We start from the raw sequence: 223,272 nt of genomic DNA on the forward strand, positions 1-223,272 counted from the left end.
AAGAGAATAAAACAATAAAGTGTACTTTTCACAAAAAACATGATTTCTCTACTAATGACCATTCCTTAATATTTAAAAATCAAGACAATAATATAGAATTAACTAAAAAAAATGCTTTATTGAATCCTGGAACAACAAGCTACAAGGTAATACCTTGGAATTATGAAAGTCCAAATCATTATAAAGCAGCTTTTCCCTCTGCAACGGACGGAAGAACAATTGTAACAAATCCTGAATCAACTACCGCTTTAGCGCCCTTATCTGTAGCTGCTTCACCTAACGGATGGCATAATAATAATGGTACAATAGGTGGAAGTTCTAACCCAACGACATTCAATCATACACAAGGGAATAATGTTTTTGCTTATTCCGATTATACAAATTCAAATCCTCCGAGTCCTAGTACATTTACTACTGCTTCATCGGGAACATATCCAAATTTAAATTTTGACTATTCATACTCAGGTTTAACAAGTACGCCCGCAAATAATATTGATGCAGCAATTACAAATTTATTCTACATGAATAATATTATGCATGACTTATGGTATCAATATGGATTTAATGAAATTAATAAAAATTTTCAAGATAAAAATTACTCAAGAGGAGGAGCAGAAGGCGACTATGTATTAGCAGAAGCACAAGATGCCTCTCAAAAACCAACTCCAAGTTATAACAATGCAAATTTCTCTACCCCTATCGATGGAAGCAAACCAAGAATGCAAATGTATTTATGGGAACATACTGACCCTATAAAGGTACAAATCACTAGTGGCTCTCTTTCAGGAACTACATACTTAGCAATTGACAATAGTTTTACTGCAGGTCACGTAGAATTACCTATTACACCAACCAATATGTCGGGTCAAATTGTACTTTTTGTAGATAACAACAGTGACGGAGTTAGTACTGATCCGAATGACGCATGTTCTCCAGCTACAACTTCTTTGACAAACAAAATAGTAGTAGTAAGAAGGGGTAATTGTAATTTTACAGCTAAAGTAATCGCTGCTCAAAATGCTGGTGCAAAAGCCGTAATAATAGTAAATAATTCAAATACTGCTTGGGGAATTGGAGGTGGTGATGCTGGCGTTACCATTCCAGCTATTGGATTATCAAAAATAGATGGTGATGCTTTAATAAATGCACTTACGAATGAAGGGTCAATAAACACGACTTTAATTAATAGCAATAGCAATATTTATGCTGATGGTGATTTTGATAACGGTATCATTGCTCACGAATATGGGCATGGTATTTCAACAAGACTTTCCGGTAATTGTCTCTCTAGTTCTGAACAAATGGGAGAAGGATGGTCCGACTGGTTTTGGTTAATGATGCAAATAAAACCTGGCGATACTGGAACAGATAAAAGGGGAATAGGTACTTTTGCAAGCAACCAACCAACAAATGGACCTGGAATACGAAGATATCCATATTCAACTGACATGTCGGTTAACCCTCAAACTTATGCAGTCATAAGCACAATGTGGTACACTGACACATCTGTTACCCCCAATGTAGACAGGGTTGATGTGCATTCCGTTGGAAGCGTATGGGCCACAATTTTATGGGATCTTGCATGGGCCTATATAGGTAAATATGGTTATGACAGCAACATTTATAATGGCACTGGAGGAAATAATAAAGTAATGAAAATTGTTTTGGACGGTATCAAAATAGATGGATGTGCACCAAGTTTTATTTCAGGACGTGATGCTATTCTTGAAGCCGATCAAATTACAACAGGAGGAGCAGACTATGAACTTATATGGAGAGTTTTTGCAAGAAGAGGTGTAGGTTATAGTGCAAATTCTGGAGTTAGCAATGTGGGTGTAGACGGTCTTAGAGATAACCCTACAACTCTTTATACTGATTTACCTCCTACTTTAGCTAAAGAAGATTTTATAAATCCAAATTCAATAAATATTTATCCAAATCCTACAAATGGCAATTTAAATATTTCTATCGATAGAGATGTAACCGATTCAGTCATTACTATTGTAGATTTAAATGGAAGAGTGGTTTATTCTGAAAACACTCAATCTATTTCAGGTGTAAAAACACTTAATTTAAATCAATTACAATCAGGTATTTATATTCTAAACATAAAAGGTGAGAATATAAATCATTCACAGAAAATAATTTTAAACTAACTTAAAAACTCCGCAATTTGCGGAGTTTTTTTATACAGACTCAAAATATTTTTGAAGACTAACTACGTCTATTTTACAGATTTCATGTAATTGCTGGACGGTGCCGTGTTCTATGAAAACATCCGGAATTCCGAATTTATGCACCGAAATAGAATAATTATTCTCTAAAAGAAAAGCACTCACAAGACTCCCAAAACCACCATTAACCGTTCCTTCTTCTATCGTGACAATTTTTTTAAACTGTCTTCCAATTTGATGAAGCATTAGAGAATCTAAAGGTTTTACAAAAGGAAAATGATAATGAGCTATATCATTTCGTCCACTATTTTCCAAAGCCTTTATAACATTATTCCCTATGGTTCCAGTTGACAAAACAGCTATTTGATTACCTTCTTTCAAACAAAAAGCTTTACCTATTTCTTGTTTGCAAAAAGGTTGTTGCCAATCTCTAATATTTCCTCTACCCCTTGGATAACGAATAGCTATAGGCAATTCTAATCCTAATTGAGCCGTATACATTAAATTTCGCAACTCAATTTCATTGATTGGTGCAGCTATAATTAAATTTGGAATACAACTTAAATAAGCTAAATCAAAAACGCCATGGTGAGTCGCACCATCCTCGCCCACAATTCCAGCCCTATCTATACATAAAATAACAGGAAGTCGCTGTAACGCCACATCATGTATCACCTGATCGTAAGCGCGTTGCAGAAAAGTTGAGTAAATGTTACAAAAAACAACCATCCCTTGGGTAGCCATTCCAGCAGCCAAAGTTACTGCATGTTGTTCCGCTATACCCACATCAAAAGCTCTATCAGGATAAGCCTCCATCATAAACTTCATAGAAGATCCAGATGGCATTGCAGGAGTAACTCCAATGATAGATTCATTTAATCTGGCCAATTCCACCAGAGTATGTCCAAAAACATCTTGAAATTTTGGAGGTAAATCTCCTTCCTCTTTCGGATAAATTTTACCTGTTTCTGGATCAAATTTACCTGGCGCGTGATATTTTACCTGATTTTCTTCCGCTAGCTGCAATCCCTTCCCTTTAGTCGTAAGGACATGAAGAAATTTTGGACCTTTAACCGTTTTTAATCGATTCAGTTCCGAAATTAATTCTTCAAGATTGTGACCGTCAATCGGTCCAGAGTAATCAAAGTTTAATGCTTTAAAAATATTATTTTCTTCGTGTAGATGACCTTCTTTGAAAGAAGTAAGATATTCTTTGAGGGCTCCAACGCTAGGATCTATACCAATAGCATTGTCGTTCAAAATAATTAAAATATTGGCATCTGTAACACCTGCATGGTTTAACGCTTCAAAGGCCATTCCTGATGCTATAGAAGCATCACCGATTACTGCAATATGATTCCTTTCTGTATTCCCTTTTAAATTTGAGGCTAGAGCCATTCCTAAAACCGCCGAAACAGAAGTTGAAGAATGTCCTACACCAAAAACATCATATTGACTTTCTTCACGTTTTGGAAAACCTGATATTCCTCCTAAATCACGATTGGTATGAAAAACATTACGCCTTCCGGTTAAAATTTTATGGCCATAAGCCTGATGACCAACATCCCAAACCAATAAATCTTCTGGAGTATCAAACACATAATGCAAAGCAATCGTTAACTCCACAACTCCCAAACTCGCACCAAGATGCCCTTCTTTCTGAGATATTATTCCGATGATAAATTCGCGAAGTTCTTTCGCTACTTGTGGTAATTGCGAAAGCTCTAATTTTCGCAAATCGGTTGGAGAATCAATTTTTTGCAATAGTTTTTCACTCATAAGACAAATGTACAACTTGAAATTGTAATTTTGTTTTTATGGAAAATATTTTCACTGACGAGTATTTTATGAAAAAAGCCTTATTAGAGGCTGAAACGGCTTTCGAACAAGGCGAAATCCCTGTGGGCGCCATAATTGTGGTAGACAATCGGATTATTGCTCGAAGTCATAATCTTACCGAAATGCTTAACGATGTAACTGCGCACGCCGAGATGCAGGCAATAACAGCATCCGCTAATTTTTTAGGTGGAAAATACCTCAAAGGCTGTACCCTTTATGTTACTCTAGAGCCTTGTCAAATGTGTGCCGGCGCTTTATACTGGAGCCAAATTAGTAAAATAGTCTGTGGTGCTACTGACGAACATAGAGGGTTTCGAGCTATGGGTGGAAAACTACATCCTAAAACTGAAATCGTTTATGGTGTTATGGAACAAGAATGTTCGTCTTTGATGAAAGCATTTTTTAAGAAAAAAAGGTAGATCTATTTATTTTATTGTACATATAGTATGTTTATTTTTAAATTTGAATAAAAATTAAAAATAAAATGAAAAAAAAATATTTTTTAATATTAGTAATATTCGCTTTACATTTTGGATACTCTCAAAAAACTGTTGAATTTAGAATTACAACTGTAACCTCTAATATTAATGACATGGATGGTTTTGGGGCTGGAGATAGTGACCCTTCATGGAGAGCTTCAATTAATGACGGCTCTACTGCTAGTAATTTTGTATTCGATTTATCAGGAATAAACTGCCCTGGGACCAGAACAGTAAATGATACTTTTTTTAGCAAGGTATATAATTGTAGTTTACCAACTAGTTACACTTTTACTTGGAGTGCTTTTGAAAATGATGGTATAGGGAGCGATGCAAATACCGGAACACACACAATTTCAATACCATCATCTGCTTTAACACAACCTACTTTTACAAATTATGGTACTTATATAGCCACAGCATCTGGATCAAATTGTTCTGGCGGAGGAACGGTTACCTGGACCTTAACTTTACAATATAGGGTAATCGGATCCTTAACTGCTGTTAGCGCAACAGACTCTCAAACAAATGTTACTTGTTTTGGAGGAAATGATGGTTCTGCAAAAGTAAGTCCAAGTGGAGGAGTCGCTCCATATGCCTACTCTTGGTCTCCAAGTGGTGGTACGGAAGCATCGGCTTCAGGATTATTAGCAGGGAATTACACATGTACAATAACAGATTTAAATGGTTGTCAAACTACTAAAAATTTCACTATAACTGAACCATCAGCAATTAATAAGAATATAACTGAATCTGCCGGAATTTTAACAGCTACACAATCAGGAGCAACTTATCAATGGTATCAATGTCCTAACACTTTAATAACAGGGGAAACAAACCAAAATTTTACTCCTATAACGATTGGAGATTACAAAGTAGACGTAACTCTTGGATCCTGTACGGTAACTTCTGATTGTTTCACCGTTAACACCTTAGATTTAGACGGCTTTAAATTAGATTCAAGTTTTAAATTATATCCAAACCCAGCTAACAATTTAATATATATAGAATTTAATAATTCAACTAATGCAAATCTTGATATAGTAGATATTAATGGACGTATTTTAGAAAAACAAAATCTTAACAACACAACAAACATTATCAATATTAATCATCTACCCAAAGGAATTTATCTTTTTAAAATCTATACAAATGAAGGAATTTCCACTAAAAAAGTAGTAAAAGAATAATTTTAAAGTAAAAAATATTAATAGAAATTTCATATAAATACATTAAAAAAAATACTTCCCCTTTCCATAATAGCATAAAAAAACCGCTCCAATTTGGAGCGGTGTAACCTTCATTCTGGTAATCTAAAAATACTATATATAATTAGCCAACTACTTGTACATTAGTAGCCACTTTACCTTTACGTCCGTCTTCTTCTGTAAATGAAACTTTGTCACCTTCTTTTAACTCTTTACCGTTTGTTCCGGTAACGTGTACGAAGATATCTGTTCCTGTTTCATCGTCAGTGATGAATCCAAAACCTTTAGATTCAACGAAAAATTTTACTTTGCCTGTGCGCATTTTTTTAAAAAAAATAAATTAATAATAAATCAAAGATATACTTTTTATTAAAACAAAAAAGTTTTATTGCCATTTTTTCAAAAAAATTATACAGCTATTTTGATTTTTTAAAACAAAAAAAGTGGGCTTAACGCCCACTCTATCTATTGTACATTTAGTTGAATCGATAATTCGTCCAGTTGCTTATGATCAATAACTGAAGGGGCGTCTATCATCACATCACGACCAGAATTATTTTTAGGGAACGCGATAAAATCTCGAATGGTTTCTTGACCACCTAAAATAGCCACCAAACGATCTAAACCAAAGGCCAAACCTCCATGTGGCGGCGCACCATATTGGAAAGCATTCATTAAAAATCCAAACTGATTTTCAGCTTCTTCTTGAGTGAATCCTAATAATTCAAACATTCTAGCTTGCAATTCTTTATCATGAATACGTATAGAACCTCCTCCAATTTCGTTACCATTCAACACCATATCATAAGCATTAGCTCTGATTTTTCCAGGTTCTGTACCTATCAAATGTATATCTTCTGGTTTTGGTGAAGTAAATGGATGGTGCATCGCATGATATCTTTGGCTTTCTTCATCCCATTCTAAAAGTGGAAAATCTACTACCCAAAGTGGAGCAAATTCGTCAGGTTTTCGTAACCCTAAACGATTACCCAACTCCATACGCAAAGCACTTAACTGACCGCGCGTTTTGTCTGCAGGTCCTGATAATACAAAAATAATATCTCCCGGATTGGCTTTCGTTATTTCAGCCCATTTTTTCAAATCTTCTTGATCATAGAACTTGTCTACAGAAGATTTTAATGTACCATCGGCTTCGTATTTACAATATACCATTCCTGAAGCCCCAACTTGTGGTCGTTTTACCCAATCAATCCAACCATCTATTTCTTTACGAGTATAAGCAGCTCCACCAGGAACAGCAATACCTACCACTAACTCAGAAGAATTAAATACAGCAAAATCTTTGTGTTGTGCAAATTCATTCAGCTCGCCAAATTCCATTCCAAAACGTATATCTGGTTTATCGTTACCATACGTTTTCATTGCATATTCGTAGGTAATTCTTGGAAATTTGTCGACCTCTATCCCTTTGATTTCTTTTAATAAATGACGGGTTAAGCCTTCGAATGTATTCAAAATATCTTCTTGCTCTACAAAAGCCATTTCACAATCAATCTGAGTAAACTCTGGCTGACGATCGGCACGTAAATCTTCATCACGGAAACATTTCACGATCTGAAAATATTTGTCCATTCCTCCTACCATTAACAATTGCTTGAAAGTTTGTGGCGATTGTGGTAAAGCATAAAATTGTCCCGGATTCATTCGGCTAGGCACCACGAAATCTCGAGCTCCTTCAGGAGTAGACTTAATAAGATAAGGCGTTTCCACTTCACAAAATCCTTTGTTAGAAAGGAAATTACGAACTTCCATAGCCACCTTATGACGGAATAACAAACTATTTTTTACTGGATTACGACGAATATCTAAATAACGATATTTCATACGAATATCTTCTCCACCATCTGTTTCATCTTCGATAGTAAATGGAGGAGTAATCGCTGAATTAAGAACCTTTAACTCAGAAACTAAAATTTCGATGTCACCAGTAGATATGTTTGGGTTTTTGGACTCACGTTCGATTACTGTACCTTTAACTTGAATAACGAATTCACGTCCTAGTGTTTTAGCTAATTCGAAAACGGCTTTATCCGTACGACTTTCATCAAAAATCAATTGGGTAATACCGTAGCGATCACGTAAATCGACCCATATCATAAATCCTTTATCTCTAGATTTTTGAACCCAACCTGCAAGGGTTACCTCTGTATGAATATGTGACGCATTTAATTCGCCACAATTATGACTTCTGTACATTTTGTAAAAATTTGAATGCAAATTTAACTTTTTTTGTTTAGAATAGTCGAACAGAAAAGCAGTAAAATAAAAAAAGCCCAAACTTTCGTTTGAGCTTTGTGCGGGTGATAGGACTCGAACCTACACGCCTTGCGGCACCAGATCCTAAGTCTGGCACGTCTACCAATTTCGCCACACCCGCAGAAATTGTGAGTGCAAATATAGACATTATTTTTAAATTGCAAACAGTAAACAAAAAAATACACCAAAAAATTCATTTTCGAAACACAACACAAATCATCTCTTTGTAATTTAGAATGGAAAATGATATTTGGAATTTTCATTTTGCTATCTTTGACTTTTACTATTCAAATTAAAAATGGAAAATATAAAACAGTACGTTCAAGAAAACAAAGAACGTTTTTTAAACGAATTAATCGATTTATTAAAAATACCTTCGGTTAGTGCCGATAGTGCATATGCACAAGATGTTATTGACACCGCAAACGCCGTAAAATCTAGTCTTGAAAAAGCAGGTTGCGATTTTGTGGAGTTGTGTGAGACTCCAGGGTATCCTATCGTTTATGGTGAAAAAATAATTGACCCATCGCTTCCGACGGTTTTAGTTTATGGCCACTATGATGTACAGCCAGCTGATCCAATAGAATTATGGACCTCTCCTCCATTTGAGCCTGTCATTAAACCCACTGAAATACATCCAGAGGGAGCTATATTTGCTCGTGGCGCTTGTGATGACAAAGGCCAGATGTACATGCACGTAAAGGCATTTGAATACATGATTGCTAATAACTGCTTACCTTGTAATGTGAAATTCATGATTGAAGGTGAGGAAGAAGTAGGTTCTAAAAGTTTAGGATGGTTTGTAGAGAGAAATCAGGAAAAATTAGCCAACGATGTGATCTTGATCTCAGACACAGGAATGATCTCGAACCAACAGCCTTCTATTACTACCGGATTAAGAGGTTTAAGCTATGTAGAAGTGGAAGTGACTGGACCAAACCGTGATTTACATTCTGGTTTATATGGTGGTGCGGTAGCTAACCCAATTAATGTGTTAACCAAAATGATTGCTTCTTTACATGATGAGAACAACCACATCACAATCCCTGGTTTTTACGATAAAGTAGAAGAGTTATCAGCTGAAGAAAGAGCGCAAATGGCACAACGTCCTTTTAATCAAGACAATTACAACAAAGCCTTAGATATTGCAGAAGAATTTGGTGAAAAAGGCTATACAACTAACGAAAGAAACTCAATTCGTCCGACCTTGGATGTGAATGGAATTTGGGGTGGTTATACTGGAGAAGGTGCTAAAACAGTAATTGCCAGCAAAGCATATGCAAAAATTTCAATGCGTTTGGTTCCGAACCAAAATTGGGAAGAAATTACAGAATTATTCCAAAAGCATTTCGAAAGCATTGCTCCAAAGGCTGTAAAAGTATTAGTAAAACCACATCATGGTGGACAAGGTTATGTAACTCCTATTGACAGCGTTGGCTATCAAGCGGCGGCAAAAGCCTACACCGAAACTTTTGGTGTTGCACCAATCCCAGTTCGTTCAGGTGGAAGTATTCCTATTGTTGCGCTTTTTGAACAAGAATTAAAATCAAAAACTATTATGATGGGCTTTGGTTTGGATAGTGACGCTATTCATTCACCAAACGAACATTTTGGTGTTTTCAACTACCTAAAAGGAATCGAAACTATTCCTTTGTTTTACAAATATTTCGCCGAAATGAATAAATAATTAAGGTGAGTCAGAAAAAGTTTATCTCTGAAGTTTTAAAATCAACAGGAACTATAGGCGCTTTGTCGCCTAGTTCCTCTTTTTTAGCCAAAAAAATGTTGGCCCCGATCGATTTTTCCACGGCAAACTGTATCGTAGAATTTGGTCCTGGCACTGGTGTTTTCACCCATAAACTGCTAGAGAAAATGAAGCCTGATTCAAAATTATTGTCTCTTGAAATCAACCCTACTTTTCTCGAAGAATTACGCAAAATAGAAGACCCTAGATTAATACTAATTAGTGATAGTGCGGAAAAAGTACAAGACTATATCAATCAACACGGTTACACCTCTGTAGATTATATTGTATCTTCTTTACCTTTTGCCATGATTCCAGATTTAGTAGTAGACAAAATTCTCGAAAATTCAGGCAAAGTATTATCTCCGGAAGGAAAATACATTCAGTTTCAGTATTCTCTAAATGCAAAAAAGAAACTTGAATCCTATTTTTCAGAAGTAAAAATTAATTTTACTCCTTTAAACCTTCCTCCTGCTTTTATTTATATTTGTAAAAAATAAAAACGTAAAAGATATTGTTTCTTTAGAGAAGAAGCGTCACAAAAATCGAGATAACACATTTTAGTTCTGCACTAATTCGAAAAGTGTTTCGTATTTTTTTCCTAATCTCTTCTTCAATCGTTGTTTGGCTTTCTTCACAGCATCTGGAGTAATTCCGAGAGACTCGGAAGTTTCAAGAGTACTGAAACCTAGTTTCTGTAAATAAATAATCCGCAAATTAGAATCTGTGAGTTCTGGAAAATCCTCAGAAAGTTTTTGGCAAAAATCCGAATTTTCTTTTTCGAATTGCACCTTAAAATTAACCCAATTTTGATCGGTCATCAGGTGTGAATCCAGTAAGGCTTTTAATTTTCCACTCTCTTTTTCGAGATAATAATACGAAGAGGCTTTTATAGATTCTATTTCGGACCTCAATTTCTTAATTTCAAGATTTTTATTTTTTATGTAAGCTACCTGATTGTTCAAATCATTATTGGTACTCTTTAATGCAAGCTCTATTTCGGCTTTTTTCAGTTCTAATGCTTTTACTTTTTCCTCGTAAATTATTTGTTCTCTTTTATGTTTATTCTTCTGATAAAAGTAAATCCATACAGCAAATAAAATTAATACAACCGCTAGAATGCTGTACAGTTTTTTACTGAAAACCTCTTTTTTGTACAACTTATTCGTTTGACTTATTTTTTCTTGATATTTATCTTTTTGAATTTGCCAGTTTAAAAGATGAATTTGCGTTTCTCCATCTGCTTTTTGAAGAGAATCTTCTAGAACAAGCATACGTCTATGAGCCACAAGTTCCTCTGGAACATTGGGTTTATTTTTAAATAATTCCAATTTTAGTTTGATGATCTCTAACTCCGATTTTCTCAAATAAGACTTAGAAACTGCAATTTTTTCAGCTTTACGCAAAATCTCTTCTGCATCAGAAAACCTTTTATTTTCTAAATAGATTTTCCCCAAAGCGATTGAGGCAAACATGGTATTTTTAGAATCATTCAACCATTCCGATATCGTTATATCTTCCTTTAAAAGAACAATCGCTTTTACATAATCTTTCTGATCCTTATAAACCATTGCTTTATTTCCCAATACCTTGGCATATCTCAGGCTATCCTTTACTTTTAAAGCTAAGGATCCGGCCTTGTTAAATTGTTCTAATGCTTTTTTATAATTGCGGATTTTATAAAAATTAATACCATAAGTATCCAATATTGACGCATATTCAGCAGAATTGGGATTGGTATGTTTCAGAGCTAACTGTAGATAATGCTCCGCCTCTGGATAATCGGAGAGGGTTTGCATGATCCAGCCTATTTTTTTATATGAATCACCTGGAAAAATTAGAGTTTCTCTTTTTATTTCTTTGATATCTTCGAGAATTTGCAATAATGTAGGGAGCATTTCAGGGTACTTCCTAAAATGATATAAGCATTTAACATAATTTAGCTTAGTCCATATGATCAAGGGCTTATTGTTTGTAACCTTAGCTTGTTGGATGGATTTCAGATACAATTCTTTGCTACCTCTAGTTATACTATCCTGAATTTTTTTATAGCCATTAGCCAACAAGGCGTTGTACAATGAAGCATGTGCATTAGATTGCTTTTGCAATAATGGTTTTAAATAGTTTTGTAAAGAAAGCGTGTCTTTACAGTTTTCATTCTCTTGTTGGATGACAAATTCAAAATCTTTAGCCTTGTTTAAAGAATTTGGAACAACAATTTGCTGAGCATTAATTTTTATGAAAAAGAAAGTGAAAAGAAAACCAAAATATAATTTACTTCGACTCATTGTTGTTTTGGGGATCTGGTATTTTTGGCTAAATTAAATAAAAAAACATTGTGAAAAAATTCTCTATCTAACTCTATTATACTGAAAGGCTGTGATTGCTTTGAAAGCGAAAAAAAATTCTCCTCATAAAAAACTCATTAATTATATTTTGCGACTTTTTTAAATTTTATTATTTGAAACACATTTTAATCAACAATTATTTTCACAAAATACTTTTTTAAAAATATTACCCAAATACATTTAAGGGAAGATAACAATCTGCAATAAACGAACTATTAAAAAACCAAAAAAAATCTTACATAGTTTTACTTCAAAAATTTAACTTTTATAGGCTACAAATTCTTCATAAATGGTCTTAAATTTGATCTATCAATCATCAAATCAAAATCAATCATGTTAAAACGTTTTTTTATTCTATGCTCTGGCGCCGACAGAGTATTGCTTTCCAATTGTAGTGAAGGCGAACAAACTAAGTATGTAGGAATTGGCGCAACTGTTTTCTTTACTGCTGTCATGGCTTTTTTAGCTAGTGCTTACGCCTTATTTACTGTTTTTGATAATCCTTATTATGCAACTGTTTTCGGAATTGTTTGGGCACTGCTTATTTTTAATCTAGACCGATTTATCGTTTCAACCATCCGCAAAAGAGATAACTTTAGAACCGAATTACTTCAAGCCTCACCTCGTATTGTACTCGCAATAATCATTGCGATAGTTATTTCTAAACCTTTAGAAATAAAAATTTTTGAAAAGGAAATTAATACTGTCCTATTAAAAGAGAAAAACGCGATGGCCATTGCCAATAAAAATCAAGTCAGCGATTATTTTAAAAATGACATCAACAAAAATCAAGCTGAAATAGACAGTATTAAATCGACTTTACAAGCAAAAGAAAAAGAAGTAGCTAATTTATATCAAGCATACATAACTGAAGCCGAAGGAACCACGGGAACTAAAAAAATGGGCAAGGGTCCTATTTATAAAGAAAAAAGAGAAGCACATGATTTGGCTTTACGTCAGTTAGACTCCTTAAGAATTACTTCATCAAAAATTATTTCCGAAAAAGAAAGTCGAGCCAAAAACTTACAAGCGGATTTAGACAAAAAAATAGGCGATACCAAACCGGTTATTGATAATTTTGATGGCTTAATGGCTAGAATCAACGCACTCAATGAATTGCCCTTTTTACCTTCCTTTTTTATCATGTTACTGTTTTTAGCCATTGAAACTTCTCCAATTATTGCCAAGATGCTTTCTCCTAAAGGGGAATATGATTTCAAGTTAGAAGACAACGAAGCGGCTTTAAAAGTCAATCTAGAACAACATAATTACCAGCGACGTTTACAAAAAGAAACCGACGCAGCCATTTATGATACAATTTATCAAGACATTAAATCTGAGAAAGAATTGTATGACTACAAGAAAAAATCAGCCATTGAACTTTTAAAACTTCAATCGGATCATTATGTGGAGAAACAAAAAGGATCGATGTAAAAAAGAAAACCCTGTCAAAAATTTAAGTATCTGACAGGGTTTGTTTCTTTTATAAATATTGTAAAATCTCAGCTTTTAATTTGTCATATTCTCCTTGAAGGATTAATCCATTGTCGAGCAACTTCTTGTAATTTTGTAATTTTTCAAACAATTCCTCTTTAGACAAATCCTTTAGCATTTTTTCTCCATGCGGAACAGGAGATTCGATTTCAGTATCTGGAATCAACTGAGTTGAAGGAATAATTTCAGCAAAAGAGGTCACTTCTTCGGTTTCTACTTCTTCAATAGCCGGTTCAATGATAGGTGTAGCTTCCTGCGAAACAGAACTCACTGTGTTTTTCAATTTATCCAATTGTTCTTTGGCGTAAGTATACAATTTTCGAGCTTGATTTTTAGGCAAATAGTCTACAGTATGAGTCAACTCAGATTTTGTCGAAAAAGAAAAATCCGATCCTAATAATCCCTCTTTTACAAAAGCCCCACCGATATCGTCCCAATCATAATCTACAAATTCCATAGACAACCCAAGATTTTTAGGTTTGCACAAAATAATACGCTTATTCGTTACCACGATACTATCCGGCAAGATGGTCACAGCCGGCTTTTTCTGAACCGCTATGTAACCTACTTCTTCATTAGACATTAACATATTGGCTAATTTAGCTGTAATCTTTTCTATGGCTTTTGGATCCTGATCTTCGTTTAGTATTTTTTTTAAATTATCAATCATAGTCTGTTTATTATATATGTATTTTTTCTGCACTATTTCAAAAGTGATGCCTAATTTAAGAAATTAAAAAAACTTTATCCGAAAACATTTTAAAAAATCATTGAATGTTTCTTTAATACAACCAGATAAAAACTGATAATCCTCAAATAAATTGTGCCTTGAATTTTTTTATGAAAATCAACTTAAAATTTCCGCTTGTAATTTTTTGGTCAAACTTTTAAAAACCAATTCGTACGAATGGTCTATTAATTCACACATCATTTTATCAGAGACATCGCCATGAAAACGAACGGTATTCCAATGTACTTTGCTCATGTGATATCCAGGTTCAATCGCTTCATATTCGGCGCGAAGTTCTAATGCGCGTTCGGGATCACATTTTAAATTTAACGATGGAGTTCCCTTTTCCCATTCGGATAACGAAGTTAAGCAAAACATTTTTCCACCTACTTTAAACACCAAAGTATCTTCATCAAACGGAAAATGTTCGGTGACACCTTTTTTGGATAAGCAAAATTCGTAAAGTTGTTGGATGTCCATCTTTGTAGTTACTTTTCAATCTTATACAACACGGGTTTCGATGGTGAAGCGTCATTTTCAAACGAAACGAACTGCAAGTTCAGCAAATAACTTCCATCTTTGATGGTATTATCAACATAAATCATTTCTGTAATCGTACAATGAAATCGAGCGTCTTGATTTACTTGATTGATGTCTTTTACATTCCAAAACGCTTTATGAGCCAACAGTTTTCCTTCGTCGTGTTCTTTATCGACACTTGGCAAATCGATTAACAAATGTTGGATTCCTTTTTCTCTAATGAAAATTGCTGCAGCTTCTTCTAAATAAGGAGGATTCGTATTGGAATAATTCAGATGCTTTTTGTTTTCAGGATTGGGTAATGTTCTGATGATGATGGCTTCAACCGAGCTGCAGTTTGCTTTATCTAGCGCAGTCGAGATATGTTCTTTTGTAATAACTAAATCTTCACCCACTTTTTTTGGCTTCACTGAAATCAATTCTGCCGTAAAGAAAAACTGTTTCAAACACTGATTTATCGAATAGAAATCGCGTGTAATATGTCCTAAACACTCCGTATGCGTACCATGTGCGTGTGGGTTGAAGAAAATGTTATTGAAATTAGTTGATGACTTTCCTTCCGAAACTTTTCCTATCCAATCGCCCATTTTTACTGGTTCAATTTCAGGTATATTTTGATACCACGCAATCGGATTTTGTTCGTTATTGGTCAATGGAATAGAAATATCAATCGGTTTTGACAAGTCGATTTGTATATTGTTGATGGTTGCTTTCATATTTTTTAACCGCAAGAGCGCAAGGTTTTCACTAAGTTCACAAAGTTTTATATCATATTGTGCCTCCTTCGTGTTCTTAGTGGTTAATAATCATTCCAAATTTAACAAAAACAAATCACTCGCAATTCCGTCACTCAAAAACTTCCCTTTTTTTGTAGTTCGTAAAACGTTATCGTCCACAAACAACAAATGGTCTTCGATAAATTTTGAAGCTTGTTGATTTAAATACTCCAAATAGTTTTTTCCAAATTCTTGTTCGACTCTTGCTAACGAAACACCCCAAATGGTTCGTAAACCGGTCATAATATATTCGTTGTAACGGTCGGTTTTGGTTAAGGTTTCGATTTCGATGGGTAATTTATTTTCTTGAATCGATTTGATATACAACGAATTATTAGAAACATTCCAACCTCGATTTTTTCCATCATAACTGTGTGCAGACGGACCAATTCCGATGTATTTTTTACCCAACCAATAACTCGAATTGTTTTTTGAAAAATAATTTTCTTTACCAAAATTCGATAATTCGTAATGAACGAACCCATTTTCCAAAAGTTTGTCGACCAAAAGATGAAAATGTTCCTGAGCGACTTCATCATCCGGTTGCGGAATAATTCCTTTTTGAATGAACGAATGTAAAGCGGTTTTTGGTTCAACCGTTAAGGCGTAACTCGAAATATGCGGAACACCAAAGGATAAAGCAGTTTCTATATTTTGCAGCCATTTTTCATTACTCATCTGCGGAATTCCGTAAATTAAATCGATGGAAATATTATCGAAATATTGTGTAGCCGTTTCCAAGCACTTTTTAGCTTCTTCTGCATTGTGTGCACGATTCATTAACTTCAAATCGTCTTCAAAAAATGACTGAATTCCAATAGACAATCGATTGACTTTGTTTTTTGATAATTCGATGATTCGATTTTCCGTTAAATCATCAGGATTCGCTTCAACCGTAATTTCTGGATTTTCGACTACTTTATAGTTTTGATATACTGTGTCAATCAATAATTTTAAATCCGATATTTCTAAAATACTCGGTGTTCCACCGCCAAAATAAATCGTTTCCACTATTTCGTCTTGAAACTCGATTTTCCGCATTTCAATTTCTTTAGCCAAAGCTAAAACCATCTCATCTTTCTTATTCAAAGAAGTAGAAAAATGAAAGTCGCAATAATGACAAGCCTGCTTGCAAAAAGGTATGTGGATGTAGATGCCGCTCATTTATTTCTTCACTCTATCTTCATTCTGTTTTACAAAAGCATCCCAACCCGAATAACTTTTTCCAACTTCAACTCTTCCCGAATTGAAAAAATGGCAAACTGCCGCTGCCAAACCATCGGTGGAATCTAGATTTTTGGGTAATTCTTTCAAACCTAATAATTGTTGAAGCATTTTAGCGACTTGCTCCTTACTGGCATTTCCGTTTCCAGTAATCGCCATTTTGATTTTCTTAGGTTCGTATTCTGTGATCGGGATTTGACGCGACAATCCAGCAGCCATCGCCACCCCTTGTGCTCTTCCTAATTTTAACATCGACTGCACGTTTTTACCAAAGAAAGGCGCCTCGATAGCAATTTCATCCGGATGATGGGTGTCTATTAATTCAATTGTACGCTCGAAAATACGTCTAAGTTTCATATAATGATCATCCATTTTATTGAGCTGCAACTCGTTAAGTTGTATGAACTCCATTTTTTTGTTGACCACTCTAATTAACCCAAAACCCATAATAGTAGTTCCTGGGTCAATTCCTAATATGATGCGTTCGTTTGCCAATTATTTAGTTTCAAGTTTAAGATTTCGAGTTCAAAGTTTCGTTACTTTGCAACATGATTTCAATTCCTCACAAAGCTAAGCAATTCCTTGTTTTTACCATCAAAGTTTTGATTGTAAGTGGCGCATTTTATTTTATTTACCAACAATTAGCAAACAACAAACAATTGGACTGGGAAAAATTCCAAGCCTTAGTTTTAGAAAAACAATCTTTTGGAAATATCGCAATTATTATCTTTCTGACATTTCTTAATCGGTTTTTAGAAATTTTAAAATGGCAAAACCTAGTCACAGTAATCCGAAAAATTTCTGTGGGTGAAGCCTCTAAACAGGTGTTGGGAGCCTTAACCGCCGCTTTATTCACCCCTAATGGGATTGGAGAATACGCTGGAAAAGCCTTATATTTTGAAAAATCACAGACCAAGAAAATTATTTTTTTGAATTTGATCTGCAATGGTATTCAAATGGTATTAACAATCCTCATCGGAATTTTTGGATTGTTGTTTTTTAATGCCAAATTCCGAATTATTACCACGCAAACTGTTGGCATACTCTTCATTGGATTTTTCTCTTTAATTCTTTTTCTCTTTTTCACGAAAAAAATAGCGATCAAAGGCTATTCCATCGAGAAATTATTGCATAAGATTAATGAAATTCCAAAAAAGGTACACCAAAAAAATATCATGCTGGCTATTGGGCGCTATCTCGTTTTTTCGCATCAATATTATTTCTTGTTTTTAATTTTCGAAGTAGACGTACCTTATTTTTTACTGATGTCCGCGATCACTAGTGTGTATTTTTTAGCATCCTCATTACCTACTTTCCAGTTTTTGGACTTTGCCGTTAAAGGAAGTGTCGCAGTGTATTTCTTTGGGTTATTAGGAATCAACGAATGGATTGTAGTTTTCATAAGTACACTCATGTGGTTTTTAAATACCGTGTTACCTGTTTTGGTGGGAAGCTATTTTGTTCTTAACTTTAAGCCTAAATGGCAACCATAATTTTTTTCATAGGGCTTGGGTATGTGCTAAATATTATTTGGCTGTCCTTTGGTTTTTCAAAAATGAAGGATTTTAGTTTTCCTAAAACATGGCCTTCTACTCGTTTTTCAATTGTTGTCCCTTTTCGGAACGAAGCTAAAAACCTTCCCTTACTTTTGAATTCTATTTCATTGTTAAATTACCCTAAAGATCTTTTCGAAGTGATTTTAGTAGATGATGAATCCGATGACGAAATTCAATTTGCTAATTACGATTTTCCAATTACTGTTTTACGAAATTCAAGAAAAACACTTTCGCCCAAAAAAGACGCTATTACTACGGCTATCCCTCATGCTAAGTTTGATTGGATTATAACTACTGATGCCGATTGTGTGGTATCCGAAAACTGGCTAAATACATTTGATGCTTTTGTCCAGCATAATCATCCCGAAATGATTGCTTCTGGAGTGTATTATCAAACCAATTCATCTGTTTTAGACGCGTTTCAGCAACTAGATTTATTGAGCTTACAAGGAACCACTATTGGTAGCTTTGGAAACCAACAAGCTTTTATGTGCAATGGTGCGAATTTCGCCTATACTAAAGATTTTTTTTACGAACTGAATGGTTTCGAAGGCAACGAGACGATTGCTAGTGGTGATGATGTGTTTTTATTGCAGAAAGGCATGAAACGAAACCCTAGTAAAGTGCATTTTCTGAAATCGCATGAAGCTCTAGTAAAAACGCAACCCGAGAAGTCTTGGTATCGTTTATTTCATCAAAGAGTACGTTGGGCTAGCAAAACAGGAAATTATTCGGGGATTTACAGTAAACAGTTAGGACTTTCTGTATTCTTGATGAATCTTTCACTCTTGTTTTTAATTATTACCGTAAATTGGAAATCATTAATCGTTTTTTTCGGAATCAAATTTACAGTAGATCTTATTTTATTAATCCAAACCAGTCGATTTTTTAAAATCAAGTTGACTTATTTAATCGCAAGCAGTTTCATTTATCCGCTTTTCAGCACATTGGTGGTCTTTTATTCCTTTTGGGGTAATTACACTTGGAAAGGAAGAAAATTTAAACTGTAATAGCGTTAGTTCTTCTTTAAAACTACCGGTACGATAAATTCCGACTTTACTTTTACCCCTCTTTTTATTGCTGGTTCTATGGCAGGAAAATCAACCAGCTTAGATTGTAAGATACTATCTGCTTTTATCGAATCAAAAGCCAAGCTGTCTACTTTAAAATAAGATTGAAAGACAAGTTGAGCATCTGGCATTACTATTACTCTTACGTGAAGCGTATCGGGTCTTTTATAAATGGAACGAATTGTATCGTTTGCTAATTTTTCTTGTAAATGCTGTGTAACAAAATCAAAGAAGCATTGTTTGCGTTGTGTTTTATCAATAATAGAATCACAAGGCAAGGCAGACGGATATTCATCGACTTCTTTCCAGTTGATTCTTTTCAATTCTTGTTGTAGCAATTCTTCTTTACTAGGCACGTTTTTTTCAAAATACTGGCAACTTTGCAGGAACGTAAGAAGAGTTAAAAAGGCAAGTACTTTTTTCATTGGAATTAATTATGCCAAATAATTTGATTATTGATTAAATTAGTGGACAAAAGTAATAAAAAATAATATTATGGATTCAGTGTTGGTCATTATTGGTTTTGTTTGCATGATCGTTGGAATTTTAGGAAGTTTTTTACCTGCTTTACCCGGTCCCGGATTGAGTTGGTTGGGACTATTATTATTATATCTAACCCAAGCGGTTCCAAACAATTATTGGGTTTTGGGAATTACCTTCTTTATTACCGCGTTAATTCTCATTCTGGATTACGTGATTCCCGCCAAAGGCACTCAATATTTCGGAGGAAGTAAATACGGTATTTGGGGAACCAATATCGGATTAATAGTAGGTTTACTTGCTCCTATCCCTTTTGGTTTTATCATTGGCCCTTTTGTAGGCGCTTTTCTTGGTGAATTGTATTATAACAGCCAAGATCACAACAGAGCCTTAAAAGCCGCTACCGGATCTTTTATTGGCTTTTTGGCTTCTACCTTTATGAAGTTTGTTTTGTGTATGGCTTTTTTAGGAATGTTTATCTATTTGATTTGGCAAAACTGGAATAACTTTTTCCACTAAAAAATAAAAAAGCCCTCCAATCAAATGGAAAGCTTTTCATTGGTCTAACTACTAAACCATCTCGCTGTCTCCAACGAGACTAAACAACACAACTAATTTTAAATATTGTAAGAGGGCAAAAAAGCTCCGCAATAACGGAGCTTCCTCTTTTTTCTGGCGGTCTGGACGGGACTCGAACCCGCGACCCCATGCGTGACAGGCATGTATTCTAACCAACTGAACTACCAAACCAGACTAATCTTATTCGCTTCTCTTATTTTGTAAGTGTCATACCGAACTCGATTGCGGTTGCAAATATACAACCGTTTTTCATTTCTGCAAGTGTTTTTCGAAAAAAAATTAAAAAAAATTTCAGGTTTTTAACCAAACTTCTGTTTTTCAATCAGATATGTAGTCATAATTTTTTCAAATTTTTCGTCTACCGACACCGGAACATACTTTATTTTATACATAGCACACGTATTGGCTATCTCATCAAAATAACGTTTTACTAATTTTTCATAATCCGATTGCACATTTTCTGCAAACAAATTGACTTGTTCACCAGTTTCAATATCGATAAATTTGCGTGGAGCATTGTCAAAATCAAAATTAAACTCCGTTTTTTTATCGACTACATGAAACAAAACTACTTTATGCTTGTTGTGTTTTAAGTGCTGAAGTGCCTTAAAAAGCTTTTCATCGTCTTCTCTTTGAAACATATCTGTAAAAAGAATAATCATGGAACGACGATGCATTTTTTCGGCTATTTGATGCAAATACGTAATTGTATCGGTTTGTTTCGCTTCTTTTGAAACACGTAAAAGGTTTTCTAATTTATCTAGTAACATTCGATGATGCCGTTCACTTCCTTTTTCTGGCGCATAGTATTCATACGAATCTGAAAAGACACTTAATCCAACCGCATCTCTTTGCCTTTTAAGCAGATTCATAAGCACAGCTGAAGCTAGGACTGAAAACCCTATTTTATTTTCATAAAAAAATTGATTCTCTTTTAATTTCGGATAATGCATAGACGAAGAATTGTCTATGATAAGATGGCATCTCAAATTGGTTTCTTCCTCGAAACGCTTAGTATACAACCTATCAGTTTTGGCAAAAAGCTTCCAATCGATATGCTTTGTACTTTCTCCAACATTATAGATTTTATGTTCGGCAAATTCAGCAGAAAAACCATGAAATGGCGATTTATGCATACCTGAAATAAAACCTTCTACAATTTGGTTGGCCAATAGCTCTAAATGCTGAAAACTGGATATTTTTTCTATTTGTGCATCAAACTTCATACTTCAAATATAAACAATGAAATCAGTATTATAAACGAGAGTACGATGATTTATTGATTTAACCTTTTAGAAAAACAAAAAATATTAAATTTTTAGGACTTCTAAGACTACGACCTATAATGTGAATTGTCTGTGTAGTCTTTTTTAGGAATCACAAACTAAAAAAACTCAAAACAAGGAAATTAGAAGAAAAGTAGATAATAACCCTTAGAAGAAATTAATGTTTCTTGATGATGACAAAATTATCTATTCAAGAGAAGTGTTTTTACTAACAAAAAAAGACCCGACTATCGTCAGGTCTTCTTCTTATAAAATATTGATTACAATAATGCGTCTATAGCTTTTGTATAAGTATCTTTTGGAGCTACTCCTACTTGACGTCCTACTACTTCTCCATTTTGGAAAATTAAAACTGTAGGGATGTTACGAACCCCATATTTAGCAGCAAATTCTTGGTTAGCATCTACGTCTACTTTTCCAACTACTGCTTTTCCTTCATATTCTGTAGCGATTTCGTCGATTACTGGACCAACCATTCTACAAGGACCACACCATGCTGCCCAAAAATCTACTACTACCGGTTTATCTGACTGTAATACTACTTCTTCAAAAGTAGCATCTGTTATTGCTTGTGCCATTTTAATTTCTTTTGTATTAATACACAAAAATAGAATTTTATTTTGAATAGTACATCATTTAAAAATCAGTTTTAATTATGGTGAGATTGCTTCGATTTATAACAACAAAAAGGAGCCCTATTAAAGAGCTCCTTTTTTATACTTAGAATAACCTAATTGATTATTACTATATTATAAACTATATTTTAATCCTAATGTTAATCCAACACCACTAATACTGATGTAAGAACTTAATTCATCTAAAGGTTTTGTAGGATCTACACCATTTGGATTAGTCTCAGCATTGTTAGAGTTAGTTCCTAAAGAATCTACATAATTAGAGTGTATTTGAGCTGGAGCCAAAGTGTTTAATCGATCTACACCATTAACTGTATACTCAGTAGTTTCTTTAGATTTTCCGTGTACTGTAAAGTTACGGTATTCTACTTCTGCAAAGGCAGACAATTTGTTAGTTAACTTGTAAGAAGTTCCTAAAGCAGCCATAAAACCGATAGTTGGATTTGGTTTTACTTTATCTACTTTGTGTAAGTTCCCCACAGTTGTAGGACTTGTTGGAATAACCGCATTCGTAGTAATTTCTAAATCTCCGTGAACTGGCACTAAAACCCCAACTTTCGTATAAGGTTCAAATCCATTAGTTTCTCCTAAATAAAGAACAAGAGCAGGAGCTAAGTCAAAAGCAGTTACCTTACCATTAGCTGTAAAATTAAAGATCATTTCATTATTATCGTTCACAAAAATTTGATCTGTTTTGGTTTGTGCCATAGTTTTACTATTACTTCTGTAGTAGTTAATTCCCATTTCAAAACCTAAACGTTCAGTAAAACGGTATCCAGCAGTTAATCCAGTTCTAAAACCTTCACCGAAAGATCCAGTGATAGCTTTTCTTGAAACTAATTCTTGAGCCACATACACATCGCTATTAGGCTGTCTTCCACTTACAATTGGAAATTCAGTCGCAGCTGTTTGAATAAAATATGATCCTCCAGCTTTAAGATACCATCCTTTTTTATCTGTATTTGAAGTTGGCTCTTCTGTCTGAGCTGTCATGGTTAAAGTCGAAACCATACAAGCAGCTAACAATAATTTTTTAATCATGATAGTTTATTGGTTTAAATTTTTGCAAAAATACAATCCTAAAACAGAACATCATAATATCCTGTCTAATTTATTTTAAAATTAACTTGAAGTTTCTCCATTTCTTGGAGCAATTCAGACGTAATTTTAACTTTTATTTTTCGACTTGGCATCGAAAGCATATTCTTAATAACTACTTCCTCTTTTTCTTCCGGCACTGCCAATTCTACTTCTACTTCCCCTGGTAGTACCTCATCGGACACCTCTACTTCCTCAGGAGAAGACACCAATTGTAATTCGCGCTTGATTTTCTCTAGTTCTAAAACTTCAAAAGTGATCTGATGATCTCCAGGATGTTTTACAAATAACTCGTGCAAATCTTTCACCAACTTTTCTCGTAATTCATGTATCGAGAACTGAATCGTTATTTTTTTAGCATACGTTGGTAAGACATCTGCCAACATTTTAGCTTCCAAAAATTGAATTCTTGGGTCTGATTTTTTACCAGTTTCTCGATTTACCCATCCCTCTTTGACATTGATTTTAAAAAACACAAATTGATTCTGTACCAGAAAATGACGGAATTTCAAGTATTCTTCATCAAAAATTCTGAATTCAAAACTTTCATCGTACCCATCTAAATTAAACGTAGCCCAACCTTTTCCGTTTTTTGCCGTTCGATGCTGTACATTATTTACAATCCCTCCAAAAGTGAGATTTTTTGTTACAAAAGGCTCTAAATTTTTTAATTGTTCCAAACGGACGTTACAGAAATATTTCATTTCATAGCGGTAATCATCTAGTGGATGACCTGAAATATAAATCCCAACCACTTCTTTTTCACGCGCTAATTTTTCCATGGTATGCCATTCTTCACAAGGCGGAACAGCCGGCTCTGGTATTTGTACTTCAGACGCATCACCAAACAAACTTACTTGAGAAGAGTTTTCATTTTCCTGTGATTTTGCCCCGTAGCGAATTGCTTTTTCTAAGAACGTGATATTGTCTCCGTCATGATGAAAATATTGACCGCGATGTGTCTCTGTAAAACAATCTAAACCTCCAGCCAAAGCCAAGTTTTCAAAAGCTTTTTTATTAGCAGCGCGCAAATCGATACGTTTAGTCAAATCAAAAATAGATTTGTATTTACCATTTTTACGGTTTTCTACAATGGTATTCACGGCTCCTTCTCCAACACCCTTAACAGCTCCCATTCCGAAACGAATCGCGTAATTTTCGTTTACCGTGAATTTGTAAAACGACTCATTAACATCTGGACCCAAAACTTGCAAGCCCATTCGCTTACACTCTTCCATAAAAAAAGAAACTTGCTTAATATCGTTCATGTTATTGGACAGCACCGCTGCCATATATTCTGCGGGATAATGCGCTTTCAGATATGCTGTCTGATAGGCAATCCAAGCATAACATGTGGAATGCGATTTATTGAAGGCATAACTCGCAAACGCTTCCCAGTCGGTCCAAATTTTATCTAATTTTTGTTCGTCGTGACCATTGGCTTTTGCTTGATCGATGAACTTGGATTTCATTTTATCCAAGACATCTTTCTGCTTTTTACCCATCGCTTTACGAAGTACGTCGGCATCACCTTTGGAGAAATTCGCTAATTTTTGCGATAAAAGCATTACCTGCTCTTGATAAACGGTAATTCCATAAGTTTCTCCTAAATATTCTTCGCAAGCATCTAAATCGTAGGTAATTGGTTCTTCACCATTTTTTCTTCGAATGAAAGACGGAATGTACTCTAACGGTCCTGGTCGGTATAACGCATTCATCGCAATTAAATCGGCAAAGACAGTCGGCTTCAAATCCTTCATATATTTCTGCATCCCGGGCGACTCGTATTGGAAAATACCAACGGTTTCACCTCTTTGGAAGAGTTCGTATGTTTTCTGATCATCGATAGGAAATTCATCTGGATTGAGTTCTATTCCGGTACGATATTTTACCAATTTAACGGTATCTTTAATCAGAGTTAGGGTTTTTAGCCCCAAGAAATCCATCTTCAGCAAACCAGCGCTTTCTGCTACAGAGTTGTCGAACTGCGTAACATATAAATCAGAATCTTTTGCAGTAGTCACCGGAACGAAGTTGGTAATATCATCTGGTGTGATGATTACCCCACATGCGTGAATACCAGTATTGCGGAGAGAACCTTCTAATACTTTAGCCTGTTGAATGGTTTCTCCTGCTAAATCTCCTTCATTGGCAATAGCGATTAATTCTTTGATTCGGTCAAACTCATCGGAAGATTTTAACGCTTTTTTCACTTCGCTTTCCTCCTCTTTCAAAAACCTATTCAAATTCCACTTGGAAGGCATCATTCCTGGTATGAGCTTCGCTATTCTATCTGCCTCAAACAGTGGAAGATCTAATACACGAGCGGTATCTCTAATTGCCGATTTGGTAGCCATTTTACCATAGGTAATAATCTGTGCTACCTGATTTGAACCGTACTTATCAATCACGTATTCCATAACCAAACCACGACCTTCATCATCAAAATCGATATCAATATCGGGCATGGACACACGGTCTGGATTCAAGAAACGCTCAAAAAGGAGATCATATTTAATGGGATCGATATTAGTAATCCCTAGACAATAGGCCACCGCAGAACCTGCAGCAGAACCACGACCCGGCCCAACGGAAACTCCCATTTCACGTGCCGCTGCGATGAAATCCTGTACAATTAAAAAGTAACCCGGATAACCCGTTTTTTCAATAGTAAGTAATTCAAAATCGAGTCGCTCTCTTATATCCTCTGTGATTTCTGTGTACCTTTTTTCCGCTCCTTTATAAGTAAGATAACGTAAGTATTTGTTCTCTCCTCGCTTACCACCATCTTCTTCATCTTCGGCCACCTGAAATTCTGCAGGAATGTCAAATTTAGGAAGTAAAACATCGCGGTATAAAGAATACGGTTCGACCTTATCTATAATTTCTTGAATATTGATAATCGCCTCGGGCAGGTCAGCAAAGATTTTTTTCATCTCGGCTTCGCTCTTGAAATAATATTCTTGATTTGGCAAACCGTAACGATAACCTCGACCACGACCTATAGGAGTGGCTTGTTTTTCTCCATCTTTTACACACAACAAAATATCGTGCGCATTAGCATCTTCTTTGGCAATATAATAGATATTGTTGGTAGCGATGAGTTTCACGTTGTGTTTTCGCGCAAACTGCACCAACGTTTGATTCACTCTATTTTCATCTTCTTGATTGTGACGCATGACTTCGATGTAAAAGTCGTCTCCAAATTGCGCCTTCCACCAAATCAGTGCTTCTTCAGCTTGATTTTCTCCAACATTTAAAATTTTACTTGGAATTTCTCCGTATAAATTTCCGGAAAGCACCATGATGTCCTCTTTATATTTTTCAACGATACTTCTATCAATTCTTGGCACATAATAAAATCCATCGGTATAAGCGATAGATGACATTTTGGCTAAATTATGATAACCTTTTTTATTTTTTGCCAAAAAGACCACTTGATAACCGTTGTCTTTTTTGGATTTGTCTTTATGATTGTCGCAAATATTGAATTCACATCCTACAATGGGCTTGATTTCTACTTCTGTAGGCGCTTCCCCTTTCGCAATAAGTTCCTCATTTTTAGCTTTTGCCGCTTTGGTATGACTAAGAACAGCGCTCACAAACTGAAAAGCTCCCATCATGTTTCCAGTATCGGTCATGGCCACGGCTTTCATATTGTTTTTCACAGTTGCATTAACCAATGCCTGAATTCCAATGGTGGACTGTAAAACCGAAAACTGTGTGTGATTGTGTAAATGAACAAAAGGCGCTTGCTCAAAATCGTTACTCATTTCCTGAGTAACCGGTGTTCCCTCCTCTTCCTTTTGGATTTGTTTCAGACGAGCTCTGATTTCATCCGAAGCCGATTTGAGATTGATGTGCTTTAATCCGATTAGTTGTATTTTCTGCGGATTATTTTCACGGAAATTGATGTAATAATCTTCCGTTACATCTAGTTCTTCCTTTGTAAAAACTTCTCTTTTGATCAGCTCTAAAAAACATCGGGTAGTAGCCTCAACGTCGGCTGTAGCGTTATGGGCTTCCGCAAAAGGTTCTTCAAACAAATATCGATGTAATTCCGTAAGTGTAGGTAGTTTGTATCTACCTCCGCGTCCTCCGGGCAATTTTAATAAATTAGCCGTTACTTCGGTACAAGTGTCCAAAACTGGCATTTTCACCATATCTGAAGCCACTTGCATACGATGGAATTCACACCCCATAATATTTACGTCGAAACCTACGTTTTGACCTACTATGTATTTGGCTTTGGAAAGCGCCAAATTGAATTTTTCCAGCACTTCCATTAACGGCACACCTTGTTCCATAGCTAATTCTGTGGAAATCCCGTGAATTCGTTCCGCATCAAAAGGAATATTGAATCCTTCTGGTCGTACTAAATAATCCTGATGTTCTATTAATCGACCCATTTCATCATGTAACTGCCAGGCAATCTGAATACAACGTGGCCAGTTATCGGTATCGGTAATAGGTGCCGACCAATTGCGTGGCAAACCCGTAGTTTCGGTATCGAAGATTAAATACATAGTTTTAAAAGTCCAGAATTTTTACAATATAAATTTCAATTCAAAACATTCCCAAGAAGGGAAAAAGAGAATTTTCAAAAGTACGTTTTAGAAGTGTAGAAATCAAAAATTCTTATCAACAGAAACAAAAAAACCACTCGTTTTCACGAATGGTTTTCCAGTACAATATAAAAATAGGTCTAGTATCTTCCTCCTCTATTGTTACCTCCGCCATAGTTTCCACCACCGCGGTTGTTTCCATAACTACCACCTGAACGGTTGTTATTGAAACTTCTTCTTTCGCCTTCCGGTTTTGGTTCCGATTTATTAACTACAATCGTACGACCTTCTACCGTAGCGCCATTTAACTCTTGGATTGCTTTTAAAGCTTCTTCATCGCTAGGCATTTCTACGAATCCGAAACCTTTACTTCTTCCTGTAAATTTATCTGTAATTAATTTTACCGATGCTACAGTACCATACACTCCGAAAGAGTCTCTTAAGTCTGCCTCATCAATAGAAAAAGGCAAACTCCCTACAAAAATATTCATATATAAATTTTATAATTTGTGTAAAGATAGACTATTAAAATGACAATCAAGCTATTAAAATGATTTATTTCCAATTTCATGAAAACAAAAAAACCATTCTGATACAGAATGGTTTAAGAATATTATTCGAGAACTAATTTATTGCAACGGTAAATTATAAAAAACACCTTCCTTACAAGATACTACTGCACCGGTATTTGCGTCGAAAGCCGTGAACTTAAAAGTACCTGATATAGTAGTTCCAGTATTTTTAGTAATAACCACCTCTCCGTTACTATTTTGTACCGTTTGAACTAAAATTTTAGCATTATTATTTCCCGCAGTAATGGTAAGCACATCGCCCGGTAAATAACCTGATCCAGGAGAATTGACTACAATTTTTGTCACGGATCCTCTGCTATTTGCTTCAATGTTCACCTTTAAACCTGAACCCGAACCTCCTGATACAGACAAAGCGCCAGAAGTAATGTAGCCGCTTCCGGCATTTTGAATCACAATCCCATAAACAGCTCCTGGATTAATCCCCGTTGTGTATTGCAAGCCTAAACTAGCATTTACCGGAGCCACAATAGCCATATTTGCTTGATTAGTAGTTCCTAATAAATATTTTCCAGCAGAAGCAGAATTTGTTCGCAATGCTAAATTGTAATGAATAGACGTTCCTTCCAAAACAAGCGCCCCATTGGTAATTTTTGCTGACTTTATGTTCGCTTTCCAAATTTCATTATTTAAACTCGCCTGAAAAGCAGGGTCGTTGAATTCTACTTCATTTTGGCAAGAAAATAAGCTAATCGCCAAAAACAATATGATACTGATTTTTTTCATTTATTCATTAATTGATAAGATACAAAAATAACTTTTTACCTATTCAAAATGTAATTTATTGAAAATATTTTATCGGGTTACGACAAAATGTAAAATCTATCGTATTTTTAACTATATTTGCACCCTCAATTAACCGAGGTCGAGTACCTCAAATTAATCAATAAGATTATGTCAGTAAAAATTAGATTACAAAGACACGGTAAAAAAGGAAAACCTTTTTACTGGATCGTAGCGGCAGATGCTCGCGCAAAAAGAGATGGTAAATTCTTAGAAAAAATCGGAACTTACAATCCAAACACTAACCCTGCAACTATCGACTTAAATGTTGACAAAGCAGTAACTTGGTTATTTAATGGTGCTCAGCCAACTGACACTGCAAGAGCTATCCTATCTTACAAAGGTGCTTTATTAAAACACCACTTAGAAGGCGGTGTACGTAAAGGTGCTTTAACTCCGGAACAAGCAGAAGCTAAATTTAATGCTTGGTTAGAAGAGAAGGCTGGAAAAGTTAATGCTAAAAAAGAAGGTTTAAGCAAAGCAGAAGCTGATGCTAAAGCTAAAGCGTTAAAAGCTGAAAAAGAAGCAAACGAAAAACGTATTGCTGCTCAAGCTGAGGCAGCAAAAGCTGAAGTTGCTACTGAAGAAGTTGCTACTGAAGAGGAAGCTCCAGCTGTTGAAGAAAACAACAACGAAACAGAAGCTTAATTATAACTGGCGATTATGCGTAAAGACGAATGTTTTTATTTAGGTAAAATCGCTAAAAAATTTAGTTTCAAAGGCGAAGTTCTTATCTATTTAGATACGGACGAACCCGAAATGTATGAAGATTTGGAATCAGTTTTTGTTGAATTCAACAAAAATCTGGTTCCATTTTTTATTGAAAAATCCCAACTACACAAAGGCGATTTCCTTAAAGTTCGATTTGAAGACGTAGACACCGAAGAAGAAGCCGACAAACTCATTGGTTGTGAAGTTTACCTTCCTTTATCGATGTTACCCAAACTTGAAGGCAACAAATTTTATTTTCACGAAGTTATTGGTTTTGACGTAGTAGATGACCGTTTAGGGAATATTGGTAAGATTGTTTCTATTAACGACAGTGCTGCACAACCTCTTTTTGAAATTGAAAATAACGGTGTGGAGATTTTAATCCCAATGATTGATGATTTTATTGTTGAAGTCAATCGTGAAAAGCAAACAATCTATCTAAACACTCCTGTCGGATTGGTAGATTTGTATCTAAAATAAACTTTTAGACTCCATTTTAATCACTCTTATAAATTTCAAAATCTGAAATTTAAAATGCCAAACAACACTTTTCAATTCAAACAATTCAATATAAAGCAAGACCGTTGCGCTATGAAAGTTGGAACCGATGGTGTTTTATTAGGCGCTTGGACTCCATTAATCAATAATCCTTACAACATACTTGACATAGGAACCGGAACCGGATTAATTGCTTTGATGCTAGCACAACGCTCACAAGCAGAACAAATTGACGCCATCGAAATTGATGGTAATGCTTACGAACAAGCTACCGAAAACTTTGAAAATTCTCCGTGGAACGATCGTTTGTACTGCTATCATGCCGGGTTAGACGAATTCGTTGAAGAAGTAGAGGAAGTATTTGATTTAATTGTTTCCAACCCTCCTTTTTATACTGACGATTACAAATCGGGAGATACACAACGTAATAATGCACGCTTTGAAGATTCATTACCTTTTGATGAATTAGTAGAAGCCGCCGATTTATTTTTATCTGATAACGGAATATTTTCCTTAATTGTTCCTTTTAAAGAAGAAGAAAAAATAATCAACCTTTGCCAAGAACGCGAACTATTTCCTTTAAAAATAACTCGAGTAAAAGGAACATCTACTACAGAAATAAAAAGAAGTTTACTGGCTTTCACCAGAATCGAGCAAACCCCTTTAACCGATGAATTGGTTATCGAAATTTCACGTCATCAATATACGCCTGAATATATTGAATTAACCAAAGAATTTTATCTAAAAATGTAATTACAAAAAACAATTCAAAAGTTTTTCAATCATTAATTACTTCTTCTTCCAGGTTATTTTACCAACAAAAACATTACAAATCACGTAAACCAAGACCCAAAAAAACCCTAAAGATCAAATTATAACAATCGTTCATTGAATTGTTAAAAATCTTTATTTACTTTTGCGTCACAAAACAAAAAATGGAATGAGTATAAAAGAACATATACTAATTTCATCTGACCAATTATAAACCATAAAAAATCAAACAGATGAAACCAGATTTATTTCAATCTCCTGATTATTATTTATTAGACGACTTACTGACAGAAGAACATAAATTAGTTCGTGATGCTGCGCGAGCTTGGGTAAAAAAAGAAGTTTCTCCAATTATTGAAGACTATGCTCAAAGAGCTGAGTTTCCAAAACAAATCATAAAAGGTTTGGGGGAAATTGGTGGTTTTGGGCCTTATATTCCAGTAGAATATGGTGGTGCTGGATTAGACCAAATTTCATACGGATTAATCATGCAAGAAATTGAACGCGGTGATTCTGGAGTACGTTCAACCTCATCCGTACAATCATCATTGGTAATGTATCCTATCTGGAAATACGGAACCGAAGAGCAAAGACAAAAATATTTACCGAAACTAGCAACCGGAGAATGGATGGGATGTTTCGGTCTAACAGAACCTGATCACGGTTCTAATCCGGGAGGAATGGTTACTAACTTTAAAGATATGGGAGACCATTATCTATTAAATGGTGCCAAAATGTGGATCTCCAATGCACCTTTTGCACAAATTGCAGTAGTTTGGGCTAAAAACGAAGAAGGACGCATACATGGTTTAATCGTGGAAAGAGGTATGGAAGGTTTCTCTACTCCGGAAACACATAATAAGTGGTCTTTAAGGGCTTCGGCTACCGGAGAGTTAATTTTTGATAACGTAAAAGTTCCTAGGGAAAACTTATTGCCAGGAAAATCAGGATTAGGAGCACCACTAGGATGCTTAGATTCGGCTCGTTACGGAATCGCTTGGGGTGCAATTGGTGCAGCTATGGATTGTTACGACACTGCTTTACGTTATTCGAAAGAACGTATTCAATTTGACAAACCAATTGGCGCTACGCAATTGCAACAAAAAAAATTAGCTGAAATGATTACAGAAATCACTAAAGCACAACTACTAACCTGGCGTTTAGGAGTTTTACGTAATGAAGGAAGAGCTACGACTGCTCAAATTTCAATGGCAAAACGCAACAATGTGGAGATGGCTATAAACATTGCCCGTGAAGCGCGTCAAATGTTAGGCGGTATGGGAATTACCGGCGAATATTCGATTATGCGCCACATGATGAATTTAGAATCCGTGATCACCTACGAAGGAACTCACGACATTCATTTACTAATTACAGGTATGGATGTGACTGGTTTTCCTGCATTCAAATAAAAATAACAAAGAGCTCTCCATCGAGCTCTTTTTTTTGTGATTTTTCGTAACTTTAAATTACTTAATAAACAGTATAACATTATGAGACTAGGTGATTTTTTTATGCCGGAATTTCTACACGAAATGGCTACAACTAGAAAAATATTAGACGCAATTCCAGAAGAACATTTTGATTATAAGTCTAATGAAAAAGCAATGAGCCTAGGGGCACTAGCTAATCACATTGCCGAAATTCCCACATGGATTCCAGCAGCTTTTTTACATTCGGAATTGGATTTTAGTACTGCTAACTATGTTCCTAAAGACTTTAAAAAAGTATCAGAGTTATTGTCTTTTTTCGACAGCAATGTAAACGAAGCCACACAATTGCTCAAGGAAGTCAGCAATGAAACCCTTAACGAAGAATGGACCTTGAGAAACGGATCTGCTATTTATTTTACCATGCCTAAATCGGCTGTTTACAGATCCTTTGTAATGAACCATCTGATTCATCATCGCGGACAACTGTCGGCATATCTTAGAGCTCTTGGAGCCAAAGTTCCTGGAATGTACGGTCCCTCAGCAGACGAGCAAACCGCATAAACAATAGTAAATACAATCATAAAAGCTTTCCGGTACTCAGAAAGCTTTTTTATTTTTGTCCCAAAATAATCCTTAAATACTTTTTTGTATCTTTAGGTATCCCAAAAATATTTATCATGACGATTCAAACCATCCAAGCTAATATCCAAAATCACAAGGATATTCTGCACACTCATCCCTTATATGGACAAATAAAGTCTATTGAAGATTTACATTGTTTCTTAGAAAGCCATGTTTATGCCGTATGGGATTTTATGTCATTACTCAAAGCATTACAACAAAAATTGACTTGTACCACGACTCCATGGTTTGCTACGAAAAATACAGCAATACGTTATTTGATCAACGAAATCGTTTTGGCAGAAGAATCCGATTTGACTATTGATGGAAAAAGACAAAGTCATTTTGAAATGTATCTCGATGCGATGAAAGCCTGTGGAGCCAATACCCAAGAAGTAGAAACTTTTTTAGAAGATGTAATGACTACAAAAAACATCTTTGTCTCTATAAAAACTAGTCAGTTACACCCTAATATCAAGGGCTTTTTGGACTATACTTTCCGAATTATTGAAGAAGGAAAAGCACACAAAATAGCAGCTGCTTTTACTTTTGGTCGTGAGGATTTGATTCCGAATATGTTCACGGAGATTTTGAGAAATTTTAAAATCAATTTTCCTGAAACTGATTTATCAAAACTAATTTACTATTTCGAGCGACACATTGAATTAGATGCCGACGAACACGGTCCAATGGCAATGCAAATGATTACGGAATTGTGCGGAAATGACCCTCAAAAATGGAGCGAGACAGAACAAGTAGCCATTGAAGCTTTGGACAAAAGAATTGGTTTATGGAATGCTATTGAGGAAACAATCCACAAAAAAGAACTTTCATTAGCTTAAACAAATATTAGCTTATAGAATTTGGAAGAAGAATACTGTTATATTTTTTTCTTCTTCCAAATTAATCCATCTAAAATATAATGTGTGAATTGAGGTACCATTAACTTTCCGGAGCTAATTCAATTTCCAAACCGTCTATTTCTTCCGTAATATGGATCTGACAACCTAAACGACTGTTTTCCTTAACATTAAAAGCCTCCCAAAGCATGGCTTCTTCGTCAGGATTTTTATCGGGTAGCGGTACATCATTTAACACATAACACTGACAAGAAGCACACATTGCCATACCACCACAGATACCAATAGTTCCTTCAGGAGCTAATTCGTAGGCTCGAACCAATTCCATAATATTCATATTCATATCTGTAGGGGCTTGTACTTCATGTATTACCCCTTCTCTATCCGTTATTTTTATAGTGATGTCCATTTTTATTTTTTTAAACAAAAATATCAATTATTCAATAAAAAGAGTATATTTGACAATCTTTTTGGGGGATTAGCTCATTTGGCTAGAGCGCTACGCTGGCAGCGTAGAGGCGACCGGTTCGAATCCGGTATTCTCCACTGAAAGCCATTTACAACATTTTGAGTGTTCCTAACATATTTTGACTGATTTGTTAATTAATGTTGTAGTATTGATTTTTTTTAAATAAAACAGTACATTTGGGTTCGTTCTGGGGGATTAGCTCAGCTGGCTAGAGCGCCTGCCTTGCACGCAGGAGGTCATCGGTTCGACTCCGATATTCTCCACAAATTAACCAAAACCAAAAACCAAGTAAAAAAACGCCTCATCTTTTTAGAGGCGTTTTTTTTAATACTCAAATCTTTGTTGCCATGAATTTGAAAGTAACTTTTTCAGTCATAACTTTACTTTTTTTAATTCAATTTTCATTTGCTCAAGAGAAAATTGTCACTAAACTTCCTGACTCTACTTCCAACTGGGAAAAGAAACACAAAATTGGTTTTGACATCAGCGAAACAGCTTTTATGAATTGGAATGCCGGAGGAAACAATTCTATATCTGGATTATTAAAAGGTGTTTTTACCCGTTCTTACAAATACGAACACCTAAAATGGAATAACGAATTGATTGTTCGCTATGGTGTGAACAAACAAGATGGTTTAGAGATTCGTAAAACAGATGATGTTTTACAATACAACTCCACTTTTGGTTACAGAACGGATACTATCTCGAAATGGTTTTACTCAGCCAAACTGAATTTTAACACACAATTTACTGACGGATATGCCTACCCCAATACAGAAAAAGCAATTTCTCAATTTTTTGCTCCGGCCTATCTTTTCCTAGGGATTGGTACAGAATATATCGATAAAAAAAACAAATTCAATTTTTACCTTTCTCCTTTAACTCAAAAAACCACTTTTGTTCTCAATCAAAGACTCGCCAATGAAGGAGCTTACGGTGTGACCAAAGCTATATATGATGAATTTGGAAATTTAACACGTAAAGGACATAAAACCAGAACGGAATTAGGTGTCTTAGTCTCAGGTCAACACAAAGATGAAGTCTTTAAAAACATGGTTTTGGAAAATCGATTGAGTTTATATTCCGATTACCTCAACAAATTTGGCAATATTGATGTGAACTGGCAAATGCAACTGGATTTGGTCGTGAACAAATACGTAAAAGCCAATGTTGGGACTCATCTGATTTATGATGACGACATCAAAGCCAAAGAAGAAATAAATGGTGAACAAGTAACTTTAGGACCAAAAGTTCAGCTAAAACAAATTCTTGGAGTAGGCTTAGAATACGTTTTCTGATTGATCTATACTTTTACGCAAATCAAATTTAACTATTTGTCACACGTTATCACTTTTTAAACCAAAAATTCAAATTAATAATCTGATTTTCAGCAACTTTATACGTGTTATTCCTTAACCAATAGAGTTATGAAAGACAACAGGTTTAAAAATAGAACGGAAGCAGGTTTATTACTCTCTAAACAATTATCAGAATATAAAAACACCAATGCTGTGGTATTAGCGATACCTAGAGGAGGTGTCCCTGTAGGACATATCATTGCCAAAGAATTACAACTTCCCTTGAGCATTGTACTCTCAAAAAAAATTGGTCATCCCAACAATAAAGAATATGCAATTGGGTCCGTCTCTTTAGATACCGTAATCACTGAAAACCATACCGAGATCCCACCGGAATATATTGAAAATGAAATTATTAGTCTTCGAAAAAAATTAAGAGAAAAACAAAAACAATATATGGGGCACCAAAACCCTATTGATGTAACCAATAAGAATGTAATTCTGGTCGACGACGGCATTGCTACCGGAAACACAGTCTTGGTGAGTATTCGTATGTTACGAAAAAGCAAACCTGCCCAGATTATTGTAGCCGTTCCGGTAGTTCCTTATAACAAGATTTCTCTTTTTGAAAAGGAATCCGATGTATTTGTTTATTTACTAGCTCCCGAAGATTTTAATGCTGTTGGAGAATTTTATGAAGAATTTAATCCAGTAGAAGATGATGAAGTCATCAGAATGTTAAACAATACTCCTTCAAACTAAACTTATGAAACAGCACAAAATAAATATCCCTTTAACATCCGTTACCCTAAAAGGAGAATTAATGATACCCAAAAACGCCTACGGAATCGTAATTTTTTCACACGGAAGTGGTAGCAGTCGTTTGAGTCCAAGAAATCAATATGTTGCTGAATTAATTCAAATCCGAAACATTGGGACATTATTATTCGATTTGTTAACAGAAAAAGAAGATCTGGAACAAGAAAATCGGTTTGATATACCATTATTAACACAACGTTTGATTGAAACAACCCAATGGGTGCAGACTCAAGAATTCGGTCGTAATATTCCTATTGGCTATTTTGGAGCCAGTACCGGAGCCGCTTCAGCCTTAGGTGCCGCCGCTTATTTTGGGCAAACCATCCGCGCTATTGTCTGTCGGGGTGGTCGTCCTGATCTGGCTATGAATGTACTATCTACCGTTACGACACCTACCCTGTTCATTGTTGGAGGTTGGGATCATGAAGTAATCGAATTGAATGAAGTGGCTTATGATAAATTAAACGGAATCAAACAAATTGAAATTGTTCCTGAAGCCAGTCATCTTTTTGAAGAACCCGGAAAAATGGAAGAAGTAGCCAATTTGGCCATTTCTTGGTACGAACGCTATCTGATACAATAAAAAAAACCGTTACATTTTACTGCAACGGTTTTTTTAACTAATTAAAACTTATAATTACAACTCGTGTTTAGGTGTAAAACCATCTTCACTTAATTCGTTATGATTGTAATCTGCAGTCATTAATTCTGCATAATTTACTTTTTCTCCTTTTCCAAAACGTCTTTTTAAGCTATCAAAAATTGCATACACCACAGGTACAACTACTAACGTTAAGAATAACGAAGAAACTAATCCTCCGATAATTACCCAAGCTAAACCATTGTTCATCTCAGCAGCGGCACCTTTAGCCAATGCAATAGGAATCATACCAATAACCATTGCAATAGTGGTCATCAAAATTGGTCGTAAACGAGCGTGATTCGCCTGAATTAAAGCGTTAAAAGTAGTTTCTCCTTCATCTTTTCTATGATTCGCAAAATCGACCAATAAAATTGCATTTTTACAAACCAATCCAATCAACATAATAATCCCTAAGATTGTAAAAATATTTAAAGAGTTATTGGTTAATGCTAAGGCAAAAAGTGCTCCAATGAAAGACAAAGGAATTGAAAACAACACTACAAAAGGCGTAATGAAATCATCATAAAGTGCCACCATTACCAAGTATACCAAAATAATAGCTGCTAACAAGGCTACACCCAAGGTACCAAAACCTTCTGTCTGGTTTTCCATATCACCACCCCAAACATAGTTAACTCCAGTAGGACGTTCCATTTTTGAAAATACTGCTTCCCACTCCGTTGCAATGGTACCCGAAGGTCGACCAACCGTTTGAGCTTCAATGGTTACTGCAGTACTCTTATCTCTTCGCTCCAACATACTCGGCCCTGAACTTTCTATTACATCGGCAAACTGAGATAATTTAATTTGTTGTCCTTTGTTATTTACAAAAATCAATTCATTAACATCTTTCACATTAGAACGATCGTATTCATTAAAACGAATGTTAATGTCGTATTCGTATTCGCCGGCTCTGAACTTTCCATCGGTGTTACCGTTAAAAGCGGTTTGCATTGTTAACCCAACCGTTTGCAAGTTTAATCCAAGAGCGGCCATCTTATCTCGATCCACTTGAACTTTAATTTCCGGATTACCCGCTTCTGAGGTTAATTTTACTTCTGAAGAACCCGGTATTTTTTTCAGTTCTTGAGCTGCTTTTTGAGCAAAAATAGTTACATCTTCAAAATTAGGTCCCGTAACTGTTAAGGCAATTGGTGCTTTGTCGGCCCCCATTAATCCCATAGGAACCGTTTTCACTTTGGCACCTACCAAAACTTTTTCTAATTCGCGTTTAATTTTAGCAGCATAAATAAATGAATCGTCATCGCGTTTCGCTTTCTCTACCAAAGACACCAAAATTTCTGCTTTATAGGCTGTAGATTGCGTCGCTCCCATTCCTTCACTGGTCTGACCAACAGTAGTAATCATATCGACCACTTCTTTTTTACTTCTCAAAAACTGTTCTGCTTTTTGAGTCATGAAATTTGTCTGCTCTACCGATACATCTTTCGGCATTTCAATTTGAACCAAAAATTCCCCTTTATCAGTTTTGGCGAAGAATTCCCCTCCGATAAATCCACCTCCTAATAAACCAAACACCGATCCGAAGAAAGCCACTACCATAATCAATAAAGTTGTTTTCTTATGGTGTAACGCCCATTTTAAGATGTCTGTTACTTTGTGTGTAAATTGCTCCAAATAATTTTCGAAACCAAAAATGATTTTACCGAAAAAAGACTCTTTATTCAAATGTTCTAATTTTCCGTAACGAGAAAACAACCAAGGCACAATGGTAAACGAAGCCAGTAAAGACAACATTGTCGCAATAATTACCGTAACACAGAATTGGGTTATAATATTCGAAACCAAACCAGTACTCATCGCAATTGGCAAGAATACCACCACAATTACCAAAGTAATAGCCGTTACAGTAAAACCAATTTCTGCAGCACCATCATACGCCGCACGTACTTTATTTTTACCCATTTCCATGTGGCGGTGAATGTTTTCCAACACTACGATGGCGTCATCCACTAAAATACCTACCACTAGAGAAAGTCCTAACAAACTCATCAAGTTTAGTGTATATCCCATTAATGAGATTCCGATAAACGTTGCAATTAACGATGCAGGGATAGAAACCATTACAATTACCGCATTTCTCAAGCTATGTAAGAAAAACAACATTACAAAAGCTACCAAAAATATGGCAATGAACAAATCGTGCATTACATTATCAGCGGCCGTTAAAGTAAACAAACTACTATCGTTGGCTACCTTCAGTTTCAGATTCGATTTTGCATAATCTTTTTCTATTTTGGCAATGGCTGCATTTACTTTTTTACTTACTTCTACAGCATTAGCATCCGATTGCTTAATAATTTGAAGAAGAATTGAACTCTTTTGGTTAATTCTAGAGATTTTAGCAACATCTTTTTGAGCGTCTTGTACGTCGGCTATATCTCCCAAACGGATCTGAACTCCCTGATTAGAAGAAATTACTAAATTTCTTAATTCTTCAACCGATTTATATTTTCCAGAAAGACGAATTTGTGTACTATTTTCTCTAGTTTTAATGTTACCCGTAGGAAAATCTAAGTTAGAAGTCAAAATGGCTTGTTGTACTTGAGGCACAGACAATCCGAAACCTTGCAATTTGTTAGCATCCAAACTTACTTTGATTTCTCTTTCTTGTCCCCCAACGAGATTTACCTGAGCTACACCCTGAACACGGGAAATTACCGGTTGTATTTTTTTATCCAGTAAGTCATAGAACTCAATTTCATCCATACTCGCTGTAGCACCAATGGTCATGATTGGTAAATCGCTCAAGGAGAATTTACTCAATGATGGTGGATCTACATCATCCGGAAGGTCTTTTAAAACCGCATTAATTTTTCGCTGAGCATCATTAAGGGCATAATCGGCATCTGCATCAGCGGTCAGTGTAATCATAACCACCGAGAGACTTTCGTATGATTTAGATTCCAACTTCTTAATATTCTCCATGGTAGAAACCGCATCTTCCAATTTTTTGGTTACCGTGTTTTCTACTTCACTTGGCGAAGCTCCCGGATATATCGTAGAAACAGTTACTACGTTGATTTCAAATTTTGGTACCAGCTCATAACTTAACTGTTTGTAGCTGTATAAACCTCCGAGCAAGAGTATTGTGAACAACACTATTACCAGGGAAGGTCTTTTTATGGATAAGTCTACTATTTTCATGTGTTATTCCTTAATTATTTTACAATGGTAACTTTAGTATTATCAGTTAAGTTAATCTGACCACTGGTTACAACAACATCACCTTCTTTTAGACCATCCAAGATTTCAACTTTGTCACCGAAAACTCTTCCGGCCACAATTTTTTTCAATACTGCCACTCCGTTTTCAACTACAAAAACCTGATTACTGCTTACACTTCCCACAAAAGCATTTCTAGGAATATTTAACAATTGTGGTTGCTTAGTACTACTCCCAAACGTTGCTGTTCCGTACATTCCGGCTTTAATTTCATTGTTAGGATTATTGGTTACTGCTATTTCAATAGGAAAATTAAGCGAAGCATCCGCTTTAGCAGCAATAAACACTACTTTTCCTGAATATTCTTTATCTGGAAAAACACTTGCTTTTACTTTTACCGGAGAACCAATTTTTAATTGCGCTATTTGATTCTCGCTTACCGAAACTTTTAATTTTAAAGCACTTAAGTTAACAATTTCAAACATTTGTGTTGGCGGCATTGCACTTAAAATCGTTCCTACCTCAATATATTTTTTATTGATGATTCCGCTAAAAGGTGCTTTTACTTTAGTATCACTTAGATTAATGTTCGCTTGAGTTAATCTCGATTTTGCATTAACCATATTTATTCGAGCCTGATCTAATTGTTGTTTGGTCACACCGCCTGTTTTATAAGCACTCTCGAAACGATTGTAATCGTTCAAAGCGTTTTGATAATTGGCATTAGCTGTTTGTGCTTCTACCCCAATAATATCTCCTCTAATGATCGCTAGCGTTTGTCCTTTGGCTACATAATCTCCTTCTTTAACCAAAACACTGATCACTTTTCCTGATCTTTCCGCAGCAAAATTTAACTCTTGGCTAGGAGCAAAATTACCATTTGCTACAAAATCTGCATCAATAGCGCTAGTTGCTGCCGTAGCCACACGTACCGATACACTAGCATTTTGTTCCGCCACAATAGCCGTATCTTCAGCATTTTTCTTTTTATTATTTATTAAAGTAACTACGGTTCCTGCCACCAATGCTACCCCAATTATGATATATATTGTCTTTTTCATCTGTAAATTATTTTAATAAATTTTTTAATTCGCCTTTTGATTTTATGATTTGTATCTCAGCCAATTTGTATTCTAATTGTGCTGAAGTATAATTATTTTGTGATTCTGTTAAAGAATTTTCGGCATCCAGCAACTCGGTTAATGAAGCCAAGCCATTGATATAGTTATTTTTAGTATTATCTAAAACCTGTTGAGCTAACTTCACATTTTGTTCTTGGGTATTGATATTGATAATGCTATTATTCATTTGGGTTTTCGCATTTTCGAAACCATAATTCAATGCCAATTCTGTATCTTTTATATCTTCCTGAATTTTCTGAAGATTGATATTTGCCTGACGTACTTTAGAACGGGTTGAAAAACCGTTAAACAAAGGCATTTTCAAATTTAATCCTACCGAAGAAAAATCAGTCCAATACACTCCGTCAGCTGGTTTTGCAAACCAAGGCATTTCTTTTCCTAAACCTTGGTATCCGTAATTTGCACTCAATGACAACGTTGGATAATATTCCGCCAAATATGATTTTTTCTGGTAAGTTAACAACTGTTCTTGTTTTTTTAACAACGCTAATTCTGTTCTATTGCTTGTTTCTACTTTGTCTGTAAAAGCCTCTGCTGTTACAGAAATCGTATTTTCAGGTAATTTAATAGGTTGATCTATAGCCATTCCAATAAAAAACTTCAATGTGTTTTCCTGTAACTGTACCGCATTAGTTAATTGTTGTTTGGCGGCTTCCAGATTACTCACTTTGACAGACATGCGGTCATAATCTATTTTTTTTGCCAAACCATTCTCATATTGTCCTTTGATAATGTCTCTGACTTTTTTAGTAGATTCTAAATTGTTTTCTGCTATTTTAAGCTTTTGTTGATAAACATATACCTGATAATAACTTGACGAAACTTTTTCAATAAGCTGTTCCTCGGTTAATTGCTGATTTATGGCGTAAAATTCGCGTGTTGTTTTAGCCGCTTGCAAACCTGTAAAAACAGATTGATTGAATAAATTCTGAGTCAATGAAGCCACTGCCGTACTATTCCATTTTTGACCAAAAGGAACTAAAATAATTGTTCCCGGCTGACCGAAAATTTCTCCAGGCAAAGCACTTTCCTGCAAAATAGGATTGTACGTTAATCCTCCTGTTAAATTGACTTGCGGTAATGCTTGTGCTCTAACCTCTGCAATTTGGTGGTTACTGTTCTCTACCTGAAGCTTTGCTTTCTTGGCATCCGATTTATTTTCGAGCGCAAACTGCAAGGCTTCTTTTAATGTTAGTTCTTTCACCTGCGCCTGAATAAGACCGGTTAAAAAAACAAAAGCTATTACGATTTTATTTCTCATTGACTTAATTATTGTTAGTGTTTAAATTTTTCTCTAATTCTTCTATTCCTTTAGCTGTAGCAATGGCTCTGGTATGGTATTCCAATGCTTTTAACTCTAAAATATTGGCTTCTTTTTCCATTAGTGTATTTTCATTGATGGAAAACATCAAAGTATAGAAAAACTGTACCACCGCTTCTACGTCAATCGCCGATCGATACAGGCCTTCTGCCATTCCTTTGATAACATTTTGAGTAAAAAGCTTTCTACATTCAATAAACTCATCCTCCGTTATTTTTGCATAAATCTCCGGATAATGTTTCTTTAACTGAAAAGCGGGAGATTGATCTACCGACTGAAACATGTTTTTGAAAGTTTTACGTATTTCAAAATTTTCTCTAATGGCATTATAATTTTTAGCCACAATGTCGTTAATCGCATTCTGAATCTGATTTTTAATCGCTTCCGTTCCTTCTTCAATTAACGCTTCTTTATTGCTGAAGTACTTGTAAATGGTTTTTTTAGAAATACACATTTCGCATGCTATATCATCCATCGTTACGCTTTTAAAACCCAGTTTTAAAAACATATCATTTGCTTTTGATATAATCTTATCTTTCATATTATTTCTTTTTCTATTGTTCTCAGTTTGCAGATTCCTTAGCGTCAACAAAATTATCGAACTCTAAATTTGCCCTAAGCTTGATATTTTTTTCCAACGGAAAACCTTTTAGTCGTGTAAATTCATTAGAAGACCAACCAAAATCTTTTTTGTTAATATCTCCGGATATTTCTAAAACCGCTTGAGGCAGGATTTCAGAATCGTTTTGGTAAATCACAGAAACTTCTAATTCTACTATTTTGGTGATACCGTTAATGGTCAAATACCCTTTAATAAAGTTTATGGTTGGACTTACTTTCTGAAACGCGATCGAGGTAAAACTGATCACTGAGTCTACTTCATTCTTCGAAAAAAAAGCATAATTCCCGTTTGAAATCACTTCTAAGACAAACTCTACCGACATGTCTTCCAATTGATTATTTGAAATAGACATGGTTCCTTTGGAATATCTGATTCTGGTTTTCAGATATTTATTCATGGAACGTCTGACTTTAATTAAAACATTCGATTGTCCTTCATTAACCCACAAATTATTTGCAGTCATCTTTTCTGATTCTAAATTTGAGGAGCAAAGGTAATAAGGAAACTTTAGAAACAAAAAAAGTTTCCGCTGTATTTACATAAAATTAACATTTCTATTTTTAATTGTAGGTGTCTGAGATTTCGAGTATTTTAGCAAAAAAATACACCATGCACCCTATTTCATATTATCAAGAGATTATTTCGGACCATTTTTCTTCGTTAGCTATTGACAAACAACCTGTTAATTTATACGAACCCATACGCTATATTTTATCCTTGGGCGGAAAAAGAATGCGTCCTGTTTTAACCTTAATGGCAACCGAAATATTCGATGTAGACTGTAAAAATGCCCTAGCAGCAGCTACTGCCATAGAAGTTTTTCACAACTTTTCGCTAATTCACGACGACATAATGGATGATGCGCCATTGCGTCGTGGCCACGAAACTGTTCATGAAAAATGGGATATCAATACGGGTATTTTATCCGGAGATGCCATGCTAATCTTGGCTTATCAATATTTTGAACAATACGAACCTTCGATTTTCAGAGATTTGGCAAAATTATTTAGCCAAACAGCCTTAGAGGTTTGTGAAGGCCAACAATATGATGTAGATTTTGAAACCCGCGATGATGTAACCATTCCGGAATATTTGAAAATGATTGAATACAAGACTGCTGTTCTTGTTGGTGCTGCCATGAAAATGGGCGCTATCGTGGCCGGGACTTCTATTGATAATGCAAATCTTATTTATGATTTTGGATTAAATTTAGGAATTGCTTTTCAGCTACAAGACGACTATCTAGATGCTTTTGGTGATCCAGAAACTTTTGGAAAACAAGTAGGAGGCGATATAATTGAAAATAAAAAAACCTATCTTTACTTAAAAGCCTTAGCTTTTGCCCAACCAGAAATAAAAGAACAACTTTTACATTTATTCTCCATCCAACCGACTGACAATACGGATAAGATTGCCTCTGTAAAAGAAATTTTTAATACGACCGGCGCTAGCGAAGCGACACGACAAGCCATTAAAGAATATACTTTGAAAGCCTTTAAAACTTTAGAAAAAATGGATATTGAGGACAGTAAAAAAGTAATGTTGAAGGCCTTTGGCGAAAATTTAATGGAGCGAAAGGTATAAGCAAAACATTATGATCAAAAACTTTCATTCTTAAGATGTTATAATAAGTTTACAGATATGTACATAGCGCCAAAAAATACCGATTTATTACTCTCTGAAGCTCAGAAAGAAGAATTGTACATAAAACTTATTGAACAACTGAACAAGGATTTTACGTACGCCAATGAAAGTCTTGATTTTTCAACTAAGCTGACTCCTATTGAATTAAAAATGCAGTTGCATGAGAAAATTTATAAGTTGATTCAGTTCAAGTTTGCAGAATATCTCAATTTACTATACATCATCGATGTATCTGAAGAACAGGTAAAAAAACTAGATGGTTCTGATCTCGTTGCGCTTACAGAACAAGTTACTTTCCTGATTTTGAAAAGAGAATGGCAAAAAGTTTGGTTCCGAAACCGTTATTAATATACCCATCTTAAATAATAAAAAATCCCGCAAATTGCGGGATTTTTTATTATAGATTTTTAGCGATTGCTTTAGCTAAATCCTGAAACTCTTCTGGTGTTAATTTTACTTTATTTTGAAAACGAGCATCATCCATCATATTCAAAGGGATTAAGTGCACGTGGGCATGTGGCACTTCTAAACCTATCACGGTCATACCAATTCTTTTGCAAGGAACGGTTTTTTCTAAAGCTATGGCTATCTTTTTAGAAAAAGCCATTAAACCCAGATACAACTCGTCTTCTATATCAAAAATTTTATCAATTTCTTTTTTTGGAATACAAAGGGTATGCCCTTTTACATTGGGATTCACATCTAAAAAAGCCAAGAAATTTTCATCTTCAGCAATTTTGTAACAAGGAATCTCTCCGTTTACAATTTTAGTAAAAATAGAAGCCATAATAATAAACGTTTAGTCTCGAGTGATTTCTAAAATTTCAAATTTCAAAATACCATTTGGCACTTGAATTTCGGCAACTTCACCCACAGATTTACCCAATAAACCTTTTCCAATCGGTGAGGTTACCGAAATTTTGTTCTTTTTCAAATCCGCTTCGCTCTCAGCCACTAACTGATAAGACAATTCCATACCATTGGCTTGGTTTTTAATCTTAACATGAGATAGAACCAATACTTTGGAAGTATCCAATTGCGATTCATCAATCAAACGTGCATTGGCATACAACTCTTCCATTTTAGCAATTTTCATTTCTAAAAGACCTTGCGCTTCCTTGGCTGCGTCGTATTCTGCGTTTTCTGACAAATCACCTTTATCTCTCGCTTCAGCAATTGCCTGAGAAGCTTTAGGGCGTTCTATATTTTTTAGTTGATCTAATTCTTCTTTTAATTTCTTTAAACCTGCTGCCGTATAATAAGATACTGTACTCATAACTTCATTATTTATATAAATAGAAAAAATCCCATCGCGACGGGATTTCTTTGTACAAAGGTACTATTTTTTATTCAGTTTGTAATTTATTTCTTCTATTGTGCGTTGTACAAATGTAATTAAATTAAATTTGTTATCAATATCTTTTAAAAAAATTAAATGAAGAAGATTCTAACTCTCGTAACCCTTTTACTTTTTGCTTGTAGCCCTGACGGAAACACAAGTAATAATCCTTATTTGCAAAATATAAATTTCTCTAAAGACATTAATACTAATTTACCTTCTTACAACTCCTTGAAATTCGTGAGTAATCCTGTAATTATCACTGATCCTGGCGTAGGGATAAAAGGCATCGTTGTAATGAAAGTTGGTGAAGGTGCTTATAACGCTTTTGAACTTAGCTGCCCAAATCATTATCCTAGTTCTTGTTCTCAAATGACTATTAACGGTATTAATGTGGTTTGTTCTTGCGAAGATTACGAATACAGTCTTTATACCGGAGGAAGTATCAATGGAGCACAATATCCTTTGCGATTTTACCGCACCGAGATCATGGGAGATATTATAAGGGTTTACAATTAAACAAACCTTCTCTTTTAAACAGCATTGATAATTAATTCGAGTGTTTTTTCCTAGTGAAATGTAGCGAACATGTGTCCTGAATCGTTTTAACAATCATTTCTCTTGTTCTCACTTAGTTCGAATTTGAAATCTGTCATAGTCAAAGCAAATTTTGCTTTTTACAGCAAATTTGCTTCTGTTCAGGATTTGAGTAATAGTAAAAAAAGAGATTATTAGATATAACTGTAAAATCTTTACTTTAAACGTTTTTTACAATTGAAAATCTAATAATCTCTTGAGTTAAAAATTAAAATTTCAAGCTAATTCCTGCCAAAAAATTGGCACCCGCTTGTGGATAATAATAATTTGTTCCGTAATAATCATATCCATTAGAAACATACTTTCTATCCAAAATATTATTGCAAACTACGCTTAAACTAATTTCTTTCAAAGCTTTCTTCACCGGAAAATCCCAATTAAAATGGAAATCGTTAATAAAATAATCTGGCAAATATGCTTTTTTGTCGTCTAGGTTGTTCAAATATTGCTTACCTACAAATTTTGAAAGCAGACTAACAGATACATTTTTAATTGGCATATAAGTAAAAATATTACCCACAATGAATTGAGGCGAATACGCAATTTTTGTATTACCCAACGACACTGGTGTCCCAGAGGCATCGTTGTAAAAATCTTTATTTCTATTTTCACTGATACTCACGTTAGGAGCCAATAGGAACTTTTTGGAAAGCATAATTTTCGCATCGGCTTCCAATCCTAAACGATAACTTTTTCCGCTATTTTTACGAATAGGCGATCCAACATCATCTAATTCTCCCGTAAGCACCAACTGATCTTTATACAACATATAGTAACTGTTGATATTAAGCTTTACCCTTTCAGAACTTAAACGCCATCCTAATTCAAAATCATCCAACTTTTCAGGACGAGGATTTCCGTTTTCATAATCCGTTCGGTTCGGTTCGCGATGCGCTTTGGCGTAAGAAAAATAAATATTGCTATTCGATTTTATAGAATATGTCAAACCAGCCTTAGGATTAAAAAAATTGAAGCTATCATTAATTAAATTAGCTTGTACTCCATTTGCTTTATATTCCACATTTCTTAATTGAATATCTCCATACAAATTCAATTTATCCCAAAGCGTATGTGTCACTTTTAAAAAAGCATTAGCATCTGTTTTAATTCCGTAATCGTTATAATATTGATCGCCTAGCTCGCTGGTTGAGGCGTTTCTCGCCCAAATTACTTTACCAAAGTGCGTTCCGTCATACTTATTTAAAGCACCTCCAAAAACCGCATCTGTTTTGTCATTTTTATAATTCAAGGAAAACGTTGTACCGTAAAAATCATTATTCAACCATTTTTGACGGATTAAATCGGTAGTAGATAGACCTTGAGGAGCCGTCATACCATAATCTTCAAAAACAGCGTCTTCTTTGTAGTTTTCGTAATATCCTTTACCCTTGGTGTAATGCAACGCTAGATTTAAGTACAAAACATCCGAAAATTTTTCATTCCAATGCAATTGTGCATGATCTTGTTGATAATTATCCGTCTCATTATCATAAAAACGTTCTTTCCCATTTTCGTCAACATAATAACCGGACCAGTTAAATTGAGGATTGGAATTTAAAGTGGCCCCATCAATACCATTCCAAGCTTGGTAGGTATTTTCTTTTCCTCCAAAAACCAACGCTTTTAGTCTAGTGGTTTTACCAATGTAGGTTCCTTGCAAAAAATACGAACTCAGCCTTGTAAAAGCTCTATCAATATATCCATCCGATTTGATTTTTGACAAACGGCCTGATAATTCGAAGCCTTTGTTTAATAAACCTGAGCTGAATTTTACGGTGTGTTTGAACGTGTTGAAGCTTCCCATTGAATTTGAAATTTCTCCCGAAGCCTTTTCAGAAGTTCTATCGGTCAATAAATTCAAACTAGCTCCAAAAGCTCCTGCTCCGTTGGTAGAAGTTCCCACTCCGCGTTGCAACTGAATACTTTCCGTTGAAGAAGCAAAATCAGGCATATTCACCCAGTAAGTTCCATGACTTTCCGAATCGTTATACGGTATTCCGTTGATGGTTACATTTACACGTGTAGCATCACTACCGCGAACTCTAAGTCCTGTATAACCAATTCCATTACCGGCATCTGTAGTAGTAACCACCGAAGGCAGATAATTCATTAAAACCGGGATATCCTGACCTAAATTTTGTTTAGAAAAATCTTTTTTAGAAAAATTCGTAAATGTAACAGGTGTTTTTTCATCGGCTCGCGTTGCCTTTACAATAACTTCCTCTAAAGATTTGGTTGGAACAGAATCTTTTGGCACTCTTTCCTGAGCTACCGCCAAAGATGTTTGCAGTACACTAACTGCGAAGATTGTTTTGAATAAAGTTTTCATTCGTAAATGGAAACGAATAAAAGGGGCAATTATTCCTTTTTTAAAAAATTAATATTGATTTTCTCGCCAAACGGAATTATGAAATCCGAATAGCCTTTCCCTAAACAGCATTACCTGTTCTAGGTTCGTTGGGTATAATCTCAGCTCGTAATTTAGAGCACCCCTTTGAGACGGTGCAAAAGTAAGGCTTATTTTAGAATGACAAAAGGTTTTAGTATTTTTTCAATTCGAAAGTTGTACCATCAAATACTCCGTAGGTAAAATAACCAATCCAATCGCCCAGATTTATATAACGTGAAGACTCATCTAATTGAATTTCCAGAGGCAAATGGCGGTGCCCAAAAACAAAGTAATCGTAATGTTTGGTTTCTAATTTACGTTTGGCATACTGAATTAACCATTCATTTTCTTCCCCTAAAAAGTGTACATCAGCCTCTCCGGAAATTAGTTTGTTTTTTACGGAAAGATATTGTGCCAAAGACACACCCAAATCCGGATGCAACCATCGGAACAACCATTTGGAAAAAGGATTGGTAAAAACTTTTTTCATTCGTTTATAGCCAATATCTCCAGGTCCTAATCCGTCACCATGACCAATTAAAAACTCTTTCCCATTGAATTGAAATTCTTTAGCTGAATGGTACACCGGTATATTTAGTTCTTTTTCAAAATAATCATTCATCCATAAATCGTGATTACCTACAAAAAAATACACGGGAATTCCACTATCTCTAATTTCGGCTAATTTACCAAGGACACGCACAAATCCTTTGGGTACCACTGTTTTGTATTCAAACCAAAAATCGAATAAATCGCCTAATAAAAAAATAGCTTCGGCATCTTGTTTTACCTCATCTAACCAGGCTACAAATTTTTTTTCACGCGGAAAGCTAGCTTCGGCAGTAGGTGCGCCTAAATGTTGATCGCTGGCGAAATATATTTTTTTATTGGCTGTTAAAGTCATTTTAGATTTTTTACAAAGATATGATTTCTAACGAAGACTTGTTAATGATGTTTTTTCAGTGCAGCATAAGCTATTATTGTACTTAACAACATGCCTATCCCTCCTAAAATAAACGGCGCTCCAGCAAATTTAAAAGGAGCTTCATTATGAGTAAAATAATAGAACACACTTGCCATCATTGGCGGGCCTATAATAGCAGAAGCACTCATTAAACTGGTCAACGTACCTTGAATTTCTCCTTGTTCATTTGGTTGTACTTGCGAAGCTATCACGGCTTGCAACGCTGGACCTGCTATTCCACCTAGACAATAGGGGATTAAAAAGACAAACATCATCCAACTTTGCGACGCAAAACCAAAAAGAAACATGCCTAAGGTATAAAATGCCATACCTGCATAAATACTTTTTACGTTTCCTAACTTTGGATTAATCCATCGAATTAATCCACCTTGCACAATAGCGACCAACAATCCAATAATCCCTAAAGAGATTCCCACTGTTTTTTCATCCCATTTAAACTGATACATGGTAAAATAGCTCCAATTGCTCTGAACAGCATGAGAAGCAGTATGTAAGATAAACACCGCAACGACTAAACCAATAAGTTTAGGATATTTTTTCAATCCGATAAATGAACCTATCGGATTGGCGCGTTTAATATCGAAGGCTCTTCGATTACTGGCAGACAATGACTCTGGAAGGATAAAATATCCGTATAAGAAATTGAAAAAACACAATACCGCTGCCGCATAAAAAGGAATTCGAGCGCCGTATTGTCCTAAAATCCCTCCGATAACCGGTCCAACGATAAATCCCACACCAAATGCCGCTCCAATCATTCCGAAGTTTTTAGCTCTATTTTCGGCGGTACTTATATCGGCAATATAGGCCGATGCTGTGGTAATACTAGCTCCGGTAATCCCAGCTATAATTCTACCTACAAAAAGCCAAGTGATTGTTGGAGCAAAAGCCAACAACAAGTAATCTAAACTAAAGCCTAAAAGGGATAGTAACAAAACAGGCCTTCTTCCAAATTTATCACTCAGGTTTCCCACCAAAGGCGCACAAACAAATTGCGTAATCGCATAAGCAAAAGTAAGCCAACCTCCATATTTTGCCGCTTCGCTAACATCTCCATGAATCAATTCCTGAATTAGTTTGGGAACAACCGGTATAATAATTCCGAGTCCTATAACATCTATCAGCAAAGTGATAAAAATAAATCCAATGGCAGCTTGTTTTTCGTTTTGTTTCATAGATACAAATAAACGAAAAAATCCCAAATTCAGTTGAAAATGGGATTTCTTATTTTGTCAAAAAAACTTGTTGAAGTCTTATAATTCCAACGCTTTTTTAGGATTGTTATCCATTAATAATTCTACTGGATTTTCTAATGCTTCTTTCACGGCTACTAGGAATCCCACTGACTCACGACCATCAATAATTCTGTGATCATAAGATAATGCTACATACATCATTGGAGCAATAACTACCTGACCGTTTACAGCAATTGGACGCTCAATAATATTGTGCATTCCTAAAATTCCAGATTGAGGAGGATTGATGATTGGGGTAGACAACATACTACCGAAAACACCACCGTTAGAAATGGTAAATGTTCCACCAGTCATATCGTCTACTGTGATTTGACCATCACGAGCACGTAAAGCCAAACGTTTGATTTCAGCTTCTACTCCACGGAACGTTAATAATTCCGCATTTCTAACAACTGGAACCATTAAACCTTTTGGACCCGATACTGCCACAGAAATATCACAGAAGTCATATGAAATCTTGTGATCTCCATCGATCATCGAGTTTACATCCGGATACAATTGTAATGCTCTTGTAACCGCTTTGGTAAAGAATGACATGAATCCTAAAGAAACTCCATGTTTGTCTTTGAAAGCATCTTTGTATTCGTTTCTTAATTTATTAACGTTCGTTAAGTTAACTTCGTTAAAAGTAGTCAACATCGCCGTTTCGTTTTTAGCCGCTACTAAACGTTCTGCTACTTTACGACGCAACATCGACAATTTTGTTCTTTCCGAACCACGAGTGCCTCCGGTAGGAGTTCCCATAGATGGTACTGCATTTACTGCATCTTCGGTAGTAATTCTACCTGCTTTTCCTGTTCCAGCAACAGTTGCTGGATCTATATTTTTCTCCGCTAATATTTTTTTAGCAGCCGGAGAAGCTGAACCTGTCGCATAAGTAGCTTGCGGAGCTGGTGCTGCTTTTGGAGCCTCTACTTTTTTCTCTTCCACTTTTGGAGCTTCTACAGCTGGTGCAGCGCTTGTTGAACCTTCTGGTTTTGCAGCATCTGTATCGATTAAGCACACTACTGCACCTACTGCCACAGTGTCTCCTTCTTCTGCTTTTAGAGTAATAATACCACTCATTTCAGCAGGTAATTCCAGCGTAGCTTTATCTGAATCAACTTCTGCAATTGCTTGGTCTTTTTCTACATAATCTCCATCTTTTACTAACCAAGTTGCAATCTCTACTTCCTTGATTGATTCCCCTGGTGAAGGGACTTTCATTTCTAAAATCATCGTTATAATTTTATAAAGTGTTGTTATATATCAGTTTATCAAAAATACAATTTTTATTGAAATAAGGTCTTATCAAAAACCATTGCAATAGCTGCTGCATGACGTTTCTTAGAACGTACATAACTTCCTGCTGCTGGAGCACTATATGCTTTTGGTGATGCTACTCTGAATTTTACTTCATTGAAATTCATCAACATATAACCGTAAGCCCCCATGTTTTTAGGCTCTTCTTGCGCCCAAACGTAATCATCTACGTTAGGATATTTAGTAATAATCGCTTTCATTTGTTCTACAGGAAGTGGGAACAATTGTTCTACTCTTACTAGAGCCACATCTTTTCTTCCGTTGGCTTCTCTTTCAGCTTTTAAATCGTAATAGAATTTACCGGTACAGAACACCAATGTTTTAACCTCAGCTGGATTCACATTTGCGTCATCGATTACTTCTTGGAATTGACCATCGGTGAAATCACTTATCGGTGAAACAGCTTCTGGATGTCGTAATAAACTCTTAGGAGTCATTACTACTAACGGTTTACGGAACTTGGTTACCATTTGTCTTCTCAATAAATGGAAGAAGTTAGCTGGAGTAGTACAATCGGCTACGTACATATTATGATGTGCACACAATTGTAAGAAACGCTCCATACGTGCCGAAGAATGTTCTGCTCCTTGGTTTTCGTATCCGTGTGGCAATAACATTACAATACCGTTTTGATTGTTCCATTTATCTTCGGCAGCCGAAATGTATTGGTCAATCATGATTTGCGCTCCGTTAGCGAAATCTCCAAACTGTGCTTCCCAGATAGTTAAAGCATTCGGATTGGCTAATGCATATCCATATTCGAATCCTAAAACTCCATATTCAGAAAGGTGTGAATTGTATACCGAGAAGTTTCCTTTTTTGTTTGGTACATGGTTCAATAAAATTACTTCTTCTTCCGAATCTTCTACTTTTACCACCGCATGACGATGTGAGAAAGTACCACGTTCTACGTCTTGTCCAGAGATACGAACATCGTAACCTTCGGTTAATAAAGATCCGTAAGCTAACATTTCTCCCATTGCCCAGTCTAACTTATCAGTTTCGACCATTGTTTTACGGTCTCCTATTAGCTTGGTAATTTTACTAATGAATTTTTTATCAGATGGTAATTCGGTTACTGTTTTGGCAACCGCATCAATAATTTCTTTGCTTACTTTTGTATCATATTTTTGAAGCATTCCCTCTGCTTCAACTTGCACAAAGCCTTTCCATTCATCCTGCATAAATGGAGAAATTACGGTTAAGTCTTTCTTACGCGAGTTCTCCAAATTTTCTTCTAAAGCAGCTTTGTACTCTTCTTCTAACGATTTCACATAATTACCATCTATAGCTCCTTCTGCCTGTAATTTTTCAGCATAAAGATCTCTTGGGTTTTTATGTCTTGAAATGGTTTTATATAATTTTGGTTGAGTAAAACGAGGCTCATCACCTTCGTTGTGACCATATTTTCTGTAACCTAATAAATCGATAAACACGTCTTGCTTGAATTCCATACGGTACTCTAAAGCAAATAACATTGCGTGAACTACCGCTTCAGCATCATCGGCATTAACATGCAATACCGGAGACAAAGTTACTTTTGCAATGTCCGTACAATACGTTGAAGAACGTGCATCTAAATAATTAGTCGTAAAACCAACTTGGTTATTAAACACTACGTGAATAGTTCCATTAGTTTTATAACCATCCAACTTAGCCATCTGAATAATTTCATACACGATACCTTGACCGGCTACGGCAGCATCACCATGAACGGCAATTGGTAACACTTTAGAGGGATCTTCTGAATAGTATTTATCTTGTTTCGCACGTGTAATTCCCTCAATGACCGCTCCTACTGTTTCTAGGTGAGATGGATTGGGTGCTAAATTAATATTGATTTTCTTTCCGTTTTGTGTTTGTCTGTCCGCAGTAAGTCCCAAATGGTACTTCACGTCACCGTCGAACAAAGCATCATCATCGTAATCTTTTCCGTCAAATTCCGAGAAGATATCTTGCGTTGGTTTTCCGAAAACATTCGCCAAAACATTCAAACGGCCACGGTGCGCCATTCCCATCACAAATTGCTCTACTCCTTTATCGGCAGCAGCTTCAATTAAGAAATCTAAAGCCGGAATAGCTGATTCGATTCCTTCTAATGAGAAACGTTTTTGACCCACATATTTAGTGTGCAAGAAATTCTCAAACGAAACAGCTTCGTTTAATTTCTTAAGAATGCGTTTCTTTTGGTCTGTATTGAAATTTGGTAAATTATCATTGATATCCAAACGACGTTGAATCCATTCGATAGTTTTAGGATCACGAAGGTACATATATTCCACACCAATGTGTTGGCAATATACATTATCCAAATGTTTGATAATATCACGTAATGAACACGGATTTAGATTCACCACCTTAGCGGCATCAAAAACTGTATTCAGGTCTGCTTCCGATAATCCAAAATTTTCGATGTTTAAAGTAGGAGAATAATTTCTTCTGTCTCGAACCGGATTTGTTTTAGTAAACAAGTGACCTCTGGTTCTGTAAGCATCAATTAGTTTTAAAACTTTGAATTCTTTCTGAAGCTTATCGGTTACTAAAGAACAATCAGCCTGACCATCGGCTGCTAAAGCAAGACCTTCTACAGGGCCTGCACCAAACTCATTAGCAAAGTCAAACCCTTGAAAGAATGCTCTCCAACTAGGTTCTACACTGTCTGGATTTTGTAAATACTGATCGTATAAATCGGCAAAAAAAGCCGTATGTGCTGCGTTTAAAAAGGAAAACCTATCCATAATATTGTCTGAGGACGATTTTGGTTAAAAATATTATGCAAAAGTATAAACTTTTCGCCGACAATTTAAAAGAATTTAGCACATTTATCTGTTTAATTTTGAAATATTTAAAAAATGTGAAAAATAGGTCAAAACATTATGGAATTACTTTTTATTCGACCAATATTTTCCAATTGTGCAATTTATAAGACTTAAAATTAACCTTTTTTCAAAACTCTAAAAATACACAAAGAAATATGCGAGAAAAACTACCGAATAAAACCATTACAACCTTAAACAAGATAAACTTTCATAAAAAAGAATCAACCCAACCTCCCTCAAGAAACAAAATCACCAAGATTATTATTTTATAGAATCAGACCTTTGAATTTAACATTGCCATTGAGGTCGAATTACTATCTTTGCAGCAAATTTGTTTAGAAATGAAGAATTTAATTACTGAATTACAATGGCGTGGCTTAGTTCACGACATGATGCCTGGAACAGAAGAGCAACTTTTAAAAGAAAGCACCTCAACATATATTGGTTTCGATCCAACTTCTGACTCACTTCACATCGGGAGTTTAGTTCCCATTATTTTATTGGTTCATTTAAAAAACTTCGGACACAAACCTTTTGCTTTAGTAGGAGGAGCAACCGGAATGATTGGTGACCCAACAGGAAAAAGTGACGAAAGAAACCTATTAGACGAAGAAACTTTGGCTAAAAACGTTGAAGGAATCAAAAAACTACTTTCTAAGTTTCTGGATTTCAATTCAAACGAAGCTAACGCTCCTATCCTAGTTAATAATTATGACTGGATGAAGAATTTTACGTTCATCGATTTTGCCCGCAACGTAGGAAAACGTATTACCGTAAACTACATGATGGCTAAAGATTCCGTAAAAAAACGTTTGTCTGGAGAAGCAGGAGACGGCATGTCGTTTACCGAGTTCACGTACCAATTAATACAAGGATACGATTTTTACCACTTGCACAAAACTCACAACTGTTTATTACAAATGGGTGGTAGTGACCAGTGGGGAAATATTACCACCGGAACAGAATTAATCCGACGAATGAATCCTGAAGGAAACAACAAAGCTTTTGCAATGACTTGTCCTTTAATCACTAAAGCAGATGGATCTAAATTCGGAAAATCTGAAGGAGGAAACGTTTGGTTAACAGCAGACAAAACATCTGTTTACAAGTTTTATCAGTTTTGGCTTAACACTTCTGACGAAGATGCCGAAAAATACATCAAGATTTTCACATTCTTAGACAAAGAAACTATCGAAGCTTTGATAGAGGAACACAAACAAGCGCCTCACTTAAGAGTTTTACAACGTAAACTTGCAGAAGAAGTAACCACGTTTGTTCACAGCAAAGAAGCACTAGAAAAAGCAATTTCAGCTTCTAATATTTTGTTTGGAAATTCTACTTCCGAAGAATTAAAAGGATTAGACGCAGAAACTTTCCTAGAAATTTTTGAAGGAGTTCCTCAAGCGGAAATTTCACGTAGCGAAGTTGAAACCGGTATTAACATTGTAGATATCTTGAACACCAAAACCGGATTTTTAAAATCTAACGGTGAAGCTCGACGTGCATTAACCGAAAATTCGATAGCTGTAAACAAAGAAAAAGTAACAGAAGAATACTCGGTTTCCAATAAAGATTTAATTAATAATCAATTTATCTTATTACAAAGAGGTAAGAAAAATTATTTTGTAATAAAAATTCAATAAAAAAGTTGAAAATAGAAAACGAGGTCATCTCATTTTTGAGACAGCCTCGTTTTTATTGGTTTAAACTTAACTAACATAAAATTTCAGTAATTTAGCCAGACTTTTAAATTCAACACAATGAAAAAACTCCTTATTTTAACTCTTGGAATGATGGGACTAAGCGCAAATGCACAAAACGTCATGACTCCTGAATTACTTTGGAAACTTGGTCGAGTAACACCTCTAGGGATCTCTAACGACGGAAAAAATATTGTTTACAAAGTGGCCACTCCTTCTATGGAGGAAAACAAGTCCAATTCAAAATTTTACATTATCCCTGTCAACGGTGGTAATCCAACAGAAGTAAAGGATACCAAAGATTTACTGAGAAACAAAAATATTTCACCGGATGGTCGTTATTTGATTTCGCACCAAGCCGTAAAAATCAGCAATGTTTTTGGTAAAGATATTTATCCAGAATTGACAAAATCGGATGCTAAAGTTTATGATGGATTAGACTATCGTCATTGGGATACTTGGCGAGATGGAACTTACAATCATGTTTTTTACGGAAATGTCGCTAATGCAGAAGCTCCTGTAGATATTATGCAAGGAGAACTATTCGATTCCCCGCAAAAACCATTTGGTGGTGATGAAGATTATATCTGGTCGCCTGACAGCAAAAATATTATCTATGTTTCTAAAAAGAAGTCTGGTACTGCTTATGCTACGAGTACCAACACCGATTTGTACCAATACAACATCGACACTAAAGAAACTAAAAACCTTACTGAAAACAATTTAGGTTACGATACAAATCCCGTTTTTTCTCCTAAAGGTGACTTAACTTGGTTACAAATGAAACGTGACGGTTATGAAGCTGATAAAAATGATATCATTGTTCGTTTTAAAGGCTTAGATATCAATCTAACTGCAGGTTGGGATGGAACAGTGGAAAGTTTCAAATGGAGCGATGATAATAAAAAAGTTTATTTCATAGCTGCGGTAGACGGAACCAAACAACTTTTCGAAGTAAATTTTCCAGGTTTAACCAAAATTGCTATTACTGTTAAGCAGATTACTAAAGGAGATTTCGACGTAACCCAAATTGTTGGTTTTTCTGATTCTAAAGTAATTTTAGCAAGAAATGACATGAACCATGCGTCAGAGGTTTATTCTTACGATTTAGCTAAGAAAACATGGAAACAGTTAACAGAAGTTAATACAGAAATTTACAACAAATTAGCCTTAAGCAAAACTGAAAAACGTTATGTAACAACAACCGACGGTAAAAAAATGCTAGTTTGGGTGATTCTTCCTCCTAATTTCGATGCTACTAAAAAATACCCGACACTTTTATATTGCCAAGGTGGACCACAAAGCGCACTAACTCAATCTTATTCTTACCGTTGGAATTTCCAAACTATAGCTGCACAAGGTTATGTAGTAGTTGCGCCAAATCGTCGTGGTATGCCAGGACACGGTGTAAAATGGAATGAACAAATTTCAGGGGATTGGGGCGGACAAGTTATGGATGACTACTTAACTGCCATTGACGAGATCGCAAAAGAATCGTATGTAGACAAAACACGTCTAGGGGCTGTTGGTGCCAGCTACGGAGGATATTCTGTTTTCCAATTAGCAGGAATACACAAAAACCGTTTCAAGACTTTTATTTCACATTGTGGTATTTTTAACACACAAAGCATGTACGGAACTACCGAAGAAGTTTTCTTTACCAATTGGGATGCAGGTGGAGCGTATTGGGAAAAAGAGAATCAAATTGCTCAAAAAACCTACAACGAATTTAATCCTATTAACTACATCAACAATTGGAACACTCCTATTCTTATCATTCAAGGAGAAAAAGACTACCGTGTGCCAATTGGACAAGGACAAGAAGCCTTCCAAGCTGCTCAACTTAAAGGAATCAAAAGTAGATTTTTACTTTTCCCTGAAGAAAATCACTGGGTGTTAAAACCTCAAAATGCATTAATTTGGCAACGTGAATTTTTCAAATGGTTACAAGAAACACTATAAAAATAACCCCGAAGCGCAAAACTTCGGGGTTATTTTTTATTATAAGAAAACCTCATGATACATGAGGTTTTTCTTTTATTAGTTATTCGGTTCTTTCATTTTGAATGTTTCCATGAATTTTGTGGTGTAGTTACCTGCCACATAATCCGGCTCATCCATTAATTGTCTGTGGAACGGAATAGTAGTTTTAATTCCTTCAATTACAAACTCATCTAAAGCACGTTTCATCTTATTTATAGCTTCTTCACGTGTTTGAGCTGTTGTAATTAACTTAGCAATCATTGAATCGTAATTTGGCGGAATAGTATATCCTGCGTATACGTGAGTATCTAAACGAACTCCATGACCTCCTGGCGCATGTAAAACGGTAATTTTACCTGGCGAAGGACGGAAATCGTTATAAGGATCCTCAGCATTGATACGACATTCGATAGAGTGCAATTGAGGTAAGTAATTTTTACCTGAAATTGGCACACCTGCTGCTACCAATATTTGCTCACGAATCAAATCATAATCGATAACTTGTTCTGTAATTGGATGCTCTACTTGGATACGAGTATTCATTTCCATAAAGTAGAAATTACGGTGTTTGTCTACCAAGAACTCAACAGTACCTGCTCCTTCGTATTGAATGTACTCCGCAGCTTTAACTGCTGCTTCACCCATTTTATGACGCAATTCGTCAGTCATAAAAGGAGATGGCGTCTCTTCTGTTAATTTTTGGTGTCTTCTTTGAACAGAACAATCTCTTTCTGAAAGGTGACATGCTTTACCGAATGAATCCCCTACCACTTGAATTTCAATATGACGAGGTTCTTCGATTAATTTTTCCATGTACATCCCATCATTTCCGAAGGCTGCAGCTGCTTCCATACGAGCACTTTCCCAAGCTTTTTCAAGCTCTTCTTCTTTCCAGATGGCACGCATTCCTTTTCCTCCACCACCAGCAGTAGCTTTCATCATTACAGGGTAACCTATTTCTTTGGCTACTTTTTTAGCTTCTTCAAAAGATTCTAAAATCCCTTCAGAACCAGGAACGCAAGGAACTCCCGCTGCTTTCATGGTTGCTTTAGCCGTAGCTTTGTCACCCATTTTATCAATCATTTCAGGAGAAGCTCCAATAAATTTTATGTTGTGCTCCTGACAGATTTTAGAAAACTTAGCATTTTCAGATAAGAATCCATAACCTGGGTGAATAGCGTCTGCATTCGTGATTTCTGCTGCAGCAATGATGTTCGACATTTTCAAGTAAGATAAATTACTTGGTGCTGGTCCGATACATACTGCTTCATCTGCAAATTTCACATGCAAACTATCGGCATCAGCCGTAGAATATACTGCTACGGTTTTGATCCCCATTTCTTTACAAGTTCTAATTACACGAAGTGCAATTTCGCCCCTGTTAGCAATTAATATTTTTTTAAACATCTTCTGAAATTTTAAATGTTGAATTATAAATTTTAAATTACTTGAATGAAGTAAAATACATCATTCAAAATTTAGCATTTAAAATAACTTATGATGGGTCAACTAAAAATAACGGTTGATCAAATTCTACTGGAGAAGCATCATCAACTAAAACCTTAACGATTTTACCAGAAACTTCACTTTCGATTTCGTTGAATAATTTCATCGCTTCGATCACACATAAAGTATCACCTTTACCGATGGTAGAACCTACTTCAACAAACACAGGTTTATCTGGAGATGGTTTACGGTAAAAAGTTCCAATCATTGGTGATTTCACTGTTACGTATTTAGAGTTATCCTCTGCTGTTTCGGCTACAGGTGTTGCAGCAACAGGAGCTGCAGCCATAGGAGCTTGAGCTACCGGCATCTGAGGCATTGCAGCCTGCATTGGCACCTGGTGAATGTAAGTAGTCTCAGCTGCACCTTCAGCAGTAGTTTTAATGGTGATTTTGAAATCATCCATCTCTAATTTTACTTCGGTAGCACCTGATTTTGCTACAAACTTGATTAGGTTTTGAATTTCTCTAATATCCATGATATTGGGTTTTGGTTTATTATTTAGTATCATATGCCCACTTTAGGTAAATAGATCCCCATGTGAATCCACCACCGAAAGCTGCAAATATAAGATTATCTCCTTTTTTTAATTGTTTTTCAAAATCATGCATCAGCAACGGTAAAGTCGCTGAAGTGGTATTTCCATAACGATGAATATTGATTAAGACTTTATCATCCTCTAAATTCATACGTTGAGCCGTTGCATCGATGATACGTTTATTTGCCTGATGTGCCAATAACCAATCTACCGATTCTCCAGTTAAACCATTGCGTTCCATGATTTTTTCACTAACGTCTGCCATACCGGAAACTGCATATTTGAATACTGTTTTTCCGTCTTGGAACACGGTATGTAAACCATTTTCAACCGTTTCCTTGGAAGCCGGTAAAATAGATCCACCTGCATCAATTTTAAGATACTCACGTCCGATTCCGTCACTTCGTAAAATTTCATCTTGTACTCCCAAGCCTTCATAATTCGGTTCAAAAAGTACGGCTCCACCACCATCTCCAAAGATAATACAAGTTGCTCTATCGGTGTAATCTATAATAGACGACATTTTATCGGCACCAATCAACAATACTTTTTTATATTTACCTGATTGAATATAAGCTGAAGCGGTAGACATCCCGTAAAGGAAACTAGAACATGCAGCTTGTAGATCGAAAGCAAAAGCATTCGTTGCTCCAATTTGCGTAGCAACAAAAACACCTGTCGATGCTACTGGCATATCTGGAGTTGCTGTAGCCATAATAACCAAATCGATTGTTTTAGGGTCTAAACCTGTTTTCTCGATAAGATTTTGCGCAGCTTTTATCGCTAAAAAGGAAGTTCCTTTCCCTTTTTCTTTTAAAATTCTTCTTTCTTTTATTCCAGTACGTGTAGTAATCCACTCGTCTGTCGTATCTATCATAGTTTCAAGAACTTGATTAGATAAGACAAAATCCGGGACATAGGCACCTACGGCGGTTATTGCGGCAGTTATTGTACTCATGTTTTTCAAATAATTCCTCTTAAAACGAGCCTTTTTAAAATCAGGTTGAAGATACAAAATTCTTTAATACAAAGATACAATGCACTTCTAAATAAATTCGGTTATATCCAACAAAAAAACTCCCACATTTCGAGTGAGAGTTCGATTTTCTTTTACTAAAACGTATTAAGCAACAGCTACTGATTTATCAATAACTACCTGACCTCTATAGTACATTTTACCTTCATGCCAGTAAGCTCTGTGGTATAAATGTGCTTCTCCAGTTACAGGGCAAGTTGCGATTTGAGCAACAGTTGCTTTATAGTGAGTTCTTCTTTTGTCTCTTCTAGTTTTCGAGGTTTTTCTCTTAGGATGTGCCATTTTACAAAATTATTTATCCGTTAATAGTTTCTTTAATGCTGCCCAACGCGGGTCAATTTCTTTTTCTTGTATTTCTTCGTCTTCGGTTTGTGTTTCCTCTTGCTCGATTAAAACTTCTTCTGACAAAGTTTTATTTTTCGCATCAGGATGTACACGTTTTAAAGGGATTGACAAAACAATCATTTCATAAATGTATTGCGATACATCAATTTGGTGTTCTCCATAAGGCAAAATGAGCAACTCCTCATTATCGTCGTTATAGTGTTCACCAAAACGAACCACTAGCTTTAATTTTCCTTTAATAGGTAAATCAAAAGGTTCATTGGTTATATCACAAGGAACATGTACGGTTCCAGTATGCTTAAAATTTAATTCAAGCATATTGCTTTGTTTTTCCAAAACCAGTGTCACTTTTATTTCGGCCGAATCAAATTCGTCGTATTCAAAGTGATCAAAGAACGATTTATTAATTTGATATTCAAACTGATGTTTCCCCAGCTTTAATCCCACATAGGAGATTAAATATTCATTTGTAACTTTCATCTTAACAACAATTTGTCCCTTATTTAGGGTGTGCAAAGATATAAATTATTTATAAAATCAAAAGGGTTATGAACATTTTTTTGTTTATAACTGTTTTTCTTTTATTTTTAATGGATTAGCAACCATTTCTTCATAAGCCATTCTTGACTTAAAAATATCAATTGCCGCATAGATCGCCTCTGAAAAAGACTGATGGTCTGCTATTCCTTTTCCGGCTATATCAAAACCGGTTCCGTGATCCGGAGAAGTTCTTATTTTATTGAGACCTGCTGTATAATTAACTCCTTTTCCGAAAGACAAGGTCTTGAAAGGAATCAATCCTTGATCATGATAAGTTGCTATAACCGCATCGTATTTTTCATATTGGTTGCTTCCAAAAAATCCATCCGCAGAATAAGGGCCAAAAACCAAAATTCCTTCTTCAAAAATTTTCTTCAAAGCAGGTTTCAATACTTTTTCTTCTTCATCACCAATCACACCATTATCACCAGAATGTGGGTTAAGTCCTAAAACTGCAATTTTTGGTTTGTTAATTCCAAAATCTCTAACCAAGGTCTGATTAATGGTTTGTATTTTTTTACGTATTAAATCTTCTGTAAGATGTTTCGCCACTTCGTTGATAGGCACATGATCTGTCAACAATCCTACACGAAGATTATCTTGAATCATCAACATTAACGCATTACCTTCTAATTCCTGATTCAAATAGTCAGTATGCCCCGGAAAAGAAAATTCTTCCGATTGAATATTTGACTTATTAATTGGCGCTGTCACCAACACATCGATTGTTCCTTCTTTTAAAGCCTTGGTTGCTTCCACAAAAGATTTCACAGCATAACTTCCTACATTCTCATCTACCTTTCCAAATTCTAAATTAACCCCTTCTCGCCACACATTTAAAACATTAATCTTTCCGGGAAGAATTTGATCTACTTTATCTATTCCGTGAAGATTCACATTCAGATTGAGTTGTTTTTTTAAGAAAGAAAGGATTTTTACATTAGCAAAAATAACCGGCGTGCACAATTCTAGCATACGCGTATCTTCTAAAGATTTCAGAATAACTTCGCTACCGATACCGTTCAAATCACCAATTGAAATTCCTACAATTATATTTTCTGGTCTTTTTGTCATCAGTTCAATGTATTTATTGCTAATTTTGAATGCAAATTTACTAAAATAAAATCAGTAATGTTTACAGGAATCATAGAAACTCTCGGAACCATCAAAGGGCTGGAAAAAGAAGGCGAAAATCTTCAAATTTCGATACAATCTAACATCACCCACGAATTAAAAATAGATCAAAGTGTGGCACACAATGGCGTGTGTTTAACTGTTGTTGCTATAGAAAATGACACATATACTGTTACAGCCATTAAAGAAACTCTTGAAAAAACCAACCTAGGAGAATGGAAAGTGGGAGAAAAAGTAAATTTAGAGCGCGCCATGAAACTAGGCGATCGTCTAGATGGGCATATAGTTCAAGGGCACGTGGATCAGACTGCTATTTGTAAAAATATTGAAGAAGCCGATGGAAGTTGGTATTTTACTTTTGAATACGACAAATCTCTAAACAATATTACTATTGAAAAAGGTTCGATTACGGTAAATGGTACGAGTTTAACGGTCGTGAATTCGAAAATTAATGAATTTAGTGTAGCGATTATCCCCTATACTTACGAGCATACCAATTTTAATAGTTTCAAAATAGGAACAAAGGTTAATTTAGAATTTGATGTGATTGGGAAGTATGTAAAAAGATTACATGAATTACAAGCCTAAAACAACCATTTTATTTAAATAGTTACAAAACTTCGATTTTTACTCGAAATAATAAGCAAAAAAAACCAAATTCGAAATGAATTTGGTTTTTTTTATTTGATCAGTGGTAGTCTAATTTTTTATTTCATCTTCATCAACCAGTTTCGCATAGAAACTTCATTAGAGATAATTCCTCTTAACTCAGAAATTGCCACACGGTCTTGTTGCATAGAATCACGATGACGAATCGTAACTGTTTTATCTTCTAAAGTTTGATGATCCACAGTAATACAGAACGGAGTTCCTAAGGCATCTTGACGACGGTAACGACGACCTACGGCATCTTTCTCATCATATGCCACATTGAAATCCCATTTCAAATCTTCGATAATTTCCCTTGCTAACTCCGGCAAACCATCTTTTTTCACTAATGGTAAAACCGCAGCTTTTGTTGGGGCTAACACCGAAGGCAAACGCAATACCGTTCTGCTTGAACCATCCTCTAAAGTTTCTTCTTGTAAAGCTTTAGAGAAAACTGCCAAAAACATACGATCTAAACCAACCGAAGTTTCCACTACGTATGGAACATAGTTTCTGTTCTCTTCTGTATCGAAATATTGAAGTTTTTTTCCTGAAAATTGCTCATGTGCTTTTAAATCGAAATCAGTACGCGAGTGAATTCCTTCCAACTCTTTAAATCCAAATGGGAAATTAAACTCGATATCTGCCGCTGCATTAGCATAATGCGCTAATTTTTCATGGTCATGGAAACGATAATTTTCTTTTCCTAAACCAAGTGACAAATGCCATTTCAGACGTGTTTCTTTCCAGTATTCGTACCATTTCATTTCCTCTCCTGGCTTTACGAAAAACTGCATCTCCATTTGTTCGAATTCACGCATACGGAAAATAAACTGGCGCGCCACAATTTCATTACGGAATGCTTTTCCGGTTTGTGCAATACCAAAAGGGATTTTCATACGACCTGTTTTTTGCACATTCAAGAAGTTTACGAAAATACCTTGAGCCGTTTCAGGTCTAAGATACAAATCCATTGCTGTATCCGCTGAAGCGCCCAACTTAGTCCCGAACATTAAGTTAAACTGACGTACTTCAGTCCAATTTTTAGAACCAGTTTCTGGATCAGCAATTTCTAGTTCTTCGATTAAAGCTTTCACGTCGGCCAAATCACCAGAATCTAAACCTTTAGCCATTCTTTGTAAAATAGCATTCTTTTGATCTAAATACCCTTTTACTCTTTCATTAGTCGCTACAAATTGTGCTTCATCAAAAGCTTCACCAAAACGGCCTCTTGCTTTTTCGATTTCTTTTTGTGCTTTTTGGTTTAATTTTTCGGCATAATCCTCAATTAAAACATCTGCGCGGTATCTTTTTTTAGAATCTTTATTATCAATCAACGGATCATTGAAGGCGTCTACGTGACCAGAAGCTTTCCAAGTAGTAGGATGCATAAAAATTGCAGCATCAATACCCACGATGTTTTCATGCATCTGCACCATGGATTTCCACCAATAATCTCTAATATTTTTCTTTAATTCTACACCGTTTTGCGCATAATCATATACAGCGCTCAAACCATCATAAATTTCGCTAGACGGAAAAATAAATCCATACTCTTTTGCGTGCGAAACTACATTTTTAAATAAATCTTCTTGTTTTGCCATAGTATTGCAAAAATAAAAAAAAACGGACTTAAATTCCGTTTAATATTACAGTTTATATTACGTTGAAAAATTGCTTTTCCTTTTTCACAAAATTAAGACAAATTATCTCAATGTTAAGACTGAATTTCCAATTAAATTGACACCCGAATAAATATTGATTTCATAATCCCCTTTTATGAGATCCTCCTTTTTTGGTTCCACAAAAAGACAAACATCTACTTCTTTGTTCTCGTAATATACATTTGTTTTTGCGCTGTAACTCGACAAAGGTGCTTTACGCGTCGAAATATTATCTTCTTGAGCCACTACTTTTTTCGAAGGATTTATGACTTGGATATAAATATCTTTTTTTCCTTTTACCGCTGTATTGTTTTCTAAAAGCGTAAAACAAACTCTAATCTGTTCTGTTTTGTTAAACCTTCTAGTTTTAATGACATTATTAGACACTATTTTAATTCCATTGGCCCGCACGTTTTTGGCTTCAAGATTTTTTGATACTGCCACTACTGTTTCATTTTGGCTATTTTTTTTCTGAAGTTCCCTATTGGCTTCCAACAATCTTTTTATATGATTGTTTAACTGTTTATTCTCCTGAATCTTATTCTCCAAAGTCCCAGAATCTAGTTGCAACACTTCTTTTTCAGCTATCTTATTTTCCAATACTTGTTTGTATTTCACACTATCTAAAACACCATGTTTGGCTAAAATACCACTGTACAAAAGCAATTGTTTATTCTTCAGCAATTCAGCATCGTAACGATTTAAAATTTCTCTTAACTCGTTATTATGGGTGACTACTTCTAATTTGTAGTTTTTTACTAAATTTTCATTTTTGACATTAGCTTCATAATTTTTAAATCCTAAAATTATGGAAATCGACATGAATACAATCGATGTTAGAAGGTATATAGATTTTGGTACTTTCTCTATCATTTTCAAAAAAGATGAATATATTTATTAAATTTATCTTATTCACTCAACAACTTAAAAAAAAATCGATGAAATGCTTGAATATTTGATAAACATATTTTACCCTAAAACATGTCCCGGATGTCTAAATTTGATACTAAAATCTGAAAATCAACTATGTACGAGCTGTAGACATGAGATTCCTCTTACAAATCATCTATCTACTAAAGAAAACGAAGCTTTTCAGAAATTTTACGGTAAAATACCCCTTGAAAATGCATTTTCGATGTTTTATTTTCACAAAAAAGGAATCACTCAAGAACTCATTCATCATTTGAAATATAAAAAAAGACAAGAAATTGGTACGGTTTTAGGCCAATGGTATGCTGAAGATTTGAAACAGCAGAAAGTATTCGAAGAAGTGCATTATATCATACCTGTACCTTTACATCCAAAACGACTTAAACAAAGAGGCTATAACCAAATTAGTACTTTCTGCCATGCTATTGGTGATACATTGAATATTCCTGTAACAACCGATATTCTTTACAGAAATCACTATTCGATCACACAATCCAAAAAAAATCTGGAAGAAAGATCGAGTCTTAATACCAATAGCTTTGACGTGAATCATAACGAAGAACACCACCATAAACACTTTTTACTGATTGATGACGTGCTAACAACCGGAGCCACCTTGGAAGCGTGCGGAAAAGCCATTTTAAAAATTCCCGGAGCCAAACTGAGCATCCTAACAATGGGATTTTCGGAATCATAATCGTTAAACTAACTAAAAATATTTCGTTTACACTAAATAAAGTGGTTATTTTGTGCTGTAAATCGATATCCATGAGAAAAATTAAATTTCTATTCTGTATCATTATAACCCTTTCCTTAGCGGTGAGTTGTGCCAAAAGAGGATCTATAACTGGCGGCGACAAAGATGTTACCCCTCCAAAAATTGTCTCGAGTTACCCTGAAAATTTTTCTAAAGATTTTAATACTAATACCATCAAGATTAATTTTGATGAATATATAAAGATTAAAGATTTACAAAAAAATCTGGTAGTTTCCCCACTTATGAAAACTCCCTTAACGGTATTACCGCAAGGAAGCGCCAGCAAACAAATGATTATAAAAATCAACGATACTTTACAACCTAACACAACATACAGTTTTAATTTTGGCCCAAGTATCACTGACAATAACGAAGGAAACCCGATAAAACAGTTCAAATATGTTTTTTCAACAGGAAAAGAACTAGATTCTCTTACCGTTGAAGGATTCGTTAAAGATTCTTACGAAAAAGTAACCGACAAATATGTGAACGTGATGCTTTATGAAGTAGATGACACGTTTACCGATTCTATCATTTACAAACAAACGCCACGATATATCACCAATACGCTAGACAGCACCACGACGTTTAAACTCGATAATGTTAAAGCAGGAAAATACAAATTGATCGCTTTAAAAGAAAAAGCTGCGAACTATAAATTTGATCCTACGAAAGATAAAATAGCTTTTTATAATCAGACCATTACCGTTCCGGATCCTTCTATTTTTGAATTGGAATTATTCAAAGAGGTACCTGCGTTTAAAGCACACCGACCGTCTCAAGCTTCTGGTAACCGACTTCTGTTAGGTTATGAGGGGAACCCAAAAGATGTTATAATTACCGCAACTAGAAACCAAGAAAAGGTTCAGGTAATATCCACTAAATTAACGAATAAAGATTCTCTCCAACTTTGGTTTCAGCCTTTAAAAAATGATTCTTTAAAACTGACCGTATCCAATAAAGGTATCGATAAAATATTTGCACTTAAAACAAGAGAGTTGAAACAAGATTCTTTAAAAATAACCGCTAAAACTAAAGGAATCGTAGGATTTAACGACAAATTCATTCTGCATTCGGAAACTCCTTTGACTAAATTTGATGAGAGTAAGATACGTTTGACAAAAAAAGATTCCTCGACGGTTCAATTCAAAAAACATTACGATGTATTTCATCAAGATTGGGAATTTTTATTTGATAAAGAACCAAACGAAAAATACACTTTAACCTTACTTCCTGAAGCTACAGAAGATTATTTGGGTCAGAAAAACGACACTTTGACTTTTCAGGTTAATACAAAATCATTGGAAGATTATGGTAATTTGAAATTGAATTTGAAAAATGCCAAATCGTTACCAGTCATTGTAGAACTTACAAACGAAAAAGGAGAAACAATAGTTTCTAAATATACAGAAACTACTCTGGTGGAATTTTTGTTGTTAGAACCTCAAAAATACTCACTGCGCGTTATTTATGATGAAAACAAAAATCAACAACGCGATACTGGAAATTACCTTGAGAATCGTCAGCCCGAAGAAGTGTACCATTTCCCGAACGAAATAGACTTAAGAGCTAACTGGGATGTGAATCAGGAAATTGATCTAGGAAAATAGCGAGATTACGAAAATATTAATTCGTAATCTCGAAAATGTCCTTATCATTTAGGAAATTCAATTTTTGTCTAGTCGTCAACATTTCTGCTTTGTCTAAGGTTACTAGTTGAACTGCTTCGGTTTCAAATGGAGCAATCAACGCATTCCCTAAATAATCTATAACCTGAGAGTGTCCTACATAAGGCATACCATTGCCATCGATTCCAATGCGATTAACGCCTATAGTATAACAAAGATTTTCTACAGAACGTGCCTTTAGTAATATGTCCCAAGCATTGATTCTTGGTTTAGGCCAGCTTGCCACATAGAGAAGCAAATCATAATTTTCTACATTACGAACGAAAACCGGAAAACGCAAATCGTAACAAATTTGAAGACAAATTTTCCAATCTTTATATTCCACTATAACTTTTTCTCTTCCAGGAGTAAAAACGGCTTCTTCTTTAGCCAAAGTAAATAAATGACGTTTGTCGTACTTTTGAAAAGTACCGTCAGGATACACAAAAAGCATTCGATTGTAAAAATTACCTTCCTCCTCTATCACTAGACTTCCCGTAATAGCGGTATTTTTCTTTCTCGCTAAAGCAATCATCCAAGAAACCGTCACACCATTCATTTCTTCAGCCACAGCAGAAGGATTCATGGTAAAACCAGTAGAAAACATCTCGGGCAAAACAATTAAATCTACCGCTTCTGAAATAGCATTGATTTTTTCTTCAAAATAAATTCTATTGGCTTCTGGATTTTCCCAGACTAAATCGGATTGTATGATAGCTATTTTCATGAATTAATTTATAAAAAACGTGTAATTATTGCTTTGGCTTCCAAGCTTCCAAAAAGGCCTTAATTTTGTCAAAACTATAACTTTTCCCTTCTTCTAAAGAGCCTGTTTCTTGTACATGAATTAATTTCCCTATGGGATCTAAGATCAAAAAAACAGGATAACCTTGCTTTTCTCCAGGATTACCATAGTTGCTAAAAAACAATTCGTTTTTGTTCTTAGGGGACCAATTTAAATGATAATAAAGATAATTCTTATCGATTATATTTTTTAAATCATCAGATTTTTGAATAAAATCATTCAATCGAAGGCACCAGACGCACCAATTCCCACCAACTTGAAGAATAATGTTTTTATTTTCGGCCGCGGCTTGAATACGTAATTCTTTCACTTTGGCATCTGCGTCTTCTAGTTCCTGATATGGTTTTGGCAAACTGGCTTTTTCTAATTCAATTTTCTTTTTCTTTTCAGCCTTTTCTTCTTCTGTTTGTGAAAATGCCAAAGTAGAAACTAATAGGCAAAATAAGTATATCTTTTTCATGATTCGATTTAAATTGTTTACTTTAAAAAAGTCATAAAAAAAGCGTCCGAAGACGCTTTTTGACTTATTTTATCAAACTCGCTTTCAGATATTCTCTGTTCATTCGAGCGATATTTTCTAATGAAATACCTTTTGGACATTCAATTTCACAAGCTCCAGTATTCGTACAATTACCAAATCCTTCTTCATCCATTTGACGAACCATATTTAGTACACGTTCTGTAGCCTCTACTTTACCTTGTGGTAATAAAGCATATTGAGAAACTTTTGCTCCTACGAATAACATTGCAGAACCATTTTTACAAGTTGCCACACAAGCTCCACAACCAATACATGCAGCAGCCTCGAAAGCTTTGTCTGCATCAGCTTTAGGAACTGGAATCGTGTTAGCGTCGATAGTGTTGCCCGAAGTATTTACAGATACGAAACCACCTGCCTGTTGAATTCTGTCAAAAGCACTTCTATCTACCACTAAATCTTTGATTACTGGGAATGCTTTACTTCTCCATGGCTCAACAAAGATTGTATCACCATCATTGAACATACGCATGTGTAACTGACAAGTTGTAATTCCTGTATCTGGACCGTGTGCACGACCATTAATATACATAGAACACATACCACAAATCCCTTCACGACAATCGTGGTCAAAAGCGATCGGTTCTTTCTTTTCTGCAACCAATTGTTCATTTAATTGGTCCATCATTTCTAAGAATGAACTATCTGTAGAAACGTTATCTAATTTGTATGATTCCATACTACCCGCAGCTTTAGCGTTTTTTTGACGCCAAACTTTAAGGTTTATATTGATATTCTTTTTTGAAGCCATAATCTTTACATTTTAAGCCGTTGACTATTTATAGTTACGTGCAGCAATTTTGATAAACTCGTATTTCAACTCTTCTTTATGCATTATTTCTTTGTTGATGTCTTCTCCTTGGTATTCCCAAGCCCCAACGAAAGCAAAATTTTCGTCATCACGCAAAGTTTCTCCTTCAGCATCTTGGTATTCTTCACGGAAGTGACCACCGCAAGATTCATTACGTTGTAAAGCATCCATTGCCATTAACTGACCTAATTCCAAAAAGTCAGCTACACGAAGGGCTTTTTCTAATTCCGGATTCATTTCATCGTTGTTTCCCGGTACATAAACGTCTTTGTAAAAATCTTCTTTTAACTGTGCAATTTCGGTAATAGCTTCAGTAAGTCCTTGAGCATTTCTACCCATTCCTACTTTATTCCACATAATTAAACCTAATTTTTTATGGAAATAATCAACCGATTTAGTTCCTTTATTGTTAAGGAAGAAATTAATTTGATCCATTACTCGCTTCTCTGCTTCAGCAAATTCAGGAGAATCTGTAGAAATTTTCCCTGTACGGATTTCATCAGCCAAGTAATTCGAAACTGTGTAAGGTAATACGAAATATCCATCAGCCAAACCTTGCATTAAAGCCGAAGCTCCTAAACGGTTAGCACCATGGTCAGAGAAGTTAGCCTCACCTGCTACGAAACATCCCGGAATAGTTGATTGCAAGTTATAATCAACCCAAACACCACCCATAGTGTAGTGAACGGCAGGGTAAATTTTCATCGGAGTTTCATATGGATTCTCGTCGGTAATTTTTTGGTACATCGTAAACAAGTTACCGTATTTCTCTTCTAACCAAGCTTTACCTAAAGTGGTAATTTCTTCTGGTGTTGGATTGTGATTCCCTTTAGCGTATGCGGCTTGTTTACCTTTATTTTGAATTTCGGTAGAGAAATCTAAATAAACCCCTTCATTGGTATCGTTAGCTTCGATTCCGTAACCTGCATCACAACGCTCTTTTGCAGCTCTTGAAGCTACGTCACGCGGTACTAAGTTACCGAAAGCCGGATATCTTCTTTCTAAGAAATAATCTCTATCTTCTTCTGCAATTTGAGTTGGTTTTAATTTACCGGCTCTAATTGCTTCGGCATCTTCTTTTTTCTTTGGAACCCAAATACGTCCTGAATTACGTAACGATTCAGACATCAAGGTTAATTTTGACTGATTCGTTCCGTGTACCGGAATACAAGTTGGGTGAATTTGTACGAAACATGGGTTAGCAAATAAGGCGCCTTGTTTGTGTATTTTCCAAGCTGCCGTTACGTTACTTCCCATGGCATTAGTAGACAAGAAGTACACGTTTCCGTAACCTCCAGAAGCAATGATCACAGCATGAGCGGAATGTCTTTCAATTTCACCGGTGATTAAGTTACGAGCAATAATCCCTCGTGCTTTGCCATCCACTTTTACTAAATCTAGCATTTCGTGACGGTTATACATTTTTACACGACCTAAACCGATTTGTCTAGATAAAGCAGAATAAGCTCCTAATAACAATTGTTGACCTGTTTGTCCTGCAGCATAAAACGTACGTTGTACCTGTGTACCACCAAACGAGCGGTTATCTAATAAACCTCCGTATTCACGAGCAAAAGGAACCCCTTGTGCCACACATTGGTCAATAATATTTCCGGAAACTTCTGCTAAACGATGTACGTTAGCTTCACGTGCACGGTAATCACCACCTTTGATGGTATCGTAAAACAAACGATATACCGAGTCTCCGTCGTTTTGATAATTTTTAGCAGCATTTACACCTCCTTGTGCCGCAATAGAGTGTGCGCGACGAGGAGAATCTTGAAAACAAAATGCTTTTACGTTATATCCCATTTCACCCAAAGATGCTGCAGCAGAAGCTCCAGCCAATCCCGTACCTACAACAATAACATCAATTTTCGGACGGTTATTCGGTGCAACTAATTTTAGATGGTTTTTATGGTTAGTCCATTTCTCTGAAATGTGACCTTCTGGTATTTTAGAATCTAACTTCATAATATATTCTGATGTTGATTATTTAGTAAAGTGAATGTAAAGTGGAATAATTGCAAACAATAACGGAACAATAATCGCAAACAATTTTCCGAACAATTTAATCGCAGGAGTAAACTTATTATTGATTCCTAAAGATTGGAATGCACTTTGAAAACCGTGTAACAAATGAAACGCCAACACAATCATAGATAGCACATAAAAAATAGTAAAAGGTAATCCCCATTTTGCATCTCTAAAGAAATCGAAAGTAATTTTATGCAAATCTTTATAAGCATCCTTGATTTTTAAATTCACATTGGCATCGTAAATTTCTGTTTTATTCTTAATCACGTATGCCGGATCATTTACTGGCACATAACCACCATCGGTCGTGATATAAAAATCATTTTTCATTCCTTGAAATTCAATTGTCGTTTTTTGCAACGGCATTTGGGAAAAATGCATTTTTGCCCAAAAGTTCACCATGTGTGTAGCAATAAACACTAAGATAACCGTTCCTAATACCGCCATGTTTCTGGATGCGAAACTACTGTTTCCGCTTGGGTTATTCATTGCATAAGCTACAGGACGCGCTTTTTTGTTTTGAATTGCAAGCATAATTCCATCGATCGCGTGAAAAATGATCGAAATGTAAGTTAAATAAGAAAGTAATTTTACCGCTGGATTGGTAGTCATGAACAATGCATACTTATTGAACTGTAATGCATCTCCAAAAATTAACTGTAAGTTACCAGCTAAATGACCAGCCAAAAACAAGCATAAAAATAAACCCGTAAGAGCCATCCAGTATTTTTTTGCTAGTGATGACTTTAAAAGTGCAGATTTTGCCATAATATTTGTTAGATAATTGGTTGTATAAAAATTAAAACAAAAGTAAGGGAATTTGCCCGGAAGTACAACCCAGACTTTCTTATTTATAATGAATTTAAAATGAATTTAACTATCGTTGAATATCAATATTTTACAAGAACAAAAAAAGAGTTTTAGCTGCAAACTTTTATAAAAAATTTAATAATCCAAACTTAATTTTAAAAATAGGTACATCAATCAAATGAAATGAAACAACACCAACGACCTATGGGCTAATGTAAATCATTGCTGAACGCTATTTTTTAGGCGTCAAAATTTCTAAATATTGACTTTCTGACATTTTATCTTTAAAAATCGTTAGTTTGTACTTCCCGACAGGCAGATAAAACTTCTTGTTTTCCGCTTCTTTGATTTTGACATTTTTATCTTTTTTATTCCAATTTCCAGCCACCTCTTTGGTCATTGAATAATCAAAAACAAACGCATTCAAACCTTTTTTAGCTTCGACTTCACGAGTAAACACAACCATTCCGGCTTCATTGGTCACAGAAATATTTACAACTCCGTTTAGATTAGCATAAAACCAAATGTTTTGTAAAGGCTCATTGGGTTTTCCCCAAGCATAATTTTGCACCCCCCAACGTTCAGATTTCGTTCTATCGTTTACTTTAAATAAATGCAGGTTTTTAGCCAAAACTTCTTTCGTTAATTCCTGAACTTTAGAAATATCGATCTTATAAATTGAACGACCGTGAGTTCCTACAATTAACTCTTTTGCTTTGGATTGAATTACCGCATCATGAACCGCCACTTTTGGTATTCCATTAGAAAAATCTTGCCAAGTTGTGCCTTTGTCTAATGAAATGAATAAACTATTATCCGTTCCCACATATAAGATATTCTCGTTGATCGAATCTTCTACAATTACGTTAACCGATTGCGTTATTCCATTCGAAATTGAAGCCCAAGTCGCACCAAAATCTTCTGAAACAAAGACATAACTTTCAAAGTTATCGCTTCTGTAGCCGTTTAAAGTAACATAAACGCGTTCCTTTTTGTGAGCCGAAGCTACCACTCTTGAAACCCATAAATTTTGAGGCAAATTAACCGAAATCAATTGCCACGAAGCGCCACCATCTTTAGAAACGTGAATTTTCCCATCATCGGAACCCGTATAAAGCAATCCAAATTGGAATTTACTTTCTGAAATAGTCGTCAATGTTCCAAAAGCTACATTTCCTTCTTTGGCTCCATTGGTTAAATCCCCTGAAATTTTTTCCCAAGTTTCGCCTTGATTCATTGAACGGTGTAAAAACTCCGAACCCATGTACAAAATATCTTGGTTGTGCAACGACAGTAAAATCGGCGTTTGCCAATTGAAACGATACGGTTTTTCGCCTTTTGGCGCTTTGGGTGTGATGTAGTCAACCTTGTTCTCTTTTTGATTGATTTTGTAATAATTCCCAAACTGATTTCCCGTAAAAACCACACTAGGATTACGACGATCGATTTGCGTTTGCATACCATCGCCACCCATTAATTCTTGATACGGATATTTTCCTTCTTGATGCCAAGCTACAGAATGTGTGTAATTATTGGGGCCAAACCAAACTCCGTTGTCTTGCATTCCGCCATAGACATTATATTTTTCCTGATAATCGACATTTACCGCATAAAACTGACTTACCGCTTCATTGTTGCATTTAATCCAATGTTCGCCATTATCATAAGAAATATTCACACCACCATCATTTCCATTAATAATGTGATTTGGATTTTCTGGATTAATCCAAGTTACGTGATGATCCGCATGCACATTTTCTTTTGAAATTAGAGTGAAAGTTTTTCCCCCATCTTCCGAAAACAGTAAAGGAACACCACCGATATAAACTCTATTTTGATTTTTCTCATCTACCGAAATATTTGCAAAATAATAACCATAGGTGTAAAACATATCGTCGATATAATTCTGATTGGTTTTCTTCCAGGATCTTCCGCCATCTTCCGATTTGTAAACTTCGCAACCAATTACTTCTGTTTCAAATAAAGCCTTATTCGCATCAGACAAAACAGCCAAAACTTCTTTTGGTTCCATATTATTATCGGCCACCCAATTTTTAATGTTTTCCGCGCGATATTTATCTCTAAAACCACTTTCTTTCAAAGCACGATTCAATTCTTTATTCGAAATTTCCATAAAATCAGCCCCTGGAGTTGACAACATCGTAGTCAATTTGTTTTTTGAAACTGTTTTTGGTCGTTTGTTCTGATTATCTAAAACCGCATAAATTACATTTTCGCCGAACATCGCTAAACCAATTCTTCCAACACCTTCGTTAGCGGGAAATCCACTTTCTTTTGTGGTAACTAATTTCCAAGTATTTCCGCCATCTTCACTTTTATAAATACCCGATTTTTCTCCATCACCATCAAAATGCCACGCTTTTCGATCTTTTTGCCAAGACGCCGCAAACATAATTTTAGGATTGTTTTTAGAAACGGCTAAATCAATAATTCCTGTATCTTCCGCTACAAATAACGTTTGTCTCCAAGATTTCCCACCATCGGTTGATTTATAAATTCCGCGCTCTTTATTAGTGGTATACAAATGTCCGACAGCGGCCACCACAATTTCATTCAAATTATTGGGATTAACCCAAATTCGGCTAATATGATGCGAATCATTCAATCCTAAATTTTCCCAAGTCTTGCCTTTATCTGAAGATTTCAAAACACCAACTCCAGCATACGATGAACGCGAAGCATTCACTTCACCCGTTCCAACCCAAATCGTACCTAAATTCCAATCTACCGTAACCGAACCACAATTAACGGTTTCGGCAGCATCCATTACTGGCGAAAAAGAAGTACCGTTGTTATTAGTATACCAAAGTCCACCCGTAGCATACGCTACATAAAACTCCGTTGGATTTTTCGGATTTACGGCTAAATCTACCACGCGACCACTCATAATCGTTGGTCCGATAGTTTTAGCTTCCACTTGATTGAATAAAGAATTTTGAGCAATTGAAGATTGCAAAATCAATAAAAACAATAACGTAATTTTCTTCATCTTGAAAAATTTTTTGAAAAATAGCCAAAACGTTACACTTCTACAAAATTTCTAAAGTATTTAACAACTTTTCATTTTTATCTTATTAATTTTGAAAATCAAAAAATTCAAGATCATGAAATACCATCAAATAGACCGCGATTTATTCATCAAAAATCGAAGTAAGTTTGCTTCTCAGATGAAACCTAATAGCGTTGCCGTTTTTAATTCGAATGACATTTATCCTGTAAGTGCCGATAGTACCTTGCCTTTTGCACAACATCGTGATATTTTTTATTTATCGGGTGTTGATCAGGAAGAAAGTATCTTGTTATTGTTCCCTGATGCGCCTTACGAACATCTAAAAGAAATTCTTTTTTTAAGAGAAACAAACGAGCACATCGCTATTTGGGAAGGTGAAAAATTGACTAAAGAGCGTGCTTTTGAAGTTTCAGGTGTTAGAACTGTAATTTGGTTACAGGACTTTCACAAAACTTTAAAAGAAGTGATGATATATGCCGATACCATGTATATTAACACCAATGAGCACTATCGCTCGTCTGTTGAAACAGAGACGCGAGAAGATCGTTTTATCAAATGGTGGAAAGAAAATTACCCGGCACATAAAGTAGAAAAATCAAACCCGATTTTACAAAGACTACGTTCGATTAAAGAGAGTGAAGAAATCGACTTACTACAACAAGCTTGTAACATTACCGAAAAAGGAATTCGTCGTTTGTTATCGTTCGTAAAACCTGGAGTAATGGAATATGAGATTGAAGCCGAATTGGCGCACGAATTTTTACGTAACCGTTCGAAAGGTTTTGCTTACACTCCGATTATTGCTTCAGGAAACAATGCGAATGTGTTGCATTATATTGAAAACAATCAACAATGTAAAGAAGGAGATTTATTGTTATTAGACGTTGGTGCTGAATACGCCAATTATTCAAGCGATTTAACTCGTACTATTCCAGTTTCAGGACGTTACACCAAAAGACAACGCGAAGTTTACGATGCGGTTTTAAAAGTTAAAAACGAAGCGACTAAAATGTTGGTTCCGGGAACACTTTGGAAACAATATCATATTGAAGTAGGTAAAATCATGACTTCTGAATTGTTAGGTCTTGGTTTATTAGACAAAGCAGACGTACAAAACGAAAATCCGGAGTGGCCAGCTTACAAAAAATATTTCATGCACGGTACTTCTCACCACTTGGGCTTAGATACTCATGATTACGGTTTATTGCACGAGCCTATGCAAGCCAATATGGTTTTTACTGTTGAACCTGGAATTTATATTCCTGCTGAAGGTTTTGGTGTTCGTTTAGAAGATGACGTGGTAATTCAATCAACCGGAGAGCCTTTTAACCTAATGCGCAACATTCCGATTGAAGCAGATGAAATTGAAAGTTTAATGAATAGTTAATAGATTTATTTTTTAACAAAGAAAGAAAACGACTCTGAAAAGGGTCGTTTTTTTATTAGCTTTACTTTATTAAAAATTGGTTATGAAAAAAATATTCCTTCTCCTAATACTTTCCACCGGAATTCAAGCTCAAGAACTCACCGTTGCAACTGCACTTAAGCTAAGTCAAATGCCATTGCATTGCATCAATACAGAATTTCCTAACAAAACTTCTCACCTTTCCGATGGAGAAAAAGATGCTCGTTTGTTGCCCCATGAGTTACATCCTGTGTTTTATGGATGTTTGGATTGGCACAGCAGCGTGCATGGTCATTGGATGTTGGTTAAATTATTAAAAGAATTTCCGAATCTTGAAAATAAGGAAGAAATCATTGCAACCCTGAATAATTCTTTTCAGAAAGACAAAATGATTTTAGAAGCAGAATATTTTGGAAAATACACCGCCTCAAAAGGGTTTGAGCGAACTTATGGATGGGCGTGGCTATTAAAGCTAGATGAAGAGTTATACACTTGGGATACAGAACTTGGAAAAAAATGGCACGAATCCTTACAACCGTTGACTCAAAAAATTGTGACGATTTGGAAAGATTTTTTACCCAAACAAACGTATCCTAATCGAACCGGTGTGCATCCTAACACTGCCTTTGGACTTTGTTTTGCATACGATTGGGCAAAAGCAAAAAATGAGGATGACTTTTTAAAATTAATCATCGAAAAAAGTAAATCTTTTTATTACGACAACGAAGCCATTCCAGCACATTTAGAACCAGACGGAAGTGATTTCTTTTCTCCAAGTTTGCAATCTGCTGATTTAATGACCCGTATTTTGTCTCCAAAAGAGTTTGAAAAATGGTTCAAAAAATTCTACACCAAAAAAGGCTTAGAAAGAATTTGTCAGGCACCTACAGTCAGCGATCGTAACGATTATCAGATTGTACACTTAGACGGCCTCTCTTTTAGTCGATCTTGGAACATGAAAAATATTGCCCGTCATCTTCCCAAAAATCATACTGTCGGGAAAACTTTTAGGACTGCTTCACAAGAATTCATACAAAAATCATTACCAGTTTTATTTGATAGTGGTTACGGAGGAGAGCATTGGTTAGCATCTTTTGCTATTTTTGCACTCTCAACAAAATAACCTTTGCAAATAGTCTATTTTAAAAACACCACTATAGCCTATTCCGATTCAGGAAAAGGCAAAACTATAGTTCTGCTTCATGGCTTTCTAGAAAACCGTGGTATGTGGAATTATCATGCTGCTATTTTAGCCAAGAAACATCGTGTTGTGGCCATCGACCTACTGGGACATGGATCATCGGAATGTTTAGGATATATCCATACCATGGAAGACATGGCTGATGCTGTACATGCCGTTTTACATCATTTAAAAATTAAGACCGCAGTATTTGTGGGGCACTCTATGGGAGGTTATGTTTCTTTGGCTTTTGCCGAATTATATCCGGATTGGGTGAAAGGAATTGTTTTATTAAATTCGACAGCAAAAGAAGATAGTGAAGAAAGAAAGATAAACCGATTACGCGCGATTAAAGCAGTAAAACAAAATTATACTACTTTCATCAGTATGGCCATTGCTAATTTATTTTGTGAAGAAAACAGAGACCGTTTGCGCAATGAAATTGATACTGTTAAAGAAGAAGCGCTAAAAACTCCTTTACAAGGAATAATAGCTGCTTTGGAAGGAATGAGAGAAAGAGTCAACCGAGAAAAATTATTGCATATTGCAACTTTCCCGATACTTTTAATTTTAGGAAAAAAAGACCCTGTTTTGAATTATAGCGAAACCATAACTCAAATTGAAGGAACAGAAACACAGTTTGTCTCTTTTCCTGACGGACACATGAGTCACATCGAAAACAGAGACGATTTGAGTACCGTTTTGTTGGATTTTATGGATCAAACGTAATCAATTTCGTTTTTCCTCAAACGGTATGGATGTGTCTAAAATTTCACTGATTAATCGCACCAATTCTCCTATAAACTCCGATAAAATTTCTGAAGTAATACTTGTGGATACTTGTTTGCCTTCTTTAAAACCAAAAGACATAAAACCGGCTCTCATATTTTTAAAAGAAATTATTCCGGCTTCCATTTCCCTATTGTCTAAAAATGGTTCGTACATGAATGCGTAACATAATAATTGGATGATTTTTTCATTTTTAATATCCAATGTCAACCCATCCCATGTTGATACTAATAAATTCCCGGTTTCTACTTTGCCTGTTTTATAATCTACGATTCGAAGTTTATTGTTTCTAATCTCAACACGGTCAACATTTCCAGAAATAATTACAGGATAAGGTAAACGATCATCGACTAATTCTCTTGATAATTTTTTTTCCAAATCAATAATTTTAACTGCATCACCATCTTCAATCAACCGCTTTTCGTCTTTCAAAAAGTTAAATACATTACGTTTCGCTACTTCGAAAGCCAACAAATTACGTCCTTTTTTAACTTCTCCTTCTTTGTACACTTCCTTAAATTGCCTAAATACTTCTTCATCCGCAACTTTAAGCATTGTATCGACATCGGCTACAGATAAAAATTTATTCAGATAGGGTTTGTATAATTCTTCTAAAGTTTGATGAATTATTGTTCCAAGAGTATTCAAAGCTATGCTTTCTTCTACTTCATCGGCTTCCTGAATAGACAATACCCTTTGAGAATAAAACTGAATAGGATTTCGTACATACGTAGTTAAGGCAGAAGGCGAAAATCCTTTCCCTGAAGCAATAACCTTCAAACGTTCTTTTATGGAGTCTGATTTTGGAATCGATAAGATTTCACGCGCTACATTGGGCACATGAGGTTGGATTATTTTATGAGACAAATGATGATTCGGCTGTCGCTCTACTTCCAATTGGGTGATAAATCTACTTTTCTCTCCACCATCTAACCCTTCGCTTTCTGTATTGTACAACAAATAAATATTTTTGGCACGCAACAACAGATGATAAAAATGATAGGTATAAATAGCATCCTTTTCTTTATATGTTGGCAATTCAATTTCTTTTTTTACATCGTAAGGAATAAACGAATTTACGCTCTTCCCTGCAGGAAATTTGCCTTCGTTCATAGAAGTAATGATTACCGTATCAAAATCAAGCACACGACTTTCTAAAACACCCATAATTTGTAAACCAGACAAAGGCTCACCTTCAAAAGAAACTTCGGCAAGATCAATGACTTGTTTATAAATAGTATGTAACATTTCGATAGAACTAACAAAATCGTTCTTAGAACAATACGAAATGAGTTTATTGATGACTTTATAAATAGAATATAAGAAGGTTTTGACTAAACTAGTATCTTCCTCAACATTAACAGCTAATTGCTCTTTAATGGAAAGCAACAATTGAGAAATTGTTTCCAATACCTCTACAGGTTTTTTATCCCATTTCGCAAACAACAAATCGAACAACGGATTCGTATCATTATAAAGCGAAAGAAGTTTTTGTAATGGAATGAAAGTATAGTTGTTTTTTTTAATGATTGTAATCAAATCTAGAGCATTTACATAAGGCTCAACTATAGGATTAGTCAACACATCTAATACATCTTTATAATACAAAACATAGCTCTGGCCGTTACGTTTTAGAGCATTATGATGCATTTTAAACAATTTGGCTATTAAAACCTGAACGGGATTGTTCTTACTAGAATATCCCATAGTAATGTTTAAACTACCTACATTTTCTGGTAACGAATGTAAGATAGGGATAAGCAAATTTTCATCACCTAGAACCAAAGCTACATTATCTAATTTCACATCGGCATGCGCGTCGATTCTATCTTTTATGATTGAAGAGGCTATTTTTGCTTGACCTATAGATTTTGAAGTACCGATAATCTCGATATTTTTTTCCTTTGAAAATTCATCTACAATCCATTCGAACGGATGTGACTTATAATAACTCCACTTTTCCTTAAATCGTCGCACAAATAGTCCTGTATCATGCAAATAATCATTCAAAAACACCTTGTCAATATCCCAAAGTACTTCTGCTTTATTATTAGCCAACAAATATTGTATGATTTTTTCTTCAGCCTGATTCAAAGCATTAAATCCCGCAAAAATTAACTTTCCAGTTTGAAGATTAGACGATAAACTTTCAAGTTTATTCACTGCTTCCCGATAAATCAATCCTTGATAACCACATTTTTTTTGCAGCAATTGTTGATACAAAGCCTCGTAATATATTGGAAGTTTGCTCCAGAATTCTAATTGTTTATCAATTAACTCAGTTTTGTGTTCAGGATTCAGTTCCCAACGTTTTAAAACTTCAATATCTTTTAAATATGAAAATACGTAATTAGGGTCTAGAAGATATCGATCTATTTCGTTAAAATCCTGCAGTAATATTTTAGCCCAATTGGCAAATTTTTCAAAAGATTGAACCTCTTTTTCTTCAGAAATAGAAACATAAACTTCATAAAACTCAAATAAAAGTTCAATAGAATCAATAGCTCTTATTCCTGATAAATCTTGTATAAATTCTTCGATACTAATAATTGAAGGCGCAAAAAAAGGATTGTCGACCTTATTTCTTAGTACTTCCAACAAAAAAACACGAGCGCGCTTATTGGGAAGAACAACAATAATATCAGAAAGTGATTGGGCGTAATTATCAAGAAGGTGATCCGCCAATTTATCAAGGAAAGAATTATTTGTCATAGGATAAAAATAAAAAAACGCCCCGAAATTCGGAGCGTTCTTTTTAAAATATTTTGAAGAAATTATTTTACTAATTTCACTTCAACTCTTCTATTTAAAGCTTTACCAGCTTTAGTTTTGTTAGAAGCAATTGGTTTAGTTTCACCAAAACCAGATGAAGTTAATCTAGCAGCATCAATACCGTTTTCGATTAAGTAATTTTTAACTGCAGCAGCTCTATCTTCAGATAATTTCATGTTTACAGCATCTTTACCGTCAGAATCAGTGTGACCTTCGATAGAGAAGTTAGACGATGGATATTCTTTTAAAATAGCTACCATAGCTTGTAACACTGGATATGTTTTTTGTTGGAAAGAAGCTTTTGCTGAATCAAACAAGATAGTTTTAGCGTAATCGTTTAATTTTTTCATTACTTCTTCGCTCACTTCTGGACAACCATTGTTAGCAACAGTACCTTTAACATCTGGACATTTGTCATCTTTGTCAAGAACTGAGTCACCGTCAGTATCTGGCCATGGACATCCAGCATTTTCTTTTGGACCAGCAACTGAAGGACATTTGTCTTTGTTATCAGCTACACCGTCACCGTCAGCATCTGGACAACCTTGTAATTTAGCTAAACCAGCAACTTCTGGACAAGCATCGTCTTTATCAGCAATACCATCACCATCAGCATCTGGACAACCGTTTAATTCTTTAGGACCAGCAACTTCTGGACAAGCATCTTCTTTATCTTGGATACCATCTCCATCTGTATCAGGACAACCATCGAATTCTTTTAAACCAGCAACTTCTGGACAAGCATCATATTTATCATAGATACCATCGTTGTCTGTATCTTTACCTCCAAATTGGAAGGTTAAACCAGCCATGTGTTGGAATACAGAAGGCACATCTAAAGAACCGTCTGAATCTATTCTATCTGTAAATGCTTTTTTGTAGGTAGAAGCTAAAGATAAACCAACATTCTCTGTTAACCAAAAAGTTAAACCAGCACCAATGTTAGCATTTCCAGCACTTTTATCTTCCATCCAAGTGTAACCACCACCAATGTTTAATGATGGATCGAACCATTTTAAACCTATTAAAGATTTGAAACTGTAAGCGATTTTACCATCTGCTCCGTAATATGCAAAATTACCTGGATTGTAAACTGTTGTAGTGTTAGGAGAAGCTCCAGGTACGTGATCTACCCATTTCTCGATTTTGTTAACCGATCCTGTTATTCCTACAGACCAGTTTCCACCAACATTTTTAGAAACTGATAAATAAGAAACAGAAGGAATCATGTTCCAGTTGTCTTTTACTCTAAAAAGTTGAGAAAAATGATCTTTTAAATTAAAATCTCTTGGACTTGCACTAGTTCTAGTATCTACTGCATTAGCACCAAAAGATATTGCCCATGGATTATCACTACTTTGTGCATTAGCGCTCAAACCAGCAACCATCAACATGGAAACATAAAGTTTACTAAGATGTTTCATACTTAATTTTATTTGATTACAATACGTTATATTAGACAAAAGTAAGTCGTAAATAATTAATTACAAAATGAATTGTTAAAAAAAAGCTTTGTTTTGTTGAAAAAAAGTGCTATTTTATTACTTTTAATTCCCTTCCAACCTCTGTAAACGCACTGATAGCCTTGTCTAAATGCTCTTGAGTATGCGCTGCAGATAATTGCACTCTAATTCGGGCTTTGTCTTTTGGAACCACTGGAAAAAAGAAACCAATCACATAAATTCCTTTTTTTAAGAGCTCATCGGCCATAGTTTGTGAAAGCTTTGCGTCATACAACATTACCGGAACTATAGCAGAATCCCCATCAATAATATCGAAACCGGCGGCTTTCATTCCTGCTTTGAAATAATTTGTATTCCATTCTAATTTATCTCGCAAAGAAGTGTCTTTTTCCAATAATTCGAAGACTTTAAGAGAAGCTCCCACTATAGAAGGCGCCAAAGAATTTGAAAACAAATATGGTCTTGATCGTTGACGCAAAATTTCGATAATTTCTTTTTTTCCTGTAGTATAACCTCCCATAGCACCTCCCAGGGCTTTACCTAGTGTTCCCGTGATAATGTCTACACGTCCCATTACTCCTTTTGCTTCCAAGGTTCCTTTACCAGTTGCCCCAATAAAACCCGCAGCATGACATTCGTCTACCATGACCATAGCATCATATTGGTCTGCTAAATCACATATTTTATCTAAAGGAGCCACTAACCCATCCATAGAAAACACACCATCGGTAACAATCAATTTGAAACGATGCCCCGCTTCAGTTGCTTTTTTGAGTTGCTCTTCCAAATCGGCCATATTATTATTTTCATAACGATAACGGGCGGCTTTACACAAACGAACCCCATCGATAATGGAAGCATGGTTCAAACTATCCGAAATAATACAATCCTCTTCTCCTAATAAAGGTTCAAAAACACCTCCATTGGCATCGAAAGCTGCAGCGTACAAAATAGTATCTTCTGTGCCGTAAAATTTAGCGATAGTTGCTTCTAATTCTTTGTGAATATCTTGTGTTCCACAAATGAATCGCACCGAAGACATTCCAAATCCATGAGAGTCCAAGGTATCCTTGGCGGCCTGAACAACTTCTGGATGAGAAGACAATCCTAGGTAGTTGTTGGCACAAAAATTTAAAACGGTTTCCCCATTAACGGTAATTTCAGCGCCTTGAGGAGAGGTGATAACTCTTTCTTTTTTGTACAACCCGTTAGCTTTTATCGTTTCTAACTCTTGTTGTAAATGTTGTTTAATTTTTCCGTACATATTCTGTTATTGTCGTTGTTTCAATTATTCTTTCTGTTTACAAATGTACTACTTCTAGATTTTTACCTATATACAAAAGCGTTTTTTTCTGCACGTTATAACCCATTTCTTCCAAAACCTTTTCATATTGTTCAAGCTGTTTGGCGTATTTATCCTGATGCGTTCCTGTTTTATAATCTAACAAATAGGCATTTTTCCCCTGAATCACTACTCGATCCGGAACCATGGTTTTTGCATTTGGTTTTAAAATACTGCGTTCATTAAAAACCTGATTCTCTTTAGCGAAAAAATCGGTCAACTCGGGATGTACAACAATCTCATTCAACGTTTTTTCAATAGTTTCTTTTTGTTGTTCCGATATCAATCCGTTTTCCAAAGCTTTAAGAACCGAAAGACCAACATCTTCTTTCACTGTAATAAAAGACAAAATCTCATGCATTACATTTCCAAACGCAATGGCTTCCTGTTGTTGTGTTCCCCACATTAAGGCTTCGCGTTGGGCAATTTTAATAGCTTCGGGTTTGATAACCGCTGTTACCGTTTTAATTTTTTCAATATTTTTAGTCGTTGTTTCTTTCACTGAAACTTTTTCCGGAGAACCAAATTCATAACTCATTTTATTTGGCTCATTGTCGACTCTATCTTCTACAAATTCTATAAAATAAGAAGCTAAATTATTAGGCAACATTCCATCTTTATTGCGATCCTTAGCTCTAGTAATGATATATAGCTGTTCTTCGGCTCTAGTTAAAGCCACATACAAAACATTAATATTGTCTAATAAATCCTCTTGTGCTTTTTGCTGATAAACTTGAGCCGCTTTCTCACCAAATTTTTGCACCTCTTTATTTTTAGCCACCAATGCTTTAGGTATACCTAATTCCTCTTCATTACCTTCAATCCAAAGTTTTTCTCCTTTATTTCTACTAAAATCTTCTTCAGCAAAAGGAAAAATAACTACTGGGAATTCTAATCCTTTGGATTTATGAATAGTCATGATTCGGATGGCATTAGCTCCTTCCGCTGATGGCACACTGAGTTTACTTCCGCTCTTTTGCCAATATTCTAAGAAATCGGCAATACTCAACTGATATTTTACATCGCGCTCCAGAACCACATCTAAGAAAAACTGAACGTATGCGTTATTCTTCTCACTCGAAATTGCTTTTAAAATTAAAGTCTCCGCAATTTCATACAACGATTTTCTTCGTATCGTACTCAACGGTATTTCGATTCCCTGCTGGTAAAGCCATTCCTGTAACTGGATTTCTTTTTGAAATTGAATTCCCTGATTAATAAAGTCATGAACCGGTAACGTTATAGGGAAATTTTGCGCCAAATAATACAAACTATGCGCTAGTGATTCTTTGTCTTTTTTATCATTTAGATACCGTAGCATGTTTAAAAAAAACTGCACTTCTGAAGAAGAATCCAACAACAAACTTTCCGAAGAAATAACCGGATAATGATGTTCCGTTAGATAATTCGCCAATAAAACACCATGTTTATTACTTCGGGTAAGCAAAACAATATTGTGGAGTTCAAAACCTTTTGTTTGTATCGACTGAATTGTCTCCAATGTTTTTTGCAAGTACAAATCATCTTGGGTTAGCTCTTCTTCTGTCGATTCCTTTTCCAGTTTTGGAAGGAACGTGATATTAACATAACCTCCTTGTTTCGCATTCGACTTTTGAAAACTATTATTTAGATATAATTCTTTGTAGTCTTCGTTTTCGAATTTTTCAGCTAAAAAACGAAAGAATTCATTATTAAAATTGATCACCTCATCATAACTGCGGTAATTGATTTCAAGATGAATAACTTTTTTATCTTTATTACTAAACGGATTGCTATTTTTAGATAACTCGATAAACTGCTCTGCTTTCCCTCCACGCCAACGATAAATGGATTGTTTAGGATCGCCTACAATTAAAAGTGAGCCTCTATTTCCCTGTAAGTCTTCACTAGACAACGCATTGTCTATTAACGGAATCAAATTTTGCCACTGCATCTGAGACGTATCCTGAAATTCGTCTATAAAAAAATGCTTATACCGTTCACCTAAACGTTCGTAGATGAATGGAGCTGGTTGGTTTTGAATCTGTTCATTGATGAGTTTATTGAACTCTGAAATCGACAAAATACTCTGCTCTTCCTGAATTTTTGTCAATTGATTGCTCACTGTATTGAGCAAAAACAAAGGGGTGATATTTTTTAGAAAAGCTTCATAAAAATGCTTTTTTTCGAATTTTTGATATATCACATCCAGTGCAGACAACAATTGCGGGACTAAAGTTTCTATCTGAGGTTTATCCTTTGCCGTTTTATTGATCTTAATATCATCCGGTTCGTGATAGGTTTTGTTTTTAGGATTGAATTTTCTTTCTTGGATTCCTTTTAAATGATTAGGAAAATGTCCTGCGGAAAAAGATTTCAAATCAATTCCTTGAGATTCTAAAAGGTTCAATGTCTGTGTGGCCAAATCAGAAGTTTCATCGTCTATTTGGTTACACAACTCCGTAAGATTTTGTTTGAGCGCAACAAATTCTGGAATCTGCTTGTCTTTTAAGGATAACACTTCTTCCCGATAATTCTCATTCAAAATAAGTTTCCCGGTGGTAAAAATATCATTGGAAACATCCCAAGATTTATCATCATCGGTTTTTTCCATGGTAAAATCAACTAAAAGTTTGGTTAAAACCTCGTCTTCACCAGCTTGAGCAACAATAGCATCTACAGCTTCTTGCAACAAATTTTCGGTATCTAACGACACATCAAAATTGATCGGTAAATCCAAATCATGAGCAAAAGAACGAATCACTTTGTGGGTGAACTTGTCGATAGTAGAAATATCGAAAGCCGCATAATTATGAATAATGTTTTTAATAATTGCTTTTGCCTTCTCGATTATTTTATGCTGATCCAAACCCGTTTCAGTAGCAATATCCCTCATTAATACTATCGACTTCTCAGAAGGATTCTCTTTTGTAAAATCAAAAAGACTATCTACAATTCGGCTTTTCATCTCATGAACCGCTTTATTCGTAAAAGTTATGGCTAAGATGTTTTTGTAAGCATCGTCTTTTTTTGCTGTTAGAATAATCTTTAAATATTCTTTTACAAGTGTATAAGTTTTACCAGAACCAGCGGATGCGTTATATATGGAAAATGCGGATTTTTGCACTACTCTGAAATATTTAAAATTGTAAAGGCTGTTTGATATCAAAAAAAACTTGACGCTTCATTTTCGATAATTCTGATGGAAGTTCAGAAATGTCTTTTAAAACCAACACAATAATAGCCCTTCCTTTAATATCGAAAAAACTTAAATTCATGGATGCATTTTTGTACTTATAACTTCCAACCAATGGAAAGTATTCTTTCAAAACATCCAACGTTTCCTGTTGGTTGTTGTGAATAATGAAAAGTTGAGTCTCAGGCGAATTATTAATTGATTCTATACTATACGGATGAAAAATTGGACTAGAAAGATTCAAGGTATATATTTGAAAATTCTCACTTACGGCTTCTAATATTTCTCTTTCTTTAAGATCATTGGCATACACCACCGTTTTGTTGAATAAAATGGTATAATCTTGAATTGCCTTAGGAAAATTTGCAGCAAAAGTTTTCACGGAATGAGTCAAAAATTCCTTATCAATCGACTTGTTCTTTTCGATGTAACTTTCAACTTTCGGGTAAATTAATTTTGCGAATTTATTAATGGTTGCATCGGCATACCACTCGCGATCATCTAACTTATGATTGACTGTTTTATATGCCCATCCGTTGCCAATTGCTGTGGCTAGAGCTTCGTCGAGATAAGAATAGGCGAATTTGGAATAAAGTGTATTGTTTTCTTTAAAATGATTTTCAATCTCAAACTGTTTTTTTATTTTTTGCTCTTTGTAAAGAACGTGACACATTTCATGAAGCACAACACCGTTTTTCGAATTGTAATCAGTTTCATCTGAGAAAATAGCCACACATAGATTATTCACATGAGGTGTAGCGGTTATAAAACCATTGGCGCCCGGAATAGGATACAACGCTACCTGAAAAGGGACATCGGCTGTCCAAGAAGAATCATAAAACTGTTTTATTCTATTAAAAATTTGAATATTCACATTTTCAAACTTCGATAGTTCTTGCAACTGTTTTTCTAGTTTCGGTTTATTTTCGTTCCAAACCATTGTATCGTAATAGGATTCAATATTCCGAAGCAGTTGGATTAAATTCTGACTCGTTTCCAACGGAAGGAACCCCAAACAATTTAATTTAAAGTCGGTTAAGTTTTTAGAATTCACTGCGCTCGCAACGACCAAATCATACGTTGAAACCCCATGATTTCTGGAAGTAGGGTAATCATCTCTAGAAACCGTGTAATATATATTGATTTTCTTGTACTCTTCGATTGCTTCTTTAAACTTTAAATCATTAGCAGGATGCTTTTCAATAAAATCTTTAAATGTACTCGAGGTACCATGCGATCCGGCTGCGGTTTGCATGAAATTTAACAAACAATACGGCTTACTTATTTTGTATTTGAAAAAAACTTGGGAATTCCCCAAGACAGAAATAAGAAGAAAAATTAAGAAACTTATTTGTTTTATTGAAAGCATTATGGTTTAGTCTATTTGATGAAACTACAAAACTGTTAACTTATAGTGAAATAAGAAATAACTATTTCCATTTCCAAAGTTAAATGATTAATTTTGAAATTAAATTATTTATTAATCTTAAACAAACAATATTATGGCTTTTGAGTTACCACAATTACCTTATGCATACGATGCACTAGAACCACATATTGATGCCAGAACTATGGAAATTCACCATACAAAACATCACAATGCATATACTACCAACTTAAATGCTGCCATTGCAGGTACTGATTTAGAAGGAAAATCTATTGAAGAAATCCTTAAAAACCTAGATATGAGCAAAGCAGCAATCAGAAATAATGGTGGAGGTTTTTATAACCACAATTTATTTTGGACTGTTATGTCTCCTAATGGTGGCGGTGAACCTACAGGTGAATTAGTTGAAGCAATTCGTTCTGCTTTTGGAAGTTTTGAAGAATTTAAAAATGTTTTTTCAAAAGCAGGAATTTCTCAATTTGGTTCTGGATGGGCTTGGTTGTGTGTTAAAGACGGAAAATTAGAAGTTTGCGGAACTCCTAATCAGGATAATACACTAATGCCAGGTGTAGGCTGTGGAGGAACACCTATCTTAGGAATGGATGTTTGGGAACATGCTTATTATTTGCATTACCAAAACAGAAGACCTGATTATGTTGAGGCTTTCTTTAATGTAATTAACTGGGATGAAGTAGCTAGACGTTACGCTGAAGCGAAATAATTGATTTTTATTTCTCATAAAAAAAGAGGCAATCTATTTTAAGATTGCCTCTTTTTTTGTTGTGAATTAATAGTTAACCTAATAAAAAAGGTGGAGATTCACTTCCACCTTTTTTGCCCCAAATCTACCATAAACTTAACCTACTTGTGTAATGGTGAGTCAAATGTATTTTGAAATTATTTTATTCCCAAAGAAAATCGTTAAAAAACCAATAAAATCGACAAGTTAATTTTGATACAATTATTTAATCATCAATAAATTATAATTTATCTATTTATCAATTGATTCTTTTGAAAAATAAAAAAGGCAGAAGTGTTAGTTCCGCCTTTTTTGCCCCAAATCTACCATAAACTTAACCTACTTATGTAATGGTACAGTAAAAGTATGTGACTTGTAATTGAAATTCAAAATTTATCGATGAATTGTGTAAAAAATCGTTAAAAAGGTATCGCATCATTAATTTTAATGAGATAATCTACCGAATAAGAATTTCGTATAAATAAAAAAGGCAGAAGTGTTAGTTCTACCTTTTTTGCCCCAAATCTACCATAAACTTAACCTACTTATGTAATGGTGGGATAAAGGTAAAATTATATAATAATGTCTTCAAACTTAATCGGTGAATAGTCAATAAAGTCGATTAACGGCATTTTAATACGCTCGAGCATCCTTTCCTTCGTAGAAATTCATAAAAGCTCGATTCACTACCCGATTACCTCCCGCGGTAGGGTAATTACCTGTAAAATACCAGTCTCCTAGGTTTTTAGGACAAGCTTTATGTAAATTCTCAACACTTTGGAAAATGATTTTCACTTCAGCTTTCACCGAAGGCTCCGTTAACATTTCTGCAATTTTATCCGAAATCTGTTCGTCTGTAAATTGTGCATACAACTCATTTACGTAATTCACTATTTCAGAATCGCTATAATGTTCTTGTGCTTTACATTTCGCATAAACTTCATCGACCAAATGATACTTATTAGTATCTTTTAACAATTCTAACATCGCTTGAAAGGCAACTAAGGTCTCGAGTTTTGCCATGTCGATTCCGTAACAATCAGGGTAACGAATTTGTGGTGCCGACGAGACTATAATGATTTTTTTAGGATTCAAACGATCCATCATTTTAATGATACTTTTCTTTAAAGTAGTTCCACGAACAATACTATCATCGATGATCACCAAGTTATCAGTAGGTTTAATCACACCATAGGTTACATCATAAACATGTGCCACCATATCGTCACGTGAACTATCTTCGGTAATAAACGTACGTAGTTTTACATCTTTAATAGCAATTTTTTCGGAACGTAACTTCACAGACAAAATCTCCTGTAATTTCTCGGCTGATAAGTTCTCTTTATTCTGTAAAATTTCAGCTATTTTTCTTTGATTCAAAAAATCATTAGCCGCTTCAATCATACCAAAAAAGGAAGTTTCCGCAGTATTTGGGATATACGAAAAAACGGTATTGTCTGTATCATTATCTACTGCTTTTAGCACTTCAGGCATGATTAGTTTACCCAATTCTTTTCGCTCTTGATAAATTTCGGCATCACTACCGCGAGAAAAATAAATACGCTCAAAAGAACAAGCTTTTTTTATGGAAGCTTCGCGTACTTTTTCGTCTAAAACCGTTCCATTTTTTTTAATGATTAACGCATGACCCGGAGTTATTTCCTTAATCTGATCAAAAGGCACGTTGAATACCGTTTGAATCACTGGTCGTTCTGATGCCACTACTACAATTTCATCATCCTGATAGTAATAAGCTGGTCGGATTCCTGCCGGATCTCGTGTCACGAAAGCATCACCATGACCAATTAATCCGGCCATTGCGTAACCTCCGTCCCAATTTTTAGAAGCTCTTTTTAAAATACGAGCCACATCTAATCGTTCAGCTATCACTGCTGAGGCCTCTTGTTTAGAAAACCCTTCGTTTTTGCATTGTTGGTATAAATCGGTTACTTCATCATCTAAGAAATGACCAATTTTTTCCATTACTGTAACAGTATCTGCCATTTGTTTCGGATGTTGTCCTAGACGAACTAAATCATCGAACAACTCTTTAACATTGGTCATATTAAAATTTCCTGCTACAATTAAGTTGCGGTGCATCCAATTATTTTGACGTAAGAAAGGGTGTACGTTTTCAATACTATTTTTACCAAAAGTACCATAGCGCACATGACCCAAAAAAACTTCTCCCACATAAGGGATATGCTCTTTTTGTAAAGCTACATCCTCACGATATTCAGGATGTTGAACTAACTCTTCATTGATTCTAGTGTTAATCTGGCTGAAAATATCCTGAATAGGTTGTGCATGATTGGAACGGATTCTACTTATATACCGTTGACCAGGTTTTACGTCTAATTTGATACTAGCCAATCCAGCACCATCTTGACCTCTGTTGTGTTGCTTTTCCAGCAACAGATACATTTTTTCTACGCCATAAAAAGCCGTACCGTACTTTTGTTTATAATAATCTAAAGGTTTTTTTAACCTTAAAAGTGCAATACCACACTCGTGTTTAATTGCGTCGCTCATTGTTGTTGTGTTGTTGTAATGTGTGTTGTTGTTTTAATAAAAAACGCCCCGAAATTTCGAGGCGTCAGTGATTTATGTTAACTCAATATCAAATTGTGTTAAAGCTTTGAATTGCTGTAATCTGTTTTGAACCTCTTCTTTGGTTAAATTCACCATTCTTTCTGTTCCGAATTTCTCTACACAGAAAGAAGCTAAATTAGAACCATGAACGATGGCACGTTTCATATTTTCAAATGAAATATTTTCACTTTGAGTAATGAATCCTGAGAAACCTCCTGCGAAAGTATCACCAGCTCCTGTTGGATCGAATACTTCTTCTAGTGGTAACGCCGGTGCAAAAAATACATGAGCATCATGGAATAATAAAGCTCCATGCTCTCCTTTTTTAATTACGACATATTTAGGTCCCATTTCTTGGATTTTAGCTGCCGCTTTCACCAAAGCATATTCTCCAGATAATTGACGCGCTTCCTCATCGTTAATGGTAATTACATCTACACGTTTCATTACTTCTTTCAATTCTGGCAAGGCACAATCCATCCAGAAGTTCATCGTATCTAAAACTACCAATTTAGGTTTTTCGGTTAACTGATCTAAAACACTGCTTTGTACCAAAGGATGCAGGTTTCCTAACATCACTACATCGGTTTTTTTGAAATTCTCAGGTACTACCGGTTTGAAATCTGCTAATACATTAAGTTCTGTTACCAAAGTATCGCGAGAATTCAAATCGTTATGGTATTTTCCGCTCCAGAAGAATGTTTTTCCTCCTTTAACCACTTCTAGACCTGTTACATCGATATTTTTTGACTTTAACAAGTCTATATATTCTTGTGGAAAATCCTCACCGACTACAGAAACAATAGCCGACTGTAAATTAAAATGAGATGCTGAAAGACCGATAAATGTACCTGCACCACCTAGAATTTTATCTGTTTTACCAAACGGAGTTTCAATCGCATCAAAAGCAACTGTTCCTACAATTAATAATTTGTTCATTAATCTTGAATTTGAAATAAGGGGCAAAGATAATCTTTTAGTTTGAAAGTTTAAAATAGCCTTCGATTTTAGCAAATAAAAATCTTTTCTATCTCAAATTATTTTTAATCAAAACTGAATATTGAATAAAACAAAGATTATAATAGGATAAGGAGTACTTAAAACTATTATAGAGAATACGTTGGATTACAAATAAAACTATAACTATCTTGCTTCTTCACTTTCATAAAACTGATCTATCGATAGCTTTTTTTGTTGGGAAGCCATTACTGCCAACTGGTCGCAACGTTCGTTTTGAGGATGATTGTTGTGTCCTTTGATCCACTTAAAATCGACTTGATGTTGTCGGTAAATTTTCAAAAAGCGAACCCATAGATCTGGGTTTTTCTTTCCTTTGAAACCTATTTTTTCCCAACCCAAAACCCATTTTTTTTCCACAGAATCTACTACATACTTCGAATCGGAAATCACCAGAACTTTCATATTTGGATTTTTAAGCTTTTCCAAACCCACGATTACCGCAAGCAATTCCATACGGTTATTGGTTGTTAATCGAAAACCTTCGTAAAATTCTTTCTTATAGTTTGTGCCGACCAATTCCATAACCACACCGTAACCTCCTGGTCCGGGATTTCCTTTTGATGCACCGTCTGTATATATGTGTACTTGATGAGACAAAAAACTATGATTTAGAAATTAACTGTTCGATTACCTTCGGAAAATGTTCATGCTCTAACTGATGTACTTTTTCCGCAATCTCTTCCGGAGTAGTACACTCTTCTACAGAAACCGCCTTTTGAAAGATGATACCGCCTTCGTCATACTGTTCGTTAACGTAATGAATAGTTATACCTGTTTCTCTTTCTTTATTTTCTAAAACAGCTTTATGTACATTCTCCCCATACATTCCCTTACCTCCATATTTAGGTAACAAGGCAGGATGAATATTAATAATCTTCTGAGGATACATTGCAATAATATCTTCAGGAAACTTTAGAAGAAATCCAGCCAGAACAATTAAATCCGGTTGTATTGTATTAATTTTTTGCAAAACCGTACCGTTGTTTAAATCTTCTCTTGTAAAAACCTCTGCAGGTAATTCGTGATTCGCCGCACGTTCTAGAACTTTAGCTTTTGGATTGTTTGAAAATACTTTAACTACTTTAGCTTGGTCACTATGTTTAAAATGTGCTATAATTTTTTCGGCATTTGATCCGGAACCGGAAGCAAAAATTACAATTTTTTTCATTAGTTGTGTTGTTATCATTAGCTTAGAAAACCTTAATAGATCTACTTCTGCCAGTGTAATTTTATTACGCAAAAAAAAGAATAAAAATTGAGAATTAAACAAAAAGAACTCTCTTTTAAAATTAATTTTTACCTTCGCGATTAGATTTATTAACGAATTCATGTTGTATTAAAATAAAGTTTTTTATTTTTGCCAACTAATTAAAATTTAAAATTTAAGATTATGTCAGACATTGCATCAAGAGTAAAAGCGATTATCGTAGACAAATTAGGTGTTGACGAAAATGAAGTTGTTACAGAAGCAAGCTTCACTAACGATTTAGGAGCTGATTCATTAGACACTGTTGAGCTAATTATGGAGTTCGAAAAAGAGTTCGATATTCAAATTCCAGACGATCAAGCTGAAAACATTGCTACTGTAGGTCAAGCTATTTCTTACATCGAAGAAGCTAAAAAATAATTATACTAAAAGCATCTGTAAGTGAAACACCTTACAGATGTTATTATTTTTTACTGTCTTTAAGAATCTTTTCATAGATTTGTAAAAACATTGATTGTATTACAATCGAAAAATACTATGTAATACCCCATTGTTTCTTTTAGTTGATATTAAAAGTACTATGGGTTTTTTTATATTAAACAAAACCAACTATATATGCAGTTAAAGCGAGTAGTAGTAACAGGATTAGGTGCATTGACACCTATAGGAAACAACCTTCAAGAATACTGGAATGCATTAATTAATGGTAAAAGTGGCGCAGCCCCAATTACCTATTATGATACCGAAAAACACAAAACAAAGTTTGCTTGCGAAGTAAAAAACTTCAACGTTGAAGATTTTATTGACAAGAAAGAAGCAAGACGAATGGACAAATTTGCACAATATGCCATCGTTGCCGGTGAAGAAGCTATTCGAGATGCTGGTATTACCGACACTAACGTAGACAAAAAAAGAGTTGGTGTGATTTGGGGAGCGGGTATTGGAGGTTTAGAAACTTTCCAAGAAGAAGTTATCAACTACGCAAAAGGTGATGGAACTCCACGTTTTAATCCTTTCTTTATTCCTAAAATGATTGCGGATATTGCTCCTGCTCATATTTCAATGCGCAACGGATTCATGGGGCCTAACTACACTACTGTTTCGGCTTGTGCTTCTTCGGCTAACGCATTAATTGACGCTTTCAATTATATTCGTTTAGGTAAGTGTGACGTAATTATTTCCGGTGGTTCTGAAGCAGCCGTTACTATAGCAGGAATGGGAGGTTTTAACTCTATGCAGGCTTTATCTACAAGAAACGAAAGCCCTGAAACTGCCTCAAGACCTTTTGATGCAACCCGTGATGGATTTGTATTAGGCGAAGGAGCAGGTGCTCTAGTTTTAGAAGAATACGAACATGCAAAAGCACGTGGTGCTAAAATATATTGTGAAATTGGAGGTGGCGGTATGTCATCAGATGCTTATCACCTAACAGCACCACATCCAGAAGGAATTGGTGTAATTGCAGTAATGCAAAACTGTTTGGATGACGCAGGAATGAAGCCGGAAGATGTAGACCACATCAACACCCACGGTACTTCAACACCTCTTGGCGATGTGGCTGAATTAAAAGCTATTAGCGCTGTTTTTGGTGAGCATGCAAAAACCATCAACATTAACTCTACCAAATCAATGACAGGTCATTTACTAGGTGCTGCAGGTGCTATAGAAGCCATCGCTTCTGTATTATCAATCACACATGGTATAGTACCTCCAACGATCAACCATACTGTGGTGGATGAAAATATCGATCCTTCATTGAATTTAACACTAAACAAAGCTCAAAAAAGAGAAGTTAGAGTTGCTATGAGCAATACTTTTGGATTTGGTGGTCACAATGCTTGTGTGTTATTCAAAAAAATTGACTAATCACTTTGTATGAGGATTATTAAAAAAATATTCAAAAATTCCCGTTCTCCAGAAGACGGGATTTTTTTTGATAAACTCGAGAAAATTCTAGGCTTCAAGCCCAATAATTTAGAACATTACAAAAAAGCATTCACCCATCGCTCGATGAATAAGGTGGATGAAGAGGGAAACACCGTTAATTACGAACGTTTAGAGTTTTTGGGAGATGCCATGCTTGGATCAGTGATAGCTGCACACCTCTTTAATAAGGTTCCTAGAGGAGATGAAGGTTATTTGACCAAAATGCGTTCCAAAATTGTAAGTCGCGAGCACCTGAATGAATTAGGGAAAGATTTTAACTTAATTCAATTTGTAGAAAGCAAAGTGTCTCCGAAACATTTTGGTGAAAACGTTCACGGGAATATCTTCGAGGCTTTTATTGGAGCTATCTATTTGGACAAAGGCTTTTCGTACTGCGAAAAATTCATCCACAAAAAAATCATCAAACCCTATGTAGACATTGACCGATTAGAAGGAAAGGTAATCAGCTACAAGAGTTTATTGATTGAATGGTGTCAGAAAGAAAAAAAATCTTTTCATTACGAAGTCTATGACGATAATGGAACCGGAAACCTAAAACACTTTGGCGTAAAACTTCACATTGATGGCAAAGTAGTCGCCAAAGCACGTGCTACTTCTAAAAAGAAAGCCGAAGAAATTGCCTCTAAAAGAGGATATTTCGTTTTTCAATCTCAAATTGACATGAAATAAAGAAGGAGCTTACAACGCTCCTTCTTTATTTTTCTCTGGCAATCCTGCCAAGAATAAATTTACTAAAGGGATCAAAAATAACCAAGGTGAAATACCAGCATTTCTCAATCTCCTGAATCCACATGCATATAACGGTAGTAACGAAACATATCTGTAAATTTTAGCAGGCAACTCGGTATCAAATACTATTTTAAAAAATATTAATAAGACTGAACCGAATAAAATATTTAACAAAAAGAATGACCAAAATTCTAAGATACTAGACTCTCCTTTAAAATCAAACACTCTTTTAAATGCTAATAAAAAAATTTTAAAAAATTTCATATTTATATACTTTAACAGATGTCTATTCCACATGAAATCATATTATCCATCACACAAGCCATTCCTGCAGCGATACAACCCCATGTGTCATACCAATTCATACTTTGAATTCTATCCACAGCACATCTTCTAACACCTTCATAAGAGCAACCATATCTCCCATTATCAGAAATTGGAAAAATTATTTCATTTATTTTAATACCTTTTGCAATTGATACTTTATAAACAACTTCACCATTAATATAAAAATTATATTCCCCACTTGCTTTTTCTGGATTTTTAGTTATGTATTCTTTTAAATCATCCGATGATTCAAAACTTGGCATATTAGAATCTGACTCAAATTTTTGAACAAATTCATAAACCTGATTGTTTGCTTCATTTAAATTTTTATCTTTAATACCATAAAACTCCTTTGTTAATGAATTAAACACTAAAGTTGTCTTAGTTTCAACCTTTTGACTTTTAAAAGAATCCTCATTACTACATGCAACAAGCCCAATTACACTAATTAACATTGTTAAGCCCAAATAAATTGGTAATAACTTTTTTTTCATAATTTTAATTTTAGTTTGAATTCCCCAAATCTCGCTTAAGCATCTAAAACTTTTTAATAAGACATTTTTCCAATTGTTATCAGACTCAATATTTAGTCAAAGCCTACATTCTTTAATTTATTTAAATTTTAAGGCGCCTTTAAAATTTTTGCAAAACAAAACAAAAAGACAGATTTTCACTATAAAATTTTAACATTTAACATTTGTTACGGAAAAACCGTAAAATCACAGTTTTATTACGCAAACGTTTTCGTTAATAAATTAGCAAAAAGCTAACAGTTTACATCCGTTAAAGTTCTTGATTAAGTAGTATATTTACATTTTGTTTGGATCTATGGCTATTCATAAATTACAATTAGAAGATTTCGATCAGGTAGATTATGACCTAATAGCCATCCATACAACATTGGAAGATTATCGGTTGGCTTTTAAGATAAATCGGGAACTGGAGATTTTACTTTCTAAGAACGATGAAGAAATCCCAATTGAAATCAAAAAACACAAAGCTTCATTTTCAAGATTTACTTTTGAAGATGAAATTGCTATGATGACTTGGGATCTGATACAAAATAAACAAGAAATTGAATTACCTGTAGATTCCAAAACCACTTCTTTATTTGAAGATAATTTGGTAACCACCCAAGTCAATCTGATTAACGAACTAAAAAAAGTGGACTATTTCTTAAAGATAGAACACGATGGACAGATTAAAACAAAAGAAATTATAACCCAAATAAAAAAAATTGATCTCATCAGTACGGTTTATGAAGTAGATGCCAATGAAATCAAATCAAAAAACAATTTAATTTTTTAAAAATGCCAACAAGAAAAAAAACCAAAATTGTTGCTACCCTTGGGCCTGCTTGTAGCACAAAAGAAGTAATACAGAAAATGATTGAGGCAGGAGTTGATGTATTTAGAATTAACTTCTCACATGCTGATTATACTGATGTAGCGGAACGAATCAGAATTATCAGAGAAATCAATGAAGAATGTGGTTACACTACAGCAATTCTAGCAGATTTACAAGGTCCTAAGTTACGTGTAGGTGTTATGAAAGAAGACGTGGTGGTAAATGAAGGGGATTTGGTTACTTTTCAAACCGCTGAAGATGTTCCTGGAACACCTGACAATGTTTTCATGACCTACAAAGCGTTTCCACAAGATGTAAATCCTGGTGAAAGAATATTATTAGATGACGGAAAATTAATTTTTGAAGCCGTTTCTACTGATAAAAAAGCCAAAGTAGTTTGTAAGGTAATTCAAGGAGGACCTCTAAAATCGAAAAAAGGAGTTAACCTACCTAACACAAAAGTTTCTTTACCAGCCCTGACTGAAAAAGACATCAAAGATGCTATTTTCGCCATTGAACATAAAGTAGATTGGATTGCATTGTCTTTCGTAAGAACTCCAGAAGATTTGAAAGACTTACGCGATTTGATAGAAAAACATTCGGACCATAAAATTCCGATTATAGCAAAAATCGAAAAACCGGAAGCAGTTGAGAATATCGATAAAATTGTAGCTCACTGTGACGGATTAATGGTAGCTCGTGGTGACCTTGGTGTAGAACTTCCAGCTCATGAAGTTCCATTAATTCAAAAGAAATTAATCAACAGAGCTAAATTAGCTCGTATCCCTGTGATCGTAGCCACTCAAATGATGGAAACGATGATTACCAGCCTTACTCCTACTCGTGCAGAAGTAAACGATGTAGCCAACTCTGTAATGGATGGTTCCGATGCGGTAATGCTTTCTGGAGAAACTTCTGTTGGAAACTACCCTATTCAGGTAATTGAAAAAATGACTCAAATCATTGAAGCAGTAGAAGATTCGCCACTAATTCAAGTGCCTCAAAAACAGCCACAAATTAAAACCAATCGCTATGTAACAAAACACATTTGTTACCATGCAGCTATTTTAGCCGACGACATCGAAGCCAAAGCAATTACCACTCTAACCAATAGTGGGTATACTGCCTTTCAAGTTTCGGCTTGGAGACCTCATGCGCACGTTTTGGTATTTACCACTAACAAACGTATTTTAACACAGTTAAATTTATTATGGGGTGTACACGCTTTCTTATATGACAAATTTGTGAGCACCGATGATACTATTGACGATATCAATGCGATTGCTAAAGAGAAAGGTTATGTACAAAAAGGTGATATTTTAGTAAACCTTGCCGCGATGCCTGTTGTTGCTAAAGGAATGGTCAATACATTAAGAATATCCGAAATAGAGTAAACGAAAATTTCTTTACCTAAGCATTAAAATTCAAACCGTAGTTGAACGACTACGGTTTTTTTTATTTCTGTATTTAAGTTCGATAAAGAAATTCCTAACAAACGAACCGAATCTTTCATTCGTTCCTGATACAATAATTCTTTAGCGTTTTCAAACAACAAGGCTTTATCTTGTATAAAATAAGGCAAAGTTTTACTTCGGGTTTGTTGAGTGAAATCAGAATATTTAATCTTTAATGTGACCGTTTTACCAGAAATCTTGTGTTTTTGCAAACGACGAGATAATTCTTCTGCAATACGAACCAATTTTTCTTCCATAAAAATCTCCGAAGTTAAATTGGTATTAAAAGTGTGCTCGGCTGCAACAGATTTTGTGGTTCTATTCGGTTTTACGGCACTATTATGAATTCCGCGTACCAAATCATAATAATGCATTCCACTCTTACCAAAATGCTCCTCTAAAAAAGCCTTAGATTTACTTTTTAAATCCGATCCAGTAAAAATTCCCAACTGATACATTTTTTCGGCGGTAACTTTACCTATTCCGTAAAATTTCTTCACATCTAATCCTTCTAAAAAAGAAACTACTTCATCGGGATTAATCGTCTTCTGTCCGTTAGGTTTATTATAATCAGAGGCAATTTTGGCCACAAATTTATTTACAGAAATACCAGCCGAAGCCGTAAGCCCCACCTCTTGAAAAATACGAGTTCTAATCTCTTTGGCGATTAATGTTGCACTTGGATTGCCTTTTTTATTTTGCGTTACATCGAGATAAGCTTCATCTAGAGAGAGCGGTTCCACTAAATCGGTATAATCAAGAAAAATTTTTCTAATTTTTTGAGAAATTTCTTTGTACCGATCAAATCTTGGTTTTACAAAAATTAAATCAGCACATAAACGTTTCGCTTGAATCCCACTCATGGCACTCCGAACACCGTATTGACGCGCTTCGTAACTTGCTGCAGAAACTACACCTCGCGTTTCACTTCCTCCTACAGCAATTGGTTTACCTTTTAACTCAGGCCGATCCATTTGCTCTACAGAAGCATAAAACGCATCCATATCTACGTGGATTATTTTACGTATAGGTTTCGTTTCCATTGTGTAAATTTATGTATATTCCATTAAAATTTTACAGTATGGGAAAATCGGCTATTGTTTTAGGAGCCAGTGGTGTTACCGGAACTGAATTAATGAAACTTTTGATTGAAGATGAGGAATTTGACCAAATAATTGTTATTTCCAGATCAAAAGGCAAACTAGAACATCCAAAAATCAAAGAGATTATTACCGATTTATTACATTTAAAACAAATTGCCTCCGAATGTAAGGCAGATGTCCTATTTTGTTGCATAGGCACCACAAAAGCACAAACACCTGACAAAACAACTTACAAAGCAATAGATTACGGTATTCCTGTTCAAGCTGCCAAAATAGCGAAGGCAAACGGCATAAATACGTTTATAGTTGTATCAGCCTTAGGAGCCGATCCCAACAGCAGCATTTTCTACAATAGAACTAAAGGGGAAATGTAGCGAGATGTCTTAGCACAGGATCTTAAAAAAACCTACTTGTTACAGCCATCGTTAATCGACTTTTTAAGAGACCGATTCGCAGAGAAAATTGGAGTTTATTTAATGCGAGTAATCAACCCTTTACTAATAGGAAAATTAAAAAAATATCGTAGCATTACACCTAAAACCATTGCAAGAGCTATGATACAACTTACCAAAAACAACTATACTACATCAAGAATAAGTTCAGATCAAATCACCTTAATAGCAGACGGAAAATTATGATAGAAATAGAAAGAAAATTTTTAGTATCCCATTTGTCATTTTTGTCTTTAGCAACCAAAAAAAACAGAATTGTTCAAGGCTATCTCAACTCTAATCCTGAAAGAACTGTACGCGTCAGAATTAAAGGAAACAAAGGATTTCTTACCATTAAAGGAAAAGGGAATGAGTCCGGAACCACACGCATGGAATGGGAAAAAGAAATTTCGCTACAAGAAGCCGAACAGCTATTAACTCTTTGTGAAAAAGGAATTATAGAAAAAACACGTTATGAAATTCCCGTAGGTAATCATACTTATGAAGTAGACCTATTTGCAGGAGATCATGAAGGACTTGTTCTTGCTGAAATAGAATTGGAATCCGAAAATGAAGATTTTACAAAACCGGATTGGTTAGCTGAAGAGGTAACAGGTGATGAGCGCTATTATAACGCCTATCTAAGTAATCATCCGTACCCTACAGAGTAATTATTTTTTTTGAGCGATTTCAATTTTAACCCTCATCTCGCCACTGCGTTTATTAGTGGCTAACAACATAAATGAAGCCCTAGACAAATCGATTTCGCGGTTCCTTACATGTGGCCCTCGATCATTGACTCGAACCAATACATGTTTACCATTTCTTAGGTTTGTTACTCGAAGTATGGTGCCAAATTTAAATCTTCGATGCGCAGCGGTAAATTTTTTATTATTGAAACGTTCTCCACTGGCCGTCCTCCTACCATTGAATTTATTGGAGTAATACGAAGCGTGAGCATTGCTTTTATAAAGTTTGTAATTATAAAGTCCTTCTTCAATCGAGAGACTATCTATAACTAAACTATCAATACTGTCTGTTTTAACAGTATCTTGTATTTGATTCGCTGCAAAAGGTTTTTTATCGAATTTCCGAAAAGAAACCGTAGAAATCAACACTATTGCTATAGATGTAGTCAAGACTAAAAAAATTCTACTGATCATCACTGTTTTATTTAACATTATACATCCTAAATCAAATACTATACCTAAAAAAATAAAAAGTCCTAAAATAGGACTTTTTATATTATTTTAAAGCCATAAAGCCCATGGAATTCTACTTAGAATTAACAATAATCCAATTCCAAACCCGATTAAAATTGATTTGAATTTAGCCGCACTCTCTGCTTGTTTTTTATGCTTAGACCAACCAATAGTAATCAGTACCAAAGCGATGATATTGATTAATGGATGCTCAAGAGAAGTTAGACGTGCTGAAGCATCTTTCATTTCACCCAATAAGGCTAATCCAAGTGGGGAAATAAAATATAAAACCAAACCGACTAATAATTGAATGTGAGCTGCAATTAAACCGAATAAAGCGATTTTGCGGTCTTTTCCAGTGAATTCTCTATTGGCAAAAAAACCTGACGCGGTATTTACCACAGCAACTACTAATAATAAAAGCGCTAGATACGCCCAACCAGAATGAAATTTTTGAATAAAATCGTACATTTTAAAAGTTTTAGTTTAAACAAATATAACTAAAAAAACAAAACCACGCCAAAAGACGTGGTTTCGAATTTTGTATGTAAAAAGATTAGAAATCGTATCTTACAGAGAAGTTCCAAGTTCTACCAAAACCAAAGAATACTTGGTTTCTTACATCAACTCCATCATAAACTCCTTTTGCCAAATAATCTTGATAAGTAGGATATTGTCCAGAACCAGTTCCTTTCAATTTATTACTTGCTGATGTTGTACTTCCGAATGGATTAATTAAACCATCACCAGTACCACCATCAAATTCAGCTTGAGTTGCAGTAAACTGATTAGTTCTTGATTCTGTAACAAATGTTTCATCAAGAACATTATTAACATTTATTCTAAAGTTAAATGAATCTTTACTATCTTTAGTTCTATTCAATTTTAGAGATAAACCAAGGTCCATTAATCCATAGCTTGGTAACAATAAAGTACCTTTGTTATTAGTTGCAGAAAATCTTCCTGGTTCAATATTTGCATATAAATTATCAGCATATCTGTAATTAGCATCTAATTTCAAGCCTTTAACCGCTTCCCAATTAGCACCAATACTGTATGTAACTTGAGCAACGTCTCCAACTTTAACTTTATCTAAAGTTAATGTACCGTCACCTAATAATAAATTATTTTGGTCATACTTCTTGTAAGTAGCATTTCCATCATAGAACCAATCACCGTAAGAAACCATACCATTAATATTTAACGTTTTAAATGGTTTTGCAGTCATTTCTAATTCTAAACCTTGGTGAATTTCATCAACACCAAAAGCTTCATAATATCCATTTCTGTTACTTGAACTAGGATCTGATGAACGTTGATATCTATCTTTCCAAGAAGTGTAATAAGCATTTAAATTCGCATTGAAAATAGAAGAACGGAAACCATATCCTAATTCAACACCTAAAATTTTCTCATTAGTAAGATCAGCAGCTACAATAGACTGGTTACTAGGATAAACCGCATTGAAGAATGGTTGTTTAGAATAGTATCCTGCATTAGCAAACACATTCATTTGTTCGTTAATGTTATAGTTTACACCACCTTTTACATTACCTCCTAAAATATTTTTATAATCAGTCATGTATAGATCATTCGTTTTCAAGTATAAAAACGTATCTTCTCTTTTGAAACCTTGTTGAGAAATTGCCCCTTGAACGAAAGCTGATAACTTTTCAGTAGAATACTCTAACTGAGTGAAAGCTCCATACCATTTAACATATCCATTATTGTTGTACTCAATCTTCTCTTGATCTTTTACGTTTGTAAAAGGGTTAAAGCTTGGAGATGCAGAATATGTATTATATAAGAAACGGTTAGGATTATTAATATCTCTATTATCAAAATAACCATCAGCACCCAATAGATCATTTACATTTCTAAAATGGTAACCAATGTATGTTCTTGCATCTACACCAAAATCTAAAGTAAATTTATCGGAAAGTTTTGTATTTAAATTTATCACACTTCCATACCAGTCGTGAGAGTTAATAGAAGCTCTTCTAGTGAAACCAGCTGTTCTACTTGAGATTTGCTCTCCATTGGTTGGAGCTAAGTTAGATGGTCCAGTAATTGCAGTTAAAGCATCTCTGTTTGCTGGATCATAAGTTCCAGTGTTGTAAGCATAGAAATCATTAAACGGCACTAAACCATTTGCAGTTTTGAAAGCAAAAGGAGATCTACCTATGTTACCCGTTCCACCTCCACGGCCCCATGAACCATAAAATACAGAAGATAATTTCATTTTATCGTTGATCTTCCAGTCATAATTCAAAGACGCTACAGGTTTGTGGTAAAAGTTTCTAGCCCAAGAATACTCTTCTCCATTTAAATAACCCCAATCAGAATTATATTTAATATTTGGTTTGTTTTCTGATGGATTACCGTATTTAATGTAATCTGCTAAGGTATTAGCAAAACTTCTTTGGTGGTGCCATTGAGGAGCACCAGTAAAAGTAAACTGGATATCATGGTTTTCATTGATTTCATAACCTAAACCAATAAAGTAATTTTGACCTAAAAACTTAGTACCATCAACATATCCATTACCCATAGTATTACTGAATAAAATTGAAGCAGATAAACCGTTCTCCATTTTACCAGTTGAGTACGACGCTAAGGTTTTAAGATAATTATCGTTACCGATTGTTGAAGAAATTGAACCTCCTTGTTTAGCATCTGCCGATCTTGTGATTACGTTGATCGTACCACCTACCGATGAAATTGCTAATTTAGAAGAACCCAAACCTCTTTGCACTTGCATAGCTGTTGTTACATCAGATAAACCTGCCCAGTTACTCCAGTATACCGCTCCATTTTCCATGTCGTTTACAGGTACACCGTTAATCATAACCGCAACGTTTCTCTGATCGAAACCACGAATATTAATTCTTGAATCTCCAAAACCTCCTCCAGATTTAGTCACATACACCGATGGTGTAGTAGCTAATATCTCAGGAAATTCTTGAGAACCTAATTTTTCTCTAATTTCAGCAGCCTTGATTGTAGAAACAGCTACTGGCGTTTTTCTGTCTTTTGCAATATCAATAACAGTAGTAGATACCACTACCTCTCCTAAAACATTGCTTTCAGCTTTTAAAACAATAGTTCCCAAATCTGAAGAACTACCAATGATTGAATACGATACTTTTTTAGACTCGTATCCTAAGTAAGATACTACAAGAGTTCCTGTAGCTTTTGAAGAATTAAGGGTAAAGCTACCATCAAAACTAGTTGCTACCCCATTTGTTGTTCCTTGGATAACAACATTTGCACCAGGAAGAGGACCGTTTTCATCTTCGACCTTTCCGGTAATTTTTCCTTGAGCAAATACTGAAGAAATACTCAAGAAAAAGAAAGTCACTAAAAACCAATTTTTCATGTTTCTCATTTGTGATGTTTATTTTTTGTTTGGGGACAAAATTCCGACAAATATTCAACTTCAATGTTAAGTTAATGTTAATATTATGCAAGCATAATTTTACATTAATCGAAACAAAAAAAACAAATTCACAATTTTACAACAAAAAGAAAGACTGATTATGACAATCTATTAATAAAAAATCAAATATCAAGGTAATTTTTCAACAATAATTCAGTGGAAGAATCATGTTTTTGTAGCTTCAAACTGTTAATTTCTTCTAAAATAGAACCTGCTAATTGTTTCCCCAATTCTACACCCCACTGATCGTAACTGAAGATATTCCAAATCACTCCTTGTACAAAAATCTTATGTTCGTATAAAGCAATCAAAGATCCAAGAGTTTCAGGCGTCAGGAGATCTATCAATAAGGTATTAGTAGGTTTATTACCATCAAATACCTTGAAAGGCAGTAACAATTGTGCTCTATCCTCTGATATTCCTTGTGCTTTTAGTTCTTGTAACACCTCTTCCTCAGATTTTCCTTCGAGTAAAGCTTCGGTTTGAGCGAAGAAATTAGACATTAATTGATTGTGATGCTTTACATCACCGTGTAACGATTTTTTAAATCCGATGAAATCTACAGGGATTAACTTAGTCCCTTGATGAATTAGTTGAAAAAACGCATGTTGGGAATTCGTTCCTGGTTCACCCCATATAATTGTACCGGTTTGGTAATTTACAGGAAACCCATTACGAGCAATGCTTTTTCCGTTACTTTCCATAATACCTTGCTGTAAATATGGCGCAAACTTTTGTAAATATTGTGTATAAGGAATCAATGCCTCTGTTTCGGCTTGGAAAAAATTATTATACCAAACACTCAAAAGTGCCAATATAACAGGGATATTATTTTCAAAAGATTCGGTTCTAAAATGCTCATCCATAGCATTGGCTCCAGCCAACAACTGCTCAAAATTATCGTAGCCAACAGCTAAACTGATCGTTAAGCCAACAGATCCCCACAAAGAAAAACGTCCTCCAACCCAATCCCACATTGGAAAAACATTGGCTTCATCAATTCCAAAAGCTTTAGCTTTTGAAGTGTCCGAAGAAACTGCCACGAAATGTTTAGCTATATCTTCAGGTTGTGCAAATCGCAAAAACCAATCTCTAATAGTTTCCGCATTAGATAACGTTTCTCGTGTAGTGAATGTTTTAGAAACCACCACAAAAAGGGTCGTTTCAGGATTAATCCGTTTCATTATTTCTTGAAGATGATCTCCATCTACATTGGAAACAAAATGAACACCAAGGTGATTTCTGTAAAAACCTAAGGCTTCTACTACCATTGCCGGGCCTAAATCAGAACCTCCTATACCAATATTAACGATATCGGTAATTGGTTTTCCCGTAAAACCTTTCAATTGTTTGGTAATTACTTTTTCGGTAAAATCTTTTATTTTTTCTTTTACTTCGTAAACTTCTGGAACAACATTTTTCCCATTTACAAGAATAGTATCCGTTGGGCGAGCACGTAAAGCAGTATGCAAAACTGCTCGATTTTCTGTTTGATTGATATTTTCCCCAGAAAACTGTGCTTCAATCGCTTTTTTTAATTCTACTTCCTGAGCTAATTGTAAAAGTAAATCTATCGTTTTCTGATTGATTCTATTTTTAGAATAATCGACTAAGAATTGTTTCCATTGAATATGAAACCGCTCAGCTCTTTGAGAGTCTTCAACAAACATATCCTGCATATTGACATATTGCATTTCTGCAAAATGCTCCCTTAGATTTTGCCAAGCTAAAGTTTCGGTAGGATTAATTGAAGGTAACGACATATTCATTGTTTTATACAAAATATTGGACAGCGAATTTACAATATTGATTTAGATAAATCACCCATAAAATCAAGTTATAAGGATGTATTTAAACGAAAACGTTTTAGTTGACGCCTTTTAAACACAAGTGAAACTATCAATGACTGTGATTCCGCTTATTTTTGAAAAATTAATTATTTCAATTGTGCAACACTATCAAGTTCTCTTTTCAAAGGAGTCATAAACTCGATGAATCTTGGTTTATTTTTAGGATTCATCGGAATTGAGGTAGGTAGTTTTAACTTTAGAGCATCTACTTGTTTTCCATTCTTCCAAAATCGGTAACAAACGTGAGGACCGCTAGCCAGACCCGTGCTTCCTACTTTACCAATAATTTGTCCTTGCCTAACTTTTTGCCCGCGTTTAACTAAAATACGAGACATGTGCAAATATTGTGTAGAATAGGTTTTATCGTGCTTAATCTTTACGTGGTTTCCATTACCCGCGGTATAACCCGCCAACTCAACCACTCCATTAGCCGTAGACATAATTGGCGTTCCGTGAGGAGCTGCGTAATCTGTCCCGTTATGAGGCTTAAAGAATTTTTGTACTGGATGAAATCGTCTTTTTGAAAAACGCGAGGTAATATTCACCGTTTTCAAAGGTGCTTTCAAAAAGAAATTCTTGAGCGCTTTTCCCTCTTCATCATAATATTCCAACTTATCTTTGGGAGATTGTTTAAAAGGAAAAGCGTATATTTTTTTGCCTTTGTATTCAAAAAAAGCACATTCTAAAGAATCTACTCCGTCATATATCGAATCGTTAATATATCTCTCCGTAAAAGTAACCGCAAATTTGTCACCTTTTTTCGATTTAAAGAAATCAATAGACCACTTGTAAACATCGGTTAATTTTGCCGACAAAGAAGCAGCAACCCCTTCATTTTTGAGAGTTTCTGACAAAGAACCATTTAATTCTCCTGCAATAGTTCTCCTTCTATACGTTACTGGTTTTATTTTTTTGGATGCTACTGCTACCGAATCTGTAAAATCAACCACATAATACGTTAGATTGTCTGGCTGATAAATAAAATATTGTAATTTTTTTGATCGATCTCTAGTTCGCAATAAAGTATAAGGCTTCCCTAGTTGCATGATCCTAACATTAAAAGTATCCTTTACACTAATAATAACATCATGAACTAGCTTTCCGTTGAGATTTTGCTTTTCGATGATCGTACCAAACGTATCGTCTTTTTTGATAGTGTCTCTAACAACAGAAAAATTATTTAGTTTAAATCCGAAATCAAAGACGATGGGCTCGACCTTTTTAACAGATTGAACCGCATTTTTATCATCTTTACAGGAAACAACTAAAAACAGAAGAATTAGTAGTGATACATATTTTTTCAAGAAGCGTTTTATTTTAAGACAGCTTTCAAAGATAAAAGCAGATTAAACAAAACGCTAAAATAGTGTTTTTTTAAACATTTTCACCCCAAGAAGCTAATTCCTGTTCAGACCAAAGTTCCGGGAAGAAAATACGACGCTGATAACGAGGGTGCATATACTTTTTCCAATCGCTTCCTCCTGTGGCTTCTCCATCACCTTTTCCGTTATCGATATATTTTTGAGCTGCTCGATAATGCCCCATAACCCAAGTAATATTTACGGTATAATCATAATGACGCATCGCTTTTATCAACTCAGGATTTTGCTGATCTGACTCTGGAAGTTCTTTAAATTTACGCCAAAGGTTAATGGTATTGTATTCTTCCATTACGCGAAGAAATTGATCTTTATATTTTTCTTCAAATTGTTTTAAAAAATACGATTTTTCTTCGGTCTGATAATCCTTCCCAGCTGCTTGCCAATACAAATGTTCGAAAGCGTGTGTATAAGGCGTATTTCTATCAATGGTAGCTCTGAAACGATAATCGATTAAATTGATCAAATCTGTAGAACAAAATTCAATTAAGCGATATTGAGCACTTTGAAATCCACTGGCTGGTGTTAAGGTGTGGCGGAATTTCATGTATTGTTCCACTTCCATTCCATCTCCCATAATTGTAAACGAGGTGGTTAACATATCAAAATAACGACTGATGCGCATTAACCTTTCGGTGAAAAAACTGGTCGTTAAATTTTCTGCATACGATACTTGCTTAATTTCCCATAGAATCATTTTAAACAACAACTCATTAATCTGATGATACATGATAAAAATGTTTTCATCGGGTAACGTTGTTCTTTGAATCTGAAGATTCAACAAAGCATCGGTTTGTATGTAATCCCAATAGGTAATGGGTTTTGACCACAGCAATCCTTCCAGATAAGCTTCTGTTTTTTGATGTAAGCCTTTATATTTTTTATCGATTTCGTTTACTAATTCTGAATAGTCACTCATTTTTAATCTTTTATTATCATGAACGGATTTTTCAACCCTTTGAAGGCATCCAGATCGGCTTTAAGAGAACCTACAGCCAAACTTGCTTTAATACGCAAAGGTATTTTATTTTCATCATCGGATATCCAAACTGTTAAACTTTCTTGCTCTTTAAACACTCTACCCGATTGCACTAAAGGTCGAAAAACCATTGATTGTACTTTTCCAAATTTGGTACGTAATACTTCCCTCCCGATATATTTTAATCTAAATTTATAAATTTCATCATCAAAAAACATATCAATGACAATAGATTCACCTACTTGGAGTTTATCAATTTTGGGATGATTTCTTAAATAATAAAAAGAAGAAACAATATCTTGAACATTTTCTGTGACGCTAAAAGTCTTCTCTGTCTTATGTTTGTAATCTTTGACTAAAACCGTATTTTTTTCCTGATTAAAGAAACCTTCCTGATCTTTCGTATAACCTCCTTCATTAATCTTTCTTAAATATTGATAAGGTTTAGATGTTTCTTTATCGATGTAACTTTGATAATGGTCTTCGACCTTAAAAAAGAATCTTGACATCCCAACCGTGTAGCCATGACCAACAGCATAGAAGATTTTTTTATTGGCTTTGGTCGCTTCTTTCAACTCCAACGTAGCATAACCGGCATTGACCAATCCGTAATGTATTCGGAACTTGAACCATTCACCTACATCAAAAGCCGTTGGTTTTTGAGCGATAGACGCTAATGAAAAAAGTAAGGAGAAGAATAGAATTTTAATTTTCATTTCTTTTGGTTTAATATTCTTCAGAAAGAATACAATTTTTATTCCAAAAATAATAAAAAACAAAAAACTCAGTCATTACTGACTGAGTTTTTATGCTATTAACCAACCAAAAAACTATAAATTATGAAAATTTATCAAATTCAGAGGGAACCACCCCTTAGAATTGTTATGCAAATATATATCGGTTTTTCAATTATATCTAACAAAAAATCAATTTTAACATATTTTTATCAAAACTACAGTTGTTACAACAGTGTTTGCTGATAATTTTACAATGAAATTAAACTTTACTTAATATTATTTTAACAAAACGAAGAAACTTTATAGAAAAAAGGAAATCCTATTGGTTAAAAATAAAAAATCCGGAAAGTAATTTTTCCGGATTTCATAAAAACATTATTTTTTAAAGTGTTCCTCTTAGTTCTTGCTCTCTTTCGATAGATTCGAATAATGCTTTAAAATTACCAGCTCCAAAACCTCTGGCACCCATTCTTTGAATGATTTCAAAGAAAAGAGTTGGACGATCTTCTACTGGTTTCGTGAAGATTTGCAACAAATAACCTTCTTCATCGGCATCAATCATGATTCCTAATTTTTGAAGTTCTTTGATATCTTCTTTAAACTTCGACATATGGTCTTTTAATCTCTCAGGAATAGCGTCATAATACGCTTGTGGAGGTGTACTCAAAAACTCGATACCTCTGGCACGCATTTCAGCTACTGTTGATATAATATCATCGGTTGCAACGGCAATATGCTGTACTCCTGGACCTTCGTAGAAATCTAAATATTCTTCGATTTGCGATTTTTTCTTTCCTTCAGCAGGTTCATTAATTGGGAATTTAATTCTTCCATTCCCATTACTCATCACCTTAGACATTAAAGCCGAATATTCTGTTGTAATCTGTTTGTCATCAAAAGATAAGAAGTTTACAAATCCCATTACATCTTCATACCATTTTACCCAAACATTCATTTCGTTCCAACCTACGTTTCCTACCATGTGGTCCACAAATTTTAAACCTACTGGCGTTGGGTTGTAATCCGATTTCCATTCTTTATAACCTGGTAAAAAAGTTCCTTTGTAATTTTTACGCTCTACAAACATGTGAACAGTTTCTCCGTAAGTGTAAATTCCAGCTCTCACTACTTCACCAAATTCATCGGTTTCCACAGTAGGCTCCATATATACTTTTGCACCGCGTTTTGTAGTTTCTTCAAAAGATTTTCTTGCGTCTTCTACCCAAAGTGCCACGATTTTAACTCCATCACCATGTTTTTTTACATGCTCTCCAACAGGAGAATCACTTTTTAAAGCAGTCGTTAAAACTAACCTGATTTTATCTTGAACCAACACATAAGAAGCTCTGTCTTTCACTCCAGTTTCTAAACCAGCATACGCCAATGATTGAAATCCGAACGCTGTTTTATAAAAATGTGCCGCTTGTTTCGCGTTTCCTACGTAAAATTCTACGTAATCTGTTCCTAATAATGGTAAGAAGTCTTGTGCGCCTTCAAATATTTTTTCTAATCCGTACTCTACTGATTTTATTTCTTGTGCCATGTTTTTTTATTTTGAAATTAATAGATCTAAGATTTGAAGATGATTCAAATCCATATTGAAAATTTAAAAAGAATTAATGTATTTTAAATTTTCAAATTAGCTCGTTACTCAAGCCAAGATTGGTAATACTTATCGTCTGCGATTTTCATAGCATCTTCCGTTACCATCAAAGGTTTGAAAGTGTCTACCATCACAGCTAATTCTTGTGTATCCGTTTTACCTATACTTCTTTCCGTTGCTCCTGGGTGCGGTCCGTGTGGAATTCCGGCTGGGTGAAGAGAAATGTGTCCAGCTTCGATATCGTTTCGGCTCATAAAATCACCATCTACATAATACAAAACCTCATCCGAATCTATATTACTATGATTGTAAGGTGCAGGAATTGCTTCCGGATGATAATCGTATAAACGAGGTACAAAAGAACAAATTACAAAAGCATCCGTCTCAAAAGTTTGATGTACCGGAGGTGGTTGATGAATTCTTCCCGTAATAGGCTCAAAGTCGTGTATAGATAACGCGTAAGGATAATTGAAACCATCATATCCTACCACATCAAAAGGATGCGTAGCATAAACCATCTCGAAAATTTCGTCTTTCTTTTTTACTTTAATTACAAAGTCGCCTTTTTCGTTATATGTTTCTAATTCTTGCGGCTGACGAATATCGCGCTCACAAAAAGGAGCATGCTCTAACAATTGTCCAAACCAATTTCGGTAACGCTTTGGCGTGTAAATTGGTCGATGTGATTCGACAATAAACAATCGATTGTCTGTAGTATCAAAATCGATTTTATAAATCATTCCCCTCGGAATTACAAGATAATCACCATATTTGAAATCTAAATTTCCTAACATGGTTCTTAATTTTCCAGTTCCTTTGTGAATGAAGATTACTTCATCCGAATCCGTATTCTTATAAAAATAATCGGTGGTTGATTTTCTAGGAGCAGCTAAAACTATATGACAGTCCGAGTTGGTCAAAACGATTTTTCTACTTTCCAGAAAATCATCGGTTGGTTCTACCTGAAACCCTCTTAATCTATAAGACTGAATATTATTTTCTTTAGCAATTTTAGGTGCTACCGAATATTGTTTACGAATTTCCTTCACCTGAGTAGGGCGGTGTTCATGATACATATTGGTCGACATTCCGTCGAAACCAATGGTACCAAACAACTGCTCGTAATACAAATCTCCATTATCCTTTCTGAATTGTATATGGCGTTTCGATGGAATTTTTCCTAATTTGTGATAAAACGGCATTTTTTATTTGTTTTTAAATTCAACGTTAATTAGAAGTTTAAACTTCATTGATATCAAATAAAAAGGAACTCACTCAGGATTTCTCTTGATGAGGAATTTTAAATGCGCCAATAAATCTTTAAATAAAGGTTCCATAGATTTATTTTACAAAACAAATATCGTAAAAAAGTAAAAAAGCCACTATTAAGTGGCTTAAAATTATTCTTGTTTTTCTTCTTTTTCTAGTTTCGAGTTTCTTTTTCCGTATAAGAAATAAACCACGATACCGATTACTAACCAGCCAACAGAAAGCATCTGTGCTTCTTTACTAAGGTTAACCATCAGATAAGTATTGATTAAGATACCACAAACTGCGATTACCGGTAAAGCAGGAACTTTAAAGGTTCTGACCAAATTAGGTTGTTTTACACGTAAAATCCAAACCGCTATACACACCATCGTAAAGGCAAATAGGGTTCCAAAACTAGTCATATCGGCTAATTTATTGATCGGTGTAAATGCTGCAACAACTGCAATAACACCACCTAAAATCATTAAGTTCGTTTTTGGTGTTCCAGAAACAGGATTAATTTTAGAGAAAACCTGTGGAATTAAACCATCTTTAGACATACCTAAGAAGATTCTTGATTGTCCCATAATCATTACCATCAATACAGAGATTAATCCAACGGTAGCTGCGATTGTAATAATGAAGCCTGCCCAACCTTGACCAGCAATATCAAAAGCATAAGCTACCGGAGCTTTAATAGCTTCTGGATATTTTCCTAGCGGGTTAAAATCTTGGTAATTCATCATTCCCGTTAAAACTAACGAAACTAAGATATAAAGCAACGTACAAATTAATAATGATGCTATAATAGCAAAAGGAACATCTTTTTTAGGATTCACTGCCTCTCCAGCTTGAGTAGAAACAGCATCAAAACCTACATAAGCAAAAAATATTGCTGCAGCTCCCGAGATAATCCCTCCAATACCATACGCATTATGAGTTACTTCTTTTTCCACGATTTGAGTCGCTTCAGGAATAAACGGAGTCCAGTTTTCTATATTAATGAAAAAAGCACCTGCAATAATCACAAACAATACAGCAGAAACCTTAAGCACAACGATTAAATTGTTCGCTTTAGCCGCACTTTGTGTTCCTTTGATTAATATAGATATAACAAAAAGAACGATTAAAAAAGCCGGTAAATTCATAGAAAAACCTTCACCGGTATAACTAGCAGGATCTGTAGTTAACCATTCCGGAAGTTTGACACCGAACATTTTGAGAAACTTGTTAAAATAACCAGACCAGGATACTGCCACCGTCATAGAACCCATGGCATACTCCAAGATAAGTCCCCATCCGATGATCCAAGCAAAAACCTCCCCAATGGTTCCATAAGCATACGCATAAGCAGAACCTTCAACAGGTAAGATAGATGCAAATTCTGAATAACAAAGTGCTGCAAAAACACAGGCAATACCGGCAATAATAAAAGAAATAGCTAAAGCAGGGCCTGCATGGTAGTAAGCTCCGGTTCCGGTTAGTACAAAAATACCACCGCCAATAATAGCTCCAACACCAATGGCTGTAAGGCTCCATTTGCCAAGCACCCTTTTTAATTCACTTTTTTTCATATCCGCTTCAAAAGCAGATACTGGTTTTACTCTCCAAATAGACATATAAATTATTGTTTGGTTGTTTTAGTGCTCAAAAATAGACTTTTTTGAAAACAAATGAAGAAAAAAAAAGATTTTTATAAAAAACTTTCGAAAAAAATACGAATTAAAACCAAAAACCTACTGTAAACCAAGTATAATGTTTTCTTGTGTCTGGAGACCACGAGTGTTTTATTTCCAAAGGTCCTAAAAGCGTTTCTAAACCATATCCAAGAGCATAACCTGTATAATTAGGCTTGGAAATCCATTCATTACTCGCAAAAATTCTGTTTCCGATATTGGAGAGGTTGGCCGTAAAATTCACATGGTTTTTTTTGATAAACTCACAGTCAAGATTAATACTTCCTTTCACATAACTGTCTCCGCTTAAATCTAAGAAGTTATATCCAAAGAAGGATCCGAAATTAGCAAACTTATGAAAACCATAACCTCCTAACACAAAATCATACATAGGATTAATTCGTTCACCAATAGTAAACCCTCCTTCTGATTGTATTTTTACCGATATTTTCTTGAAAAAAGTTCGAACATAAGCCATATCCGCTTTTAAAAGATAAAAGGGAGAAAAATCTCTGTTGTAATCGGTGGAATAAAAGGTATGTTGAAAATCTCCAAAAAAATACCATCCGTTTTTAGGAAAATACTTGTTTGAAAATGAATCATATTTTAGAAAGCCAAACAAAGAGTAATAAGAACTGTAATCGATATATTTATTGTATGTAGGTAAATCATTGGAAGAAATATCATAAAAATCATGTCCTAAACCAGCACCCAAAAGGAATTTTTGAGCAAAAATAGTTTGAGCATATAACTTATTAGATACTAATTTATAATCTAAATCTATCGATTCCTTATTGATGCTTTCGAGTACGGTACCGTTCTTAAAATCGGTTTTACTTGCTTTACTAAATTGATCAAAATCAGATTTAAAACCAAAACTCCAATTGAAACCATTATCAATATAATATTCCAAGTTATATCGGGTATTGTCGCCAATTATAAAATCGATGTATCCCAAGTCGTTTTTGACAAAAAGATTTTTTTTCGTGATATTCACCAAAGCACTTGATTTAAACAAATCATCATAGTGAACACCCAATTTCAAATAGGTCTTTACCGGATTTTCTTCAACATCAAAGGTTAGAACATCATATTCGCCATCATTGGCCAATTTGTATTTAATGGAAGTAAAGTTCTGTGTAGCATTCAGATTATTAACACCATTATTTAAATCATCATAACTAATATTATTCCAAGATTTTAAACGAAGTTTCCCTAAAAAATAAGAACGTGTATAATTTTTATACCCTTGTATGGAAATTCCGCTAACATACAAACTGTCGGAACGACTTTTTCTTTGAGAGACAGTTTCATAATTGGTTCCCAAAGCTTTCAATTGAGCAGAGATTTTTCGTGCTGCCTCTTCCCCATTCTTAATAATTTCCTGTCCTTGATCGAATGAAATAACTGTAAACCCTTTAATATCAGGTTTGATATAGATGTCGGTAAGTTTTTTCTTTTCTTCCATTTTCTCCACCGTGTTGAAGTTGGAAATTTGCACCAAAACTCCTGTAGCACCTCCAATATCATTAATGTTTTTCAATCCGTCTTGCACATCAACACCAATAATAATATCAGCGCCCATTTTTCGGACTTCTTCCACCGGAAAATTATTAACCACTCCTCCGTCTACATAAAATCTACCATCGATTTCCACTGGTGAAAACAAAGATGGGAAAGCACCACTCGCCGCTAAACACATGGGTAAAGATCCCTCACGAAATACTACTTCTTTTCCAGTTTCTACATCTGTTGCAATGCATAGAAAGGGGATTTTTAGCTGATTAAAATCGCGCACATGACGATAATTATGGGTCAGTTTACTAAATAGATTGTAATTATAAAGTCCTTTTGAAAAGCCTTTGGGAACAGAAATTTTAAAATTTTGAAAAGGAAGGGTCACAGCATAAACTTCATCGTTATGCTTTTCATAGAAAGTCTTATTGGTTCTTGGAATAAAATCTTGGATAATTGCATCCGGATCTAAATCAGAAAAAATAGAATCCAACTCGTGAGCAGTAAATCCACAGGCGTACAATCCTCCAATGATTGCGCCCATACTAGTACCTCCTATATAATCTATCTTGATTCCTGCTTTTTCAATTTCCTTAAGCACCCCAATATGGGCTAATCCTTTTGCACCGCCACCACTTAAAACCAAGCCGATTTTAGGTTTTTCTGTGGTTTGTTGAGCCCAAATTGATTCGGACATGAAACACATTATTATCAAAACGGCAGTCCAAAGAATTCTTATCATAATGGCGTTACTAAATTTTCTTATAAAAGTCGTGAATTTTTTTGGCTTTTGAAACCCCTACCACTTCTGAAATATCTTTTTCGGAAGCTTCTTTAATTCTTTTAACACTTTTGAAATGTTTAATTAACGTTTGCATGGTTTTTTCACCAATTCCAGGTATTGACTCTAAAGAAGAATTCAGCGCAGATTTGCTTCGTTTGTCTCTATGAAATGTTATTCCAAATCGGTGGGCTTCATTTCGTAAATGTTGAATAATCTTTAGTGTTTCCGATTTTTTATCTAAATATAATGGTACTGAATCACCCGGATAATAAATTTCCTCCAACCTTTTGGCAATACCTATAATTGCAATTTTACCCCATAATCCTAAATCTTCTAGACTTTTCAAAGCAGAGGAAAGCTGTCCTTTACCTCCGTCAATGACAATTAATTGAGGTAAAGCTTCATTTTCTTCCAACAATCTTTTGTAGCGACGGTATACCACTTCTTCCATCGAAGCAAAATCGTTAGGACCTTCCACCGTTTTGATATTAAAATGACGGTAGTCTTTTTTACTTGGCTTTCCGTCTTTAAACACCACACATGCCGAAACAGGATTGATTCCTTGAATGTTTGAATTATCGAAACATTCTATATGACGCGGTTCGACATGCAAACGTAAATCCTTCTTCATTTGAGCCATGATGCGATTAGTATGTCGATCCGGATCTACAATCTTGATTTGTTTCAACTGATCTAATCGGTAATATTTAGCATTACGCTCCGATAGGTCTAAGATTTGTTTTTTATCGCCCAATTTCGGAACGGTTACTTGAATTTTCTCTCCCAAATCCAATTCAAAAGGCACTATAATTTCTTTTGAATTCAAATGAAAACGTTCGCGAAGTTCTACTACTGCCAAAGCCAACAATTCCTCGTCGGTTTCTTCTAATTTTTTTTTCAATTCCATCGTATGGGAACGCACAATGGCTCCGTGCGAGATTTGTAAGAAATTCACATATGCCATACTTTCATCGGAAATGATTGAAAAAACATCGATGTTAGAAATTTTAGGATTTAAAATCGTTGATCTCGCCTGATAATTCTCTAAAACCTCGATTTTTTCTTTGATTTTTTGAGCTTCTTCAAAACGCAAGTCTTCAGCCAAAGCCGACATCAGCTTTTTAAAATCTTTCAAACTCTCTTTAAAATTCCCTTTCAGAATTTCTCTGATAGCCTCCACCTGATTTTGATAATTCTCTAGTGTTTCCAACCCTTCACAAGGACCTTTACAATTTCCGATATGGTATTCTAAACAAACTTTGTATTTTCCTGATAAAATATTCGCACGACTTAAATCAAAATTACAAGTACGAAGCGGATACAACTCTTTAATCAACTCTAAAATAGTATTTACCGTCTTAAAACTAGTATAAGGACCAAAATACTCCGAACCATCTTTAATCATTTTACGGGTTGCAAATATTCTCGGGAAAGGTTCTTTTTTGATACAAATCCAAGGATAAGTCTTGTCGTCTTTTAGTAAAACATTGTATCGGGGTTGCAATTTTTTAATTAAATTGTTTTCCAACAACAACGCGTCGGTTTCTGTAGGCACTACAATATGCTTGATTTGGACAATTTTTTTGACCAACACATTGGTTTTAGCCGTATCATGGATTTTATTGAAATACGAAGAAACGCGTTTTTTTAAATTTTTCGCTTTCCCAACATACAAAATTTTACCATCCTTATCGAAATACTGATATACCCCCGGACTATCCGGCAGGGTTTGGATTTGAAGTTCTAAGGAGGGTATCATTTGAATTTTTAACCGGTTTTAAAGATGGATTCAAAGTTACAAATTGTATTCGAAGTGCTAAACCTAACAAATATCATTTTTTAGAATAGGAATTGCCGTTACTTTCGCACAAAATCAATAGGTATGAATACTTGGAAGAAACTTACACAAGAAGAACGACAACAGCGAATAGAAGGTGCATTGCATGAAAATGTGAATTTTGAGAAAGACACTTCTTTGGGGTATCCCGCTTCAAAACTTGATAATAAAGTTTTTTACAGTGATGCTCCATTTCTAAAAGATGCTCCTACTCTTCAAGCCTATGTTGCCAACCCAAACAATATTGGTTGTCACACGATTGGTTCCTCGGAGAAAGCCTTTAGCGGGACTCAAAAAATAGAACGGGAAGTTTTGCAAGTCATTGCCGAAGATATTTTTAAAGCTAGTCACGAAAGTTATGACGGATACATTGCCACTGGCGGTACTGAAGCCAACATTCAGGCAATATGGATGTATCGCAACTATTTTATGAATACCTATCAAGCTTCGTTAGATGAAATTAGCATTCTTGCTTCAGAAGACACTCATTATTCTATTCCCAAAGGAGCCAATTTGTTACTATTGCATAGAATTCCAGTTCCTGTTCATTTTGAAACTAGAAAAATAAACCTCGAAGCTTTAGAATATGAGATTATTGAGGCAAAAAAAAGAGGAATCAAATATTTTATAGTCATTTCTAATATGGGAACCACCATGTTTGGTGCCGTGGACGATCCAGAAAACTACACTTCGTTACTCGAAAAGCATGAGTTAACATATAAATTACACATTGATGCTGCCTATGGTGGTTTTGTTTATCCATTCAGTCACAAACAAAATTCCATTAATTTTCAAAATCCGAAGATAAGTTCTATTACCATTGATGCACACAAAATGCTCCAAGCTCCTTATGGAACTGGTGTCTTTGTTTGCCGAAAAGGATTGATTGAAAATGTGCTTACCAAAGAAGCAGAGTATGTAGAGGGTATGGATCTGACTCTATGCGGAAGTCGAAGTGGTTCTAATGCGGTGGCAGTATGGATGATTTTATTTACATACGGACCGTATGGATGGTTTGAAAAAATTAGTATCCTTCAAATGCGAACCGATTGGCTTTGTGAGCAGTTAAACGCATTAAACATTCAGTATTTCAGAGAAACCGACATGAACATTGTTACCATTCAGGCCAAACACATCACTCCTATTTTGGCAGAAAAATATGATTTAGTCCCTCAAAAACACGATGAAACAAATCAATGGTATAAAATTGTGATTATGGATCACGTAGAAGTCGATCATTTGAGTACTTTTATAGCGGATTTAAAAGCCTCTATCAATGACCAAATCTGAATTACGCAGTAAGTACAAAAATCTAAGAAAAGAATTTTCCTTTAACGAAATCATGGACGACAGTTTGGCTATAGCCAATCATTGTTTGTATTTGCCTATTTGGGATAAAACTTATTTTCATTTGTTTTTACCTATTGAAGCTCAAAAAGAAGTTAATACCGAATTTTTATTGCAAATCCTTGCTGGAAAAGATAAAGAAGTAGTAGTCTCTAAATCGGATTTTGAGACTAGAAAAATGACGCACTATCTACTAACCGATAATACCAAATTGTCTGTCAACAAACATGGCATTCCTGAACCTGTTGATGGTTTAGAAGTCCCTACAAACAAAATTGAGGTAGTTTTTGTACCGCTTTTGGCGTATGATAAAAAAGGAAACCGAGTAGGTTACGGAAAAGGATTTTACGATCAATTTTTAAATGAGTGCCGCACTGATGTCATCAAAATAGGTTTGTCTTACTTTGATCCAGAAGAAAGTATATCCGATGTATCAGAACACGATGTAAGATTAGATTATTGCATAACGCCTTTCGGGGTGATTCAATTTTAGCTTATATTAGCGAATCCAAAATTTAACCTATGAAATCTATCTTAACCGGAAGAGTACGTTATATTATGACTTTCTTCCTACTTGCAATGTGTTTAAACAGTTGCGTACACGTTCATTCGTCCAAAAGGACTCACGTTTCTAAACATAAAAGACTTCCTCCTGGACATGCTAAAAAAGTAACCGGAGATAAAAGTGCTAAAAAACATGCTCCAGGTCATAGAAAATAAAAAAGAAGCTGTTTCTAATCCGAAACAGCCTCTTTTTTATTTATAAAATACTATTTATTAATTTTGAAATGCTCTTTTATTAAAAACAAGTAACAATCCTACACCGGTTGAAATCGCTACGTCAGCCACATTAAAAATGGCGTTAAAAAAGGTAAAGTTTGTACCTCCTATAAAAGGAACCCATTCGGGCATTGGATAGTCTTTAATAATAGGAAAATAAAACATATCGACTACTTTCCCATAAAACCATGGTGCATAAGGTTTATCCGAAAACAAGGTTGCTACTTCAAAAGAACTATCATTGAAAATTCTACCGTAAAAAACTGAATCTATGATATTACCAAAAGCTCCTGCTAGGATTAACGAAATAGCTACAATCAACAAATTAGAACCCTGTTTTTTAACGGAATCCCACAACCAATAGCCTATTCCGCAAACAGCAACAATTCGAAATAAAGTTAACGCTATTTTACCATAAGCACCAGGAATTTCGGCACCCCAAGCCATCCCTTCATTTTCTACAAATAGAATTTTAAACCAATTAAAAACATGAACTTCTTCATGTAATAGAAAATTCGTCTTAATGTAGATTTTAGATACTTGGTCTACTAACAACACTAAAAATATAATTAAGTAAGCCTTTTTTAGATTCATTATTTACTGTTTGAATGGGCAAAAATAAACATTATTATTAAAAAAACGCCCCTAAAAAGGAGCGTTCAATACATGTATTAAAATTAATTATTTCTGTAGATTCTTAGCCTCAATACTCATTGTGGCATGAGGAACCAGTTTCAAGCGTTCTTTGGCAATCAATTTTCCAGTTACTTTGCAAATTCCGTATGTTTTATTTTCAATACGGATTAAGGCATTTTTCAAGTCACGAATGAATTTTTCCTGACGAATAGCCAGCTGAGAGTTAGCTTCTTTGGACATAGTTTCGCTACCTTCTTCAAATGCTTTAAACGTTGGAGAGGTATCATCTGTACCGTTGTTTAAGTCATTAAGGTAAGCACTCTTGATCAAATCCAAGTCATTTTTAGCTTTTTCTAATTTCTTCAAAATTAATTCTTTGAATTCTGCTAAATCAGCGTCCGAATATCTAATTTGTTCATCCACCATAATTACAACTGTTTTTGTTAATTGGCATTAATTTAAAAGCTTTTCTATTACTTCGAAATTAATATTTTAGTTTTTAGTTCATCAAATTCAATTTCCGTACCATTTTCGATACTATCTGCGAAAATTAGTTCTTCCGTTAACGTTTCTGACTTAATGTAATCCAAATTTGCTTCTACAGCCGACTGAATTTCCCCATTATTCAGCATGGTTACTTTAATCTTATCCGTTACTTCAAAACCAGAATCTTTACGGATATTTTGGATACGGTTGACTAATTCTCTGGCGATACCTTCTTTTTTAAGTTCATCGGAAATCGTAATATCCAACGCTACTGTTATACCGTTTGAGTTAGCTACTAACCAACCTTCAATATCCTGTGAAGATATTTCCACATCTTGAGTGGTTAAATTAATACTATTTCCTGAAATAACAATATTAATTTCACCTTCACGCTCAAGTTTAGCAATTTGTTCCTGAGAGAAACCTTGTATTTCTTTGGAAATCAAGCCCATGTCTTTTCCAAAACGTGGCCCTAAATTTTTAAAATTCGGCTTTATTTGCTTCACTAAAACACCCGAAGCATCATCTAAAAGTTGAATTTCTTTTACGTTTACTTCGGCCTTAATCAAATCGGAAACTGCTTCAATTTCTGCTTTGAAAGTTTCGTCAAGCACTGGTATCATTACCTTTTGTAAAGGTTGACGCACTTTAATCATTTCTTTCTTACGTAAAGACAACACTAAAGACGACACAGTTTGTGCTTTCAACATTTTGCTTTCCAGCGATTTATCAACAAAGTTTTCAACCGAAACAGGGAAATTCGCTAAGTGTACACTAGTAAAGTTTTCCTTATTTGTCGCGGTATTTAAGTCTTTGTACAAGCGATCCATGAAGAAAGGAGCAATTGGAGCCGCTAATTTAGCTACTACATCTAAGCACGTATATAGTGTTTGATAAGCCGCAATTTTGTCTGTTCCATATTCGCCTTTCCAGAATCTTCTTCTACACAAACGAACGTACCAGTTACTCAAGTTTTCTTGAACAAAATCAGAAATAGCACGAGCCGCTTTTGTTGGTTCGTAATCCGCATACGCTTCATCCACTAATTGAATTAAAGTATGTAATTCCGATAAAATCCAACGATCGATTTCTGGTCTTTCGTTTAATGGAACTTCAGCTTCTGAATATGTAAATCCATCGATATTCGCATACAATGCAAAGAACGAGTACGTATTATAAAGAGTTCCGAAGAATTTACGACGCACCTCAGCCACACCTTCGATATCAAATTTTAAGTTATCCCAAGGATTCGCATTGGAAATCATGTACCAACGGGTTGCATCTGGACCAAATTCTTCTAATGTTTTGAAAGGATCTACGGCATTCCCTAAACGTTTCGACATTTTTTGTCCGTTTTTGTCCAAAACTAATCCGTTTGACACTACGTTTTTATAGGCAATTTTATCAAAAACTAAAGTTCCGATAGCGTGTAAGGTATAGAACCAACCACGAGTTTGGTCAACTCCTTCAGCAATGAAATCCGCTGGGAAGGCTTTATTTTCGTCGATTAATGCTGCGTTTTCAAATGGATAATGCCATTGTGCATAAGGCATCGCACCTGAATCGAACCAAACGTCAATTAGGTCGGTTTCGCGTTTCATTGGTTTTCCTGAACCAGAAACCAAAACGATGTTGTCTACGATATTTTTGTGTAAATCCACTAAATCGTAATTCGTTTCCTCCATATTTCCGATTTGGAAACCTTTGTATGGGTTTTCCGTCATGAAACCTGCTGCAACCGCTTTTTCAATTTCATTGTATAATTCTTCAACCGAACCGATACAGATTTCTTCGGTTTTATCTTCTGTTCTCCAAATTGGCAAAGGAATTCCCCAATAACGTGAACGTGATAAGTTCCAATCATTCGCATTTTTCAACCAATTTCCAAAACGCCCTTCTCCTGTAGCTTTTGGTTTCCAGTTGATGGTGTCATTTAAGTCGAACATTCTATCTTTGATTTCGGTTACTTTGATGAACCAAGAATCTAATGGATAGTATAAAATTGGTTTGTCGGTTCTCCAACAATGTGGATAACTGTGCACGTATTTTTCAACCTTAAAGGCTTTGTTTTCTTCTTTTAAACGAATCGCGATTTCAACGTCTACTGATTTTTCTGGAGCTTCGCCTTCATTGTAGTATTCGTTTTTCACGTACTTTCCAGACAAATCACCTAATCCAGATACAAATTTCCCTTGTAAATCTACTAATGGGACTGGATTTCCGTTTTCGTCTAAGACTAACATTGGCGGTACTTCTGGAGTAGCTTCTTTGGCTACTTTAGCATCATCAGCTCCGAATGTTGGTGCGGTGTGAACAATACCCGTTCCATCTTCAGTCGTAACGAAATCACCTGAAATTACTCTAAAAGCATTTTCTGGATTTTGGTAGGGTAATACGAATGGCAATAATTGCTCGTATTTGATTCCAACTAAATCAGCTCCTTTTGCTTCGGCTAAAATTTGGTAGGGAATCTTTTTATTTTCTGATTTGTAATTTGTAAAATCAGCATCTGATTCCGCTACAAAATACTTTCCTCCGAACTGTTTCCCAACTAAATTCTTAGCTAAAATAACATTAATAGGCTCAAAAGTATATTGATTGAACGTTTTTACTAAAACATAATCGATTTTAGGTCCAACTGTTAATGCAGTATTTGATGGCAACGTCCAAGGCGTAGTTGTCCAAGCTAAGAAATGAATCGTTCCAAAACCTTGTAAAAAACTTGGTAAGGTTTCGTCTTTTGCTTTGAACTGCGCTACAATCGTTGTATCCGTTACATCACGATACGAACCTGGTTGGTTTACTTCGTGCGAAGACAAACCGGTTCCCGCTTTTGGAGAATACGGCTGAATGGTGTAGCCTTTGTATAGTAAATCTTTGTTATAGATTTGTTTAAGTAACCACCAAACTGTTTCCATGTATTTGGATTTGTATGTCACATATGGGTCTTCCATATCTACCCAATATCCCATTTTTTCGGTAAGGTCGTTCCAAACATCAGTATAACGCATAACGGTTCTTTTACACGCTTCGTTGTATTCGGTTACTGAAATGGTTTTTCCGATATCTTCTTTGGTGATGCCTAATTCTTTTTCGGTACCTAATTCTACAGGTAATCCGTGCGTATCCCAACCAGCTTTACGCTTCACTTGGTAGCCTTTTTGAGTTTTATAACGACAAAAAATATCTTTAATCGCACGCGCCATCACGTGGTGAATTCCAGGAAGCCCGTTTGCTGAAGGAGGTCCTTCAAAAAACACATACGGCGTTTTCCCTTCACGAGAAGTGACACTTTGTTCAAAGACATTGTTTTTTTTCCAAAAATCAAGAACTTCTGATGCTACTGTTGGCAAGTCAAGTCCTTTGTATTCAGTAAATTTTGTACTCATTTTGTCGCTTTCTTAAATCAATTTGCGAAAGTAAGGAATTTTAAAGAAAATAGAGAAAAGAAGCAAGAAAAAAGACTTATTACAACAATTTTTAATGTATCTTAAATCTGAAAAGTGCTTTATTTGAATATTATTCGAAAACTTCCCTTAAAACCTCAAGCGATTTCGGTTTTTTAAAACCTACCAAGTGGATCACATAGTAATCTAAAATGGTTTTGAGTAATATTTGACGTTCTGAAGCCGTGAAAAACTTTTGCGAACTATCAAATTTCAGTTCCAATAGCTTTTTAAACAAAAATGTGTCTTGTGCACTAATGCAGTTTATGGATTGATGAAATGCAAAGTGTCCTTCTACTATGTCAAAAAAAGGTAATTCAATATCGGAATCATCAGGATAAAAGCCTAAAAATTTAGTTATTTCCAGTAATAAAATAAGATGAAAATTAGCAATCTCGTCATGGGTATCTAGCCAAATCAATGCTGTTTCTAAAAACGTGAAAAGCGATTCATTTTTTTCTTCTTCTTTTATGGCATGATGTAAAACTTCTGACAGGAAAATAACGATAGTGCTTTTAACAATATCAGTGTTTAACGTTTGGTAAGGAACTGCAATCTTAACTTCTTTAAAATGTTCCAGCGATCCTTTGTTTTTATGATTTGCCTCAATTTCTATCAAGGTAAGAGTCTGAAAATAAGCAATACTCTTCTTCTTAGCTGTAAAAGCACTAGGCACAAAATACGATTTTAACCCACTAGAATGGGTAAAACATCTAACGATTAATGATTTCTCTTGGTATCGCAATGAAGAAATAACAATAGCTTTGGTTTTAACGACCATTATCGTATTATCATAATTTTTTTAGTTTCCACTTCGACACCATCTTCCGATGAAATATGAACAATGTAAACTCCTGAAGCTACTTTGTATTTCCCGAAAGCTTTGGTATCCCATTGAATAGTACCACCTTGAGCAATTGCTTCATAGACTAAATTACCATTAACATCAGTAATTTTAACATTACACTTGTCCATTAAACCTGTAATAGACACTTCTCCGGTAAAATTGGGACGTACTGGGTTAGGAAAAACTACTACATTTTTTAAATCTTCTGCTCCAGCGGTTGCGTTTCCTTTGTATGAAACCATACCAGCTTCAGTGGCTATAAATACTTCTCCTGTAATCTCATTAATCTCGATATCGTTGATTGTATTACTAGGTAAAGGCGAATTTTCTTTAGTAAAAATATTAAACGTCTTCTGTCCATCAGAGGAAATATAGAAAACTCCGCTTCCAGCAGTACCAATCCACTTGTTGTTTGCTCCATCTACCACTATATCTGTAATAAACTGTTGGTACAATAACTCCTGCGCCAAGCCATCTTCCATAATAATTACTGGTTTGGGCTCTAAAGTTTGCTGTGTGAGAAAGGAATCTACAGAAGGTAAAACCCTTAAACCCTTCATAGTACCAATCCAAAGTTTGTTGTTTTTATCGATAGCCAAAGTCCTAACATCCCTTGAAGGCATGGCTCCTGTTTCTTCCTTCTCGTTAATTATAATACATTTATTAGAATTCTCATTAAAACCTATAGCACCTATTCTTGTCATTACCCATTTTGTATTATTTCGATCAACTAATACTCCCTTGGTTGCATAAAGAAGAGAAGGTTCAACACAAGGCAAAGCATATGACTGCCATTGTCCCGAAGTTTTCAGTACGTGAATCGAATTCTTTGTAATTGATGTCGTCATCCATAAATTTTGGTTTTTATCAAAACTTGAAACCCCAACACGAATATCATCAGGAACCTGTCCTTCAATAGTTCTCAAACTACTATTTGATGCATTGTAGATCACCTCAGGAATATCATTTTTAAATTTTAATAAACCAGAATAAAACGAACTAAAATATATTTCTTTCTCATCGTTAGGTTTAATATTGATACTTGATATAGATTTAGCACCTAATAAATCTTGATAAGGAATTGTAACCCATTCGTCTTTGGTATCATATTTACTTACTCCTAAAGCATCTAAAGGATACGGATTGAATGCTGAAGTATAATCACCATACACTGCCCAAAAACCATCGGTTAAAGACTTTACTCCAAAAATTTTATTACGAATTGGTCCATTTGGTGTTGTGTTAACAAAATCTGTAGTATTAACTTTAGAAGTTGTAATAAGTCCTTTGTTTTGTGTCCCAATGTATAGTTTTTCCTCTTTCAGTATAGCACAAGTAAACATAGTAGTTGCATCGGCAGAATTATTCACCGTATACGAATTTGCTAACTGCTCATCATAAACATACACATAATTTTGCGTAACTATTACTAGCTGTTTATCCACCACTCTAAAGTCGACAGGAATTTGCGAAAAAGAAGCCACGAAAGAAGGTGTATTGCCTATGAGTGAATACATACTTGTAGCAGAATCAATCAGAATAATTTTATCGCTGATGGTCTCTATACCTTTCCAATTACCGGGAGTCATCATGGTCCACTGATTAAAATCGACCAAATTAGGGTTAGAAACCGAAGCACTTAAAACACCATAACCTTTCGCAATAGTGTGAATCGTATTATTCAGGATGGTTGTTTGAAAAATTTCAATATTAGAACCATTTGGGCCTATAAAATAGGTATCCCCAAACTCCGATGAAGCCAAATCTAAGGTAGAAAGACCAAAATCAGTGGAGATGTATAATTTGCCATTGAACTCATAAAAATGGTTGATTCTCTTTTTATCAGATGGCACAGAAACTTTATTAACTATATCAACAACATTCAAAACAGAACCATCGTTTTCATTCACTACAATCAGCAATCCGTCCTCGTGTCCTATGATTGTTTTTTTGTAGGCTTCTGAATAATAAATTTGAGTAATGATTTGTCCTGACAAGCCTTCAATGGTTGTCACTGTGTTGAACGCGTTGGTATTTGTATTTTTTTTGAAATAAGCATTTTCAGTAGCCACCACAACTTCTGCATCACTTTTAGAAATATCCTTGATTGAATTGTATGAAAAATAACCTTTCCAAACGGAACTATTCTGAGGAAAACCTTGAAAAGAGGATAGAAGAAATATAATTATTAAAACAATTCTATTCATAAAATTAAAAGATATCGGACAAATATAACTAAAAACGATTTTATATAGATTTTAATATATCTAAAACAAAAAACCCTACACTAAGGCAGGGTTTTTAAGCTATAATTTATTGTTATCAGGTTATACAACGCCTTGAGCCAGCATTGCATCTGCTACTTTCACAAAACCAGCAATATTAGCACCTTTAACGTAGTTTACATAACCATCAGCTTCAGTACCATATTGTTTACATTGATTGTGAATTCCTTCCATAATCACTTTAAGACGAGCATCTACTTCTTCACTCGACCAATTCAATCGAATAGAGTTTTGAGTCATCTCTAAACCTGAAGCTGCAACACCTCCAGCATTTGCCGCTTTACCAGGAGCGAACAATACTTTAGCATCTAAAAATTGTTTGATAGCTTCTAAGGTAGAAGGCATATTCGCCGCCTCAGTAACACACATAACGCCGTTAGCGATTAATTTTTTAGCATCTTCTTCGTTCAATTCATTTTGAGTAGCACAAGGAATAGCGATGTCTACTTTAGCTTCCCAAGGACTCTTTCCTTTATGAAATACTGCATTTGGGAATTTTTCAACATAAACTTCCGCACGGTTAGTACCATTTGCTCTCATTTCTAACATGAAATCAATTTTCTCTCCTGAAATTCCATCAGCATCATAAATGTATCCATCAGGACCTGAAATAGTAAGCAACTTACCGCCCAACTCATTAACTTTTAAAGCTACTCCCCAAGCTACGTTTCCAAAACCTGAAATCGCAACGGTTTTTCCTTTAATAGTTTCTCCTTTAGTTTTCAACATTTCCTCAGTGAAATAAACTACTCCATATCCGGTAGCCTCAGGACGAATTAACGATCCACCATATGCTAGACCTTTACCTGTTAAAACACCAGTAAATTCATTTCTGATTCTTTTGTATTGTCCAAACATGTATCCAATTTCACGAGCACCTACTCCAATATCTCCAGCAGGAACGTCTAGGTCTGGACCAATATGACGACACAATTCTGTCATAAATGATTGGCAGAAACGCATAATTTCTCCATCAGATTTCCCTTGAGGATCAAAATCAGCTCCTCCTTTTCCTCCACCCATTGGAAGTGTAGTTAAACTATTTTTGAAGATTTGTTCGAAAGCAAGGAATTTTAATACCGATAAATTTACTGTAGGATGAAAACGGATACCTCCTTTGTATGGTCCGATTGCAGAATTCATTTGAATACGGAATCCTCTGTTCACTTGAATTTCACCTTTATCATCTACCCATGGCACACGGAAAATAATTGAACGCTCCGGTTCTGCCATTCGTAGTAGCAGGTTTTTTCCATCGTATTTTTTTTGCTCAGCTATAAACGGGATAACTGTTTCTGCAAATTCTCTAACTGCTTGTAAAAACTCAGGCTCATTTGGATTTTTGGCCGTTACCTGAGCCATAAAATCATTGATTTTCTGTTCCATTATTATAAATTATTTTCTATAAACAATAGCTATTATTTTAGCTATAAAAACAAATGTTTTTTTGTTAAACGATACAAATATACATTTAAAAAAGTATGCCCATAATTTTTAAATGTAAAATTGGCTACGAAAACCTGATTTGGACAATATTTAAGAATTTTTAACATTTTATTTTTAATGTAGTTGATGTTTTTATATATTTGTGCAGTAATGAATTAAAAGCTGACCCATGTCCAAATTTTATTGCTTAATAGTCATATTCTGTTTAGGCGTTATTAATACCGCTCATTCTCAGTTTGGTTTTTCACACGAAGTAGGTGTCATTGCCGGACCGGTTGCGTTTCAATCGGATTATGGAGAGCGTCATGATTTTGACACCAATAAAGGGAATACAGGTTTAGGAATTGGTCTAATTCATTATTTAAATTTTTCTTACAGAGCAGACTGTAATTGTTATGCTCGTGAGACCTATTTTAACGATCACTTCAAGGTGAGAAGTGAACTTTCTTACAACAAAACTAAACTAAACCATTTCGGTAGATGGGTAGACCCAGATAAAACCTCAGTAGCCGCTCAACAATTAAGAGCAATGACTGGGAGTACTGCCGTTACCAACATTGGTATGCAATTAGAATTTTACCCTCTAAGCATACGTGATTTTACTGCTCAAACTGGAAGTTTTGGTCCTTTCATTAGTTTGGGTGGTCAGTTCAGTTTTTACAAGCCTGAAGTTAGTACGAGTTATGGTGATGGAAGGCTAATAGAAGCCAACATGTATCCTAAGTATTGGGTTCCTTCAGATGGCAAAGAACATGGATTTACTAATGAAAGTGGAAGTACTTGGTCGGTAGTTTCAAGTGTTGGAACGAGATACAAACTAAATCCTTTATCAGATCTAATCTTAGACTTACGTTTCCAATATTATTTCTCTAACTGGGTTGATGGTTTAAATCCTAATCCAGATATGTTTAAAGAAAACAAAGCAAACGATTGGAATGTTTGGTTAAACTTTGGGTATATTTATTACTTAGATTAATAAAAAAATAAATCATAAAAAAGCCACGCGATGCGTGGCTTTTTCTATTTGTTATGCTAAAGCTTGTTTTAAATCTTCAATCAAATCATCTACATCTTCCACTCCAACACTCAAACGAACTAAATCATCGGTAATACCAATTTCTTTACGCTTGTCTTCTGGTATAGAAGCATGAGTCATAAGTGCCGGATGATTCGCTAGTGATTCAACACCGCCTAAAGATTCTGCTAATGTAAATACTTTCAATTTTTTCAAGAAATCAATAGAATCTTGTTTAAGTCCAGATTTAAAAGTAAAAGTCACCATTCCTCCAAAACCACCAATCATTTGTTTCTTTGCAATTTCATGAAACGGATGATTTTCCAAACCAGGATAATATACTCTTTCTACTTTAGGATGATTTACTAAATAATCGGCTACTTTAGCGCCATTCTCACAATGACGTTGTACTCTTAAGTGTAATGTTTTAATTCCTCTTAACACCAAAAATGAATCTTGCGGACCTAAAGTTGCTCCTGTAGCAAATTGCTGAAAATGCAATTGATTCCCTAACTCTTCATCCTTCACGATTAAAGCACCAGCAATTACATCGGAATGTCCTCCTAAATACTTTGTTGCCGAATGCATCACGATATCGGCACCTAAGTCTAATGGTTTTTGTAAATAAGGAGTAGCAAAAGTATTATCTACGGCAAACAAAATATTTGGATGTTTTTTTGTAATTGTAGCAATGGCTTCAATGTCAGCTAATTTCATTAATGGGTTTGTAGGAGTTTCTACCCAAACCAAACGCGTATTTTCATTGATTAACGACTGAAATTTTTCTAAATCGTTCATGTCTACAAAATGAAAAACAATACCCGAATTTTTATAAATACGAGTAAACATTCTGTAAGTACCACCATATAAATCATCCATTGCAATAACCTCATCACCGGCTTTCAAACCACGAAGCACACAATCAGTAGCTGCTAAACCGGAAGAAAAAGCCAAACCGCGTGTACCGTTTTCGATACTTGCCAAAGCATTTTCTAAAGCAGTTCTCGTTGGATTAGCGGCTCTACTGTATTCGTAACCATTATTAGGCTCACCCGGGTTGTGTTGTGCATAGGTTGAAGTTTGATACACAGGAGGCATTACTGCTCCTGTACTTGGATCATGATGTTGTCCACCATGTATTGCTTTTGTGTTAAATTTCATATTCTTTTTTTTATCTTGTAAAGTTAATTTTATTCTATAATAATTACAAAAAAACAGACTTTGGGTGTCAATTCTCTTAAAACCAATCCGAAAAACCTATTGATTAGGACGTAAACTACAACAACACAAAATCATCTGCTTTAGGGATAGCATTCATTACCTCCAAAGCAATTTTTGGTGTAGGGTTTGCTAATTTTCGCAATTTGGTGTCCATCCAAGCACCGTCAATCGAAATCTGCGCACACAATTCCTCATTTGCATTTCTCAATTCATGCACAATTGTCCATCGGGAAGCATCCGCACGCATCTTACCAATTTTTGTACTCATGGTAATTTCTTCTCCAAAATGAATTTCTTTTCGGAAAATACATTCTTCTCGAAACGCTATAGGACCAAAGTGTTGTTCTTTCATAACTTTCGTAGTTAAACCCAACTGCATTAGTATTTCCATGCGGTGCTGTGCTCCAAAATCATAATAAGCACTATGTCTCATGTGAAAATTAGGATCTAAATCAGACCAACGTATCGAAAGCTTTTTAGTAAATATTCCCATTTTATTTTTTTTACAAAAGTAATTCAAAACTATGAATACCCTCTTTCAATATCGAAATTTAGAAATTCTTTAACCTATCAAACACCAATGCTCTTTCATAAAAAAAGAAGCGGAAGTCAAAGAAAAATAGAGCAACCATTTCGATTCAAAAAAACGTATTTTTGCAAAAAAGTTAATCATGCGAAAAATATACCATCTTAAAACTTGCAGTACTTGTCAACGCATACTAAAATCCTTGCCACAACTAGATACTTTTGCCTTACAGGACATAAAAACAGAACCTATAACGGTTAAGCAATTGGAAGAAATGAAGGAATTAGCAGGAAGTTACGAAACATTGTTCAGCAAAAGAGCAACGCTGTACAAAGAAATGGGACTTAAAAATGAAACGCTTACTGAATCTGATTACAAACGTTATATCCTAGAACATTACACTTTTCTATCGAGACCGGTAATTATTGCCGATGGAAAAATTTTTGTAGGTAATAGTACTAAAACCGTTGAAGCTGCCATAAAACATTTGAGTCATGAGTAAAAGAAACTGGGCCTTACTTTCGGCTACATTGGTTTCAATTCTTTATGGAGTAACCTTTACCATTGCCAAAGATGTGATGCCCAAACATATCGATGCCTATGGATTCATCTTCTTGCGAGTGGGAGGATCTATGCTTTTATTCTGGATTGTCTCTTTATTTATCAAGACCGAGAAAATAGATCTAAAAGATTTCCCTCGGATCATAGCGGCATCATTTTTTGGTATCGCATTCAATATGTTGACTTTTTTCAAAGGATTAAGCTATACTTCACCCATCATGGGAGCGGTTTTAATGGTCACAACTCCTATGATTGTCCTAGTCTTATCCGCCCTTATCATGAGGGAACGTATGGAAAACAAAAAAATTATAGGTATCCTTCTAGGACTTATCGGAACTATAATCCTAATCCTTTACGGAAAATCTATGGTCAACGCTCCCAACGCCATGTTAGGTAACTTTCTGGTATTTGTGAATGCTGTTTCGTATGGATTTTACCTCATTCTTGTCAAAAAACTAATGGACAAATACAATGCATTTTCTTTTGTAAAATGGATTTATTTCTTCGGTTTTCTAATGGTGATTCCTTTTGGTTGGAACGAATTTCAAGCTGTAAACTGGGAATTCTTACCTACTGCCGTTTATCTTAAAATAGGTTTTGTGGTCGTGTTTTCAACTTTTCTAACTTATTTACTGAATTTACTTTCAATGAAAGAACTAAAACCAACTACTGTGGCGGTTTTCATATACCTTCAACCCCTATTTGCTTCTGTTTTTGCTATTGGTCTTGGAAAAGATGAACTAAGCTGGATAAAAATCGGTTCAGCATTATTAATTTTTACCGGAGTTTATTTAGTGACACAAAAAAAAGCGATTCCAAAAGAGTAATTCACTTAAGAAACCCTCTCCTTTACTAGTTACAGATAAGTTTTCTTATCTTTACGCCTTATTTTTAGAATCTATGATACAATCAATGACCGGTTTTGGAAAAGCCTCAATTCAATTGGCTACCAAAAAAATAACTGTAGAACTCAAATCACTGAACAGCAAAGGACTTGACTTAAATGTTCGAATGCCTTCAGTGTATCGAGAAATGGAACTTGGTTTACGTAATCAGATTTCGCAACAGTTAGAACGCGGAAAAATTGATTTTTCACTATATATCGAAGTGACCGGCGAGGAAACCTCAACAAAAGTCAATGCGCCAATCGTAAGAGCCTATATGGCACAAATGCGTGAAATTCTTCCAGAAGCAGATGCGACAGAATTAATGAAAATGGCGGTACGAATGCCCGATGCACTGAAGACAGAACGTGATGACATTGATGAAGAAGAATGGAACCAAATTCAGTTGGTTATAAACGAAGCCTTGGTCAACATTGGCCAGTTCAGAAAAGATGAGGGAATCTCTCTAGAAAACGAATTCAAATTGCGTATCGAGAACATTCGCAATCTTATGAACCAGACTTTGGCTTTAGACCCTGAACGTATTCAAAATATTAAAGACCGTTTATCAACTGCTATTTCAGAATTACAGACTGCAGTAGATACCAATCGTTTTGAGCAAGAGTTAATCTATTATTTGGAAAAACTAGATATCACCGAAGAAAAAGTTCGACTTACCAATCATCTTGATTATTTTCTAGAAACACTAAACGGTAATGAAGCCAATGGTAGAAAATTAGGTTTCATTTCGCAAGAAATTGGTCGTGAAATCAATACCATGGGATCTAAATCTAACCATGCAGGTATGCAAAAATTAGTCGTTCAAATGAAGGACGAATTGGAAAAAATCAAAGAACAGGTTCTGAACGTTTTATAAATTACAAGCCCAAAAAGTACCATACAATGAACAAAGGAGGAAAATTAATTGTATTCTCGGCACCTTCAGGATCCGGAAAAACCACTATAGTAAGACATTTATTAGGAATTGAAGAACTAAACCTTGAATTCTCTATTTCGGCCGCAACCCGAGAACCTCGCGGAGAAGAAGTGAATGGAAAGGACTACTATTTCATGTCGATAGAAGAGTTTAAAAAGCATATCAAAAACGAAGACTTCGTAGAATGGGAAGAAGTTTATCGCGATAACTTTTACGGAACGCTGAAAAAAGAAGTGGAAAGAATTTGGGCCTTAGGAAAAAACGTTATTTTCGATATTGATGTGGCCGGAGGATTACGAATTAAGAAAAAATTTCCAGAACAAACCCTAGCCGTTTTTGTCAAGCCTCCTAGTGTAGATGAATTAAAACGCAGACTCAAAGAACGTTCTACGGAAAGTGAAGAAAAAATCAACATGCGTATTGCCAAAGCTCACGTAGAATTAGCTACGGCTCCTCAATTTGATACCATCATTAAGAATTATGATTTGGATGTAGCAAAAGAAGAGGCGTATCAATTGGTTAAAAATTTTGTGAATCCAGCCGAAAACCAATAGGCAACGGCGATTAAATCTAAGGGCTGACAACTTATGCTCAAAATTGGACTCTATTTCGGAACATTTAATCCTATTCACATAGGACATTTGATTATTGCCAATCATATGGCAGAATATTCTAATTTGGACCAAATATGGATGGTTGTCACGCCGCACAATCCACACAAACAAAAAAGCACCTTATTAGATGATTACCATCGATTACACATGGTGCATTTGGCTACTGAAGACTATCCGAAAATTAAACCTTCCGACATAGAATTTAAGTTACCTCAACCCAATTATACGGTAAACACTCTGTTCCATTTACAGGAAAAATATCCTGAATATGAGTTTTCATTAATCATGGGAGAAGACAATCTCAATTCATTGCATAAATGGAAAAATTATGAAGTGATTCTTCAAAATCACGATATTTATGTTTATCCACGTCTGCATTCAGGAGAAATGGATCCTCAGTTTTCTGATAATCCTAAAATTCACCGTGTAGGAGCTCCTATCATAGAATTGTCTTCGACTTTTATCCGAGAAAGTATCAAGAATAAAAAGAACGTTACTCCTTTGTTACCCCATAAAGTATGGCAATATGTAGAACACAATTTGTTTTACAAAAAGTAAGTTAAACCAGCTCTGTTTTCAAAACCTTTACGATTTCGTCAAAAACTGAGGTTAAATTTTTATTCTTTCTCGACAAGAGAAAAAGTTCAGTGTTGGGCATTTTTTTAGAATCCCATAAAACCTGCAATTGATTATTCATTAAAAAAGGCTGCACGTTACAATCCCAAGCTACTGCCACTCCAGTATTTTTAGACAAAATTTCCAGCATTTCATATTCTGAAGGAATGATATAATTAGGCTCCATAGATGGTCTTTTCTTATCGAAAACATAAAGCCAAAATAATTTAATATGTGGAATACGAGCATCATGACTAAACCATTTTTGCTTATTGAGCCATTGCTCCACTGCGGGAAAGTCATTTCTTTTTATGGCTGCTTTAACAGTAGTACCATCCAAATTTGTAGAAGCCACCAAAACTTGCTTAATATCCCTAATCTTAACCTGAATCGTATCAAAAGTGTCAAACTTTTTTGTGACTAGGGCAAAATCGATCTTTTTGCCATCTACCATTTCAAAAAGAGTATCATTTTCATGAAACGTAAAATCGATAGAATCGAACTTCGCTACCAAACTATTTCCTATGGAACTCATGAGATGCTTGGAAATCCCCACTGAAAATAATCGCTCGGTATTCACGGCCTGTGCTTTAAAGCCACTCTCCACATTTTCAAGGCGTTCCAAAGCCTCTATAATTAAATTATTTAGTAACTTAGCATATTCCGTGGTTCTACCCCTTTCGATTTCCTAACAAACAACTGATACCCCACACTTGCTTCGAGCATGGCAATTTGCTGGCTAACCGCTGGCTGACTAATAAATAATTCCTTAGCAGCCAATGAAAAATTACCGTTTTTATACACCGATTTGAAAGTTCGATACCATTCTAAGTTTACCATGATATAAATTTATTTATCACAAACATAATTCAATTTATTTTTACTAATAACACAATCGAAGTAAATTTGTAGCAAAAAAAATAAATAATGAAACAATTAATTTTATTAGGACTTATGGCAGTGGCTGTAGGTTGCAAAACAAAAAATATAGAACAAGAAAAAAACAACACTATGAAAAAAGTATTATTTGTGGTTACTAGCCACGATCAATTGGGTAATACAGGAGCTAAAACAGGCTTCTGGACAGAAGAATTTGCAGCGCCTTATTATGCTTTGATAGACCAAGGAGTAGAAGTAACTATTGCATCACCTCTTGGCGGTCAACCTCCAATTGACCCTAAAAGTGCTGACCCTAGCTCGGCTACAGAAGACACCAAACGTTTTGACAATGATAAAGATCTTTTGGAAAAATTAAAACATACTCATAAATTAGCTGATATCAATCAAGCTGATTACGATGCTGTTTTTTATCCTGGTGGTCACGGACCTCTTTGGGATTTGGCAGAAGATGAAAAATCAATCGCTTTAATTGCTGATTTTTATAAAAATAACAAACCTATAAGTTTTGTTTGTCACGCTCCAGCTGCATTGAAAAACGTAAAAATTGATGGTGAGTTCTTGGTAAAAGGAAAAAAACTAACCGGTTTTACTAATGAGGAAGAAGAAGCAGTAGGGTTAGCAAACATAGTTCCGTTCTTGTTAGAAAACGAATTACAGAAAAATGGTGCTACCTATTCTAAATCTGAAAATTGGCAAGAATATGCTGTGGAAGATGGTTTATTAATTACTGGTCAAAATCCAGCCTCTTCTAAATTGGTAGCAAAAAAATTATTAGATCAATTAAACAAAAAATAAGTATGTTAAACTTCGAATTATACAATCCTGTAAACTATGTGTTTGGGAAGGGACAAATAGCTAAGCTCCCTGAATTATTACCTGCTAATACTAAAATTCTCCTAGCCTATGGTGGAGGAAGTATTTTTAAAAATGGTATCTACGATCAAGTAAAAACCGCTTTAGCTGGATTTGATGTTGTGGAGTTTGGTGGTATTGAACCAAATCCTAGATATGAAACTTTAATGAAAGCAGTAGCAATCATTAAAGAACAAAACATTGGTTTCATCTTAGCTGTAGGCGGAGGAAGTGTTATTGATGGAATTAAATTTGTTTCTGCAGCCGTTAAATTTAATGGCGATCCTATCGATATTTTACAAAAACGTATTCTAACAAAAGATACCAATGCGGTAATTCCATTTGGAGGCATTTTGACATTACCTGCTACAGGTTCAGAAATGAATTCAGGAGGAGTAATTACCATTAACGCTACTCAAGAAAAATTATCTTTTGGAGGAAGTGCATTATTCCCTAAATTTTCAATAGTAGACCCTACTGTTATTCATTCATTACCAAAAAGACAACTACAAAACGGTGTAGTAGATGCTTTTACTCATGTTTTAGAGCAATACCTTACTTATTCTCATGATGCTTTATTACAAGACCGCTTAGCAGAAAGCATCTTACAAACATTAATTGAAGTTGGTCCTGATGTAGTAGAAAATCCAACTGATTACAAATTGGCTTCCAACTTTGTTTGGAGTTGTACTATGGCACTAAATGGATTAATCCAAAAAGGAGTACCTTCGGATTGGGCTACCCACATGATTGGTCATGAACTAACAGCACTTTACGAAATCGATCATGCAAGAACATTGGCTATTATTGGTCCAAATTTATATCGAGTGATGTTTGACTCTAAGAAAGAAAAATTAGCACAATACGGAAAACGCGTTTGGAATCTTCAAGGAACCGATGAGGATATTGCTAAAAAAGCGATTGATAAAACTACTGAGTTTTTCCAAAAAATGGGAATGTTAACTCGTTTATCTGAAAACACTTCTAACTACGATGGAACAGCCGATTTTATTGTAAAACGCTTCGAGGAAAGAGGCTGGACTGCTATGGGTGAAAAACAAAATATCACACCAGAAAAAGTACGTGAAATTGTAGAATTGAGTTATTAAAATAGTTATAGTTATAAATTCAGAAGGCGCTCTGGGATGAATTCCTAGAGCGCCTTCTTACTAAACACCAAAAACAAAACGTAATTCAACTTAAATTTATTTCAATTTACTAACTCTATTTTTTTGTACTTTTTCTCTTTACATCCAACGGTGATTGTTTCATGTATTGGATGAATCCTCTCCCGACAAATTCATAAGTAGTTCCGCTAGCATTATGATATAATCGTATACGACTATCATTAATAACGGTTAGTGTAAAAGATTCATTGCCCCAAAAATCATAATCTAATGTTAAAGTTTTACTGTACATATTGGAAGTATTTAAAATTCCATAAAATCCAGTAAAGTCCCAATAAATACTATTTACACTTGTGCCTGGTAAATCTTTCGATGAACGAAATGTATCACTACTTCCTCCTGCTACGAACTGAATAAAATGTTCGTTATCAAAATCATTCAAAGCACCCGCTCTACTTGTATACACTTTTTCCCAAGCTTTATATTCTTGTAAAAAGTAATGAATGTTGTCATAAAACAATCGATCGTAGTCAAAACCATTTCTTTGATAACCGATTAAGTAATAGGTTGTATTTTGACGTCTATCGTATAATTTTATACGATTAGCAGCCGTTTGATATACTTCCAAGTCATAAGTTCCATAAACATCATGATAGACCCTTATTCCATTTGAAAAATAATCGTAGTAGCCGACTCTAATTCCAAAACCGTTACCTGTTGACCCTATACCGGCTAAATTGTTATTGGCATACAAAGCACCCTCTAAAAAAGAGATCGTAAAAGCCCTTGACAAGAAAGGAACATCTCCCGAACCAGTGGTTGCCTCATAATCTACATACCACAATTCATAACTATTCATTAATTCCGGTAACGAAATGCCGTTATCTACATAATCATCACCTATAAAAACATCGGCTGTACATGAACTCAACAACATTGTTGCTGACAAACTCACCAAAAATAATTTTATCGCTCTCATAACTCAAGGTTTTTATAGTTTCATTTTAACATTACCAATATGCATGCCAAAAAATTGTTACCTTTGTATTCCTTTCATTTTTTGAATAAACTTTTACTCGTTTTTCTCTCAAAATTCACTATGTCTCCCTTGGTGAATTTAACGCGAAAAAAGAGATGAAAATAACTATTATGAGTGAGAATAAACATAAGTTTGCGGTTATAGGTGGTGGCAGTTGGGCTACAGCCATTGTAAAAATGTTAACAATGAATGTAGACCAAGTACAATGGTATATGCGTAGTGTGTATGCTTTAGAACACCTAAAATTGCATAAACATAACCCGAACTACCTAAGTTCTGTAGAATTTGACACTAAAAAACTTCATTTAACCAACGATATCAATGAGGCTGTTGCCAATGCAGACTATATTATCTTTGCTATTCCTTCAGCTTTCTTAAGTAACGAGTTGGCTAATTTAACCGAAAGTTTAGAAGGTAAAGTTATCTTCTCTGCTATCAAAGGAATTGTACCGGAAAGCAGTTTAATTGTAGGACAGCATTTTAATACCTACTACAATATCCCATTTGAAAATATTGGGGTTATCACAGGACCATGTCACGCTGAAGAAGTCGCTTTAGAACGTCTTTCGTACCTAACCATAGCGTGTGGCGATGCTTCCAAAGCTAAAATCATGGCCAAAAATCTGGCTAGTTATTTCATAAAAACAAAAACTACCGATGATATTATCGGAACCGAATATGCCGCTGTTTTAAAAAACATCTATTCTATTGCCGCAGGTATTGCACACGGATTGGGTTACGGGGATAATTTCCAAGCGGTATTGATGAGTAATGCCATAAGAGAGATGAAACGTTTTATTAGAAAAGTACACAAAATGAAACGTAACATCAATAATTCGGCCTATTTAGGAGATTTACTAGTAACCGGTTATTCTCTCTTTTCTAGAAACAGAATGTTTGGTAACATGATAGGAAAAGGCTACACAGTAAAATCGGCACAAATGGAAATGAGTATGATTGCAGAAGGTTATTATGCCGCAAAAAGTGCTTGGAATCTAAACAAAGAATACGGAGCTAAAACACCGATTCTTGATGCCGTTTATGAGGTTTTATATGAAGGAAAAGAAGCTAAAAAAGCCTTCAAAAAACTGACAGAAAAATTAGATTAAACTTATATAAAAAAGTAGTGCTTATCCCATTAAAGATAAGCGCTGCTTTTTTATTTTACTACCACTCCATTCTTCCATAAAATGGGTACTTCCTCTGTAGCATGTTCGTTAATGGTATTCTGACGGAAGGTGAATTTTTTATCATAAAGCGTATTACCTATAAAATACGTCACCATAAACTCATTATTTAGGGCTAAAACACTATTCTCAATCATTTCTATTTTAAGAGCAGAAACACTAGGCAACGATTTAAAACCGTGTCGTAGAAGAGACGTTTTACGCATTTCGTTGTCGATTTTTCCGTAGGCTTTCGAAACAACGATTAGGTTTTCCAACTCAAAATCAGAATCATTAATTAAATAAACGTTCCAAACTTTATCCATAAAATCGTCATTCCATTCTTGGATAGCGGCTAAAAATACATTTTCTACTTTGGGAATAATAATGTCTTTTTTCATAAAAAGCTATAAAGATAAAAGTCGAAAGCCAAAAGCCTATTCAAAAGACTTTTGACCTTCGACAATACAATGTAAAATTTATATACTCGATTTGAATTGCTCTAAGAAACGTACATCGTTTTCATAGAACATACGAATATCGCCAATTTGATACAACAACATGGCAATACGTTCAATACCCATACCAAAGGCAAAACCATTGTATTCTTCTGGGTTGATGTCACAATTCTTTAACACATTAGGATCTACCATACCACAGCCCATGATTTCCAACCAACCCGTTCCTTTGGTGATACGATAATCTGTTTCTGTTTTAAGTCCCCAGTAAATATCTACTTCAGCACTAGGCTCTGTAAAAGGGAAGTACGAAGGACGAAGACGTATTTTTGACTTACCAAACATTTCTTTGGTAAAATATAATAAGGTTTGCTTTAAATCGGCAAATGAAACATCTTTATCAATGTATAATCCTTCTACTTGGTGAAAAATACAATGCGAACGAGATGAAATGGCTTCATTACGAAATACTCTACCTGGAGATATTGTACGAATAGGCGGCTTGTGACCTTCCATATATCTTACCTGTACCGATGAAGTATGTGTACGCAAAAGAACATCCGGATTCGTCTGAATGAAAAATGTATCTTGCATATCTCTTGCCGGATGGTACTCTGGAAGATTTAAAGCGGTAAAGTTGTGCCAATCGTCTTCAATTTCAGGACCTTCCGACACATTAAAACCTACATTAGAAAAAATGTCGATGATTTGATTTTTAACCAAAGAAATAGGATGACGTGAACCAATTTTGAAAGGTTCTTCTGGACGGGTTAAATCACCATAAATACCTTTGATTTCTTCCTTGCTCTCTAATTCCTCCTGAATCGTTTTTACTTTCTCTTCGGCTGTATTTTTTAGTGTATTGATGATTTGCCCAAATTCTTTTTTCTGATCGTTCGGTACATTTTTGAATTCAGCAAAGATTTCTTTCACCAATCCTTTACTTCCAAGGAATCGGATTCGGAATTCTTCTAATTTTTCTTTACTTTGAGTCTCAAAAGCCTGAGCCTCTGCTATGTATTCTTTAATCTTATCTATCATCGGTCTTTTCAATATAATGGCAAAGTTACAATTTTTAGTTTAGAGTTCACAGCGAACCGTTGACAGTATTTATTTGATTATTTCTTTTTCTAAGAAGTAATTCACAATGGCCTCTTTCATTAAAACGGATTGTTCTCCTGCTTTTAAAGGTGGCAATGCTTCTTTAATTTTATAATGGGGCCATCCGTCATGATCGAAATAATCAAATTCATAATACCCATAAGGTTCTAACAACCTGCAAATAGCAATATGCATCAAATTGATTTTTTCATCTTTTTTGAAAGCTTTTCCAAATCTTCCTAACTCTTGAATTCCGATGAGATAGATAATCGCATCCAGATCTAGTTCATCACCATCGGCAAACTGTTTAGAAAGTAGGTTGACCACCTGCTCCCAGCGGTTTTTAAGTTGTATATCGCGTGACATTATTTTCAAAATTTAAGTTAATGGTACAAAGAAACCTTCATACACCTTGCAAAGATACTATTGTTAGATGAGATTAAAGAATTCTGTTATCTTTGTTACTCATCCAACTTTTAATCATGGAATTTCTTGATATTATATTGTCCGCTAGTCTTGTTTTTGGTTTTTACAAAGGATTTAAAAACGGGCTCTTTGTAGAATTGGCTTCGTTAGTAGCATTCTTCGTAGGACTTTTTGTTGCCTTAAAATTCTCCTACATCGTTGCTGAATTATTAGATGAAAGTTTTTCTTGGTCCCCAGAAAAAGTACAACTTATTGCGTTTTTAATTACTTTGGTTGGTGTAATTTTTACCATTCATTGGTCCGCTAAAATAGTATCGGAAATAGCAAATTTCGCTTTTCTTGGATGGGCCAATTCATTGCTAGGTGGTATTTTCGGGACGCTTAAGACTATTTTATTAATCGGTATTTTTCTGCATTTATTCGAGAAAATAAACATCAACAACCTCTTGGTAAGTAAAGAAACTCAAGAAAATTCACTTTTGTTAGCGCCGTGCAAAAAGACTTCCGAAACCTTACTCCCCATTCTTAGCGATTGGTTTACGAGTTTGAAAGACAAAACCAATTCGATTGACCAAGAGCAAGAGACTTCTTCCACAACAAATCAAGCATAATCCGTAGAAACGGTTTATTTTATCTCTTTGACAGCGCTCTTCTCAATCCAACCTTCTTTTTGATCCTGCAGTTGAATTTTTTTATAATTGTGCAAAGTTTCTAAAACATATACTTTGGTTCCTGCATGCAACGTAAAAGCATTGGGTGCAGCACTATTGGGTTCACTTTTCACTGCTACGGTATCGACAAACACGATCGCCGGTTTTTCATTCTGATAACGTGATTGTTCAAAAAAGCCAGCCAATATGCTCACCGATAAAAACAACAACAAAAGAATCATACCAGAAAAGAACACTCTCTTTAACGAAGTAGTAGTTGAAAAATAATACCCTACAAAACTGAACAAAAAGAAGACTGCGAAAATGATTGCTATCCAAGCCCACGTATCATAATGAAAAGCGGAAGTGAAATCGGTTAGTATTTTGTAGAAACCAACTTTAGGAACCTCAACAATTTCATCGATGGCCATTTTTCGGGCAAATTCAAGATTATTTTGAATTTCGCTATCATTGGGTTGCAACAAAAGTGCTTTTTCGAAATTATAAACTGCTGGGGCTACTTCATTCAATTTATAATAACAATTTCCAAGGTTAAAATAAACTTCCGCCGATTCTTCTCCAGATTTCAAAATACTTTCATAAGCAACTATAGCCTCTTGGTATTTACCTTTTTCGTACAGAGAATTCCCTTTTTCAAAAGCCTCCTGTGCCCAGAATACCTGAGTAAAAAGTAAAAATATATAGAATAGTTTTTTCATTTTTTTGATCTATTTATCAGAAATAAACAAAGTAATACATCAAATTGACACCTTTAATCTCATTAGGATTGCACAATTTGTTTTTCTAATTCCGAAATAATATTCACTGCGAGATCGTAATCATTTTGAATACCAGTACTTGTCGATGGCGCATATCGGGCAAACTCACAACTCTCCATCAAGGCAATGAATTGGTTGATTGTATCGGTATCTGCTTGCTTAGAAACCAATAATTCTTTGATTTTATCTTTACTCATTTCCGAAGTCTCAATATGTAACTTCGCCTTCAAGAAATTATGCAACGCTCTTTCTAAAGCAATATAAAATAGCTCTTTGTTACCCAACTGTTTTTGTGCTTCCGACAAGTATTTTTTAGCTAATCGGTTTGACAATCTGATGCGGTTTCCAACCACATCGGAATTAATGGCCTCTTTCTTTTTACGGAATGCCACCAATAACGGAATGAATAAAAACGGTGCCGCTAACAAAGCGTAAAACAAACCAGAACCTAGAAAATCCTCTCGATGTTGACTTACTAGACTCGTTTTAGTTTTTATAAAACCAAACGTTGCGTTGGCAATCACATTTTTCTTATTCGAATTGTTTTGTGCCAAAGTGTTAGAACCACTTCCTTCACCTACTTCCAAAGTAATTTCATTAGAAGTGATCGTTTTGTATGATTTAGTTGCTAAATCGAAGTAAGAGAAACTCAACGGTTGTATTGGAAATTTCCCTTCCGATTGAGGAATAATAGTATACGTATCCGAAATACTTCCTGTCATCCCTGAAAGCGGGGTTTGCACGTTCTCCTGATGTGCTGGATCATACATTTCTAAAGAAGCTGGAACCACCGGTTTAGGCAGGGTAAAAAGTTTTAAATTCCCTTTTCCTGAAACCTGAACTTTTAGGTCTAAAGATTCTCCAGTTTTAAGCTGTGTTCTTGAAGGAATAACTTTGAAATCAAAGGTACCTACCGCACCACTGAAATTTTCAGGTTTCCCAGCTTCAGGCAATGGTTTAACGGAAATCACCCTTGATCCGGCAGAAACTTTTTTATGTCCCATGGTCATAATAGGGCGACCGAAGAAATCGTATTCACCCGATGGCACTTCTACTTCTACATCTAAAGTGAGAGGCTCGATTTCTAGTTTACCCGATTTTTGCGGATACAAAACCGTTTTTCGAAGTACCGCAAACCTGTAAGGTTCTCCTTTAAAAGTTCCTTGTTGTACTTGTAGTTGTTTTACATCTATATTTTGACTCCAGAAGTTGGTATACTTGGGATTTTGCACTTCTCTCCAACCGCCTACACCAGAACGATTACTAACATAAATCTTATAAACTACGGTAATCGGCTCGTTGAGATATGGATTTGAATTAGAAATTTCTGCTACCAAATGTACACCATCTTTGCCGGCTGTTACTACCGGTGCTTGTCTTGGTTGACCGTACGGGTTGTATTGTTCATAAGGATCTCGCTCTTCCTGAACGGCATTGCCTACGGTTACTTTTACTGGATTGGTTTTATAAATCTGTCCGTTAATTTCGATGGTTGCCTGTTTTATGACAAAAGAGCCTTTTTTGGTAGGCTGTAAAAAATAAGAATACGTCTTTTCAAATGCTTTTTTTCCATTAACCCATGTAAAACTAACAGATTGGTTGGGGCCACCTACAATTCTAAATCCTTCGAAAGAGGGTGGATTAAAATTATCCCCATCTTCATTCATAGTAAAGTCGATGCGCAAACGTTCATTAATTCCTAATGAATTTTTGCTCACACTAGCTTCAAATTGTACTTGTGCTGTCAATTTGAAACTTAAAAGTAACACTATAAAAAGTAGTTTGTTCATTCCTTAATCTTCATTTTTTTACCAGTCTTTGCCTTCTTCAACCGGTTTTCCTTTTACTTTTTTGGCATTTACTCTATCCTGAATCTTCTTTTCCTCGTTGTTTACAGCATCCAATAAATTCTGCAAACGGTCTTTAGGAACATTTCCGGGCTTTGGCTCCTGATTATTCTGATTTTCTTTTTGGTCTTCAGGTTTTTCTTTATTCTGGTTTTGATCTTTGTTATTTTGATCTTTATTGTCCTGATTTTGCTTGTTTTGATCTTTGTTCTGATCCTTATTGTTATCTTTATTATCCTGTTTGTTGTCTTTCTTGTCGTTGCCTTTCGGAGGGTTTTCTTTCAACATTTTCTTAGCCAAAGCATAATTGTAACGTGTTTCCTCATCGGCAGGGTTGTTGCGTAAAGCATTTTTGTAGGCTTCAACCGCTCTGTCATACGCTTTCTCTTTCATAAACACATTGCCTAAATTATGATAAGCTCTGTGCTTTTGTTGTTTTCCCTTCGCCATTTCAATTGCTTTAGCATAAGCAAATTTAGCTTCCGAAGGTTGGTTTTGTCTGTAAATAGCGTTCCCTAAATTATAAGAAGCTGTAGCTCGTTTTTCATTTATAGATTTTGAAACACGGTAATTGGCTTCCGCTTCTGCATATTGTTTTTTCTGAAACTCATCGTTTCCATCAGGCAAAGCAAAATCTTTTTTCTGTTGTGCAGAAACAGCAACAAAAGTCAACAAAAATACTATTTTAAAAATGCTTTTCATGTTAATTCTGCTTCTTCTCATTGAACAAATCTAATTTTTGAATCCATTTTGTTTTTCGCTCTAGTAAGAACACATCAAGGAACAACAAAAAGAAACCAATTCCTAAAAACCATTGAAACTGTGATTGGAAATTAGCCATTTCCGTAGCTTCAAATTCTGTTTTTTGGATATTGTTAAGTGATTTACGCATAAATTCGAGTACTTCCTTAGTGCTATTGCCATTAATATAGGCACCATTAGCAGATTTAGCAATATCTTCTAGAGCTTCCGGACGCAATTGAGTAATTACCTTTTCCCCAGTAGATTTATCGATATGATAACTCTCCGTCACTCCTCCTCGTTTAATAGGAATAGGGCCTCCAGCAGTAGTTCCCACTCCAATGGTGATGATTTTAATTCCTTTCTTTCGAGCTTCGGCAGCCGCCTCGGCAGCCGCTTCCGAATGGTCTTCACCATCGGTCACCATGATTAACAATTTACTCGTATTGCCACTTCCTTCAAAATATTGTTGCGTTAGCTGAATAGCCTCGTTCAGATTACTTCCTTGAGAAGAAATCATGCCTGGATTCATGGACTGCAAAAACATTTTAGCAATATTATAATCGGTCGTGATGGGTAATAGAGGAAAAGCACTTCCGGAATAAGCAATAATTCCAATACGGTCGGATCCTAAATTATTAATAATCTGTGACACCAATTGTTTTCCTTTTTCTAAACGATTTGGCGCAACGTCTTCGGCCAGCATACTTTTAGAAACATCCACAGCAAATACGATATCGATTCCTTCTCGTTTTACTTTTTCGACTTTAGTTCCTATTTTCGGATTTACCAATGCGATGATTAACATTGTAATTCCCAACAAGACAATGGCAAATTTTAGGACAGGTTTAAAAATCGATTTTTCAGGACTTAATCGTTGAACCAGATTGGCATCACCAAATTCTCGCTGCTTTTTGAGTTTCCAAAATTGAACCCACAGAAAAAGCAAAACCAATAGTGGCAGCAAGAATAATAAATACAAATATTTTGATTCGTCTAACTCGTACATTTTTTACTGTGAATTGTAAACTATAACATTAATGTTGATTAACAATCGCCGGATTCACTGGGAATACAACAATTATTATCTTAAATAAAACTTCTGAAAAGAGTATTTCGCAACACTATTTCCAACAGCAACAACAAACCTGCCAACACCACAAAAGGTCTGAATTTTTCATCGTAATTAACAAACTTTAACTCTTCGATTTTTGTGGTTTCCAACTGATTAATCTCATCATAAATTTGTTGTAATGCTTTATTATTTTGAGCTCTGAAATATTTTCCTCCTGTTTTTTGAGCAATTTCTTTCATGAGTTTCTCGTCAATCTGAACGGGCATCATTTTAAATAAAAATCCACCATTGGGTGCATAAGCATAAGGAAACAGAGCATTGCCATTGGTTCCTATCCCGATGGTATAGACCTTAATCCCTAAATCGGCCGCAATTTCCGAAGCCATAATCGGTTCTAGGAAACCTGAATTGTTCACCCCATCGGTCATAAGTATAACTACTTTACTTTTTGCTTTACTTTCTTTTAATCGGTTAACGGCCGTGGCCAATCCCATTCCGATTCCGGTTCCGTCTTGTAAAACATTATCATACTTAATATCATTGATGGCTTGTAACACAACTGCTTTGTCACTAGTTACAGGTGTTTTGGTGTAAGCTTCTGCAGCGTATACTACAATCCCAATACGATCGCTTACTCGCTCTTTAACAAAAGCTGTTGCTACCTCTTTTAAAGCTTCCATACGATTGGGCTTTAAATCTTTGGCCAACATACTTCCGGAAACATCCGAAGCTATGACAATATCAATACCATTCGTACTATTCGTTTTACTGTTCACATCGACCGTTCTAGGTCTTGCCAAAGCAATAATTAATGAACTTAATGCCAATAAACGCAATACCAACAATAAAGGTCTCAGTTTTGGCAATATACTGCTGATTGTTTTAAACCCTTTTGTGGAGCTGATTTGAAGCGTTGGAGTTTCTTCATTTCTCTTAAAGAAATACCAAACCACAGCCAAAGGCAAAAACAGAAACAACCAAAAGAATTCGGGATTTAAAAAGGTTACCTTATCCATTAGTTGGTTAATTTTAATTCGACAGATTCCAGCATTCGTTCTGCTATTTTTTGAGCTCTTTCATCGGCTTCTTTGTGAACAATCATAATTTGTTGCAATCCTCCGGCTTGGCTGAATAACAAAATCTCGAAATACAATCTTTCGTCTTGCACCATCATTGTTCCGAATCCTTTAATTCCTTTAATTCCTTGCTCGGTGCTAAATTCTCCTTGTCGTACAATCATGTTTTGTACCCCTTGTGCTTCGAGTGTTTTTACAGTACCTTCCAGCGCTTTGGACAAATCTACATTGGTTTCTTTTTTAAATTCGGTAGTGGAAACAGTGATGTAGAAGTACTCAAAAATACTACCATACCCAAACATTTGCATTCCTTTGATTAGCGCCATAGCATCTTTAGGTACCATTTGAGAAACATCCATTCTTTTCAGTACTTTTGGAGTTTCTATAATGACTGAAGGATTACCGTATTCTGATTTAACCCAATCCGAATTCAACAATTCTTTGGTAGAATGCCCTGAAAAGCCGTTTTTAACGTAATCTAATCCTTTGGTAACTATTACAAACGTGAGTACTAGAATCGCTGCGAAACCAATGATTCCTCCAAGAGCAGTAAATTGTTTTTTCTTTTCTGCTTTTCGCTTCAACTCATCCTGTTCGCGTTGCCACTGAACACTATTTTCGTCAATGACTACTGGAATAGCTTTATCAATAGTTATAATGGTATTTTCTATCTTTTTTCGATCATCTGCAATTTCGAAATCTAACGGTTTGGATTTTGCAAATTTTACCAAATCCGCTTGTTTCAATACTTGTTCTAAACCGTCTAGTGTTTCTTTAGATAGTTTTAATTTCTTCTTGTTGGATGCGTTTTTTAGCGCTACGATTAATTCTGAAGTTGTACTTTCTTTAGCGGGAATTTCTATGGCTTCTTCAATGTAATCACGGGCAATATCTGTCAGTTCCGAGTAATATTCTTTGATTTCTCCTTTTTCTAGTAACTGTTTTTTCTCCAACTCTTGTAATAAAGTAGTCGCTTTTTCGATAGGAGAACCGTATACAATTTCTTCTTTTTTAGAAGGTTTTTTAGTTTTCTTCCAAAAATGATAAATCGCATACCCAATACCAGATAAAAGTAAAATCAGTAAAAGGTATTTCCACCAATTACCCATCGGTCTTTCAACGGCTATGATCGGTTTAATATCGTACATTTTTTGTTTAAGTGTATCGACTTTCACATCGAAAACTTCCACTTTGATGCTATCCGAAAAAACCGGTTTCTTGTCGATTAAAACAGGAATAGACGGAATAACATATTTACCGGTATCAAACTGTGTTAACCCGTATTTTTTAATCAATTGATAGTTCGTTTCCTCTTTAATTGTATCAATGGGGTAAGATTCTATAACTTCTAACCCACCAAAATGATTCACATTTGGAAAGGTAACCAAAGTAGATGGTTTTCCTTTCACTTTTAAAGTCAAGGTAAATTGTGCACCGATTTTGTTTTTGACCGTGTCAATTTTAGTTTCTAATGATTGTGCGAAACCCACTGACGAAATCAGCATCAATGCTAAAAACAAATATTTTGTAATCCACTTCATATGTCCCTATCGTGATTTAAAATATCCGAGTAATTTAGTCACGTAACTTTCATCCACTCTTGTATTAACGGTTCCCGAACCACATTTTGAAAAGATGTCTTTAAAATACTCTACCTTTTCGTGATAGTATTTCTCGTATTGTAGTCGTACCTTTTTAGAACCGGTATTGACCCACTGAATTTGGCCGGTTTCAGCATCTTGCATCGCTACCAATCCAACATCGGTCATTTTTTCTTCCCGAATATCATAGACCCTAACACCAGTGATATCGTGTTTTTTACTGGCAATTCGCAGTGTTTTTTCATAATCGTCTTCAGCAATAAAATCTGAAATCATGAAAACAATAGCTTTCTTTTTTTGAGTTCCAGATAAAAACTGCAAAGCCTGAGAAATATTGGTGTTTTTACTTTTGGGTTTAAACTCTATTAGTTCTCGAATAATACGCAATACATGAGATTTCCCTTTTTTGGGCGGGATATACAATTCGATTTGGTCTGAAAACAAAATCAAACCGATTTTATCATTATTTTGTGTTGCCGAAAATGCCAAAGTAGCGGCAATTTCGGTGACCGTATCACTTTTTAACTGGTTTTTAGTTCCGAAATTCTCCGAACCCGAAACATCTATCATGAGCATCATCGTTAATTCGCGTTCTTCTTCAAAAACCTTTACATAAGGTTCGTTGTAACGCGCAGTAACATTCCAATCGATAGACCGAACATCGTCGCCAAATTGGTATTGACGTACTTCTGAGAACGTCATCCCTCTTCCTTTGAAAGACGTATGGTATTCTCCCGAAAAGATGTGATCGCTCAATCTTCGGGTTTTAATTTCTATTTTACGAACTTTTTTAAGTAATTCCTTGGTATCCATTTCGGTGAACAGTTTATTAGTAACGGTTTACAGATTTCTACTAAGGAACCTCGATTTCGTTTACGATTTTATTGATGATATCTACAGAAGTTATATTTTCGGCTTCAGCTTCATAAGTAATTCCAATACGGTGACGCAAAACATCATGAACAACAGCGCGAACATCTTCTGGAATTACGTAACCACGACGCTTGATGAAAGCATAACATTTTGCAGCATTAGCCAAATTGATACTTCCACGAGGAGAAGCGCCAAAACTGATTAAAGGTTTTAAAGACTCTAATTTATATTTTTCAGGATAACGCGTAGCGAATATGATATCTAAAATGTATTTTTCAATTTTTTCGTCCATGTACACCTCACGAACTACTTGTTGTGCACGTAAAATCTGATCGATGGAAACTACAGCATTTACTTTTTCAAAATTACCATTCAAATTTTGACGAATCACTAGTCGCTCATCTTCCATTTTAGGATAGTCAATTACCGTTTTCAGCATAAAACGATCCACTTGTGCTTCTGGTAGCGGATACGTTCCCTCTTGTTCAACTGGGTTTTGTGTTGCCAATACTAGAAAAGGTTTTTCTAACTTGAAGGTAGAATCTCCAATGGTCACTTGTTTTTCCTGCATGGCCTCTAACAAAGCCGATTGCACTTTTGCAGGAGCACGGTTAATCTCATCCGCTAAAACAAAGTTGGCAAAAATAGGACCTTTCTTGATGGTGAATTCATTTTGCTTGATATTGTAGATCATAGTCCCCACGACATCAGCAGGTAATAAATCAGGCGTAAACTGAATACGACTGAAACTTCCTTGAACTGCTTGAGATAAGGTATTAATAGCTAATGTTTTGGCTAGCCCAGGAACCCCTTCCAACAAAATATGTCCTTGTCCTAAAAGACCAATTAACAAACGCTCAATCATGTGTTTTTGTCCCACAATAACCTTATTCATCTCCATAGTAAGAAGATCGATAAAGGCACTTTCGCGTTCTATTTTTTCATTAATGGCTCTAATATCCAAAGTCGTTGTATTTTCTTCCATCATCAATATTTTAAGGTCGTGAAATTAACATCTAAATTAATATCATGCAAATTGAAAATTAAATTAGATTCAGGCTGTTAATAATCAGTTAAATATTAAGTCCAGCGTTTACTTTTGGCTATAATTTAATACTATTTTGCTAAATTTTAAGAACTACAAAACAAGAACCTATGCCAAAGGAAAAAATCGTGAATCCAAACATGAAGCCAAGGGAAGCTTGGAAAGAGAAGAAGCTAAAAAAACTTTAAATAAAAAACGCCAACCCCGAATGAGAAAAAGGTTGACGTTTTTAGAAAACTAACTAAAATATTTGTCTGTATCTTACAGCGATTGATTTCCGAGATCTGTTACTTGACCGTTTTGTACAATCACATTGTCTATAATTTTTGGTTGCAATCCAGAAGTTGCATCAGGAGTTAATGTTACACTATACGCTCCAGCTGGTATTCCGTTAATTTGAAATTTACCTTCAGCATCGGTATAAGCAGACACCACTTCTTCATTTACTTTTACAGAAGCTAAAACCTGAACTCCAGGAGGAGTGGTAGTTACAATACCTTTAATGATACCTGAATTGGCCACTGTAGAAACTCTTATCACAGGATTTAAATTAAAATTATCCGATGAACCGGCTTGAACAACAACTGATTTTTCCACATCGAAGTCAAGTAAAAAATCGTAGGTATATCCTGCTTCTAGATTTTTATTCACCAATAATTTCAAGCCAGATTGCTGAGCACTTGGTGTTTTTAGAGGATAGGTAACTCCATCTTTCACGACACTGTTATCATCTCCTAAAACCAATCGGATTTGTCCTAAATGTCCTGAAGGAATTACTGCATCAGAAGCCAACAAAGCACTTACTCCACCTGTTAAATCAAGTAAATTATACACTTGAGGCGCTGCGGTTCCTATACTAACCCATCCAGTTTCATCAGGGTTTGCATCTGATTTTATCATTACGTCTAAAACTTCTACATAAACCGCGTCATAATCACCCGGTGCATCCGTCATTCTTACATTAATGGTAGCTGTTTTTTCTGTATCATCATTATCATTACAACTTTGAAAAGATAATGTCGTGAATACCATTAAAAGTAGGCTTAATAATCTCACATTATTTTTCATAAATTGGGTATTTGAATTAATATTATTTTGTTAACGCAAAAAAATGTACTTTAGTATTTATTTTTTAAAAAATGATTAATAAAAGGCTTTTGATTAAGAACTTATTGGGTCATAATGATGAGAATAGTTTTTATGATAAGAAGCGAAAACTTAATTTACACACCCGAGAAGGAAAAGCTAAATTCCTTAAACACATCTGCGCCTTATCTAATTCCAATCCGAACAACAATTCCTATATAGTAGTAGGTGTAGAAGATGAGAGCAATGAGATTGTGGGTGATGATTTCTTTGACGATAGCCGAATTCAAAATCTAGTTAATGCCTTTTTAGAGAACCCACCAAAAATTCAATATGAAAATGTGCCATTCCCGCATTTACCAAAAGATAAGGTAGTAGGATTGGTGACGATAAAGCCGAATCATAAAAATACTTTTTTTAAAAAAGGAATTCACACCATTGAAGCCAATACCGCCTTTGTTCGGGTAGGGAGTAACACGATTCCAACGTCTGAAAAAATACCTTTTTCCAAACAAAACATTGAAACGGTTATCAGTATCGAAAACAATTCGAGGAACAGTATTGCCCATACTTTGGAAGGAGTTATAGATTTTATTAATGTCCGTCATAAAGACATGGACACCAAGTACAAAGTTTTTAAGGAATTATTTGTGGTTTGTTGGGCAGGTAACAAAAAAAAGGTTAGAGATACCACTTATTTTTCGAGAGTAGACATTGAACTGATTAACGAGCAAATCAAATTATTTTATTCGGCACAAGACGAAGTAACTATAGAATATACCGACAACTCTTTTACCATAATAGAATATATTCGGTTGGGATTGAATGATAAAACCAGTTATTATCCTCTGGAAAAAGTGATTATTATGTTTTTCGACAATGGCTATTACAAAATCGAAACACAAATGTTATTTGAACCGCCGGAATACAACAAAAAAGTGTTGCATCATATTTATAATGCTCACAAGGCTTTACTGATAAAAATGGAGAAAGGTTTTGTTTTATCAGAAAATGAATTAAAAGATCTCGAAAATTTACCTTCTACTTTTATGTTGTGTTATCTGAATGGTTTTGAAAATGCAAAACAAAGACTGATTGATGCTAAATTACTCTTAAAACCGTATCCCAGCGTATACACAAGTTTTAAAGAAGCCATGCGTGTTTTGAGAAAAATGAAATACGATTATAAAAAATAAGTCATCATTTTTTTATTAATTGCCCTAACCGTAGCAATAATTAGGAACAGCCAAACAAACATAAATATGTAACTGTTTTGGAGGATAGAAAAACCTACTTTTTCATCATTAATTATGAGTCGGCCGTTTTTGAATGCCATGGTCAATCTATCAAAATCAGGCTGTTCGATATTTTGGATAATGTAAAACAAAATCATAATAATGTTCAGCGCAATAAGAATAAAAACGGCTAGAAAAAAAGTAGAAACAATTAATGAACACTTATTTCTTCTTTGCTGATATACTTTTTCTTCAATCATAAATTAATACCTGAAAATTAGATATTTAAATTTCCGAATATTTACGATCAAAAAAGTACGGTTTTTCCTCATATTTTGTTAAATAAACCCAGCTTCTTTCGCTTTTCGAACAATTTCTTCGTCACCTCCTTTAAAAATACCGAAAAAATCTTTGATGTTTACTTTTCGTTTTTCCACCGCACTGATAGACAGATTAGTGTATTCAGGGATATTTTTTGTTTTTACTCCCTGCGCCAATAATGAAATGATTTGTCGATTGTAAGCATCTAAATACTTCTCTCTAGAGAGCAACCCGCTCACATTCTGGGTAACACTAGAACTATGGTAATTTCCTCCTTCTACAATTTGTTCAAAGGCTTTTAATAATTCGTCGGCAGTAAAATCGCTTTTAACCAAAATTCCTTCCGGAGCCGCACCTGTAATCAAATCGTATAAAAGTATTGCTTCGGAATGAGAAGTCAATACCATAATTTTTGTGGTGGGTTTTTGTTTACGGAGAAGTACCGCAAGATCATTTCCCGACTTCAAATCTTGTTCTTCATAAGGAGGTAAACTATAATCTAACAGCACCACATCAAAGTAGTCTTCGTGCGTGATTAATTCATAAGCTGACTTACAATTCAAGGCTGACATCACTTCAAGTTCATAGCCTTTATTGTTATAGGATAAAATCATTTTGTACCCTTCAATCATTGCAGGGTGATCTTCAACAATCAGTATTTTCAGTTTCTTTTTTGTCATCGGTTTTATACTGGAATTTGAATTTCAATAGTGGTTCCTCCACCTATTTCCGAGTTTATTTTCAGAGTTCCTTTAAACGTTTTAATTCTAGAATACATATTTCGTATTCCAATACCTTCTTTAATTTTCTTGTCGTTAAATCCACATCCATCATCTTTAATTTCCACCATAATCATGTTTTCGTTTTTGGTAATACTTATCGTAACATTTTGGGCTTTAGCATGTTTGTAAATATTTTGCAATGCTTCTTGTAGAATTCTGTACAGATTTATTTTTAGGGTACTTTCCACGTTGTTCCACTCAATAGCACTGTCTATTTCTATAACATAATTTACTCCGGAAAATTGCCTTTGACTTTCTACCAAAGAATCGACAATAGACGTAAAACTATCCGCGCCTAACACATTCTCTTGTGCAAGGTCGTGGGATATACTTCTGATTTCTTTTTCAATATCTTGAATTTGGGAAATATAATTCAAACACTTTTTTATGGTTTCTTCATCGTTCCTTTTTCCTAATATGAACAAATTCAAACGAGTACTGGTTAGTTTACTCATAATCCCATCATGGAGTTCTTGAGCAATTCTTCTCTTTTCGTTTTGACGTGCTTCGTCTATAACTTTCTGCTGATTAAGCATAAGTCTGTAAATCTCTTCATTGGCTTTTTGCTGTTCCCTCTCGAATTGTAATGCTTTATTTTTAGAATGTTGTGCTTTTGTAATGTAGACGAGTATAATTAATAGCAAAATCACGACGCTTAATACGACGACGACCCAAAGCTGTATGGAGATCTTCTTTTTCTCCGCTTCGATATAGTTTTTTTGTGTTAAGATTTCATTGGTTTCAAACTCGATTCGAGCCAGTTTGTTACGAGTCGCTCTTTCGACATCCTGAAGACTGTCTGATAAACTGATGTATCTCGATGTATATTGCGAACTCTTGACTGGATCAATTTTGGCCAAAAGTTTTAAAGCCACCAATTCGTCTTCGAATATTTTACTTCTGTTTGCCATTTTTTTTGCAGACAAACCATAAGACAACGCTCTGATGGTATCTTTTTTAAAAAGATAATACTTAGACAAATTGATCTTACTAGAAACGATACCCGGAATATTATTTAATTTCTCTCTTATTTGAAGAGATTCGTGAAACATTCCTTCGGAGGAATCGTCGTGCAGTTCTAACTTTGCCTGACCCCAATTGTTCAACAAATTGGCATACATGACAGGCTCTGAAACTTTGAAATTATCAAAATTCAATGCACTTTGAAAATAGAAAAAAGCATTGTTATAATCTGCTTTCTTAAGGTAAACTCTCCCGGTATAATTATAAGCCTGAGCCTTCAACAAAAGGTACTGAGGATCTTGCGTAAGTTCTAAAGATGTTTCATAAGCTTTTTGGTAATATTGCAAAGCTTCATCTAAGTTATTCAGCCCTTCCAATGCATTTCCTAAAGCCGAATAACAATCGTAAACTAGCCGAAGATCGTCTCCACTCTTGGCTTCTTTCAAAATATTAACTATAGCCGTTTCTGCCCCTGTAAAATCTTTTTCATGCAACAATATATTGGCCTTCCAGAACCGAACTCTTAATACTTCTGTGTTGTTTTTTACAAAGTTGTATGCCTTTTCAGATTTGGTGTAATAGAAATAAGTACTATCATTATTGAATCTATTGTAATGATAATCCCCTATGTAATACAAACTCCTTGCGATTCCCAACGTATCATTCGCTTCAGAAGTCATTTTATATAACTTTCTGGAGATTGTAAGATACATCGGATAATCCTCTGCATTGAAATACCTGCCCGCCAATTTAAAATAATTAGCTCTACTTAAAGAATCGTTGGGCGCAGCATCCATTAAAGAGAGAACCTGATTGGCATATCCAATTCTCTCTTTATTACTAAGATTAAAATCATTGGCCTTTTCTAGCAACACATCGATCTGTTTTTTAGAATCCGATATGGCTTTTTTGTCTTTCCATTCACAGGAGAAAAGACTTATTAATACACAGATGCAAATTATTTTTTTCAAATTCAAAAAGGAGCTTTAGTAATATCAAAACTACTACATTTAAAAAAATATTGCATGCGATTTGTAAGAAACTATTTTTTTTAGGCTTTTACATTAAAAACGCTTCCCTTAGGGCTTTCTTAGAACAATCAAAGGCTCTATTTCGACATTTTCTGGATTGGGTGTGTTCTCTATGAGCATAAGGCTTTGATTTCCTGAATCGATAAAAATTTCTACTTTATCAAGAGAGAGCCAAAACGCGGAAATAACAAGAACAAAAAAACTAAGGCTCAATAATACTATTTTCATTTGATTAAATATTTTAAAAGTTATTGCGGTGATACACTAAAATTTATTTATTAAGGCTTTTTTGGAACTACAAGCGGATCTATATCTTTTTCATTCTGAGATTCATCTTCTTCTCCTGAAGTTTTATAATACGACGAACCCACCATTTCATTTTCTTCGTAAGAACAAGTAGAAGGAGAAACAACCAACAAGAAAAATCCGAAACTTAAAACTATTGCTTTCATAATTTAAAAATTAAAAGGTTACTATTTGTATTTTAGATGCTCTAAAATATGAGGTTTTAAAGCACTCTCGATTACGGTTTTTCCTCATATTTTGTTAAATTAATTATATGAAAGACAGGACATTAATAATTGGAGACATCCATGGTGGACTTAGGGCCATTTCACAAATTTTTGAACGTGCGGCGGTGACTCAAAACGATACTTTGATCTTTTTAGGAGATTATATGGATGGGTGGAGTGAATCGCCTCAAGTGTTGGATTTTCTAATTGAATTAGAAAAGTCTTACAATTGTATTTTTTTAAGAGGAAACCACGACGAACTTGCTTTACATTGGTTACAAAATAATACTGATAATCCGATGTGGCTCAAGAATGGAGGTATCTCTACCGTGCTAGCTTACCAAAGCATCAGCGAAGAAACAAAACAAAAACACATCGATTTTTTGTCAAAACTGAACAATTACCATCTCGATAACTACAATCGTCTTTTCCTTCATGCTGGTTTTACCAATCTAAAAGGCGTTACCATGGAGCATTTCGTTAAGTTATTGTATTGGGATAGGACGCTTTGGGAAACGGCCTTAAGTCTTGATCCCAATTTACCCACAACTTCTATTTTCTACCCCAAACGATTAAATCTTTACAAGGAAATATACATCGGTCATACTCCGGTAACCCAAATTAACGAAACTGTGCCAGTGAACAAAGCCAATATCTGGAACATGGACACGGGTGCCGCCTATAAAGGTTCGTTAAGTATATTGGATATAGAAAGCAAAGAATTCTGGCAAAGTGATCCGGTTTACACACTCTATCCGGAGGAAAAAGGCCGAAATTAATTGGAACTCACTATATTTGTCATGATTTTTAATTTATACTAAAATGAACAAAAGAATTTTTACGTTTTTATTAGTGTTATGTCCTTTTTTAATGAATGCTCAGGAAGCTTACAGCGGAAAAGGAGATACCAAAATGCACATTGGCGCTAATATTCAAGATGGAGGAACAGGACTAAATGTTGGAACTGATTTTGGATTAGGAGATAATATTTCTATAGGATTTTCGGCCTCTTATTTATTGGATGTTAAAGAAGTTACTATAGGAACTGAAACTTTCAAACCGGAATTCAAAGACCGTATCGATGCTAAGTTCAGATTTAATGCCAACATTGGTCAAGTCTTAACGTTACCAGAACAAATGGATATTTACCCTGGATTAGATTTAGGGGTTAAAAATTTTGGAGGACACTTAGGCGTTCGCTACTTCTTCTCTGAAGGTTTTGGATTACAATCAGAATTCGGAGTGCCTTTTGCAAAATATGACACTAATGTAAAAGGGTTTGAAAAACTAAATAATCAATTTTATGCTAATCTTAGCATGGTATTCAATTTATAATGAGCATAATAGAAAAAAAACTTAAGGATCGTAGTGACTCTAAATGTGAAATCAGTGGTGCTGAACACGATTTAGTAGTCTACACTTTACCTCCTTACACGGCTGAAAGTTTAGAACATTCCGTTTTAATTGCCAAACATTTAAAAGACCAAATTGAAAACCCAGATACTACCAATGAGAACGATTGGAGAGGTTTATCGGAAAGTATGTGGAGTGAGTTTTTACCTGTTCAAGTATTATCATGGCGCATGTTAGCCCGTTTGAAAAACAACGATTTGCTCGACATGATGTACCTAGACGAAGAAGCCTTAGAATGGGCTAAAGCTACTGGTGAAGGCGAAGACGAAGAAGGAAAAATCATTCACAAAGACTCTAATGGGAATATTCTTCAAGATGGTGATTCTGTCGTTTTAATCAAAGATTTAGATGTAAAAGGCGCAAACTTTATCGCAAAACGAGGAGCTGCCGTTCATAATATCAAATTGGTTTGGGACAATCCAGAACAAATTGAAGGAAGAGTAGAAGGACAATATATTGTTATTTTGACGCAATACGTGAAGAAAACGAAGTAATCTTTTTTGTCATTCTGAACTTGTTTCTTAGTCAATTCGGAAACTCGAGTCAGAAGTTAAAAATGAGATGCTGAAACAAGTTCAGCTTGACAGAATGATATATAAAACCCTGCAAAACAAATCTTGCAGGGTTTTATTTTTATTAGTAGTTCTATTCTTTAAAGCCGCTAAAAAGTATTGACTTCTTCCTTTTTCTTGAAAGAGTGAAGATTTCGGGGTACCACAACCTTACCGTTAGTATACCGTTACTATGGAGTATCTATACTGAAGCTATTCAGTTGAGTCTTATTTTTTAGATGATTTTGATAGCTTTTGACAGGTTTTGATAGCTATTGCTCGTAAATGACTGGTTGAAGGTTAAAATATAGGAGTTTTGTTCGTATGCGCTTCGTAAAAAGGGGTAATTCTACGAACAACGTACGAAGAAAGGTAGAAGAAAATAGGACTTTACAACTTTTGAAATCTTTGAATAACGTTTAAATTCCTAATCATACGCAAACTACATGAATAATTAAAAACTAAAAACCCTGCAATCTTGCAGGGTTTTTCTATATTCTTTTTTCTTTATTCTATTCTCTTAAAAGAAAATTACAAATCAAACTTAATACCTTGTGCTAAAGGTAACGCTGTTCCGTAGTTGATAGTGTTCGTTTGTCTTCTCATGTAGGCTTTCCAAGCATCCGATCCTGACTCACGGCCACCACCGGTTTCTTTTTCACCACCAAAAGCACCACCAATTTCAGCACCAGAAGTTCCAATGTTTACGTTAGCAATACCACAATCAGAACCTGCAGCCGAGAGGAATAATTCCATTTCTCTCATACTATTGGTGAAGATCGAAGAAGATAATCCTTGAGGAACTGCATTTTGCATTTCAATCGCTTCTTCAATTGTGCTGTATTTCATTACATATAAAACGGGAGCAAATGTTTCGTGTTGTACGATTTCGAACTCATTTTTCGCTTCGATAATACATGGTTTCACATAACAGCCGCTTTCGTATCCGTTTCCTTCTAAAACGCCACCTTCTACGATGATTCTTCCGCCTTCTGCTTTTGCTTTTTCGATAGCGTTTAAGTAATCTTGTACTGCACCTTTGTCGATAAGTGGACCTACGTGATTGTTAGCATCTAATGGATTTCCAATTTTTAACTGCGCATAAGCTTTAGCTAAAACGTCTAATGTTTTATCGTAAACACTTTCGTGAACAATTAATCTACGAGTTGACGTACAACGTTGCCCTGCTGTTCCTACCGCTCCAAAAACCGCTCCTACTAATACCATGGATAAATCGGCTTCTTTAGAAACGATAATCGCATTGTTTCCACCTAATTCTAAAATGGTTTTTCCGAAACGAGACGCTACTACTTGCGATACGTGACGACCAATTCTTGTAGAACCTGTAAACGATACCAATGGAATACGTTTGTCGTTATTGATTAAATCACCCGACTCGTTACCTACTACTAAACAGCTGATTCCTTCTGGTAAATTGTTTCTCTCTAATACCGTTTGAATAATGTTTTGACAAGCAACTGCACATAAAGGTGTTTTTGAACTTGGTTTCCAAATACAAACATCACCACAAACCCAAGCCAACATTGAGTTCCAAGACCAAACCGCTACTGGGAAGTTGAAAGCCGAAATGATTCCTACTACTCCAAACGGATGCCATTGCTCATACATTCTGTGCATAGGACGCTCAGAGTGCATCGTTAAACCGTGTAATTGACGTGATAAACCTACTGCGAAATCACAGATATCTATCATTTCTTGCACTTCTCCAAGACCTTCTTGATAGGATTTACCCATTTCAAAAGACACTAATTTTCCTAATGCTTCTTTATGTTTACGCAATTCTTCTCCCATTTGACGTACGATTTCCCCTCTTTTTGGAGCTGGAACCAAACGCCAAGTTTTGAAAGCTTCTGTTGCTGATTGCATTGCTGTTTCGTAATCTTCTTTGGTAGAAGATTTTACTTTTGCAATTAACTCACCGGTTGCTGGTGAATACGATTCGATGATTTTTCCGTTAGAAAACCACTTAGAACCTGTTGAAGTTCCTTCGTTGATTTCTTTAATGCCTAATTGTTGCAATGCTTCTTGCATACCAAATTGAATTGCTGCTTCAGATATCATTTTATAACTTTTTATTCAGATTTTGTTAGATTTATGCAAAGATAAAAATATATTTTTAACTATTGTATTTAAATACAGACCGCCGATTCGCCAATTTTTTTGCAAAAACTTTGGTGTTCTTACTTTACTTTGTTATGAACTTAGGATTGGTTTCCATCACCGTACTACATTTTTGACACGTTCTCTTCTCTTCTGAGGAATAATACTCCTGAAAATGAGGAAGAAAATCTTTTTCAATATCGTGTAATTCGAAATAGACTTCGTGTAATTTATGATTACAGTTATCGCAAAACCAAAGCAAGCCATCAGTAAAACCTTTTCCTGCTCGTTTTCTTTCCACTACCAAGCCAACAGAGCCTTCGGTTCTTGCGGGAGAATGCGGTACTTTTGCCGGATGCAAATACATATCGCCAGGACCCAATTTCATCGCCTTTTTCTGACCATCTTCTTGAATGTAAATGGTGATTTCCCCTTCCAATTGATAGAATAATTCTTCGGTTTCATTGTAATGATAGTCTTTACGTGCGTTGGGTCCCCCCACAATCATCACAATATAATCTTCTGAAGTTTCATCATAAATGGTTTTGTTTCCAACGGGAGGCTTTAAGAAATGACGATTTTCATTTATCCAAGTGGCAAGATTAAAAGGTTTCTTGATAGACATGATTTATTTATTTTGGCTATAAAAATAAAAAATCCCGACGAATCGAGATTTTTTATTTTACTATTTAAATTTGATAATGTAAACGTAAGAAGGGAAGTGATCCGAGAAACCAGGGCCTGCTGAAGTATTTCGCAATGCGTATCCTTTGTACTGACCCGTTTGCTGAATCATAAACGGTTTGTTGTATACTCCCGCTTTCCAATATTTGAATGTTTGGTAATCGTCTTTTCCTTTAGGCAACAACGGTTCGGTGAAAATAATTTGATCAAAGAAATCCCAAGCATCACGATGCGCTAAAGTTCCGATTCCTTTTTTAAGCATTTTTTCAGCCGGGTTGTATAATCCTAGCGGTTTTACATCTTTTTCATCACCTTTGGCACCTAAAATCTCTTTAACACTTTTATTGTAAGGACCGTCGTTTAAATCCCCCATGGTAAAGATTTTAGCATTAGGATTGATTTTTTGTAAAGAATCAATGATTTTTCTATTTAATGCCGCCGCCGCTTGACGAAGTGGACTTGTTTTTGCTTCCCCTCCACTACGAGATGGCCAGTGATTTACGATAAAACTCATTTCTTCACCATCTAATGTTCCTGTCATTAAGATCTGATCACGAGTGTAAATTCTTTTGGTAGCTGCATCCACAACATTAGCATCGGTATCTTCTACTTTTTCTTTGTCTTTATCTTTCGCCTTTTTATCGCTCAAATCGTCAGAAATAATCAAAGGATAATTTTGATAACTACTAGGCTTGAAATATTTTTTCTGATATAAGAAACCACAATCAATACCTCTTCGGTCAGGAGAATCGAAATGAACAATTCCATAACCTAAATTAACTAATAATGGGTGTTTGATCAAGTCTTCTAGTACTGTTCTGTTTTCAATTTCCGAAACTCCTAAAATGATAGGCGCGTTTTTTTGCACTTCGCTCGTTCCTAATCCGGAGATTACTCGAGCCAAATTATCAATCTTTTTAGCATAATTTTCTGGGGTATAAATAAAATCCTCATCGTTTATTTTAGGATCATTCACTGTATCGAAAAAATTTTCGAGATTATAAAATGCTATAGTATGCACAGCATATTGCTTCCCTTGAGCATTCGCCAAAGAAGCGATTAGAATCATGAATAGTAAAGAGAAATTTTTAATTTTCATATAAGTAATGTAAAGTTTTCGTCAAATGTATTACAAAAATTATGTCAAAAGTAAATAATGTTATTAAAAAATGTACATTTGTTGCCCTGCTTTTTGAAAACACGCAGAGAACCTTAAATTAATTTTTAATTTTATTTATGAAAAAACTTGTTATTAGTACATTATTTGTATTACATGCATTTTTGGTTTTTGCTCAGCAACCTACGGGTGTTACTGGAACTGTGCTTGACGCTAAAACTCAAAATCCTTTACAAAATGTAGTGACATCTATTGTGAACACGAACTTAACTCAGGTAACGGGTCAAGACGGTAAATTTACAATCCACCATGTCGCTGTAGGTAACCAAATTCTTCAGATAAAGAGTAATGGTTACAAAGATCAGATACTAGCTGTTGAAATTACAGCTGGAAAGGTTTTAGACTTAGGTGTAATTGCTTTAGAAGAGGACATTACTTCAGAACAGCAACTAAGTTTGGTAACTATTACTGAAAATGATTTAGGAGACGACAATAGCGGTTCCGAAAGTACTTCAGGTTTATTGCAAGCTTCAAGAGATACGTATCAGCAAGCTGCTGCATTTAATTGGGGACAAGCGCGTTTTAGAATCAGAGGTTTGGATAACGAATACGGTACCACAATGATTAATGGTATCGTTATGAATAAATTATATGATGGTAGACCACAATGGGGTAACTGGGGTGGTTTGAATGATGCAACTCGTAACCAAGAATTTACTATGGGTTCTGCTCCATCGGATTACAATTTTGGTAGTGCTTTAGGAACACAAAACATCAGTACTAGAGCTTCTTCTTACAGACCTGGTTCAAGAATATCAATGTCGGGTACCAACACCAATTATAGCTGGAGAGTTATGGGTACTCATGCTTCTGGTTTAGATAAAGACGGATGGGCCTTTGCTGTTTCGGCTTCAAGAAGATGGGCTAAAGAAGGTTACTTTGAAGGTACTGACTACGGTGCAAATTCACTATTTGCTGCTGTTGAAAAGAAATTTAACGATAAACACAGTTTAAATTTAACTGCGATCTACGCACAAAACAGTAGAGGTAAAAATTCACCAAACACACAAGAAGTTAGCGACTTAATGGGTGTTAAATACAACTCTTATTGGGGATGGCAAAACGGTAAAAAAAGAAATTCTAGAGATAAAGACTTAGAAGAGCCCATTGTAATGTTATCTCATTACTGGAAAATTTCTGAAAGAACTAACCTAAACACCAATGTTGCCTTCCAAACGGGAACTATTGGAAACTCTAGATTAGACTACCAATTAGGAAACAACCCAGATCCTACTTATTACAAAAATTTACCAAGTTATTTCAATAACTTAGGAGGATATACTAATGATGATTTAACCAATGTAGCGAACACTTTTAGAGCGAACTCACAAATAGATTGGAACGCTATGTACATTGCTAATCAAAACAGTGCTTTCCCTGGAAGAAGTGTTTATGTATTGTATGAAGACAGAACCGATGATAACTTATTAAATGCAAATACCATCATCAATTCGAATCTTTCTGATAACATCAGTTTAAACGCTGGAGTTAATGTTAGAAAATTACGTTCTCACAATCACCAGAATTTATTAGACTTAATGGGAGGAGATTATTTCCTTGATATTGATCCTTTCTACTCTGGAGATGCTTCACAATCAAATTTAAACAATCCGGATAGAAAAGTTTTAGAAGGAGAGTCTTACGGATACAACTACTTGTTACGTGCTTTAACATTTGATGGATTTACACAATTCAAATTCACTTACGATAAAGCGAACTTCTACTTAGCACAATCTTTCTCTCGTACAGAATACCAAAGAGAAGGTTTATACCAAAACGGTATTTATGCTAATAACTCCTTCGGAAAAAGCAAAACGCTTAATTTTGAAAACTTCGGATTCAAAGGAGGTTTAACCTATAAATTATCAGGTCAACATTTCTTTGACTTTAACGGATTATACCAAACTAAAGCGCCAAGCTTGAGAAATTCATTCTCTAACGCTCGTTTGAATAACACAATCACACCGGATTTAAAAAGTGAAAATATCGTAAGTACTGATGCAAGTTACATCGTAAGAACACCTAAATTCAAAGGTCGTATTACTGGATTCTATTCTAAAATCACTGACGCTACAGAAATCTCTTTCTTCTACGGAGAAGGTATTGGTAGCGATGATGGAGGAGATGAGGATACCTTTGTAAGCGAAATCGTAACAGGAATCGAAAAACAAAACATGGGTGCAGAATTAGGTTTAGAATACCAAATTACACCAACTATCAAAGCTACTGCAGCGGCTTCTTATGGTCAGTACATTTTCTCTGACAATGCAAAGCTGAAAACTAATGACGATGCTTTGGCAGCTGCCGGAAACAATCCTTTAACAGATTTCGGAAAAGTATATATCAAAAACTATCACCAAGCTGGAATGCCACAAACTGCTGCCTCGTTTGGTTTAGAATATAGAGACCCTAATTTCTGGTGGATTGGTGCTAATGTTAATTACTTAGCTAATACTTATTTAGATGTAGCTAACATCTTAAGAACAGACAATTTCAGTATCGATGGAGCAACAGGAGACAACTACACTGGAGCTACCAAAGAAACAGTAAGAGATATTTTAAAACAAGAGAAATTTGACAACTTTACTTTAGTAAACTTGACAGGTGGTAAATCTTGGAGAATCAGCAAAGCAAACCGTAATACCTTAGGTTTCTTTGCCTCAGTAAATAACGTATTTGATATTGAATACAAAACAGGAGGTTTCGAACAATCTAGAAAAGCAACTTTCCCTGATTTACAAGCAGATTTAGCAAAAGGTACTCCTTCTTTCGGTCCGAAATATTTTTACGGATATGGCAGAACTTATTTTGTTAACTTCTATCTAAATTTCTAAAAAAGACACTATGAAAATGAAATTTTTAAAAACGATATTCTTGTTAACCCTTAGTTCAAGCGTTCTAACAAGTTGTGTGGGAGATGATGATTATGTGATCCCTACGGTTTTTGAGTATGCTTTCAATGAAGGCTTTGAGACTAGTCCTACAGGAAGTGGTTCTGTTGAAGTACCCATTACTTTAGATGGATGGGTTAATTATAATGCTACTTCAACACGTTTGTGGCATGCAAGAACATATAGCAATAATATTTATGCTGAATTCTCATCTAATTTCTCAGCTACGGGTAGTAATGATGAAGCTTGGTTAATAACCCCTGCTATTGATTTAACAAAATCTACTGGAGAGGCATTATCATTCGTAACAAAAACTAGATATAGTAACGGATACCCATTAACTGTTTTGGTATCTACTAATTACGATGGTACGACAGCCGGTATAGGAACTGCGACTTGGACTCCTATAACATTTACAGCTCCTACTACCAATGATGTTTTTGTTAGTAGTGGTCAAATTGATATCAGTGCGATTGAGAGCAATAATGTAAGAATTGCTTTTAAATACAAAGGAAGCAAAGCAGGTATTACAACCACTTTACAGTTAGACAACGTTAAGATTACCAAAAACTAATAGCTATGAAAAAATTAAAATTCATATTAACAACAGCCGTTATAGCTTCTTTAGTAAGTTGCGTTACAGGTGACGATTATGGTACACCAAATTTATCGAAAGAGTGTGTTAGCATAACAAAAACAAAAGAAGTTTCAGACATTACAAGTATAGCTACTGCAACTGCTACTCAATATACAACGGGTGATAACGTTGATTACATTGAGGCTTATGTAACGTCAAGCGACGAAGGTGGAAACTTTTACAAATCGATCTCAATGATTTCTACAGATGGATTGACAGGTTTCAGCATGCCGGTTGACAATTACAATTTATACACTGAGTTTGAACCGGGTAGAAAAGTAACTATCAAACTAGATAAGAATAGATATTTTAACAAACAAAACGGTTCTACTGTTATCGGATCTTCATACAACAATGGGGTAGGCAGAATTTCAGGAATAGAGTATAAAAATGTAATCTTACGCTCATGTCAAAAAGTAAATGAAAACGATATCATTAAGAACTTAACTATTGCAGATGCTAAAAACGATAAGTACATAAATTCTCTTGTCGAATTTGATGCAGTTCAGTTTTCTAATACTTCTGTTGGAAAAAAATACTATGACCCTAGTCTAAACAGCATTGGAGGAGCAACAAATCATACCATTACAGATGCAGATGGAAATACTATAATTGTAAGAGTTAGTGAATTTGCAACTTTCGCTGCAAAATCTGTACCTTCTTTAAATGGAAAAATCAGAGGAGTATTAACAAAATTCGGCAGTACTTATCAATTTATGATTAGAACCGAACTAGATGTTCAGTTAACCGGTGATAGATTTGACCCAACTGCTCCAATAGCCCCAACTGCTCCTACTAATTTATTGTTCTTAGGTGCTGATTTTGAAAACTGGGCAACATTTAATTCTTCAATAAACAGTTTCGGACTTAAACCTTATGCTGTTCAAGGTGCTGGTGCTGGTGCTGTAACTGGAAATTCTCTTCATTTGAATGGAACTCCAACAGCTAATGATTATGTGTTTACTATTTCAGCTTCTGCTCATGGAACCATTCCTGCCAACCCAAAAAAAATTACTTTTTGGATAAAAGGAACTTCTGCAAAATCGTTATCTATAAATGTATATAGATCAACTACTGGTTATGATGTATTCAATTTAGGAAGCATTAGTTCTGCAGCACCTGTTTCTTTAAGCAAAGCCGCTCTTCAAACAGGTAGTCCTTATAATGGAACAAATGCTTACACTGGTACTATTGATACCGGAGGACAATGGGCAAAAATAACTCTGAATATTTCAGATGTACAAATAAACACATCAACTACAGGCGATTTATTTGCACTAAAAGTAGGAAGTAATTCTCTTTACAATTTACACATTGACAATATAGAAATTCAATAATCTTATATTTCTCAATCTTAAAGGCTGTTCTTAAATGAATGGCCTTTTTTATTTATTACAATATGTAGCTTTAAAAGTGTTTGTAAATCACACTTGCTTTTTTACACTCGAATTTACATACCTTTGCACTCTATAAAGAAAGAATATGTTAGAAAAAGAAGTTTTTGACTTTGAAAAATCAATTATTGTTGGGATAGTAACACAAAACCAAAGTGAAGATAAACTAAACGAATATCTTGACGAATTGGAGTTTTTAACCTATACTGCTGGTGGAACCGTTATCAAACGTTTTTCACAAAAAATGGATAAACCCAATCCAAAAACGTTTGTTGGTAGTGGTAAATTGGAAGACATTAAACTTTATATTAAGGAAAACGAAATCAAAACGGTCATTTTTGATGATGAACTTACTCCTGCACAACAAAAAAACATCACCCGTGAATTAGATTGTAAAGTACTAGACCGAACCAATCTTATTCTTGATATTTTTGCGCAACGTGCCGAAACTTCTTATGCTAGAACACAAGTGGAATTAGCGCAATGCCAATATCTACTTCCTCGTTTAACAGGTATGTGGACTCACTTAGAGCGTCAACGAGGTGGAATTGGTATGCGTGGACCGGGGGAAACTGAAATTGAAACCGACCGTCGTATTGTTCGTGATAGAATCGCCTTATTGAAGGAGAAAATTAAGACCATAGACAAACAAATGGCGGTACAACGCAGTAATCGTGGCGCTATGGTTCGAGTGGCCCTTGTGGGCTATACTAACGTAGGAAAATCAACATTGATGAATGCGATAGGAAAAAGTGATGTTTTCGTAGAAAACAAATTGTTCGCCACTTTAGACACTACGGTTCGAAAAGTGGTGATCAAAAACCTTCCGTTCTTATTATCAGACACCGTTGGTTTTATCCGTAAACTACCTACTCAATTGATCGAATCTTTCAAAAGTACACTGGATGAAGTGCGTGAAGCCGATTTATTGCTGCATGTGGTTGACATTTCACACCCTGAATTTGAAGACCATATTGAATCAGTAAACCAAATTTTACAGGATATCAAAAGTGCCGATAAACCTACTATCATGGTTTTTAATAAAATTGATGCCTACAAGCACCTAACCATCGAAGCGGATGACTTAATGACGGAGAAAACGACCAAACATTACACGCTCGAGGAATGGAAACAAACTTGGATGAGTAAATTAGGTGAAAACAATACCCTATTTGTTTCAGCAACCGAAAAAGAAAACTTTGAAGAGTTCAGGGAAAAGGTTTACGAAGCGGTTCGACAAATTCATATCACCCGCTTTCCGTATAACAAATTCTTGTATCCGGATTATAAAGATGCTATTGAAAAAGAATGAAAAAAGACCTCATCACAGAGGTCTTTCTTTTTTTGATTTGTACAATGGCACTGCAGAGCAAGCTTCTCCAAACATTACACTCTTTGCTACTTGGAGTAACTTCTGAATGGCTATTGTATATACTTCATTAGGTACTTCTCTTTTAGAGCAACCTTTTAAAATGACTGGTTTTTGGAAATACTCCGTATAATCTAGCTTATTTAAAATATCCTGATACCATTCAATGATTGCGCTCTTCTTGGACCCGTGAATAACTTTAAGAGAAAAAGGAGCTAAATGAACGGCAACCAAAGCAAAAGTCCAAGCAGGCAATATGGCTTCGGTTGAACAATATAACGCCACATATTTATCTTTAAACGGAGACCAATCGGTATTTTTTAATTGTTCTCTAAATTCGGATTCTCGCAAAATAATCCCTTCTAATAACCATTGTGAAATATCTAAATCTACCACATGTTCTTCAGGGAAATAATCTTCTAAGTCGAAGACCATTAAAGAACTTTGCGCTACTTTGTTTACTATTTCGTCCATATATAGTGTCAGTAATTAGTGTTTAGGAGAATTACAAGTAAAAAGGGAAATTACAACATTCCCAATTCTAGCTTCGCTTCCTCACTCATTAAATCCTTGCTCCAAGGCGGGTCAAAAGTAATCTCCACTTCACAAGTTTTTACTTCGCCAATTTTTTCGATTTTTTCTTTAACCTCATTAGGTAAAGTTTCTGCTACAGGGCAATTAGGCGATGTTAATGTCATTAAGATTTTTACATCCATATCTTCATTGACATATACATCATAAATCAAACCCAGTTCATAAATATCTACGGGAATTTCTGGATCGTAAATCGTTTTTAAAACTTTTACTACCTCTTCTCCTAAATTGATTGTATCGTTAAATTCTTCCATATTACTATTATTTTTAACATATAAGTCATATAAGTTAATCCCATAGTGTCTTATATATTTCGTTTACAAATGTTTGTTGTCCTTCGTAGTAGATGTTCTTAACATTAAAATTAATTAATAAACCTATTGGTTTTACTAATAAGTTCATATAAGTCAAAAGCTGCGCTTCGTAAATTGGATTCATTTCTGCAACTGCTTTCAATTCAACCACTAAAATATTTTCAACTAAAATATCACATCGCAGTTTTGAATCCAATTCGAATCCCTTATAATTTATTGGAATATTGAATTCTGAAATCAAATTTATATTTCGCAATTCCAATTCTTTTATTAAGCACTTATGATAAACCGTTTCTAATAATCCTGGCCCTAATCTTTTATGAACTTCAATAGCCGCTCCATTAACTCGATAAACTAAATCTTTTAATTGTGTCTTTGTTACATTTTTCATGGCGTGTATTAATTTTTGTGGTGTATATCATAGGGTAAAACTTAGATGGCTTATATGTTTAATTTATTTCGTTACTGCTTCGCTTGAAAAGCCAAAGCATACATTTTTATCTGTTTGATCATTGAAACCAAGCCATTTGCTCTAGTAGGCGACAAGTGTTCTTTCAAACCAATTTCGTCTATAAATTGAGTATCAGCATCCAGAATGGCTTGAGGCGACTGATTGGAAAAAGCTCTGATTAAAATGGCTATTATTCCCTTGGTCAAAATCGCATCACTATCGGCAGTGAAAACCACTTTTCCGTCTTGTTCCTCTGCATGTACCCAAACTTTAGATTGACAGCCTTTGATGATGTTTTCGTCTGTCTTGTATTTCTCATCGATTAGAGGAAGGGATTTCCCCAATTCGATGATATATTCGTAGCGCTGCATCCAATCGTCAAACATTGAAAATTCGTCAACGATTTCTTCTTGTATTTCTTTAATTGTCATTGTATTATTCTTGAACCGTATAAGAAACTAATTTTTCTATCAATTTTGCTATTTCAGCGGGTGGATTTCCATGGTCAAAATCGACCGTTTTGAATTCTTTTCCCGACTTTGTTATTTTTAGATTGGCTATGGCAGCACCATCATAGAAACGTTTTTGAGAAGGATCCTTCAAATTGGGCAAATTCTCTAATGCAACACCATCTAATAAAAGATCTAACTCTTTAGCTTGAGCTTTTGTTAATGAAACAGTATTGAAGAGATCTGAACCTCTTTGATTCGTAAAATAAGCTACTCCATTACTATACTTCACTTTGAGATAAAATCCTCTAGTATTTGCTTCGTATTCGGTCTCTATCATAGCTTGGTGCTGATTATTAGTTGCTTTATTTTCCGAATGAGTTCCGTTTGAAACTATTGTTTGTTCCTGTGTCACTATATCAGATGTTACCTTTTTACATTTGCAAGAAATCAACAAGGTAACTATTGACAATGTGATAAGTGCTACTTTTTTCATAATGAATAGATTTATGCTAAGAAAGCATCGTTTTGGCTTTCTTCACGGAATCTACAAAGATATCAATTTCTTCTTTGGTATTGTAGAACGAAAAGCTGGCACGTACGGTTCCCGGAATGTTAAAATAATTCATAATGGGTTGTGTACAATGATGTCCCGTGCGAACCGCTACCCCTAATTTGTCGATGATCGTTCCGATATCGTATGGGTGGATTCCCTCAATATTGAAAGATACTACCGACGTTTTATTTTCGGAAGTTCCGTAGATTTTCAGCCCTTCTATTTCCAACAATTTGGCTGTGGCATAAGCCAATAACTCTTTTTCCTGCTTTTGAATATTTTCGAAACCTATTCCGTTCAGATAATCAATCGCAGTACCTAAAGCAATACCATCCGCAATATTAGGAGTGCCTGCTTCAAATTTATGAGGCAAATCAGCATAAGTAGTTTTTTCAAAAGTGACTTCTTTAATCATCTCACCACCCCCCATATACGGAGGCAATTGATTGAGCCATGCTTCCTTTCCGTATAAAATTCCAACACCCGTCGGACCACAGATTTTATGACCCGAGAACACATAAAAATCACAATCCAAGGCCTGTACATCCGGTCGAAGGTGAGGCGTTGCCTGAGCCCCATCTATTAGAACCGCGGCCCCAACATGGTGTGCCTTGGCAATGATTTCTTCGATGGGATTAATAGTCCCCAAAGCATTTGAAATATGATTCACTGCTACGATTTTTGTCTTCTCAGAAAGCAAACGATCGTATTCTTCCATAATGAGTTCCCCTTTGTCATTCATGGGAATCACTACCAAAGTAGCCCCTGTACGTTCACACAAAAATTGCCACGGCACAATATTACTGTGATGCTCTAAGGCGGAAACCATAATTTCGTCCCCGGCTTTTATTAATGCAGTAAAACTACTCGCTACCAAATTGATACCTTGTGTCGTCCCTGATGTAAAAATCACTTCATGGCTGTGTTTCGCATTAATGTGCTGCTGCACTTTTCCTCTTGACACCTCGTAGGCATCAGTAGCCAATTGACTTAACGTATGAACTCCACGATGAATATTAGCATTAATTTCTTTGTAATAGTTCGAAATAGCATCTATTACCACTTGCGGTTTTTGTGATGTTGCACCATTATCAAAATAAATTAATGGCTTACCATTAACCGTACAATTTAAGATGGGAAAATCGGCTCTTATTTTCTGGATATCTAACATTGTATTATTTAGAATTTTTCTAAATACAAAAATAGTTATTTGGCCATGAATAGACGAAGGAAATTCGATAAATCTTTTTTATGATTTGATAATCAGAAAAATTCACAAATTCAGGACAAATACTTAAATTGCATAAAAATCATTAGTATGAAGAAAATTCTAGGCTATGCTGCTTTAGCCGTTGTGGGTATTTTGGGCACTGCTTTTTATGTGAACTATCCGAAACTAGATTTAATTTCGGGGTTTTCAGCCAAAAGTGTTGCCTCCGGTCACTTTCTGGACAACAGATCTTTAGAAGTTATTGAAAAAGGCGATAACGATATCGACCTAATCCAATTAGCCACTAACGAAATAAATGAAAAAGAAAAAGCCGCGGAATCCTCTGTCTATGGTTTTAAAAACAGAAAAGCTATTTACCGAGAAGGATTGGGAGCAGTTTTGATTAATGATGAATATGATGCTTCTAAACCGTATTTGGTACCCAAAAGAACCATCACAAGTAATACATCTATTCCTTTTCCTTATGGCGATGGCGAACCATTACCAGGTACTTTTAGCAATATTGATTACAACCGATTAAACAAGGCCGTTGCTCAAGCTTTTGCACCAAATGAAGAAGGAAAAAAATGTACCCGAGCCGTTGTAGTAGTGTACAAAGACCAAATTATAGCTGAAAAATATGCTCCGGGTTTTTCGAAAGATTCCAGATTGATTGGCTGGTCCATGACAAAAAGTATTACCGCTACCTTATTCGGAATTTTACAAAAACAAGGAAAACTTAACATCAATCAACCGGCTCCCATTGCCGAATGGCAAAATGACGAACGCAAAAACATTACCATTCATAACTTATTACAGATGAATTCTGGTTTGGAATGGGACGAAAACTACGATGACATTTCGGATGTAACCAAAATGCTGTTTCAGGAAAGCGACATGACTGTCTCGCAAATCCATAAACCGCTGGTAGGTAAACCCAATGCAAGTTGGAATTATTCTTCGGGAACGACCAATTTATTATCGGGTATCCTCAGAAAACAATTTAAAACCCATCAGGAATATTTAGATTTTTGGTACCGTGGATTAATCGATAAAATTGGGATGCATTCGATGCTGATTGAAGCCGATTTGAAAGGAAATTACATTGGTTCTTCTTATGCCTGGGCCAATGCTCGCGATTGGGCAAAATTCGGGTTGTTATACTTACACAAAGGAAACTGGAATGGAGAACAATTATTTGATCCAACTTGGTCAAAATATGTGGCTACTCCGACTCCCACTTCAGAAAATCAATATGGCGCGCAATTTTGGTTAAATGCGGGAGGCAAAATGCCCGATGTACCCCGAGATGTTTATTATGCCGACGGATTTCAGGGACAACGCGTCTTCATCATTCCGTCTCACGACATGGTAGTGGTGCGTTTAGGCTACGACCACATCGATTTGAATGCATTGGTGAAAGAAATTTTAGCTAGTGTGAAGCAATAAAAAAAAGAGGCTGTCCTTTTGAGACAGCCTCTTTACTATTTTATCGACTATTATAAATCAAAACCCATTTTCACGCCTAACTTATCGGCGATGATACGGGCGATTTTAGCTTTTAATTCCGGTATTTTGATACTTGAAGTTACTTCACTGGTAAAAGCATACATCAATAACGCTTTGGCTTCTTTTTTAGGAATTCCGCGTTGTTGCATGTAGAACATCGCGCTTTCATCTAACTGTCCAATCGTACAACCGTGGGAACATTTTACATCATCGGCAAAAATTTCCAATTGTGGTTTTGCGTTGATGGTAGCTTTATCACCAATTAAAATGTTGTTATTTTGTTGGAAGGCATCGGTTTTTTGGGCTTCTTTTTCAACATAAATTTTACCATTGAAAACACCTGTGGATTGCCCGTCTAAGATCGTCTTATAATTTTGATGACTTTCGCAATTGGGTTGCGCATGATGCACCAAAGTATAATGATCTACGTGTTGTTTATCACCAATAATAGTAATTCCTTTCAAGGTAGAATCGATTCGTTCGCCTTGGTGATAAAAATTCAAGTTGTTTCTGGTGATGTTTCCACCAAACGAAAACGTATGTACCGCTACTCTACTCTCTTGTTTTTGTGCAATGTACGTATTGTCAATCAAATTGGCAGTTTGCACATCATTTTGAATTTTGTAATAATCAACAATCGCACGTTTTTGAGCAAAAATTTCGGTTACCGAGTTTGTTAAAACGGGATTCGAATTCAAACTTTGATGACGTTCTACGATTTGCACGTGAGCGTTTTCTCCAACGATTACTAAATTTCGAGGTTGCACCATTAAAGCCGCTTCATTTCCGGTAGAGAAATAGATGATTTCGATAGGTTTCTCCACCACTTTACTTTTTGGAATATTGATGTAAGCGCCTTCCAATGAAAAAGCCGTATTTAAAGAAGTTAAACTCTCTTCTTTGCTCGCAATTTGATTGAAATACGTATCAATTACCATTTTATATTTCGGTTTGGTCAATGCCGAAGACATCAAACAAACATCTAAACCTTCATGCGTAGTAGAAGATAAAAACGAACTAAAAATTCCGTCGATGAAAACTACTTTGTAGGTATCAATTTCGTGTAAGAAATACTTTTTTACGTCTTTAAATTCGATTGCATTATCCTTTTTTGGGAAAACCGAAAAATCATTTTTCAAAATGGCATTTAACGAGGTGTATTTCCAAGCTTCCTCTTTTTTGGTTGGGAAACCTTTGTTTTCGAAATTTTTTATGGCGTGATTTCGAACTTCGTGCAAATCTTCATTGTCTTTGATTTTTTCTTCAAAGGCCATGAAAGAAGCTAACATTTTTTCTTTCAACTCCATATTATGCGGTTTGCTCTTGTTTAATCCAATCGTATCCTTTTTCTTCTAATTCTAAAGCCAAATCAGCTCCACCCGTTTTTACGATTTTTCCGTCCATTAAAACGTGAACGAAATCTGGAACGATATAGTCTAACAAACGTTGGTAGTGCGTAATTACTAATACCGCGTTGTTTTCGTTTTTCAATTTGTTTACACCATTGGCAACAATTCGTAACGCATCGATATCCAAACCTGAATCCGTTTCATCCAAAATTGCGATTTTTGGTTCTAACATGGCCATTTGGAAAATTTCGTTACGTTTCTTTTCACCACCCGAAAAACCTTCGTTTAGAGAACGTGACAAAAATTTTCTGTCCATTTCTAACAACTCTGATTTTTCACGGATTTTCTTCAACATTTCATTCGCTGGCATTTCTTCTTCGCCATTCGCTTTGCGCTTTTCATTAATAGCTGTTTTGATGAAATTCGTTACCGAAACACCTGGAATTTCCACTGGATATTGGAACGATAAGAACACGCCTTTGTGTGCTCTTTCTTCAGGAGCTAATTCTGAAATTTCTTCTCCGTCTAAAAAGATTTCACCTTCAGTTACTTCGTAATTTTCGTTTCCAGCAATGATAGAAGATAAAGTAGATTTTCCGGCACCGTTAGGCCCCATAATCGCATGCACTTCTCCTGCTTTAATTTCAAGGTTAATCCCTTTTAATATGTCTTTGTCTTCTACCGAAGCGTGTAAGTTTTTTATCTGTAACATTTTGTAAATGTGTTATATATTCGAATTTATGATTGACTATCCTACTGAACCTTCTAACGAAATTTCTAATAATTTCTGTGCTTCTACAGCAAATTCCATAGGTAATTTATTCAATACTTCTTTACTAAAACCATTTACGATTAAGGCAATGGCTTTTTCGGTTGGGATTCCGCGTTGGTTACAATAGAACACTTGGTCTTCTCCAATTTTTGAAGTCGTAGCTTCGTGTTCAATTTTTGCTGAAGCATTTTTACTTTCGATGTACGGGAAGGTGTGTGCTCCACAATTATTTCCCATCAAAAGTGAATCACATTGCGAGAAATTACGAGCATTTTCAGCTCTTGCTCCAATTTGCACTAATCCTCTATAACTGTTTTGTGATTTTCCGGCAGAAATACCTTTTGAAATAATGGTAGATTTAGTGTTTTTACCCAAATGAATCATCTTGGTTCCGGTATCCGCTTGTTGAAAGTTATTGGTAACCGCAATCGAATAAAATTCTCCGATGGAATTATCACCTTTTAATACACATGAAGGGTATTTCCAGGTTACGGCAGAACCTGTTTCTACCTGTGTCCAAGAAATTTTAGCATTTTTCTCACACAAACCTCTTTTGGTCACGAAGTTGAAAACCCCGCCTTTACCTTCTTTATTTCCGGGATACCAGTTTTGAACGGTTGAATATTTGATTTCAGCATCATCCAACGCGATTAATTCTACCACTGCAGCGTGCAATTGGTTTTCGTCACGACTTGGTGCGGTACAGCCTTCTAGGTAAGAAACATAACTTCCTTCATCCGCAATTACTAAGGTACGCTCAAACTGACCGGTTCCACCTTGATTGATACGGAAATAGGTAGACAATTCCATAGGGCAACGAACACCTTTTGGAATGTAACAGAAACTTCCATCTGAGAACACTGCCGAATTTAAAGCCGCATAGAAATTGTCTTTCTGCGGTACCACAGTTCCCAAATATTTTTTAACCAATTCCGGATGTTCCTGAATGGCCTCGGAGATACTCATGAAAATAATGCCTTTTTCAGCTAATGTTTTTTTGAAAGTCGTTGCCACGGAAACCGAATCGACCACAATATCCATTGCCACACCCGCTAACTTTTTTTGTTCATCTAGTGAAATCCCTAATTTTTTGAAGGTTTCCAATAGTTCGGGATCTACCTCATCCAGACTCGCATATTTATCTTTTTTCTTAGGTGCCGAATAATAGGATACCGCCTGAAAATCGGGTTTTTCGTAATTTACGTTGGCCCATTCCGGTTCTTCCATTTGCTGCCAGGCACGAAACGCCTCTAAACGCCAGTCGGTCATCCATTGTGGCTCGTTTTTCTTTTTAGAAATAGCACGAACAATATCTTCATTTAAACCCGCAGGAAATGTTTCCGATTCGATATCGGTATAAAATCCGTATTCGTATTCTTTATTTTCTAATTCGACTTTTAAATCGTCTTCTGTATACTTACTCATATTTTTTGATTTATAGAGAGAAACTCTCTCCACATCCACAAGTTCTTTGTGCATTTGGATTGTTAAAAACAAATCCTTTTCCGTTTAAACCTCCAGAATATTCTAGTATGGTTCCTACTAAATATAAAAACGATTTTTTTTCTACGGCAATTTTTACATTGTTGTCCTCAAAAATTTTATCGTTTTCATTGATCTCTTTATCGAATTTTAATTCATAAGACAAACCTGAGCATCCGCCACTTTTAACCCCAACTCTAACGTAATCGTTAACCGGGTCAAAACCATCGTCTTTCATCATATCGATTATTTTCTTACTTGCTGATTCTGAAACCTTAATCATACCTAATTTTGATTTTGTCTAAATTAACGGCAAAGATATAACATAAAAAGCCTTTTTCATAATTACTAACATTTTTATAACTAATTGAAGAATAAAAATTATTTATATCCGTTTTTAACCTTTAAGTCTACTGCTAAACTCAAAATCATAAAACGTTAAAAATTCCGAACTTGAGATATAATAAAATTCTTATATTTGGAAGATCCAAAATCTACAAAACCATGACCAAAAAACCAATTTTAGCCTTGTTTTTCAGTGGTTTACTCACCATAACAGGCTGCGCGACATTACCCATTCAAGAACAAAAACCAAATGAAACTGTTGGAATAAATCTTCAAAAACAACGCGCCATGGTTTTTTACAAACAAACCGACAGTGGTGAAAAAACGGGCAAACATGACTCTATATACCATCGTTTTTTAGCGCACTTTGGCAACACGAATGAATTAAAAATCATAGCGCCTAAAAAGAATGAAATCATAAAATTCACGAATGATAAGGACTATTATTTTCAGAACAAAAAAACAAATCCTTCCTTAGGCTTAATGCTCTCTAATGGAAAAGACATCCCGAAAGTGGTAAGCAATCCCAGTCGATACATAGAAGAATTTGAAAAATATTTCGACACTCCTTTCCGAGACCAAGTGTACTATAAAGAACGAAAAGAAAGAATCAAAAAGCAAAATATCCAAAAAGCGCAGGATATCTTAAAGGCAAATTATGTTGTGATTAAAGAATATGCATCCGCCATTCAGAAAAATCCCTACTCCCTTTACATTCCTAAAAAAAGGTTTAATCCAAAATGTAAAAATGATGTGATCGTAATTAATGAATATTATGATAGCTCTAAAAAAAGAAAAACCGGATTACAAATTGTAGAATTATACGATAAGAACAATCAAATCATCAAAAGAACCCAACTTCAGAACAAAACCTTAAAAGAAGAAGTCACCTATTACAGAGATTCTTTTAGTTTGATTGACAGCATTATTAAAATTGATGCGAAAGGAATCAAAACCAAAGAAATATTCAAATACAATAACGGTTATTTTGCCATTCTTTCGGAAGAAAACAAGAAAGTCTATCTCAAGGCATTTTACAAGCTTGATCCTAATACATTTTTACCCGTATATGGAGAAAAATACGATGCCGGTGGCGAGATGGAAGGTTTCCCTAAATATTACAAATACGACAATCTCAACAGAATCATCGAAGAAGACGAAGGAGTATTCAAAATCCTATATAACTACAAGAGTCCGACAGATCTCAACTATTCGAATTTCAAAAAGGTAGAAAACAAAAAAATAGTGGCCGAAAAAAACATCGTTTTCAACAAGAAAAAGCAAAGGGTAGAAATTAAACAAGACGGGAAAACCGTTTCAAAGTCTATAACCAGAACCGAATTTTCGAAATGCAAAGAAACCCGATTAGAATATAACAATGGTAAATTCTCCTCTTGTTTTGAATATAATTACCAATAAAAAGAAAATTTATCTCAGCTAATCCCTATTTTTGTGTAATTCGGAAATTTTTAAACACACGAAAATGAAAATATATCCTATAGAAGCCGGTAATTTCAAACTTGACGGAGGAGCTATGTTTGGCGTAGTTCCCAAATCAATATGGAACAAAACCAATCCGGCCGATGCCAACAATTTAATTGATATTGCCGCACGTTGTCTACTCATTGAAGACGGAAACCGTTTACTCCTGATTGATACGGGAATGGGAGACAAACAGTCGGAAAAATTCTTTAGCTATTATTCACTTTGGGGAGAGGACAACCTAAAGAAATCGCTTGCAAAATATGGTTTTCATCCCGATGATATAACCGATGTTTTTATGACGCACTTGCACTTTGATCATTGTGGCGGAAGTATAAATTGGAATTCCGACAGAACCGGTTATGAAGTGGCTTTTAAAAACGCAACATTCTGGACCAATGAAAATCACTGGGAATGGGCTACCCGTCCCAATCCAAGAGAAAAAGCGTCCTTTTTGTCGGAAAACATCCTGCCGATGCAGGAAAGCGGTCAACTGAAATTCGTTAACAGACCGGATACTGATTTTGGTTTTTCTACCGAATTGGGTTTCGATATTTTCTACGTTGACGGACATACCGAAAAGCAAATGATCCCTCACATCAAATACCAAGACAAAACCATAGTTTTCTGTGCCGACTTATTAGCTACAGCTGGGCATTTGCCAATTCCTTATGTGATGGGTTATGACACCAGACCCTTACTAACCATGCCCGAAAAAACAAAATTCTTGAATGCAGCTGCTGACAATAATTATTATTTATGGTTAGAGCACGACGCTCACAATCAAATCATCACGGTAGAACACACCGAAAAAGGAGTACGTTTAAAAGAGGTGTTCCGTTGCGAGGATATATTAATCTAATGTTAAAATCGCTGCTTTTTTTATAGAAATTCAGACATTTATCAAAAAAATACAACATATTATGACTATTACAAAACCATTTTATCTATCAGCCATTTTAGCTTTTGCATTAGTTAGTTGCAGTGCACCAAAACAACTGGTAAGCGTAGATCCGGCAAAGATTGATACGATGCCTTTAAAAACCACAAAAATTACCAACAAACAACTAGAACGTTGGAGTCATTTGGATTTAACCCAAGACACCATCCCGGGAATGAGTGTGGATCGAGCATATCAAGGAATTTTAAAAGGGAAAAAAGCAACCAAAGTAATTGTTGCTGTTGTAGATTCAGGAATCGATATAGAACATGAAGACTTACAAGGAGTGATTTGGACCAATCCAAATGAAATTCCGGGCAATAAAAAAGATGACGACAACAATGGTTATATTGATGATGTACATGGTTGGAATTTCTTGGGAGATTCCGATAACGAACAATTGGAATTAACCCGTATTGTTAAAAAAGGAAATGATGGCTCAATTCAATACGAAAATGCTTTGGCCGAATTGAAAGTCAAACAAGCTGAATTAGAACCTCAAAAACAACAGTTGGATTTAATTTTAGGCGCTGAAGCCGCGGTGGCCAAACACTTAGGAAAGAGCAATTACACTTTGGCCGAAGTAAAAGCCATTCAAACTACCGAACCGGGTCTATTGCAGTCTCAGAACATCATCGTTCAGGTAATGACCAGCATTGGAGGCGACAAAGCTAAATTTGATCAAGAGATTGGAAACTACAAAGATTATGTTTACGATCAGTTAAATTATAATCTGAATACCGAATTTAACGGACGTAAGCTCGTGGGTGACAATCCTGACGATATTAATGACAAAAACTACGGAAATAACAATGTTATTGGTCCTAAAAAAGAAAGCGCTAAACACGGTACTCACGTTGCAGGAATCATTGCTCAGGTTCGCAACAACGGCAAAGGCGGTGACGGTGTCGCTTCCGATGTAGTAAAAATTATGACGTGTCGTGCCGTACCGAACGGAGATGAATACGACAAGGATATTGCATTAGCCATTCGTTATGCCGTAGATAACGGCGCAAAAGTTATCAACGGTAGCTTCGGTAAAAGTTATTCACCAAACAAACAATGGGTTTTTGATGCTATAAAATATGCCGAATCCAAAGATGTATTGTTTGTGCATGCTGCAGGTAACGATGCAAAAGACATTGACAAAAACCCTAATTTCCCGAATGATGCCGAAGGAACTGCTCCGGAATTTGCAGACAATGTATTAACCGTTGGAGCATTAAACTATGAATATGGTTCTGCTTTATTGGCCAATTTCTCTAACTATGGAAAAGTGAATGTGGATGTATTTGCACCCGGAGTTAAAATCTATGCGACTACACCAAACAACTCCTACGAATACTTAGAAGGAACTTCAATGGCATCACCGAATGCAGCCGGTGTAGCCGCTCTAATTCGTGCCTATTATCCTTCGTTAACGGCGTCACAAGTGAAGCGTATTATCATGGATTCCGGCACACCTCTAAACAATACTCTGGTTTTACCGGGTGAAAACGGAGGAGAAACCAAATTGAATCAGGTTTCTGTGAGCGGAAAAATCGTAAATGCTTACAATGCCTTATTATTGGCAGAGAAAATGGCAAAAAAATAACACCTAAATTATAAAGCACCATCATGAAAGTAGTTTCAGGATGGTGTTTGCTCTTAACCAACACATTATGAAAAAATATTTATTATTGTTTTTACCCTTAGGCTTATTGGCTCAAAACAATCCAAACCCGGGATATTGGCAACAACATGTCGACTACAAAATGGAAGTGAACATGGATGTGAAAACATACCAATATAAAGGAAAACAAACTTTGGTGTATACCAACAATTCTCCGGACACCTTAAAAAGAGTCTTTTTTCATTTGTTCAATAATGCGTTTCAACCTAACAGTCCAATGGATGCTCGATTAAAATCGATTAAGGATCCTGATGGAAGAATGGTGACCAAAGTAAAAGTGGGCGACAAAGAAGTGAAAGAAAGTCGAATTGCTGCACTAAAACCCAATGAAATAGGTTTTTTATATGTAACTAATTTAAAACAAGATGGTGTCGCTGTCAACAACAAAACAGTCAGTACAATTCTTGAAGTGGATTTGGCCAAACCCTTGTTGCCAAAAACCTCAACTACTTTTACCATGGATTTTAACGGGCAAGTACCGGTACAAATTCGTCGCTCCGGCAGAAACAATAAAGAAGGGATTGAACTTTCTATGGCGCAATGGTACCCTAAACTAGCCGAATATGACATAGACGGCTGGCAGGCAGATCCTTATATTGCCCGTGAGTTTCATGGCGTATGGGGAGACTTTGATGTCAAAATAACGATCGACAAAAATTATATTCTAGGAGGTTCGGGTTATCTTCAAAACGGAAATCAAATAGGATATAATTATCAGGATGAAGGAGTTACGGTAACTATCCCTAAAAAACAAAAAACATTAACCTGGCACTTTATAGCTCCTAACGTACATGATTTTACTTGGGCAGCTGACAAAGATTACATACACGATGTGTACAAAACACCATCGGGTACCACTTTACATTTCCTATATCAAAACAAAGCGGAATTTATCCAGAATTGGAAGAATTTACAACCGAAAACAGCCCAATTATTAGACATTTTCAACAAAACTGTTGGAGTTTACCCTTACAAACAATACTCTGTAATTCAAGGAGGAGACGGAGGGATGGAGTATGCCATGTGTACGTTAATTCTTGGTGAAGGCTCTTTTGATGGTTTATTAGGGGTTACTGCTCACGAAATGGCGCATTCATGGTTTCAACATGTTTTAGCAACCAACGAATCAAAACACAGTTGGATGGATGAAGGTTTTACTACTTGGTTGGAAAACTATGGATTGAATGAAATAGCCGAAAAGAAAGTGGCCAACCCGCACGCCGATTCATATGCCGGATACCTGAGTCTAGTGAAATCAGGTAAAGAACAACCGCAATGCACACATTCTGACCGTTATGATGAGAATCGCCCTTATAGTATTCAAGCGTATAGCAAAGGAAATTTATTCTTAACACAACTTGAATATCTAATTGGTACCGAAAATCTGATGAAAACGATAAAACGTTATTATAATGATTTTAAATTCACTCATCCAACTCCAAGAGACATCAGAAAAACCGCTGAAAAAGTCTCAGGTGCCAATTTGGACTGGTTTTTAACGGATTGGACACAAACGACCAACACCATAGATTATGGAATAAAGAATGTAAACGCCGAAGCGAATACTACAAAAGTTACTTTAGAACGAATTGGACGTACACCAATGCCTTTAGATATTGTAGTGGTATATGAAGATGGATCTTCGGAGAGTTTTTATATTCCAAATACTCTTATGCGTTGGACCAAAGAAAATCCATTTCCGAATATGACGAGAACCGTTTTAGAAGGATGGGATTGGGCTTATCCAACTTTTGAATTTACTATTTCTAAAGACAAAGAAAGTATTAAATCGATTCAAATTGACCCTACAGAAATTATGGCTGATGTGAACAAAAACAATAATAACTATAAGAAATAAAATTAGAAAGAGGCTGTTTCGTTTTGAAACAGCCTCTTTCTTTTAACACTAAGATTGTAAAATTCAATATTAATAAAGTGCACATTCATCGATGTATCTGGATATGAGGATTATGAACTAATGTCTAAACCTCATAATATGATTAGACATCCTGATATGCCAAAAGTTATCTTCAAATATCTTTGGGACAATCTGAAAGAAGGAAATAATTTTCATGCTATTATCAAAAACATGGCGAAATCCGGGAGATATTATTGGGTAATAACCAATTTTGAAGTGGTAAAAGATAAAGATGGTACTATTATTAATTACATCGGTAAAAGAAAAGCTATTCCGGATTCTGTTATTCATTCTCACATCGAGCCGCTGTACAGAAGATTACTACAAATAGAAAACGCCAGCGGTTTGGAAGCAAGTGAAAAATACCTGAAAGGATTTCTTGAGGAACAAAACAAAACATATATGGAATATATTACTTTCATAATGACCGGAAATAAAGACAAAAAAGGATTTTTTGGTAATTTTTTTGGAAAAAGCTAAATAAAAATTTAGACAATAAGACAGATACATTCTGTCTTTTTTTTATTCTACCTTTGTGCTGATGAAAAATACCTATCCAAAGCACGAGAAACTTAAAAGTAAAACCGCTATAGATTTGCTGTTTACTGAAGGAAAATCCGTTTCAAAATATCCTTTACGATTGGTATATGCCCCCATAACACCTGAGACCGGAGAGAAGATTAAAATCGGCGTTTCTGTATCTAAAAAATATTTTAAGAAGGCTGTTGATCGGAATTACTACAAACGTGTCCTAAGAGAGACTTATAGGCTTAATAAAAGCATCTTAATAGACCATTTGGATCAACCTTATGCGATAATGTTCTTCTATCAAACCAAAGATCGATTAACGTTTCAGGAAATCCATAAAAAAACGATAGCGTTGTTTGAAAAATTTATAACAACGATACAAGAAAAATAAAAAAGAGTTGCTGTGTATAATGGGCAACTCTTTTTTTATTCTTTAAAAGATTCAATAACTGTATTATAATTGCGGACCCGCTTCTACAAGACTTTTACCTTCTTCGTTATCGGTATATTGAACAAAGTTCTTAACAAATCTACCCGCTAGATCAACCGCTTTTGTATGCCATTCTGACGCTTCTGCGTAAGTATTTCTTGGATCTAAGATATTCGTATCTACGTTAGGTAAAGCAGTAGGAATAACAAAATTGAAGACTGGCACCGTTGCTGTTTCGGCTTTTTCGATAGAACCATCTAAAATAGCATCGATAATCGCACGGGTATCCTTAATAGAAATACGTTTTCCGGTACCATTCCAACCGGTATTCACCATATAAGCCGTAGCATTGTGTTCTTCCATTTTTTTCACCAACTCTTCCCCATACTTTGTTGGATGTAAAGACAAGAATGCTTTTCCGAAACAAGCCGAAAAAGTTGGCTCTGGCTGTGTAACTCCTCTTTCGGTTCCTGCTAATTTTGCAGTGAAACCAGATAAGAAATAGTATTTTGTTTGTTCAGGGGTTAGTTTAGAAACCGGAGGCATCACACCAAAAGCGTCAGCAGTTAAAAAGATCACCTTAGTAGCATGACCCGCTTTAGAAACCGGTTTTACAATGTTTTCAATATGGTAAATAGGATATGAAACACGCGTATTTTGTGTTACCGATCCATCTTTAAAATCGATAACCCCATTGGCATCCACTGTTACGTTTTCTAATAATGCATCACGCTTGATAGCTCCATAAATATCCGGTTCGTTTTCTTTACTTAAATCGATGGTTTTAGCATAACAACCACCTTCGAAGTTGAAAACACCATCGTTATCCCATCCGTGCTCATCGTCACCAATTAATTCACGTTTTGGATCAGTTGATAAAGTTGTTTTTCCAGTTCCAGATAATCCAAAGAAGACCGCAACATCTCCATCCTTACCTTTGTTAGCCGAACAGTGCATGGATGCGATTCCTTGTAATGGTAAATAATAGTTCATCATAGAGAACAACCCTTTTTTCATTTCACCACCGTACCAAGTACCTCCAATTAATTGAATTTTTTCAGTAAGGTTGAAGGCAATGTACACATCCGAATTTAATCCGTGAGCGGCATAGTCCTTGAAGCTGGTTTTAGAAGCATTCATTACCACGAAATCAGGTTCTCCGTAGTTCGCTAATTCTTCTTCTGTAGGGCGAATAAACATATTTTTTACAAAATGTGCCTGCCATGCTACCTCAACAATAAAACGAACTTTTAATCGGGTGTTTTCGTTGGCTCCACAAAAAGTATCCACTACAAAAAGTCTTTTTCCGGACAATTCATTTACGGTAGTTTCTTTTAGCGCATCCCAAGTCACCTGAGAAATAGGCTTATTATCATTAACTGCTTTGTCAGAAGTCCACCAGATCGTATCTTTAGTAACCTCGTCTTTTACAATATATTTGTCTTTAGGGGAACGACCGGTAAACTCTCCTGTCATTACATTGACAGCGCCTAGTTCGGTTAACTTTCCTTTTTCGAATCCTTGTAAGCTAGGATCTAACTCTTCCTTATATAATAGTTCGTACGAAGGATTATATACAATTTCTTTAACGTCTTTGATTCCGTATTTTTCTAACGAAATCGATTGCGTACTTGGGGTGTATGATTCCATAAATTATGATGTGTTGTGTACTATTTATAGTCAGCAAAAGTATAAATATTATTTTAATTGCTTAATAGTTTATACTTTTTTTGTGATGATGTAATAAAAAGTCACACCCCAAGCGGCGATTAATAACAAGCCTCCGACTGGAGTAATTGGACCTAAAAATTTAAAATTCATTCCGGTTACCGCACTGGTTGACAACAGAAAAATGGAAACTGAAAAAAATAAAACACCAAACAAGGTTAAATAATAAACGATGTTTTTTTGTTCAGGCATAATTAATTGAGTGGTACCAATAAAAAGCAAAAAAAGAGCATGATACATCATGTAGCGCACTCCTACTTCGAAAGAAGTTAACTGGTCTGTATTTAATACTTTTTTTAAAGCATGCGCTCCAAAAGCACCCAATACAATTGAAACTAATCCGAAAACCAAAGCGGTTAAAATAATCTTCTTATCCATTACAATTTTTCTTCAAAAATACGACACCCCGAGTTAATTTTAATCCTTTTGCCTTCACAATACTTTTAAAAATATAACATTTTACTACATTTGTGTGATTTTTATCAAGAACCAACCATGAGAAATGTTTTAATTATTGGAGCAGGGCGCTCTGCTTCGTCACTAATAAAATACCTTTTAGAGAAATCGGAAAGTGAAAATTTGTTTATTACCATAGCCGATTTATCTCTTGAATTGGCTACTAGAAAAACCAACGGGCACAAAAATGCTAATCCTATTGAATTTGACATCCACAATGAAAAGCAGCGTCAGTCAGAAATTCAAAAAGCCGATATTGTAATTTCCATGCTTCCGGCACACATGCACTTTGAAGTAGCCAAAGACTGTATCACCTTCAAAAAAAATATGGTAACCGCTTCGTATATCAGTGATGCGATGCTAAGTTTGGATGCAGCAGCCAAAGAAAACGGATTGGTTTTCATGAATGAAGTAGGTTTAGATCCAGGAATAGACCACATGAGTGCAATGAAAGTTTTGGATGAAATCAGAGAGCAAAACGGAAAAATAATTCTTTTCGAATCGTTCTGCGGAGGCTTGGTAGCCCCAGAATCGGACAATAATCTATGGAATTATAAATTCACTTGGGCGCCTAGAAATGTAGTACTTGCCGGTCAGGGTGGAGCCGCAAAATTCATTCAAGAAGGCACTTATAAATACATACCTTACAATAAATTATTCCGAAGAACAGAATTTTTAGAAGTAGAAGGTTACGGACGTTTCGAAGGCTATGCCAACAGAGATTCATTAAAGTACCGCAGTGTTTACGGTCTAGACAATGCGCTGACAGTATTCCGAGGAACTATTCGTCGTGTAGGATTTTCTAAGGCTTGGGACATGTTTGTTCAATTAGGAATGACCGATGATACTTATGTTATCGATGATTCTGAAAACATGAACTACCGCGAGTTCGTTAACTTATTTTTACCTTATCACCCTACTGATTCCGTTGAAATTAAATTACGTCATCAGTTAAAAATTGATCAAGACGATGTCATGTGGGACAAATTGGTCGAATTGGATTTGTTTAATGACACCAAAAAAATCGGTTTAAAAAATGCTACTCCAGCACAAGCTTTGGAAAAAATACTCAATGATTCTTGGGCTTTACAACCTAATGACAAAGACATGATTGTCATGTATCATAAAATTGGCTATGAAATTAATGGTCAACGAAAGCAAATAGATTCTACGATGGTTTGCATTGGTGACGATCAAACCTACACAGCCATGGCAAAAACCGTAGGACTACCAGTAGCTATGGCTACTTTACAAATTTTGAACGGAAATATTAAAACACCGGGAGTACAACTTCCGATCAAAAAAGAAGTGTACCAACCTATTTTGAAAGAATTGGAAGAATACGGTGTTGTTTTTCACGAAAAAGAAGTTCCATACAAAGGATACAATTAATTCGAAATCTTTATATCAAGAAAGACTCTTTTCTAACGAAAAGGGTCTTTTTTATTTCAATACAAAAGAAAAATGTATCTTTAGGCTTCAAATTTATTCGTATGAAAGCAAATCACTTACAAATTGAAATAGACGGAATCGATAAAGAAATTCTCCGTGCTCTAATGGAAGATGCGCGTAAACCTATTTTGCAAATTGCCAACAAGATTGGAATTTCAGGAGCGGCCATCCACCAACGTTTGCGAAAATTGGAAGAGGCTAAAGTCATTTCAGGATCAAAATTCATTGTCAATACCAAAGTCTTAGGCTATAGTACGATGGCGTTTGTAGGAATCTATCTGGACAAAGCCGCACGTAATTTAGAGGCTGTTCGAGAATTACGTAAAATTCCTGAGGTTTTAGAATGTCACTATACTACGGGAAACTGGAGTATTCTGATTAAGATTATTTGTAAAGACAACGAACACTTGATGCATTTGCTAAATACTAAGATTCAAACCATTGAAGGGGTATCTCGCACAGAAACTTTTATTTCTTTAGACCAACAAATAGAACGTCAAATTCAATTATAAAAAAATCCCAAACCAGCACAAGCCGATTTGGGATTACCATTTACTAAATTCAATATACTACTCTCTTCTGCCAAAAACTTGTAATGCCCAATAAAGCATTGAAGCTACAGCACCGATTGCCGCTACTAAATAAGTACGAGCCGCCCATTTCAAAGAGTCTTCAGCACCCGCATATTCTTGTTGGCTCACCATATTTTTATTTTTTAACCAAGCCAAAGCACGGTTACTAGCATCGTATTCTACCGGTAAGGTAATTAAAGAAAAAGCGGTAGCAACAGCCATTAGCACTAAACCAATTACCGCAACGATATATCCAATAGATAATCCTTTAGAGGCAATTCCTAAAATTAAACCACCCATGATTAACCATTGTGACAACGTAGAAGACACATTTACCATTGGTACCATTTTAGAACGCATAGTCAACCAACTGTACGCTGTGGCATGTTGCACTGCGTGACCACATTCGTGAGCCGCTACAGCAGCAGCAGCAGCATTTCTTTGGTTGTACACTGCTTCCGATAAATTAACGGTTTTGTCTAATGGGTTGTAATGATCGGTCAGACGTCCCGGAGTTGAAATTACCTTTACATCATAAATTCCGTGGTCTTGAAGCATTTTTTCAGCAATTTCAGCACCACTCATCCCATTACGCAAATGCACTTTAGAATAATGCTCAAATTTATTTTGTAAACGCTTGCTCACTAACCAACTCGCTAAAGCAATACCACCGATAATAATATAATATCCTAACATATCTATTTTTTAATTTCTAAATTTACTAAATCATCACAAATTGCAAGCCAAAAATACAAAATGTCAATTTGGCATTAGTTAAATATTTCTAAAAACAACTACTCTTGCATTTGTTTTACGGGTGACTTTTTCGAAACATCCATCACGGGAACCATTCCGTTAGTTGGGACATAGATGATTTGTGGTAAATCACCTTTATCGGCTAACTTTTCTAAAGTTCTGATGAATAAATATTGGTTATACGTTTCATTCAAAGTTCCGTTTTCTACTTTCATAGCTTCAGCCATACCTCTTGCGCGTTCAATTTCGGCTTGTGCGTTTAATTTTTCAGCTTCCAATTTCGCTTTGGCTTCTTCTACTAAAATTCTACGGTTTTGCTCTGCTTTTGCCATTTCAGCTTTACCTGCCATTTCTTGTTGCCATACGTTATATCTTGGCAAACCAAACATTAAAGCTCCAATGATAAAAATTCCAATTAAAATAATTCCGAAAATCAATTTCCCTACATTTCTTTGTTCCATGTTTAATAGTTTTTAGTTTACTTATTTTACGTAAAAAATTGAAAATGTTACAAAAGTTAAAATAAAAAAATCAATTCATGTAAACTATTTTAACACCCCACCTTTCGGGCACCCCTCTAAAAGAGGGAAATAAAAAAACCGCAGACTCTTAGATTAAAAAATCAGAGAATCTGCGGTTGTAAGTCATAGATTCTGAAACAAGTTCAGAATGACAAGTTTTGATAAAATTATCCCACCAAGTTAATAATCTTGCCTGGAACGATAATCACTTTATTTGGAGTTCTTCCTTGTAATTGATTTTGCGTTCGTTCATCCGCCATTACGATTTCCTCGATTTGCGCTGCCGTTAAATCTAAAGGCAATTTAATGGTGAAACGCATTTTGCCGTTGAACGAAACCGGATATTCTTTCTCCGATTCCACTAAATATTTCTCTTCGAATTTAGGGAATGCAACCGTTGCAATGGAACCTTCGTGACCTAAAGCTCTCCATAATTCTTCAGCGATATGTGGCGCATAAGGTGATACTAAAACCGCTAAAGGTTCTAAAATGGCTCTGTGATGGCATTTTTGTTGCGATAACTCATTCACACAAATCATGAATTGCGAAACCGACGTATTGAATGAGAAATTCTCGATGTCTTCAGTAACTTTTTTGATGGTTTTGTGTAGCGATTTGTACATATCCGCTGTTGGTTCCTCATTCGTAATGTTCAAACCGTTGTCATCAAAATACAAACGCCATAATTTTTTCAAGAAACCGTAAACTCCTGTAATTCCAGCCGTATTCCAAGGTTTAGCTTGCTCTAATGGCCCTAAGAACATTTCGTACAAACGCAACGTATCCGCACCATATTCATTACAAATATCATCTGGATTGACTACATTGTATTTCGATTTCGACATCTTTTCTACTTCGCGACCAACGATGTATTTGCCATTCTCATCAACTATTATTTCACCATTTTCTCCAATAAAAATTGCATTTTCAAATTCCTTTCCAAATTCATTATCATCTTTTAGTCTCCTAATATCCAATTCATCTGAAAGATTAACAAAATCAACTTTAACATGTAAATCGTTGAAAACAATTCCTGCAACTTTTCTTAGTTTTTCTTCATCAATTTCATCTTTTAAACTATTCTTTGCCAAATCAATTAAAAAATTATTTGCAAAACTTTTATCATGAACAATTTTGTTTCTAATTGACTTTGAAACATAAATATTTGTTGCTTTTAAAAAATCATTATTCTCAATTGTCGCAACTGTTACTCTATACACAAAAGCACTCATTCCCAAAATCATCCCTTGATTGATTAATTTCTTGAATGGTTCTTCGGTTGGAGCAAAACCTTTATCTTTTAAGAATTTGTTCCAAAAACGAGAATACAACAAGTGACCTGTTGCGTGCTCGCTTCCTCCGATGTATAAATCTACATTTTCCCAATATTTTAAAGCCTCTGCAGAAGCAAATTCGTTTTCATTGGACGCATCCATGTAACGCATCCAATACCAAGACGAACCTGCCCAACCTGGCATGGTGTTTAATTCTAATGGGAATACTTTTACATTATCAATCAAATCATTGCTAACCACTGTATTTTTCTCTGTATCCCAAGCCCATTCAGTCGCGTTTCCTAATGGTGGTTGACCGTCTTCGGTTGGTAAATATTTTTCTACTTCTGGCAATACGATTGGTAAATGTTTTGCCTCGATCATTTGTGGTAAACCATTCACATAGTACACTGGGAAAGGTTCGCCCCAATAGCGTTGACGAGAAAAAACCGCATCACGTAAACGGTAATTTACTTTCGCTTTTCCAGCACCTATTTCTTCTAGTGCTGAGATGGCTTTCGTCATTCCGGCTTTGTAATCCAATCCGTTTAAGAAATCCGAATCTACCAATTCGAAACCTCCTTTTTCACCGTAAGCGGCTTCTGAAATATCTTGATTGAAAATGTTTTTAATTTCGGGCATTCCGTGTGTTCCTTTGAAGAAATTCGCGAAAGCATAATCACGCTCATCGCCACAAGGAACGGCCATTACTGCTCCTGTTCCGTAGCCGGCTAATACGTAATCGCCGATCCAAACCGGAATTGGTTCTTTGGTAAAAGGATGTTCCGCATACGCTCCCGTGAATACCCCTGAAATCGTTTTCACATCGGCCATACGTTCTCTTTCCGAACGTTTTGCCGTAGCTTCTACGTAGGCTTCCACCGCCTCTTTTTGTTCTGGCGTAGTGATTTTAGCTACCAATTCGTGTTCTGGGGCTAACGTCATAAACGTCACTCCAAAAATGGTGTCAGGACGCGTAGTGAAAACTTCGATTTGGGCTGGTGTCTCGACTTCGCTCGACATGACATTGAAAGTCACAGAAGCTCCCACTGATTTTCCAATCCAGTTTCTCTGTGATTCTTTGATGGATTCACTCCAATCGATAGTTTCTAAACCTTGCAATAAACGCTCGGCATACGCTGAAATTCGCATCGACCATTGCGTCATTTTTTTACGAATTACCGGATGTCCGCCACGTTCTGAAACGCCGTTTACGATTTCGTCATTCGCTAAAACCGTTCCTAAAGCCGGGCACCAGTTTACTTCGGTTTCGGCTAAGTAGGTTAATCTATATTGTAATAAGATTTTTTGTTGTTGTTCTGAGGAAAAAGCATTCCATTCTTCAGCAGTAAAAGGAACTATGTTATCATCACAAACCGCATTCACGTTGGCATTGCCTTCCTTTTGGAATTTTTCTATTAATGTAGCAATATCTTCGGCCTGATTCGTATCGTTATTGTACCACGAATTGAACAATTGAATAAAAATCCATTGTGTATGTTTGTAATAATCAGAATTTGAAGTACGAACTTCTCTACTCCAATCAAACGAAAATCCGATTTTATCTAATTGCTCACGGTAACGCGCAATGTTTTCTTTGGTAGTTTTTTCAGGATGCTGCCCCGTTTGAATCGCATATTGCTCCGCTGGTAAACCAAACGAATCATACCCTTGTGGATGCAACACATTAAACCCTTGATGTCTTTTAAAACGTGCTACAATATCAGAAGCGATATATCCCAGTGGGTGTCCCACGTGCAAGCCAGCTCCTGACGGATAAGGAAACATGTCTAACACGTAATATTTGGGTTTGTCACTGTTATTTGACGCTTTAAAAGTTCCGTTTTCGGCCCAATATTGTTGCCACTTGGCTTCGATTTCGTTGTGGAAGTATTTCATTCGTTTTTACTATTATTTATTTATGGTCTCATGCTTTTACAAGCGCAAGTCATTGTCTTTAAGATTTCAGGTTTAAGTGATTGAATGATAAAAATCTCGACACTTGAAACAAAAAATTAAGATGCAAATTTACATTTATTATAAGAAACACGAAACTTTGCGCGTTATTAACTTTATATAAAGAAATTCTTTGCTATTTTTACCCCCAAATAATTTGTCGTATGAGTTCATCTTTTGAAAAATTTCAAAGACGCCGATTAGTGACGTCTTACTTTTCAGTAGTCTTGAGTGTATTTTTAGTTCTATTTATGTTAGGTTTACTAGCGTTATTTGTAGTAAACTCTAGAAAACTGTCGAACGATTTCAAAGAGGGTATTGCCATGTCTGTTTACTTTAAAGACGAGGCACAGGATTCTACGCTTCAAAAATTTGGAGACAGTTTAAAAGCTACAACATTTGCTAAAACGGTAGATTTTGTTTCTAAAGATGCCGCAGCAAAGACACACTCTGATATTATTGGAGAAGATTTCATGGAATTTCTAGGAGTAAATCCGTTACAAAATTCTTTTGACATTCATATCAAAGCTGATTATGTAGAAAGCGACAGTATTGCTAAAATTGAAAGAAAACTACGCGAAAATAAATTAATTGCTGATATTATTTACGACAAACAATTGGTTCAATTGGTTAACGAAAATGTGGAGAAAGCCAGTATGTGGATTCTAATCATTAGTGGTTTTTTAACCGTTGTAGCCGTTTTATTGATTAATAGCTCTTTGCGTTTGTCGATTTATGCGAATCGTTTCATTATTAAGACAATGCAAATGGTTGGTGCTACCAAAGCTTTCATCCGAAAACCATTCATCATCCGAAGCATAAAATTAGGAATGATTGGCTCTGGCGTTGCCATATTGGCATTATTGGGCGTATTGTTCTATGTCGATTCCAATTTCCCTAACCTTGGTATTATGGAAGATCAATTATCGATATTCTTAATCCTTTTGGGTGTTTTCGCAGCTGGAGTATTAATTACTTGGTTAAGTACTCACTTTGCTACCCAACGTTTCTTAAATTTAAGAACAGACGATCTTTATTAATCCAAAAGAAATAGGTGTTTGGAGCCTCTAAAAGCAATTCGAAACAAAAAAACTTCAATACATTATGGAAGAGAACAAAAATAATTTTCTTTTCGAAAAGGGAAATTACACCATACTTTTAATTGGTTTAGCAGTTATTGCATTGGGTTTTATCCTTATGGCAGGTGGCGGAAGCGACGACCCTAATGTTTTCAATCCTGAAATCTTCAGTTTCAGAAGAATCCGATTGGCTCCTACCGTAGTCCTAATTGGTTTTGGAATTACGATTTATTCGATTTTTAAAAAAACTGATACTCAAAAGTAAACAGTATCTTCAGTGGTCGGAACGCAGATTTTGCAAACTGAACACTGCAAACTGAACACTGCAAACAATGGATTTACTTAAAGCTATTCTCATTGCGATCGTTGAAGGGTTAACCGAGTATTTGCCGGTATCTTCTACAGCACACATGATTTTCACAAGTTCGTATTTTGGTATACAAGAAGACGATTTTGTGAAATTATTTCAAGTTTCTATTCAATTTGGAGCCATCTTAGCGGTGGTAGCCTTGTATTGGAAAAAGTTTTTCGATTTCTCTAAATTCAACTTTTTCATTAAACTGGCTTGTGCAGTCATCCCTGCTTTGGTTCTAGGAAAATTATTCGATGACAAAATTGAAGCTATTTTAGGCAATCCTATACCTATTGCTGTTGTACTGATTGTTGGTGGAGTAGTTTTGTTATTTATCGATAACTATTTTCAAAACCCAACCATTACCCAAGAAGAAGACATCACTATTAAGAAAGCAGTGACTATAGGTTTCTGGCAATGTTTGGCTATGATGCCTGGAACCAGTAGAAGTGCTGCTTCTATTATTGGCGGAATGCAACAAGGCTTGTCTCGTCATGCGGCGGCTGAATTTTCATTTTTCTTGGCAGTTCCTACCATGTTGGCGGTAACTTGTTATTCGGTGTTTTTAAAAACTTACGAACACAGCCAGATGAAAGGTTACGAATTGATTCTACAATCCAAAGAGACCATTACCATGTTTATAGTAGGTAATCTTGTTGCATTTGTTGTTGCTGTTTTAGCCATTAAGTTTTTCATTGGAATCATCAAACAATACGGCTTCAAACCTTGGGGTTGGTATCGTATTATAGCAGGTTCTTTCTTATTGATTTATTTCTCTTACTTTAAATAATCCTATTTTGTATTCGGCAGAAGATATTCTAAACGGACAAGTTTTGTTAATAGACAAACCATTAACCTGGAGTTCCTTTCAGGCGGTGAACAAATTAAAATATGTTTTAAAAAACCGATTGGGTCTACCGAAAAAATTCAAAATTGGTCATGCTGGAACGCTAGATCCTTTAGCTAGTGGTTTGTTGATTGTTTGTACGGGGAAATTCACTAAAAAAATCAGCGAAATTCAGGCGCAAACCAAAGAATATACCGGAACCATAATGATTGGTGCTACCACGCCTTCTTACGATTTAGAAACCGCAATTGATGCTACTTTTCCAACCGAACATATCACAGAAGCTTTGATTCATGACACGGTGAAACAATTTTTAGGGGAAATCGACCAAAAACCTCCTGTTTTTTCGGCTATTAAAAAAGAAGGAAAACGCTTGTATGAACATGCCCGTGAGGGTTCTGCAGTTGAAATTGAAGCTAGAAAAACCACTATATACGAATTTGAAATCACTCGAATTGCATTGCCTGAAATCGATTTTAGAGTACAATGTAGTAAAGGAACCTATATTCGTTCGTTGGCACACGACTTTGGTTTAGCGTTGCAGTCTGGCGGTCATTTGACAGCCTTGCGAAGAACCAAAATTGGGGAGTATAGCGTGGAAAATGCGTTAACTCCTGAAGAATTCGACAAACTCATCCCAAAACATGAAAAATAGGTTTTTCCTCCTTGTTATTTTTTTATTTTCCCTAACGGTTTCTAGTCAAAATAACACTAATTACGTTACGGTTGAAGGAAACGGATCAAATAAAGAAAGAAATGCTGAAAATCGATTTTTTCAACAATACGAACTGAACACTTCTATCATTGGAAATACCGAATCCGATGATCCGAACACTTCCTTTGATGAATCGCGTCCGTGGTTTCTTGCCAATGGTTTAGGTTTTAAATATGGTCTCGGCGTTCATAAAAACAAATGGTTGTCCTTAAGTGCCCACACCGGATTTGACTGGAAAGCTAACGAACGTTTGGTCGCAGTTCCCGTTTATGGTAACATTAGTCTTAGCCCATTATTAGGCGATGATGTACGCTTAGTGCTACAAACTGGACTAGGAAGAGGTTTTGCTGTAGGAAGGGGTAATATGCAAGGAAAATACCAAAAATACTCCTTAGGATTCGAATCTGATGCCAATGATTTTGGACTTTTCATTGAAGTTTCCTCGTATCGTTTTAACCTTCACTACAACGAAAACACTTTACTCTTCAATATTGGTGGCTATATTAAAACCTTTTAATGGCCTAATTGCTCCAAATGCAGCATTAAATCGGTAAGTTCGTTCATCGTACTTAAACCTTTATCATGCAAATACCACATTTGCAATTCGGTTTTTGCTGTTTCATCAATGACACCGTATTGTTCTTTGTAACTCTTAATCAAGTTGGCTGCCCCTTCAGGACGTGGTCCCCAAGAAGATTTAAAGGCCAAGTCTTCTTCCTCAACGATGATTACTTTTGGAATCGATTTTCCTCCATTGGTTAAGAATAAATTCATCAAAGCTTCATTCTCGTCTCTAAAAACTAATTTCAATTTAATTTTATCCGTTGCCGAAGCTAGTTTGAACAATATCGGAAGAATTTGCGCGGCATCACCACACCAACCTTCCGTTAGCACCAACCAGATATATTCTTTCTTTAATGAATTTAGTTTTTCAACCACTTCCTCGGGAATATGAATGGTTTTATCCAATCGGTTCATTCTAGTTTCATTCAATTTGCTGTAGTGCAACAAATCGTCGCTCTGTTCGGTTCCTGTTGATTTCCCGTTGGCTATTAAATCTGAAACAATTTTTCTATATTCTGGATACGAAATCCCTTTGGTGATGGCTTGTGCAATTTCTGTTTTCATTTTTACAAACATTATTTATGTAAATTTACAACTAATTCGAAAATCGGTTAGTAACAAAAATCACAATTAATGGAAAAAAAGCGTTGCGCATGGTGTGAAAAGGATGATCTCTATCGAGATTATCACGATAACGAGTGGGGAACCCCAGTATATGATGATCAAACCATTTTTGAGTTTTTAGTTCTTGAAACCTTTCAAGCCGGATTGAGTTGGTATACTATTTTAGCGAAAAGAGAAAATTTCCGAAAAGCATTCGATAATTTCGATTATAGGAAAATTGCAACTTACGATGAGCTTAAAATGGAAACTTTAAAAGAAGATCCTGGTATTATCCGCAATAGCTTAAAAATCAAAGCTACAAAAACCAATGCGCAGGCCTTTATGCAAATTCAAGAAGAATTTGGTAGTTTTTCCGAGTACATTTGGAGTTTTGTTGATGGAAAGCCTATTGATAACAAGCCTAAAACATTAAAAGAAGTTCCTGCCACCACGGAAATTTCCGATAAACTGAGCAAGGATTTAAAGAAACGCGGATTTAAATTTGTAGGTTCTACCGTGGTGTATGCGCACATGCAGGCTACCGGAATGGTTAACGATCATGTAGAAGAATGCTGGAAAAGACAATAAAGATGGAACACAAAAACAACGATCCGCTTCACGGAAAAACATTGCAAACTATCGTAGAACAATTGGTAGATTTTTACGGATTTGATACGCTTGCGGAATTAATCAACATCAAATGCTTTAAAGAAAATCCATCTGTAAAATCGAGTTTAACCTTTTTACGAAAAACCGATTGGGCTAGAAAGAAAGTAGAGGCTTTATATATTAAAACTTTGCCTAAAATGTCTCTGTAACTTGTAATGCTACTATTATCTGTTTTAATCTGAAGATGAATTTGATTTTAGAATGTCTAGAAAATCTTCTCTAGGAATTTCCCTGCATCCCAAACTAGCCAAATGATCGTTGTATACTTGACAATCTAATAATTTGTATTGATTAGCCTTCAGAAATTGTACCAAGTAATAAAATGCTACTTTAGAAGCATTACTGACTTTAGAGAACATACTTTCGCCACAGAAAATGGTTTCCATATCTACTCCATACAATCCACCAACCAATTCATCATTAAGCCACACCTCAACAGACATGGCACGGCCAATTTCATGTAAAAAAGTATAGGAATCTATCATCTCATCGGTAATCCAAGTACCATACTGCCCTTCTCGCTTAATTTGCTGACAATTTTGCATTACCTCACGAAACGCTTTGTTAAAGGTAAAGGTAAAAACTCCCCTATTGATAATATTCCGCATACTTTTAGAAGGCTTAAATTCTTCAGGAAAAAGTACCATTCGGTCTGCGGGACACCACCATAGAATAGGGTCGCCATCGTCAAACCAAGGAAAAATTCCATTCTTGTACGCCAATAACAATCGTTCCGGTGAAAGATCACCACCAATGGCTATAATCCCTTCCTTAGAGGTTTGTTCGACGGGTGGAAAATACAATTCTTTATCAATCCAATACATAATCTGAGATGTATGAAATATAAAATCCCAAATTCCAACACTAAGTCATGGTCAACAAACTATTGGAATTTGGGATTATGTTTTATGTTTCTTTATTAGAATGGAAGATCGTCGTGTTCTTCTTCATTAAAAGATGTCGCTGGTTCAAAAGCTTGAGCTGCCGGCATTGGAGGCATTGGTTGTCCTGCAGGAGCGGCTTGTTGTAAACGCTCAATTCTCCATCCTTGAATTGAATTGAAATATTTGGTTTCGCCTTGAGGGTTTACCCACTCACGACCTCTTAAGTTAATAGAAACTTTTACCGGTTCACCCACTTGGAAGTTATTTAAATCATCGACTTTTGCCTGAGTAAATTCGATCATAATATGTTGTGGATACTGCTCATCGGTAGTAACCACTAACTCTCTTTTCTTAAACGATGCGCTAACCTCTTGTGTAGGGTTAATCACTTTAATTCTTCCTGTAACTTCCATTTTCTCTAATTTTATTGCTTTGCTAACAATACTTTCCAAGCCGAAAGTATGTCGTTTTTTTCTAAATATTGTTTTGCTAACTGATTGACTTTGTGTCGATCATCGGAACTTAAAACTGCTTTTACAGTAAAATTTTCCTGTACAAATATAGCAATTTCTTCTTCGCTTGGCAAGGCTTCGATATTGCCTAACATCCCTAGATCGTTTCCATCAAAATCACTGCTTGTTTTGATAAAATCAGGAATAGAATCTACACCAATTCCTAGAGTTACCAAAGGTTTAGGAACTTCGAACAATCCTTGGTTGGCACGTGAATACCAATTTCCTCCCATTCGGGAAACCAAATCTATCTTGTGTTGATCAATAGTACCATTCTCATCTAGAACGTCTTCATTGATATGAATTTTCACCACTTCACAAATAATCAAGTTACCGGCACCTCCTTCGGTTCCCAAAGCTACCACTTCATTCACTTTACATTCGAATTGAATAGGAGATTCAGCCACTCGAAATGGTTTAACAACATCCGATGGAATCGCGGTTAATCCCGCCTTTTCAAATTCATTTACACCTTCAGCATATTCGGTACTCGACAAAGACATTTGCTGAACTATAGCATAATTTACTACATTTATAACGACTTCTTTGGTTGCTCTAGCATTTTCTAAAGTATGTTTGGTTGTATTTCCTCGCACCCTTCTAGCTGGCGAAAAAATCAAGATTGGCGGGTTAGTACTAAACATATTGAAAAAACTAAAAGGCGATAAATTTGGTCTTCCTTGTTCGTCAATCGTACTAGCAAAAGCAATCGGTCTTGGTGCTACAGCCCCTTGTAAATAGCTTTGTAATTGAGGGGTGGGAATATCCTTTGGGGAAAAACTTTTCATGATGTATCAAATTTGAAACAAAAGTAAGAAAGAAGCCAGAAAATAAAGAATAGAAAATAGAGTTTTTAGTATATTTAAACCCTGAACAAGAACTATGAATTTTTCGAACCGAAGCAATACGATACGTTGGATTATCATACTCCTTTCCTTCTTAATCACTGTCCTGATTTTATGGAATACGTATACGTTTTTCCAAATCTTTAAGGACGAAGAGAGAAATAAGATGGAACTTTGGGCTACCGCGCAGAAAACATTACAAAACGCTTCGGACAATACTGATGTGGATTTGCCTTTACAAATTATCACCAACAATAGCACCATTCCTAATATTTTAACTGATGCCAATGATAGCATTATAGGAGCCAATAACATTGATGAAAAAATCATAAGCGATCCTCAAAAAATCAGACAACTACTCAATATTTATAAAAAGTCTAAAAACAAAATCGAAATAGAATACGACAAAGGAAAGTTTCGCTATTTATACTATGCCAATTCTCCTTTGTTAACCAAATTGAAATATTATCCTATTGCTCTATTACTTATTATTCTCCTCTTTGCCGGCTTGGTTTACAATTATTACAAAGCCAGTAAAGTATCTACGGAGAATAAACTTTGGGCCGGTATGGCAAAAGAGACTGCGCATCAAATAGGAACACCACTATCCTCCTTAATTGGTTGGTTAGAGATTATGAAATCCGACAACATCGATCCGCTAATGGTCGAAGAGATTGAAAAAGATATCGATCGTCTGCAAAATATTACCGACCGCTTTTCTAAAATAGGTTCGGAACCTATCGTAGAAGAAAAAGATTTGGTACAAGAAACCAAAGCCGCTTATGATTATCTAGTGACGCGTTTTTCGGAACAAGTCGAATTTACATTCAGAGCCCCTGATTACGAAATTCCCATCAAAATAAATCAGACCCTTCATAGCTGGACCATCGAAAATTTAGTCAAAAACGCCATCGACGCGATGAAAGGAAGAGGAAAAATTGATATCAGCATCATCGACGATGGGCGCGTAGCTAAGATCAAAGTGACCGATAACGGAAAAGGAATTCCTCGAAACCAATTCAGAAAAATCTTCGAACCTGGTTACACCACCAAAAAAAGAGGTTGGGGATTAGGACTTTCGTTAACCAAACGTATTGTAGAAAAATATCACAAAGGAAAAATCAGAGTATTACATTCTGAAATAGGCAAAGGCACTACTTTTCAAATTAGCTTTAAAAGATGAAATTAAGTTATTGGGAATTAAAAAATTGGTTTACTCAAGTTGATTTTACCATTGTAGGAAGTGGTATTGTGGGTCTGCATACCGCACTTCGTTTACGGGAACGCTTTCCGGAAAGTAAAATCCTAATTCTAGAAAAAGGAATGTTGCCTGAAGGCGCTAGCACCAAGAATGCGGGATTTGCTTGTTTTGGTTCCCTATCGGAAATCATAGACGATTTAAAAACTCATACCGAAGAAGAAGTGATTCAATTAGTGCAGAAACGCTGGAACGGATTGCAACTATTGCGAAAAAATTTAGGCGATCAAGCAATTGATTTTAAACCCTTTGGAGGCTATGAATTGTTTTTAGAAGAAGAGGATTCCTGCTACCATGAGTGTCTTCAAAAAATGCCTTTTATCAACGATTTGCTCCGTCCCTTATTTAAAGCAGATGTCTTTGAAAAACAATTTGACCGGTTTGGTTTTCAAAAAATTAAAGAATACAGCATTTTTAATTCTTTTGAAGCACAAATCGATACGGGCAACATGATGCAGGCGTTGCTAAAAAAAACGTATGCTAACAATATTCAAATTTTGAATAATCTAACGGTAGAGCATTTTATCGATTTAGGCGACGAAGTTGAAGTCCAGATTAATGATTTCGCTTTCAAAACCAAAAAGTTATTTTTTGCCACCAATGGTTTTGCTGGAGAATTAACCCAAAACGAAGTCAAACCCGCTCGTGCTCAGGTATTAATTACAGAACCTATTCCAAATCTTGATATCAAAGGAACCTTTCATTTAGACAAAGGCTATTATTACTTTAGAAACATTAATGATCGAATTTTATTTGGAGGAGGTCGAAATCTAGACTTCGAAGGCGAAACTACCACGAGTTTAGAACAAACCGTTTTAATTCAGAACCGATTGGAAGAATTGTTAAAAACTGTAATTTTGCCGCAAACTGACATAAAAATAGCCCATCGTTGGAGTGGTATTATGGGTGTGGGAGCACACAAAAACCCCATAGTAAAACCCTTATCCAATAATGTTTTTTGTGGTGTTCGCATGGGCGGCATGGGCGTAGCGATAGGCAATTTAATTGGACAAGAATTAGCAGATTTAATATAACCATCATGGCAACAAAGAAAGCAACAACCTCTAAAACAAAACCGAAATCCAAGCAACCTACCACTTTTTGGGCAAAGGTTAAGCGATTTCTATTCAAAGTTTTTATCTGGTTCAATCTGATTTCTATTGCATTGGTTTTACTATTTAAATTTGTTCCTGTTCCTTTTACTCCATTAATGATTAGTCGTTCCATAGAACAAAAATTAGCTGGTGAAGAATTGCGCTATGAACACGACTGGGTTCCTCTGGAAGATATTTCAATCAATCTGCAAAAAGCGGTAATTGCCAGTGAAGATGGTTTATTCCTTCAACACAATGGTTTCGATTTTTCGGCCATGAACAAGGCTTTCAAAAGCAATTTGAAAGGTAAAAAACTCAAAGGAGGAAGCACCATTTCGCAACAAACTGCCAAAAATGTTTTTCTTTGGCAAGGGAGAAGTTACATCCGTAAATTTTTTGAAGCTTACTACACGGTTTTAATTGAGCTGGTTTGGGGAAAAGAACGCATCATGGAAGTCTACCTAAATAGTATCGAAATGGGAGATGGCGTTTATGGTGCCGAAGCCGCAAGTAAATATTGGTTTCATAAAAGTGCCGAAAACCTTACCAAATATGAAGCGGCCTCTATTGCAGCGATCTTACCAAGTCCTAGAAAATATAAAGCCGTAGGATCCTCTAATTATGTAGAAAAACGTAAAAACAAAACCCTTCGCGTGATGCGACATGTTGGAAAATTGAATTATTAAGCAATAAATTAACACTAAAGATAATAAAAGAGCAACTTTTTTAATGTTTGCTCTTTTTTTTGGCTGCATTTTTGATAGTTAAGTATAAATCACATTATACAAAAAACAAACTCTTATGCGCAAACTATTTTTACTCCTTTATGCTTCGGTATTATTCCAAATTTCCTGCAAAGAAAATAAGGCTTCAGAATCTGTTGCGGTTTCTGAGATAAAATTAATGGCACCTGCTAAAGCAAACGCTCCTTACGATGATCATGAAATTGTTGATTCAGCGAGTGTCGGTTCGGTGGCGCCTGCATCCCAACAGACTAAAATCATTAAAAATGCCCATCTCAGTTTTGAATCTCGTAATCTGAACGAATCTTTTCAGACTATTCAAAAGGCGGTGCAAGATTACAAAGCAATCATTCAAACCGATGAATCTGGGAAAAACGACTATTCGGTCTATCGTAACCTTACGATTAGAATTCCTAATCAGCACTTCGATACTTTTATTGAAAACATCAGCAAAGGAATCACTCATTTTGATCGAAAGGAGATTTCACAACAAGATGTGACCGAGGAGTTTATCGATATACAATCGCGCATGAATACCAAAAAGAAACTCGAACAACGGTATTTACAATTATTATCGAAGGCCAATAAAGTCTCTGAAATGCTGGAAATTGAAAAACAATTGGCCGAAATACGCGAAGAAATTGAAGCTAAAGAAGGCCAACTGAAATATATGCAAAACAAGGTTTCTTTGAGTACCATCAGCATAGAAATGTATACTAACAATGCTTCCGAAAGTGGCGCCACAGTTTCGTATGGAAGTAAAATTTGGAACGCAATAAAAGAAGGATTTAACGGATTATCTAATTTTATGTTAGGAGTGATTAGTATTTGGCCTTTTATCCTTATTTTCGTAGGGATATTTCTTCTAATCAAAAGAAGATTTTTTAAGAAAAAAGCATAATTATGTTGTCATTTAAAAAAAGATATATACTTCCGGCCCTAGCCAGTGGCTTTTTGTTTGTAGGGGTAAGTTTCAAAGATGATTTTTTTGAAATTGCCAAACAAATTGAAATTTTCACTACGCTTTTTAAAACGGTTAACATGAACTATGTAGACCAGACCAATCCGGCGGATTTGATGGACAAAGCCATTAAAAACATGTTGGCCGATCTGGATCCTTATACCGTTTATTTTAATGAAGCCGATGTCGCTCGATTTAAGATTAACAATACGGGTGAGTACACCGGAATTGGCGCGGTGATTAACAGAAAAGAAGGCAAGTTGATTATTCGAGAAGTCTATAAAGATTATCCTGCCGACAAAGCGGGGTTGAAAGCCGGTGATGAAATTATTCAAATTGGAGATGTTCTCCTGAAAGATTTCAAAGAAGATGCTTCACAATTGCTTAAAGGAAGTCGCAACACAAAAATCGCTATCCAATACCAACGCAATAACGAAAAAAAGCAAACCCAAATTGTATTGGATGAAGTCGACATTAAAGCTGTTCCTTTTTTTGGGAAAGTCGACGATAAAACTGGTTATATCGTGCTGTCACAATTTAACGCAAAAGCCAGTACTGAAACCAAAGAAGCCTTAGAAAAACTCAAAGAACAAGGTGCTACCCAAATCATATTGGATTTGCGTGGTAATCCGGGAGGTTTATTGGGAGAAGCTGTAAATATTTGTAACCTTTTTGTTCCAGCAAACGAAATCATCGTTACCACCAAATCTAAAATACAAAAACATAATAATGTCTACAAAACCAACAAAAGCCCTGTAGATACAAAAATTCCATTAGCCATTATAGTAGACGGTAAAAGTGCCTCTGCCAGTGAAATTGTGGCGGGCGCGTTGCAAGATTTAGATCGTGCGGTAATTATTGGTACACGAAGTTTTGGTAAAGGGCTGGTGCAACGCCCGTTGGAATTAACCTACGGAACACAGCTCAAAGTGACCATTTCGAGATATTATACTCCTTCTGGCAGATGTATTCAAGCCTTGGATTATTCGAAAAAAGATGCGAACGGAAAAGCGATTAAAACAGAAGCAAAAGATTATACGGCTTTTAAAACACGAGCAGGAAGAACTGTTTATGATGGTGGTGGCATACAACCGGATATTGAACTTCAACAATCTAAAAAAAGTGCTGTGCTTGAAGCTTTATCTAAAAATGATGTGGTTTTCGATTTCGCCACACAATGGGTTTATAAAAATCCGTCATTCAAAGAAGTGAACGATACCGATTTTAACCAATTTAAAGCTTATTTAAAGGCAAAGAACTTTAGTTTCGACACCAAGACCGAACAATTGCTTAAAGAAACCTTAGAACAGGCTAAAAAGGAGAATTTAGACGCCACTATCCAAACACAATACAATCAGTTGATGGATGCTGTTAAAAAGGCCGAAGAAACCGAATTAAACAAAAACAAAACAGAAATTTTAAACGAACTTCGAGATGAGTTGATCATACGTTATCAGTACAAGGAGGGATTGTATCAATACTATCTTAAAAATGATAATGAGATAAAAAAAGCGACCCAACTGCTCTCTAACCCTTCCGAATACAATAAAATTCTTAAAAAATAAGTAATGAAAAAGCGCTGGTTTATAGATTCAGCGCTTTTTTTATATCTCCTTTGAAAGGTTTAAAAACTTATAGAATTCAATACATCTCAAATAAGGTATTCTATCCTATTCGATTTTCATTTGAATGTGAGGAATATCATCTTCTAAATACATTTCGGAAGTTTGCACAAAGCCATGGCTTTCATAGAATTTCTTAAGATATTCTTGCGCAGAAATCGTAATTTTAGTTTTACCGAAATAGTCTTTAATCGCTTGAATGGAAACGCGAATCAATTCGTGTCCCCATTTTCGGTCTCTGTACTTATCCGATATAACCACCCTGCCAATAGAGGCTTCGTCAAAATAATAACCCGCGTCAAAAAGACGAGTATAAGCCACAATTTCTCCTTCATAAAGTCCTAAAACATGTAGCGCTTTCGGATCCTTGTTGTCTATGTCCTGATAGACACAATTTTGTTCTACGACAAAAACTTCGCTACGCAATCGAAGTAACTGGTACAATTCAGGAACAGTCAGTTCCTCGAACTTTTTTATTGTAAATTGTAATTCCATGGAAGTGATTTGGTTCAAAATTAATTAAAAAAGGGAATCTTTACGACTCCCTTTCTTTAGATTTTTAACTTCATACCTGGTTGAAGTTCATTGTCTTTTATGTTGTTTTTCTTTTTCAATTCCGCTACAGTAATGTTGTGCTTTTGTGAGATTTTGAATAAAGAATCTCCTTTTTGAACAATATACAAACGTTGTTCTTCAAATTTATTGATTTTCTTCTTAGGTGTTTCAGCCACAACTTCCTGAACCTTTTCGATTTTCAATTCATCACCTACATTGATATTCGTAGTGGTTAAATTGTTCCAATTCAAGATATCATCCACACCTACTTTATAGATTTTTGCAATTTGGAAAATATTTTCTCCTTTTTTAACGGTATGGATATTTTCTTTAGTATCATTCGATGCAACAGCTTCTTCGATTTGTTCAGCCTTATCGACATTGTCTATAGTTGCTTTTAATTTTAACTTATCACCTACCTTGACTGTACTTTCTTTTAGATTATTGATTTTTTTTAAATCAGCCACATACATACGGTATTTTTTAGCGATAGTCGTAAGCGTTTCACCTTCTGAAACGGTATGCTCAGCAATGGCTGTTGATTTTTTAAGATTAGTCTCAGCAACAACAGGGCTTTTGGTTTTAGCTACTTTATTCACTCCTGAATCCACTTGTGCTATTGCTTCCTCTTGAACTGATGTTGTATCCTTAACTTGTATTTTTAACTTTCTTCCCGATTGAAGCGCTGTAGAACGCATATTGTTCCAATCTTTGATTTCTTTTACGGTTACACCATACTTAGAAGCGATAGCTCCCAAATTATCACCAGGTCTTACCGTGTGAAACTTAGTACGCGCATTGCTTTTGGTAGTTTTAGTAGTCTGCACCAACGCTTCTTCAACTGGTGCAGTAGGCAAAATAGCTTCTTTCTTCTGCTTAGGAGCCAAACGTTTTTCTCTTTTGCTTTCCTCGTAGTCTACGTAGGCATATATTTTATCTTCGTTAGAAGCAAAAACCGCAATTTTATTTTTCGGTAAGGTTATAAAATTCGTTCTTCCAGTGATATAAGGAACAACCTTCATTTTATAAGAAGGGTTTAAAAATTCCAAATCAGGTACAGGAATATCTAGCAAGTCTGATAACTGCTTGAAAGATATGTTCTTTTTAACAGCTATAGTATCCACTTCTAAATGATTGGCCACTGGCTTTTGCGGAACAATTCCATGTTCTTTATGGTATTCGAAAATATACATTGTCGCTAAGAACGCAGGAACATACCCTTGTGTTTCTTTAGGTAACTTGCTTTTTATATTCCAAAAATTTTGAAAACCACCCGAGCGTCGAATCGCTTTGGTTACATTACCCGCACCAGAATTATACGAAGCTAAGACCAACTCCCAATCGCCAAAAATTTTATACATACCGGCCATATAACGTGCAGCAGCGTCTGAAGCTTTATAAGCATCACTTCTTTCATCCACATACGAGTCGATTCTTAATCCATATTGCTTACCTGTTTGGAACATGAATTGCCATAAACCGGTTGCACCCATACGCGAAACCGCTTTTGAGTTCAATGCCGACTCTACTATTGCCAAATATTTGATCTCTAAAGGAACATTATGTCGAGCCATAGCTTCTTCGAACATAGGGAAATAGTAATGAGACAATCCCATCAAACGTTCGTAAGATCGCTTACGGTTTTTTAGAAAGTTTTTTACAAGGTTCTCCAATTGTGGATTATAATCGATATGAAAAGGAGACTTTTCATCCATCAAGCGTAATCTTTCTTTAAATACATCCGTAGAAAATTCATAATCTACAGGAACATTTAAATCTAAATTTTTGATATCAGATAAAAGACCATCAAAAATATCTTGAGTCGAAGAAAGTTCTTTGATGCATTGATTGTCAATACAATTAGAGGTTTCATCCACTACAAAAGTATTTTTAATCGAATCCAAGAAAGACCTTTTGATTTCAGGTTGGATCACCGAATCTTTGGGTTTACTTTCTTGTGAAAATCCGTTGTAGGCTAATAAGAATGTGAGTAGGCTTAGGGCAAGTTTCTTTTTTATCATAAGCTTATTTTTATAAGTGGTTATGAATCAATAAATTGTGTTATTTGCAAACTTAAACAGTTAATATGGAATAGAACAATAAAAACTGTTAAAATTGACTTAATTAACACATAACCGCCGCTATACCAGGTAAAGTTTTCCCTTCGAGCATTTCTAACATAGCTCCTCCTCCAGTGGAAACATAACTCATTTTAGGTTCGAATCCAAACTGTTTAACCGCGGCAACACTATCACCTCCCCCTACTAAAGAAAAAGCTCCTTTTAAGGTTGCGTCCGCGATGAAATTGCCTAATTCAATGGTACCTTTCGAGAAACTATCCATTTCAAATACGCCTAAAGGACCATTCCAAAGTATTGTTTTGGAAGATAAAATCACTTCCTTGATCGCTTCTAGCGACGCTGGGCCCACATCTAATCCTTGCCATCCTTCTGGAATAGCATCAACGGGAACGATTTGTGTTTCTGCATTATTAGCAAAAGCATTAGCAGCCACGACGTCTACTGGAAGTAGAATTTTTACGTTTTTCTCTTTGGCTTTTTCTAAAATTTCTAAAGCTAAATCCAACTTATCATCTTCACAAAGAGAGTTTCCAATTTTACCGCCCAAAGCTTTTATGAAGGTAAACGTCATCCCACCACCAATAATCATGTTGTCTATCTTATCCAAAATGTTTTCAATGACCGTGATTTTTGAAGAAACCTTACTACCACCTAAAACAGCGGTCACAGGTTTTTCATTATTTGTCAAGACTCTATTTAAACTTTCTATTTCTTTAGCTAAAAGTGTTCCGAAACACTTATTTTCAGGGAAAAACTGGGCTATAATTGCCGTTGAAGCATGTGCTCTGTGGGCAGTACCAAAAGCATCGTTTACATAAATATCACCAAAAGAAGCCAACTGTTTTGAGAATTCTACATCACCAGCTTCTTCTTCTTTGTAGAAACGAAGATTTTCAAGTAACAAAATATCCCCTGATTTAAGATGTTTGACAGCATTTTCTGCTACATGACCTATACAATCAGAAGCAAAGGTTACTGGACGCTGCAACACTTCGGATGCTGTTTCTACAATATGACGCAATGAAAACTCATCCTGAACTCCTTTTGGTCGACCTAAATGAGACATAAGGATAACACTTCCGCCATCATTTAAGATTTTATCTATAGTAGGTTTAACCGCTTCAATGCGAGTATAATCCGTTACATTAAAATTGTTATCCAAAGGCACATTGAAATCAACGCGGATAATGGCTTTTTTATCTTTAAAATTGAAATCGAAAACAGTTTTCATTTTGGCTTTTATTTAAAATTGATTAATCTTCTGCAAGTGAGTTCTGAGTACAAGGACAGTTACTGATTCCTTGGAAGAAATCCCATCCCAGCGTAATCATGTGTGTTCCGGAATTAAATCCCTGCAATTCACTGGTAAAAATCTGATACGAATATCCCATATAGAACCCGTCTTTTTTGATACCCAACATAGGACCTATTGTTAAAGGTTTTAGCGGTTGATCGTTTAACATTCTATAGGTAATTCCACCCCAGATGTAACCAGTACGTTGGTAATCTAGGTGACGTAATTTCAAGTTAACGTCCGTTGTAGAACGACCATCACTTTCGAAATATTGAAAATACGCTGAAGGTTCAAATTCTACACGACTGCTTCTATTTCCTTTGAAAACATATCCTGTATAAATCTGATAATTACGCAACAGGTTCGGTTCATTTAAGGATGTAGCAAACTTCTTGATGTCTTTATTAACAATATTACTAATGTTGATTGCTCCATAGAAACCAGCTTTTCTATACAATAAACTTACATCAAAGTTGGTATTGGAAGTAAAACGGTCATTAGTAACACTAGGATCATTAACATTGAAATTAGGGTCAATACGGAAATTATTAAGATTTAGTGACATACCAAACGATAAATACTGTCGGGTAGGATAATCTAAAATAATATGGTGGGCAAACGAGATTTTACCTCCCGTTTGCTGCGTATTACCATTTTTATCATTGTAAAGATTAATACCAACACCTGATTGGTCTAAAACCCTAAAATCTGCATATAAAGCTTGGTTGGCTGGAGCATCTTCGATACCCACCCATTGGAAAAATCCATTAGCTCGAACTCTAAAGTTGTCACCTATACCGGCATAGGTAGGCGAAATCACAAAAGGATTATCAGCCAGATATTGAGTCGCCGCCGGTAAATTTAACTCCTGAGCAAATCCATTCGAAAACGAAGCCATTAATAGGGCTAAAAAGATTCTTTTCATCTGGGTTATCTTATTACTATTTTTCATAACTCTGAGTTAAATTATCTGTACAAAGTGAAATGGCCAACAAATTCTTTATCGTCATTTCCATTAATCTTAATCACATACCAGTAATCACCTGTTGGTAATTCTTTTCCTTCATATTTACCATCCCATGATTGACCTGGTTTTAATTCGGCCACCACACGACCATATCTATCGTAAATACGTGTTTTCAAGTTCGGATAGATTGATGTATTTTCAGGAGCCCAAGTATCGTTAGATCCGTTTCCGTCTGGTGTAAACACATCTGGAATAAAGATTGGAATGAATGTAACTGGTAACGATGCTGTTGCTGTACAACCAGCGCTATCCGTTACTTCAACCATTACAGTACCTGATTGTAAATATACAAATACTCCTTCAGAAGTTTCATCTCCACTTACTCCTGAGAAAGTATAGGTGTATCCGCCACTTCCACCAATAGTCGTTGCTGTTACAGTATTTAATCCCGTTTGTGTAAGAGTTACTTGTAATTGTAACACAGGATCAATAGTAAACTGTGGTGTAGATTTAGGACAAGCATTTGGACCTAAAACATCAATATCAAACGTTCCGCCTGATAACAGTGTAGCTGCATAAATTGGATTGATAGATTCAAACACTGGACTACTTTGAGCAGGGAATGAACCTAAAGAGAAAGTATATCCAGGACCAAAACTACCATCAGTACTTAAGGTATTTACCACTGTTATTTTTACACCTGGAACATCGTTGTAACACTTTGCTTCAACAACAGCCACAGGATTATAGTTGTCTCCACTACCTATGATTTGTTCAAAATTAGTTGAACAACCATTAGCGTCAACAATATAAACCGTATAAATTCCACCATTAAGACCTGAGAAAGTATGTGTAGTATCTCCTACCGCTAAATTCTCAGTAGCACTTGTAACAATCGTAGAAGAACCAGGATAAAGAACTTCATAGTAAACACTGTAAGGTGCAGTACCTCCAGACATTGAGAATTCAATACTACCGATATTATCTTCCGCACACTCTTCATCAACATAATTTATAAGAGTGTAGTTAACTGGAGCTGAAGGCTGAGAAATAAACACTGACTGAGAAACTGGACAACCAAAAGGCATATCCGATACAATTATATCATACGTAACATCTCCATATAATCCAGTGATTACATATGGTTGAGAAGGATCATCAATTGTAAATGTTTCAACCTGATCTGTTGTTCCTTGAGGACGAATACTGTATTGTACTGTACCTCTGTAACCTGTAAAAGTCATCGTAATGGTACCATTTGGTTCACCGAAACATTTTGCTCCTTCTGGAGTAAAAGTAACTTCAAATGGAACGACTGGTTGAGTAATAGTAATCGTTTGAGTAACTGGAGAACAATTTCCACTAGTCACACTAACCACATAAGTTCCCGCCGTTAGATTAACGAAATCACCATTTGATTGCGGTAAAGAAACAACACCAGTAGTAGTATTGGTTAAAGTATATTGATAACCACCAATTCCTCCAGAAGCTATAACGTGAATGTTCGCATCATTACCTCCAAAACAGTTGATTACTGTATCCGTTGTTGCCAATATATCTAATGTTAATGGTGCCAATTGTTCAATTTTCACACTATTCGAAACTATACCAACACATCCATTAGCATCTTGTACATAGTATTGATAAGTACCCACAGGAACATTATTGAAAGTAATCGAAGATGTGAATGATCCTGTAAACGGACCAGTAGCTGAAGTGCTGTAACTGTATGGAGCCACACCACCTGTAGCTGTTAGAGTTAATGATGCAGAACTATCTGCACATTGTTGGGAACCTGCCACCATTGACAATGATGCCTCTACTTGAGTTCTAGGTAAAATAACCGCTGCTATTGGTAATGATGCACAATTATAACCGTCATTAACAATAACTTCATAAGTTCCTGCTCCTAAATTATCAAAAACATTAGATGTTTGAGGTCCTGAAGTCGCCACAATTGGAGATAAAGTATTTAGTGTGTAGGTATAATTAGAACCTTGACCACCAGTAACTCCAGTAACGATGATTGACATATTTTGATCACCAAAACAACTCACCGTTTGCGTTGCAATAGGATCCGCTGTAATTTGAGTAGGCTTAACCAAAGTAATAGCAACAGTATCTGTACAACCATTCGCATCCGTAACAGTTATCGTATAAGTACCTTCTGGCATTCCTGAGAATACGTTATTATTTTGAGTTGCACCCGCTGGTAAAACATCAATAGTATAGGTGTAAATAGAATCCCATCCACCAGTAGCAGTGGCTATAATAACACCTTTATTATTATCACAAGTCACATTAGCCGTTTCCAATGCCGTAATATCTAATGGTAAAGAAGGTGTAGCAACAGTAACGTTGTTAGAACTTACTACACAGAATGGCGATGCCGTTTCTGTAACCACCACAGTGTAGCTTCCACCTGTAAGACCATTAATTGTCATTGGATTCGACGTTGTATTTCCTGAACCTGTAACAACAGGATTGTTTGCACTATCTAAAACCTGATAGTTATATGACCCTGAGTATCCTGTTACATCAATAGAAATAGATCCATTAGTTCCAGCAAAACATGTTACCGGTGATACTGCAGAAGCACTCACTGCTATTGTGTTGAAAGGAAGAACTTCATATACTGGAAGATCTAAATAACAACCTGTAACTGCATCTGTTACTCTCAAGTAATATGAACCTGGAGCCGTAATAGTGAAAACATTGTCATTTGGAGCTGTTCCTTGTGTAATATTAGCAGCACTTGCCGGTAAATACGAATACGTATAACTTCCTGATCCACCAGATGCAGTAACCGTAACTGTTTCTGGTCTTGTACAATCGATAGTTATAGCTGATGTAGTCGCCGTGATAGGTACTATTGGATTTACAGTAACTGGAATAGTTTCTCCACATCCATTGAAATCTTTCACATACACTGTGAAATTTTGTACCGAACCATTATCTACTATTTCAAAAACATTTGAAGAAGTATAATTAATATTATCTAAACTATACGTGTATGGAGCTGTTCCTCCTGAAGCATTTACTGTAATTGTAGCCACGTTAGTTGAATTATCAATAGCACAAGTAAATGGATCAACAACTGCACTATCAATCACTAAATCTGTCGGCTGATTTACCGGAACATTTAAAGTCGCAAAACATCCTCTACCTGAGTTCACCTGTACTGTGTAAGTACCCGTCGGTAAGCCAGTAAATATATTTGATGTTTGAGCAGAGAAAGTAATTGGACCGGCGATAATCTCATAAGTATATACTGGATTATCGTTTGTAGGATCCAAGGTAACCGTAATGGTTCCGTCACTGCCTCCAAAACAACTTACCATTGTAGCACTTGCTGTAAAAGTCACTGGAGTTGGTGCTCCTAAAATCACCGTTGTAGTCGTAGTACATAATGTAGTTGTATCCGTAACTGTAATCGTGTAGCTTCCTGCTGGTAAACCAGAAATCACATTACCCGCAATGGTACCAGCAACTGGAGAAATACTGTAAGAGTAATTTCCAGAACCACCACTAGCATTAATTGTAATCACGCCATCATTATCCGCACAACTAGGCAATGCAGTAACCGAAGTAACCACACCAAGAACTGGATAAATAGTTATAGTATCTGTAGCAATACATCCATTTGCATCTTTCACCGTCACTGTATATGGAGTGGAAGAAGCCACCACTGTAAATGTTGGGCTGCTTTGGAATGCACCACCAATACTGTATGTTAGAGGAGCAACACCTGTTCCTGTAACTGTGAAAGTATAGTTAGTTCCAGTTGATGTACATTGATCTACTGCAAGCGTAGGAGCATCTACTGTTGGCATTGGATCTGTTGTTATAGTCACATCAAGCATAGCCGTACATCCGTTAGCATCTTGTACCCACACATCCCATTGGGTATTTAAAGTAGGATCTAAAGAAGCTGTATTAGAAGCCGTATAATCACCTGCTGCAGGAACTACGTTATTTTGTACAAATGCATAGGTATAATCTGGAGTACCACCGGTACCATTAACAGTTACTTGAGCATTTGCATTACAGTTTGCATTAATATTTGAAACCAAATCAATACCCACTGCAGTAGCAGGAGTTGTTACACCAATAACGCCTGTTGTAAACTGACAGAAAGGTGAAGCAGTCTCCGTAATTTGAACAGTATAATTACCCGCAGGTAAACCTACTGGAATAACAAATGGATTAGTTGTTGTATTAGCTGTACCAGAAGCTCCTACTACAGGATTGTTGGTAGCATCTAATACTGTATAATTGTAAAGTCCTGAATAGCCAGTAACATCTATAGAAATTGTTCCATTAGTACCTCCTAGACAAGAAACACCATTTACTAGTGAAGCAACCACCTGTAAGTTGTTGAAAGGAAGAACTTCATATACTGGGAGATCTAAATAACAACCTGTAACTGCATCTGTTACTCTCAAGTAATATGAACCTGGAGCCGTAATAGTGAAAACATTATCATTTGGAGCTGTTCCTTGTGTAATATTAGCAGCACTTGCCGGTAAATACGAATACGTATAACTTCCTGATCCACCAGATGCAGTAACCGTAACTGTTTCTGGTCTTGTACAATCGATAGTTATAGCTGATGTAGTCGCCGTGATAGGTACTATTGGATTTACAGTAACTGGAATAGTTTCTCCACATCCATTGAAATCTTTCACATACACTGTGAAATTTTGTACCGAACCATTATCTACTATTTCAAAAACATTTGAAGAAGTATAATTAATATTATCTAAACTATACGTGTATGGAGCTGTTCCTCCTGAAGCATTTACTGTAATTGTAGCCACGTTAGTTGAATTATCAATAGCACAAGTAAATGGATCAACAACTGCACTATCAATCACTAAATCTGTCGGCTGATTTACCGGAACATTTAAAGTCGCAAAACATCCTCTACCTGAGTTCACCTGTACTGTGTAAGTACCCGTCGGTAAGCCAGTAAATATATTTGATGTTTGAGCAGAGAAA

General features: G+C 35.4%; 202 protein-coding genes and 4 tRNA genes (1 of these 206 running past the window's edge). 82 read left to right on the forward strand and 124 right to left on the reverse strand.

Annotated features, from left to right (window positions below; genetic code table 11):
- Positions 1–2,156 carry the 3' portion of a T9SS-dependent M36 family metallopeptidase gene (locus NAT50_RS02145; protein WP_250591012.1) on the forward strand. Its footprint begins 586 nt before the window's first position, so only the last 2,156 of its 2,742 coding nucleotides appear in the window; its start codon lies beyond the left edge, outside the window; its stop codon occupies positions 2,154–2,156.
- A gap of 30 nt (positions 2,157–2,186) precedes the next feature.
- Here NAT50_RS02145 and NAT50_RS02150 read toward each other — a convergent pair whose 3' ends face one another.
- Positions 2,187–3,953, reverse strand: coding sequence for a 1-deoxy-D-xylulose-5-phosphate synthase (locus tag NAT50_RS02150; RefSeq protein WP_250591014.1), 1,767 nt, complete (start codon positions 3,951–3,953; stop codon positions 2,187–2,189).
- 38 nt (positions 3,954–3,991) lie between these two features.
- Between NAT50_RS02150 and NAT50_RS02155 the strand changes: the two genes are divergently transcribed.
- Together NAT50_RS02155 and NAT50_RS02160 are read left to right on the forward strand one after the other, a co-directional pair.
- Positions 3,992–4,432, forward strand: coding sequence for a nucleoside deaminase (locus NAT50_RS02155; RefSeq protein WP_250591016.1), 441 nt, complete (start codon positions 3,992–3,994; stop codon positions 4,430–4,432).
- Between the two features lie 65 nt (positions 4,433–4,497).
- Positions 4,498–5,682 (forward strand): T9SS type A sorting domain-containing protein, encoded by a 1,185-nt coding sequence (locus NAT50_RS02160; RefSeq protein ID WP_250591018.1) that lies wholly within the window; start codon positions 4,498–4,500, stop codon positions 5,680–5,682.
- Positions 5,683–5,824: 142 nt separating this feature from the next.
- Here NAT50_RS02160 and NAT50_RS02165 read toward each other — a convergent pair whose 3' ends face one another.
- From NAT50_RS02165 to NAT50_RS02175, 3 genes are all read right to left on the reverse strand, one after another.
- On the reverse strand, positions 5,825–6,022 hold the full coding sequence (locus NAT50_RS02165) for a cold-shock protein (RefSeq protein ID WP_250591020.1): 198 nt from the start codon (positions 6,020–6,022) through the stop codon (positions 5,825–5,827).
- A gap of 143 nt (positions 6,023–6,165) precedes the next feature.
- A complete protein-coding gene (aspS, locus tag NAT50_RS02170) occupies positions 6,166–7,917 on the reverse strand; it encodes an aspartate--tRNA ligase (RefSeq protein WP_250591022.1) in 1,752 nt (583 codons plus the stop codon).
- Between the two features lie 99 nt (positions 7,918–8,016).
- Positions 8,017–8,098 (reverse strand) — tRNA-Leu (locus tag NAT50_RS02175).
- Positions 8,099–8,275: 177 nt separating this feature from the next.
- Between NAT50_RS02175 and NAT50_RS02180 the strand changes: the two genes are divergently transcribed.
- Complete coding sequence (locus NAT50_RS02180; protein WP_250591024.1) at positions 8,276–9,664, forward strand: dipeptidase; 1,389 nt, start codon at positions 8,276–8,278, stop codon at positions 9,662–9,664.
- Positions 9,665–9,669: 5 nt separating this feature from the next.
- Positions 9,670–10,221, forward strand: a complete 552-nt coding sequence (locus NAT50_RS02185) for a class I SAM-dependent methyltransferase (protein ID WP_250591026.1) — start codon at positions 9,670–9,672, stop codon at positions 10,219–10,221.
- A 60-nt stretch (positions 10,222–10,281) separates the two neighbouring features.
- Here NAT50_RS02185 and NAT50_RS02190 read toward each other — a convergent pair whose 3' ends face one another.
- Positions 10,282–12,009, reverse strand: a complete 1,728-nt coding sequence (locus NAT50_RS02190) for a tetratricopeptide repeat protein (protein WP_250591028.1) — start codon at positions 12,007–12,009, stop codon at positions 10,282–10,284.
- Positions 12,010–12,402: 393 nt separating this feature from the next.
- On the opposite strand from NAT50_RS02190, the gene NAT50_RS02195 reads away from it, so the two are divergent.
- Entirely contained in the window at positions 12,403–13,503 is a 1,101-nt protein-coding gene (locus tag NAT50_RS02195; RefSeq protein WP_250591030.1) for a DUF4407 domain-containing protein, read from the forward strand.
- Between the two features lie 49 nt (positions 13,504–13,552).
- Here NAT50_RS02195 and NAT50_RS02200 read toward each other — a convergent pair whose 3' ends face one another.
- The 5 genes from NAT50_RS02200 to ruvC form a co-directional block, all read right to left on the reverse strand.
- Positions 13,553–14,233 carry a PH domain-containing protein gene (locus NAT50_RS02200; protein WP_250591032.1) on the reverse strand — a complete coding sequence of 227 codons (681 nt, stop codon included), beginning with the start codon at positions 14,231–14,233 and terminating at the stop codon, positions 13,553–13,555.
- Between the two features lie 177 nt (positions 14,234–14,410).
- The gene (locus NAT50_RS02205) at positions 14,411–14,773 is read right to left on the reverse strand and encodes an MmcQ/YjbR family DNA-binding protein (protein ID WP_250591034.1); all 363 of its coding nucleotides are present in this window, start codon (positions 14,771–14,773) and stop codon (positions 14,411–14,413) included.
- Between the two features lie 8 nt (positions 14,774–14,781).
- Entirely contained in the window at positions 14,782–15,549 is a 768-nt protein-coding gene (locus NAT50_RS02210) for a cyclase family protein (RefSeq protein WP_250591036.1), read from the reverse strand.
- Between the two features lie 90 nt (positions 15,550–15,639).
- Entirely contained in the window at positions 15,640–16,773 is a 1,134-nt protein-coding gene (gene hemW / locus NAT50_RS02215) for a radical SAM family heme chaperone HemW (protein ID WP_250591038.1), read from the reverse strand.
- Positions 16,774–17,328, reverse strand: a complete 555-nt coding sequence (gene ruvC, locus NAT50_RS02220; RefSeq protein WP_250591040.1) for a crossover junction endodeoxyribonuclease RuvC — start codon at positions 17,326–17,328, stop codon at positions 16,774–16,776.
- A 53-nt stretch (positions 17,329–17,381) separates the two neighbouring features.
- Between ruvC and NAT50_RS02225 the strand changes: the two genes are divergently transcribed.
- Positions 17,382–18,326 (forward strand): hypothetical protein, encoded by a 945-nt coding sequence (locus NAT50_RS02225; RefSeq protein ID WP_250591042.1) that lies wholly within the window; start codon positions 17,382–17,384, stop codon positions 18,324–18,326.
- A 62-nt stretch (positions 18,327–18,388) separates the two neighbouring features.
- On the forward strand, positions 18,389–19,399 hold the full coding sequence (locus tag NAT50_RS02230) for a glycosyltransferase family 2 protein (protein ID WP_250591044.1): 1,011 nt from the start codon (positions 18,389–18,391) through the stop codon (positions 19,397–19,399).
- Positions 19,400–19,404: 5 nt separating this feature from the next.
- On the opposite strand, the gene NAT50_RS02235 is transcribed toward NAT50_RS02230, so the two are convergent.
- Complete coding sequence (locus NAT50_RS02235) at positions 19,405–19,884, reverse strand: hypothetical protein (protein ID WP_250591046.1); 480 nt, start codon at positions 19,882–19,884, stop codon at positions 19,405–19,407.
- 70 nt (positions 19,885–19,954) lie between these two features.
- Between NAT50_RS02235 and NAT50_RS02240 the strand changes: the two genes are divergently transcribed.
- Positions 19,955–20,458 carry a DUF456 domain-containing protein gene (locus tag NAT50_RS02240; protein ID WP_250591048.1) on the forward strand — a complete coding sequence of 168 codons (504 nt, stop codon included), beginning with the start codon at positions 19,955–19,957 and terminating at the stop codon, positions 20,456–20,458.
- Positions 20,459–20,612: 154 nt separating this feature from the next.
- Here NAT50_RS02240 and NAT50_RS02245 read toward each other — a convergent pair.
- The 7 genes from NAT50_RS02245 to NAT50_RS02275 form a co-directional block, all read right to left on the reverse strand.
- Positions 20,613–20,689 (reverse strand) — tRNA-Asp (locus NAT50_RS02245).
- 128 nt (positions 20,690–20,817) lie between these two features.
- Positions 20,818–21,744 (reverse strand): DUF58 domain-containing protein, encoded by a 927-nt coding sequence (locus tag NAT50_RS02250; RefSeq protein ID WP_250591050.1) that lies wholly within the window; start codon positions 21,742–21,744, stop codon positions 20,818–20,820.
- A 320-nt stretch (positions 21,745–22,064) separates the two neighbouring features.
- Positions 22,065–22,382, reverse strand: coding sequence for a thioredoxin (trxA, locus tag NAT50_RS02255; RefSeq protein ID WP_250591052.1), 318 nt, complete (start codon positions 22,380–22,382; stop codon positions 22,065–22,067).
- Between the two features lie 171 nt (positions 22,383–22,553).
- Complete coding sequence (locus NAT50_RS02260; protein ID WP_250591054.1) at positions 22,554–23,480, reverse strand: outer membrane beta-barrel protein; 927 nt, start codon at positions 23,478–23,480, stop codon at positions 22,554–22,556.
- Between the two features lie 65 nt (positions 23,481–23,545).
- Positions 23,546–28,063, reverse strand: a complete 4,518-nt coding sequence (gene dnaE, locus NAT50_RS02265; protein WP_250591056.1) for a DNA polymerase III subunit alpha — start codon at positions 28,061–28,063, stop codon at positions 23,546–23,548.
- Between the two features lie 179 nt (positions 28,064–28,242).
- The gene (locus NAT50_RS02270; protein WP_250591058.1) at positions 28,243–28,593 is read right to left on the reverse strand and encodes an RNA recognition motif domain-containing protein; all 351 of its coding nucleotides are present in this window, start codon (positions 28,591–28,593) and stop codon (positions 28,243–28,245) included.
- 138 nt (positions 28,594–28,731) lie between these two features.
- Positions 28,732–29,418 (reverse strand): DUF6252 family protein, encoded by a 687-nt coding sequence (locus NAT50_RS02275; RefSeq protein WP_250591060.1) that lies wholly within the window; start codon positions 29,416–29,418, stop codon positions 28,732–28,734.
- Between the two features lie 168 nt (positions 29,419–29,586).
- Here NAT50_RS02275 and NAT50_RS02280 point away from each other — a divergent pair, with 168 nt between their 5' ends.
- The 6 genes from NAT50_RS02280 to NAT50_RS02305 all read left to right on the forward strand — a co-directional run bounded on the left by NAT50_RS02280 (position 29,587) and on the right by NAT50_RS02305 (position 34,351).
- Complete coding sequence (locus NAT50_RS02280) at positions 29,587–30,123, forward strand: 30S ribosomal protein S16 (RefSeq protein WP_250591061.1); 537 nt, start codon at positions 29,587–29,589, stop codon at positions 30,121–30,123.
- A gap of 15 nt (positions 30,124–30,138) precedes the next feature.
- Positions 30,139–30,666, forward strand: coding sequence for a ribosome maturation factor RimM (gene rimM / locus NAT50_RS02285; RefSeq protein ID WP_250591063.1), 528 nt, complete (start codon positions 30,139–30,141; stop codon positions 30,664–30,666).
- A gap of 54 nt (positions 30,667–30,720) precedes the next feature.
- Positions 30,721–31,437, forward strand: a complete 717-nt coding sequence (locus tag NAT50_RS02290; RefSeq protein WP_250591065.1) for a tRNA1(Val) (adenine(37)-N6)-methyltransferase — start codon at positions 30,721–30,723, stop codon at positions 31,435–31,437.
- A gap of 251 nt (positions 31,438–31,688) precedes the next feature.
- A complete protein-coding gene (locus tag NAT50_RS02295) occupies positions 31,689–32,867 on the forward strand; it encodes an acyl-CoA dehydrogenase family protein (RefSeq protein WP_250591067.1) in 1,179 nt (392 codons plus the stop codon).
- Between the two features lie 81 nt (positions 32,868–32,948).
- The gene (locus NAT50_RS02300; RefSeq protein WP_250591069.1) at positions 32,949–33,449 is read left to right on the forward strand and encodes a DinB family protein; all 501 of its coding nucleotides are present in this window, start codon (positions 32,949–32,951) and stop codon (positions 33,447–33,449) included.
- A 116-nt stretch (positions 33,450–33,565) separates the two neighbouring features.
- Entirely contained in the window at positions 33,566–34,351 is a 786-nt protein-coding gene (locus tag NAT50_RS02305) for a DUF3050 domain-containing protein (RefSeq protein ID WP_250591071.1), read from the forward strand.
- 100 nt (positions 34,352–34,451) lie between these two features.
- Here the strand turns inward: NAT50_RS02305 and NAT50_RS02310 are convergent, their stop codons facing one another.
- Positions 34,452–34,778 carry a 2Fe-2S iron-sulfur cluster-binding family protein gene (locus NAT50_RS02310; RefSeq protein ID WP_250591073.1) on the reverse strand — a complete coding sequence of 109 codons (327 nt, stop codon included), beginning with the start codon at positions 34,776–34,778 and terminating at the stop codon, positions 34,452–34,454.
- 63 nt (positions 34,779–34,841) lie between these two features.
- On the opposite strand from NAT50_RS02310, the gene NAT50_RS02315 reads away from it, so the two are divergent.
- The 5 genes from NAT50_RS02315 (at position 34,842) to NAT50_RS02335 (ending at position 37,538) form a co-directional block, all read left to right on the forward strand.
- Positions 34,842–34,915: transfer RNA gene (locus NAT50_RS02315), tRNA-Ala, on the forward strand.
- 112 nt (positions 34,916–35,027) lie between these two features.
- Positions 35,028–35,101: transfer RNA gene (locus NAT50_RS02320), tRNA-Ala, on the forward strand.
- Positions 35,102–35,185: 84 nt separating this feature from the next.
- Entirely contained in the window at positions 35,186–36,136 is a 951-nt protein-coding gene (locus NAT50_RS02325) for a DUF3078 domain-containing protein (protein WP_250591075.1), read from the forward strand.
- A gap of 129 nt (positions 36,137–36,265) precedes the next feature.
- A complete protein-coding gene (locus NAT50_RS02330; RefSeq protein WP_250591077.1) occupies positions 36,266–36,898 on the forward strand; it encodes a phosphoribosyltransferase in 633 nt (210 codons plus the stop codon).
- A 4-nt stretch (positions 36,899–36,902) separates the two neighbouring features.
- Positions 36,903–37,538 carry a dienelactone hydrolase family protein gene (locus NAT50_RS02335; RefSeq protein WP_250591079.1) on the forward strand — a complete coding sequence of 212 codons (636 nt, stop codon included), beginning with the start codon at positions 36,903–36,905 and terminating at the stop codon, positions 37,536–37,538.
- Between the two features lie 54 nt (positions 37,539–37,592).
- Here NAT50_RS02335 and NAT50_RS02340 read toward each other — a convergent pair whose 3' ends face one another.
- Genes NAT50_RS02340 through NAT50_RS02360 form a run of 5 tightly spaced genes read right to left on the reverse strand, consistent with a single transcriptional unit; the run spans position 37,593 to position 44,332 of the window.
- Positions 37,593–40,766 (reverse strand): efflux RND transporter permease subunit, encoded by a 3,174-nt coding sequence (locus NAT50_RS02340; RefSeq protein WP_250591081.1) that lies wholly within the window; start codon positions 40,764–40,766, stop codon positions 37,593–37,595.
- A gap of 14 nt (positions 40,767–40,780) precedes the next feature.
- Complete coding sequence (locus tag NAT50_RS02345; RefSeq protein ID WP_250591083.1) at positions 40,781–41,845, reverse strand: efflux RND transporter periplasmic adaptor subunit; 1,065 nt, start codon at positions 41,843–41,845, stop codon at positions 40,781–40,783.
- A 7-nt stretch (positions 41,846–41,852) separates the two neighbouring features.
- Positions 41,853–43,187 (reverse strand): TolC family protein, encoded by a 1,335-nt coding sequence (locus tag NAT50_RS02350; protein WP_250591085.1) that lies wholly within the window; start codon positions 43,185–43,187, stop codon positions 41,853–41,855.
- A 4-nt stretch (positions 43,188–43,191) separates the two neighbouring features.
- Complete coding sequence (locus NAT50_RS02355) at positions 43,192–43,788, reverse strand: TetR/AcrR family transcriptional regulator (RefSeq protein WP_250591087.1); 597 nt, start codon at positions 43,786–43,788, stop codon at positions 43,192–43,194.
- Positions 43,789–43,810: 22 nt separating this feature from the next.
- Positions 43,811–44,332 (reverse strand): YceI family protein, encoded by a 522-nt coding sequence (locus NAT50_RS02360; protein WP_250591089.1) that lies wholly within the window; start codon positions 44,330–44,332, stop codon positions 43,811–43,813.
- Positions 44,333–44,478: 146 nt separating this feature from the next.
- On the opposite strand from NAT50_RS02360, the gene NAT50_RS02365 reads away from it, so the two are divergent.
- Together NAT50_RS02365 and NAT50_RS02370 are read left to right on the forward strand one after the other, a co-directional pair.
- Positions 44,479–45,453, forward strand: a complete 975-nt coding sequence (locus NAT50_RS02365; protein ID WP_250591091.1) for a polyprenyl synthetase family protein — start codon at positions 44,479–44,481, stop codon at positions 45,451–45,453.
- A gap of 57 nt (positions 45,454–45,510) precedes the next feature.
- Positions 45,511–45,861, forward strand: coding sequence for a hypothetical protein (locus tag NAT50_RS02370; RefSeq protein ID WP_250591093.1), 351 nt, complete (start codon positions 45,511–45,513; stop codon positions 45,859–45,861).
- Between the two features lie 49 nt (positions 45,862–45,910).
- Here the strand turns inward: NAT50_RS02370 and NAT50_RS02375 are convergent, their stop codons facing one another.
- Positions 45,911–46,300 (reverse strand): HIT family protein, encoded by a 390-nt coding sequence (locus NAT50_RS02375; RefSeq protein ID WP_250591095.1) that lies wholly within the window; start codon positions 46,298–46,300, stop codon positions 45,911–45,913.
- Between the two features lie 12 nt (positions 46,301–46,312).
- Positions 46,313–46,789 carry a transcription elongation factor GreA gene (gene greA, locus NAT50_RS02380; RefSeq protein ID WP_250591097.1) on the reverse strand — a complete coding sequence of 159 codons (477 nt, stop codon included), beginning with the start codon at positions 46,787–46,789 and terminating at the stop codon, positions 46,313–46,315.
- 159 nt (positions 46,790–46,948) lie between these two features.
- Between greA and NAT50_RS02385 the strand changes: the two genes are divergently transcribed.
- Entirely contained in the window at positions 46,949–47,371 is a 423-nt protein-coding gene (locus tag NAT50_RS02385; RefSeq protein ID WP_250591099.1) for a Rieske (2Fe-2S) protein, read from the forward strand.
- Positions 47,372–47,657: 286 nt separating this feature from the next.
- On the opposite strand, the gene NAT50_RS02390 is transcribed toward NAT50_RS02385, so the two are convergent.
- The 5 genes from NAT50_RS02390 to NAT50_RS02410 all read right to left on the reverse strand — a co-directional run bounded on the left by NAT50_RS02390 (position 47,658) and on the right by NAT50_RS02410 (position 56,119).
- Positions 47,658–49,778: a TonB-dependent receptor gene (locus NAT50_RS02390; RefSeq protein WP_250591101.1), complete on the reverse strand. Its 2,121-nt coding sequence runs from the start codon at positions 49,776–49,778 to the stop codon at positions 47,658–47,660.
- A gap of 211 nt (positions 49,779–49,989) precedes the next feature.
- Complete coding sequence (locus NAT50_RS02395) at positions 49,990–50,742, reverse strand: UDP-2,3-diacylglucosamine diphosphatase (protein ID WP_250591103.1); 753 nt, start codon at positions 50,740–50,742, stop codon at positions 49,990–49,992.
- A 41-nt stretch (positions 50,743–50,783) separates the two neighbouring features.
- Complete coding sequence (locus NAT50_RS02400) at positions 50,784–51,998, reverse strand: TCR/Tet family MFS transporter (RefSeq protein ID WP_250591105.1); 1,215 nt, start codon at positions 51,996–51,998, stop codon at positions 50,784–50,786.
- A gap of 78 nt (positions 51,999–52,076) precedes the next feature.
- Positions 52,077–53,297, reverse strand: coding sequence for a 2-oxoglutarate dehydrogenase complex dihydrolipoyllysine-residue succinyltransferase (gene odhB / locus NAT50_RS02405; RefSeq protein ID WP_250591107.1), 1,221 nt, complete (start codon positions 53,295–53,297; stop codon positions 52,077–52,079).
- A gap of 53 nt (positions 53,298–53,350) precedes the next feature.
- A complete protein-coding gene (locus NAT50_RS02410; RefSeq protein ID WP_250591109.1) occupies positions 53,351–56,119 on the reverse strand; it encodes a 2-oxoglutarate dehydrogenase E1 component in 2,769 nt (922 codons plus the stop codon).
- Between the two features lie 422 nt (positions 56,120–56,541).
- Here NAT50_RS02410 and tyrS point away from each other — a divergent pair, with 422 nt between their 5' ends.
- Positions 56,542–57,843 (forward strand): tyrosine--tRNA ligase, encoded by a 1,302-nt coding sequence (tyrS, locus tag NAT50_RS02415; protein WP_250591111.1) that lies wholly within the window; start codon positions 56,542–56,544, stop codon positions 57,841–57,843.
- Between the two features lie 117 nt (positions 57,844–57,960).
- Positions 57,961–59,862 carry a S9 family peptidase gene (locus tag NAT50_RS02420; RefSeq protein ID WP_250591113.1) on the forward strand — a complete coding sequence of 634 codons (1,902 nt, stop codon included), beginning with the start codon at positions 57,961–57,963 and terminating at the stop codon, positions 59,860–59,862.
- A 78-nt stretch (positions 59,863–59,940) separates the two neighbouring features.
- On the opposite strand, the gene accC is transcribed toward NAT50_RS02420, so the two are convergent.
- The 6 genes from accC to pdxA form a co-directional block, all read right to left on the reverse strand.
- Positions 59,941–61,290 carry an acetyl-CoA carboxylase biotin carboxylase subunit gene (gene accC, locus NAT50_RS02425; RefSeq protein ID WP_250591115.1) on the reverse strand — a complete coding sequence of 450 codons (1,350 nt, stop codon included), beginning with the start codon at positions 61,288–61,290 and terminating at the stop codon, positions 59,941–59,943.
- An 88-nt stretch (positions 61,291–61,378) separates the two neighbouring features.
- Positions 61,379–61,867, reverse strand: coding sequence for an acetyl-CoA carboxylase biotin carboxyl carrier protein (gene accB, locus NAT50_RS02430; protein WP_250591117.1), 489 nt, complete (start codon positions 61,865–61,867; stop codon positions 61,379–61,381).
- Positions 61,868–61,886: 19 nt separating this feature from the next.
- On the reverse strand, positions 61,887–62,885 hold the full coding sequence (locus tag NAT50_RS02435) for a beta-ketoacyl-ACP synthase III (RefSeq protein ID WP_250591119.1): 999 nt from the start codon (positions 62,883–62,885) through the stop codon (positions 61,887–61,889).
- A 165-nt stretch (positions 62,886–63,050) separates the two neighbouring features.
- Positions 63,051–63,245, reverse strand: a complete 195-nt coding sequence (gene rpmF, locus NAT50_RS02440; protein ID WP_073308476.1) for a 50S ribosomal protein L32 — start codon at positions 63,243–63,245, stop codon at positions 63,051–63,053.
- 9 nt (positions 63,246–63,254) lie between these two features.
- The gene (locus NAT50_RS02445) at positions 63,255–63,788 is read right to left on the reverse strand and encodes a YceD family protein (RefSeq protein ID WP_250591121.1); all 534 of its coding nucleotides are present in this window, start codon (positions 63,786–63,788) and stop codon (positions 63,255–63,257) included.
- Between the two features lie 84 nt (positions 63,789–63,872).
- On the reverse strand, positions 63,873–64,922 hold the full coding sequence (gene pdxA, locus NAT50_RS02450; RefSeq protein ID WP_250591123.1) for a 4-hydroxythreonine-4-phosphate dehydrogenase PdxA: 1,050 nt from the start codon (positions 64,920–64,922) through the stop codon (positions 63,873–63,875).
- 57 nt (positions 64,923–64,979) lie between these two features.
- Here pdxA and NAT50_RS02455 point away from each other — a divergent pair, with 57 nt between their 5' ends.
- Complete coding sequence (locus NAT50_RS02455) at positions 64,980–65,570, forward strand: riboflavin synthase (protein WP_250591125.1); 591 nt, start codon at positions 64,980–64,982, stop codon at positions 65,568–65,570.
- Positions 65,571–65,689: 119 nt separating this feature from the next.
- On the opposite strand, the gene NAT50_RS02460 is transcribed toward NAT50_RS02455, so the two are convergent.
- On the reverse strand, positions 65,690–67,234 hold the full coding sequence (locus tag NAT50_RS02460) for a glycine--tRNA ligase (protein ID WP_250591127.1): 1,545 nt from the start codon (positions 67,232–67,234) through the stop codon (positions 65,690–65,692).
- 102 nt (positions 67,235–67,336) lie between these two features.
- The gene (locus tag NAT50_RS02465) at positions 67,337–68,167 is read right to left on the reverse strand and encodes a hypothetical protein (protein ID WP_250591129.1); all 831 of its coding nucleotides are present in this window, start codon (positions 68,165–68,167) and stop codon (positions 67,337–67,339) included.
- Between the two features lie 262 nt (positions 68,168–68,429).
- On the opposite strand from NAT50_RS02465, the gene NAT50_RS02470 reads away from it, so the two are divergent.
- Entirely contained in the window at positions 68,430–68,921 is a 492-nt protein-coding gene (locus NAT50_RS02470; protein WP_317236667.1) for a ComF family protein, read from the forward strand.
- Positions 68,922–68,992: 71 nt separating this feature from the next.
- Complete coding sequence (locus NAT50_RS02475; protein ID WP_250591133.1) at positions 68,993–70,591, forward strand: Ig-like domain-containing protein; 1,599 nt, start codon at positions 68,993–68,995, stop codon at positions 70,589–70,591.
- A 16-nt stretch (positions 70,592–70,607) separates the two neighbouring features.
- Here NAT50_RS02475 and NAT50_RS02480 read toward each other — a convergent pair whose 3' ends face one another.
- From NAT50_RS02480 to NAT50_RS02505, 6 genes are all read right to left on the reverse strand, one after another.
- Entirely contained in the window at positions 70,608–71,375 is a 768-nt protein-coding gene (locus NAT50_RS02480) for a nitrilase family protein (protein WP_250591135.1), read from the reverse strand.
- 25 nt (positions 71,376–71,400) lie between these two features.
- Positions 71,401–71,913 carry a thioredoxin family protein gene (locus NAT50_RS02485; RefSeq protein ID WP_250591137.1) on the reverse strand — a complete coding sequence of 171 codons (513 nt, stop codon included), beginning with the start codon at positions 71,911–71,913 and terminating at the stop codon, positions 71,401–71,403.
- Positions 71,914–71,977: 64 nt separating this feature from the next.
- Positions 71,978–72,742 carry a succinate dehydrogenase/fumarate reductase iron-sulfur subunit gene (locus tag NAT50_RS02490; protein ID WP_250591139.1) on the reverse strand — a complete coding sequence of 255 codons (765 nt, stop codon included), beginning with the start codon at positions 72,740–72,742 and terminating at the stop codon, positions 71,978–71,980.
- A gap of 24 nt (positions 72,743–72,766) precedes the next feature.
- Positions 72,767–74,776 (reverse strand): fumarate reductase/succinate dehydrogenase flavoprotein subunit, encoded by a 2,010-nt coding sequence (locus tag NAT50_RS02495; RefSeq protein WP_250591141.1) that lies wholly within the window; start codon positions 74,774–74,776, stop codon positions 72,767–72,769.
- 18 nt (positions 74,777–74,794) lie between these two features.
- Entirely contained in the window at positions 74,795–75,607 is an 813-nt protein-coding gene (locus tag NAT50_RS02500) for a succinate dehydrogenase cytochrome b subunit (protein WP_250591143.1), read from the reverse strand.
- A 274-nt stretch (positions 75,608–75,881) separates the two neighbouring features.
- Positions 75,882–78,659 (reverse strand): VPS10 domain-containing protein, encoded by a 2,778-nt coding sequence (locus NAT50_RS02505; protein ID WP_250591145.1) that lies wholly within the window; start codon positions 78,657–78,659, stop codon positions 75,882–75,884.
- Between the two features lie 115 nt (positions 78,660–78,774).
- Between NAT50_RS02505 and NAT50_RS02510 the strand changes: the two genes are divergently transcribed.
- The 3 genes from NAT50_RS02510 to NAT50_RS02520 all read left to right on the forward strand — a co-directional run bounded on the left by NAT50_RS02510 (position 78,775) and on the right by NAT50_RS02520 (position 81,994).
- Positions 78,775–80,067, forward strand: coding sequence for an aminopeptidase P family protein (locus NAT50_RS02510; protein ID WP_250591147.1), 1,293 nt, complete (start codon positions 78,775–78,777; stop codon positions 80,065–80,067).
- Between the two features lie 82 nt (positions 80,068–80,149).
- Positions 80,150–81,208 carry a DUF2891 domain-containing protein gene (locus NAT50_RS02515; protein ID WP_250591149.1) on the forward strand — a complete coding sequence of 353 codons (1,059 nt, stop codon included), beginning with the start codon at positions 80,150–80,152 and terminating at the stop codon, positions 81,206–81,208.
- A 3-nt stretch (positions 81,209–81,211) separates the two neighbouring features.
- Positions 81,212–81,994: an alpha/beta fold hydrolase gene (locus NAT50_RS02520; RefSeq protein WP_250591151.1), complete on the forward strand. Its 783-nt coding sequence runs from the start codon at positions 81,212–81,214 to the stop codon at positions 81,992–81,994.
- Here NAT50_RS02520 and NAT50_RS02525 read toward each other — a convergent pair whose 3' ends face one another.
- The 5 genes from NAT50_RS02525 to NAT50_RS02545 all read right to left on the reverse strand — a co-directional run bounded on the left by NAT50_RS02525 (position 81,995) and on the right by NAT50_RS02545 (position 92,061).
- Positions 81,995–84,766 (reverse strand): PD-(D/E)XK nuclease family protein, encoded by a 2,772-nt coding sequence (locus tag NAT50_RS02525; protein WP_250591153.1) that lies wholly within the window; start codon positions 84,764–84,766, stop codon positions 81,995–81,997.
- A gap of 62 nt (positions 84,767–84,828) precedes the next feature.
- Entirely contained in the window at positions 84,829–86,250 is a 1,422-nt protein-coding gene (locus tag NAT50_RS02530) for an OmpA family protein (RefSeq protein ID WP_250591155.1), read from the reverse strand.
- Positions 86,251–86,359: 109 nt separating this feature from the next.
- On the reverse strand, positions 86,360–87,553 hold the full coding sequence (gene kbl, locus NAT50_RS02535) for a glycine C-acetyltransferase (RefSeq protein ID WP_250591157.1): 1,194 nt from the start codon (positions 87,551–87,553) through the stop codon (positions 86,360–86,362).
- A gap of 37 nt (positions 87,554–87,590) precedes the next feature.
- Positions 87,591–90,737: a UvrD-helicase domain-containing protein gene (locus tag NAT50_RS02540; RefSeq protein WP_250591159.1), complete on the reverse strand. Its 3,147-nt coding sequence runs from the start codon at positions 90,735–90,737 to the stop codon at positions 87,591–87,593.
- Between the two features lie 13 nt (positions 90,738–90,750).
- Positions 90,751–92,061: a hypothetical protein gene (locus NAT50_RS02545; RefSeq protein WP_250591161.1), complete on the reverse strand. Its 1,311-nt coding sequence runs from the start codon at positions 92,059–92,061 to the stop codon at positions 90,751–90,753.
- A 247-nt stretch (positions 92,062–92,308) separates the two neighbouring features.
- Here NAT50_RS02545 and NAT50_RS02550 point away from each other — a divergent pair, with 247 nt between their 5' ends.
- Entirely contained in the window at positions 92,309–92,914 is a 606-nt protein-coding gene (locus NAT50_RS02550; protein WP_250591163.1) for a superoxide dismutase, read from the forward strand.
- Positions 92,915–93,565: 651 nt separating this feature from the next.
- Here NAT50_RS02550 and NAT50_RS02555 read toward each other — a convergent pair.
- The 4 genes from NAT50_RS02555 to purN all read right to left on the reverse strand — a co-directional run bounded on the left by NAT50_RS02555 (position 93,566) and on the right by purN (position 97,712).
- Positions 93,566–95,464 carry an amidophosphoribosyltransferase gene (locus NAT50_RS02555; protein ID WP_250591165.1) on the reverse strand — a complete coding sequence of 633 codons (1,899 nt, stop codon included), beginning with the start codon at positions 95,462–95,464 and terminating at the stop codon, positions 93,566–93,568.
- 72 nt (positions 95,465–95,536) lie between these two features.
- A complete protein-coding gene (locus tag NAT50_RS02560) occupies positions 95,537–96,463 on the reverse strand; it encodes a PfkB family carbohydrate kinase (RefSeq protein WP_250591167.1) in 927 nt (308 codons plus the stop codon).
- A 204-nt stretch (positions 96,464–96,667) separates the two neighbouring features.
- Positions 96,668–97,141, reverse strand: coding sequence for a ribonuclease HI (gene rnhA / locus NAT50_RS02565; RefSeq protein ID WP_250591169.1), 474 nt, complete (start codon positions 97,139–97,141; stop codon positions 96,668–96,670).
- A gap of 4 nt (positions 97,142–97,145) precedes the next feature.
- Entirely contained in the window at positions 97,146–97,712 is a 567-nt protein-coding gene (gene purN, locus NAT50_RS02570; RefSeq protein ID WP_250591171.1) for a phosphoribosylglycinamide formyltransferase, read from the reverse strand.
- A gap of 222 nt (positions 97,713–97,934) precedes the next feature.
- On the opposite strand from purN, the gene NAT50_RS02575 reads away from it, so the two are divergent.
- From NAT50_RS02575 to rnc, 3 genes are all read left to right on the forward strand, one after another.
- On the forward strand, positions 97,935–98,171 hold the full coding sequence (locus tag NAT50_RS02575; protein ID WP_007137004.1) for an acyl carrier protein: 237 nt from the start codon (positions 97,935–97,937) through the stop codon (positions 98,169–98,171).
- A gap of 195 nt (positions 98,172–98,366) precedes the next feature.
- Positions 98,367–99,617: a beta-ketoacyl-ACP synthase II gene (fabF, locus tag NAT50_RS02580; protein ID WP_250591173.1), complete on the forward strand. Its 1,251-nt coding sequence runs from the start codon at positions 98,367–98,369 to the stop codon at positions 99,615–99,617.
- 9 nt (positions 99,618–99,626) lie between these two features.
- Positions 99,627–100,367 (forward strand): ribonuclease III, encoded by a 741-nt coding sequence (gene rnc / locus NAT50_RS02585; RefSeq protein WP_250591175.1) that lies wholly within the window; start codon positions 99,627–99,629, stop codon positions 100,365–100,367.
- Positions 100,368–100,376: 9 nt separating this feature from the next.
- Here rnc and NAT50_RS02590 read toward each other — a convergent pair whose 3' ends face one another.
- Both NAT50_RS02590 and NAT50_RS02595 read right to left on the reverse strand, forming a co-directional pair.
- On the reverse strand, positions 100,377–100,691 hold the full coding sequence (locus tag NAT50_RS02590) for a DUF805 domain-containing protein (RefSeq protein WP_250591177.1): 315 nt from the start codon (positions 100,689–100,691) through the stop codon (positions 100,377–100,379).
- An 11-nt stretch (positions 100,692–100,702) separates the two neighbouring features.
- The gene (locus NAT50_RS02595) at positions 100,703–101,248 is read right to left on the reverse strand and encodes a hypothetical protein (protein WP_250591179.1); all 546 of its coding nucleotides are present in this window, start codon (positions 101,246–101,248) and stop codon (positions 100,703–100,705) included.
- 334 nt (positions 101,249–101,582) lie between these two features.
- On the opposite strand from NAT50_RS02595, the gene NAT50_RS02600 reads away from it, so the two are divergent.
- Together NAT50_RS02600 and pyk are read left to right on the forward strand one after the other, a co-directional pair.
- On the forward strand, positions 101,583–102,062 hold the full coding sequence (locus NAT50_RS02600; RefSeq protein ID WP_250591181.1) for an IPExxxVDY family protein: 480 nt from the start codon (positions 101,583–101,585) through the stop codon (positions 102,060–102,062).
- Positions 102,063–102,064: 2 nt separating this feature from the next.
- A complete protein-coding gene (pyk, locus tag NAT50_RS02605; protein WP_250591183.1) occupies positions 102,065–103,495 on the forward strand; it encodes a pyruvate kinase in 1,431 nt (476 codons plus the stop codon).
- Between the two features lie 23 nt (positions 103,496–103,518).
- On the opposite strand, the gene dinB is transcribed toward pyk, so the two are convergent.
- Entirely contained in the window at positions 103,519–104,598 is a 1,080-nt protein-coding gene (gene dinB / locus NAT50_RS02610) for a DNA polymerase IV (RefSeq protein WP_250591185.1), read from the reverse strand.
- A 38-nt stretch (positions 104,599–104,636) separates the two neighbouring features.
- Here dinB and NAT50_RS12350 point away from each other — a divergent pair, with 38 nt between their 5' ends.
- The 3 genes from NAT50_RS12350 to NAT50_RS02620 are packed head-to-tail and all read left to right on the forward strand — an operon-like array spanning position 104,637 to position 105,760.
- Entirely contained in the window at positions 104,637–105,032 is a 396-nt protein-coding gene (locus NAT50_RS12350) for an NAD(P)H-binding protein (RefSeq protein WP_317236668.1), read from the forward strand.
- Between the two features lie 36 nt (positions 105,033–105,068).
- Positions 105,069–105,296, forward strand: coding sequence for a Rossmann-fold NAD(P)-binding domain-containing protein (locus NAT50_RS12355; RefSeq protein WP_317236669.1), 228 nt, complete (start codon positions 105,069–105,071; stop codon positions 105,294–105,296).
- Complete coding sequence (locus NAT50_RS02620) at positions 105,293–105,760, forward strand: CYTH domain-containing protein (RefSeq protein WP_250591187.1); 468 nt, start codon at positions 105,293–105,295, stop codon at positions 105,758–105,760. Before NAT50_RS12355 ends, NAT50_RS02620 begins: the two co-directional genes overlap by 4 nt.
- Here the strand turns inward: NAT50_RS02620 and NAT50_RS02625 are convergent, their stop codons facing one another.
- The 12 genes from NAT50_RS02625 to uvrC form a co-directional block, all read right to left on the reverse strand.
- The gene (locus tag NAT50_RS02625; RefSeq protein ID WP_250591189.1) at positions 105,761–106,252 is read right to left on the reverse strand and encodes a septal ring lytic transglycosylase RlpA family protein; all 492 of its coding nucleotides are present in this window, start codon (positions 106,250–106,252) and stop codon (positions 105,761–105,763) included. It lies immediately after the preceding gene.
- 87 nt (positions 106,253–106,339) lie between these two features.
- Positions 106,340–106,762, reverse strand: a complete 423-nt coding sequence (locus NAT50_RS02630; RefSeq protein WP_250591191.1) for a hypothetical protein — start codon at positions 106,760–106,762, stop codon at positions 106,340–106,342.
- A gap of 85 nt (positions 106,763–106,847) precedes the next feature.
- Positions 106,848–109,670: a TonB-dependent receptor gene (locus NAT50_RS02635; RefSeq protein ID WP_250591193.1), complete on the reverse strand. Its 2,823-nt coding sequence runs from the start codon at positions 109,668–109,670 to the stop codon at positions 106,848–106,850.
- Positions 109,671–109,852: 182 nt separating this feature from the next.
- Positions 109,853–111,493, reverse strand: a complete 1,641-nt coding sequence (gene pgi / locus NAT50_RS02640) for a glucose-6-phosphate isomerase (protein ID WP_250591195.1) — start codon at positions 111,491–111,493, stop codon at positions 109,853–109,855.
- 173 nt (positions 111,494–111,666) lie between these two features.
- The gene (locus tag NAT50_RS02645; protein ID WP_250591197.1) at positions 111,667–112,884 is read right to left on the reverse strand and encodes a M23 family metallopeptidase; all 1,218 of its coding nucleotides are present in this window, start codon (positions 112,882–112,884) and stop codon (positions 111,667–111,669) included.
- Between the two features lie 70 nt (positions 112,885–112,954).
- Positions 112,955–113,878, reverse strand: coding sequence for a tryptophan 2,3-dioxygenase family protein (locus tag NAT50_RS02650; protein ID WP_250591199.1), 924 nt, complete (start codon positions 113,876–113,878; stop codon positions 112,955–112,957).
- Positions 113,879–113,880: 2 nt separating this feature from the next.
- Entirely contained in the window at positions 113,881–114,654 is a 774-nt protein-coding gene (locus tag NAT50_RS02655) for a DUF3108 domain-containing protein (protein ID WP_250591201.1), read from the reverse strand.
- Between the two features lie 403 nt (positions 114,655–115,057).
- Positions 115,058–116,218 carry a 4-hydroxyphenylpyruvate dioxygenase gene (hppD, locus tag NAT50_RS02660; protein WP_250591203.1) on the reverse strand — a complete coding sequence of 387 codons (1,161 nt, stop codon included), beginning with the start codon at positions 116,216–116,218 and terminating at the stop codon, positions 115,058–115,060.
- Positions 116,219–116,322: 104 nt separating this feature from the next.
- Entirely contained in the window at positions 116,323–117,480 is a 1,158-nt protein-coding gene (locus NAT50_RS02665; protein ID WP_250591204.1) for a homogentisate 1,2-dioxygenase, read from the reverse strand.
- A gap of 198 nt (positions 117,481–117,678) precedes the next feature.
- Positions 117,679–119,148 (reverse strand): APC family permease, encoded by a 1,470-nt coding sequence (locus tag NAT50_RS02670; protein WP_250591206.1) that lies wholly within the window; start codon positions 119,146–119,148, stop codon positions 117,679–117,681.
- 103 nt (positions 119,149–119,251) lie between these two features.
- Positions 119,252–121,417, reverse strand: coding sequence for a patatin-like phospholipase family protein (locus tag NAT50_RS02675; RefSeq protein ID WP_250591208.1), 2,166 nt, complete (start codon positions 121,415–121,417; stop codon positions 119,252–119,254).
- A gap of 55 nt (positions 121,418–121,472) precedes the next feature.
- On the reverse strand, positions 121,473–123,263 hold the full coding sequence (gene uvrC / locus NAT50_RS02680; protein ID WP_250591210.1) for an excinuclease ABC subunit UvrC: 1,791 nt from the start codon (positions 123,261–123,263) through the stop codon (positions 121,473–121,475).
- Between the two features lie 123 nt (positions 123,264–123,386).
- On the opposite strand from uvrC, the gene NAT50_RS02685 reads away from it, so the two are divergent.
- The 3 genes from NAT50_RS02685 to NAT50_RS02695 are packed head-to-tail and all read left to right on the forward strand — an operon-like array spanning position 123,387 to position 125,408.
- Positions 123,387–124,631, forward strand: coding sequence for a pyridoxal phosphate-dependent decarboxylase family protein (locus tag NAT50_RS02685; RefSeq protein WP_250591212.1), 1,245 nt, complete (start codon positions 123,387–123,389; stop codon positions 124,629–124,631).
- The gene (locus tag NAT50_RS02690; protein WP_250591214.1) at positions 124,618–125,181 is read left to right on the forward strand and encodes a 5-formyltetrahydrofolate cyclo-ligase; all 564 of its coding nucleotides are present in this window, start codon (positions 124,618–124,620) and stop codon (positions 125,179–125,181) included. The genes NAT50_RS02685 and NAT50_RS02690 overlap by 14 nt, the downstream gene beginning before the upstream one ends.
- Before the next feature lie 29 nt (positions 125,182–125,210).
- Entirely contained in the window at positions 125,211–125,408 is a 198-nt protein-coding gene (locus NAT50_RS02695) for a hypothetical protein (RefSeq protein WP_250591216.1), read from the forward strand.
- A gap of 57 nt (positions 125,409–125,465) precedes the next feature.
- On the opposite strand, the gene NAT50_RS02700 is transcribed toward NAT50_RS02695, so the two are convergent.
- The 6 genes from NAT50_RS02700 to gdhA all read right to left on the reverse strand — a co-directional run bounded on the left by NAT50_RS02700 (position 125,466) and on the right by gdhA (position 134,554).
- Complete coding sequence (locus tag NAT50_RS02700) at positions 125,466–126,062, reverse strand: lipoprotein signal peptidase (RefSeq protein ID WP_250591218.1); 597 nt, start codon at positions 126,060–126,062, stop codon at positions 125,466–125,468.
- An 87-nt stretch (positions 126,063–126,149) separates the two neighbouring features.
- Entirely contained in the window at positions 126,150–126,530 is a 381-nt protein-coding gene (locus tag NAT50_RS02705; protein WP_250591220.1) for a TraR/DksA family transcriptional regulator, read from the reverse strand.
- Positions 126,531–126,577: 47 nt separating this feature from the next.
- Positions 126,578–129,979: an isoleucine--tRNA ligase gene (gene ileS, locus NAT50_RS02710; protein WP_250591222.1), complete on the reverse strand. Its 3,402-nt coding sequence runs from the start codon at positions 129,977–129,979 to the stop codon at positions 126,578–126,580.
- A 130-nt stretch (positions 129,980–130,109) separates the two neighbouring features.
- Entirely contained in the window at positions 130,110–130,817 is a 708-nt protein-coding gene (gene recO / locus NAT50_RS02715; RefSeq protein ID WP_250591224.1) for a DNA repair protein RecO, read from the reverse strand.
- Positions 130,817–133,090, reverse strand: a complete 2,274-nt coding sequence (porZ, locus tag NAT50_RS02720) for a type IX secretion system anionic LPS delivery protein PorZ (protein WP_250591226.1) — start codon at positions 133,088–133,090, stop codon at positions 130,817–130,819. Before porZ ends, recO begins: the two co-directional genes overlap by 1 nt.
- 120 nt (positions 133,091–133,210) lie before the next feature.
- Entirely contained in the window at positions 133,211–134,554 is a 1,344-nt protein-coding gene (gene gdhA, locus NAT50_RS02725) for an NADP-specific glutamate dehydrogenase (protein ID WP_250591228.1), read from the reverse strand.
- Between the two features lie 229 nt (positions 134,555–134,783).
- Between gdhA and NAT50_RS02730 the strand changes: the two genes are divergently transcribed.
- Entirely contained in the window at positions 134,784–135,590 is an 807-nt protein-coding gene (locus NAT50_RS02730) for a THC0290_0291 family protein (protein ID WP_250591230.1), read from the forward strand.
- A 51-nt stretch (positions 135,591–135,641) separates the two neighbouring features.
- On the opposite strand, the gene NAT50_RS02735 is transcribed toward NAT50_RS02730, so the two are convergent.
- Together NAT50_RS02735 and NAT50_RS02740 are read right to left on the reverse strand one after the other, a co-directional pair.
- Entirely contained in the window at positions 135,642–136,823 is a 1,182-nt protein-coding gene (locus NAT50_RS02735; protein ID WP_317236670.1) for a cystathionine gamma-synthase, read from the reverse strand.
- An 82-nt stretch (positions 136,824–136,905) separates the two neighbouring features.
- Positions 136,906–137,343 carry an acyl-CoA thioesterase gene (locus NAT50_RS02740; RefSeq protein WP_250591235.1) on the reverse strand — a complete coding sequence of 146 codons (438 nt, stop codon included), beginning with the start codon at positions 137,341–137,343 and terminating at the stop codon, positions 136,906–136,908.
- Between the two features lie 178 nt (positions 137,344–137,521).
- Here NAT50_RS02740 and NAT50_RS02745 point away from each other — a divergent pair, with 178 nt between their 5' ends.
- From NAT50_RS02745 to nadD, 5 genes are all read left to right on the forward strand, one after another.
- Entirely contained in the window at positions 137,522–137,878 is a 357-nt protein-coding gene (locus tag NAT50_RS02745; RefSeq protein WP_250591237.1) for an arsenate reductase family protein, read from the forward strand.
- Positions 137,871–138,764 (forward strand): DMT family transporter, encoded by an 894-nt coding sequence (locus NAT50_RS02750; RefSeq protein ID WP_250591239.1) that lies wholly within the window; start codon positions 137,871–137,873, stop codon positions 138,762–138,764. Before NAT50_RS02745 ends, NAT50_RS02750 begins: the two co-directional genes overlap by 8 nt.
- A gap of 73 nt (positions 138,765–138,837) precedes the next feature.
- Positions 138,838–139,698 (forward strand): YicC/YloC family endoribonuclease, encoded by an 861-nt coding sequence (locus tag NAT50_RS02755; protein WP_250591240.1) that lies wholly within the window; start codon positions 138,838–138,840, stop codon positions 139,696–139,698.
- Positions 139,699–139,724: 26 nt separating this feature from the next.
- Positions 139,725–140,312: a guanylate kinase gene (gene gmk / locus NAT50_RS02760; RefSeq protein WP_250591243.1), complete on the forward strand. Its 588-nt coding sequence runs from the start codon at positions 139,725–139,727 to the stop codon at positions 140,310–140,312.
- Positions 140,313–140,345: 33 nt separating this feature from the next.
- Positions 140,346–140,930 carry a nicotinate (nicotinamide) nucleotide adenylyltransferase gene (gene nadD, locus NAT50_RS02765; protein WP_250591245.1) on the forward strand — a complete coding sequence of 195 codons (585 nt, stop codon included), beginning with the start codon at positions 140,346–140,348 and terminating at the stop codon, positions 140,928–140,930.
- Between the two features lies 1 nt (position 140,931).
- Here the strand turns inward: nadD and NAT50_RS02770 are convergent, their stop codons facing one another.
- The gene (locus NAT50_RS02770; protein WP_250591247.1) at positions 140,932–141,612 is read right to left on the reverse strand and encodes a LysR substrate-binding domain-containing protein; all 681 of its coding nucleotides are present in this window, start codon (positions 141,610–141,612) and stop codon (positions 140,932–140,934) included.
- A 20-nt stretch (positions 141,613–141,632) separates the two neighbouring features.
- A complete protein-coding gene (locus tag NAT50_RS02775; RefSeq protein ID WP_250591249.1) occupies positions 141,633–141,827 on the reverse strand; it encodes a helix-turn-helix domain-containing protein in 195 nt (64 codons plus the stop codon).
- Between the two features lie 114 nt (positions 141,828–141,941).
- On the opposite strand from NAT50_RS02775, the gene NAT50_RS02780 reads away from it, so the two are divergent.
- Positions 141,942–142,682 carry a type 1 glutamine amidotransferase domain-containing protein gene (locus NAT50_RS02780; RefSeq protein WP_408610641.1) on the forward strand — a complete coding sequence of 247 codons (741 nt, stop codon included), beginning with the start codon at positions 141,942–141,944 and terminating at the stop codon, positions 142,680–142,682.
- Positions 142,683–142,684: 2 nt separating this feature from the next.
- Positions 142,685–143,848, forward strand: coding sequence for an iron-containing alcohol dehydrogenase (locus NAT50_RS02785; protein ID WP_250591253.1), 1,164 nt, complete (start codon positions 142,685–142,687; stop codon positions 143,846–143,848).
- Positions 143,849–143,963: 115 nt separating this feature from the next.
- Here NAT50_RS02785 and NAT50_RS02790 read toward each other — a convergent pair whose 3' ends face one another.
- Complete coding sequence (locus NAT50_RS02790) at positions 143,964–144,845, reverse strand: nicotinic acid mononucleotide adenyltransferase (RefSeq protein ID WP_250591255.1); 882 nt, start codon at positions 144,843–144,845, stop codon at positions 143,964–143,966.
- A gap of 170 nt (positions 144,846–145,015) precedes the next feature.
- On the opposite strand from NAT50_RS02790, the gene NAT50_RS02795 reads away from it, so the two are divergent.
- Entirely contained in the window at positions 145,016–146,014 is a 999-nt protein-coding gene (locus NAT50_RS02795; protein ID WP_250591257.1) for an NAD(P)H-dependent glycerol-3-phosphate dehydrogenase, read from the forward strand.
- A 50-nt stretch (positions 146,015–146,064) separates the two neighbouring features.
- On the opposite strand, the gene NAT50_RS02800 is transcribed toward NAT50_RS02795, so the two are convergent.
- The 3 genes from NAT50_RS02800 to NAT50_RS02810 all read right to left on the reverse strand — a co-directional run bounded on the left by NAT50_RS02800 (position 146,065) and on the right by NAT50_RS02810 (position 147,996).
- Positions 146,065–146,472 (reverse strand): hypothetical protein, encoded by a 408-nt coding sequence (locus NAT50_RS02800; protein WP_250591259.1) that lies wholly within the window; start codon positions 146,470–146,472, stop codon positions 146,065–146,067.
- A 78-nt stretch (positions 146,473–146,550) separates the two neighbouring features.
- Positions 146,551–147,570: a phenylalanine--tRNA ligase subunit alpha gene (pheS, locus tag NAT50_RS02805; protein ID WP_250591261.1), complete on the reverse strand. Its 1,020-nt coding sequence runs from the start codon at positions 147,568–147,570 to the stop codon at positions 146,551–146,553.
- 69 nt (positions 147,571–147,639) lie between these two features.
- Positions 147,640–147,996 (reverse strand): hypothetical protein, encoded by a 357-nt coding sequence (locus tag NAT50_RS02810; protein ID WP_250591262.1) that lies wholly within the window; start codon positions 147,994–147,996, stop codon positions 147,640–147,642.
- Positions 147,997–148,112: 116 nt separating this feature from the next.
- Here NAT50_RS02810 and NAT50_RS02815 point away from each other — a divergent pair, with 116 nt between their 5' ends.
- The gene (locus tag NAT50_RS02815; protein WP_250591263.1) at positions 148,113–148,667 is read left to right on the forward strand and encodes a CvpA family protein; all 555 of its coding nucleotides are present in this window, start codon (positions 148,113–148,115) and stop codon (positions 148,665–148,667) included.
- Positions 148,668–148,681: 14 nt separating this feature from the next.
- Here the strand turns inward: NAT50_RS02815 and NAT50_RS02820 are convergent, their stop codons facing one another.
- The 9 genes from NAT50_RS02820 to NAT50_RS02860 all read right to left on the reverse strand — a co-directional run bounded on the left by NAT50_RS02820 (position 148,682) and on the right by NAT50_RS02860 (position 158,811).
- Positions 148,682–149,425 (reverse strand): tetratricopeptide repeat protein, encoded by a 744-nt coding sequence (locus NAT50_RS02820; RefSeq protein WP_250591264.1) that lies wholly within the window; start codon positions 149,423–149,425, stop codon positions 148,682–148,684.
- A 62-nt stretch (positions 149,426–149,487) separates the two neighbouring features.
- Positions 149,488–151,275, reverse strand: a complete 1,788-nt coding sequence (locus NAT50_RS02825; RefSeq protein WP_250591265.1) for a BatD family protein — start codon at positions 151,273–151,275, stop codon at positions 149,488–149,490.
- An 18-nt stretch (positions 151,276–151,293) separates the two neighbouring features.
- A complete protein-coding gene (locus NAT50_RS02830; protein WP_408610639.1) occupies positions 151,294–152,055 on the reverse strand; it encodes a tetratricopeptide repeat protein in 762 nt (253 codons plus the stop codon).
- A complete protein-coding gene (locus NAT50_RS02835) occupies positions 152,036–153,082 on the reverse strand; it encodes a VWA domain-containing protein (RefSeq protein ID WP_250591266.1) in 1,047 nt (348 codons plus the stop codon). The genes NAT50_RS02830 and NAT50_RS02835 overlap by 20 nt, the downstream gene beginning before the upstream one ends.
- Before the next feature lie 80 nt (positions 153,083–153,162).
- A complete protein-coding gene (locus NAT50_RS02840) occupies positions 153,163–154,164 on the reverse strand; it encodes a VWA domain-containing protein (RefSeq protein ID WP_250591267.1) in 1,002 nt (333 codons plus the stop codon).
- A complete protein-coding gene (locus NAT50_RS02845; RefSeq protein WP_250591268.1) occupies positions 154,164–155,765 on the reverse strand; it encodes a BatD family protein in 1,602 nt (533 codons plus the stop codon). The genes NAT50_RS02840 and NAT50_RS02845 overlap by 1 nt, the downstream gene beginning before the upstream one ends.
- 6 nt (positions 155,766–155,771) lie before the next feature.
- Entirely contained in the window at positions 155,772–156,638 is an 867-nt protein-coding gene (locus NAT50_RS02850) for a DUF58 domain-containing protein (RefSeq protein ID WP_250591269.1), read from the reverse strand.
- Between the two features lie 40 nt (positions 156,639–156,678).
- Complete coding sequence (locus NAT50_RS02855) at positions 156,679–157,683, reverse strand: AAA family ATPase (RefSeq protein ID WP_250591270.1); 1,005 nt, start codon at positions 157,681–157,683, stop codon at positions 156,679–156,681.
- Between the two features lie 321 nt (positions 157,684–158,004).
- Positions 158,005–158,811, reverse strand: coding sequence for a DUF4382 domain-containing protein (locus tag NAT50_RS02860; protein WP_250591271.1), 807 nt, complete (start codon positions 158,809–158,811; stop codon positions 158,005–158,007).
- Between the two features lie 71 nt (positions 158,812–158,882).
- On the opposite strand from NAT50_RS02860, the gene NAT50_RS02865 reads away from it, so the two are divergent.
- The gene (locus tag NAT50_RS02865; protein WP_250591272.1) at positions 158,883–160,025 is read left to right on the forward strand and encodes an ATP-binding protein; all 1,143 of its coding nucleotides are present in this window, start codon (positions 158,883–158,885) and stop codon (positions 160,023–160,025) included.
- Here the strand turns inward: NAT50_RS02865 and NAT50_RS02870 are convergent.
- The 5 genes from NAT50_RS02870 to NAT50_RS02890 form a co-directional block, all read right to left on the reverse strand.
- Positions 160,013–160,324, reverse strand: coding sequence for a hypothetical protein (locus NAT50_RS02870; protein WP_250591273.1), 312 nt, complete (start codon positions 160,322–160,324; stop codon positions 160,013–160,015). The genes NAT50_RS02865 and NAT50_RS02870 overlap by 13 nt on opposite strands.
- A gap of 78 nt (positions 160,325–160,402) precedes the next feature.
- Complete coding sequence (locus NAT50_RS02875) at positions 160,403–161,065, reverse strand: response regulator transcription factor (RefSeq protein WP_250591274.1); 663 nt, start codon at positions 161,063–161,065, stop codon at positions 160,403–160,405.
- A gap of 5 nt (positions 161,066–161,070) precedes the next feature.
- A complete protein-coding gene (locus NAT50_RS02880) occupies positions 161,071–163,101 on the reverse strand; it encodes a tetratricopeptide repeat-containing sensor histidine kinase (protein ID WP_250591275.1) in 2,031 nt (676 codons plus the stop codon).
- 108 nt (positions 163,102–163,209) lie between these two features.
- On the reverse strand, positions 163,210–163,389 hold the full coding sequence (locus tag NAT50_RS02885; protein WP_250591276.1) for a hypothetical protein: 180 nt from the start codon (positions 163,387–163,389) through the stop codon (positions 163,210–163,212).
- A 50-nt stretch (positions 163,390–163,439) separates the two neighbouring features.
- The gene (locus NAT50_RS02890; RefSeq protein WP_250591277.1) at positions 163,440–163,613 is read right to left on the reverse strand and encodes a hypothetical protein; all 174 of its coding nucleotides are present in this window, start codon (positions 163,611–163,613) and stop codon (positions 163,440–163,442) included.
- A gap of 107 nt (positions 163,614–163,720) precedes the next feature.
- Here NAT50_RS02890 and NAT50_RS02895 point away from each other — a divergent pair, with 107 nt between their 5' ends.
- The 3 genes from NAT50_RS02895 to NAT50_RS02905 are packed head-to-tail and all read left to right on the forward strand — an operon-like array spanning position 163,721 to position 165,580.
- The gene (locus tag NAT50_RS02895; RefSeq protein WP_250591279.1) at positions 163,721–164,452 is read left to right on the forward strand and encodes a metallophosphoesterase; all 732 of its coding nucleotides are present in this window, start codon (positions 163,721–163,723) and stop codon (positions 164,450–164,452) included.
- 43 nt (positions 164,453–164,495) lie between these two features.
- Positions 164,496–165,008, forward strand: a complete 513-nt coding sequence (locus NAT50_RS02900; RefSeq protein ID WP_250591281.1) for a DUF6646 family protein — start codon at positions 164,496–164,498, stop codon at positions 165,006–165,008.
- Positions 165,008–165,580, forward strand: a complete 573-nt coding sequence (locus NAT50_RS02905; RefSeq protein WP_250591283.1) for a PhnA domain-containing protein — start codon at positions 165,008–165,010, stop codon at positions 165,578–165,580. The genes NAT50_RS02900 and NAT50_RS02905 overlap by 1 nt, the downstream gene beginning before the upstream one ends.
- 588 nt (positions 165,581–166,168) lie before the next feature.
- Here NAT50_RS02905 and amaB read toward each other — a convergent pair.
- The 3 genes from amaB to NAT50_RS02920 form a co-directional block, all read right to left on the reverse strand.
- Entirely contained in the window at positions 166,169–167,719 is a 1,551-nt protein-coding gene (gene amaB, locus NAT50_RS02910; protein WP_262918568.1) for an L-piperidine-6-carboxylate dehydrogenase, read from the reverse strand.
- Positions 167,720–167,843: 124 nt separating this feature from the next.
- The gene (locus NAT50_RS02915) at positions 167,844–168,383 is read right to left on the reverse strand and encodes a 3-hydroxyanthranilate 3,4-dioxygenase (RefSeq protein ID WP_250591285.1); all 540 of its coding nucleotides are present in this window, start codon (positions 168,381–168,383) and stop codon (positions 167,844–167,846) included.
- Between the two features lie 60 nt (positions 168,384–168,443).
- Positions 168,444–169,541 carry an endonuclease/exonuclease/phosphatase family protein gene (locus NAT50_RS02920; protein WP_250591287.1) on the reverse strand — a complete coding sequence of 366 codons (1,098 nt, stop codon included), beginning with the start codon at positions 169,539–169,541 and terminating at the stop codon, positions 168,444–168,446.
- Between the two features lie 137 nt (positions 169,542–169,678).
- Here NAT50_RS02920 and NAT50_RS02925 point away from each other — a divergent pair, with 137 nt between their 5' ends.
- The 4 genes from NAT50_RS02925 to hflX all read left to right on the forward strand — a co-directional run bounded on the left by NAT50_RS02925 (position 169,679) and on the right by hflX (position 175,853).
- A complete protein-coding gene (locus NAT50_RS02925) occupies positions 169,679–172,453 on the forward strand; it encodes a TonB-dependent receptor (RefSeq protein ID WP_250591289.1) in 2,775 nt (924 codons plus the stop codon).
- Positions 172,454–172,463: 10 nt separating this feature from the next.
- Positions 172,464–173,084 carry a choice-of-anchor J domain-containing protein gene (locus NAT50_RS02930; protein ID WP_250591291.1) on the forward strand — a complete coding sequence of 207 codons (621 nt, stop codon included), beginning with the start codon at positions 172,464–172,466 and terminating at the stop codon, positions 173,082–173,084.
- Between the two features lie 5 nt (positions 173,085–173,089).
- Positions 173,090–174,484, forward strand: coding sequence for a DUF5689 domain-containing protein (locus NAT50_RS02935; protein ID WP_250591293.1), 1,395 nt, complete (start codon positions 173,090–173,092; stop codon positions 174,482–174,484).
- Between the two features lie 145 nt (positions 174,485–174,629).
- Positions 174,630–175,853, forward strand: coding sequence for a GTPase HflX (hflX, locus tag NAT50_RS02940; protein ID WP_250591295.1), 1,224 nt, complete (start codon positions 174,630–174,632; stop codon positions 175,851–175,853).
- A gap of 12 nt (positions 175,854–175,865) precedes the next feature.
- Here hflX and NAT50_RS02945 read toward each other — a convergent pair whose 3' ends face one another.
- From NAT50_RS02945 to NAT50_RS02970, 6 genes are all read right to left on the reverse strand, one after another.
- A complete protein-coding gene (locus NAT50_RS02945; RefSeq protein WP_250591297.1) occupies positions 175,866–176,384 on the reverse strand; it encodes a DUF2480 family protein in 519 nt (172 codons plus the stop codon).
- 50 nt (positions 176,385–176,434) lie between these two features.
- Positions 176,435–176,758: an SUF system Fe-S cluster assembly protein gene (locus NAT50_RS02950; RefSeq protein ID WP_250591299.1), complete on the reverse strand. Its 324-nt coding sequence runs from the start codon at positions 176,756–176,758 to the stop codon at positions 176,435–176,437.
- A gap of 34 nt (positions 176,759–176,792) precedes the next feature.
- A complete protein-coding gene (locus tag NAT50_RS02955) occupies positions 176,793–177,209 on the reverse strand; it encodes a GxxExxY protein (protein ID WP_250591301.1) in 417 nt (138 codons plus the stop codon).
- Between the two features lie 71 nt (positions 177,210–177,280).
- Entirely contained in the window at positions 177,281–177,700 is a 420-nt protein-coding gene (locus NAT50_RS02960; RefSeq protein ID WP_250591303.1) for a SufE family protein, read from the reverse strand.
- 4 nt (positions 177,701–177,704) lie between these two features.
- Positions 177,705–178,214: a hypothetical protein gene (locus NAT50_RS02965; RefSeq protein WP_250591305.1), complete on the reverse strand. Its 510-nt coding sequence runs from the start codon at positions 178,212–178,214 to the stop codon at positions 177,705–177,707.
- A gap of 16 nt (positions 178,215–178,230) precedes the next feature.
- Entirely contained in the window at positions 178,231–179,445 is a 1,215-nt protein-coding gene (locus NAT50_RS02970) for an aminotransferase class V-fold PLP-dependent enzyme (RefSeq protein ID WP_250591307.1), read from the reverse strand.
- A gap of 147 nt (positions 179,446–179,592) precedes the next feature.
- On the opposite strand from NAT50_RS02970, the gene NAT50_RS02975 reads away from it, so the two are divergent.
- The gene (locus tag NAT50_RS02975; RefSeq protein ID WP_250591309.1) at positions 179,593–180,933 is read left to right on the forward strand and encodes a serine hydrolase domain-containing protein; all 1,341 of its coding nucleotides are present in this window, start codon (positions 179,593–179,595) and stop codon (positions 180,931–180,933) included.
- Between the two features lie 50 nt (positions 180,934–180,983).
- Here NAT50_RS02975 and sufD read toward each other — a convergent pair whose 3' ends face one another.
- The 4 genes from sufD to NAT50_RS02995 are packed head-to-tail and all read right to left on the reverse strand — an operon-like array spanning position 180,984 to position 184,879.
- Positions 180,984–182,300 (reverse strand): Fe-S cluster assembly protein SufD, encoded by a 1,317-nt coding sequence (sufD, locus tag NAT50_RS02980; RefSeq protein WP_250591311.1) that lies wholly within the window; start codon positions 182,298–182,300, stop codon positions 180,984–180,986.
- A 1-nt stretch (position 182,301) separates the two neighbouring features.
- Complete coding sequence (gene sufC / locus NAT50_RS02985; RefSeq protein ID WP_250591313.1) at positions 182,302–183,054, reverse strand: Fe-S cluster assembly ATPase SufC; 753 nt, start codon at positions 183,052–183,054, stop codon at positions 182,302–182,304.
- Positions 183,055–183,090: 36 nt separating this feature from the next.
- Positions 183,091–184,539 carry a Fe-S cluster assembly protein SufB gene (sufB, locus tag NAT50_RS02990; protein WP_250591315.1) on the reverse strand — a complete coding sequence of 483 codons (1,449 nt, stop codon included), beginning with the start codon at positions 184,537–184,539 and terminating at the stop codon, positions 183,091–183,093.
- Between the two features lie 10 nt (positions 184,540–184,549).
- On the reverse strand, positions 184,550–184,879 hold the full coding sequence (locus NAT50_RS02995; RefSeq protein ID WP_250591317.1) for a HesB/IscA family protein: 330 nt from the start codon (positions 184,877–184,879) through the stop codon (positions 184,550–184,552).
- Between the two features lie 221 nt (positions 184,880–185,100).
- On the opposite strand from NAT50_RS02995, the gene NAT50_RS03000 reads away from it, so the two are divergent.
- The 6 genes from NAT50_RS03000 to rnpA all read left to right on the forward strand — a co-directional run bounded on the left by NAT50_RS03000 (position 185,101) and on the right by rnpA (position 191,872).
- On the forward strand, positions 185,101–186,360 hold the full coding sequence (locus tag NAT50_RS03000; protein ID WP_250591319.1) for a hypothetical protein: 1,260 nt from the start codon (positions 185,101–185,103) through the stop codon (positions 186,358–186,360).
- Positions 186,361–186,424: 64 nt separating this feature from the next.
- Positions 186,425–187,285, forward strand: coding sequence for an MBL fold metallo-hydrolase (locus NAT50_RS03005; protein WP_250591321.1), 861 nt, complete (start codon positions 186,425–186,427; stop codon positions 187,283–187,285).
- A 61-nt stretch (positions 187,286–187,346) separates the two neighbouring features.
- Positions 187,347–188,957, forward strand: coding sequence for a S8 family peptidase (locus NAT50_RS03010; protein ID WP_250591323.1), 1,611 nt, complete (start codon positions 187,347–187,349; stop codon positions 188,955–188,957).
- Between the two features lie 67 nt (positions 188,958–189,024).
- Positions 189,025–190,893 carry a M1 family metallopeptidase gene (locus tag NAT50_RS03015; RefSeq protein ID WP_250591325.1) on the forward strand — a complete coding sequence of 623 codons (1,869 nt, stop codon included), beginning with the start codon at positions 189,025–189,027 and terminating at the stop codon, positions 190,891–190,893.
- Between the two features lie 87 nt (positions 190,894–190,980).
- Positions 190,981–191,433 (forward strand): PAS domain-containing protein, encoded by a 453-nt coding sequence (locus NAT50_RS03020; RefSeq protein ID WP_408610642.1) that lies wholly within the window; start codon positions 190,981–190,983, stop codon positions 191,431–191,433.
- A 61-nt stretch (positions 191,434–191,494) separates the two neighbouring features.
- Entirely contained in the window at positions 191,495–191,872 is a 378-nt protein-coding gene (gene rnpA, locus NAT50_RS03025; protein WP_250591327.1) for a ribonuclease P protein component, read from the forward strand.
- 63 nt (positions 191,873–191,935) lie between these two features.
- Here the strand turns inward: rnpA and pckA are convergent, their stop codons facing one another.
- Both pckA and NAT50_RS03035 read right to left on the reverse strand, forming a co-directional pair.
- Positions 191,936–193,561: a phosphoenolpyruvate carboxykinase (ATP) gene (gene pckA, locus NAT50_RS03030; RefSeq protein ID WP_250591329.1), complete on the reverse strand. Its 1,626-nt coding sequence runs from the start codon at positions 193,559–193,561 to the stop codon at positions 191,936–191,938.
- 69 nt (positions 193,562–193,630) lie between these two features.
- Positions 193,631–194,017 carry a DUF423 domain-containing protein gene (locus tag NAT50_RS03035; RefSeq protein WP_250591331.1) on the reverse strand — a complete coding sequence of 129 codons (387 nt, stop codon included), beginning with the start codon at positions 194,015–194,017 and terminating at the stop codon, positions 193,631–193,633.
- Positions 194,018–194,134: 117 nt separating this feature from the next.
- Between NAT50_RS03035 and NAT50_RS03040 the strand changes: the two genes are divergently transcribed.
- Both NAT50_RS03040 and NAT50_RS03045 read left to right on the forward strand, forming a co-directional pair.
- Entirely contained in the window at positions 194,135–195,487 is a 1,353-nt protein-coding gene (locus tag NAT50_RS03040) for a saccharopine dehydrogenase family protein (RefSeq protein WP_250591333.1), read from the forward strand.
- Between the two features lie 101 nt (positions 195,488–195,588).
- Positions 195,589–196,059, forward strand: coding sequence for an Lrp/AsnC family transcriptional regulator (locus NAT50_RS03045; protein WP_250591335.1), 471 nt, complete (start codon positions 195,589–195,591; stop codon positions 196,057–196,059).
- A gap of 57 nt (positions 196,060–196,116) precedes the next feature.
- On the opposite strand, the gene NAT50_RS03050 is transcribed toward NAT50_RS03045, so the two are convergent.
- From NAT50_RS03050 to NAT50_RS03060, 3 genes are all read right to left on the reverse strand, one after another.
- Positions 196,117–196,815, reverse strand: coding sequence for a zinc metallopeptidase (locus tag NAT50_RS03050; RefSeq protein ID WP_250591337.1), 699 nt, complete (start codon positions 196,813–196,815; stop codon positions 196,117–196,119).
- A gap of 98 nt (positions 196,816–196,913) precedes the next feature.
- Positions 196,914–197,336 (reverse strand): flotillin family protein, encoded by a 423-nt coding sequence (locus NAT50_RS03055; RefSeq protein WP_250591339.1) that lies wholly within the window; start codon positions 197,334–197,336, stop codon positions 196,914–196,916.
- A gap of 227 nt (positions 197,337–197,563) precedes the next feature.
- Positions 197,564–200,569, reverse strand: a complete 3,006-nt coding sequence (locus tag NAT50_RS03060; RefSeq protein ID WP_250591341.1) for a leucine--tRNA ligase — start codon at positions 200,567–200,569, stop codon at positions 197,564–197,566.
- 221 nt (positions 200,570–200,790) lie between these two features.
- Here NAT50_RS03060 and NAT50_RS03065 point away from each other — a divergent pair, with 221 nt between their 5' ends.
- The 5 genes from NAT50_RS03065 (at position 200,791) to NAT50_RS03085 (ending at position 204,136) form a co-directional block, all read left to right on the forward strand.
- On the forward strand, positions 200,791–201,666 hold the full coding sequence (locus tag NAT50_RS03065; RefSeq protein ID WP_250591343.1) for a cell division protein FtsX: 876 nt from the start codon (positions 200,791–200,793) through the stop codon (positions 201,664–201,666).
- Between the two features lie 64 nt (positions 201,667–201,730).
- A complete protein-coding gene (locus NAT50_RS03070) occupies positions 201,731–201,970 on the forward strand; it encodes a DUF3098 domain-containing protein (RefSeq protein ID WP_250591345.1) in 240 nt (79 codons plus the stop codon).
- Between the two features lie 67 nt (positions 201,971–202,037).
- Positions 202,038–202,847 carry an undecaprenyl-diphosphate phosphatase gene (locus tag NAT50_RS03075; RefSeq protein ID WP_250591347.1) on the forward strand — a complete coding sequence of 270 codons (810 nt, stop codon included), beginning with the start codon at positions 202,038–202,040 and terminating at the stop codon, positions 202,845–202,847.
- A gap of 7 nt (positions 202,848–202,854) precedes the next feature.
- Complete coding sequence (gene truB, locus NAT50_RS03080) at positions 202,855–203,559, forward strand: tRNA pseudouridine(55) synthase TruB (RefSeq protein ID WP_250591349.1); 705 nt, start codon at positions 202,855–202,857, stop codon at positions 203,557–203,559.
- On the forward strand, positions 203,549–204,136 hold the full coding sequence (locus NAT50_RS03085; RefSeq protein ID WP_250591351.1) for a hypothetical protein: 588 nt from the start codon (positions 203,549–203,551) through the stop codon (positions 204,134–204,136). Before truB ends, NAT50_RS03085 begins: the two co-directional genes overlap by 11 nt.
- Here the strand turns inward: NAT50_RS03085 and NAT50_RS03090 are convergent.
- The gene (locus tag NAT50_RS03090) at positions 204,133–204,747 is read right to left on the reverse strand and encodes a thioredoxin family protein (RefSeq protein ID WP_250591353.1); all 615 of its coding nucleotides are present in this window, start codon (positions 204,745–204,747) and stop codon (positions 204,133–204,135) included. The two genes, NAT50_RS03085 and NAT50_RS03090, sit on opposite strands and share 4 nt — an antisense overlap.
- Before the next feature lie 69 nt (positions 204,748–204,816).
- On the opposite strand from NAT50_RS03090, the gene NAT50_RS03095 reads away from it, so the two are divergent.
- Positions 204,817–205,374 carry a DNA-3-methyladenine glycosylase I gene (locus NAT50_RS03095; protein ID WP_250591355.1) on the forward strand — a complete coding sequence of 186 codons (558 nt, stop codon included), beginning with the start codon at positions 204,817–204,819 and terminating at the stop codon, positions 205,372–205,374.
- A gap of 2 nt (positions 205,375–205,376) precedes the next feature.
- On the forward strand, positions 205,377–205,604 hold the full coding sequence (locus NAT50_RS03100) for a VF530 family protein (protein ID WP_250591357.1): 228 nt from the start codon (positions 205,377–205,379) through the stop codon (positions 205,602–205,604).
- Between the two features lie 24 nt (positions 205,605–205,628).
- Here NAT50_RS03100 and aat read toward each other — a convergent pair whose 3' ends face one another.
- The 3 genes from aat to NAT50_RS03115 all read right to left on the reverse strand — a co-directional run bounded on the left by aat (position 205,629) and on the right by NAT50_RS03115 (position 207,639).
- Positions 205,629–206,279, reverse strand: coding sequence for a leucyl/phenylalanyl-tRNA--protein transferase (aat, locus tag NAT50_RS03105; RefSeq protein ID WP_250591358.1), 651 nt, complete (start codon positions 206,277–206,279; stop codon positions 205,629–205,631).
- Positions 206,280–206,374: 95 nt separating this feature from the next.
- Positions 206,375–206,752: a DUF3127 domain-containing protein gene (locus NAT50_RS03110; RefSeq protein ID WP_250591360.1), complete on the reverse strand. Its 378-nt coding sequence runs from the start codon at positions 206,750–206,752 to the stop codon at positions 206,375–206,377.
- Positions 206,753–206,763: 11 nt separating this feature from the next.
- Positions 206,764–207,639, reverse strand: coding sequence for a flavin reductase family protein (locus NAT50_RS03115; protein WP_250591362.1), 876 nt, complete (start codon positions 207,637–207,639; stop codon positions 206,764–206,766).
- A gap of 94 nt (positions 207,640–207,733) precedes the next feature.
- Here NAT50_RS03115 and NAT50_RS03120 point away from each other — a divergent pair, with 94 nt between their 5' ends.
- The 5 genes from NAT50_RS03120 to NAT50_RS03140 all read left to right on the forward strand — a co-directional run bounded on the left by NAT50_RS03120 (position 207,734) and on the right by NAT50_RS03140 (position 213,317).
- Positions 207,734–208,879, forward strand: a complete 1,146-nt coding sequence (locus NAT50_RS03120) for a sensor histidine kinase (RefSeq protein ID WP_250591364.1) — start codon at positions 207,734–207,736, stop codon at positions 208,877–208,879.
- Complete coding sequence (locus NAT50_RS03125; RefSeq protein ID WP_250591366.1) at positions 208,876–209,988, forward strand: NAD(P)/FAD-dependent oxidoreductase; 1,113 nt, start codon at positions 208,876–208,878, stop codon at positions 209,986–209,988. Before NAT50_RS03120 ends, NAT50_RS03125 begins: the two co-directional genes overlap by 4 nt.
- A 5-nt stretch (positions 209,989–209,993) precedes the next feature.
- Positions 209,994–210,734 carry a monofunctional biosynthetic peptidoglycan transglycosylase gene (gene mtgA, locus NAT50_RS03130; RefSeq protein ID WP_250591368.1) on the forward strand — a complete coding sequence of 247 codons (741 nt, stop codon included), beginning with the start codon at positions 209,994–209,996 and terminating at the stop codon, positions 210,732–210,734.
- A 115-nt stretch (positions 210,735–210,849) separates the two neighbouring features.
- Positions 210,850–211,692, forward strand: a complete 843-nt coding sequence (locus NAT50_RS03135; RefSeq protein WP_250591370.1) for a DUF4349 domain-containing protein — start codon at positions 210,850–210,852, stop codon at positions 211,690–211,692.
- Between the two features lie 2 nt (positions 211,693–211,694).
- Complete coding sequence (locus NAT50_RS03140) at positions 211,695–213,317, forward strand: S41 family peptidase (RefSeq protein WP_250591372.1); 1,623 nt, start codon at positions 211,695–211,697, stop codon at positions 213,315–213,317.
- A gap of 105 nt (positions 213,318–213,422) precedes the next feature.
- Here the strand turns inward: NAT50_RS03140 and NAT50_RS03145 are convergent, their stop codons facing one another.
- From NAT50_RS03145 to NAT50_RS03165, 5 genes are all read right to left on the reverse strand, one after another.
- Positions 213,423–213,869, reverse strand: a complete 447-nt coding sequence (locus NAT50_RS03145) for a GNAT family N-acetyltransferase (protein ID WP_250591374.1) — start codon at positions 213,867–213,869, stop codon at positions 213,423–213,425.
- 56 nt (positions 213,870–213,925) lie between these two features.
- Complete coding sequence (locus NAT50_RS03150) at positions 213,926–215,950, reverse strand: LysM peptidoglycan-binding domain-containing protein (RefSeq protein WP_250591376.1); 2,025 nt, start codon at positions 215,948–215,950, stop codon at positions 213,926–213,928.
- A gap of 103 nt (positions 215,951–216,053) precedes the next feature.
- On the reverse strand, positions 216,054–217,241 hold the full coding sequence (locus tag NAT50_RS03155) for a phosphoglycerate kinase (protein ID WP_250591378.1): 1,188 nt from the start codon (positions 217,239–217,241) through the stop codon (positions 216,054–216,056).
- A gap of 22 nt (positions 217,242–217,263) precedes the next feature.
- Positions 217,264–218,229 carry a PorP/SprF family type IX secretion system membrane protein gene (locus NAT50_RS03160; RefSeq protein WP_250591380.1) on the reverse strand — a complete coding sequence of 322 codons (966 nt, stop codon included), beginning with the start codon at positions 218,227–218,229 and terminating at the stop codon, positions 217,264–217,266.
- A gap of 41 nt (positions 218,230–218,270) precedes the next feature.
- A complete protein-coding gene (locus tag NAT50_RS03165) occupies positions 218,271–223,211 on the reverse strand; it encodes a T9SS type B sorting domain-containing protein (protein WP_250591382.1) in 4,941 nt (1,646 codons plus the stop codon).
- Positions 223,212–223,272: the final 61 nt, after the last annotated feature.

The organism is Flavobacterium luminosum (genome assembly GCF_023635005.1).
In the GTDB taxonomy this organism is placed as follows: Bacteria; Bacteroidota; Bacteroidia; order Flavobacteriales; family Flavobacteriaceae; genus Flavobacterium; species Flavobacterium luminosum.

Bases quoted from the DNA above. Each gene is read 5' to 3' on its own strand.
- NAT50_RS03115 (WP_250591362.1), bottom strand. From the start codon at position 207,639: ATGAAAAGTTTTTCCCCAAAGGATATTCCCACCCCTCAATTACAAAGC.
- pgi (WP_250591195.1), bottom strand. From the start codon at position 111,493: ATGTCGTTACCTTCAATTAATCCTACCGAAACTTTAGCTTGGCAAAAT.
- rnc (WP_250591175.1), top strand. From the start codon at position 99,627: ATGAGGATTATTAAAAAAATATTCAAAAATTCCCGTTCTCCAGAAGAC.
- NAT50_RS02390 (WP_250591101.1), bottom strand. From the start codon at position 49,778: ATGAAAACTTTATTCAAAACAATCTTCGCAGTTAGTGTACTGCAAACA.
- rpmF (WP_073308476.1), bottom strand. From the start codon at position 63,245: ATGGCACATCCTAAGAGAAAAACCTCGAAAACTAGAAGAGACAAAAGA.
- NAT50_RS02825 (WP_250591265.1), bottom strand. From the start codon at position 151,275: ATGAACAAACTACTTTTTATAGTGTTACTTTTAAGTTTCAAATTGACA.
- NAT50_RS02665 (WP_250591204.1), bottom strand. From the start codon at position 117,480: ATGCCGTTTTATCACAAATTAGGAAAAATTCCATCGAAACGCCATATA.
- NAT50_RS02795 (WP_250591257.1), top strand. From the start codon at position 145,016: ATGAGTGAGAATAAACATAAGTTTGCGGTTATAGGTGGTGGCAGTTGG.
- NAT50_RS03065 (WP_250591343.1), top strand. From the start codon at position 200,791: ATGAGTTCATCTTTTGAAAAATTTCAAAGACGCCGATTAGTGACGTCT.
- NAT50_RS02325 (WP_250591075.1), top strand. From the start codon at position 35,186: ATGAATTTGAAAGTAACTTTTTCAGTCATAACTTTACTTTTTTTAATT.
- NAT50_RS02900 (WP_250591281.1), top strand. From the start codon at position 164,496: ATGAACAAAAGAATTTTTACGTTTTTATTAGTGTTATGTCCTTTTTTA.
- NAT50_RS02290 (WP_250591065.1), top strand. From the start codon at position 30,721: ATGCCAAACAACACTTTTCAATTCAAACAATTCAATATAAAGCAAGAC.
- NAT50_RS02180 (WP_250591024.1), top strand. From the start codon at position 8,276: ATGGAAAATATAAAACAGTACGTTCAAGAAAACAAAGAACGTTTTTTA.
- rnpA (WP_250591327.1), top strand. From the start codon at position 191,495: ATGAAAAATACCTATCCAAAGCACGAGAAACTTAAAAGTAAAACCGCT.
- aat (WP_250591358.1), bottom strand. From the start codon at position 206,279: ATGTATTGGATTGATAAAGAATTGTATTTTCCACCCGTCGAACAAACC.
- NAT50_RS03120 (WP_250591364.1), top strand. From the start codon at position 207,734: ATGAATTTTTCGAACCGAAGCAATACGATACGTTGGATTATCATACTC.
- hflX (WP_250591295.1), top strand. From the start codon at position 174,630: ATGTTAGAAAAAGAAGTTTTTGACTTTGAAAAATCAATTATTGTTGGG.
- NAT50_RS02700 (WP_250591218.1), bottom strand. From the start codon at position 126,062: ATGAATCTAAAAAAGGCTTACTTAATTATATTTTTAGTGTTGTTAGTA.
- NAT50_RS02840 (WP_250591267.1), bottom strand. From the start codon at position 154,164: ATGGATAAGGTAACCTTTTTAAATCCCGAATTCTTTTGGTTGTTTCTG.
- NAT50_RS02890 (WP_250591277.1), bottom strand. From the start codon at position 163,613: ATGAAAGCAATAGTTTTAAGTTTCGGATTTTTCTTGTTGGTTGTTTCT.
- NAT50_RS02410 (WP_250591109.1), bottom strand. From the start codon at position 56,119: ATGGATAGGTTTTCCTTTTTAAACGCAGCACATACGGCTTTTTTTGCC.
- NAT50_RS03010 (WP_250591323.1), top strand. From the start codon at position 187,347: ATGACTATTACAAAACCATTTTATCTATCAGCCATTTTAGCTTTTGCA.
- NAT50_RS02455 (WP_250591125.1), top strand. From the start codon at position 64,980: ATGTTTACAGGAATCATAGAAACTCTCGGAACCATCAAAGGGCTGGAA.
- pheS (WP_250591261.1), bottom strand. From the start codon at position 147,570: ATGATAGATAAGATTAAAGAATACATAGCAGAGGCTCAGGCTTTTGAG.
- NAT50_RS02630 (WP_250591191.1), bottom strand. From the start codon at position 106,762: ATGTACGATTTTATTCAAAAATTTCATTCTGGTTGGGCGTATCTAGCG.
- nadD (WP_250591245.1), top strand. From the start codon at position 140,346: ATGCTCAAAATTGGACTCTATTTCGGAACATTTAATCCTATTCACATA.
- NAT50_RS02240 (WP_250591048.1), top strand. From the start codon at position 19,955: ATGGATTCAGTGTTGGTCATTATTGGTTTTGTTTGCATGATCGTTGGA.
- NAT50_RS02335 (WP_250591079.1), top strand. From the start codon at position 36,903: ATGAAACAGCACAAAATAAATATCCCTTTAACATCCGTTACCCTAAAA.
- NAT50_RS02395 (WP_250591103.1), bottom strand. From the start codon at position 50,742: ATGACTTTAACAGCCAATAAAAAAATATATTTCGCCAGCGATCAACAT.
- NAT50_RS02820 (WP_250591264.1), bottom strand. From the start codon at position 149,425: ATGAAAAAACTATTCTATATATTTTTACTTTTTACTCAGGTATTCTGG.
- NAT50_RS03100 (WP_250591357.1), top strand. From the start codon at position 205,377: ATGGAACACAAAAACAACGATCCGCTTCACGGAAAAACATTGCAAACT.
- NAT50_RS03035 (WP_250591331.1), bottom strand. From the start codon at position 194,017: ATGGATAAGAAGATTATTTTAACCGCTTTGGTTTTCGGATTAGTTTCA.
- NAT50_RS02200 (WP_250591032.1), bottom strand. From the start codon at position 14,233: ATGATTGATAATTTAAAAAAAATACTAAACGAAGATCAGGATCCAAAA.
- NAT50_RS02800 (WP_250591259.1), bottom strand. From the start codon at position 146,472: ATGAAAAAAGACATTATTATTCCCAAAGTAGAAAATGTATTTTTAGCC.
- NAT50_RS02370 (WP_250591093.1), top strand. From the start codon at position 45,511: ATGTACATAGCGCCAAAAAATACCGATTTATTACTCTCTGAAGCTCAG.
- NAT50_RS03090 (WP_250591353.1), bottom strand. From the start codon at position 204,747: ATGAAAACAGAAATTGCACAAGCCATCACCAAAGGGATTTCGTATCCA.
- NAT50_RS02945 (WP_250591297.1), bottom strand. From the start codon at position 176,384: ATGGACGAAATAGTAAACAAAGTAGCGCAAAGTTCTTTAATGGTCTTC.
- NAT50_RS03160 (WP_250591380.1), bottom strand. From the start codon at position 218,229: ATGAAAAGAATCTTTTTAGCCCTATTAATGGCTTCGTTTTCGAATGGA.
- hppD (WP_250591203.1), bottom strand. From the start codon at position 116,218: ATGGCACAAGAAATAAAATCAGTAGAGTACGGATTAGAAAAAATATTT.
- rimM (WP_250591063.1), top strand. From the start codon at position 30,139: ATGCGTAAAGACGAATGTTTTTATTTAGGTAAAATCGCTAAAAAATTT.
- NAT50_RS02620 (WP_250591187.1), top strand. From the start codon at position 105,293: ATGATAGAAATAGAAAGAAAATTTTTAGTATCCCATTTGTCATTTTTG.
- NAT50_RS03150 (WP_250591376.1), bottom strand. From the start codon at position 215,950: ATGATAAAAAAGAAACTTGCCCTAAGCCTACTCACATTCTTATTAGCC.
- NAT50_RS02860 (WP_250591271.1), bottom strand. From the start codon at position 158,811: ATGAAAAATAATGTGAGATTATTAAGCCTACTTTTAATGGTATTCACG.
- dnaE (WP_250591056.1), bottom strand. From the start codon at position 28,063: ATGTATTTAATCTTCGATACCGAAACTACGGGTTTGCCACGCAATTGG.
- uvrC (WP_250591210.1), bottom strand. From the start codon at position 123,263: ATGATACCCTCCTTAGAACTTCAAATCCAAACCCTGCCGGATAGTCCG.
- NAT50_RS02235 (WP_250591046.1), bottom strand. From the start codon at position 19,884: ATGAAAAAAGTACTTGCCTTTTTAACTCTTCTTACGTTCCTGCAAAGT.
- NAT50_RS03125 (WP_250591366.1), top strand. From the start codon at position 208,876: ATGAAATTAAGTTATTGGGAATTAAAAAATTGGTTTACTCAAGTTGAT.
- NAT50_RS03015 (WP_250591325.1), top strand. From the start codon at position 189,025: ATGAAAAAATATTTATTATTGTTTTTACCCTTAGGCTTATTGGCTCAA.
- NAT50_RS02745 (WP_250591237.1), top strand. From the start codon at position 137,522: ATGCGAAAAATATACCATCTTAAAACTTGCAGTACTTGTCAACGCATA.
- porZ (WP_250591226.1), bottom strand. From the start codon at position 133,090: ATGAATAGAATTGTTTTAATAATTATATTTCTTCTATCCTCTTTTCAA.
- NAT50_RS03040 (WP_250591333.1), top strand. From the start codon at position 194,135: ATGAGAAATGTTTTAATTATTGGAGCAGGGCGCTCTGCTTCGTCACTA.
- NAT50_RS02920 (WP_250591287.1), bottom strand. From the start codon at position 169,541: ATGAAAATTAAAAATTTCTCTTTACTATTCATGATTCTAATCGCTTCT.
- NAT50_RS03155 (WP_250591378.1), bottom strand. From the start codon at position 217,241: ATGAAAACTGTTTTCGATTTCAATTTTAAAGATAAAAAAGCCATTATC.
- NAT50_RS02730 (WP_250591230.1), top strand. From the start codon at position 134,784: ATGTCCAAATTTTATTGCTTAATAGTCATATTCTGTTTAGGCGTTATT.
- NAT50_RS02875 (WP_250591274.1), bottom strand. From the start codon at position 161,065: ATGACAAAAAAGAAACTGAAAATACTGATTGTTGAAGATCACCCTGCA.
- aspS (WP_250591022.1), bottom strand. From the start codon at position 7,917: ATGTACAGAAGTCATAATTGTGGCGAATTAAATGCGTCACATATTCAT.
- NAT50_RS02495 (WP_250591141.1), bottom strand. From the start codon at position 74,776: ATGAAGTTAGATTCTAAAATACCAGAAGGTCACATTTCAGAGAAATGG.
- NAT50_RS02470 (WP_317236667.1), top strand. From the start codon at position 68,430: ATGTTTTATTTTCACAAAAAAGGAATCACTCAAGAACTCATTCATCAT.
- NAT50_RS02740 (WP_250591235.1), bottom strand. From the start codon at position 137,343: ATGGGAATATTTACTAAAAAGCTTTCGATACGTTGGTCTGATTTAGAT.
- NAT50_RS02305 (WP_250591071.1), top strand. From the start codon at position 33,566: ATGACGATTCAAACCATCCAAGCTAATATCCAAAATCACAAGGATATT.
- NAT50_RS02560 (WP_250591167.1), bottom strand. From the start codon at position 96,463: ATGAACAAATTATTAATTGTAGGAACAGTTGCTTTTGATGCGATTGAA.
- gdhA (WP_250591228.1), bottom strand. From the start codon at position 134,554: ATGGAACAGAAAATCAATGATTTTATGGCTCAGGTAACGGCCAAAAAT.
- kbl (WP_250591157.1), bottom strand. From the start codon at position 87,553: ATGTACGGAAAAATTAAACAACATTTACAACAAGAGTTAGAAACGATA.
- NAT50_RS02995 (WP_250591317.1), bottom strand. From the start codon at position 184,879: ATGATTAAGGTTTCAGAATCAGCAAGTAAGAAAATAATCGATATGATG.
- NAT50_RS02295 (WP_250591067.1), top strand. From the start codon at position 31,689: ATGAAACCAGATTTATTTCAATCTCCTGATTATTATTTATTAGACGAC.
- NAT50_RS03140 (WP_250591372.1), top strand. From the start codon at position 211,695: ATGTTGTCATTTAAAAAAAGATATATACTTCCGGCCCTAGCCAGTGGC.
- NAT50_RS02575 (WP_007137004.1), top strand. From the start codon at position 97,935: ATGTCAGACATTGCATCAAGAGTAAAAGCGATTATCGTAGACAAATTA.
- NAT50_RS02555 (WP_250591165.1), bottom strand. From the start codon at position 95,464: ATGAGCGACGCAATTAAACACGAGTGTGGTATTGCACTTTTAAGGTTA.
- NAT50_RS03045 (WP_250591335.1), top strand. From the start codon at position 195,589: ATGAAAGCAAATCACTTACAAATTGAAATAGACGGAATCGATAAAGAA.
- NAT50_RS02870 (WP_250591273.1), bottom strand. From the start codon at position 160,324: ATGATTGAAGAAAAAGTATATCAGCAAAGAAGAAATAAGTGTTCATTA.
- NAT50_RS02695 (WP_250591216.1), top strand. From the start codon at position 125,211: ATGAAATCTATCTTAACCGGAAGAGTACGTTATATTATGACTTTCTTC.
- NAT50_RS02515 (WP_250591149.1), top strand. From the start codon at position 80,150: ATGAAAAAAATATTCCTTCTCCTAATACTTTCCACCGGAATTCAAGCT.
- NAT50_RS02270 (WP_250591058.1), bottom strand. From the start codon at position 28,593: ATGAATATTTTTGTAGGGAGTTTGCCTTTTTCTATTGATGAGGCAGAC.
- NAT50_RS02350 (WP_250591085.1), bottom strand. From the start codon at position 43,187: ATGAGAAATAAAATCGTAATAGCTTTTGTTTTTTTAACCGGTCTTATT.
- NAT50_RS03060 (WP_250591341.1), bottom strand. From the start codon at position 200,569: ATGAAATACTTCCACAACGAAATCGAAGCCAAGTGGCAACAATATTGG.
- gmk (WP_250591243.1), top strand. From the start codon at position 139,725: ATGAACAAAGGAGGAAAATTAATTGTATTCTCGGCACCTTCAGGATCC.
- sufC (WP_250591313.1), bottom strand. From the start codon at position 183,054: ATGTTACAGATAAAAAACTTACACGCTTCGGTAGAAGACAAAGACATA.
- NAT50_RS02895 (WP_250591279.1), top strand. From the start codon at position 163,721: ATGAAAGACAGGACATTAATAATTGGAGACATCCATGGTGGACTTAGG.
- accC (WP_250591115.1), bottom strand. From the start codon at position 61,290: ATGTTTAAAAAAATATTAATTGCTAACAGGGGCGAAATTGCACTTCGT.
- NAT50_RS02260 (WP_250591054.1), bottom strand. From the start codon at position 23,480: ATGATTAAAAAATTATTGTTAGCTGCTTGTATGGTTTCGACTTTAACC.
- NAT50_RS02480 (WP_250591135.1), bottom strand. From the start codon at position 71,375: ATGAAAATAGCTATCATACAATCCGATTTAGTCTGGGAAAATCCAGAA.
- NAT50_RS02865 (WP_250591272.1), top strand. From the start codon at position 158,883: ATGATTAATAAAAGGCTTTTGATTAAGAACTTATTGGGTCATAATGAT.
- NAT50_RS02650 (WP_250591199.1), bottom strand. From the start codon at position 113,878: ATGAGTGACTATTCAGAATTAGTAAACGAAATCGATAAAAAATATAAA.
- pyk (WP_250591183.1), top strand. From the start codon at position 102,065: ATGCCAACAAGAAAAAAAACCAAAATTGTTGCTACCCTTGGGCCTGCT.
- hemW (WP_250591038.1), bottom strand. From the start codon at position 16,773: ATGAGCGGCATCTACATCCACATACCTTTTTGCAAGCAGGCTTGTCAT.
- NAT50_RS02400 (WP_250591105.1), bottom strand. From the start codon at position 51,998: ATGAAACAAAACGAAAAACAAGCTGCCATTGGATTTATTTTTATCACT.
- NAT50_RS03145 (WP_250591374.1), bottom strand. From the start codon at position 213,869: ATGGAATTACAATTTACAATAAAAAAGTTCGAGGAACTGACTGTTCCT.
- NAT50_RS03085 (WP_250591351.1), top strand. From the start codon at position 203,549: ATGAAAAATAGGTTTTTCCTCCTTGTTATTTTTTTATTTTCCCTAACG.
- NAT50_RS02905 (WP_250591283.1), top strand. From the start codon at position 165,008: ATGAGCATAATAGAAAAAAAACTTAAGGATCGTAGTGACTCTAAATGT.
- tyrS (WP_250591111.1), top strand. From the start codon at position 56,542: ATGAAGAATTTAATTACTGAATTACAATGGCGTGGCTTAGTTCACGAC.
- NAT50_RS02780 (WP_408610641.1), top strand. From the start codon at position 141,942: ATGGCAGTGGCTGTAGGTTGCAAAACAAAAAATATAGAACAAGAAAAA.
- NAT50_RS02150 (WP_250591014.1), bottom strand. From the start codon at position 3,953: ATGAGTGAAAAACTATTGCAAAAAATTGATTCTCCAACCGATTTGCGA.
- NAT50_RS12350 (WP_317236668.1), top strand. From the start codon at position 104,637: ATGGGAAAATCGGCTATTGTTTTAGGAGCCAGTGGTGTTACCGGAACT.
- NAT50_RS02785 (WP_250591253.1), top strand. From the start codon at position 142,685: ATGTTAAACTTCGAATTATACAATCCTGTAAACTATGTGTTTGGGAAG.
- odhB (WP_250591107.1), bottom strand. From the start codon at position 53,297: ATGATTTTAGAAATGAAAGTCCCTTCACCAGGGGAATCAATCAAGGAA.
- NAT50_RS02675 (WP_250591208.1), bottom strand. From the start codon at position 121,417: ATGTCCGAATCAATTTGGGCTCAACAAACCACAGAAAAACCTAAAATC.
- dinB (WP_250591185.1), bottom strand. From the start codon at position 104,598: ATGGAAACGAAACCTATACGTAAAATAATCCACGTAGATATGGATGCG.
- NAT50_RS02195 (WP_250591030.1), top strand. From the start codon at position 12,403: ATGTTAAAACGTTTTTTTATTCTATGCTCTGGCGCCGACAGAGTATTG.
- NAT50_RS02460 (WP_250591127.1), bottom strand. From the start codon at position 67,234: ATGGCAAAACAAGAAGATTTATTTAAAAATGTAGTTTCGCACGCAAAA.
- NAT50_RS02465 (WP_250591129.1), bottom strand. From the start codon at position 68,167: ATGATAGAGAAAGTACCAAAATCTATATACCTTCTAACATCGATTGTA.
- greA (WP_250591097.1), bottom strand. From the start codon at position 46,789: ATGAGTACAGTATCTTATTATACGGCAGCAGGTTTAAAGAAATTAAAA.
- NAT50_RS02500 (WP_250591143.1), bottom strand. From the start codon at position 75,607: ATGGCAAAATCTGCACTTTTAAAGTCATCACTAGCAAAAAAATACTGG.
- NAT50_RS02490 (WP_250591139.1), bottom strand. From the start codon at position 72,742: ATGGCTTCAAAAAAGAATATCAATATAAACCTTAAAGTTTGGCGTCAA.
- NAT50_RS03000 (WP_250591319.1), top strand. From the start codon at position 185,101: ATGACCAAAAAACCAATTTTAGCCTTGTTTTTCAGTGGTTTACTCACC.
- NAT50_RS02525 (WP_250591153.1), bottom strand. From the start codon at position 84,766: ATGACAAATAATTCTTTCCTTGATAAATTGGCGGATCACCTTCTTGAT.
- NAT50_RS02600 (WP_250591181.1), top strand. From the start codon at position 101,583: ATGGCTATTCATAAATTACAATTAGAAGATTTCGATCAGGTAGATTAT.
- NAT50_RS02915 (WP_250591285.1), bottom strand. From the start codon at position 168,383: ATGTCTATCAAGAAACCTTTTAATCTTGCCACTTGGATAAATGAAAAT.
- NAT50_RS02685 (WP_250591212.1), top strand. From the start codon at position 123,387: ATGAATACTTGGAAGAAACTTACACAAGAAGAACGACAACAGCGAATA.
- NAT50_RS02810 (WP_250591262.1), bottom strand. From the start codon at position 147,996: ATGTCACGCGATATACAACTTAAAAACCGCTGGGAGCAGGTGGTCAAC.
- NAT50_RS02705 (WP_250591220.1), bottom strand. From the start codon at position 126,530: ATGGTGGATGAACAAATTAGATATTCGGACGCTGATTTAGCAGAATTC.
- pdxA (WP_250591123.1), bottom strand. From the start codon at position 64,922: ATGACAAAAAGACCAGAAAATATAATTGTAGGAATTTCAATTGGTGAT.
- NAT50_RS02960 (WP_250591303.1), bottom strand. From the start codon at position 177,700: ATGACAATTAAAGAAATACAAGAAGAAATCGTTGACGAATTTTCAATG.
- NAT50_RS02160 (WP_250591018.1), top strand. From the start codon at position 4,498: ATGAAAAAAAAATATTTTTTAATATTAGTAATATTCGCTTTACATTTT.
- NAT50_RS02155 (WP_250591016.1), top strand. From the start codon at position 3,992: ATGGAAAATATTTTCACTGACGAGTATTTTATGAAAAAAGCCTTATTA.
- accB (WP_250591117.1), bottom strand. From the start codon at position 61,867: ATGGATATTAGAGAAATTCAAAACCTAATCAAGTTTGTAGCAAAATCA.
- NAT50_RS03135 (WP_250591370.1), top strand. From the start codon at position 210,850: ATGCGCAAACTATTTTTACTCCTTTATGCTTCGGTATTATTCCAAATT.
- sufD (WP_250591311.1), bottom strand. From the start codon at position 182,300: ATGGAGTTGAAAGAAAAAATGTTAGCTTCTTTCATGGCCTTTGAAGAA.
- NAT50_RS02505 (WP_250591145.1), bottom strand. From the start codon at position 78,659: ATGAAGAAAATTACGTTATTGTTTTTATTGATTTTGCAATCTTCAATT.
- NAT50_RS02345 (WP_250591083.1), bottom strand. From the start codon at position 41,845: ATGAAAAAGACAATATATATCATAATTGGGGTAGCATTGGTGGCAGGA.
- NAT50_RS02280 (WP_250591061.1), top strand. From the start codon at position 29,587: ATGTCAGTAAAAATTAGATTACAAAGACACGGTAAAAAAGGAAAACCT.
- amaB (WP_262918568.1), bottom strand. From the start codon at position 167,719: ATGATATCTGAAGCAGCAATTCAATTTGGTATGCAAGAAGCATTGCAA.
- recO (WP_250591224.1), bottom strand. From the start codon at position 130,817: ATGGTCGTTAAAACCAAAGCTATTGTTATTTCTTCATTGCGATACCAA.
- NAT50_RS02550 (WP_250591163.1), top strand. From the start codon at position 92,309: ATGGCTTTTGAGTTACCACAATTACCTTATGCATACGATGCACTAGAA.
- fabF (WP_250591173.1), top strand. From the start codon at position 98,367: ATGCAGTTAAAGCGAGTAGTAGTAACAGGATTAGGTGCATTGACACCT.
- NAT50_RS02950 (WP_250591299.1), bottom strand. From the start codon at position 176,758: ATGGAAGAATTTAACGATACAATCAATTTAGGAGAAGAGGTAGTAAAA.
- NAT50_RS02930 (WP_250591291.1), top strand. From the start codon at position 172,464: ATGAAAATGAAATTTTTAAAAACGATATTCTTGTTAACCCTTAGTTCA.
- NAT50_RS02205 (WP_250591034.1), bottom strand. From the start codon at position 14,773: ATGGACATCCAACAACTTTACGAATTTTGCTTATCCAAAAAAGGTGTC.
- NAT50_RS02885 (WP_250591276.1), bottom strand. From the start codon at position 163,389: ATGAAAATAGTATTATTGAGCCTTAGTTTTTTTGTTCTTGTTATTTCC.
- NAT50_RS02625 (WP_250591189.1), bottom strand. From the start codon at position 106,252: ATGATCAGTAGAATTTTTTTAGTCTTGACTACATCTATAGCAATAGTG.
- mtgA (WP_250591368.1), top strand. From the start codon at position 209,994: ATGGCAACAAAGAAAGCAACAACCTCTAAAACAAAACCGAAATCCAAG.
- NAT50_RS02590 (WP_250591177.1), bottom strand. From the start codon at position 100,691: ATGAAATTTTTTAAAATTTTTTTATTAGCATTTAAAAGAGTGTTTGAT.
- NAT50_RS02750 (WP_250591239.1), top strand. From the start codon at position 137,871: ATGAGTAAAAGAAACTGGGCCTTACTTTCGGCTACATTGGTTTCAATT.
- NAT50_RS02250 (WP_250591050.1), bottom strand. From the start codon at position 21,744: ATGAAGTTTGATGCACAAATAGAAAAAATATCCAGTTTTCAGCATTTA.
- NAT50_RS02230 (WP_250591044.1), top strand. From the start codon at position 18,389: ATGAAGGATTTTAGTTTTCCTAAAACATGGCCTTCTACTCGTTTTTCA.
- purN (WP_250591171.1), bottom strand. From the start codon at position 97,712: ATGAAAAAAATTGTAATTTTTGCTTCCGGTTCCGGATCAAATGCCGAA.
- NAT50_RS02635 (WP_250591193.1), bottom strand. From the start codon at position 109,670: ATGAAAAATTGGTTTTTAGTGACTTTCTTTTTCTTGAGTATTTCTTCA.
- NAT50_RS02225 (WP_250591042.1), top strand. From the start codon at position 17,382: ATGATTTCAATTCCTCACAAAGCTAAGCAATTCCTTGTTTTTACCATC.
- NAT50_RS02935 (WP_250591293.1), top strand. From the start codon at position 173,090: ATGAAAAAATTAAAATTCATATTAACAACAGCCGTTATAGCTTCTTTA.
- NAT50_RS02420 (WP_250591113.1), top strand. From the start codon at position 57,961: ATGAAAAAACTCCTTATTTTAACTCTTGGAATGATGGGACTAAGCGCA.
- NAT50_RS02775 (WP_250591249.1), bottom strand. From the start codon at position 141,827: ATGGTAAACTTAGAATGGTATCGAACTTTCAAATCGGTGTATAAAAAC.
- NAT50_RS03005 (WP_250591321.1), top strand. From the start codon at position 186,425: ATGAAAATATATCCTATAGAAGCCGGTAATTTCAAACTTGACGGAGGA.
- NAT50_RS03055 (WP_250591339.1), bottom strand. From the start codon at position 197,336: ATGGAACAAAGAAATGTAGGGAAATTGATTTTCGGAATTATTTTAATT.
- NAT50_RS02815 (WP_250591263.1), top strand. From the start codon at position 148,113: ATGGAATTTCTTGATATTATATTGTCCGCTAGTCTTGTTTTTGGTTTT.
- NAT50_RS02595 (WP_250591179.1), bottom strand. From the start codon at position 101,248: ATGAAAAAAAAGTTATTACCAATTTATTTGGGCTTAACAATGTTAATT.
- NAT50_RS02445 (WP_250591121.1), bottom strand. From the start codon at position 63,788: ATGAAAGTTACAAATGAATATTTAATCTCCTATGTGGGATTAAAGCTG.
- NAT50_RS02165 (WP_250591020.1), bottom strand. From the start codon at position 6,022: ATGCGCACAGGCAAAGTAAAATTTTTCGTTGAATCTAAAGGTTTTGGA.
- NAT50_RS02965 (WP_250591305.1), bottom strand. From the start codon at position 178,214: ATGAAAAAAGTAGCACTTATCACATTGTCAATAGTTACCTTGTTGATT.
- NAT50_RS02190 (WP_250591028.1), bottom strand. From the start codon at position 12,009: ATGAGTCGAAGTAAATTATATTTTGGTTTTCTTTTCACTTTCTTTTTC.
- NAT50_RS03050 (WP_250591337.1), bottom strand. From the start codon at position 196,815: ATGTTAGGATATTATATTATTATCGGTGGTATTGCTTTAGCGAGTTGG.
- NAT50_RS02310 (WP_250591073.1), bottom strand. From the start codon at position 34,778: ATGGACATCACTATAAAAATAACGGATAGAGAAGGGGTAATACATGAA.
- NAT50_RS02690 (WP_250591214.1), top strand. From the start codon at position 124,618: ATGACCAAATCTGAATTACGCAGTAAGTACAAAAATCTAAGAAAAGAA.
- NAT50_RS02830 (WP_408610639.1), bottom strand. From the start codon at position 152,055: ATGAGAAGAAGCAGAATTAACATGAAAAGCATTTTTAAAATAGTATTT.
- NAT50_RS02670 (WP_250591206.1), bottom strand. From the start codon at position 119,148: ATGTCTATTTGGAGAGTAAAACCAGTATCTGCTTTTGAAGCGGATATG.
- NAT50_RS02855 (WP_250591270.1), bottom strand. From the start codon at position 157,683: ATGGAAGAAAATACAACGACTTTGGATATTAGAGCCATTAATGAAAAA.
- NAT50_RS02850 (WP_250591269.1), bottom strand. From the start codon at position 156,638: ATGGATACCAAGGAATTACTTAAAAAAGTTCGTAAAATAGAAATTAAA.
- sufB (WP_250591315.1), bottom strand. From the start codon at position 184,539: ATGAGTAAGTATACAGAAGACGATTTAAAAGTCGAATTAGAAAATAAA.
- NAT50_RS02360 (WP_250591089.1), bottom strand. From the start codon at position 44,332: ATGACTGCAAATAATTTGTGGGTTAATGAAGGACAATCGAATGTTTTA.
- NAT50_RS02510 (WP_250591147.1), top strand. From the start codon at position 78,775: ATGAAATACCATCAAATAGACCGCGATTTATTCATCAAAAATCGAAGT.
- NAT50_RS03110 (WP_250591360.1), bottom strand. From the start codon at position 206,752: ATGGAAGTTACAGGAAGAATTAAAGTGATTAACCCTACACAAGAGGTT.
- NAT50_RS02530 (WP_250591155.1), bottom strand. From the start codon at position 86,250: ATGAAACATCTTAGTAAACTTTATGTTTCCATGTTGATGGTTGCTGGT.
- NAT50_RS02275 (WP_250591060.1), bottom strand. From the start codon at position 29,418: ATGAAAAAAATCAGTATCATATTGTTTTTGGCGATTAGCTTATTTTCT.
- NAT50_RS02365 (WP_250591091.1), top strand. From the start codon at position 44,479: ATGCACCCTATTTCATATTATCAAGAGATTATTTCGGACCATTTTTCT.
- NAT50_RS02975 (WP_250591309.1), top strand. From the start codon at position 179,593: ATGAAGAAAATTCTAGGCTATGCTGCTTTAGCCGTTGTGGGTATTTTG.
- NAT50_RS02435 (WP_250591119.1), bottom strand. From the start codon at position 62,885: ATGAGTACAATAACTGCCGCAATAACCGCCGTAGGTGCCTATGTCCCG.
- pckA (WP_250591329.1), bottom strand. From the start codon at position 193,561: ATGGAATCATACACCCCAAGTACGCAATCGATTTCGTTAGAAAAATAC.
- NAT50_RS02340 (WP_250591081.1), bottom strand. From the start codon at position 40,766: ATGAAAATAGTAGACTTATCCATAAAAAGACCTTCCCTGGTAATAGTG.
- NAT50_RS02955 (WP_250591301.1), bottom strand. From the start codon at position 177,209: ATGAAAAATGTAACAAAGACACAATTAAAAGATTTAGTTTATCGAGTT.
- trxA (WP_250591052.1), bottom strand. From the start codon at position 22,382: ATGGCACAAGCAATAACAGATGCTACTTTTGAAGAAGTAGTATTACAG.
- NAT50_RS02755 (WP_250591240.1), top strand. From the start codon at position 138,838: ATGATACAATCAATGACCGGTTTTGGAAAAGCCTCAATTCAATTGGCT.
- NAT50_RS02835 (WP_250591266.1), bottom strand. From the start codon at position 153,082: ATGTACGAGTTAGACGAATCAAAATATTTGTATTTATTATTCTTGCTG.
- NAT50_RS02485 (WP_250591137.1), bottom strand. From the start codon at position 71,913: ATGAAAAAGATATACTTATTTTGCCTATTAGTTTCTACTTTGGCATTT.
- NAT50_RS02475 (WP_250591133.1), top strand. From the start codon at position 68,993: ATGAGAAAAATTAAATTTCTATTCTGTATCATTATAACCCTTTCCTTA.
- NAT50_RS02545 (WP_250591161.1), bottom strand. From the start codon at position 92,061: ATGCAAACCGCAGCCGGATCGCATGGTACCTCGAGTACATTTAAAGAT.
- NAT50_RS02330 (WP_250591077.1), top strand. From the start codon at position 36,266: ATGAAAGACAACAGGTTTAAAAATAGAACGGAAGCAGGTTTATTACTC.
- NAT50_RS02300 (WP_250591069.1), top strand. From the start codon at position 32,949: ATGAGACTAGGTGATTTTTTTATGCCGGAATTTCTACACGAAATGGCT.
- NAT50_RS02970 (WP_250591307.1), bottom strand. From the start codon at position 179,445: ATGTTAGATATCCAGAAAATAAGAGCCGATTTTCCCATCTTAAATTGT.
- NAT50_RS03075 (WP_250591347.1), top strand. From the start codon at position 202,038: ATGGATTTACTTAAAGCTATTCTCATTGCGATCGTTGAAGGGTTAACC.
- NAT50_RS02385 (WP_250591099.1), top strand. From the start codon at position 46,949: ATGAAGAAGATTCTAACTCTCGTAACCCTTTTACTTTTTGCTTGTAGC.
- NAT50_RS02655 (WP_250591201.1), bottom strand. From the start codon at position 114,654: ATGAAAATTAAAATTCTATTCTTCTCCTTACTTTTTTCATTAGCGTCT.
- NAT50_RS03070 (WP_250591345.1), top strand. From the start codon at position 201,731: ATGGAAGAGAACAAAAATAATTTTCTTTTCGAAAAGGGAAATTACACC.
- NAT50_RS02925 (WP_250591289.1), top strand. From the start codon at position 169,679: ATGAAAAAACTTGTTATTAGTACATTATTTGTATTACATGCATTTTTG.
- NAT50_RS02845 (WP_250591268.1), bottom strand. From the start codon at position 155,765: ATGAAGTGGATTACAAAATATTTGTTTTTAGCATTGATGCTGATTTCG.
- NAT50_RS03095 (WP_250591355.1), top strand. From the start codon at position 204,817: ATGGAAAAAAAGCGTTGCGCATGGTGTGAAAAGGATGATCTCTATCGA.
- NAT50_RS02355 (WP_250591087.1), bottom strand. From the start codon at position 43,788: ATGAAAGATAAGATTATATCAAAAGCAAATGATATGTTTTTAAAACTG.
- NAT50_RS02375 (WP_250591095.1), bottom strand. From the start codon at position 46,300: ATGGCTTCTATTTTTACTAAAATTGTAAACGGAGAGATTCCTTGTTAC.
- NAT50_RS02210 (WP_250591036.1), bottom strand. From the start codon at position 15,549: ATGAAAGCAACCATCAACAATATACAAATCGACTTGTCAAAACCGATT.
- NAT50_RS02790 (WP_250591255.1), bottom strand. From the start codon at position 144,845: ATGAGAGCGATAAAATTATTTTTGGTGAGTTTGTCAGCAACAATGTTG.
- ileS (WP_250591222.1), bottom strand. From the start codon at position 129,979: ATGAGTACAAAATTTACTGAATACAAAGGACTTGACTTGCCAACAGTA.